This is a genomic window from Natrialba sp. SSL1, from assembly GCF_001861355.1.
Lineage (GTDB): Archaea > Halobacteriota > Halobacteria > Halobacteriales > Natrialbaceae > Natrialba.
In genome coordinates, this window is the sequence record NZ_MASN01000029.1 from 1 (window position 1) to 193,417 (window position 193,417).

Genomic DNA, 193,417 nt, shown 5'->3' on the forward strand with positions numbered 1-193,417 from the left:
CTTCGAACTCAAAAACACGAGTGGCCGAACTGTGCTTTCTCTTTCCAAAATCGGCGATATTCCAATGGTCTACCACCGCGACGTTCCCGACGATGCCACGATCAAAGAGGTCGTCGTCAAGCAGGAGCCGACCGGCGAATGGTTCGCCGTGCTCGGGATCGAAACCGAGGACGACGCGCCGCCGAAGCCCAAGAAACTCGAGGACTGTGTCGGGATCGACGTGGGAATCCTGAAGTACGCTCACGACACCGACGGCACCGCAGTCGAACGACCCGACCTGTCCGACGAACGCGACCGGCTGGAACGCGAGCAACGGAAACTCTCACGCAAAGAACACGGTTCCGCGAACTACCGCAAGCAACAGCGTACCGTCGCCAAACGCCACGCCGACCTGCAACGGAAGCGGCAGGACTTCTTACACAAGCTCTCGAACTACTACGCTCGAGAGTACGACCTCGTAGCCGTCGAAGATCTCGACGCCAAGGGGTTGATGGAACTCCCGTCGAACAGCCACAACCGTGCCGGGGCGGCGTGGGGGACTTTCCTCCGAATGCTCGAGTACAAGTGCGAACGCGAAGGCACCCACTTCGTAGCTGTCGATCCGACCGGGACGACCAAAGAATGTGCGGCCTGTGGTGTCGAGACCGACAAGCCGCTGTGGGTCCGCGAACACTCCTGCCCATCGTGTGGGTTCACGGCGGACAGAGACTGGAACGCGGCCTACAACATCTTGGTACGCGGCCTGAAGGAAGTAGGGGCGGGCTGTCCCGAATCAACGTCCTCAGAATCGAAAGATTCTGATGGGCTGCGAAAATCGGCAGACGATTTTCGAACGCCTGCGGAGACTGCGCTCCCTACGGGGACCGATTCGGTTCCTGCAAAGCGCGTCGTGGAAACAGGAAGCCCCATCTGCTTACGGGCGCGAAGCGCCCGTTCGCATGGTCCGTGAGACCTTTGGTCTCACGCTACCCTCAAGGAGCGAACGGCGCAAGCCGTGAGCGAGTAGGGTGGGGAGGAAGTCACAGAGTGGACGGAGAATACCTCGGGGCTTGAACCGAGGGGATCACCAGGACGATAGCTTCCGGACCAGCACTCACCTGAGAAGAGCAGCTACCCACCGGTGAACTGGTATTGTGATCAGTCGCTTCCCACGCCCATCGACTCCGGTTGCTCCGGACGAGCGTGCTGGCCGAACTGCCGAACCGACTCGAGTTCGTCGACAGCGCCTTCGGCGAGTGCCACGTCGACGATGAGATCTGAGAGGGGAACCGTGTCCGCGAGGAACTCGTCACGGCGGCGTTGGTGGGGATCGTCGACAGTCGTGTCGGCTCCGCCCGCGCCATCGCCGGTCGCGCCGTCACCGAGCAGCGCTTCGATCTCGTCACAGATCCCGTCCGGCGAGGCAACGTTTCGGATGAGGCCGCGCTTCTCGAGTTCGACGAAATTCCCCATATCGTCCTCGCCGACGAAGGAGTTCGAGCGGATCGCGGGCGTGCCGAGGAGGGCAGCCTCGGTAACCATCGTCTGCGTGTCGGCGACGAGCAGGTCGGCCGCCGAAAGCGCGTCGTGGAGCAGCGCCGGATGCAGATCGAACGAGCGGGCGGGCAGTCCCTCGAGGTTGGCGGTGTCGCCCTCATCCGAGACGAGCACCGTCGCCTCTTCGGCCAACTGCTCGATGATCTGTCGGCGCTCGGTTCCCGTAATTCCCCGCTTGCCGACGTCGTGCTGGGAGCCGAAGGCGTTGAGCCGAAGAAGAGCGAACGGCTCGTCCGCCCCGAGGTCGAGTGCATCTCGAACGTCGGGATTCGGCTCGTAGACGTTCGGATGGAGGTACGCACACTCCTTGAGCCCCTCGAAGACGTAGTGGTGCTCGCCCAGATCCTTGCGGAAGGTGTTCGGTGTCAGAACGGTCCGGGCGAACGGCGTCGAAATCGCGTGATCGAACGCCGCCGGCTCGGAGTCGATCAGCAACACCGTTGGAGTCCGCAGGACGGCACCCGTATGGGCCGCATAGCCGCCCATCCCGAAGATCAGATCCGGATCGAACCGCCGTGCCAGCCGAATCGCCCGCACGTAGTGAGCCGGCAGACGGCTTACGAGTGATCCCTTCGTCGTCCCGCAGGCACCGTACACCTCGTAGGGCAGGTCGTGCCACTCGAGTAGGTCGACGGTGCAGGTGTACTCGCGAGCGAGGATGCGAACGTCGTGGCCACGCGCTCGAAGGTCACGAACGGCGTGTTTGTATAGATGGACGTGCGCCGGCGTATTGGTGAAGAACAGGAATTTCATGAAAGCGATGTCTCCCGAGGGTCGGTGCCCCGCCAGCAGGGTTTGTTATCTCCCACATACCAGTTCGGACGAGCGTCATCGTGGACGACTGGTTCTGACTACCCGCTTGCCGTGTCGCCGGTACAGCGGGTAGCGAGCGTATAATAATGGGACGCAGTGGGGAGCCTCGAGTAGATGCAGTCGCAAGGATTTCCCGACACTGGCGGCGTGACCGAGACCGGCGGGCGAGTCGAGCTGGGTGCGACAGCTGCGGAGACCGTCGAGCAGTACGAACCCGTACTGGATGCGACGCTCGCGTACGCGCGCCGACACGACTATATCGGCCCGGATTACGGCGACGGCTTGAGTAGCCAGCTCCTTCAGGCGCTGCCGTTCGAGAACCGCGTGCTGAATCTCGTCGTTCAGGAGACGGTCAAGCGCACGCCCATCGACGTGCGGCCGCTGTTCCGCGTCGAGTGCAAGCGCAACTACAAGGGCGCGGCGCTGTTCGCGATGGCCAACCGGAACTATCAGCAGTTGGCCGCCCAGGACATCGCAGATCGCGGCGTCGCGGACCTGCCGTTCGACCCCGAAGGCGAGGCTGACCGGCTCGTCGATTGGCTCGTCGACGAACGGATCACGGACTACAGCGGTTTCTGCGGCGGCCACCGCCACCCGATCCAGCACCTCCACACCAAGGGCGTGCCGAGCGATCCCGACATCGTCTCGACCGCCTACGCCGTCAGGGCGTTCCTCCAGGCCGCCCGCACCGACGACGACGCCGAGGAGTACGCCGAACTCGCCCGCACCGCCGTCGATTTCCTCGTTGAGGACCTGAACTATCGGGAGGTCGAGACCGGCGCGAAGGTAGACTACCACATGAACCACCCCGATGACTCCTACACCGTCAACGCGGCCGCCATCGGCGCTCACATGCTCGTCGACCTCTACGACTACTTCGGCGACGAGGAGTACCGCGAACGCGCGACGAAGATCCTCGACCATATCGCCACGGCCCAGACCGACATCGGCGGCTGGCCCTACCGCCTCCCAGCCTCCGCCTCCCACCTCTCGATGGACAGCCACCACAACGGCTTCGTCATCGAAGCCTTCCAGCACTACCGCGACGTGCTCGGGAGCGACCGCTACGCCGACACCCTCGACACCGCACTCGAGTTCTACCGCGAGGACCTGTTCGACCTCGACGGCGCGCCGAACTTCGACGAGGAGAACGCCTACCCGCGCGATATCCACGCGAGCACGCAGGGAATACTCGTGTTCACGAAGGAAGGGGAACTCGAGTTGGCGGAGCGAATCCTGCGCTGGGTGCTCGCGAATCTGCAGGTTGAGGGTGAGGAAGGGCGATACTACTACCGGAAGTACCGCCATCACACGAAGCGGGTGACGCTGATGCGCTGGTGTCAGGGCTGGATGGCCTACGCGATGTCGGAGTTCCTGCTGGCGGTGGCCGATGCGGACACTAACGCGAGTACGGTGGTGAACTCGATGGAGTCGAGTGCGACCGAGACGGAGGCGGAGGCCCAGGCGCTGGCGCAGCCGACGACCGACGGCGGGCGACCACCGGATGGGACTCCGAGCGACTGTGGAGACGAGACTGACTCCCAGTCATGAGCCTCCGAACGCGGGACGGTGGCGACGACGACGGTGCCGATGTCGATGCCGGTGCCGATGGCGACCGAACGGAGACAACGACGGGAGCAGAATCACCAGCAGACGGAGACCCGCATCCGACGGAGGACTCGAACCACGCCCGCAGCGTCGCCAAAACCCAGCGGGTGCTCGCCATCACCGGCCTCGCGCACAAGAACGAGCGCCACTACGGCCCGCTCGCAGACGTGGCGGGGGAGACGACGCTCGTCTCGCTCGCCCCCGTCGAAGGCGTCGACGCGGCCCGAAATATCACCGTTCCCCAGGTCGGACCGCGGCTCCTGCGCGTCGTCTTGCTCTTCGTCGTCGCACTGTTCGAGGCCCGCCGGAACGAGTACGACGCGGTCGCCTCCATTTCGCTGTTTCCCTACGGCTGCTACGCACTCGGGCTGAAGGCCATCTTCGGGCTGCCGGCCCACCTCGGCATCATCGGTATCGACCTCGACCACCACGCGACCCAGCGGTACGGCCCGCTCGTCCGCTGGCTGTTCAGACGCTTCGACGTCGTATCGGTTCCCGGCTCCGACCACGCGGCCCGACTCGAACGCTGTGGCGTCCCCGCCGAGCGAATCGCCCGGCTGACGAATCCGATCGACGTCGATACCTACAGGCCCGAAGCGGCCGATACTGTCGACGACGATTCCGCTCCCGACGACCAGGACGCCACCGACTACGACTATGACTTCGCCTGGGTCGGCCGCTTCGGCCCCGAAAAAGATCCCCACCGATTCGTCGCGGCGATGGACGTACTCGAGTCCCGCCGACAGAATTCCGAGTACACCGCGGTCATGGTCGGCGACGGTGCACTTCACGACGAGGTCGCAGCGCACATTCGGGCGCGGGGACTCGAGGACACCATCGAACTCGCGGGCTGGGTCGACGACCCGATCGACTACTACCGCCGCTCGCGGGCGTTCGTGCTCACCTCCGAGCGCGACGCGCTGCCGCTCGTCTTGCTCGAAGCGATGGCGACCGGACTCGCGCCGGTCGTGCCTCGCGTCGGCTCGATTCCGGACGCCGTTGCGGACGGCGAGAACGGGATCATCGTCCCGGACCGACAGCCGGAGACGGTCGCCGCGGCGATGGAACGCCTCCTTGAGAAAGACGAACTGCGCCGTTCGCACGCGAGTGCGGCGACCGAGGTCCGAGAGTCGTTCTCGATGTCACGAGCCAGCACGGATTGGGCACGGATACTGGCTTCGATGGCCGGGACACAGCACCACTCGAGTTCGAGTCACTAGCCCATCGCCCAAACGATCGGGATCGGACCCGCTACGCCAGGGTAACGACGTGGTAACAAAACCGTCAGTCATCACACGCTGACCTACATGGACATCGAACGACTCGACCTCGCGGCGTGGGACGACGCCCTCCCCGCCCGCGGCTTCGACGTCTTTCACGACCCCGACGCGCTCGCCGTCCTCGACGCCCACGCGGACAGCGAGTTGCGGCTGTACGGCGCGTTCAAAGGCCAACAGGTCGTCGGCCTGCTCCCTGTTTTCGTCGACGACAAGCCAGTCGGGCGCACGATCTTCTCGCCGCCGCCGGGACTCGGCGTCCCGCGACTCGGCCCGATCATCAACCCCAACAGCCCCAAGCAGCGCAAGTGGGAGCGCATCAACGCCGCGCTCGCCGAGGGCGTCCTCGAGGACCTCGAAACCGACCGGCGCTCGACGCTGTTCCGCATGACCTGTCCACTCGAGTACGCCGACCCGCGACCCTACGTCTGGAACGACCTCGCGGCCGAGCCGTCGTTCACCTACGTGGTCGACCTCGAGGACTGTGCGGACGTCGAGGACGCGATGGCGGGCTTCAGCAAGAGCCTGCGAAACGAGATGCGCCGGTACGACGAGCTCGACCTCTCGATCGAAACGGAGGGGGTCGATTCGGCGCTGCGGGTCTACGACGACGTAGTGGCGCAGTACGAGGAGTACGACGACACCGCGCCGATGTCCCGTCCCTTCCTGCGTGATCTCCTCTCGAGTCTGGACGACGACCGCTGGCGGGTGTACGTGGCGCGAACGCCCGACGGCGAGTACAAGAGCGGCATCATCACGCTGTTCTCGAACGATCTGGCGTACTACTGGCAGGGCGGGGTCACCGCCTCCTACGACCACGTGAGCGTCAACAACTGCCTCCACCGGGTGATCCTGGAGGACATCGTCACGGAGCCGGCACTCGAGTCCATCACGGGCTACGATCTGGTCGGGGCGAACACGGAGCGTCTCTGTGAGTACAAGGGCAAGTTCAACGGCGAGCTTCGGCCGTACTACACCGTGGAGTCGGCCGGACTCGAGATGACGCTCGCGAAGTCGGCGTACGAGCGGGTTGCTGGGTCGCTGAAGTGAGGGAGAAAGAGTAAAATTCGGTGTTGAATTGTCGTCCTGTTGCTGCTCCGTCACACTCACTGAGTCCGTTACTGCGGCGCTGGCGGTCCCTGCTCCTGGCTACGACCAACGACCACGAGGGCTCCGAAGTAGACGACCAGTCCGACCCAGAGATACGTCCAGGGGTCGGTCGCGGCGACGACTTCGAAGACTCCGTTGACCGTGGCTACAAGTAGCATGCTTACGAAGGCGTAATAGCCGGCCCGGTAGTATCGGCCCTGTTTTCGCTCGATTTCGGCGTCGGAGCTGCTCCGGGCCTCTCTGATCGCCAGCCAGCCGACCCCGATCATCACGCCGGCGACGACGTACACGCCGCCGAGCAATAGCCAGGGGTCACCGCTGTAGACGTTGTAGGCGGTGAACACGAGCGCGAGCGCGAGGCCGGCACTGATCAGCAGGCACCCGTTCTGGCGCTGGTCGGCGACAGTCGCAGGCGGGGACAGCAGCGAGACCATAGCGGAAACGTCACGTGGTTTCCATATATGTCTGGTGGATAGTTGTTTCGGCAGTGGCTGAGAACGGCTGTGGTCCCGCGAGAGCCCGGTAAGAACTACTTACGCGACGGCAACCCCTGTTCGTGTGCGGGACCATATACGACGTACCACGCACCGCGTTCAGCCACTGTTCGGCGAACCGGGAGTGTATCGGTGTCGCTGACAGCACACAAGCGGCACATTCGTCGACGTACACTACTCTTAACTAACGTTCGGGATTCTGTGGGTTGGATCATGGCTCTCTTCGGCGCGGGACAGCGGACGCTTTCAGCGGTGATCGATCTCCCCGTGGCGGTGCAGACGCGCATCGGTATCGGCAGCCACAGTCACACTCACAGCCACAACCACAGCAACACCCACACGAGAACAGGCATGTTCTCCCTCCTTCCCACACGGTGGAACTCGAGTACCCGTCCTTCCACCACTCTCACTCCCACTTCCATTCCCACACCGACACCCACCATTTCCCGACGACAGACCGCAGTCGACGATGGGGGACGGCGAAGGCACGGACGCGGGCGCGGACGAGAACGAGACCGCGGACGTGGACAAAAACGCGGACGATCGAACGGAGCAGGTGACCAACATGAGCGGTGAGCCGTGGACCCACTCCGTCGTCGTCCCGGCGATCACCGCCCCAAGTAGCGTCGCCTGCCTTCGGACCCTCGGACGGCGCGACATCCGAACCATCGTCGTTGCGGAGGACGAAACCGCACCGGCTCTGCGCTCGAAGTACTGCGACGAGGCCGTCCCAGTTCCGGACCCCCACGAGGATCTGGTCGCCTACAAGGACGCGCTGCTCTCCGTCGCGACCCGCTCCGACGTGCAGACGATTATTCCCGTCCGGGACGTCGACGTCTACGTACTCGCGAAGTACAAATCCGAGTTCGCCGACCACGTCGCCACCCCCTGGCCCGACATGGACACCCTCGCCAGCGCACAGGACCGAATCCGTCTCTTCGACGCGGCCGAAGAGGCCGGCGTGGGTGTTCCAGAGACAGGGGTACTCGAGTCCGATCCTGATTTTGGTTCGGACGCCGACCGACCGTGGAGTCAAGAGTGGATCGTCAAGGCCCGATACGCCGTGCTCGCCGACGAGTACGTCGACGACTACAGCCCGGAGCAGTACGTCGACCCGCCGAAAACCGAGTATCTCCGCCCCGGTGCCGAGCCGGATATCGACGCGCTCACGCGGGAGATGGGTCATCAGCCGCTGCTTCAGGAGTACGTTCCCGTCACCGACGAGTACGGCTTCTTCGCGCTCTACGACCACGGCGAGCCGGTCGCCACGTTCCAGCACCGCCAGATTCGTGGCTACAGCTACGCCGGCGGCGCGAGTTCCTACCGGGAGTCCGTTCGCATCCCGGCACTCGAGGAGGCTGGCCGAGATCTACTGGGACACCTCGACTGGCACGGGCTGGCGATGGTCGAGTTCCTGCGGGACGAGGACGGCGAGTTCAAACTAATGGAGATCAATCCGCGGTTCTGGTCGTCGTTGCCGTTTTCGGTGCAGGCGGGCGCGGACTTTCCGTACTACTACTGGCAGCTCGCGACCGGAGAACGCGAGGCGATCGAGCACAGCTACCAGGCGGACATCGCCGGCCACCTGCTGCGCGGAGAACTGCTCTACCTGTACTCGATCCTGTTCGACGACGTGGAACTGGCGGAGAAACCCTCGTTCACGGAATCGCTCTCGGAAATTCTGTCGTCGATCGGTCGCGAGACGCGGTTCGATTACGCGAGCCTCGACGATCCGCGGCCGTTCGTTCGCGACCTGCGGAACGCGTATCAGTACTACAAAGAGAAGGAGTCAGTCAAGTAGCGTGTCTCGTCGTGGTCACGTCCCGGAAAGGGTCGACCCCAATAGCCGCGGTCGAAGTGACCGTGATCGACTGGCCAGTTGACCAACCGCTCAGTCCGACGGCGGTATCGCTACAGCGCGTCGTACTCGACGGAGACGTTCGCGTTGCCTGCGAGACGGAAGTTCTCGATGTCGCCGCTGAACTCGTAGGCGTCACAGGCGTTGGCGATCGTTCCGGAGACGGTCGAACCTGAGATGGAACCGCTCTGGGAGCCCAGGTACGGCGTGTGTCGGACGTCGCCGGTAACGTCGAACGAGAACGTGGTTTCGCTGCTGACACCACAGGCGTCGATGACGATGACGTTCGTGAGGTCGTCCGATGGTTCATCTGGTTCGTCCGGCTCGTCAGGCTCGTCACCGTCGTCACCCTCGTCCGAATCATCATCGTCCGGCTCACCGCCGGTCTGTTCGATGATCTCGTCCGGCTCGAGACGTTCGCCGTCGAGTTCGACCCACATCACGTCGGGCTGGCCGATCTCGATCGACGTGATCGTTCCATCGACACGGAACGCGTCACCGTGGCCGCCGCCGGTTACACCGCCAGCGTGCCAGCCGTCGTCGGTCTCCTCGACGAAGTCCTCGGAGGTGTAGGTGCCGCCTTCGATGCGGCCGCCAGACGGCGTTGGGTCGGGCGCTTCTGCGAACCCGACCGACCCGTCGGCGGTGAACTCGTAGCCAGCGTATCGGGCGTCGGGTTCGGTGACGAATGAGAGAAGGTGGCCGTCAGCCGGCTCCTCATCTCCCGATTCGTCCTCGTCATCCTCGTCGCTGCCGTCATCTGGCCGTCCTGACCCCGACGAGCCGGATGCGGCTTCCTCGGCGCTCAGTGGAACGCCCTCGACCTCGCTCGGCTCGGTCCGCTGTGGGGTTCCGGACGACGAGCCGTGGATTGCAGCACCGCGATTGTCGTCGGTTCCGTAGCGGGTGTTCGTGACCGTCACTTCGGCGTTCTGGCCCTTCTGCCAGTCGGGTGCACCACAGCGGACGTCTGCGTGTGGCGAGCCGGAGATGTCGCAGTCTTTGACCGCCGTGTGCTCGTAGTAGCCCCAGAAGCCCTTGTCACAGTCGACCACGACACAGTTCTCGACGATCGAGCCGTCGGTACCGACGCGGAAGCCGGCCGCGCGGGAGTTGCGCGCGTACGAGTCCTTGATGACGACGGGACCGCCGCCGCCTGCACCACTTGGGTGTCGCGAGGAGTCACCAGGGTTGCTGGCGTAGATCGAGTTGTCCGGGCAGTTCTGAATGTTGACGTTCCGAATTTCGAGGTCGCCGGCGTGGCCGTTGGCCACGTTGATGCCGGTGATCCCGGGATAGGTGTTGTCGTTCTCGCTACCCATGAAGTAGACGTTCTCGATCAGTCCACTCGCGTTCGGGCTGTTCACCTGGCAGATAATCGCGTCTTCTTTGGCAGTACTATCCCAGTTGCCGCGGAAACCGACGTTGCGAATCTCCCAGTTGTCGGCAATCGCACGAATGTGGAACTTCGCGTTCGATGCCGTGATGTCGATCAGGACGTTCGAGAAGGATTCACCGTCGCTCAGGTGAACCGTCTCGGTCTGGCCTGCGCCAACTTCGATCACGTCGTAGTCCTCGGCGGCCGCGCCGACCCCGGACATCGTGACAGCTGCTGCCGCCGAGCCGACGAGGCCGAGGTAGCCGCGCCGACCAAGTAGGCTGTCATTACCGGCTGAAACGCCGTCTGCTGGTTTTTGATCGCTAGATCCGTCGCCATCCAATACCGTATCGCGTGCCATACAGTCAGGAGTTTTGAAGTCAGGATCATAAACTTTCCGTTTATCCTAATTTAGTCGGAGGATACAGTCAAGTTATCGTGATATAATATATAGAATACAATGAATGTCCATTCATTAGATTTTATGGAAAACATATCGGTTATCAGCCTACCCGCTCTCGGGCTACGTGAGTCCCCCGAATTGCTCACTCCCTGCCTTCGAAATCGAACGCATTCACGAGATCAAGATAGTAGTGTTTTCAGATAAATACGAAACCCTGTACGTTACCCTCGCTAATCCCCAGCGGAAACAGATAGTGCCCAATTTCGACCGGTCTCTCGAACCTCGGTACTCGAGTACCCGCACGCGCACTCGGCGGGCAGCGAGAGGTCAATAAGATGGAGTCAGTCCCGTCTGACTAACGTGGCGCAGTGGTCTGGTCGATTCGTGGCTCCACACTGCCGTCCCGTCACGACAAACTGGACGAAAACCTGAACGGAGTGGGAAGGGACGCGAGGAGGACCGCGAGAACGAGGGGGCGGGCGAGGACGAAGACGAGGGCAAGCGCCCGGATGAAGCCGAGAGAAAAAGCGATGGAAGCAACTCACGAGAGCACGTTCTGCACGTCGAGCATCCCGCTCGTCACCGAAATAGTCGCCCAGACGAGGACGCCAACCGCGACGAGCGCGAGCAGCGACACCAGATTCGAGACTAATGGCAGCGCGACCGCGACGACGGCGGCCATACAGAGTGCAATTCCCGAAACCGCGACCACGGACTGTCCGAGGGACGGCAACGAGATCGGAAGTTCGGACCGGATGAGGTAGATGTTCACCGCGATCATGATGCCGTAACTGACGACCGTCGAGATCGCCGCGCCGGCAATGCCGATCGTTGGGATCAACAGCAGATTCAGTCCGAAGTTGAAGCCGCCGGTCACACCCTTCGAAATTGCCCGGTGTTTCGCACGGCCGAGGTAGTCGAGCGCGTCGTTGGTGATCTTGTCGATCGCCTGAAAGACGATGAAGAACGCGAAGATCTGGATGACGAGCACCGCCTCCAGGTACGCCGGTCCGAAGACGTACTGCACCAGCGGCTCGGCGACGACGATCAGCCCCGCCGCAGCGGGGATGTAGAACAGCACGCTGTGTTTGAACGTCGTCTCGTAGACGTCAGCGGCCTTCTCGAGTTCCCCGTTTGCCTTGTACTCGCCGTAGGAAGGCGAGACGGTGAATCCGAGCGAACTCGCGGGCGCGATGACGAAGTCGGAAATCTGCTTCGCGAGCACGTAATAGCCAACCGCTGCCGGCGTGAGGAAGACACCGATGAGCAGCGTGTCCACCTGCTTGTAGACCACGTTCGCGCCGTCCGAAACGGTCAGCGGCAGGCTGTACTCGAGTAACCGCCGTCGCAGGCCTGGCTCGCGTTCGTCGGCGGCGTCGAACTCGCCGAGCAACCGATACAGCAGGGTGAGCCCGTAGACGGCACCGAGTACGTAACCGAGGACGTAGCCGGTGAGCGCGCCGATGACGCCGAAGCCGGCGACGAGGAACACGAGGACCGCAACCAGGGTCGTGACGTTCGTGAGGATCGTTACGCGCGCACTCCAGGGGATGCGATTGAACCCCTGGAAGATCGTGTGGACGTAGGAGTTGATCGTCCAGCAACTGATGTAGACGACGCCAAGCGCCAGCAGCGGTGCCAGCTCGCTCTCGCCGAACAGCGTCGCCAGTTGTTGGTGAAACACCGCGATCAGGATCGAGACAGTCAGCATCACTGCGGTCAGGAATGTGAGCGAATCTCGGATGATGTAGGGAACTTGCCCGGGATTCGTTTCCCGAAACTCCGCGAGATACCGTGCCGTTGACCGAGGGATTCCGAGGCGGCTGAACAGCAGCGAGGCGCTGAAGACCGAGATAGCCAGAAAGAGCAGGCCGTACTCGTCGGGCGTCAGAAACAGGCTCGCGAGCGACACCATGAGCACGCCCTTCGCAATCGTCCGGACGATTTCGGCGACCAGCGTCGCCCTGAAGCCGCGAATAATCTGTTGTTTCATTCAGAACGAACCAAACTGCGCCGCCTTAGATTGTCGCCGGTGCCTCAGCGGTGGTGGTACTCGAGTCCCGGAGCGCCTCGATCAGTCGGATCGTCCACTTCGAGGACTCGAGCGAGACCGGCATCTCGGTGCCGGCCTCGATGGCGCGGGCGGTTCGGTCGAACTGGGCGTAGTGGGCGTTCATCTTGATTGCCGTCTCCCAGTCGTCGTTGAGCTGGCCGTCGGCGACGAGTTTGGCGTTCGAGAGCAGCCCGGAGAGGTAGCCGGCCGAGCGGGTGATCGCCTGCTTGCCCTTCTTGATCGAGGAGAGGTGGTACTCCTCGTCGACGGTCTGAATCGTCTGCAGGACCATATCGAGCTGGATCGACTTCTCGGTGCCGTGGACGTAGATCTCGTGACGCGGCTTCGAACTCGAGAGCATCTTCAGGCTGCAGAGCACGTCGTCTTCGGTGACGTACTGCAACTGGGCGGAGTCGTAGGCGAACTCGTCGTCGTAGTCGCCGACGAGCCGAGTGATACTCGAGATGGACTCCTCGCTCTTCGGGAAGCCGCTGACTCTGAGCGCAGAGTAGATCGGGTGGGGGAGTCCCTCCTCGAACTCGCCGCCAGGGAGGTCGAAGACCCAGGTGCCGCGGTTCGCCTCGTCCGGGGTCGACAGCCCCGTGTAGATCAGGTCGACGCCGCGGATCTCACCGAGTTCGCCGGCGTGGATCATCCGACGAGCGGTTCGCATCACTGGGTCGAAGTTGTGCTGGTGGACCGGCGAGACCGGGACGTCGTGCTCGTCGGCGTAGGCTTCGAGCTCCTCGAGTTCCGCGACGGTTTCGGTGACCGGCTTCTCGATCAGCAGCGGAACGCCGGCGTCGATCGCGCGCTTGGCCAGCGGGAGGTGGCTCTGGACCGAGGTGCAGATGTGGAGCCAGTCGAGCGACTCCTCGGCGAGGAGGTCGTCGATGTCGCCGTAGGGCGTGATGTCGTACCGGGAAGCCGCCTCGCGCGCCCGGTCGATGTCGAGGTCGCAGATGCCGACGAGTTCCGTCCGTGGGTTCTTGTCGATTCCCGAGAGATGAACCTCCGAGACTGTGCCGGCACCGACTACTGCCGTTTTGACTGTCATTCTCCTCCGAAAGACGAACACAGAGTGCTATTGTTATAGATCTGTTACCGATTTCGCGCTGAGATTCCGGTGATACCGCGCGCTACTGAACCCGATCACGCGTCGGCAACGGCTCCCTTCCGCGTGGCGAGACGATGGTAGCTGGTGGTTGTGCGGGGGTACGGACGGGCAGTCGTCACACGGTTCGGTCGACTGAAGCGGACAGTTCTCTGGCGATAGCAATAGCGCCAGAAAGTGGACGAGAACGAGGACAGTGGGATCGAGAACAGTCGAGTAGGAGCGAGGACAATGGAACCGAGAACAGTCGGGGTGAGAGCGAGAAGCAGGAAACAGTCGCACGCGCAGACGGTATCGACGACGCCGGTGAACGATAGCTACTGGAATCAGGCGTCGCTCATGCTGGCATCGATGTAGTAACGATCGAACTCGCCGTTCGTGTGAATACGGTTCACACCGGGTTCGTTCTCGAGTGCACTGAAGTCGCCGTCGCTGTGGCGGAGTTCCCCGTAGGCGTGCACCTCGCGGTCGTAGTCGTACTGACTCACCAGGAGATAGCGGTCGTCGTCGTACTCGTCGACGAGCCCGGAGCCAAACGCCGATTCGGGCACGTCGAAGTGGAGACGCATCCGTTCGTCGTTGCCGTGAATCGCGTCGTCGAACCGATTCGGTCCGTTTCGCAGGCCGACGATATCGACCTCGTCGGCTTGCGTGTCGAAGGCGGTCTCGTAGCCGCTCATCTGCTGGTCGCTGACGTGTGGCGATGGGTTGTACGTGTACGGCGAGGGGAAGACCGCCACGAGCGACAGCAACAGGAGGAGCGCGAAGCCGACGGCGAGCAGCGGCCGGCCCGAGGGGACGAACCGCGACTCCCGCCACCGTCCCGAAAAGCGGCCCGTCAGCCCGTCGATCGCGATCGCACCGAGCAGCGTCACGAAGACCATCATCAGCCCGAAGACGCGGAAGTACATCGTCGAGCCGGGTGCCAGGAAGTAAACGACGAACAGCGGCCCCAGTCCCACCAGTGCGACGGCAAAGTACAGCGTCTCCGGTCGAATTCGGGCGAGCCACTCGGAGTTTCGTGCGCCGATAGCAGCCAGGATAAGTCCCGCGGCGAGCAGCGTAAAGAGGAGATGGACGGTGAATAGCTTGACAAAAATCTCACCGAGGCCGCTTCCGAGCGCGCCGAGCGAGGCACCCTGCATCGCGACTGTATCACCGGCTCCGCCGCCATCTCTGAGAATAAAGTCGACAGCCGCGCTCAGGAAATGGTCGATCATCCCGCTGAAGAAGCCGTGATTCGATGTCCAGACGAGAAACAGCGCGACCAGGAACAGCGCCTGGCCGTACATCGGCGTCTGGTTCGCGATCCGCCCCTGCGAGGCGATCCGACGTGCCAGAAACTGCACCAGCGAGATGCCGAGGAAGACGACGATCAGGTGTGCGACCAGCTGCGGGTGGTAGACGACCGTCGCGATGGAAACGAGGGCGAAGGCGGTGCCGACGGCGGACACCGTCGCGAGCGAGCGGTCGGCGCGGAGGTACTTCGCGAAGAGGAAGAACAGCAGTGCCGAGAACAGAACCGCCTGGGACATCGCGTGGGCCGTCATATACATCGAAATCGTCGTGATCGGCAGGAGGAGGAACGACGAGAACGCGGCGATTACGACCGCGCGGCGATTCGAGACGATCGTTCCGGCACAGAGCGGAACGAAGATCCAGAAGACGATCATCGTGGCGAGGATAGCGAGGAGCAACGACTGCTCGAGTGGAATGCCGACTGCGGCGTTGATCATCGCGGTCACGGTGTGGATACCGGGATAGTACAGATCGAACGGAACGATGGTCCCGTCGGCCATCGCTCGTGCCCAGCCGAGGTGTGTGAGCGCGTCGTGATTACCGAAGAACCGATAGCCGCGGATCAGTGGTAGTCCGGCAAAGACGATCATCGTGAGCCCTCCGAGGACGACCGCGAGCGGCCGGCTGGTGAACAGCCGGGTGTTGGTCTGGCTATCTGGTTCCGTCCCTGCCCTCGTCCCACCGGTTACCGACGACGGTGGGATGAACGCGATAGCGAGCGCGATTGCCATGGCGACGAGCAGTCCGGCCCAGACGCGGCCGGGGGTCATCGTGTATAGCGAGAGCTCGTACCCGGTAGCGGGCGCACCGTGGGCGAGAAAGGCGCTGACAGCGACCGCGAGGAAGCCAACCGCGAGGGCGAGTTTTCGGAACGGTTCTTCGGTGACGGCTGACTGGGGAGACATTCGGAGCTGGCGCGACGTTATCCCGTAGCTATCCTTGTTATTCACCGGTTGCGACCAGTAAGTCAACGAGTACCGAGACCGGTGGACCGAACGGCAAGTCACAGCCGGCGTCGCCATAACGGGACAGCCAAATTTAAAGAGGAAACAAGACGAACTGTCAGCGACAATGGTCCCCAGTACCCCGTCTCACTCGTCCGACTCATCCGAGCCAGCACCAGAGTCCCAGCACGACAGTACAGCCGACGTGCGGCACGGAACCAGAGACGCACTGTACGATACGATCGGAACCGTGGCCCTCCTCGGGTTCTCGTTACTCTTCATCGGCGTCGGCACTCGAGGACTCGTCACCGCCGGCTCACCGGCAGGCGGCGCGCTCGGCATCGCGATCGGACTGTTCGGTTTCCTACTCGCCGGGATCGCGTTCGACGTCGTCCCGCTGCGTCGCGAGTGAGCCACTGCTCGTCGTCTGCGTTTTCTCTCACTCCTCCCGCGTTCTCTCCACCACTCACAGACGGATCGACGTGACGTTTTGCCGGCGGTCGCTTCCCTGGACGAGCAATCGCCGGTGCAGAATCGCACAGACCGGCTCGGACGACCACCGGTTGCGTCCTGTCGCTGTGATTCCCGCACCGAGATCCCGTACTCCAGTAGTCGCACTCCAGTCGCACTGTGAATGAGCCTACTCGAGGACTCGAGTGGCTCGAATCGATCAGTTCGCCCGAGTCGGGCACGACTACGTGCGAACCACGTCCGATTCGGATCGGGTCTCGAGTGGGATGGAGAAAGAGCTGTAGCAGGTACGGTTAGTCGTCATCCTCGCCGTCGTCATCCTCGCCGTCGTCATCGTCACCCTCGTCTTCATCATCTTCCTCATCTCCACCATCATCATCCTCGTCTTCATCTTCAGCCTCGCCATCGTCCGCCTCCGAGTCACCTCCATCTCCATCTGCGCCTGCATCACCAGCCACTTCACCACCATCGCCGACAGTCACCCACAGATACGTCGACCGATCCGCGTTCTCGAGCGACGGCGACTCCGGCACCGACTCGTCGTACAGCAACACCGCTACACGGACCGTGCCGCTCTCTGCCTCCGGCGTCATCGACACTGCATCCTGGGTCGACTCGCCGTCCGCGAGGGTGTACTCGAGTCGGTCGTGTTCGATCCGGTCTAAGACCTCGCCGTCGTCGACCCACTGCTCCTGGACGACCGCGGTGTAGGTTTGCTCGGACTGTTCCTGATTCTCGAGGTTGATCGCCAGCGAGACGGAGTCGTTCGGAGTGGTTGTCGTCTCGTAGTCAGTGGCAACCAGTTCGCCGTCGTCGTCCTCGGTGAGCAGTTGGAGTTCGGTGTACTGTTCGCCGTCCTGTGGCGAGACGAGTGCGTAGCCGACGCTCGAGAGGGCGATGAGCATGCTCGCGACGAGGATGAGGTTGACTGCGGTGTGCACCGCCGAGTTGGTGCCGAACAGCGCCGCGTGGACGGTGTCGTACGCGCGACCGAAACTGAACTCGTAGCGGTTCTGTTCGGGGATTCGAATGCGTCGAAAACCAGCGAGGAAGGCACAGACGAGCACGAAGCCGCTGATGAGGCCGACGACGGTTGTCTGGGAGAACGTGTACGGAGTGAGCGCGATACCGATCCCGAACAGCGGGAGGAGGGCGACACTCAGACCGAACGCGAGCGCAGCGCGCTCGACGCCGCTCACGGGAAGCGTCTGGCCGAACAGCGGCGTTGTGACCGTTTCCGATGGCGGGCTCTCCCGTGGGAACAGCACGGAGACGGCGGCGTAGCCGGGTGCAACGAACAACAGCGGGAAGCCGACGGCGGCGCGCAGGAAGGGTGACGAGACATCGACGATGACCAGGAGGAGTACCGAAACGACGGCGACGCCGGCGATGCCAACCAGATCAGCCGGGAGCCGAGCCACCGCCCTCGTTCCCCGCCCGACGGTCGCGAACGGCTGTGTGTCCAGATCCAGAATCTCTTTCATGTATGCGTCAGTTATCCACCACTCGACTGGTTCTGACATTGTTACTAGTCGCGTAACCGACTGTCCGGATTCGGTAGCCGTCGCGGTACGTGCGACCCTCGGGCGATTCTCGACAATTGCCAACGGTCCCGGACGAAGCCACGACGCTGGCCCATCTCGGTGAAATCGAAGCACAGTGAGGCGGGGGACTCGAGTACGGAAACAGGTCGCTTACAAAGTGCACAGCGGGTGGGATCCACGGTATGGACAGGAGTGCAACTCCAGACGCCGACGCAGACGCCCAACGCGGTGACGGTTCGCCCGTCCCCAGACCGTGTCTTCTCGCCTCCAAATTGCTCGGAGGTGGCTGTGGACGATGAGTATCGACGTTCGCGTCGCCACGGAAGACGACCGCGAGCGCTGGAACGACCACGTCCGGCGCTCACCACAGGGAACGCTGTGTCACGAACTCGAGGCGCTCGACGTACAGGCCGAGCACTCCGGGTCGACGCTACACCCGCTGATCGGCTTCAAAGGCCAGGAGCCGGTCGGTCTCTTTCCGGTGTTCGAACTCAAAAAACAGTTCGTGACGACCGTCTTCTCGCCGCCGCCACACATCCGCGTCCCCTACCTCGGCCCGGCGTTTCTGAACATGGGGAAGCTCAAACAGCGAAAGCGCGAGCGTCGCCGCCAGCGCTTCATGGACCGCTGTCTCGAGTGGATCCAATCCGAACTCTCGCCGCGATACGCACACATCCGAACCAGCACAGGTGTCGAGGACGCACGGCCGTTCAAGTGGAACGAGTTCGACGCGACGCCGGAGTACACCTACGCGGTCGACCTCACGCGCGAGCGCGATGACCTCCTCATGTCCTTCAGTAGCGACGCGCGGAGCAATATCACGAATACCGACGAGGACGAGTACGAGGTCACCGTCGGGGACTCTGAGGAGATTGCCCTCATCCACGAGCAAGTGAAAAACCGCTACGAATCACAGGATATCAGCTTCGGCGTCCCACTCGAGTTCGTCCAGGATCTCGCCGATCAAACGGCGACCGGTGCCGTTCGGCCCTACACCCTGCGCGTCGACGGGGAGTTCGTCGGCGGAATTCTGGCACTCGAGTACGGCGATAGAACGGGTCGCTGGATGGGCGGTGTCCGGACGGATGCGGATGTCGACGTGCCGACGAACGATCTACTGGACTGGGCGATTATGGAAGACGGGATGGAACGCGGCCTCGAAACGTACGATCTCGTGGGTGCGGATACGCGCCGGATCAACCGCTACAAGGCGAAGTTCAATCCGGAACTCGAGACGTACTACAGCCTGGAGTACGGCTCGTGGGGGATGAAGACGGTGGCGTCGTTGTACGACTCGGTGAAGTGACACAGCGAACCCGCAACAAACTGCGGTAGGTCCCAGTTACCCACCGTTTTGCACTGGCTGACTGTTGTGTACTCGTGAATAACGCTGATTCGATCGATGGTGGGCCAGCCGCCAAATCCGGGTAACCGCACACATAACGAAAGGTCGAGACCGGGCACTTCCACTCGATGAACGACGATTCGTCGCTGCAGACCCTGCTCGTCGGGATCGACGCGGCCTGCGACCGCATTCTGGAGCCACTGTTCGATGCTGGCGACCTCCCGACGCTCGAATCGATCTACGAGGACGGCGCGAACGGACCACTCGAGTCCCAGATCCCGCCGTGGACGGCCAGTGCCTGGCCGTCGCTCTACACCGGCAAAAATCCCGGCAAGCACGGTGTCTTCGGCTTTCTCTCCTTCGATGGCTACGACTGGGACGTGGTCAACGCCAGCGACGTTCGCGAACCCGCCCTGTGGGAACTTCTCTCCGAACAGGGACTCACGAGCGTCGTCGTCAACGTGCCGGTCACTCACCCGCCCCGCGAGTTCGACGGCGCGGTGATCCCCGGCTACACCGCCCCGGAGAATCCAGCCTGCCATCCCGAGGGGCTACTCGAGGACGTCCGCGAGTCGATCGGCGAGTATCGCGTCTACCCCGACGAGGACGCCGACGATCTGGGCGGCGCGTACGCCGACTGCGTCCGCATGCGCGGCGAGGCCTTCCAGTACCTGGCCGACCGGTTCGACCCCGAGTTCGGCTTCCTCGAGTTCCAGGCGACGGATTCGATCTTCCACAAGGAGCCCGAAAACGACGCAGCGATCCGCGAGATCTATCGGGAAGTCGACCGCCAGCTTGCCGATATTCTCGAGACCCACGACCCGGACACCGTGATCGTCGCGAGCGATCACGGCATGGGTCCCTACGAGGGCCACGAGTTCCGGGTGAACGAATTCCTCCGCCGCGAGGGCCACGTCGAGACCACGGACGGCGGCGAGGGGATGCCGACCTGGGCGACGGTCCGCGACGACTCGCTCAAGGCCGGCGAGGAGACGACCCAGCGCGAGCAGGGCCTCTCCGAGCGCGCGATGGCCGCCGCCGCGGGCGTCGGACTCACGAGCCAGCGCATCGAAGCCGTCCTCGAACGCCTCGGACTCGCCGACTTCGCGGCTGCCCACGCGCCAACTGGACTCGTTAGCGCGGGTGCGACGCAGGTCGACTTCCCGAACTCACGCGCGTACGTCCGCTCGCGCATCGAACTCGGCGTCCGGCTCAACGTCGAGGGCCGCGAGCCGAACGGTGTCGTTCCGGAGGCGGAGTACGAAACGGTCCGGACACAGGTCATCGACGCCCTGCGCTCCGCGCGAACGCCCGACGGCGACCCCGTCTTCGAGGCGGTCCGCCCGCGCGAGGACTACTTCCACGGCCCCGAGAGCGAGCGCGCGGTCGACATCGTCACGATCCCCGCCGACTTCGAGCACTTCATCTCCGCAACGCTGCGAGACGAGCAGTTCGGCCCGCCGAGCGAGCCCTGGAACCACAAACTCGAGGGCACGGTCGCCGTTGCGGGCGGGGGCGTCGACCGCGCGGCCGGTGTCGGTGACGCACACCTGTTCGACGTCGCGCCGACCGTACTGGCGAGCCTCGGCGTGCCCGCGGACGAGCGCATGGACGGTGAGGTACTCCCGTGTCTCGACTCGAGTGGAACAACAGACTATGCCCGTCGCGACGAGGGAGATACTGTCGCGACCGACGACGATGCCGTCGAGCAGCGGCTCGCAGATCTTGGGTATCTCGAGTAGCCCCGCCACACAGCCCTATTTCTTCCGCGGTGTGCTCACCGAAACACAGATTTGTCGCGCGCACGCAGTAGGAGACGAACAAATGAGACACTGCGACGGTTCCGGCCGTGGTCTGGGCTGCCGTTCTCGTCGCTTCGAACGCGAGGTGGGACGGCGTGACTGATTCCGACGCCGGCGTCAACACCGAGACCGACGCCAATACTGATACTGACACTGACGTCGATGCCAGTGCCGACGCCAACGCCAACACCAGAACAGACGTCACCATCACCGACGCCATCGACACCTACCTCCAACGCAAGGCCGTCGGCGACCCCGACGGCCCCGGCGCGGGCGCATACGCCGCCAACGCCGAATCCATTCTCCACCGCTTCGCCGACTGGCTCGACCGCGAGTTCGGGCTCACCTCGCTGTTCGCACTCGAGTCCACTCACGCGCGAGCGTACGCCGCCGACCTCCGCGAGCAAACCGAGCGCGGGGCCTACACCGCCTCGAGCGCCCACACCTACTACGCCGTCGTCCGGGCCTTTCTCTCGTGGTGCGTCCGTGGCGGCATCCTCGAGACGAATCCCGCTGCAACCGATCCCGCGGAAGCGGCGCTACCAAGCGCGAGCGCCGGCACGGACGAGGACGACGACACCAACACGGACACCGACGCCTGGACCCTCGAACAACGCCGCCGCCTCGAGACCTTCGTCCGCGAACGCGCCCTCTCAGCAGCCGATGCGACACCAACCGAACGGCGAAGCCGCCTCCGCGAGTACGCCATGGTCGCGCTGCTCGCGCACTCGAGTGTCCGCGGTGCGGAGCTGTTCCGAGTGCCGGAGGACGACAGGCGCTCGGGGGCAACCTGGGACGACGTGGACTTCTATACGGGCACGATTCGGGTGCTCGGCAAGTCCCAGCGCTTAGAGGACGTGTCGCTGCTCGCGCCGGCGAGAACGCCGCTGCGGCGGTACCGCGTGGTGCTCGACCCGCCGTCGAACGACTGGCCGCTGTTTCCGACGCGACACGCGCCGTCGATCGCCCGCCGCGTTCGCGAGGCGCTCGCTAATCGCGGATACGACGACGCGGGGATCGAGGCGCTGTTCGACGAGGCGACGGCGATCGAACTCGCCCGCGAGCACGCGATCGCGCCGCCGGCGATTACGACCGAAGGTGCGCGCTCAGTGCTGAAACGCCTCTGTGAGGACGCGGGACTCGAGGTCGGTGGCGAGTACCTGACACCCAGCGGCGTTCGTGCTGAAACAGGTGGCGACGGTGACGATACCAGCACCAGCCGTCAACGCGTGCGACGCGAAGCGACACGGTCGCGACCGACGCTGCGGACGCCGAACGGAGAGCGCTCGATCGCGGTTCCAGTTGACGAGCCACTCGAGATCACCGTACTTTCTCACAGCACGCGATCCAGTGGGCAGACGGACTCCGAATAGGAAGCAGTAGCAGTCCCAGTAGCAATACCAGTAGATTCGGCCGACGGCGGACGGTGCACCGAGATCTGTTTTAGGACTAGGAGACGCGTCGCGAGACGTGGTCGTTCGAGAACTGCGAGTGTTAGAAATTCGATAGAGAACCGTACAGAGGGAGCCGACTACACCAGTAGCCAGATAATGACTGTGAGGATGATCGTCAACAGTAGGACCGTCGTCCCGATTCCGGCGCGGAGGTGGATCGTCGACGGCCGACCGCCGTCAGCGTGCTGGCGTTCCGGTACGTCGACCATCGGGAGCCGGCGAGCGGTTTCGTCGACGGCGAGCACTGGGTTGTTGCCGGCCCAGTAGCAGCGCTTGACGCCGCTGACGACGGCGTTGTCGACGGCAGCGTAGAGGTCGGTAGTCGCGAGCATCGTGCCACGGCCGAGGTAGTAGCCGGTCGGGTTCACGATCAGCGCCGGATCGGAGTAATCCATCTTCGAGAGCGGCTTACGGATGAGTTTGAAGCCGATGACGGAGATGACGATCAGGATGAGGGCATCCTCAAGGTGGCCAGCGCTGTACGGGGTCAGCGACGTATCGAGTTCGGTCACTGTGATCCCATCGACCAGCGGCAACAGGTCGGCAAAGACCGGCCAACCGATCGCCGGCAGTCCGAGCAGGACACAGGCACCGCCGACGGAGAACATCGCGACCGTCTGGCCCGTCCTCGAGTCCTTGACCGTGTAGTCGGATGGGCCGTGCAAGAAGACGTAGTAGCCGAGCTTGATGAACGAGAGGAACGTGCCGATCGCACCGATGAACAGCAGCCAGTACAGCGCCTGGTACTCGCCGGCGCCGTAGTAGGCCGGATCGGCCGCGTCGAGCACCATCCCCTTGCTGATGAAGCCGCTGAAGCCGGGCACGGCGGTAATCGAGAGCGCACCGATGGCAAAGGCGATCGCAGTCAGTGGCATCTCACGCCAGAGGCCACCGAGCTTGTAGAGGTCGTTCTCGCCGGTTCGGTAGATAACGACCCCGACGGCCATGAACAGCAGGCTCTTGTAGAGCACGTTGTTGAACAGGTGCCCCATCGCGCCGGCGACCCCGATCGCGGAGCCGATTCCGATACCCGCGACCATGTAGCCAAGCTGTGCCTGGATGTGATAGGACAGCAGCGCGCGCATGTCGTGCTGGAGCAGCGCGAAGACGACGCCGTAGACGGCCATCGCCCCGCCCATGTACGCGAGCAGGAGGTTCCCCTCCGGAATCGCGCGGTAGAGCACGTAGGCGCTCGTCTTCGTCGTGAAGGCCGCGAGGAACACCGACGCGGCGAAGTGCGGGCGCGGGTAGGTGTCCGGCAGCCAGGTGTGGAAGCCGACGAAGGCGACGTTCACACCGATGCCGAGCACCGCGAGCAAGAGCGGGATGCCGTCGGCGAAGCCGACCGTCTCTCCCGCCTCGGTCACCATGGTGAACGAGCCGACGGCGGCGTACTGTGCGATCACCGCGAACAGCACCAGGCTCCCGCCGATACCGTGGGCCAGCGCGTAGCGGTAGCCCGCGCGGACCGCGTCGCCGCCGTACTGCCAGACCAGCAGCGTGCTCGTCAGCGCCATGATCTCCCACATGAACACCAGCACGAGCCAGTCGCCCGCAAAGGCCGCACCGAGCGCGCTCGCGACGTACGCCAGCGCGATGGCCGCCAGTTTGCGCGAGGCCTCACTCGAGTACGCGTAGATGACGGCGAAGGTGCCGAGGAAGCCAAGCGCGATCCCCATCATCCGGGTGAAGTCGTCGATGAGGAACGGGTGGATGTCCTGGAAGCCGAGGAAGGTGCGGGTGAGGTGGGCACCTTCGGGGGCGAGCAGCGAAATTGCGACGACCGAGGCGAGGCTCAGTGCGCCGACCGCGAAGCCGAGGAGCCGCGGCAGGACGAGCACGAGCAGCGCGGCCGCGAAGACGATCAGCGGTGGATACGCGTAGGCCAGGATGTCGTAGGTTGCGTCGATCATGTTAGGCTAGCACCTCCGCCAGAATCTCCTCGTGAGAGAGCGCACTGAGTTCGGACCACTCCATGCCGAAGACGGTCTCGACGATGTAGGTCACGAGGTCGAGGAAGACCGCGTAGTCGGGGATCACGCCGAGCGTGACGGCACCGACGGCGATGACCGTGATCGGCATGAGCATGAGCCACGTGCTCTCGGAGAACGGCGAGTGGCGTTCCCAGCCACCCGGCGGCGCACCGCCGTGGTGGTCGTGGTGATCGCCGTGGTCGTGGTGGCCTTCGGCGTGGTCCGCGTGTGCACCACGGTTGCCGGGGACAGCAGCGTCGCTTGGGTATTTGTCGACGGCGTACTCGTAGTCGTCGTCGGTGTCAGTGTCCGCGTCAGCGCCGTCCGAATCCGGCTCCGACTCGAGTGGCGTCCCAGCGCCAGCGGCCTCCGTTTCGCCAGCGTCGTCGTCGGCGGGGCGTGGCTGGCCGCTTGGGGGTTTGTCGTCGCCAGCGTTACCGTCTGCGTCTTCGCTCTCGTCAGCAGTTGCATCCTCGTCTTCATCGACCGGGTTCCCACCATCCGTTGCAACCTCCTCGCCGAAGTCGGACTCGCGCTTCCCGCCAGGCGGGAACTCGAGGAGCGGCTTGGCGTCGTGGCGGTCTTCGCTTTCGAAGAACGCGGTGTAGACGACGGGCCAGAGGTAGGCGATGTTGAGGATCCCCGAGAGGATCAGCGCGCTGGCGAAGAGCCAGTAGCCGCCGCCGACATCGGCGGAGCCGATCAGCATGTAGAACTTGCTGACGAAGCCGGCGATGAGCGGCATGCCGGCCATTCCCGCCGCGCCGATGGCGAAGGCGGACATGGTCAGCGGCATCCGTTTTCCGATGCCGGCCATCTCGCTGACGTAGTCAGTGTGGGTCTCGACGTGAACTGCCCCTGCACAGAAGAACAGGGTGAGCTTCCCGAACGCGTGAGCGGGGATGTGGAACAGCGCCCCGAGGATCGCGAACGGATGGAGCATCGAGAGCCCGAGCACGATGTACGACAGCTGTGCCGTCGTCGAGAACGCGAGCCGACGTTTGAGGTGGTCCTTGCGCAGCGCGATGATACTCGCGGCGGTGAGCGTGAACGCGGCCAGAATCGCCACCGGCACGTTCAGCCCGACCTCACCGATACCCGGCACGTTGAGCGGCAGGTCGTGAATGAGTCCGGGACCGAAGACTTCGAGGATGACTCGCGCCACCCCGAACGCACCGGACTTGACGACCGCCACGGCGTGGAGCAGCCCGGAGACGGGCGTCGGTGCGACCATCGCGTCGGCAAGCCAGGAGTGAAGCGGCATGACGGCGGCCTTGACACCGAAGCCGGCGATCAGCAGGAAGAACGCGGCCTGTGCGAACACTGGTTCGGCCTGTGCGGCCTCGGCGAGTGCGCCGATGCCGCCGGATTCGAACGCGGTCGTCGCGCCGTCGGCGGTCATACTGGTGAGCCAGTAGGTGAGGACCGTCCCGGCGAGCAGGAATACCCCACCGCCGAAGAACGTGTAGGTGAGGTACTTGCGACCGGCGATCCGGGCCTCGTCGTCCTCGTTGTGTGCGACCAGCGGGTAGGTGACGAGCGACAGCAGCTCGTAGAAGATGAAGATCGTCACCAGATTGCCGGCGAACGCGATACCCAGCGCGGCCGAGAGACTGGCCGCGAACGAGGCGAAGAACCGGGTCTGGGCGTGTTCGTCCAGTCCGCGCATGTAGCCCGCGGCGTAGAACGACGTGAAGATCCAGAGGAAGCTCGCGAGCAGTGCGAACAGCATGCCGAGCGGGTCGGCACGCAAGACGAAGTCGATGCCGGCGAGGAATTCGATGCCAAGCGATTCCTGCAGGCTCCAGTAGTAGGTCGTGCCGTCCAGCACGTCCGGGAGCATACTGAGGATGATCCCGAACTTCGCCAGCGCGGCGAGGACGGACCAGCCCTCGCGGACGTTCGGATAGCGATACGACGCGATGATCAGTACCATCGCGACCGCCGAAACGAGGACGGCAGCGAGCGGTAAGATGGATTCTTCAGTCATTCGTTGAACACCTCCGTCGCGAACGGATCGAGAAGGTCGTAGAGTTCACCACCCGCGAATCCGAGCAGGACCGCGATGATGGCGGCGACGATGACGAGCGCGAGCATGCCGAACGAGACGGCGTCGGGGTTGCCGCGGCCGATACGGCCAGCGTCAGTGAACGCACTAGCACCAACGTTGCCAGCAGACTCGTCACCGTGTTCGCTCCCGTGCGCGTCGTCACCGTGTTCGCTCCCGTGCGCGTCGTCACCGTTCCCACCCTCGTGACCACCGTCAGTCGCAACCGGACCCGACGGATGCGGTGATTCGACCGGCGTCGCCGGCGTGAAGTACATTTTCTCCAGCAGACGGGCCGAGTAGGCGAGCGTCAGCATGGTGCTGAGCAGGATGACGGCCGCGACGGGCCACATCTCTGCCTGCACCGAGCCGACGGCGATGTACCACTTGCCGATGAAGCCGGCCGAGGGCGGGATGCCGATCAACGCGATCAGCAAGAGCGCCGTCCCGCCGGCGACGAACGGCCGATTATCCGCGAGACCGGCGTACTCGTCGACGGTTCGCGCACCGTAGGTGACCGCGATCACGCCGGCAGCGGCGAACAGCCCGGCCTTCATCACTGCGTGGCCGATCAGGTGGATGATCGCCCCAATCAGGGCCGTCTCCGTAACGAGGCCGAACGCAGCCACGACGAGGCCGAACTGCGCGACCGAGGAGTAGGCGAACATCCGCTTGACGTCGGTCTGAATCACAGCGAGCGTGCTGCCTGCGAGCACACTCAGACAGCCGACCGTGACGACGATTTCCGTCAGGTACGGCGTCGACGTGAGGAACTCCGGCCCGAAGACCGTGTACATCAGTCGTCCGAGTGCGTACGCGTAGGCCGTCGAAACCAGCGCTGCGATAACCGGCGTCACGCCGTCGGGGGCGTGCTGGTAGGCGTCCGGCTGCCAGGTGTGCAGCGGCCACTGGGCGACCTTCAGGGCGAAGCCGACGAAGATGAACGCGAACGCAGCCTGCAGCAGGACGAGGTTCTGTCCGCCCTGTGCGAGCACCTCGGGCATGATCTCCGAGAGCACCTGCATGTTCAGCGTTCCCGTCGCCATGAAGATGAAGCCGACACCGATCAGGTACAGCGAGGCACCGACAGTGCCGAGGATCAGGTACTTCAGTGCCGAGACCGCCGACTCGGGACCGTCTCCGCTCGCGATCAGGGCGTAGGTTGCGAGCCCGACGATCTCGAGGAAGACGAACATGTTGAACACGTCGCCGGTCAGCGAGAGGCCGAGCAGGCCGCCGGTCAGCAGCAGGTAGCCTGCATAGAACGTGTTCCCACGTGGCCCGCCAACGCGCATGTACGCGAGGACGGCCGTCGCGGTGGCGATCACCAGTAAGGCGATCAGTGTCGAGAACTCGTCTGCGACGAGCTGAATCCCGAACTCTCGCGGCCAGCCGCCGAGTTCGTGGGTGACCATCCCGTCGCTGTAGACGGCACTCGCGAGGTACGCTGTCGCAGCGAGTAGTGCCGTCGTCGTAAGGGTGGTCACACCCCAGCCGGTCCGATCGAAACGCAGCCCGAGCGCGATCGGTACGGTGGCCATGAGGATCGGAACCGCGACCAGCAGCGGCAAGATAAGATCAACGTTACTCATCGGCACGCACCTCCCGGAGCGTGTCCTCGCGGAGCGTTCCGTACTCCGCGTAGATCCGGACGATCAGTGCGAGACCGACCGCGGTGAGCGCGATGCCGACGACAATTGCAGTCAGCACGATCACGTGCGGGAGCGGGCTGGCCATCGCGCCGGGATCGCCCTCGGTCGGAACGATCGGTGCCGATCCGCCCTCGACGTAGGCGACCGCGACGAAGAACAGGAAGATCGCCGTCTGGAAGAGGTTGACTCCGATCAGCTTCTTTACGAGGTTCTGGTTGGCGATCATCATGTACATCCCGACGCCCATCAGGACGAACATCAGGGCGTACGCGTAGCGCGAGGCGAGCAGTTCAATCATCGCGTCCCACCTCCGGACCCGAAGCCGAGCCCGAACTCGAACTCGAGTACGTCGAATCGGACTCGTTGCTGTGACGGTCGGGCGTAAAGCCCGCCGCCGTCGCGAAGAACAGCGTCATCACCGCGCCGGCGACGATCAGTGCGACACCGCCGACCTCGATGGCTTCCATACCCCAGTAGTGGGCGATCCCGAACGTGTCGGCGATCGCATCGTACTCGAGGAAGTTGCCGCCGAGGGCCATGGTGAACAGCCCGGTTGCGATGAAGATGGTGACGCCGCCGGTGATGAGGCCGGCGACGAAGGAGTTTTTGACCCACTTGCGGGTCGGGTCGATCCCGAACGCGAAGGCGAGCATCAGGACGGTGACGCCGATGATAGCGCCGCCCTGGAAGCTGCCGCCGGGGGTGTCGGCCCCGTGGAGACTCAGAAACATCCCGTAGGTGAGCGTAAACGGTGCGATAATTCGAACGGAGGTCAGGATGACCTGACTCTCCGAGTAGGTATCCGAGTTCGTGTAGGAATCTGGCTGCGACATTACGTGAACACCTCCCGTTTCAGCACGAGCAACACGGCGATTGCGGCGGCGAAGACGACGACGGCCTCACCGAAGGTGTCGAACCCACGGTAGGAGGCGAGCACGGCGGAGACGGCGTTCTGTGCCCCAGTGTCTCCGAACGTGTTCTCGATGTAGTAGAGCGACGGCGTCTCCGTCAGAACGCCCTGTTCGCCCCAGACGGGTGCGGACTCCGTGCCGACAGCGTACATGTCGGGCAAGAGCGTTCCGAGCACCAGGACGAACGCGCCGACGGCGATGACTGCCGGGACGTTGACCCGCTCGAAGAGTCGATCCGTCGAGGGTCGGGTCGTGCGCGCGATGGTCAGCAGTAGCAGAATAGTCGTTACGCCGGCACCGATTGCAGCCTCCGTCATGGCGACGTCGGGTGCGAGCAAGAACGTGTAGAGGATCGCCATCCCGAGGCTGTAGGCTCCGAAGACGACGATGGCGGAGAGGACGTCTCTGAACAGTGCCGTGGCGACAGCTGCCAGCACGATGAAGATTGCGAGCGTGTAGGCGACAGCGGTTCCGATCATTGAGAGTCACCCTCGTCTGGGGTCGATGGATCCGGTTCGACGTCGACCTCCGTCTCGTCGGTCAACGGGACGATGCCGGACTCGGCCGCAGAGCGAGCGATCGCGTGTGCGGCCGTCGGGTTCGTGATGAACACGAAGAACAGCAACAGGACGGCGTAGATCGTCATGCTGTCCCAGCCGAGCGCGAGCGCGACGGCTGCCAGTGCGAGCCCCGCACCGAGGGTGTCCGTCTGGGAGGCGGTGTGTGCTCGCGCGTAGATGTCGGGCAGGCGGATCACGCCCACCGCGGAGACGAACGTGAAGAACAGTCCGAACGCGAGCAGGATGATGATCGCCCAGAATCGAAGCTGTTCGATCACAGCACACCACCCCGCTCGACGGTAAACTTCGAGATGGCGATCGCCATCAGGAAGTTAAGCAACGCGTAGATCAGCGCGATGTCGAGGAACCACGGTTCGTCGAGTCCCGCTGCGAGCAACGCAAGGATGACAACTGTGTTCGTCCCGAGCACGTTCACCGCGAGCAACCGGTCCTGCGTCGTCGGGCCGGCGACTGCACGATAGAACATCATGATCGCCAGGACGACGAACAGCGCCGCCGTAACGAGGAAGATGTCGTTGAGCAGGTCTGCAGTCACAGGTCGTCACCTCGGATGATCTCCGTGTCGCCGCGTTCTTCCGGCGTCGGGATGCGAGCACCCGTTCGGCCGTGGAAGACGAAGCGAACGGCCCGCTCCAGCGAGCCCTCGAACAGGTCTTCCCGAGCGGACGGGATCAGCGTGTGGATAATCAGGCGCTGGTCGTCCGCTCGAACCGTCAGCGTCCCCGGCGTGAGCGTAATGCTGTTCGCGAGCGCGAGCAGCGGGAGTCCGCTGCGAACCCGCGCGTTGACCCGCGTCATCGTCGGCCTGATCGGCATCGACGGCCGTAGGATGACGAGCGATATCGCGAGGTTCGCCTTCACGATCTCGAAGAGGAGATACGGCACGTAGAGTCCGAACCGCAGCGTCCGGATCGGCGACCCGATCCGATCGAGCGGGAACGTAAACGTCACGTGTGCAAGCGAAACGGCGACGATTCCGGCGACCGCAGCACCGGTGACGAGATCGAACCAGTACGTTGGATCCCCGAGCACCAGATAGAACCCGTAGGAGATCCAGAACATCGCGAATATCTTGTCGAACCGCTCGGCTCCGTCACCGGCCAGTCGCTCGTGGCGCGCAGGTCGCTCGACCGGTGCTTCGTCGTAGGCCAGCCCGACGCTCTCGAGTTCCCGCTCGAGTGGCTGGAGCATCTGTGCCGTCGTCCCCGGCTGGTACTCCGGGTCGAGCACCAGGCGGTCGATGTCGTGCGCCGCAGCGTAGGAATCGAACGTCCGCGCGTAGTCGCGCGGCCCGAACAGATACTCGTCGTCGCCGAGGACGGACGTCGTCACGTCGATCGTGACGTTCGTCGAACTCGCATCCTCCCGAACCCAGCTCTCGGCCTTCGAGAGCAGTCGCTCGGCGTCTTCAGTCAACGACTGGCCCTCCGGCATCTCCGTGTCGTAGGGCAGTGCGACGACGAGGTGGAACTCGAGTGTCTCCGCCTCGCCGGGACACGATTGGACGGCGTACCCAACCGTCTGTCGGACGGTGACCGTGTCAGACAGCGGTACGAGCACTCGTTCAGCCGCCACGGCGCAACCCTCCACATGACCGTCGTTGGATACTCATGGCTCTTGTCGTTAGTCGACTCAAGCGGTAGCCGTAGGAAAACGATTTCGTTATCTGCCGGTTGGCCCGCCGCTTCGAACGGGTTTCGGTTGACTTCAGGTCAGCAGGAAATCACGTTCTGTGGCGAGTTCCCGGTCACAGACAGGACGACAGCGGTGAGTGAATACAGAATTGTCCAGCAACACTCAGAGTGAATCCGCCGACGCAAGCGTGAACGATACCGTCGTTGCGATACCTGGCTCGGATTCGAGCCAGATTTCGCCATCGTGGCGTTCGATGATCCGGTTGCACAGTGCAAGCCCGATTCCCGTCCCGGTGTGTTCCTCGTGACTGTGAAGGCGGTGAAACACCTCGAACACGCGGTCTTGCTGCGATGGCTCGACACCGATTCCCTCATCTCGTACCGAGATGCACCACTCCTCGCCGTCGCGTTCGGCACTGATGGTGATTGTCGGCGGGTCGTCACCGCTGTACTCGATTGCATTAGTGATGAGATTCTGGAAGACCTGCCGAAGCTGACTCCTGTCTCCTCGCACGCGCGGCAGTGATTCTACGGTCACGTCGGCCTGACTCTGCTCGATCCGAAGCGAGAGATCCTGTTGGACTGCCGCCACCACGTCCTCGAGTGCGACCGTCTCGAGTGGAGCGCCCCGTGTTTCGACGCGGGAGAACTCCAGAAGGCCGTCGATCATCGCCGTCATCCGTTCGGAGCCGTCGACAGCGTAGGCGATAAACTCACGACCGTCTGCATCCAGGTCGTCGCCGTAGCGAGTTTCGATGAGCTGGAGGTAACTCGATATCATCCGAAGCGGTTCCTGGAGGTCGTGGGAGGCGGCGTAGGCGAACTGCTCTAGATATTCGTTCGACTCCTCGAGTTGGGCCTGCGTTCGTTTCAGTTTCTGGTTCTGAATTCTGAGTTCGTACGCATGGGTTTTCGCTCGCGCACCATACGTTCCGATGCCGAAACCGGCGACGCTGCTGAAGCCCGTGAGAATCAGGATCGAACGGTCGGGATTCGTGAGCCCGACCGATGGCTGGGCGTGATAGAGTGCGAGAATACCGAGCATCACCCCGATTGCGGTGAGACACCAGCCAGTGATGGTTGGATAGAAGCGCGGATCGATTTCAGTCCGTGGCAGGCGATAGCTTCCGAGCAGCAGGACGAGTCCCGATCCGGCGATAAACGCGAACACGACGACCGTGTTTGCAAGCGGCGTCCCGGATGAGAGCTGGACAGCCACCCAGAGAGTAGCGAGTGAGGCGTACAGGCCGCCGATCGCGGCCAGAAACCGCCGCCCGCCCAAGAGCGTGACTGGCGGTCGACGGAGGTGCATGCCGCGGTTTCGACGAGGACCGCCAATAACCGTTTCGTGTTTGCTATCGACTAGCTCACTAATAAGTCTCCAGAGTGATATGTATGCAGTCAGTGGGTTACTGCCGAAGTATGCGACGACACAACGTTTTTCACTCGAAGCGGTAACACTCCACAGGATGTCGAATCTGCTGCATGACGCGGTCCAGCTCACCGAACGCCAGCAGCTCGTGCGCTCGAGTATCCGTGACATCTGTGCTGACTTCGATCACGAGTACTGGCGGACGCGCGCCGAAGCAGGCGAGTATCCACACGAGTTCGTCGACGAGTTAGTCGAGCAGGGCTGGATGGGAATTCTCGTGCCAGAGGCGTACGGCGGGGCCGGCATGGGAACCCGGGAGACGGTCGTGATGATGGAGGAAATCGCCGCGAACGGCGGCGGCTTCAGCGCGGCCCAGGCCGTCCACGGCGGCGTCTACAACTCCGTGCCGATCGTCGAGTACGGGAGCGAGGACCTGAAATCAGACCTGCTCCCGCGAGTCGCCGACGGCGAGGCCTCGATTCAGGCCTTCGGACTAACAGAGCCGAACGCCGGGTCGAACTCGACAGCAATCGAGACCCGTGCCGAGGCAAGCCAGGACGGTGAGGAATACGTCATCAACGGCCAGAAAATCTGGACCTCTCGGGTCGATGTCTCGGACTACCTCGTGCTCGTCGCGCGAACGACGCCACTCGAGAACGTCGAGAAACGAACCCGGGGCATCTCGATGTTTCTGGTGGATCTCGAGGACGCGTACGACCAGGACGCCCTGGAGATCGAGTCGATCCCGAAGTCGGCGAGCGAATTCGTTCACTCCTACGAACTCTGGTTCGATGACCTACGCGTGCCCGCAGAGAACCTCATTGGCGTCGAGGGCGAGGGCTTTTACCAGGTGCTCGACGGCCTCAACGAGGAACGGCTCGTGATCGCCGCCGAGTGTCTCGGGCTGGGACGGCTGGCACTCGAGCGCGCGGTGCAATACGCGACCGACCGCGAGGTATTCGGCAGTCCGATCGGTTCGAACCAGGCCATTCAGCATCCGCTCGCGGAGGCCTACGCGCGGCTACAGGCGGCAAAGCAGTTGACGTACAACGCGGCGGACCGGGCGGCCTCGGACGAAGCCGTTGATCTGGGGGCGTACGCGAACGCGGCGAAGTTTCTCGCGGCGGACGCGGCGTACCAGTCGGCCGACGCGGCGGTCCAGACCCACGGTGGGTTCGGCGTTGCGACGGAGTACGACGTCGAGCGCTACTTCCGGGAGGCCAGACTGACGCGGCTGGTACCGATCACCCAGCAACTCGCACTGAACTATCTGGGTGAGACAGTGCTGGGGCTGCCGCGCTCGTACTGATTCTCGACAGAGACCGGCCAACGACCACCAACAACCGAACCACACCACGCAAATGAGAGACGACACTGAAACCGCGACCGAACAGGAAGGACCGACCGACAAACAGCTCGTCTCCGGCTGGCACGGGCGCTACTACGAGGATTTCGATGTCGGCGATGTCTACAAACATCCCTTCGGACGCACCGTTACCGAGACGGACAACGTCTGGCTGACCAACGTGACGATGAACCTCAACCCGATGCACTTCAACGAGGCCTACGCCGCCGAAACCGAGTTCGGCGAGCGCCTCGTCGACGGCACGTTCGTCATCGCGCTCGCAGTCGGGATGAGCGTCATCGACGTCTCCGTTAACGCCACCGCAAACCTCGGCTACGACAACATTCGTCACCACAGCCCCGTCTTCCACGGCGACACCATCTTCGCTGAGAGCGAGGTCCTGAGCAAACGGGAACTCGAGTCCCGTGACCACGTCGGCATCGTCGAGACGGAACTCCGGGCGTACAATCAGCACGGTGACCTCGTGCTCTCACTCGAGCGGACGCCGATGGTGTTGAAGCGCTCGCACGCCGAGCCATCGGCCGCAGAGCCGCCGGGATGGCCGGCGGGGATCGGAACCCAGCCCGAGGATTGTTGAGTGTGGCTTCGCCGGACTGAGCCCCGGCAGTGAATCGAGTCAGTCGGTTCGAGGGGCCGTTCCGCTGGCAGGTCCGACTCGGTTCCAGAGGTGCCGACCGAGGAGAACCACACCGGTCGCGAGGAGAGCCGCGTAGATGTACTGAGACAACACTACCAGCAGAGAACACGACGAGCCACAGCCGTCTTGCATCGCTAACTCGCGAGTTGGTTCGAGCAAACTGGTTCCGAACTGCAGCGGAGACACGAGCGTGAACGCGAGAAACAGTCCGAGGAAGGCGACGAATTCGGGAACGTGGCGGTCGCGTATCGCTTGTCTCTGCGTTGCAGAATTGGATTCGTCGACTGGGCCACGGTTTGGTCGGTTCCGAAGGTTCCGAAGCACGTACCACGGTGTCGCGAAGACGACCGCGACGAGTATCCCGAGCAGGCTCGCCGGGATGAGCATCGAAGCGGCGGCGTAGCCGAGCCCCGCACCCGCCCCACCGGTCTCGAGCGTGCGTTGGGCTGCTCGAATCGCGTCTGTGGCGACGAGCAGCGGAAGAACAGCAATTCCAACGAGAGGGACGATGCGCTGGCGACGGGTCGAAGCGACCTCGTAGGTGAGCAGCCAAGCGAGATAGTAGCCGACCCAGAGAGACGGGACCGCAACGACCGTCTCGCGAACCGTCTCGAGCGGGGAGGCAAGCAGCATCGACCAGACGCGTTCGAGTCCGAACCCGTGCGTTGTCGTGGCGGCCGACGAGGCAAGTTCGAACCCGATCACGGCCACAACGGCGAGCATCGCCGTCGGGAGCGTAGCGGCGAACGGAAGCTCTTTCGACCGGGTCGTTCGGGTCCAGCCCAAGACGAGCGCGCCGAAGACGAGATATACGATGCCGACGCTGAGTGGGTCAAAAAGTCCGACAAACGGATGCGGATACTGAACGAGTTGCTGCGTAGAAAGGCTCCGGACGAACTCGTCAGAGAGGAGGGTCGTGAAGATGAATCCGACCGCGATTGACAGCACGACGAGCCCGACCCCCAATCCGAGCAGTTGGGTACCGGCCCGCCGATTCTCACACATAGTGTTCCCGAATACTGAGTGATGTCGTATGTATTTTATGTATCAAGATAGTTGAAAAATTGTCGGGAACAGGTCGGAGCGTCACCATCTCGAGTCGGAGCTGAACTCGATGTACCGGTTGGTCACTCCGGTGAGACCGGCTTCGGGAGGTTTACTTACGAGCCGTCCCGATTTGCCTGCAATGACGCTGTACTCGCGAGTTCGTCCCCTCGCGTTCAAACTGCCGGCCGAGACAGCCCACGGTCTCGGGAAGCGAACGCTGCGGGCGGCACAGTCGACGCGGCCGACACGGGCGGCGATGTCGATGGCGTACCAGTACGACCATCCCGCACTCGAGGTCGACCTGTTCGACACCACGTTCCCGAACCCCGTCGGCGTCGCCGCCGGCTTCGACAAGAACGCCGAGGTAACGCACGCGCTGGAAGCGCTCGGCTTCGGCTTCGTCGAGATTGGTACCGTCACACCCTACTCACAGGACGGCAACGACCGGCCGCGGCTATTCCGCCTGCGCGAGGACGAAGCGATGGTCAACCGGATGGGGTTCAACGGCCAGGGAATGGAGGCAGTCAAGGCCCGACTCGAGTCCGACGGCACGCCAGGCTTCCCGCTCGGCGTGAACATCGGTAAGATGAACGTCTCGACCGAGCGCGAGGCCATCGAGGACTACCGGCGCGTCTTCGAGCGCCTCTCGCCGTTCGCCGACTACGTCGTCGTCAACGTCTCCTGTCCGAACACGCCCGACGAGTTCGACGAGGCCTCGCCCGAGCACCTCCGGGAGATTTTCGAGACGATCGACGCCGAGAACGATCTGGGCGTCCCAATCCTCGTGAAAATCGGCCCCGACGAACCCGAGGAGTCGATCCTCGACCTCGTCGACATCGTCCAGGAGTTTGATGTCGACGGGATTATCGCGACGAATACGTCGACTGCGCGCGAGGGACTCGCCTCCGCAAAGCGCGAGGAGTGGGGCGGCCTCAGCGGCAAGCCAGTCGAGGATCGCTCGACCGCAGTCATCCGAACGATCGCCAGCCACACCGACGGCGACCTCCCGATTATCGGCGTCGGCGGCGTCGACTCCGCCGCGAGCGCCTACCGAAAGATTCGGGCCGGCGCATCGCTTGTCCAGCTCTACACCGGCTTCGTCTACCAGGGGCCCTCGACTGCCAAACGGATCAACCGCGGACTCGTGCGACTCCTCGAACGCGACGGCTTCACGTCGATCGAGGAGGCTGTCGGTGCGGAACTCGAGTGACCTGTAGACCTGCGATCTGTCATACAATCAAAATTTTATACTCCAACGGTATATTTGCAGCACTCGATAGCTATGAATTTGAGACAGTTGGTAAAACCGCTGGTGATGGATACGTGCGTGTTGGGTGTACTAACCGTCGCGCTCGTGTACGGCCTCACCCGCTCGGGACTCCTCATCGTCGGACTGGCTGGCCTTGGTATCATCTGTATAGCGGTCGGTGGCGGGACTGCTGGACAGGTCACTTCGGGTCAGTCTGGGTACGGTGAGTATGGTGAGGTAGGAACGCCGGTCGATGATACGGGAATCTGGCCGGGAGTATCCTCCGACACCCCATTACAGGTACGAGTCCTTTTCTACGGGGTTGGACTCGTTCTCTGGAGTCTTATCGTCCTTCGACTGTTCTCGTCGAACCTGCAGTGAGCCCACGCTGGAACGACTCCCCGTCCACCGTTCAACTCACGCGCTGTATCCAACGTGCGACTCCGGGCCGAGAGGAGATAGGAGGTAGGAGGTTGGAGGTAGGAGGTAGGAGATAGCCCAGCGGCGCTGCTGGTACCGCTCTCACCAGTACTTCCCGCTGAAGGTATCGAACTAATCATTCTCTGACAATATTGTCAGGAGTATGGATTCAGAAGCGTCTCTATCGCGGAACTAACCCCGCTTTCGACTCAGGGTTCGACGAGTTCAGCCTGTCGCGCCGCTTCTTCCGCTCGCTCGAACAAGTCGTCCGGTTCGTACTCGAGTAGCGGTTCGAGTCGGGCGTTGGTCTCGGCGCGGTCGGGGGCGACGCGGTTGCAACCGGCATTGATCGTCGACTGGGTGAACGTGTCGATTTTGCGGGCTTTGGCGACGATGTCGGCTTTGTCCCAGGTGAGCAGCGGGCGGTGGATCGGGAGTCGGGTCGCGCGGCTGGTGACGCCGAGGTTCTGGAGCGTCTGGCTCGATTTTTGGCCGACTGCTTCGCCAGTGACGATGCCGTGGGCGTCGACGCGGCGTGCGAGGTGCTCCGCCGTGCGATAAAAGAAGCGACGCAGCGAGAGCATCCGGCCCTGTTCCATCGTCTCGACGAGCAGGGCAACTGTTTCGCCGCCGGGAACCGTGTAGACCTGCGTGTCGAAGTTCGGTGCGTAGCGCGAGAGCGTTCGGACGGTTTCCATCGCGCGGGCTTCGTGGTCGATGCCGCCGTAGTCACCGAGGTCGACGTACACCGGCACGATCGGGCTGCCGCGTCGCATCATCTCGTAGGCCGCGACGGGAGAGTCGATCCCGCCGCTGATCAGCGCGATGACCGGCTCCTGGGAACCGAGCGGGAGCCCGCCAGGCCCCGGCACTTTCTCGAGGTAGATGAACGCGAAGTCCTCGCGGACCTCGACGCCGAATGTGAGATCCGGGTCGTCGAGGTCGACTTCGGGCTCGAACTCGTCTTCAACGGCCTCCCAGATCGCGGTGCCGCCCTCGCGGGCGAGGTCCTCGCTCGTGTAGGGGAGGCTCTTATCGGCGCGACGAGCGTCGACGGCGAAGCTGCCGCCGTCGTAGCACGCCTCGGCGGCCTCGGCGAGCGCAGCGCAGATTTCGCCCTTCGCGGTGTCGACGGTTCGGACGGCGCTTGCGGAGACGACACCGAAGGCGTCCGCGGCGGTCACCGTGGCGGCGTCGACGTGTTCTTCGTCGGTGTGAATCAGGGGTCGGTTCCACCGACGTTCGACCTCGCCGGGGATCGAGCGGTCCGCGAGGAGGGCCGTGAGATTCTCCGCGAGACAGTCCTCCATGTACCGCTTGACGGTGTTGCTCTTGGTGTTGACGTCCCCGTGACGAACGAGGACGGTGTCAGCTCCCGGCGGATGCATATGGACAGCGCTAGGGACGCGCGCCATAAGGGGATTACGAGCGACGGGCGCTCCGGGGAGCGGTAGTTGCACGGACAGACGGCCAGAGAAACTATGAGCGATGGGCGGGCTGTCCAGCGTGATGAGTGACTCTGCAGCGCCTAGCAGTGGTCCGGCAGCCGGCACGGAAACGGCGACACGAACGGTCCACACCCAGGGCGAATCGGCTCTGCTCGAACAGTATCTCGACTCTCAGGACCTCTCGTCGGCAGAGACAGACGGTGACAAGTCAGACCCGACAGCCGAAACCGAACGCGAACGGCTGCGACACGAACGCAACTTCTGGCGTTCGCTGTACACGCAACTGGTCGGCTGTTTCCCTGAGGGGGCGTTCGCCGTCGCCGCGGGCGGCGAGATCACAAACTGGAACCGAGCAATGGAAGAGCTGAACGGAACCGAAGCCGAGAGCGTCCTCGGAAAAAACGCCTACGACATCTTCGAAACAGAGGGTGAGAGCGAGACGCTCGCGGAGAAGGTCATCCGCCGGAACGAGCCGATTCAGGAGGACGACACGCGGACGGTGCCCCACTCCGACCGGTACCATCAGGTGTACGCCGTTCCCCTCCGCGATCCCGATGGGAACGCCATCGGCGCGTTCGAGGCGACGCCGGACGTGACCGATTTCGTCCACCAGCGCCAGGAGTTCGAGGTGCTCCAGGAAACCGTCTCCGAACGGGTTCAATCCGAAGTCGTCGAACTCGAGGAGACCACCGAATCGATCACGGACACGATCGAGCGAATCCACGACCTCGGCGTCGAGCAAACCCAGCGGATGGAGACGATCGCCTCCGAGGTGTCCGACCAGAGCGCGACGATCGAGGAGATCGCCTCGACGACGGAGACGGTCCACCAGACCAGCGAGACGGCAGCGGAGCTCGCAGAAGACGGCTCCGCATCGGCGAGTGACGCCATCGAGACGATGGAGACCGTCTCCGAATCCGCCGAGACTGTCTCGGCCGAGATTGGGACGCTCCACGAGAGCATCGACGAGATCGGCGAGATCGTCGACGTTATCGACAACATCGCCGACCAGACGAACATTCTCGCGCTCAACGCTCAGATCGAGGCCGCCCAGGCCGGCGAGGAGGGTGCCGGCTTCGCAATCGTTGCCAGCGAGGTCAAGTCGCTCGCGGAGGACACGCAGGAGCAGGCCGGCCGAATCGAGTCGACCATCGCGGAGATCCAGGACGAGATCGAGGCGACCGCCGACAGTTTCGAAACTACGACCGAGCGGATCAACGACGGTGTCGACCGTGTCGAGAACGCACTCACGAAACTCGACGAAATCGCTGAAACGATCGACGACGCCGCAACTGGTGTCAGCGAGGTCGCGGGAGCGATCGACGACCAGGCCGCGGGCAGCGAGGAGATCGCCGCAACAGTCGACCTCGCGGTCGAGGAGATGAACTCGCTGCGGGAGGAACTCGAGACGATCTCGGAGTCGACCCGGGAACAACGCGAGAGCGTGGCGACGGTTCGCTCGACGGTGGGACAGTTATCGGAGTCGGACGGCGAGTCGGGGTCGACGTAGAGAAGCGAACCGGATCCGCTGGACGGACTCGAGTAAAAAGAAACTAGAAACGAGAAACGCGAGAAGCGTCGTCGTGACTCGGTTCAGACGGCTTAGAACGTTGTCAGCTCGCCGTCGATGACTTTTCGCGTGATGTCTGTAACGTTCGCGAGTTGGTCGTCGACGATCGCTTCGATCTCGTCCTGAACGTCTGCGAGTTCGACGTCGTCGGCCGTGACGACGTGGATGTCGGCGACGTGTGGCTCGTCGATCGGGCGACCGATCTGGGAGAGCAGGCGTACGCGCATGTCGCGGATGCCGTCGACTTCGGCGACGACCTCCTCGGCGATCTGGGTCGAGAGCAGGTTGTAAATCTTTCCGATGTGGTTGACCGGGTTCTTGCCGCTCGTCGCTTCCATCGACATCGAGCGGTTCGGCGTGATGAGGCCGTTTGCACGATTCCCGCGGCCGACGGAGCCGTCGTCACCCTGCTCTGCGGAGGTGCCGGTGACGGTGAGGTAGATCGAGCCTTCCTCGTAGTCGTCGGCCGTGTTGACGTGGACGTTGACCTCGCGGTCCGTATGCTCGTTTGCAACCTCAGAAACGAACTCGCGAACGGACTCAACGGCGTCCGCGTACGCATCGAGGTCCGCGATGTGCTCGTCGATCATCGCCGCCGCGACGGTGACATCGATCGTGTCGCCCTCGCGCTTGCCCATGATCTTCACGTCTGGACCGAGGTACGGATTCTCGTCAGCGAACTCGCCGTTCAGTCGTGCTTCAGCCTCGGAGACGATCTGCTCCGTCTCCGTCAGCGGCGCGTGACCGACGCCGAAGCTCGTGTCGTTGGCCATCGGCACGCTCACTTCGTCCTCTCCGAAGACATCCTGCAGGTCACCGCTTCCCTCACCGAGTTTCACGTCGACGACGATATCCTCGCCGTACTCGAGTTGCGGGATGGTCTCCTCGAGGTACTCGCGCGCTGCGCGGAGCGCGATCGTTTCGGTGGGGATGGTCTGGCCCTCGTAGTGTTTGGTCGCGCGACCGACGATCAGCAGGTAAATGGGGTCGACGACCTCGCCGCCGCCAAAGGCGGGGGCGGCCTCGCCGGCGACGAGCTGTGTCTCGTCCGTGTTGAAGTGCAGTACTTCGCCGACACGATCGAGGTACTCGCGTGCGAGTGCGCCGGCGACGCTCTCTGCGACGCCGTCACAGATGGAGTCCGGATGTCCGATCCCCTTTCGTTCGACGATTTCGACCTCCTGATCTTCGACTGCCTGTCGGTCGATTGGCTCGACCCGAATGTTCCGCTCGCTCATTGCCGGCTCTAAACGGAGCGTGGTTCTATAACTTGCGGAAACAGATCAACGTCGGAAAATACCTGGCAGTTATCCACCGATCGACCGCGTTCGGCGGGCAATCGGGCGCTCACTGTCGGGCAGAAGGCGGTAAGAAGCCAGTGAGGGATCAATGAGGGATCAGTGAGAAGCGGACCACAAAGTCGCGACCGTCATCTTCGGAGACGGCTTCAGTAGCGCACCCAGTCTTCGAATCGTTCTGTCTGGCAGTCTCAGGAATCGAGCAAGAGCCCAAGATACGAGGTCCGGAGCTGGTCGTCGGGGTCGAGGCCGAGGGATTCGAGCACGGTGTACGCGCCGGCGCGGGCGGACTCGAGTTCGGTCTCGCTCTCGACCTCAGTTTCGACCTCGACGTACTCGCCGACATCGTCGACGGTGTCGAGAGTGATTGTGAAGTCTGTCGGGGGAGCGGAGGCTGATTCTGTGGCGTCCGTCTCGGCGAGTTCGACCGTGTAGCGCTCGCGCTTCTTGCGAACCGTCGCGGCCGGCTCGAAACCGAGGTTCGTCAGAATCGTATCGAACGTTTTGCCGTCGCCGATGGTGGTTTCGGCCTCCTCGCGGGTCTTCGACTCGTCGTCGACGAGCGGTCCTTTGTAGGTGACTCTCGTTTCGCTGCCTGTGTCTGCATCGGGGTGACGTTCGCGTCGAATCCGGAGCGCTTCGTCCGTCTCGGCGAACGTCCGGTGTGGAGCATCGTAGTACGTGTCTGTCTGGACGACCGTTCCCGCTGGCGTCGCATCGAGTGCTGTGCTGTCGTCTTCGTCTCCGATCCCGTCGTCGGCCTCATCATCGGTTCCGTCCTCGAGTCGCGACCGAACACGATCGAGTTCGGCAGGCACCTTCACTTCGACCTCGTACATGGCCGTTCGAACGGGCAGCGGCCGTAAGTATCGGTCGTTCTCGTCGGTCGCCACAGATACCAATCGCAGATACCAGTCACCGCGTGGACGCGTTCTCGGACCAAAGCGTCGTACTTAAATGTCGACGGCGGGACGTACAACGTATGACCGAGGAACAGGAGGCCGAGCTCGATGAGCAGGCCGATGACGTCGAAGCGGAAGCCGACGAAGACGCTGCAGAAGCCGAAGGGCTTCAGGACGGCGACTTCGTCGAACTCGAGTACACTGCATACACCGCCGACGGTGACCAGTTGGTCGACACGACCGACCCAGAGGTCGCCGAAGAGGAAGGTGTCGCAGACCAGAATCAGGAGTTCAAGCCACGCACGATCGTCCTCGGCGAGAGCCACATCTTCGAGGGCGTCGAAGAAGCCATCGTCGGCTCCGAAGCGGGCGACACCGGCAGCGTGACGATCGACGCCGAGGACGCCTTCGGGGAGTACGACCCCGACAACGTCCAGACGGTCAGCGCCGAGAAAATCGACGAGGACGACCGTTACCCCGGTGCGAACGTGCAGGTCGACGGCCAGCAGGGCTACATCAGCACGATCATCGGCGGCCGCGCGCGTGTGGACTTCAACCACCCGCTGGCCGGCGAGGACGTCGAGTACGAGTTCGAGGTTCTCGACGTCGTCGACGACCGCGAACAGCAGGCTGCCGGCCTCTTCGAGATGTACCTCGGCCTCGAGCCAGAACTCTGGATCGAGACCGACGAGGTCGAGGAGGAAGTCCCAGTCGAGCCCGACGAGGACGCAGATGAGGACGAAGACGCAGAGCCTGAGTTCGAGACTGAGGTCGTCGAGAAGGAGACGCTCTACCTCGAGGCCACGCCGCAGATGACCATGAACCAGCAGTGGATGATGGGCAAGCAGCAGATCGGTCAGGACATCATCGACCAGATCGGTGTCGACCGTGTCATCGTCCAGGAAGTCATCGACGGCATGGGCGGCATGGGCATGCCCGGCATGATGGGCGGTATGGGTGGCGGCATGGGCGGCGGCGACATCGAGGAGGCACTCGAGGACGCCGACGTCGACGCCGACGAGATCGTCGACGAACTCGAAGGCGCAGACGAGTAACCCCTGCGACTAGCGGTTTCAGTTTTTGCGTTTTCAGACGGAACAGTCTCAGTCCCGACTGTGAGTCGTGGATGTTGGTCTGCACAGACCGCAAGCGGCGCACAGCGCGGACTGAGAAGCCAAACGCGAGAGTGAGAGTTCAAAACGGAGGCTGAGAAGCGGGGAACGAGAAGCAGGAACTGAGACGTAAGACGCGGAAACAGCGAACTCAGGCGATATCCCGACTCGTGTCGATCGCCACTTCTTCGGTCAACTCGAGTTTGATCGCGTCGGTTGGCTGGCTGCCGCCGCGGAATTTGGGGACGGTGAGGTGGTTCTCGAGTTCGGCACCGGAGATAGCGGTCTGGAGGTCGAAGACTGCGTCCGCTGCGTGGAAGGTTCGAGACCGGTTCGTAGTTTCGTCGCCTTTCAGGCAGTGGAGGACGGCGATGCCGTTTTTCTCGAGCATCTGTGTCTTGAGATCGTTGAGAAACGAGGTGAACTCCTCGCGATCGGTGTGCTCGAGAACGTCCATGGTGTCGATAATGAGGTTCGCACCCTCGGGGAGTGCATTGATGAGTTTGCGCGTTTCCGTGATCGGGGCGTCGCTGCCAACGTGTCGAATTGTCGGGTTCCCGACGTCCGAGGGGGAGTTCTCGACGGCGTGGCGGACGGCATCGGTCGACCGTTCGGTCGAAAGATAGAGTGTGCCGCGTGCTGCAGTCAGTTCGTACAACAAGAGTTCCGATTGACTGGCCGGGGCTGCGGCGTACGCGACGAGACATCCCGGCGGAAGCCCACCGTCGAGTTTGCGATCCAGCACGTCGATCCCGGTTTCCAGCCGTTCTACCATACGGGTACCGTGTCTTTCTGTAGTTCGTGTATAATTCTTTGCCTTCGCAGCACTGTCACGGCGGTTGGTGGATCGACACCGCGACCCCGACGCGGAATGGAGGGATTCAAGGGGGATGCAAGAGCCAACACGAACGAATGCGCCACGATCACCTCATCACGAGCAAACAACTCTCGCGGGCGGATATCGAGACCGTCCTCGACCGAGCGGCCGAAATCGCCGACGATCCGGCCGCCGTCGCCGACCGTCACGCGAACGCCGTGCTCGGCCTGCTGTTTTTCGAACCGAGTACGCGGACGAAGATGAGCTTCGAAACCGCGATGAAACGCCTCGGCGGTTCCGTCGTCGACATGGGCTCTGTCGAATCCTCGAGCGTCAAAAAGGGGGAGACGCTCGCCGACACCGTCCGCGTCATCGAGGGCTACGCCGACGCGCTCGTCCTGCGCCACCCCAAACAGGGAGCCGCCGCGATGGCGAGTGAGTTCGTCGATGTCCCGCTGCTGAACGCCGGCGACGGCGCGGGCCACCACCCAACCCAGACGATGCTCGACCTCTACACGATTCGAGAGAACGCGGGCCTGGACGACCTCACCATCGGCATCATGGGCGATCTGAAGTACGGGCGCACCGTCCACTCGCTGGCCTACGCGCTCACCAACTTCGACACCCGCCAACACTTCATCAGCCCCGAAAGTCTGCAACTCCCCCGCGAAGTCGTCTACGACCTCCACCAGCAGGACGACACCCAGATCCGCGAACACGAGGCACTCGAGTCCGTCCTCTCGTCGCTCGACGTGCTCTACGTGACGCGGATTCAGCGCGAGCGCTTCCCGGACGAGAACGAGTACCAGAAGGTCGCCGGCGAGTACCAGATCGATCTGGAGACACTCGAGGAGGCGAGTGACGAGCTGACGATTATGCACCCGCTGCCGCGGGTCGACGAGATTGCGCCGGAGATCGACGAGACGGAGCACGCGGCGTACTTCGAGCAGGCACACAACGGGGTGCCGGTGCGGATGGCGCTGCTCGATCTGTTGCTGGCAGGAGGTGAGGCAGATGAGTGACGACCACGACCACCACGACGGCAACGCGGACCACGAACTGCGCGTCAGCAAGATTCAGGATGGGACCGTCATCGACCACGTGCGTGGTGGCCAAGCGCTGAACGTGCTCGCAATTTTGGGCATCGACGGCAGTGAAGGTGAGGAGGTTTCCGTCGGGATGAACGTTCCCTCGGACCGCCTCGCGCGCAAGGATATCGTCAAGGTCGAGGGCCGCGAACTGAGTCAGGACGAGGTCGACGTGCTCTCGTTGATCGCACCCGACGCCTCGATCAACATCGTCCGCGACTACGACGTCGTGGAGAAACACCGCGTCGAGCGCCCCGCTGTCGTCGAGGGGGTACTCTCCTGTCCGAACATGGACTGCATTACGACCGACGGCGAGCCGGTCACCTCGCGGTTCGAGGTGCTTCAGGACGGCGTGCGCTGTTCGTACTGTGGGACGATCGTGCGAGAGGGAATCGCCGAACTAATCGATACGCACTGAGTTCCGACAGCGGACCGCACACCGAGTCGTCCGAGCGTCGTCCGAACGTCGTTCGAAAGAGAGGGCGAACACGATCGGTGTGCCATATTTTCACGAGGGGAGAACTGTCCAGAATAGCTAAGTACGAGCCAACCGATTGTTACGGTGTACATGTCACGCACGATTAAAGTCGTACTCGCCCTGGTCGTCATCGCCGTCCTCTGGAAACTCCTCAGCACGAGCGGCAGCGACATCGACGACGAGATCGAGTACGATCCCGTCGAGTAATCGACGCGACAGCGCACAGGTTCACCAGTAGTATTCACACCGGTCGGTTTCACACACGGCTGCAGTCGGCCGCCGTGTCCCCCCTACTCCGATCTGGTTCGGTCCCCGATCCGAACGGCTTACAGGCACGGCGTCGTACGCTGCAGTATGTACGGCGTCGTCACTCGCAACGCTGAAGAAGTCCGGTGGCCGGAGTTCGACCGCGGATTCTACGAAGTCAAGGACGTGACCGGCCGGTCCGCCGAGCCGATCGAGGACGGGGTAAACATGGTCTCCTGTTTCGGCGACAACGCGGCTGCAGACGCCGACCCGTCGCTCGTCCCCGTCGACGACATGGGACGGCCAGCAACCCGCGACCGAAAATACTTCGACTGGGCCTACATCTGTCCGTCCCGACAGGACTATCGCGAGGGCCTCTTCGAGATCATCGACGACTGCGTCGCGGCCAACGAGGACGTCCGACTCGACGACGTTGGCTTCCCTCGCGAGGGATACTGTCGCTGCGGCGTCTGCGAACAGGCCTTCGAAGCCAGCGAGTTCGCCGACCGCCAGGCCTGGCGCGCCGACGTCATCACCGACTTCGTCGCCGAAGCCGCAGCGCGCATCCCCGGCCGTGTCTACCTGACGCTCTACCCCGACCCGTACCCCGGTCACCTCTACGAACGCGCCGGCCTAGATCTCGAAGCACTCGAGGAGCACGTCGACGAGTTCGTCATCCCGCTGTACGATATGGCCTACGAGACCACCTACTGGCTCGAGACGATCGCGAAGGGATTCCAGAGTGCACTCGAGACGCCCTTCAGTATCGAGCTGTACGCGATCGACATCGAGATCGAGAACCTGATTCACGCACTCGAGGTGGCAGAGCACTACGCCGAAGGAGTGTTCTTCGGGTACGAGGCGTCGAACGCGCGGGCGGCGTTGCGTCGACGGCGTGCCGACGAGCAAGACGGTGTGACACACGGCGAACCGAAATAGGTTGTTCTCGAGTGGCGATCAGATTTCTTGCGGTCGTGTAACTACCGTTGTGTGAGAGCAGAGTACTCGAGAGGTGTGAATTGGAGGGGGCAGCGACGGAAGTAGTGGGAGTAACGATGCCGATGGGGGTAACGACTCCAGTGGGAGTGACTGGAATCTATCGTGTATCGTCACCGAGGCGGTCGTCGTCATCGTCGTCGTCCAGCAGTCCGTCATCGCTATCGGAGTCGTCGTCCATGAGGTCACTGTCGTTGTCGTCGTCACCGATGAGTTCGTCGTCGTCGTCATCTATGAGGCCGTCATCGTCCGAACGGCCGCGGCGGTCATCGTCGTCCATGAGTCCGTCGTCGCGGTCTCGGTCCCGGTCACTGTCGCTGTCCATGAGGCCGTCATCGTCGTCACTCATGATTCCATCATCGTCGTCGTCCATCAGACCGTCATCGTCGTCACTCATGATTCCATCATCGTCGTCGTCCATCAGGCCATCATCATCACTACGGCGGTCATCATCGTCCATGATGCCGCTGTCGTCCCCGCGGCGACTGTCGTCGTCCATAATACCATCGTCGTCGTCACCCATCAACCCGTCATCGTCGTCATCGCCTACCAGGTCGTCGTCATCGTCGTCTCCTATAAGTCCGTCATCGTCGCGGTCATCATCCATGATCCCGCTGTCGTCTCCGCGACGGTCGTCGTCATCCATCAGTCCGCTATCGTCGCTTCGATCATCGCGGCCGGTCCCCGTTCCCGACATACCGCCCGCTCCGGTGCCAGTTCCAGTGCCGGTGCCAGTTCCAGTCCCTGCCCCCATCTCCGAATCAGTTCCCGACAGGTTGCTCTGCAGGTGAATTTCGTCGTCGGTCATCTCCGAAACAGCCGTCTCCTGCAGCGGATACGCATCATCAGTCCCACCCCAGCCGAGTTTGGCCTTGATCGTATCCGTAATTCCCGGATCCGGTTCGACGTGTGCCGTTCCATGCTCGACATCGGCGACGATACCGACCTCGTCACCCTCCGCGTTTACGACCGTCTTTCCGACATCATCGTCTGTAAATTCTGGAGACATTGCACCAACTGGTATGCCAAACACGACCAAGATGGTGGTGCTTGCGCTGGCTTGCGAGTTTGCCAGCAACGCGTGTCTCGCCCGCCCTGTGCAGTCCGACGCTTCTCTCAGTAGTCGTGACTCTCTGCTTCTTGCTCACACACTCACACACCCACACACACTCACTCACAGCCTCAGTCTAACTCACCCCCTTCTACTCACGCTTACTTCCCCCTCGCTCACGCTCTGTCACTATCGAGTACCGTACTCACCAACCACCCGCTGGCAACCCGACAGGCAGGGACGTAATCCTGGGTAATCGAGACTACTCGTTGAACGCAGGCTCTCGACCTTCGAGGAACGCAGCAACTCCCTCTTCGTGAGAGTCCGTAGCGCGGGCGTGGACCTGCAACAGATTCTCGTAATCCAGCGCCTCGTCCCACTGTCGGCCCATGTTCTCGTGCATCGCCTGCTTCATCATGCCGATCACGTCCGTCGGACGACGGCCGAGTCGCTCGACCGTTTCCGTCACCCGCTCGTCGAGGTCCGCAGCCGGCACCGACTCGTTGATCAGATCGAGCTCCGCCGCGCGTTCGGCATCGAAGAACTCGCCAGTGAACGCGAGTTTCTTTGCGGCACGGAGGCCGATCAATCGCGGGAGCATGAACGTCCCACCGGTGTCGGGAATGAGGCCAACGCGGACGAACGCACAGGAGAAGGTCGCATCCTCGGCAGCGTACGCAATGTCCGAGAGCGCGACGATTGCAAGGCCCGCACCCACCGCATCACCATTGACGTTCGCCACGATCGGCACGGGACACTCGAGCATCGCCTCGACAACACGGCCAAACGTCTCGGTGACCTCTTCGTAAGCCTGTCGCGGCGGATCGGGTTCTTCCGCCATCGCCTCGATATCGCCACCGGCGCTGAAGGCATCGCCCTCACCCGTGATGACGATCGCGTGATACTCCTCGGGATCGGCATCGCCAATCGTATCGGCGAGTTTCGACGCGGTCTCGCGGGTGATCGCGTTGAGCACACCAGGGCGGTCGAACGTGAGTCGCAGGACGCCGTCGTCGCTGTCAATCTCCATAGAAGAAAGACAGAGAGCTGACTCTTAATGGTGCTGTTCCGCGACAAATTGGCGAACCGAGCCGTATGGAGTGTTGATTGGCGACGGTTGCGGTGTCGGTGTCAATGCTGGTGCCACTGTCAGTGCTGATACCGATACTGATATCGATATCAATACCAGTACCCTCACCCGGCACTATCGACAGCAGTCGCTCACATATTCAGATTTAGATTCAGACTTATACTCACACTCGAGTAGACTCGAGTACCCGGTGGCCGTGACTATGACCCCTGTGTGGCACGCGATGTCTGCTGGAACGAGGTTGTGTCTTAGTCCGACGGCATCGGTGCTGTCGTCGTCTCGTCTTCGGCCACGTTGAGTTCGGAGGTGACCAACGCGCGATAGGCGCGTCGCAGGCGCTCGGACAGCGCCTGGTGTGAGATATCGAGCTCTTCGGACAGTTCCTGCATCGAGACCTCGCGCGGAATCTCGAAGTAGCCGTGATCGATCGCAGCGACCAGCGTCTCGTACTGGCGACTCGTCAGGCCGCATTGAGAGTGGCTTTCGGACTCGAGGTCGAATAGACGAACGATCGTCGGTGAGACGTCGTTTTCGACGAGGCGGTCGTACAGCGAACTGACGTGATCGCGTTCGAGGACGCGTACGCTCAGTAGCCAGGTGCCGTTCGACGCGGAGGCACTGAGAACGGTGCCACCCTCGTCCATGACGGTCTCGAAGACGTCGACCGTCTCGGATTCGAACTCGATGTCGTACAGCCAGCGGCCGTCGTCGCTGTTGATCAGCGAGTACGCATCGACCGCCGACGAGGCTGCGAGCGCATCGTCGATCATCTCGTGGGACGGTCCCGACAGCCAGAGGCTGTGCCCGTTCGAGGCGATGACACGCTCCATCTCGCACGTAAGCGTGGGGACGGCCTCGAAGAGTTCGCCCAGTCCGGTGCCCTCGGCCGAGAATTCGATGTCTGCGATCGATGTCATGGATACGGTTCATTCGTTGAACGGGAACCGCATTAACCGCGTTTCCAAAGAGATTAGCAACGACAATAGTGACGGTCACTCGGGCTGGTATATAAAAACGAGTTACAGTCAGTTGCCCCGAGATTAGCGTGAAAAACGGTGTACGTGGACGGGAGGAAACCGTTTCGAGCGGGCAACGGTTGTGCAACTCACAGACGGGCGGATAGTCAGGCTGTTCTATCTGTTGCAAGTACGTCGCAATGGTCGCCGTCGAATCGCAAGCGGACGTCGACGTGGCTGGTCACCACAGACACTCACGGTACTGTGATAGTTCGGGAGAGTGGCTTACGTCGCATATACGTAAACCCACGGCCCCACCGAACGAAGACTGTGACGGCGAAGGATACGCACGGACGGAAGTGGAGTCGACGACAGTATCTCACCGGAACGGTCGCTGGGGTAGCCGGGATCGGTGGAGTCCTCTCACTCAGCGGCGTCGGTTCGGCGACGGACGACGACCTCGCGACGCAGTACGAGACGGTCGTCGATATCGTCGACGCCGGCGCGGACCCAACTGGTAGCGAGTCGATTACGTCAGTTCTCCGGAACCACGTTGGCGACGACACGCTCATCGAGTTTCCCGAGGGGCGGTACTATATGGATGAACAGCTCCGGTTCACCGGGTTCGAGAACGTCGGATTCGTCGGCGACGGTGCGACGATCGTTCCGGCAAACTACCACGAGTTCGACGGCCCGCAGTATCGCCTGTTCCGACTCGGGACGAGCGAGAGGCCAGGTCGCAACCTCCGGTTCGAGGGCTTCGATATCGATCAGACCGCGGCGGAAACGGGGATCCGGGTCATCAACGCCGAAGTCGAGGACGGCTTGCTCGTTCGAAATGTGAGGGTACACGGGGTCCACGACAGCGGCACCTGGGGACCAGGCCTGTTCAACGTCACCGATCCGGATGGTGACGGTCTCATCGACTGTTTCCACGCGCCCGACGGTGCCGTTCACGTCGACGAGACGCCGAACGCGGGCAACATGTGGCGCGGCGCGACCGGGTTCGGAATCAATCAGCACCATCGTGGCACGCTCGTCTTCGAGAACTGTATTCTGGGCGGGTTCCCCGACAACGGCTTGTATGCCTCGAACGACACCGGTCGAATCGGCGTCGACGGCGGCCACTACCAGAACAGCGGCACCGCCTCGATCCGTCTCAGCGGAACGACCGGTGCAATCAGAAACGCGACGCTCACCGTCGACGACGACCCGCACGACTCGGCGGGCCAGCACGCAATCCGGCTCGACCGCGGCGAGGAATTCAGCATCGAAGGTGTCGAGATAGACGTTCCCGAACCGAACGGCGACGCGATCAGGGTGATGAACCCCGTCGACGAGACGACCATCTCGAACACCGAGATCAGTATCGGCGCGCAGCCGAACAACGGTATCCGACTCGATCCCGAGACGGGACCGGCGGTTATCGACGACGTCGCCGTCGATATCGACGGCAGCGCGAACGCCCTGCGACTGCTCGGCAGCGACGGCGGTGCGGTCGAGGTCTCCGACCTTCGGGTGACGGGTGATGCACCTGGCTCGACGCTGCGACACGCGATCTTCTGTGAACGGCACGCCTGTACGTTCACGGGCCTCGACGTCGAACAGCACGGCACGACCCGTCGTCGCGGGATCGAACTTCGTGGTTCCGACTATCGGCTCGCCGACAGCGAGTTCGAAACGACGGATACGCCGATCGTCCTCAACGGCGCGAGTGACGTGACCGTCGAGAACTGCTCCGCAGCCCCGACAGCGGATGCGTACTCGCTTCGAATCACAAGCGATTCCGGTGGCGTCCAGTTGTCGGCCAACGACTTCCCTGCGGGTGTTCGAGACGACCGGTGATCACTACGCAGGTGGAGTTCCGCATGGTCCCGTACGGGTTCGTGAGGCGTCGTCTGTAGCGAGGCCCCAACGATTCCGGTCAGGGTGGATGTCAGTGCTGTGTATTCAATTGGGAAGCACCCCCAAGAATTAGTATTCTGTGTGACGAATAACAAGAATAGTAGCTATCATCGCATCACTCTGTCTGCTCTCTACGGCTGTCCCATTAGTAACGCACTCGATGGATTTGGGAACAGCGGCAACGGAAACAACCCATGTCACAATACGATCCGGCGGAGACACCCGAATCGAAGCACGTCCACGAGGGACAATCACGGGGTGAAAAGCCGACTGACCGAGAGTGTCCGTGCTGTCGAGTCTGTGGATTGAGTGCTGAGAGAATCGAGCACTCCGAAGAGCCGTCAGTTCGGGACGTATCTGAAGTGGGAGAACACCCGGAACACGCGGCAGACGCGGAACATCACGAACCACCCGACCACGCGCACGAAGATCGTTCTTCCGGTCACGACCACGAGGCACACGTTGACCACGCCGGACACGAGACGCTGTTCAAGCGGCGCTTTTTCGTTTGTCTCGTCCTCTCACTCCCGGTGCTGTACTACAGCCCGATGCTTCAGGACTGGTTCGGCTACGCGGCCGTGACGTTCCCCGGCAGCGAGTTCGTCGGACCAGTTCTCGGTACGATCGTCTTCCTCTACGGTGGAGTTCCCTTCCTTCGGATGGGCGCAGTAGAGGCACGGAACCGCGAACCGGGAATGATGTTGCTGATCTCGCTGGCGATTACCGTCGCCTTCGTCTACAGCGTCGCCGCGGTCGCGTTCGGAATCGGCGAGCCGTTCTTCTGGGAACTCGTCACGCTGGTCGTTATCTTCTTACTCGGCCACTGGATCGAGATGCGCAGCGTCCGGCGTGCCTCGGGCGCGCTTGATGAGTTAGCCGAGCTGATGCCGGACACAGCCGAACGGATCACTGAGGATGGTGAGACCGAAGAAGTCCGCGTTGACGAACTCACGGCGGACGATCTTGTGCTCGTGCGACCCGGAGGCAACGTTCCCGCAGACGGTGTCGTCGAGGAGGGCGAGTCGAACGTGAACGAAGCGATGATCACCGGCGAGTCCCGACCGGTCAAGAAAGAACCCGAGGACAAGGTGATCGGCGGAACGACCAACCGCGATGGGAGTCTCCGCGTTCGTGTCACGGCGACGGGTGAGGAGACGACGCTCTCTGGCATCATGCGGCTGGTCGAGGAAGCCCAACAGAGCCGATCCCGGACACAGGTGCTCGCCGACCGAGCCGCAGGCTGGCTGTTCTACGCTGCAATCACAGTTGCAGCCATCACTGCCGTCGCGTGGACTGTCGCTACTGGGTTCGGGTTACCAGTCGTCGAGCGGGTCGTTACTGTGCTGGTGATCGCTTGCCCACACGCCCTGGGACTTGCCGTCCCGCTAGTCGTCGCGATCAACACGACGATGGCAGCCCAGAACGGCATGCTCATCCGCGATCGAATCGCCATGGAGGAAGCGCGTAACCTGGATACAATCGTCTTCGACAAGACAGGTACGCTCACGAAAGGTGAGCAAGGGGTCGTCGATGTCGCCACGACCGATGACTGGGACGAGGACGAGCTATTGGCAGTGATGGCTGCTGCTGAAGGCGACTCCGAACACATGATTGCAGAAGCAATTCGTGACGCAGCCGACGAACGGGAGCTTTCCGTCCCACGTGTGCGTGAATTCGAGGCGCTTGAAGGCCGAGGGGTCCGCGCGACCGTCGATGTCGAAGCTGCAGCGAACCCTGATGTGGGTACGGACCACGCGCGAGACGGCGAGACAGTCCACGTCGGCGGACCCAACCTGCTTCGCTATCTCGATGTCGAACGAGATACCGCCCTCAAAACGTTCGCAGACAACGCCGGCGAACGTGGGCAAGGTGTCGTCTACCTGCTTCGAAATGGCGACGCGGTAGGCGCGGTTGCACTCGCTGACGTCGTCCGAGAGGAGAGTTTCGAGGCGATCGACGCCCTCCACGAGATGGATGTCGAGGTTGCAATGCTTACTGGCGACACGGAAGACGTCGCCAGAGCCGTGTCCGAGGAACTCGACATCGACACGTACTTCGCCGAAGTGCTTCCGGAAGATAAGGACAAGAAAATCGTCGAACTCCAGAATCAGGGAAAATTGGTGGCGATGGTCGGCGACGGGGTGAACGACGCACCCGCACTAACGCGTTCTGACGTCGGAATCGCAATCGGCTCCGGAACTGACGTCGCCGTGGAGTCCGCCGACGTCGTCCTTGTCGAGAACGATCCCCGCGATGTCGCACATCTCGCCCAGTTGAGTCGGAAAAGCTATCGGAAAATGCAGGAGAACCTCGTCTGGGCAGCCGGCTACAACGTATTCGCGCTGCCGCTCGCGGCCGGTGTGCTGGCACCGATTGGTATCCTGCTTTCACCAGCGATCGGTGCTGTCCTGATGTCGGCGAGTACGGTCATCGTCGCGATCAATGCACAACTCCTGCGACGGGCCGACCTCTCAGTGTAAATCGAGACTGATCACGTACATGAACTGAGGGACACGTCGAGAGGGGAGTGATTACCACGCTGTAGGAGCCTGGGAGGTACTGAAATACTTGCCAGACGTAGTCATTCACATGGACACCGACGATTCACTGATTCGAACAGTCGTGATCGTTATCGCCGCGATTGTACTCCTCCCGGTACTCATGATGGCATTCACGATGCCAATGATGGGATTTTGGGGCGGAGGTGGGGGCTACATGTGGGATGGAGGGATGTGGGACGGTACAGGCGCAACGTGGATGTGGCTGCTCATGTCAGTAGTGCCGTTACTCGTGTTTCTCGGCCTTGGATACCTCCTGTACAGTGCGGTTCGCCAATCCGGCGGGGAGCAGAAAGACGCCGCAGTCGAAGAACTACGGATTGCCTACGCCCGTGGAGAGATTTCCGAGGAAGAATTCGAGAAACGTCGCAAACGGCTCCAAAGTGAAGAATAGAGCCGTCGCTTTGCTCCTCACGTACTTGCTCGTGGCAAAAGCGGGCCGGGCGCGATTTGAACACGCGACCGTCTGATTAAGAGTCAGACGCTCTGCCGGACTGAGCTACCGGCCCTTCACCTTCGACTTTTTGTCGACTGGTAAAATACGTTTCCCTTGAGTTGCGTTGTGACAGAGAGCGCCACGCTCGATCACGGTCGAGCCATCGAGATGGATATACACACTATCACGACGTCACAATCTTCGGGAAGGTTAAGTGCGGTCGGTCCGACCACACGTTCACATGAGCACGGGGGTTACGATTTCGTCGATCTCTGACTACGCTATTTTGGGTTGTGGCAGCGTCGGCTACGCCGTCGCCGAAGAGCTCGTCGAACAGGGGAAGGACGTACTGATCGTCGACCGCGACGAAAACCGCGTCGAGTCGCTCCGAGACCAGGACCTAGACGCTCGCAGCGCCGACATTCGCGAACCCGAGGTCGCAGACCTCGTCGACGACCGCGACGTCGTCCTCATCCTCGCCTCCGACGTCGAATCGAACAAACAGGCCGTCGAACACATCCGCGCCGACAACGACAACCAGTTCGTCGTCGCCCGTGCGAGCGACCCCGTCTCCGGCGACGAACTCTCCACCCTCGGCGCCGACATCGTCATCAACCCCTCCTCCGTCATCGCCGAATCCGCACTCCGCGCACTCGAGTCCGGTGAACTCGAGTACAACGCTGGCAAGTTGGCCCAGTTGGTCGAGGAGACGGGGACGCGACTGGCGATCATCACGCAGGATAGTCCGGATCCGGACTCGATCGCGAGCGCGGCGGCGTTACAGGCGATTGCGAACCACCTCGGCGTCGAGTCGGATATCATCTACCTGGGTGACGTGGGCCACCAAGAGAACCGGGCGTTCGTCAATCTGCTGGGGATCGACCTCGTGCAGTGGGACGAAGTCGAGGATCAGTCGGTCTACGACAGCGTTGCGCTGGTTGACCGCGAGACGTCGGCCGAGCTCGATCTCTCTGTCGATGCGGTGATCGACCACCGCGAGGCCGACCAGGAGTTCGAACCCGAGTTCGTCGACATTCGCCCGAATATGTCCTCGACGTCGACGATCATGACGAAGTACATCCAGGAGTTCGATATGAACGTCTCCGAGGAGGTTGCCACTGCCCTGCTCTACGGCATTCGCGCGGAGACGCTTGATTTCAAACGCGACACTACCCCCGCCGATCTCACTGCCGCAGCCTATCTCTACCCGTTTGCGAACCACGACACCCTAGAACAGGTCGAGTCGCCGTCGATGTCGCCCGAGACGCTCGACGTGCTCGCGGAGGCGATCGCCAACCGCGACGTACAGGGCAGCCATCTCGTCTCGAACGCGGGCTTCGTCCGCGACCGCGAGGCGCTCACGCAGGCGGCGAGTCACCTCCTGAATCTCGAGGGTGTGACGACGACCGCAGTGTTCGGCATCGCAGACGAGACGATCTTCCTCGCGGGCCGCTCGAAGGACATCCGCATCAACATCGGCAAGGTGTTGGACGACGCCTACGGCGAGATGGGGGAGACCGCGGGTCACTCGACGCAGGCCAGCGCGGAGATTCCGCTCGGCATCTTCACCGGCATCGAAATCTCCGAGGATACGCGGGATACGCTGCTCGATCTGACCGAAGAAGCGGTCAAGCGAACGCTGTTCGACGCGATGGGCGTCGACGGCACCGAAGGATCGAACGGCAGCTAATCAGGCGACCAGTTCGGTTTCTTCTTCGTCCGGATCGCGGACGCGCTCGACGACATCGTTAATCAGGATCACGTCACCGACCGCGCGCACCCAGCGGTAGGGGACGATAACGCCCTGGCCGGTTGCAGACTCTTCTGCGAACAGTTCGGTGTTCAGATTGCCGAGTGCAAGCCCGGTGACGGCCTGGCCGTCGACGTTCAGTTGTAGGTCCTGGACTTCGCCGACGAAGACGCCGCTGTTCGAGTAAACCTCGCGTCCGACGAGAGAGGTGATCTCCTGGGGAGTGTCGTCCATGTCAGGGCACATGCGCGGCGTGCTCTTAATTGTTGGTCAGACGCGACAGTCGCGAGACCCGACCGGACACTGCTGGCCGAAGACGCGTCGACGCGGTTACTCGGTTGTAGCGGTGCTCGCGAACGTACAACGACAATCGGTGTGGTTGCACGTGCACTTCGTTGCTCGCGTGTCTGTCCCGCGAAAGCGGAGTACTCCCGGTGACCGGCAAAACGAGGTGCACACAGTTCAGTGGCGCCAGTCACGAAAACACAGCACCGTTCTCACTCCGATGGCATCGAAAGCCGCTGTGCAGTCTCCGTAAGGGATGCGATCCGGTCGCGAGCCCACTCGGCCGCATCCGGACTATCGTTGACGAGCAGCCCACAGAGTTCATCGGAGGGACCACCACCATCACAGACGAGCAGTATCGTCAACGCCGCCGGCTCCGTTTCAGGTGGCTCCGCATCGAGTTCGACAGACACGAGGCCGTACGCTGGCGGCTGTGTCGTCTCGTGAAGAACAAGCTGGTCGGCTGCAAGCGCACTCGCCGTCCCGGCACCGAACGTACTGAGCAACACCTGAATCGCGTCCTGAGGGGCTATGACCTCGACCGTTTTTACCCCTGGTTCGCGCTTCTTTCCATCCGCACTCTCCACCACCCCTACCCCTCCACCAGCGAGCGCTTCACAGTAGGCACTCGCCAAACAGTGCGTCGGACCCGGAACCACAACCTGATGGACCGAACCCAGCCGGAGCAACGCACTGAGTATCGACTCGAGACGGCCCGGTTCTGCGTCCGCCCCCTCAGCGTCGCCCCCCGGCCGTTCAGCCGCGGCCGTCTCAGACGCGAGTGACTCGAACTCGAGTTCCGTCTCGATCGAAAGCGACTCGGCGACCTGTGCTGGCTCCGTCGCCGCGGTCACGGCTGTCGCTCCATCGAGGACGTGCCAGCTCAGGTCGGCCGATGGCGGCAGTTCGGCGAGCAACTCACTTCGGCGTGTCGCCTGTGTGAGGCGATCGGACAGCTGTTCGAACGACGAGAGTGCGAGGTCGCCGGCGACCGTCAGTCGGTACTGACACTGGCCGTCGACGGTGGCCCGCTCGATCAGCGCGGCACGCTGTAGTTCCGAGAGCCCCCTGTCGATTGTCGACCGGGACAACTCGAGTTCGGTCGTGAGAGCGGACGGGCGAGCGGGGGCCGTGGCGAGTCGACGGAGTAGTGACGCGCGCCGACGAACGATGGCGAGCAGTTCGGTCTCTCGCACCATGAGCGATAGGAACGGACGGCGGGAAATAATGGTACTGGTGGTGATGGAGCGAACGCCTGGCGATGACCACCCTCTCTAGGAGCCACTGCAAGTCACTGTACACCAGATCGTGCGATGGCGGCGCGGTTCTCGCTCGTTTCACTCGCTCCGAACCGCGGACGTGCGGTCAGTGTGTAGTTCGTGTGGCACAGGTAGAATACGATCTCGGGAACCTGACACGATTGCTGCCATCAGTTATAAATGTGCGATAGGTATATCCGTCTGAGCCACACAGCGGGAGCGGCATCGACAAATGAGTGTATAGGAGTTCGCTCTGAATAGACGGGTGCCGGGGTGCCTCTGACAAACCGGCAGTGTTCGGTGGGTAGGCTGCCCGACTACGCACCGACATTTCGTTTCGGGCAGGTGACGGTACGTTAGGTTGACGTTGACTCGTAGAGTTCCTCGAGTGCCGCGTGATCTGAGAGCAGTGCCTCCATCCGGTCGACGGTGGCCGCGTCTCGAGTCCGACCGCTTCGGACGACGTCTTCGGCGCGTTCGACCGTGGTGAGCGTATCCGTCTGGACCGAAATGATGGGAAGTCCCTTCTCGGCAGCCTGGCCGATGACTGCACCGGAGGGACGGTGACCGCCGGTCAAGATGAGGCAGCGAACGCCAGGGGCCTCGAGTGCCGCCGTCTGAATCTCCGCCCGGTCGCCGCCGGTGATGACGGCGGCGTCTTTCGTCCGGCGGAAGTAGCGCAGCGCGCTGTCGGCACCCATCGCGCCGACGGCGAAGCGTTCGACGTAGGCGTCGGTCCCGTCCTCGACGAGCAGCGCCCCGCCGAGTTCGTCCGCGAGGGTTTCGACAGTCACGCCGGCGAGCGACTGCTCGCTCGGAACGACCCCGAAGACACTGACGCCGCGACCCTCGAGAAACGGCACGACATCCGTCTCGAGTTGGTCATAGGCCGCATCGGCGACGTTGTTGAAGACGACGCCGACGAGTCGGTCACCGAAGGCGTCGACGGCGGCGAGTACGTCGTCGATGTCGCCGGGTGTTTCGTACGGTGCGACCAGCAGGACGCTGGCGTCGAGCAGCGCGGCCACGTCCGGATCGGTGAGGTCGACGATGCCGCCCACGTCGTATCGGCCACCGCCCTCGACGAACATCCGGTCGCAGTCGGCCGCAATCCCTTCGTAGGCCTCGACGATCCGATTGCGGAGCTCTGGGGCGTCCTCGCGGCCCCGAAGGGCCTGTTCGATGAACGTCGGCGAGTAGACGACGGGCTCTAGGTCGTGCATCTCCGCGTCGAGGTCGAGGAGTTCGCGGGCGAGCATGGGATCCTCGTCGAGTGTCTTGCCGACATTGCTCTGCAGGCGTGTCCCCTTGGGTTTCATGTAGCCGACCTGCTCGCCGCGGGCCTGTGCGAGGCGGGCGAGCGCCATGGTGATCGCGGTTTTACCGGTGCTCTCCTCGAGTGAGGCGACCAGCAGTGCGTCGGCGTCCGACTCGGGTGCGAGGTCGGTCGTCGGCTCCGTTTCGGTGGCCGTGTCGCCAGTGTGGCCGTTGGTGGTGTCGGTGTCAGTGTCGGTATCGGTATCGGTATCAGTAGTATCGGTCATTACAGTTCCTCCGTATCGACGGTCAGTCGCAGATCGATCGCCTGTACCCCATCAGGTCCCGCGACGAGCGGGTTCACGTCGAGTTCCAGAATCGCCGGGAAATCGGTGACCAGTTGCGAGAGTCGCTGGATCGTCTCGACGATTGCGTCCACGTCGGCCGGCTCCCGCCCGCGAGCGCCGCGCAACAGCGGCGCGGCCCGAATCTCGTCGACCATCTCGCGGGCCGCGCTCTCGCCGATTGGCGCGACGCGAACCGACGTATCCTCCAGAATCTCGACGAAGATACCGCCGAGACCGAACAGCAGGAGCGGGCCGAACTGCGGATCGCGGTTCATCCCGACGATGGTCTCGGTCGTTCCCTCCAGATCGAGCATCGCCTGTACCTGCACGCCGAGGATGGTCGCGTCGGGCTGGTAGTTGCGCGCTCGGGCGACCACGTCCTCGTAGGCGTCGTACACCTCGTCGTCGCTCACGCCGACTTTCACGCCGCCGATATCCGACTTGTGGGTGATATCGGGGCTCACGATCTTCATCACGACGTCGCCGTCGATCTCTGCAGCAACCTCGCGGGCGCGGGCCGGATCGTCGACGATTTCGCCCGGCGGCGTCGGGATGCCGTAGGCGTCGAGCAGTGCCATCGACTCGATGCCGAGTCGGTTGTCGTCCCGGCGCTCGACTCGCTCGAGAATCTCGCGTGCTCGCTCGCGGTCGACATCGAACCGCTCGGGTTCGTCACTCGTCCGCTGGCGAACGTCCCGATAGCGTGCGAGCGCGTCGAGTCCGCCGACGGCTCGGGCCGGATCGAAGTAGTTCGGAATACCGAACTCGCGGAGCACCGTCTCGGCCGCTCTGGCCCGATCGCCGCCCATCAGACAGGTGACGACCGGTTTCTCGAAGTCCTGACGCTTCTCGATGACGACCTCCGCAAGCTTGTCGTACTGGATCACCGCCGTCGGCGCGCTGACGACGACCGCCGATCCGACGTTCGGATCAGCGAGGGCGATCTCGAGTGCCCTGCCAAACCGATCGATGTCCGCGTCGCCGATGGCGTCGATCGGATTGTAGACGTTGGCCTCGTCGGGCATCGCCTCCTGCAGTTTGTCGATCGTTTCGTCGGTGAAGTCGGCCATCCGCAGCGACGAGTCGCCAACCGCATCGGTCGTGAGCACGCCCGGACCGCCCGCGTTCGTTACGACGGCGACGCCGTCCGACTCTGGCGCGGGCAGTCCGGACAGTGCCCGCGCGGCGTCGAACAACTCCTGGACGGAACTTGCACGGATGACGCCGGCCTGCTCCAGCCCGGCCTCGTAGGCGCGTTCGCTGCCTGCAATCGCGCCGGTGTGAGAGGAAGCAGCCTGCGCGCCGGCGTCGGTCCGACCCGACTTGACGAGCACGATCGGCGTCTCCTCGGTGACCTCTCTGGCCGTCCGGATGAACTCGTCGCCGGCGTCGATATCCTCGAGATAGCCGATGATCACGTCGGTCTCCAGATCGTCGCCCCACTCGCGGACGAAATCCGTCTCGTCCAGAATCGTCTTGTTGCCGAGCGAGACCACGTCCTGGAAGCCGATCCCCTGCTCGTTCGCCCAGTCGAGGACCGCCGTGATGAACGCCCCCGATTGGCTCATAAAGGAGATCGAGCCGTCGCGGGCGCTCTCCGGGCCGAACGTCGCGTTCATGCTCACCGGCGTCGACATCACGCCCAGGCTGTTCGGGCCGACGACGTTGAGGTCGTACTCCGCTGCAATCTCGCGCAACTCCGCCTCTCGTCGTGCCCCCTCGCCGCCGCTTTCGGCGAACCCGGCCGTGATAACGACCACGTGTTGCGTGCCCGCCTCGCCGATCTCGCGGATCGTCTCGAGGACGACCGGTGGCGGCACGACGACGACGGCCAGATCGAGCGGCGGTGCACTGGCGACGTCCGGATACGCCTCGAGGCCGAGAACGGCGTCGTGACTCGGGTTGATCGGCACGACCTCGCCGGTGAACTCCTGGTGGAGGTTCTCGAGGATCGCGCGGCCGACCGCGCCCTCGCGCTCGGTTGCACCGATCACGCCGACAGTCTCGGGGGCGAACAGCTCGGATAACCGTCCCATCGGTCGGATTATTGTTGGCAGGGGAAGTAAAACTGCACCCGACTTCCCGCGGGGTGGGAGCAGGGCTAGATGGAGCGTAGAGGGGATGGAACACCGGAGGCGGCTTCAATCAGTGTCTCCGGCCGAGTCAGTGCCTCCTCGGCGATACGCGTCTCAGTGCATCGAAATCGCCGCCCCCGCCCGGTCGGAAACGAGGATCGCGAGTAGGTAGATCCCGATAGCGGCGACGATGATCGACCCCCCAGTGGGAAGGCTCTGACTGAACGCGAAGGCGAAGCCGGCAACGATCGAGAGTTCGCCGAACAGGATCGAGAGGTACAGCGTCTCACGGAAGCTCTGTGCAACCTGCGAGGCTGCGGCGACGGGGATGACGAGCATCCCGGCGACGAGGATCACGCCAAGGACCTGTATCGCGCCGACGACGACCACGGCGGTCATTACGACCAGCAAGGTATTGTACCGCGTGACGTCGAGCTGGGCGACACGGGCCGCCTGTTCGTCGAACGTGATGAACAGCAGCTGTTTGTACGTGACTGCGACGACGGCGACGACAGCGACCGTGAGGATGGCCATCAGTCGAGCACCACCCGCGGTAACGACGCTCAGGCTTCCAAAGAGAAACTCCTCGATGTCGACTGGGATGGCGACGATGTCGCGACTCCAGCTAATCAGCAATGTGCCGACTGCGAAACTACCCGTGAGCATGATCGCGATCGGAACGTCACCGTACGTGCTCGTGTGTTCCGTGAGCCACTGGACGCCGAGTGCGCCGAGCACGCTCACGACGAGCGCGACGAGCAACAGCGATCCGTCCCAGCCGGTCAGTCCCGTAATCAGGATGCCGACTGCGATGCCGGCGAACGCGGTGTGGGCGAGCGTCTCGCCGATGAGTGCCATCTGCCGGTGGACAAGGTAGGTGCCGACCAGCGGCGCGACGATGCCGACCAGAATTCCCGTCGCAACCTGCCGCCAGACGAACGCATGCTGGAAAAGGTTCGAGCCGAGCACGTAGTCCAGCCACATGCCGGCGATCAGCACCTGCTCGAAGAGCAACTCTGCGGCCGGTCCGATTCCTGTTGTTGTATATACCGATTCGATCGACGGGTGCAGACCCGCGAGCGGGTAGTGTCGGAGCCAATCGATGAGCAAGAATCCGATCAGGAGCGCAGCAACTGCGCCGGTGAGCGCGATCCCTGTGAGTTCGATGCGCCGACGGAGCGAGCGTGTGGTGTGGCCCTGTCGGATCCCGTCCTCGTGTGACGGCGCGTCTGTTGTCGATGCTGCGTCAGTAGCTGGATCCGTGTTTGCGGTTGATTCCGGTTCCGCCACCGGTTCCGGATCCGACTCTGGCCCCGACTCCACATCCGACCCAGACGGCGTCTCTCTCCCGCTCATCAGTGGTGATGATGCACGACTGTTCCCGTCGCGCCGTAGGCTTCACTCAGCGCATCGCTCTCGACGAACGACTCCGTGTCGCCGTGATGGTACAGCTCCGTGTTGATACAGGCGATCCGATCCGCGCGGTCCGTGACGACGCCGATATCGTGCTCGATCAGGATGATCGCGATCCCGTCGTCGTTCAGCGACTCGAGTAGTTGGTAGAACGCATCCCGCGATTCGGCGTCGACGCCGACTGTCGGTTCGTCGAGCGCGAGCAGGTCCGCCTCCGAGGCGAGTGCACGTGCGATGTAGGCCCGCTGGCGCTGGCCGCCGGAGAGTTCGTTGACCCGCTGGTCTGCGAGGTCCGTGATGCCGACCGTCTCGAGTGCCTTCTCGGCGATAGCCTCGTCCTCGGCGGAGAGGCGAGCGTGACCGGCGTGGGCGAATCGGCCCATGCGGACGCACTCGCGGACGGTGACGGGCATCGTGCCGCCGCGACTGGTCGCCTGTTGAGAGACGTAGCCGATGCGGTTGCCCTGGTCAAAGTCGTCGACGGGCTGGCCGAACAGTTCAACTGAGCCCTCGTCGGGCGAGAGCAGACCGAGCATGAGGTGGAGGAGTGTGGTCTTCCCCGAGCCGTTCGGGCCGATGAGCCCGAGAAAGTCGCCCTGTTCGACGGTCAGACTAACGTCCGAGACGGCGGGCTGTTCGCCGTAGGCAAACGATACGCCATGGCAGTCGACAACCGAACTCACTGTAGTCTCACTTCCTGTTGGGTGGTGCGTGCGTTTAGTTCTTCCAGTTCGTGATCGAGAAGACCGCGGCCAGCGTCCGGTTCTGAGTAGGTGATAGGCGACGAGATGACGGCGGCGAGAGATCGATTCCCGTGCACTGTGATTACTCCGCCTCGAGTGCCTGCCGAAGCGCGGGCAGGTTCAGTTCTTCCATCTGTTCGATCCAGCCCCAGCCCTGCTCGTTCCACTCGGCGGTCGTTCCCTCGGTTGGACTGATCGCCTCGGCCTCAGTCGCCTGGCTGTTCTCGAGGAGGTGGTCGACCTCCCGGGGAACGTCACCCTCCGTGGCGTCGAACGGGTCGTAAAGGATCGTCTCGATACCTTGTTCGTCGATCAGGTCGATCGTGTTTGCCAGGTCGCCGGTCGTAATCTCTGCGTCAGGTGAGATCGTCGTCGGCGTGTGGATCTCGAACCCGTACCGCGTTTCGAGGTACTGGAACGAGTCGTGGCCGGCGAGAACGGCGATCTCTTTCGTCGCCTCGTCCGCAAGGGTCTCGAACTGCTCGTCAACTGCGTCGAGACGGTCGATGTACTCCGCGGCGTTCTCCTCGTACAGCGACGCACTGTCCGGGTCCAGCTCCGCGAGACCGTCCGCAATCGTCTCGACGATCTGCTGGGCGATCACCGGATCGACCCAGACGTGCGGGTCGTAGAACTCCGGCACGGAGTCGTCGTCGACCGACGGCTCGTCGACGACTTCGGCGGTCATGTTGTCCGCGCTCGTGTCCCAGATTACCTCGCCGTCGGCGACGAGTTCGAAGACGACGCGCGTGCGGCCGGTCTCGAGGCCGTGGAAGACGATGTGGTCTCCCTGCGACTCGATTTCAACAACGTCGTCCGCTGCGCCCTCGGTTACTCGGGCGTCAATTCGGAACGGGTCGTCCTCGCCGAGCGGGAGGACACGCCCCTCGTCGTCCGTGAAGACGCCGTCGACCGTAGCGTAGTCGTCGACCGGAATTTCCGGGAGGCCCCCGTGCCAGTGATTAGCATCGCCGTGCCAGTAGGCGACTTCGGCGTCCGTTCGTCGGTTGTAGATGTCGAACTCTGTGATCGTGATGTCGCCCGGGTCGTAGTCCGCGTCGGTATCCGGCTCTCGGTTGCCGTTCTCGCTTTGGGCCGGAATGAGACTGGACTCGAGTCCGTCCATCGCATCGATCAGCGTCACGTCGCTGCCGTCGGCTTCGATATCGGCAGCCACGTTTTGTGCCCACGAGAACTCGGCGGTGTCGAGATAGATGAAGACGTTCGAACTGACGATATCGCGACGCAGATCCGCGGGCGGTTCCCAGCCGTGGCCCATCTCGCCGGTTTGGATTGGATTCTCGATCTCGAGTGCATCGCCACTGACGTGCTGTGCCCAGTCCCAGAGCGCGAAGAATGCAGCGTACCCACCTTCGGAGTCGGTAGCACCGTCAGGTTCACTCAGGCAGCCGGCCCCAGCCGCGAGGGCGGCGGTCCCCGCCCCGGCCGTGAGTACCGAACGACGTGACAGCTTCATAGCTATGAGTACGGTCGGTCGAATAAAAGGGTTGTTATCCATGGCCCTGGATTTAATAATTCACCTGCATCAGAGCAGGGGTAGTTAGTAACGAGAGTGCAAACGAGGGACCGTCTCCGCAGCCGGTAGAGAAACAGGTGCCCAGTGGGAAGTCGACGACAGCCACGTGGCGCTGTCGTTGAACGGGGTGGCTACGCTCGAGATATCCCACGAGTGTATCGAGAGCGGGGGTCAGCAGGTCAGCTTAGTGGTCGTGGTCGTGATCGTCTTCGTGACCGTCGTCGTGGTCGGAATCATGCTCGTGGTCGTCGATATCTTCGACAACCTCCACCTCGAGCGCAGGTGACTCCCAGTCGGCGTGGTCGCCGTGCCAGATCTGGAAGACGAGATCGGTGAATCCCGTCTCCTCGCCGGAGATATCGAGGTGATCGCCGTGTGTCTCGATATCGACAATCTCCTGCGCGCCGTCAGCGAACCGTGCGTTGAGCGTATACTCCTCATCATCGCCGAGTGCGAGCTCGTCTCCGTGGCCGTCTTCGACGTAGGCCGAAACCGACACGAAACCGTCGACCGGAACGAGCAATGGGCCATCGTCCCAGTGGTCGTCGTGGACGTAGGCCGAGACGTCGTCAGTATCACGGTCTACGAGTTCGAACGTCTCGATGTCGATGTGACCGTGGTCATCGTCGTGATCGGAGTCGTCAGCACCGTTCTCGCTCTCGCCTCCGTCGTCACCGTTCCCATTCGCGTCATTTCCGTTTCCGCCTTCGTCCTCTTCGTCGTCGTCGCTCAGGCACCCGGCGAGACCGAGCACACCGAGTGAACCAGTGGTTGTGAGCAGCGAACGGCGCGTCGTATCGCGTGGATCGATCGTCATTGTTAGTGTCTACTCACCCAATACCACCCCTTAGTAATCAAGCCATTGATTTTGTTAATGATTCGGGCGAGTTCCTACTCCGCCACTGAGGCCGGCGAGGCGTCCGCATACCGTCGTAACCGGTCCGGATCGATCGGAAACACCGCCTCCGGCGTCCCCGCCGCCGCCCAGACCGTCTCGTACTCGAGTAGGGTCTCGTCGATCACGACGGGAACTGGCTGGTTGTGGCAGAACGGCGGGACGCCGCCGATGGACCAGCCGAGTGCTTCACGGATGCGGTCGGCGTCGGCCATGGAAACGTCGTCAGTAGCGGCGTCGAACGTGTCCGCGAGTGCGGCTTCGCTAACGCGGTTTGCGCCGCTGGTGACGGAGACGACCAGTGAGCCGTCGACGTCGAAGACGAGCGAACTGGCGATCTGGGCGACGTCACAGCCGACGGCCTCGGCGGCATCGGCTGCCGTTTTCGTCCCCTCGGGGAACTCCTCGACGGCGGGATCGAAGTCGAAGTCGGTGCGTGCCTGCTCCGTGAAAGACTGCGCGCGTGGATGCATCGCTCGTTGGAGCGATTCCCGGGAAGTCGCAAAAGTATTGCGCCGTGCTGACGTTCGACATGTCCGGAGAGAGCCAGCTGAGAGGGAAGGAGTTCAGTTCACGAGGCTGATCTCCATTCGGACACCATCGAGTCGATGGTACTCCGCGCGCTGGTCCGATTCGTCGGTGCGAACCACCTCGAACACGTCGAAGCGGATGACGAGTCGCCCCGGATCGATCGTCGCTCGCAGAACCGGCCCGCGGCTCGTGATGACGACGTACGGCGGCGCAGCGACCGGTTGTGCCTGTAGCTCGTACCCCGTCGCATCCACCGCCGACGCGAGAATCGTCGGGAGCGTTTCGAGGACGCCGGCCGACTCGAGTTCAGCGCGGAGAGACTCGACGAGCGTCTCGGGGTTCGTCGTTCGAGCGGTGTCCCACTCGTGAGTGATGCGCGTCGCACAGTCGTCGATGGCCGTAATCGTCTCGGGGTGGTCCGCGCGGAGGCGGCGTCTGGCGGCCCGGACTGGGTGAGACACGGTGTGTAGAGCGTCGATAAGGCACGCACTAAGCTCTCTCGATTTGGGTGTCCGGACCGGGGTCTGAGGAAGCCGCGTCCGACTCAGTCACCCCGCCGTTCGACGACGCCAACACTGATCGAATCGACGTTCGAAAGCACCGCGTCCGCACGTTGTTTCCACGGTGGGTCGTCGATCGTATCTACCGTGCGCTGTAGCTCCGAGTTCTCCGCCTCGAGATCTCGTGTGAGCGATTCCAGGTGATTGACTCGATCTTCCAGTCGGTATCGGCGTGAACGCTGTGCTTCGAGGTCGTTTCGAAGCTGTGCGCGCTCGCGCTCGAGGCGCTCGATGCGTTCGGTGAGACGGGCTCGCTCACGCTGGGCGTCGTCGACGAACGGGTCGCGATCCGTCGCGGCGATCGATGTCTCTGTAATCGAATCCTCGTCTTCGGGTACGAGACGGCCCGTCCCGACCGCGTTGATCACCGCGCCGACGAGCAGGATGAGGCCGCCGAAGTAGAGCCACGTCAGGAGGAGCAAGACGGCTCCGACGGGGCCGGCGGCTTCGGAGTCGCCCGCGAAGGAGACGTAGACCTGAAAGAGCGACTGGAGAGCGGTCCAACCGATCGCGGCGACGGCGACACCCGGCAACACCTCGCGGGCGGTCACGTCGACATCCGGGAAGTAGTAGTACATCGGCAGGAATGCGACCGAGAGAACAACGACGAGAATCAGCGGACTCGCTAGCCCGAGGAACGGAATATCCGGGAAGAACGTAAGCAGTAGGCTCGCCGCACTCGCGGCGATCAACGCGCCGCCGATCGCACCGAGGACGATACCGGCATCACGTAGTTGCTGAACGAACGAGCCCGTTCCACCCGTGTCGTAGATTTCAGAAAAGGCTGTGTCGAGTCCCCGGAAAATCTTGAGCGCACCCCAGACAAGGACGACGACGCCGATCAGCGTCGATCCCGCAGTTGCGGGCGATTCGGCGATCGCATCTTCGATCATCATCTGCCCGCTTTCGGGTAGAAAGCCCCCCGTCGACGCTGCGACCTGACTCGCGAACTGCTCGTCGCCGAGAATCGTGACGACGAAGAAAATGAGCACGAGCAGCGGCAGTAACGAAATGAACGCCTGATAGGCGATCCCTGCGGCCATGAACGGCACGTTCTTCTCTTGAATCCCGGCTACGACAGTTTTCCCGAACGAGACCGCATCCCCGAAGTCAGTTGCCATATCCGCGGTACAACAGCACGGCCAATAGGTGGTGTGCCTGGGTTCGCACGGCGCGAGCGGTTCGCGTCGAGAGTCTTGCGTTGGCCTCAATCGCTGTTCGAACGCTCTTCACGGAACCGTACGACCGCTTCGCGATCCGGCATTGCCGTCATCGCACCCCGCGCGGTCGTCGTTATCGCGGCGACAGAACAGGCACTTTCGAGCGCTGCAGCGATCGAGACGCCATCACGAAGTGCCGAAATCGCTCCCGCGGTGAACGCATCGCCCGCTCCAGTCGTGTCTACCGTGTCGGCCTCGACTCCAGCGTTTTCGACCACGAGCGGAGCCGAACCTGATTCCCGGTCTGTGTCGGTCTCCAGCCACGGCAACTCGTCGAGACACGCTCCATCTGCCTCCTGCCCGCTGCTTACAACCGCGACGGCACCCTCGCTTCCGCGCGTGACGAACACTATCTGGGGACCCGCAGCCTGCGCGAGCACGTCTTCACCGAGCGCTGCCGGCGTCTCCCCATCGAAGCCGAGCAACTCGAGTTCCCTCGCCGTCGCCTTGCACACATTCGTGGCTACGAGCGCCTGCCGGCAAACCCGCCTGAGCGTTTCCGTCGACTCCCAGAGTTCCAGCCGTGCGTTCGGATCGAACGACACGGTACAGCCGGCGTCGGCGGCCCGGTCGACCAAATCGAGCGTCGCCGTCCTGGCGGGCTCACTCGAGAGCGTGACGCCGCCGACGTGGACCCACTCGAGTGCCGCGAGCGTCTCGTCGTCGATCCGACCGGGTTCGAGGCGGGTGTCTGCGGTTCCGTCGCGGTAGAAGGTGAACTCGCGGTCGCCGGCGTCGTCGTGGGTGACGAACACGAGCGTCGTCTTCGCGTCCGGGTCGAACTCGAGGTAACGCTCGGGCAGACCGTGGTCGACGAGCGTCGCGGCGAGAAAGCGACCGAACGGATCGTCGCCGACGCGGGTCCAGAACAGCGGCGGCGAGTCGAGGTGTGCGAGGCCGACAGCGACGTTCGCGGGTGCGCCGCCGGGCCGCCGGTCGAACTGATCGACATCGTCGAGCGGGCCACTCTCTGCCGGCAGAAAGTCCACGAGCGTTTCGCCGGCGACGAGCACGGGCGGGACAGTTCCCATGTCCGTACTGAGTTCAACGCGCCCTATTGACATTCCGGTCCCCACCGGGATTCAGTCCGACCCTCGGTTGTCAATCGGATAGTATATTATGCAGTGACTGTAACCTATGGAAACATGCGTACCTCGTTCCCGCGACGCCGGTTGCTCGCGACGACCGGTGCGATCAGCGCCCTCGCCATCGGTGCCGGCTGTCTCGACGATTCGGATTCAGAAGAGCCAGCCGACTCCGAAACGGAGTCGGACGGCACCACGAACGGCACCGACGACTCGACCAGTAGCGTCTCGGCAGCTACCGATCTGCGCACACAGCTCCAGTGGCTCCCGGCCGCAGCCAGTGCAGACGGAGAGATAACCCTCCACTACGCTGATCTCGAGGCAATCCGCGCCCACGAATCCGAACTCAGCGACGACTTGCGCGAGTCGACGCAACTCGAGTTAGCCGACCTCGATATCGACGATATCGACCAGTTTGGCGATGCAACGGCGATCGATGCCAGCCTCTCGTTCGGTACCAGCAGCAACGCAGCGAACGTTGCGTTCGCTGGTTCCTTCGAGCCGGACGCAGCCGACGCAGACCCGACGGAGACCGTCGGCGAGTTCAATCTCTTCGAACGCGAGAACGGAACCATCGCCGTCTCGGCAGAGTGGCTCCTCGCCAGTGATCCCGACGGACTCGGCGTCGAGGCACTCCTCGAGGCCGGCCGCGAGGAGACGGAGCTGCTGGTCGAGACGGACGAGACGACTGCGACGCTGGCGGGGGAACTCGAGTCCACCTCCATCGCGATCGGTCGGGTGACTGGAGCCGACGCGGCTGACGGCGAACTGGCGGGGGTTGGTCACGGTGCGACGCTCGACAGTGAGACGTCGACAGTCACGTTCGTCGGGGTTGTTGGCGAGGGTGACGACCCCGACTCGTTCCGCGAGGAACTCGAGCGCTCGGGTGGCGGACTCGAGGACTTCACGATCGAAACGACGGAGTCGACTGCGGTGGGGGAAGGAACCGTTCCGACGGACGAGGTCCAACTACCCTCGCTCGGCGAGACGACTGCGCAAGAAGTACAGGCGGGCGTCTCGATCGACGTTGACCACGGGGAACAGGTGGCCGACGTATTCTTCACCTCGGGCGGAAACGCCGATTACGTCGAGGTCGAGGACGATCTGAACCAGTCCAAGAGACTCGATGCGGTCGGTGACCGTGTAACGCTGACCTACGACGAGGGGGACGAGACGACCATCCGAGTGATCGCCGTCGCCGGCGACAGGAAGACGGTCGTCATGACAGAGGAGATCTCGTCCGCATAGTCGTTTCTTCGTACATTTCCGCATCCACCTCGGTGACACGGAAGACAACGAAGTTGAGTGATTCAAACACATGCACCATTCGAAGCGTCTTGGTATCTGGGCCGCACTCGCAACTGCCGTGCTGGGGGCATCCCTCCCATGGATCAGGATCAACCCGCACGCTGAGATGCAACTGCTGACTTACATCTCGGGAATGGGCTCCGGCCTCGAGACGTACGGCTTCCTCGTCGTCCCGCTCGTCCTCGTCGCGTTCGCCGGGACGGTACTCGAGTTCCCCGCGATCAGCACTGGTGCGTTCCGTGCGAGTGTCGGGGGTGCACTGGTTGCGCTCTCCCTGTGGTTTGGCTGGTGGACTGGCTACGGCGTGAGCGGGCCACTCACCGTGGGAAGTGGCGTGTACGTGACGGTCGGCGGCGGCCTTGTGCTTCTCGTGCTGGAACGGCAGGCCGTGAGTCGGTTCGTGCCGGGGTCGGGATAGTTGGATCCAGACTGTGTCTGGGCCAGAAGCTGGGACTGGAACCGTGACTGGTAGTGCGACTGTGTGGATCGGTACTCGAGTACTGCGGACAACTGAGTGTCCAGCACAGAATAGCCGCGAACGGTGTAGCCGAAAACAGTGTCGTCGAGAGCAGTGAGCGTGTGGTGGAAGACGAGAGAGACCGACGGCAGTGCCGCAGACGGTACAGACGGCGCAGACCGGCGCAATCAGAGGATAATACTCTTCTTACGCAGCATCTCGTGAATCGAGGCGTCGAGCCCTTCGCGGCCGATACCCGAGTCCTTGTTGCCGCCGAAGGGAATATCGCCGAGACCGTGGGACGGCGCGCCGTTGATGCGAACCGCACCTGCGTCGACGAGGTTGGCAAGTCGCATCGCGCGGTCGTAGTCCGCGGTGAAGACGGCGGCATCGAGCGCCAGGTCGGAACCGTTGGCGAGGTCGACGGCCTCGTCTTCGTCCGCGAAGGAGGTGACGGCGGCGACGGGGCCGAACTGTTCTTCGTCGACGATACGGGCGTCGTGGGGGACGTTCGCCAGCAGCGTCGGCTCGAAGAACTGGTCGGCGAGTTCGTCCGGCACGCCCTCGGGTGCGCGGCGCTCCCCACCGCGGACGAGGTCTGCGCCCTTTGCGACGGCGTCGTCGACGAGTTCCTGCACCCACTCGGCCTGTGAGTCGCTGATGAGCGGGCCGAAGGCAGTGTCCTCGTCGAAGAGGTTGCCTGCGGTCCAGGAATCCATCGTCCGGTCGATCCGTTCGACCAGATCGTCGTGGACAGACTCGTGTGCGAGCACGCGTGAGACGGCTGAACAGCGCTGGCCGGCGTACTTCAGCGACCCCTTCACACAGTTTCCTGCGACGTCGTCGAGGTCCGCGTCATCGAAGACGATCGCGGGCGCGTTGCCGCCCAGTTCCATGTGGAGATTGACCATCCCGCTCTCGCGGGCGACGTGCTTGCCGGCCCCCGAGGAACCGGTCATCGCGATGGCGTTGATCCGATCGTCGCCGGACATGAGATCGCCGATCTCGCTGGCGTTTCCGGGGACGAAGTGGAACGCACCGTCCGGAATACCGTCAACGCTGGCGATGACATCGGCGAGGATCGCCGCCGAAATCGGCGTTTTGCTCGCCGGCTTGAGCAGAACGCTGTTCCCCGCGGCGAGCGCGGGAGCGACCTGTAAGGCCGTCGTTGCGAGCGGGTAGTTGTACGGCGTGATACACAGCACCGCACCGATCGGCTCGTGCTTGACGATCGCTTGCCAGCCCTCGTGGCCCGCGGTCGAACCCTCGCGGAACTCGCCCTTACTGACGATGTTGCGCGCCTCTTCTGCCGCGCGGTCGAATCGCTTGGCCGCCTGTTCGACCTCGCCGCGCGCCGAGGAAATCGGCTTGCCTGCCTCGCGGACGATCACTTCGGCGAGATCCTCCTCGCGCTCGCGAAGGCCAACCGCGATCTGTTCGCACCACTCGGCGCGCTCGACGACCGTCGTCTGGCGCAGTTCCGGCTTGATCTCGTGGGCCGACTCGAGTGCGGTCCGTACCTCTGCTGGGCCGGCAGCGGTGACCTGCGCGAAGGTCCCGCCGTCGGCGAGGTCCGAGACAGACAGGGTATCGTCGGTCTCGAGCCACTCGCCGTCGACGTAGATTCGCTCCCGTCGGTGTGCGGCTCTCGTTGCCATAGGGAAGCTTTGGACCGCCACACTGAAAATGTTTACTCAGTCTCGAAAAAACGGCACAATTTTTGACCATCGGATCGGGCGACACGTCTGTCACGTTAGGATAACTATTGGCACGATAGGCAAAACTATATTTTCTAATCCGTAAAGAATTGTTTTGTGTTGGGGAAACCTTTAAGTGGAATGCCGGTGTATCATCGAACGAGATGAGCACTCAGAAAACCGTCCGTCAGTCGGCAGATACCGTCGAGGAGAACGAACTCCGCCTCGAACAGGAGAAGGCCGAGCAGATCGTCGACGCGCTGAACACCGAACTCGCGAACTCGTACGTGCTGTACCACCAGCTCAAGAAGCACCACTGGGTCGTCGAAGGTGCCGAGTTCCTCCCGCTACACGAGTTCTTAGAGGAGGCCTACGAGCACGTCGAGGAAGGCGCAGATGTCATCGCCGAGCGCGCCCAGGCGCTTGGTGGCGTCCCAGTATCGGGGCCAACGAATCAGGAACAGCGCGCCACTGTCGAGTTCGAAGGCGAAGACGTCTACGACGTTCGGACGATGTTCCAGAACGACCTCGAGATGTACGGCGACATCATCGAGTCGATGCGTGACAGTATCGAACTCGCGGAGAACCTCGGTGACTACGCAACCGCCGAAATCCTCCGTGAGATTCTGGTCACGCTGGAGGAAGACGGCCACCACTTCGAACACTACCTCGAGGACGACACGCTGGTGCTCGAAGAGGCGACGAAGTAAGCAGGCGACTGCGTCGACGATGAAGGCGGACTATTTTTTGTGGCGCTGACTACGCAGTATGCGAGCAGCGACCGGAACCGGGACGACAGTAGTCACTACTCTTGGCACTCTCAGCAGACGTCCTGTCGCCGAACTCGAGTGCGATCCAAAATCAGGGTTCGAGATCGACGGTCAGATCGGTCGCGATCCAGCCGTCACTGTTGTCGCGCTCAGTAAAGACGGTCTTTCCAGGGCGCGTTTCGTGACAGGAGACGATTGCAGTTGGCTGCTCGGGTTCGAGTTCGGCGTCGGCATCAGCATCCGCGTTACGGGCGGGCACGTCCATCACGAGAAGTTAGGTGGGCCTAATTCTAAAAAGGTTTTGGTCGGCCTAAACAGTAGCGAGCTGGATACTCACTCGAACCAACGTGTCGAGGGCACACAACGCACTGCCAGGGATAGCATCAAAACGGTTGTCTGCCAAACGGTCGGGTATGGAGTTCGACGTTATCCAGGGCGACATTGCCGCACAGTCTGCAGACGCACTCGTCAACGCCGCCGGGACCAGCCTCGAGATGGGCTCCGGCGTCGCCGGCGCGCTCCGCCGACGTGCCGGTGACGAACTCAACGATGAGGCAGTGGCGAAGGGACCCATCGACCTTGGCGAGGTGGCTGTCACGGATGCCTACGACTTAGACGCCGAGTACGTCATCCACGCCGCCGCGATGCCCCACTACGGGGACGGCGAGGCCACCGAGAAGAGCATCCGCGACGCGACACGGAACACACTCGAGCGTGCGGACGAACTCGAGTGCGAGTCGCTCGTCCTGCCGGCGCTTGGCTGTGGTGTAGCGGGGTTCGAGCTCGATACTGGAGCGTCGATTATCGGCGAAGAGTTGGCGGCGTACGAACCAGAAACACTCAGCGACGTACGGTTCATCGCGTACAGCGACGAGGAGTACGATGCGATTCGGGCAGCGACAGGGAAGGCGGAGCAGTCGGAGATGAGCGAAGAGGGAGAAGCAGATCGTTAAAACCGCGAATAAGAAGCCGAGCAGCGTCAGGACAGCGACAACCCGCGAATCTCGACCGACTCGCCCTCCTCGACGCGACCGATGAGCTGGCCGTCAGTATCCGCGACGAGTGCCTCGGCACGCTCCTCGGAGAGCGCGACGACGAACCCGGTACCCATGTTGAACGTCCGGTGCATCTCCTCGTCGGTCACGTTGCCCTCCTCCTGTACGAACTCGAAAATCGGCTGTGCCGGAAGCGGGTCGTCGACCACGTACTTCCGGTCACCCATGCGCAGCAGATTCGTCCAGCCCCCACCGGTCACGTGGGCCGCGGCGTGGACACTGTGCTCGTGCATGGACTCGAGTAGGTCGGTGTAGATGCGGGTCGGCCGCAGGAGTTCCTCGCCGATGGTTCGGTCGGTGTCGTGTGGGAACGGGTCGTCGTAGTCGTGGTTCCGGGTGACGGCTTCGCGAGCGAGCGTGAGCCCGTTCGAGTGGATGCCGTTCGAGGCGAAGCCGACGAGTGCGTCCCCGACCTGCGCGTCGCCGTCGAACACGTCGTCCTTGTCGGCGAGGCCGACGCAGGTGCCTGCGAGGTCGAAGCCCTCGACGACGTCGGGCATGACGGCGGTTTCGCCGCCGAGCATGGTGAGGTCGGCCTGTTCGAGGCCGACGGCGAGGCCTTCGCCGATCTCGTTGGTAAGCGTCTCGTCGGGGTCGTCGATCGCGAGATAGTCGACGAAGCCAACGGGGGTGACGCCGGCGGCGACGAGGTCGTTGACGTTCATCGCGATACAGTCGATACCGATCGAGGAGGCGTCGTCGACGGCTTCGGCGACGAGGAGTTTCGTGCCGACGCCGTCGGTGGCGAGCGCGAGGTAGCGGTCGCCGATGTCGAGCAGGCCGGCGTACTCGGTCGTGAGGTCGCTGCCGAAGGCCTCGAGGAGCGCGGCGGTCGCGTCCTCGCTGGCCTCGATGTCGACACCTGTGTCGGCGTAGGTGAGTTTATCCGAATCGTCACTGTTCCCGTCGTCCGCAGGCGCTGTCATGTGGGAACGACCGCGCGGGGTGAGCAAAAGGTCACCGGTCCGTCGAGAGCGATGGCGAGAATCGACGTTGGTCGCCGATCAGAACAGCCCGACGAACAACACGACGTAGCCCGCAAACAGGACACTTGGCACGAAGACGAGCGCGAAGACGCCCTTGTGCCAGTCGTAGACCGACTTGCCGTCGAGCGGCCCGAAGGGGATCATGTTGAACGCGGCCAGGAAGAGGTTGATCCAGACGCCCATCTGACCGATGACGCCGAGAATCCCGGGGAACAGCATCAGCGGGAGAAACATGAGCGCGAGCAGGTGGTTGGTAATCGGTCCAGCCAGCGCGATCATCGCGTTCTCCCGTTTGGTGATGCGCCCGCGGTGGTAGACGGCTCCCGGTGCGGCGAAGATGAAGCCGATCAGGGCGCTCATAATCGCCAGAAAGAGCATCTGGTAGTCTGCACGGAACTCTGCGAGCTGGCCGTACTCGATCGCGACCACCTTGTGCGCCAATTCGTGCAACAGGAAGGCGACGCCGACGGTGACGAAACAGAGGCCGACCATCAGCGCAAAGTAGCCCACAGAGAGATCGAACCGGTGGATCGGCGCGAACAACAGTGCGAAGGCGACGCTCAGCGTCAGCCAGGCGATCGCGAGATCGAACAGCTCCTTGTCGCTAAAGGACAGCGAGGGCTCGGGATGGTGCGTTCGGACGCTCACGAGAGGGCCTCCAGGATCAGCTCGAGACTGTTTTCGGCACCCTGGAACAGCTCACCCATCAACGCGTCGACGCCGCCGAACTCGGGACCTGCAAGCCACGGCAGGACGATCAGCGGGAACAGTACGGTCGCGATCAGGCTCCCGATGTTCGTCAACGCGACGATCATGATGAGTCGGAACAGCGGCACGTTGAACATGTCATCGAGTGCGTCGCTGATCGGTCGCTCGGTGTCGCCGGCGATTTCGTTCAGCGTCTGGATGTCACGGACGTTGACCGGGCGGTGTTTGAGTTCGACGTAGCCGGCGAACCAGCCGGGTGCGAGCAGCGGGTTGATGCTCGTCAGCCAGGCGACCGCGCCGCCGACGCCGGCGCTGCTCCAGCGTGCGCCGGCGAGTCGCGCCAACGTGAACGCGAAGATCCCGTTAAAGAGGAACCAGGCGGCAAACAGCTGCAACAGGAAGGTGTTCTGGACGCCGGCCATAATCAACAGGAAGAAGAAGCCGAAGAAGCCGATCATGATCAGGTAGCCGAACACTTTCAGCGGCGAAAAGCGACGACTCGAGGCGGTCCCCGTCAGCGAGTCCATCGCGGGAAGCTCGGAGGGGTTCTCGAGATAGCGTTCGATGCCGGCTTTGTGTCCGGCACCGACGACGGCAACCACATCGTAGCCGTGTTTGCGCAGTTCGTGGAGGTTGTGTGCAATGTAGGCGTCACGTTCGTCGATCAGCGCGTTCGCACCGCGTGGACTGAAGCGACGGAACTCTTCCATCATCGCGGCGACGACGTCGCCGTCGGTCATCTCCTCGATATCGACCTCGTCGATGTCCTCGACATCGCCGCCGAGTGAATCGAGGATGAATCCGAGGAGCGCACCGATGGCGACGCCGACACCGAGTCCGGCGAGCATGCCAACCCCGCCGCGAATCGAGTAGATACCGGCGTTTTCGAACGTCGTCGCGGAGGCAGGTCCGACGAACGTCTCGGTTGCGACGAGTGCAAGTGCTCCGACGATCCCGACGCCGATTCCGGCGAGGACGCTGGCCGAAAAGCCGTTTAGCAGGTCGCCACCGTAGCGATCTGCGGCCTGAATGGATGGAATGAACAGCAGTCCGATGAACGCGCCGGCGGCGGCTCCGAGTCCGACCGCGCCGACGTACTGGAGCGTCGCGGTCTGGCTGACGCCGAGCAAGAAGAGGTCACCGAACCCGAGGAAGGGGGCGAGAAATGCAGCAAAGACGAACCCGAGGAAGAGCCCGGCGACGGCACCGAAGGTCAGGCCAATCGTTCGGGGGTCGGTAATTCCGAGGGCGAGCCCGCCGACCATCTTGAGCTTCTCCGAGAACGAGAGGCGACTCCAGAAGCGCTGAATCGTTATTTGAATGTCGCGGTCGACCAGCGAGACGCCGCTGCCGTTTCGTTCGGCGGCCTCGATTGCGGCGCGCATGTCGGCACCGGGTTCGATATCGAACTGGTCGCCGAGTCGCGACTGGACGTACGAGAGCATCCAGTAGGCGAGAAACTGAAAGACGGTGTTGCCGGAGAGGAGATCCTTCGCTTCGATGTCGTCGGGGGTTCCACCCTGCATCTGGCGATATCGTCCCTCATCGAGTTCGACGGCAACCACGTCGGGCTCTTCCCGATCGACGGTTTCGTGGACATCGTCGACGCTCGCCTGGGAGACGTGAGCCGTCCCGAGCACGTGAACGGAGCCGTCTGCATCCCCGGCAGAATCCGGGTCTGCAGCCGTCTCCGTGACGGGATCAGGGGGCTCCGGCACGTCGGCGTCGCCTGCATCACTCATTACCGGGTGTAACTCGGCCGCGACTTTTACCAGTATCGAACTGCGCGGTGGTAGCGAGTCACAGCGAGCCCCCGCCCACAGCCTCGGACTCGCGGGATCGGTACGCCAGCCAACAGCATGGCTGAAACCACCACACACAGGCTCCGACGACGGCAAGACTGATTGCACTCGTGCGGAAAGAACGGGCAATGACCGACCTCATGGAAACCCTCGTCGAGAACCGAGAGATGGTCCAGCCGAACCACGCCAACATGCTCGACTCCGCCCACGGTGGCAACGTGATGAAGTGGATGGACGAAGTCGGCGCGATGTCGGCGATGCGATTTTCCGGGGAGACCTGCGTGACGGCTCGCGTCAACCAGATGAATTTCGAACGACCGATCTCCGTCGGCGATACGGCCTATATTACGGCCTACGTCTACGATTCCGGCGAATCCAGCGTCCGCGTTCGACTCGTCACCGAGCGCGAGGACCTCCGAACGCGCGAACGCGAGAAGACGACCGAATCCTACTTCGTCTACGTCGCAATCGACGAGAACAACAAACCGACGAGCGTTCCCGAACTCACCGTCAGCACCGACGAGGGCAAACGACTCCGGAAAACGGCACTCGACGGCGAGCGCGACTGAGAGGCTCTCACCCCTCTTCGAACCGAATTGTCTCTTCCTGCGGATCGATCTCGACCCAGCCACCGATCGGAATCGGCGTCGTCGGCCACGTATGCCCGAAGTCGACGTTGGTAACGACCGGTGCATCCGGGTTGTACCGCGCGAACACGTCCTCGATCACCTGTCGCTGTTGGCTGCGATAGGCCTCGCGTTCGTCGACCGGCCAGTCCTCGAGATGCGTCCGTGCTGGCGGCCGTCCGACAAGCGCGCCGGCGAACCGCTCGAGTACCCCGCGCTCGCCGAGCGCCCGGAGGACGCCCGCGACCCAGTCGGCGTCCGGCAGTTCCTCGGACGTCTCGAGTGCGAGCACGGTGCCATCGAGGGCGGCGTCGTCCGGGAGGTACCGGTCGACGATGAACTGCTGGTCGAGAATTTCGAGACAGCCACCCCAGAGACGCCCCGAGACGGGGTCGTCGCCGCCGGCCCACTGCCACCCCGGATTGGGTTCGGTTCCGCGGGGCTCCTCGAGTTGCTCCGGCGTCGCCCAGTCGCCGGGTTCGTCCGTGAACGCTGCGGCAGGGCGGAGCTCACCGAGAGAGTCATCGAAGAACGCGCGTTCAGTGAACTCGATCGTGTGCTCGAACATGTGCCCGTCCATCGCGAGTTCGGTCATCACGCACGGGCCGTAGTAGGAGACGATGCCGAGGTTCCACAGGTAGAGCGCGAGATTCGTGTTGTCGCTGTAGCCGTAGAACCGGGTCGGATTAGCCCGGAGGACGTCCGGATCGAGGTGTTTCAGCATCCGGATCTGATCGTTGCCGCCGATGACGGCGATAACACCCGTTATTTCGGGATCTTCGAACGCGTCCATCACGTCCTGTGCCCGCTCTTCGGGATTCTCGAGCAGATACTCGGCGTCACGTGTCGCCGTCGGATACTCGACTGGTTCGAGGTCGAACACCTCACGCAGGCGCTCGAGTCCCAGGTCGTACACCTCGCCGAAGTCGGTGCGCCGGTTCGACGCCGGCGCGATAACTGCGATTCGATCACCGCGCTCGAGTGGTGGCGGCGTGAGGAACGTGTCTGGCCGTCCGTTCTGTTCCATCTCCGAGTCCATACCACGTGACTGACCAGTTGGTTGTAAAACTCTTTCCCAGGTGTGAGACAGTCAGTCAGCCAGTTATTCACCGTCCCGTTCCGGCCTCGCGCCATCCGGTTCTCACGACACAGCGAGATCAGCAGTCGAGAAGTGATTTCAAAACAGCGATCGCAGAACAGTAGCTAAAGCAGCGACCCAACATCACCGAGCGACTCGAGTACGTGGTCCGGCGTGAGGTCACCCGTCGCCTCCTCGACAGCGGCCCGATCCGTAACCCCCGTCAGCACTGCAGCGGTCGTCATCCCAGCCCGATTCCCGAGCGCGATGTCCGTATCGAGTCTGTCGCCGACGACGAGCGTTCGCCTGGGATCGCTCTCGAGTCGCTCGAGTGCAGTCTCCGCGGCGACCGCGGAGGGCTTGCCGAGAATCGCATCGGGTTCGCGGCCGGCGACGGCCTCCATCGCGGCCAGGATCGAGCCCGAACCGGGCATCGAACCGCCGTCGACGGGAATCGTCACGTCGGGATCAGTGCCGTAGAACGGCGTCCCGTTCTCGAGTGCCTGCAGAGACTCCCACAGCATTCCGAAGGAGAACGACTTGTCGAACGAACCGAGGACGACCTCGGCTTCGTCGGGGTCCGTGGTGACGGTTATCCCTGCCGTTGTGAGGATGGACTCGAGTGCATCCGAGCCGACGAGATACACCGTCTCGTCGGGATGGGTGTCGGCGAGGTAGGAGGCGGAGAGGGTTGCGGACGTGAGGATTCTGGTCGGGTCGACATCGATGCCGTGCGGTTCGAGGCGGTCGCCGTAGTGGTCGGTGCCGGTCGTGGGGTTGTTCGAGACGAGGAGTCGATCACAGCCGGCGCGCTCGAGGGCACGAACGCCCTGGTCTGCACCGGGGATAAGCGCCCCACCGCGGACGATCGTGCCGTCGACGTCGAGAATCGCGGCCTCGTAGTCGGTCATTGACCGGAGAGAGGGGCGAAGCGTGGTTCAGTGTTTGGATCGGTGAGTCGTATCGCGGCCGCAAGGCGGGAGTGACCGCCTGACACAGGTCGGCTACGAGCGCTCGAGCGAAAGTTCGGAGGTTTCGACATCCGCTTCGTCGGCGCGTTCGTTGGCGTCGATCAGCTGATCGAGTTGACGTTCGAACTCCGCTTCGGTGAGTTCGCCGGCGGCGTAGCGTCGCTGGAGCGTCGTCACCGGATCCGTCTCGCCCTCGGCTGCTGTAGTCGCTGTTGCTGTGTCTCGTTCGGCGGCTTCCCGTTCGCGTTTGCGCTCTTTTTCTTTCGAGCGCTCCATGAGATACCAGACGAGCACCACGCTGAGCACGAGCAGCGCCGTGATGGCGAGCGCGTACAGCGGTCCGGCGAACAGCAGCGCGGCGATGATGATGATGTCGGCCAGCACGAACTTGATCGCGAAGATCTCGGTGAGGCTGTAGTCCCGTCCCCCGTCGTCGCTGCCCATATTCGTGTGTCCGTGTCAGGCCGAATAACTGTACGGGTACGACTGCGCCGAGTCGGAACGCCACTGTGCCGATCCACAATTCCACTGCGACGGGACGGAACTCTACTGCGACACATCGAACAGCCACCGCGCGCGAAGTCACCGCAGTACGCAGCACGACCGATGGTATTTACCCACCAGCGGCCCGAGCATCTCCCATGACACTCGAGGTCGACACGCCAGCACCGCCGACGCTCGACTTCGTCGATCCGAACGAGTACGAGGATGCGACGATCAGCGCGAGCGGCACGGAAGAGATCGATTATCGACGGGAAGAGCTACAGGAGTTCCTCGAAACCGGCGCGTGGGAGGAAGCCTTCGAGGAGTGGCGCGCCGACACCGATCTCGAGGAGCGCGAGTTCAGTATCGCGCGCGACCTCGATCTCTTCGCCGACTTTGACTTTTTCTGGGACGATTTCGCAGACCGGGTCGGGTATCACGCTCCCGGAATCCCGGAGGACTGGCAGGCGCGGGAGTACCACCCCGAACTCGACACGTGGGGGACGGTTTCGGCCATCAACGCCGAACTAACGGAGTTCGGTCAGATCGTCTCGGTAATTCTGAAAGAGGAGTACATCGACTGGGAAGCGGAGTACGAGCCGCCGGAGGATCTGCCGGACTTCGACTGAAAGTATAGGAGTCGGCACAACCCGACTTAGCCTGCCCACTCACCTACCACATCGTCGCCGATATTCTCGCGCCAGAACTCGAACTCCGCCTCGCAGGTCGCGCTCTCGTGGATGTGGTCGACGAACCCAGCGCCAGGTGAGGCGAGTTCGTCGCCGCAGAACGGACACGCGATGGGATCGGTCCAATCGGTCGTAGTCACTGCCATGTGTGCCACCAAATATAATGAACTTTCATATAAAACCTGCCTGCTAGGGCACCAAACTGGTCGCAAGAATACTAGCCCCTTATACGGATTTTGCCCAGGTTGGGTCCGTCCGCTGCCGCGACCGGTGCATTCTCGTCGCCGGCCCGACCTACAGCGAATACGTACTGTATGTCGGTTATGAAGAGGGTCCGGCGGCTCACACACTTTGACGTGCTCCTGGTAACCGCCGGAATCTGGTTTCTGGCGAAGTTCCTACGGTACGTCTTCCCGCCGCTCTTCGGCTCGTTTCAGGAGACCTACGCCGTCTCGAACGCCGCCCTCGGCGCTGCGTTCACCGGTTTCATGCTGGTCTACGCCGCAATGCAGTTTCCCTCCGGCATGCTCGCTGACCGCCTCGGCTCGGTCACCGTCATCACGGCGGGCGTCACCGTCGCCGCCGCTGCCGCGTTCGCCCTCGTCGTCGACTCGTCGTTCGCGGTGCTCGTGGTCGCGATGCTCGTCATGGGCGCGGGCACCGGTGCGCACAAAACCGTCGCAGTCCGGCTGCTCGCCCACGCCTATCCCGCCCGGACGGGGCGCGCACTCGGCATCCTCGACACGTTCGGGACCTTCGGCGGCGTCATCGCCCCCTGGGCCGTCGTGCTCGCGGCAGGGGTTCCGTTCGCACTCGGCGCGAGTTGGCGCGTGATCTTCCTCGCCGCGGGTGTCGTCGGCCTCGCGCTCGCTGTCCTGTTCTGGGTACGCGTGCCACAACGAGTCCCAACTGAGACGGAGGGCGACGGAACCAGCGGCGTCGACCTCGACGAACTCCGCCGGTACGCCGCGCTCTTTCGTGACTGGCGATTTTCGGCGTTCGCGCTCCTGACGGTGCTATTCGCGTTCACCTACAACGGACTCGTCGCGTTCGCGCCGCTGTACCTCACCGACGAGGCTGGACTCACGGCGGCGACCGCAAGCGTCCTCTACAGCGGGCTCTTCCTCGCGAGTCTGGTCCAGCTGGTCACCGGCGACCTGAGCGACCGGATCGGCCGGCTCCCAATCATCACCGCGATGCTCGGTCTCGCAGCCCTCTCGCTCGTCGCGTTCGTCTCGCTGACTGACATCGCCGGCCCGGTCGTGCTCGGCGTCGCTCTCATCGCGGCCGGTATCGGCTCCCACGGCTTTCGTCCCGTCAGGGGCGCGTACCTGATGTCCGCGATTCCCGACGACCTGGCCGCCGGTGGGCTCGGCGTCGTCCGCACGCTCCTGATGGGGGCGGGAGCGATCGCACCCGCGATCATCGGCGCGATGTCCGAAACTGTCGGCTTTCGCCTCGCCTTCTGGCTACTCGCCGCCGCCGTATTCGGTGCGACGTTCCTCGCTTCCCTCCTCTGGGTCACCGACGAAGACGGAGCGTGACGGTGCCTACCACACCATGGAAAGAGTTAACATAGAACACTGCCTAGGCCAGCTATGGTGCTCGCCGAGCCACTCGAGTACGTGTGCGTCCAGTGTCGTCGCCGCGAGGCGGTCGACGACGCGCTCGTGAGTACCTGCCGGCAGTGCGGGGGCGAGATGCGAAACGTCGAGTTAGTGACCGACTGATCCCGCGTGGCGGCGGTACTCGTCGGGTTGTATGCGGACTGCGAGCGCACGCTGTCGTGGTTGTCCAGTCCGGCGAGTTGTGACCATGGCTGTAGACGTAGTCACGGATGCAGCATACAGTCGAAAACGAAGACGTGGAATAGCCAGCCACAGCTTTTTGCGCACAATCGTTGGAGAGCTTCGCATGTCGCTGTACTCGCTGGCCGACCTCGATGCAGTCGAGCCTCGGGACATCGAAGGCATCGCGCCGACACTGCTCCCGATCGGACCTGCACTCGAGTCCGAACAGTTGCGTCCGAGCGTCTGGCACTACGAGCGCGGCGAGGAGAACACGTACCACCGCCAGGAGCAACAGGAGGAGTTCTATCTTGTACTCGAGGGGACCGTTGACGTGACCGTCGAGCGTGACGAGGAACGTGATGTCGTCACGCTCACGAAACACGAGTGCATGGTCGTGCCACCGGAATCCTGGCGACAGATAGCGGCGGTCGAGGAGAGTCGTGTGCTCGTCGTCGGCGCACCGAACGTTGCGGACGACGCCGTGCTGAAGGATGCGTCGGAGCCGCGGAGTTGAGCGGCGCTGACAGTCCAGGCGTCGATCCGTCTGTGCGTTAGCGGGTGAGCGCCACCGCCGCACCGACCAGCACGAGGCCGAGCACCGCGATCACTGCGCCGATCGTTCCCGCGCCGGCTACTGAGAGGGCGACAGTCGCACCCGCGATGATGCCGGCACCGCCACCGCCGGCGAGCAGCGGACCGAGAAGCGTTTCCAGCGAGCGGCCCGTTCCTTCGTCTTGCTCGTCAGCCTCAGTCGTTTCGTCGGCTACGTTCAACTCCTCAGCCACGTCGGCCACCTCGTCTACCTCACGTTGCAGTTCCGACCGCAGCGACGCCAACTCGTCCGCCGTTACCAGCGGCTCCAGCTCCTCCTGGGTCACCTCGCCCTGCTCGTCCTCGAGTTCCCCGACCCGCTCCGCCAACTGTTCGTAGTCGGACTCGAGTACCGTCTGCTCAGCCGAAACGGAGGTCACGCGCTCGTCGATATCGTCGAGGCGCTGGTCGAGGTTTGCGACCGCTTCGGACTCCGCGAGGTCGTCGAGCCGCTCCGAAAGCGAGTCGACCGTTGCGGCCAGTGACGAGACGGTTTCGTTGTCTGGAACGCCTTCGGGATCCGGCACGTCTTCGAGGGCCTCCGAGAGGGACTCGAGTTCGGTGTCGAGCCGGTCTACCTCAGCCGAAACACTCGCTGTGTCGTCGGCCAGCGTCTCGATCGCTGCTGCCTGTTCGTCGATGGTTGTCGCGTGCTCGTCGACGGTCGCCGCCTGCTCGTCGATCGTCGCCTCCTGTGCAGAGAGACGCGTCTCGAGTTCGGCCGTGGTGTCGTCGACGGCAGAGACCGCTGATTCGACGCCCGCGAGCGCATCCTCGAGTTCGTCCACGTCAGCACTCGCCGTCTCAGCGGTTTCCTCGACATCCGCAGTGTGGCTCTCGACGGCGGCAACGTCGGCAGCGACGGCATCCAGTCGGTCGCCAGCGTCACCGATCTGGTCGTCGAGCGCGTCGATGCTGGCACGCAAGTCGTCACTCTCGTTCTCGAGTGTCGCCTCGGTTTCGTCGAGTCGGTCCTCGAAGGTCGTTTCCGCTTCATCGAGACGGGTCTCGACTGTCGTTTCCGTCTCGTCGAGCTGTTCTTCCAGTCCCGTTTCTGCCTCCTCGAGTCGTGTTTCGAGATCAGACTCTACAGAGCCGATCTGCGTTTCGAGCCCCGCTTCCGTTGACTGGAGCTGCGTTTCGAACTCCGATTCCGCTGACTCGATCCGCGAGTCGAGTTCCGACTCCGTCTCATCGAGACGGCTCTCGAGTGCATCGACGTCCTCGGCCTGCGTCGACACGGCTGCCTCCGTTTCGTCGAGTCGCGTTGTGAGTGTCTCCTCGGTTGCCTCGAGTGCATCTTCGATCGAGTCGACTGTTTCGGCTATCTCCGCAGCGTGTGTGTCGAGATCAGCTTTCACGTCCGCGACAGCTGACTCGGCAGATCCGACGCGCTCGCTGACCGACTCGAGTTCGTCGTCGATCGTCTCGTCGACGGCATCGACGCGGGACTCGAGTGCGTCCAGTTCGGCCGCGGTCGCGGACTCGTCTGCCAGATCAGCAACAGTGTCCTCGAGAGCAGTAAGTGTCTCGCGGTCGGCCTCGAGTTCGGCCACCGTCTCGTCGAGATCGGATGCGAGGTCCGCGAGCGTCGTCTGGAGATCCGATATCTCGGCGTCTACCTCGTCGAACCGCGCGGTCGTGTGCGTCGAGTGCTCCTCGAGTCGACCCGCGAGTCCGTCGAGTCGAGTGGCTTGCGTCTCGAGTTGGGGTTCGAGTTCGTCGACCCGTGCGTCGGTCTCCGCAACAGTGGTAATCGCGTCCGCGCGGTCCGAAACGGTCTGCGAGAGGTCGGCAAGCCTGGCTTCGGCCTGCTCGAGTTCCTGTGCTACGCTCGCGAGGTCGTCCGTCCGAGCGGTCTCCTCGCGGATTGTGTCGAGGGTGGACTCGAGTGCGTCGAGGTCGTCGGCGAGCGCTTGAATTTCCTCGTCGCGATTGGCGAGACGGTCGAACAGGTGGTCGATGGCGTCGTTCGCACGGTCGTCTGTGGCTGGCTGTGTCTGTGCGTCGAGGTCGGCGGCGATGGCTGCGGCACTGTCACCGCCATCGTTGCCACTCGGACTGCTGGCGTCGCCGTTCGCTGGCTCCGATGTCGTCGCCGAACCACCGTCGAGATCCCCATCCCCGTCGAACGAGAGCGTATCCGCCTCCTCGCTGCCCGTTCCTGACGCAGACTCGTCCCAGACGATCTCCTCGTAGGCATCGACATCATCTTCGGCAGCGGCGAGTGCGCCTCTCGCGGCGCTCGCCTCGGGCTCTGGCGCGCGTCGGACGCCCCGAATCGAGATCGGGAGCCCCGCCGAATCGAATCGGCCACCGAGGAGGAACTCGAGTCCCTCGACCGCGCCCGAGCCGGCGACTGCGATTGGGACGGCAACGCCGCGCTGAAGATCGGCGGCCGCGGCCTGCTCGCCGAGGGCGTCGGCCAGTTCGGCGACGAGGTCGTCGTACGCTGCGGCGAGGGCGCGCTCGATCGGTCCGGTTGCGGCGTCGGGGTCGAGTTCGAACTCTGTGAGCACGCTGCGAACCTGTGCGCGCTCGTGGCCGGTTTCGCCAGCCGCCTGAGCGACGATCCAGTCGGTGCCGCGGGCGATGGAGAACGCGAGGACCGGCACGCCGTAGTAGGCGAGCGCGACGCTCGTGGTCTGTGCACCGAGGCAGATGCCGACGCCGGTGTAGTTGTCGCCGGCGAACTGATCGTAGACGACGGCGAAGCCCTGGCTAACTGGTGTAGGTGACTGTGAGTCGCTGTCTTCACTCGTTGCGGTCTCCGTCAACTCGTCGAGCACCGAGGCAACCGTCTTGCGATGTGCCCCAGTCGGCGCGTCGGCGTCGACGACTGTCCCAGGCGTCGTGTAGGAGAGTGCCGTCGGCGAGACATCGTCAGGAAGAACGAGGTCGACGAGTGCCGAAAGCATCGCCTCGTCGTATTCTGCGGCGTCGAAGACGCCCTGCTGAAACGGGGTGTCGTGCTCGGAGATCGTCACGTCGCCACCGACTTCCGCTGCGATGGTCGTCGCTTCTGGACCGACGAGCAGCGTCTCGTCGTCAGTCTCGACGAGCGCGACCGCATCGGTGTCGGCCGCAGTGATCGCGTCCTCGAGTGCATCGTTCGTTGCACTCGCTTCGTCCCCAGTGTCTGTCTCCGTCTCCCCCGCTGTCGACACCGATACAACCCGCGTCGGCGTCGAACGGAGCGCGACCTCCCCCGAGCGGTCGCTTGCGAGCCGAATTGTGTCTGCCCCAATATCGAGACCGTATGCCATGCCGAGGAGAACCGAGAGCCACCCCTTGGTACTTCGCCCGTGAGTACCAGATGTGAAAATTAGCGGGCTGGAGGCTGTGCTGCTGTGCCGGTGTGTCGGCGTGTCGGTGAGCCGGTGAGCCGGTGACCGGTGTGACGGTGTACTGATCTGCTCTCAGGCTACTGTGCGAGTTCGTACGACTCGCCGATCGAAACCGCCGCTCCCGCCTCGAGCGTCTCGCCCCACGACGACTCGGGGACCTTCGTATTCACCATCAGGCGGAAGTAGTGGTCGAACCACGCCTCGCCTGCCCACTCAGGAAGCGTCCGCTCGCGCTGCTCGACGAACGTTTCCCGAAAGCCATCGGTCTCCTCGCCCGTATCCGGATCGCGCGTCGGCACGACACAGCGCTGGCACGGGTTGATCCCCGACAGTTCGACTCCACCAATGTCGAACGCGACGGCGTGGCCCGGCGTCTCGTAGAGGCGATCCTCCCAAAACGCGGGCGCGTCGCCGAGTACGAGATTCGGACGAAGCCGCCGACACATCTCCGCCGCGTCGATCTCGGGATACCAGTCGGCGACGGACTCGAGTGTCGCCTGTGAGATGACGGTTGGTCCGGAGGCGTCGGTGTCGTCCGGGAAGCCGCCAGCGTCGTTGCGCACGAGTTCGACTGGGTAGCCGACGTACTCGGAGAGCCACTCGGAGAGGTGCTCGCGGTCGAGTTCGAGGTGGAAGGTCTGGCCGTCGGTGGTCGAGTCGGTTTCAGACTGGTCGGATCGGAGTGAGCCAGACTCGTCGTGCTGGGCTGAGCCGGTATCGCTGAGCGTCACCGTTTCGCGTTCGAGATCGTAGGTTGCACGTAACTGGTGAATCGCGGGTTCGCGTTTACCGTTGACGTAGTCCCCGACCGTCTCTGGGGTACCGTTTGGCCGGCCGGTCGCGCTCGTGGTGATTGCGCCGGTCCCGTCGGAGCGATTACTCGATGGGTCATCCGCCCGTTCGACGATGGCGTACCGACGATCCCAGGAGAGGACTCCGTTCCGTTCGATCGTCGCCGTCTGTACCGCCGCTGCGTCGAGAGATTTGATCGGATGAACGAGGATGCGATCCAGCGAGACCATCGATGCTGCCGACGTGGTGCTGATGCTTATGTGTGCTCATTTCTCACACGACACGAGCGCGAACAACGGCGAGTCTTGCCCTGCGAGTTAGAATTATTTCTGATGTGAGTACCCATCATTACATATGTGATTTCAGATACGTTCGTTCCGGAGAAAGATACCGTTACGAATTGGGAGTAGAGACGTATGAGCTGCCAAACATGAGATTCGGGTTGGGGAAGTCATGACACACACAGAGCAAAATCCTCCACGTTTATACATCAGGATGATGGTGGGTTATGTATATGTCCGAAACCGGGACGGAGCCCCGTCCGCTGGTCCGACAGCTTCCCGACCCAGTGACAGCGTCGAACGTCCGGCACAACCCCTCACTCGAGGAACTTCGTGAACTTGCGGCCCACGAGGAGACCACGACCGAATTCGGTTCTCCTTCCTACGTCAGCGAGTACCGCTCGCGGAGTTCGGACCGGACGAAGAACAACATCGACGACGAGTTCGACGCGGACGACCACGCGCTCGTCGATGAGGCGATCGATCTCGCAGGCGAGCGCGAACTGCTCTGTGTCGACCGGCTGATGGGCCGTCACCCGGAAGCGACGTTCTGCTGCCGGCTGTTCGTCCCCGTCGAACACGCCCGCATCGCACTCGCCTGGGCGAACCTGTTCGAGCCGTCCGACGGCCGCGAGCCGGATCTCTACACGGTCCAGCTCCCCGACTACGACGAGACGGCGATCCGAATCCTGCCTGAGGAGGGCTTCACCGCCGCTCTCGGTAGCGACTACACCGGCGAGGCCAAGAAGTCCTTCCTCCGACTGTTCATGTTCCGCACCAAGCAGCAGGGCGGTCTCGGCCTCCACGCGGGTAGCAAGCGCGTCCGCGTCGAGGACGAGGACGGCGACCTGAACACCGTCGGCCAGGTGTTTATGGGCCTCTCCGCGACCGGTAAGTCCACCCTGACCTCCCACGGCTGCTGGCTCGAGGCGCCCGAAGACGCCTCCATGCGCCAGGACGACGTCTGTGCGCTCCTGCCGGACGGCTCCGTCGCCGGCAGCGAGGGGAAGGGACTGTACATCAAGACCATCGGCCTCGACGAGGAGGAACAGCCCGGCCTCTACCACGCCGCAACCGACGAGACCGCAATCCTCGAGAACGTCGACGTCGCCGAGGACGGCACCGTCGACTTCGACTCCGACCGCTACACCGCTAACTCGCGCGCGATCATCCGCCGGGACGAACTCGAGAGCGCCGACGACGAGATCGACCTGAACGAGATCGATCAGGTATTCTTCATCACGCGCAACCCGCTGATGCCGCCGGTCGCGAAGCTGCGCGACGAGCAGGCCGCTGCCGCGTTCATGCTCGGCGAGTCGATCGAGACCAGCGCGGGCGATCCCTCGCGCGCCGGCGAGTCGATCCGCGTCGTCGGGACGAACCCGTTCATCGTCGGCTCCGAGGGCGAAGAGGGCAACATCTTCTACGACCTGATGGGCGCACTCGACGTCGACTGTTACGTCATCAACACCGGCTACCTCGGCGAGAAGTCCAAGGATATCGGCGTCACCGAGTCCGTGACGATCCTCACCGAGGCCGCCCGCGGGACGATCGAGTGGACCGACGACGACCAGACTGGACTGACGATTCCCAAGTCGATTCCGGAACTCGACATCGAGGAGTACTACGTCCCTGACCACGTCGAAGACTACGACGAGGCCGTCTCGGAGCTTCGCGCGGAACGTCGGGAGTATCTGGAACAGTTCGGGGATCTCCGCGAGGAAATCGTCGACGCCGTTTACTGAGACGGTTCGTTGTCGTTCGGTCCCGGAAATTGCCGCCTCGTCGGGGCAATCGCCGGTAGAAGGCGACACCGGTCCGTATGCATCGACAACCGACGCTGTCACACGGTTTCGTCGCTGTTCTCTCGCTTTTCTCGTGCTCTTTCAGCACTTTTCTCGCGTTTGTTCACAGCCTTCCCGGCCACCTCGTGATGGTCGTGGATCGCCGAGTCTTGTCACTACCACACGGCCGCAGGGATCGCTTCCCCTACCGTCACGAAAAATGAAACATGTACGAATTAGCCGGTCACTATCGGACGAACGCCAGTGGCAGAGCTTGCCGGACACGAGTACTGTTATATGCGTCCAGTTCTCACCAGTGAGCAATGAGCGCACAGTTGCGAAAACCAACCGCGCGAGTATGCGAATCGTGCGGGCGTGCTGAGCACTGGGACAACGACCTCGAAGCCTGGCAGATTGCACGCACAGACGGCACAAAACAGGTCGGCAGTCCCCATTGTCTCCACGAGTGGGACATCAACGGGACCTTCAACCCAGTTGCGACGGACGAGTAACGTCGACCTCTCCGCGCGTGTTTCTCTCCTCGTGGGGCCTTCGTGAGACTCGCCTAAGACACTGCTTATCAACTGCAGATCCGTCTCCGTCACGCCATCCCCGAGACTCACTACCACCCTCGAGACCTACTATCTTTAAGCAACGAGAGAATCCCGGCGTTCACGCCGTCATCAGAAATCTGTGATTTCTGATTGCCCGTCAGACGTAGTCTGACGACCGGGCGAGGATGTCACTCTCTTTGTGGCTCGGTCAACTACCTCCATACACCGATGCCAACCGTCTACATTACCGCCCCACCAGACGCAGCCGATTCGCTCGCCAAAACCCTCGTCGAGGAGCGAGTCGCCGCCTGCGTCAACCGGCTCTCGACCACCTCAACATACCGCTGGGAGGGCGAAATCCACCACGACGACGAGGCCGTCCTGCTCGCAAAAACGACCGACGACGCCTACGACGACCTCGTCGACTGCGTCCAGCGGGAACATCCCTACGACGTCCCCTGCATCGAACGGTTCGACGAGGCCGACGTACTCGAGTCCTTCGCGGAGTGGCGTGCGGAGAGCGTCGAGTAGCGGCTGTCGAGTGCAGCGACGGTGAGCTAAACTGAACCGAACTGGGTGAACGCGACGTGGTGCGTCAGTGCGTCACAGACGCCACTACGCGAAAAAGCAACCCTTAAAACTCGCGCACGGGTTGTGACGGGTATGGCTGGAACCATCGAAGTGCTCGTTCCGGGTGGCCAGGCCAACCCTGGCCCACCGCTCGGTCCCGAGCTCGGACCGACCCCCGTCGACGTGCAGGCGGTCGTACAGCAGATCAACGATCAGACGGAAGCCTTCGACGGCACGGAAGTGCCCGTCACCGTCGACTACGACGACGACGGCTCGTTCGAGATCGACGTCGGTGTCCCACCGACGGCGGCACTCGTCAAGGACGAAGCTGGCTTCGAGACCGGCAGCGGCGAGCCCCAGGAGGACTTCGTCGCTGACCTCTCGGTCGAACAGGTCAAGACGATCGCAGAGCAGAAACACCCCGACCTGCTCGCCTACGATACGAAAAACGCCGCAAAGGAAGTCGTCGGCACCTGCGCCTCGATGGGCGTCACCATCGAAGGCGACGATGCCCGCGAGTTCAAGCAGAAGGTCGACGACGGCGAGTACGACGACACGCTCGCGTAAGCGAACCGTCGACTCGCGTCCGTTCCGTTTATCGGCGTTTTCCGCGGTTGTAATCGATGTCGTGATTGCAACTGCAACCGCGACCACAACCGCAAACGCCGACGTACGACCAACTGACCGTCACGAACGGTCCACCAGTTCTGTCGGATCATCCGATCCGTCATACTTTCACTCCTCACTGAGCACTGCCAGCGGTTGTGCCACCTACTCACTGTGACTGGCTGCTCACGGCCGATTCACGCCCGGCTCACAACGGACTCACAACCTCCTCACAACCGCCTTACGACGGGCAAGCACGTCCAGATTATGCGCAACGAACTCGAGTACCCCGGACTCGAGTGCCGTCCGTCGCTGGTCGAGCCACTGTTGCTGTTCGGCTGACGAAAACGGCAGCGTCGTGGTAGGAATGTCTGCGAGAGCGTCGTCGATCGTGTGGAGAACGTGTTCGAGGACGAGTTGTTCGGATGCTGGATAGTGGGTAGTGGGGCTGCCGGTCTCGTCACCACCAGTGCTATTCTCACACGCCGGGCGAACGACCCAGTCCGACCCGCCGGCAGCGACCGTCTCCCAGTCCCGTCGGCGCAATGTCGTCAGTAGGTCGCGACCCGCGCGGCTGCTGCCGCCGTCTCGAATCTCGTCCATGTGATGGTGATACCAGCGCTCTATGTCTCGATCGAGCGGGTCTGTGGGGACGAAGCCGGTCCCGCCGTCGAAGGTAATCGGCGCGTAGAGCACTCCGTCCGGTTCGAGCAGCGTCTCGATGGACTCGAGTGCAGCCGACAGGTCGACGAGATCTAGAAAGGCGGCTGCGACGACGGCGTCGGCCTGTGCTTCGATTTCGAAGGCGTCGGCGACGGTGAACGTGACGGTGAGAGTGGTGGTCGTAGTTGTGGCGGTGGCAGTAGCGGGCACGGAGTCAGTGTGCTCGAGCAGCCCTGGTGGCTCATCCCGTTCACGAGAATTGGCTCCAGTGGATTCGCGCGTTGCCACGAGCGTCGCGGACTCGGTGTCTCGGTCGTCACGCCAGCGGACGGTGTACCCCGCGTCCTCGAGTCCGGCGGAAACCAATTCGCGTGCGCGGGTGATACTCCCCTCGTCGCGGTCAACGAGTCGGTAGGTGACGCGTTCGGGAAGGCAGTCCCAGGCCGCGAGCCGAACGAGCATCGTTCCGACGCCGGCACCGAGTTCGACGACGCTGATCGGGCCGTCGCGGGCTGTGAGTGCAGTCTCGAACTGCTCCAGCACGCGCCGATTCAGCGCACGGTCGTCGACGGTGCGCTTTGCTTCCAGATAGGCTTGCATGGACGGACCGGTCACGGCTGCTCACCGCCCGCAGATGGGCTCGAATCGTGACCGGCTGAGTCCGCGTGACGACCCAAATCCGAGAGTTCGACCAGAAACGCTCGCAGCTTCTCGAACGTCGTCTCCCAGGACGGATGCGCCTCGGCCGTCTCGAGTGCAGCCGTCGCGAGCGATGCCAGCCGCTCGCGGTCGCGTGCGAGGTCGGTGACGATGGTTGCGATCCGTTCGGGATCGTCCGGCTCGACGACGAAGCCGTTGGTGCCGTCGGCGACGAACTCGCTCGCGCCACCAACACCGCTTGCGATCGGGACGACGCCGGCCTCCATGGCTTCCAGATACACCATCCCGAAGCTCTCGTAGTGGGATGGGACAGCGAGTACGTGCGAGCGCGCGAGGGCGGACTCGAGTACGTCGTCGGTGACAGGGCCGTAGAACGAGACGCGGTGGGCGAGCCCCGAGGTACTGCTTTGTTCGCGGATCTGCCGGGTGTAGTCGGGGTCGGCCGTGTCGTCGCCGACGATAGTCAGCGTCCAGTCGACGTCGCGGTCGACTCGTGTGAGTGCCTCGAGCAGCGTCTCTACGTTTTTGCGCGGAATGACGTTCCCGACGAAGACGAGCCGGAGCGGCCCCGTCTCCGCTCGCTGGGCGATCTCGTCGGGTGTCAGTGGCGGTGTCGGATGCCGACCGGCCGGTGGAGCGACGTGCGTCGGGAGGTCGTCAGTGGCGAGTGTGGACACCTGCTCGCGTGTGAACTCGCTGGTGCAGACCGCTGCGTCGACCGACTCGAGATAGTGTCGCTCGTGCTCGCGACCGGGGGGAGTTGTGGTGGCGGGAGGAGTGGGAGTGGGATTGGGGTTGGGGGAGGGAGTGGGACTCGAGTCGTCCGCAGTGTCCCGCTCCGCTATGGGCCCAACATGTTCGAGGAGGTGGACGAGCGCAACGATGGTCTCGGGTTTCTCGAGCGCGGCGTTGCGGTCGACCAGCGCCGGGGAGCAGAGTTTGTCCTGCAGGAGCACGTCAAACGGACGATCCAGAGTGGGATTCTCGCCGGAGAGCGAACAGACGGTCACGTCGTCACCGCGAGCGTCGAGAGCGGAGACGAGTTTGCGGTCGTACCGGTATCCGCCGGAGAGCTGGTCGAGGTCGCCGGGAACGACGAGTCCAACGTGCATTGTCGATACTCTTAGACCGTCCGTTCGTGTGCGACGCGCGCGACATCGTCTTCCTGGATCTCAATTCTGAGTTCGGAAACGGTCGCCGGAAGCGAGAGGGACTCGAGTAGCCGGTCACCGAAGACGCGGGCAAATCGCTCGGCGCTTGGGTTTGCGTCCTCGAACGCGGGGAGGTCGTTGAGCGTCCGGTCGCTGTAGAACGCAGCGGTGCGGTCCATCGCGGCGACGAGGTCGTCGATGTCGACGAGGTACTCGTGTGCGTCGAGTTCGGAGCCTCGCAGCGTTGCCTCGACGGTGAAGTGGTGTGAGTGAAGCTGGCCCTCCGGACCGGGATCCGGGACCGTCAGGAAGTGCTGGGCGACCACCGATCGAGAGACCGAGACGGCGTACATAGGATGGCCTATCACGAACGGTAATATATGTCCTTGCCCGAGTCGTATGCGGCTGCTCGATTAGTAACAGAGGGCACCGAACTCAGCCAGATAATTGCACGGGCGTGCCAGCCATCACTCGTAGGTAAACAGCACCTGTACGACGTCGTCGGCACGCTTCTCGAGTAACTCGTACGCTGTGGCCGCGTCCTCGAGCGGGAACTCGTGCGTAAACAGCCGTTCGAGGTCGAGTCGACGGAGCCAGGACCAGGTGAGGTCGTGACGGCGCTCGCGCGACCAGCGCCCGGAGAGGCGGGGGTCGATGGTACTCACCTGGGTGCTTCGGATGCCGATCCGGTCGCGGTGAAAGCGGCCGCCGAGATTCGCCGTGGTGGGGTTGGTCCCGTACCAGGAGCCGACGAGAAGACGGCCGTCGAACCCCGTCACGGCGAGTGCGTCGTCGAGCGCGTCGGGGTTGCCCGAGAGTTCGTAGGTGAGGTCCGCTCGCGAATCCCCGGCTTCGAAGCTCCCGGCGATGGCGTCCGCAAACGCCTCCTCGACCGCACACGCCGTCGGATCGAGCGTGTGGTCCGCGCCGATGGCACCGGCGTGCTGGCGGCGGTCGTCGTCAGGATCGAACGTCACCAGCGTCTCGATCGGTGTCCGGGCGAGCAGCGCCGTCGTCAGTAGGCCGACGACACCCTGTCCGAAGACGGCGACGTGCTCGCCGAGCAGCGGCTCGCCGTCGAGCAGGAAGGTGACGGCCGTCTCGAGATTGGCAAAGAGGGCGGCCTCGCGCGGCGTGACACCCTCCGGAACTGGAAGAAGAGTGTCCGGGTTCGCGAGGAAGTGGCTCTCGTGGGCGTTGTACGCGAAGACCTGTCGTCCGAGCCAGTCGTCGTCGACCTCGCTGCCGACCGCGTCCACCTCGCCGACTGCCGCGTAGCCGTACGAAAGCGGGAAAGAGAGGTCACCCTCGAGTGCATCGAGTTCGCTATCGGCGGGGAGGTCGGCGGGTGCCTCGCCGCGGTAGATCAGGCCTTCGGTGCCGGCGCTGACGGCCGAGACGCGCGTTCGGACGAGCACGTCTGTCGGACCAGGGTCTGGGATCGGCCGCGAACGAACCTCCACGGTTCGCGGACCGGTGAAGGAGAGGGTGCGGGCGGTCACACTGTGCGGGCGTTCGACGGGGGCCCACTTGGGCGTTTGTGCGGAAGGGGGTGCCTACCCGCCGAGGCGGACCAAACTCGAGTACGCCGCTATTCATCATCCTCCAGGTAGCCGGCGGCAACGAGCCAGTCGCGCCCGAAGTTCGCGAGGAAGGGGACTGCGACGACCGTCGCGAACGCGCGAGAGATGGCGGGGTCGACGACCGGGACGAGCGCGACGAAAATAGCGACCATTGCAAGCGCTCCCAGTACGCGCCGGACGTGACTCGGTGGCAACTCGGCAGTCGGGTGTCCGCGACGGTCGCGCCACCAGAGGCCGGCGACAAAGGCGTATCGCGCGCCCGCGACCGCGAGAAAGACGAGTGGGAGGACGCCGGCGAGCACACCCACGGTCGCGCCGATGAGGACGACGAGACCGTCCATCTCGAGATCCAGGCGCGCACCGAGGTCGGTGACGCTGTCGGTTCGTCTGGCGAGCCAGCCGTCGACGGCGTCGAGGAGGGCTGCGACAGCGAATAGAACTGCCGGTGCCCACCTGAGGCTGGCGTCAGTATTGGTGACCGTCGTCCCGGCGGTGGTCTCGAGTCCGCCCGCACCCGCCGCAAGTCCAGCGAATCCGCCGAGTCCCGCGACTGCTGCACCGCGTGCCACGGTCACCCACGTCGCGGATGTAAACGGCGGCGCTGACGGCCCTGTGTGTCCTAAAACAACATAATAGATTATCGTAGACGTGAGTGAAAAGACCAGAAACGACCCGGCGAGAAACGCTGCGGGAACGTCTCCCGACCACAGCGCGACGAGCGCGAGGGTAAGCAGCCCACTCAGCGCACCGAGTCCGAGCGTCGCACGACCCCACTGGCTGTGTGGACGGGGTGGACTCGAGTACCCTGGGCGATGATCGTCAGTCACGGCGAGCGAGGAGGACGAGAAGGAGTGCGATCAGCAGGATCTGTGCGACTTTGTCGACGGCTTCGGCTGCCGAGAGGTCGGCGAGTGCAGTGGGTTCGTTGACGACGTACCAGAGGACGATCTGTCCGGCGGTGAAGGGAATGCCCAGCAGGTAGACGAGTCGTCGCCGGTAGTTCCGGATGACGAGCGCGATACCGAGGAGAAAGCCGGCGGTCGCGCCGAGAAACGCGACGCCCATCCAGTGGGGAAGAAACGAAACGCCGAGCACGAGGTGGACGAACGCGCTGACGGCTGCGAGGGCGATTGCCAGCCAGTGGGTCAGCGAGAGGGAACCGACAGAGCGAGCCACGATATGAACCTCTCAACGAGTGGGTAAAAACAGCTTTCGCCGAACTGGAGTGTGGGATGTGGGGGGGAATATGGAGTGTGCGCGTGTGGGTTATGAAATGTGGAGTATGAGCGGTGAGGTGTGCGCGCGTAGGGAGTGAGATCTTGCAGGAGAGACGAAAGAAACCAGTGTACCTCTCAAATCTTGTTCGCAGGCGGAATCGTGCGCTCGTCCGGCGCCGTCGTGGTGCCAGCGTGCAACAGCACGCGGACGAACGCGCCGATACCGAGCGACCCAGCCAGAGCGACGACGAGCACGGTGAGTGGGAGCGAAAACCCAGCGAGGCTACAGAGGAGGCTCCCCGCAAGAATTCCAGAACCGAGTCCATCGCGACCGACTCGTGCTGCGAGCGTGCGTCCGACGGCGACGAATCCGAGTGCGACGAGCGGAAGGAGAACCGTTATACCGATCATAACGAGCGGGAGGCCGAAGAACGTCCCGACGCCGCGCCCGATTAGCACGTAGCCCGTGCTCGTCAGTCCACTGGCGACAAGGAGACCCGGGAGGCCAATACAGAGCGAGATGATCGGGCTCCGGCGTGCGGTCCGCACCGTGCGAGCGCTGTACCCCTGAAGCAGTCCGAGAACGACGAGGCCGAGCAGCAGCGTCGCCGCGAACTGTACGCCGACGCGGCCGAGCGGCTCGAGTGCGTGGTACGCTTCGAGCGCCCCGCTCGCGGCGAGGTTCTCGAGTACCTCGTACCCGGTGGCTCCGTTTCCAGTATATAATTCTGCTGGCCGCATAACGCAATAGACGCGAGGGTGGACACATAGTGTTTCTGATTAGTCACCGGATTCGAACGGAATCGGTAGGGCACCAGCGCCGTGTGACTGTGTCACCCGCCATCGCGCTTCGAGACGCGTCCTGCAGTTAGTTCGACGGGTTTAAGTTCGGCATGGCACTTCTCTTAACAGAGACAGGCGTAGCCTGTTTCACTGACCCGTAGGAGCACTCCTGCGTACTACGGAGGTGAACGATGGCAGATTCGGATATCGAAACCGCAGTGGCTCGCGCACTCGAGGACGCACCCGATCGGAACTTCACCGAGACGGTCGACCTTGCGATTAACTTGCGCGACCTTGACCTGAACGAACCGTCGAATCGTGTTGACGAGTCCGTCGTCCTCCCGTCCGGCACCGGACAGGAGACGCGCATCGTCGTCATTGCCGAAGGAGAGACTGGAGTCCGCGCCGAAGAGGCGGCGGACGAGGTCCTTTCGGTTGACGATGTCGCAGATCTGGACGATGACGACGCCAAAGATATGGCGGACGAGACGGACTTCTTCATCGCCGAAGAGGCGATGATGCAAGATATCGCCCGGCACCTGGGTACCATTCTCGGTCCCCGCGGGAAAATGCCGGACCCGCTCTCGCCCGACGACGACGTCGTCGAGACCGTCAACAGACTCAAGAATACCGTGCAGCTTCGCTCCGGCGACCGACGAACGTTCCACACGCTCGTCGGCTCCGAAGCAATGGATGCAGAAGACGTCGCCGACAACATCGACGTCATCCTGCGACGCCTGCACGCTGACCTCGAGAAGGGCCCCCAGAACATCGACGCCGTCTTCGTAAAGACGACGATGGGCCCATCCGTGGAGGTGGCCTAAGATGAGCGCACAGGCAGACCGCAAGACCGAGAACCTTCCACAGTGGAAGCAAGAGGAAGTCGACGAACTCGCGGAACTCATCGAGAGCTACGAGAGCGTCGGCATCGTCGGCATCGCCGGCATTCCCTCGAAGCAGCTGCAGGACATGCGGCGTGACCTGCACGGCACCGCCGAACTGCGTGTCAGCCGCAACACACTGCAGGTTCGTGCGCTCGAGTCCGCCGGCCTCGGCGATCTCGTCGACGAGATCGGTGGCCAGGTTGGACTGATCGGCACGAACGACAACCCGTTCGCACTCTACAAGGAGCTCGAGGCCTCGAAGACGCCCGCCCCGATCAACGAGGGCGAGGTTGCCCCGAACGACATCGTCATCCCCGAGGGTGACACCGGTGTCGATCCGGGGCCGTTCGTCGGCGAACTCCAGAGTATCGGCGCGAACGCACGCATCGAGGACGGTTCGATCCAGGTTATGGAGGACTCGACGGTCCTTTCGGCCGGCGAGGAAGTCTCTGCGGACCTGGCGAACGTGCTCAACGAACTCGGCATCGAGCCCAAGGAAGTCGGGCTCGACCTTCGCGCAGTCGTCGCCGAGGGCGTGCTCTTCGACCCAGAGGACCTCGACATCGACATCGAGGCCTACGAGAGCGACGTGCAGACGGCCGCCGCTCGCGCTCGGAACCTCTCGCTCAACGCACCGTTCCCGACCGCGACGACGGCACCGACGCTCATCGCCAAGGCCACGGGCGAGGCCAAGAGCCTCGGCCTGCAGGCCGCCATCGAGGACGAAGAACTCATGCCCGACCTCGTCTCCAAGGCCGACGCACAGCTGCGTGCGCTCGCAGCCCAGATCGACGACGAGGAGGCCCTGCCCGAGGAACTGCAGGGTGTCGAGGCGCCCGCTGCTGAAGCGGCCGCCGACGAGGGCGAAGACGAATCGGAAGCCGACCAGGACGCAGAGTCCGACGCTGACGACGACACCAACGACGATGACGAAGACGACGGTGACGGCGCAGAAGGACTCGGCGCAATGTTCGGCTAACTAACACTACTGGAGGATACAACAATGGAATACGTTTACGCTGCACTCATCCTGAACGAATCGGACGAAGAGATCAACGAAGACAACCTCACCGACGTGCTCGACGCCGCTGGCGTCGACGTCGAAGAGTCCCGTGTCAAGGCGCTCGTCGCCGCACTCGAGGACGTCGACATCGACGACGCCGTCTCCGAGGCCGCAGCCGTCCCAGCCGCCGGTGCCGCCGCAGGCGGCGCTGCCGCAGCTGACGAGGCTGCTGACGAGGGTGGCGACGAGGAAGAGACCAGCGACGTCCCGGACACGACGGACGAGGACGACGACGAGGACGACGAGGCAGACGGCGAAGGCCTCGGCGAACTCTTCGGCTAAATCCTGAGTCGCTTCGCAACTCGCGCACGCGAGTTCGACACCGACGACACAGCCAATTTTGCTTTCTTCGACGCTCACCACCGATAGGTACTTCTCTATTGCCCGTGCCAACGCATTCGTGACAACCGCCGTGTACTTCGACCTCGACGGAACGCTCTGTACGTACGACGAGTCGTTCGAGTCGCTGTTTCGGCAGACTGTCTCCCCCTACGACATACCGACTGCCACGGCATACGACGGCTACGTCGAACACCTGTTAGACGCACTCGATCGCTGCGAGCCCGACCCGTACCGCCGCGCGTTTGAGACCATCGTGACGAAACACGATTTCGGGGCCAACGTGACGCCGGCCACACTCGCCGCCGACCACTGCGAGCGCGAAATCGACGCGACAGTTACGATAGCCGGCGCGACGCAGGTACTCGAGTCCGTCGCCGCCACGAACCCGACTGGCATCATCACCAACGGCGACGGCGACCAGCAGCGCGCGAAACTCGAGTGCCACGGACTCGACGAGCGGGTCGACGAGGTGCTCGTCTCGAACGAACTGGGGGTTCGAAAGCCCGACCAGGAACTGTTCGCGACCGCGAAAGCACGCCTGCCGGCGGACGACTACGTCTACGTCGGCGACAGCTACGAGGAGGACATCGTCGGGGCCCGCGACGCCGGTTTCCAGACGGTGTACGTCACCGGTGCCGACGACTCCGATGTCGAAGAGCCCGCTGCTGCGGACGCCGTCGTCGAGGCGGTCGGCGAGTTACGTGACCCCGGTTCAGTTCCGGGCTCGCTTCCGAGAGTACTCGAGGATGTGTTCGGATCGTAATCGGATCGTAATCGGATCGTGGTGGGTACCCGTCGACGTGAGAGTCTTGCCGGACCTCGTCGCCAGAGCCGACGAGCGAAATCCTCCCTACGGGCGCGAGTTTAAATCCGAAGCCGCAGCCAGATGGAGGGATGGCCGTTGCCCCGGTCGAGTTCGTCACCGATCCAACGCTGACCCTCCAGTTGCTGGCCTGGACGCTAGCTGGTGCGTCGCTAGGGAGTCTGAGCGGGCTTGTACCCGGCCTCCACGCGAACAACTTCGCGCTCTTGCTCGCCGGCATCGCGGCGTCGGTCCCCGGCCCGCCGCTGTTCGTCGGCTGTGCGATGCTCGCCGCGGGCGTCGTCCATACCTTTCTCAACGCCGTGCCAGCGATGGCACTCGGCGTTCCCGATGCAGAAATGGCAGTCACTGCGCTACCGGGCCACCGGCTGGTGCTTGATGGCCGAGGCTACGAGGCGATCCGGCTCTCGGCGCTGGGCAGCATCCTCGCGGTACTCGTCGCTGTTCCACTCGCAATACCCGTGACCAGCGCCGTGACGGCAGTGTATCCGACGCTTCGATCGAATCTGCCACTCGTGCTGGCGATGGTCGTCGTCGCGCTCGTCGCCTCCGAGTACACGTGGCGCGCCCGATTCGGTGGGCTGCTCTCCTTCTCGCTCGCGGCCGCGCTCGGTGTGCTGACGCTCGACCTCTCGCCGGACGCGCCACTCGAGGCCGGCGGGATGCTCGCGCCGCTGTTCGCCGGCCTGTTCGGTGCACCCGTGTTGATCGACGCGATTTTCGGGTCAGGAATCCCGCCACAGCGCGATGGGACGATCGAACTCCCGCGCTGGCTCGTGGGTGCGACAGCACTCGCCGGCGCGCTTGCGGGCGCGGTCGTCGGCTACATTCCGGGGATTTCGGCCGCGATTGCAGCCGTTGCGGTGCTCGTACTGGTCCCGGGAAATGCCGGCGACCGCGGCTACATCGTCGCGACGAGCGGCGTCGATACGGCGAATACGATTTTCGCGCTGTTCGCGCTCGTCGCGATCGGCCAACCCAGAACCGGCGTGATGGTCGCCTTCGAAAACGTGAACGCGCCGCTCGAACTTCCGATCCTGCTCGGTGCCGTGCTCCTCGCGGGCGTCTGCGGATTCGTCCTCGTGATCGTCGTCGGCGAACGCTACCTCGAACTCGTCGGCCGCGTGGCGTACTGGAAGATTTCGACCGCCGTGCTGGGGCTGTTGCTCGTCCTCTCGTACCTGTTCACCGGCCCGCTCGGTATCGTCGTCTTCGTCGTCGCCACCGCAATCGGCATGGTGCCGGTCCGCCTGCGGGCACGACGAGTCCACCTGATGGGCGTGCTGATCGGCCCGCTGATCGTCGGGATCTGAACTGCATTGGGAACTCGAGTTACCGGTCGCTCGGCGAGTGTTCGCGTGCCGCCTGAACGACTTGCTCAACGTGATCCACCGAAACCGGGTTCGTCGTTTCACCATCCTCCTTGAGCGCCGTCCCGGCGATAGCGCCGTCAGCACCGGCAGCAACGCAGTCACCGACCGTGTCTGCGGTGACGCCGCTGCCGACGAACACCGGTGCCTGAAGGTCGTGAGCTGAAAGCTCAGCGGCAACGCGCTCGACGTCCTCGAGTGCAGTCTCGCTTCCCGTTCCGCTCCCGGAGACGATCACGCCGTCCGCCTTCCCGCGCTCGACCGTTTCGAGTGCGGCCTGCTCAATGGACGCCTCGCCGACTGGCGTGGCGTGCTTGACGTGCACGTCCGCGAGAATCCCCACGTCGGGTGCGATCCGCTCTCGGAGGCGGACCGTCTCGTGGGCCCGGCCCTCGAGTACCCCCTGATCCGTCGCGGCCGTGCCGACGTGGACGTTGGTACGGATGAAGTCGGCGTCGACGGCGGCTGCGATCGAGAGCGCCGCTTCGGCGTCGTTTCTGAGGACGTTGATCCCGAGCGGGACGTCGACGGCGTCTGCGACGGTGCTGGCGATGGCGGTCATATCGGCGACGACGTGGGGCGGAACGGTCTCGGGGTAGAACGGTGCGTCGCCGAAGTTCTCGAGCATGATCGCGTCGATGCCACCGGACTCGAGTCGAGTTGCATCCGTTCGCGCCCGCTCGTCGAGAGCGTCGCGGTCGCCCCCGAATCCGGGCGCACCGGGGAGCGCAGGGAGGTGAACCATGCCGATGAGCGGCCGTTCGTGGTCGAACCTGTCGAGGAGCGAGTCCTGCTGTGCTGTGGTCATACGTGGTGTGAGGGCGAGCGGCGGTAAGTGCGGTTCCATCGATCTGGCCCGCGTGCTGTCGCCATCTCACCCCACCGTGCGCCATGCCGACGTACTCGCAAATCGGCAAACACGTCGCCGTCCACGGGCGTTTTTGCCTCGCCGTCACTAGTCCGCCTGATGGCAGACACCGACCTGTTCTCGCCGCTCACGCTGCGGGACCTCGAGATTCCGAACCGGATCGCCGTCTCGCCGATGTGCCAGTACTCCTGTGACACCGACGGCCTGCCGACCGAGTGGCACCGCGTCCACCTCGGCAGTCGCGCCGTCGGCGGTGCCGGCATCGTCATGACCGAGGCTACCGCTGTCGAACCACGCGGGCGAATCACGCCCCACGACCTCGGCATCTGGACCAACGAACAAGCAAGTGCACTCGAGTCGATCACCGAATTCATCCGCGACCAGGGCTCGGTACCGGCGATCCAGTTGGCCCACGCTGGTCACAAGGCGAGCAAGCGAAAGCCCTGGGAGGGGAACGACCCGATTGCGCCCGAGGAGGGCGGCTGGGAGGTTCTCTCGCCGTCGCCCGAGGCGTATCCGCCGTTCGACGGCGAGCGCCCGGAGATGCGAAAGGCGACGGTGGATGACATTCAGGATGTTGTCGACGCCTACCGTGCCGCGGCCGAACGATCGCTTTCGGCCGGCTTCGAAATCGCGGAGATTCACGCGGCCCACGGCTACCTGCTTCACGAGTTCCTCTCGCCGGTGACGAACCAGCGCGAGGACGACTACGGCGGGAGCTTCGAGAACCGGACGCGGTTCGTCCGCGAGGTGACGGCAGCCGTTCGTGAAGTCTGGCCCGACGACAAACCAGTCTTCGTTCGCATTTCGGGTACTGACTGGCTGGACGACGAGCCCGAATCGTGGAATGTCGAACAGTCCGCACGGCTTGCAGCCGACCTCGCCGAAATCGGTGCCGACCTGATCGACGTCAGCTCCGGCGGGCTCCACCCCGACCAGAACGTTGTTGGTGGGCCGAACTTCCAGGTGCCGCTGGCCGAGCGTGTGGACGACGGTGCGGATATTGCTGTGGGTGCCGTCGGTGGTATCACCGAACCCGAACAGGCCGACGCACTCGTACGAAACGACCGCGCGGACCTCGTACTCGTCGGCCGTGAGTTCCTGTGCGACCCGTACTTCGGGCTGCGCGCTGCGGACGAACTCGCGGGTGAGGAGGCCCCCGCAGAGTGGCCGATTCAGTACCGGCGAGCGGTTCAATGAGTGACCGGTCCGGCGAGCAGAAATAGAGGGAAAAGCGAACTTATTCGTGCGAATATGTTCGCCACACTCCCACCTGTTGGGAACAACAACCGCTTTTCAACCCCTGCGAGTGCCAAGCGAGGAGTGACGACAACGATGACCGACCAAACCCACACTCGACGAACTGTCTTGCAGGCTGCAGGCGCGACATCCGTCGTCGCCCTCGCTGCCGGTTGTCTGAGCGACGATGAGGAGGAGAACGGTACCGGAAACGGCGGTGGAAACGGCGAGGAAGACGACGACATCGACCCATCGGAGTGGGAAGACGTCGACACGATCGAACTCGACGGCGCGACCGGCGGCTGGGAAGGCGTCGCGCCCGACATGATCGCCGGCGAGCAGAACCCGACGATCGTCCTCTTCGAGGGCCAAGAGTACGACTTCACCTGGTACAACCAGGACAGTGGTACCCACAACATCGAGATCTGGGACGAAGACGAAGAGATCGTCGACGACTACGCAACGGACCAGGTCAACGACGACGAGCAGACACTTTCCGGCGTCGTTGCCTCCGAGGAGATGGCCTACTACCGCTGTGAGCCACACGGTCAGATGCAGGGCGAGATTCAGATCGAAAACGAGTAACCCTAACCGGCAGCGTCGAGTCGACTCGCGGCAGCGGCCCCGTTTCGACCGGCAACGAACGAACTCCACTGATCAAATCACATTCGCCACCCCATAGCACCTCACCGGTCCGTCGAGCACACACCGTTACCAGAGGGCACCCCACCAGATCGCTCACACCGGGCCGTTACAGACGCTCTCCGAACCCGAACCGTCCGGATACGCCATCGAGGAGAACACCCCCTGCACCTGTCCCAACCCCGTTCTCACACGGCCCCCTCTCGACGGACCGCTTCGGCCCACCCATTTTGTCGCCCTGTCGAAGTACTCTCTCGCGACGACACCCTTCGCAGAACACTGAATTCGTCCACAGTAGCACGGATATCCCGCGATAACCGCATTCACGGACTCCATCTCAGTTCAGTTCCGACCTACGCCGCCGACCACTTGATCGAACAGCCACGAGAGGGCTGCCACTCGAGTGCCACCTCCTCTCCTGCAAGCACTGATTCGATGGCCTCCCGGATGTGGAACCGGCTTGGCTCCTCGTCGGGGTTGAGCGCGTCGTCGAGGCGGCCCTGATAGGCGAGGATGAACTCACTATCCTCACGTCGGAACAGGAACGGGTCCGGCGTACAGGCCGCGCCGTAGGCCTCAGCGACGTCCTGTGACTCATCCCGAAGATAGGCGTCGTACTGTATCGTCCCGTCGTCGACGAGGTCCTGCATTCGCTCGAACGAATCGTCCGGATACTCCTCGGCGTCGTTGGGGTTGATCCCGACGACAGCAACGTCGTCATACTCGGCGGCCAAGTCGTTCAGCAGGTCGAATTTCGCCTTCGCGTACGGGCAATGATTACAGGTGAAAACCAACAGCAGTGCCTCGTTGTCGGCGAACGACTCGAGTGTGTGGGTCTCGCCGTCGGTGCCCTCGAGTTCGAACGCCGGTGCCGCGTCACCTGCCGCAAGCTCGGTTTCGGATTCTTTGGCCATACGAACCGTTTTGTGGAGTGTCATCATATAGCTCTCGCTCCCGGAACCGGTTTTGAGGCACGGAGGGCGACGACAGAAAGGGAATCGAGGGACGATTCGAACGTCACGACAGTTCGACGAGCGAGTGTCACACGACGACCTACATATTTGTACCAGCCGACGCATCGATGTGGTATGAAGACACTCGAGGTCACCGACGAGCAGTACGAGTTCATCCAGCGCCTGCGCGAAGAAATTTCGAAAGACGTCGTCGGCCGCTACGGCTTCGTCCGCGAACAGGACGCCCTCCAGTTCCTGCTCGACAACATCGACGACGAGGTCGCGAACGCAATCGATCTCGAGGCCGAGTTCTCCGCGACCGACGATGTCGCGGCCTCCGTCGGCGCGGCGATCGAGGGCGAGGCAGATCCGCACGCACTCGAGGAGATCACCTACGACGAAGCCGGCGATGTGGACGGCGCGACGGACGAGGCGGCGAGCGATTCAGGCGCTGGGTCGAACCTGGATGAGTCAGCGGGCGACTCGTCCGACAAGGCGGACGATGAAGGCGCTAGCGATGAGGACAGTGACGGTGGTGACGAAGCCGGCGACAGCGACGATGACGACACCGACACCACTAGCGGCGAGGCCGACGACGACGACATGCTCGACGAGATGATGAGTCTCCTCGAAACCCACGACGACAAGTGGGAGGAATCCTCCTCGGCGGACTACCGATACACCGTTACTCTCCCCGACGGTTCGACCGAAGACGTCCAGACCAAAGACGACGTGCGCGCGCTGCTGTTCAAAAATTACCGCTAGCGCCCGTCTCTCCCACGCCACCATTTGTCACGAAAAACAACAAAGAACAACGTTTTTACACGCGGTCGCGCTTCGCAGAGATATGAGCGAACGCGAGGTGCTCGAGTTGCTTCGTGAGAACGCGCGCTATTCGACGGCCGACATCGCGCGAATGACCGACCTCGAGGAAGACGAGGTCGCCGCCGCGATCGACGATCTCGAGGCGGCGGGCGTAGTACAGGGCTACCAGGCCGTCGTCGACTGGGACGAACTCGAGGAGGAACGCGTGCGCGCCGAGGTCGAGTTGAACGTCCGACTCGATCGCGAAACCGGCTACGACGACATTGCAGAGCGCCTCGCCCGATTTCCAGAGGTCACAGCCTTTCGACTGGTCAGCGGCGACTACGACTTCGACATGGAAGTCGAGGGCGACTCGATTCGCGAAGTATCGCAGTTCATCAGCGAGAAGGTCGCACCGGTGCCGGAGATCACGCAGACGGTCACTCACTACGTGATGACCTCCTACAAGGAGAACGGTATCGAGTTCGGCGACGGCGAGGAAGACGACCGCCTCTCGTTTTCGCCCTAGGTGATCTGATCGATGCCACTCGACCTCTCAGACCGCGTGCAGACGGTCCCGCCGTCCGGTATCAGACGCTTCTTCGAAATCGCAGAGGAGCGCGACGACGTCATCTCGCTCGGCGTCGGCGAACCCGACTTCGCGACACCGTGGGCGGCCCGTGACGCCGCCATCGCCTCCCTCGAGGCCGGAAAGACCTCCTACACGGCGAATCGGGGCAAACGCGAACTCCGTGAGCGGATCGCCGACTACGTCGCAGACGGCTTCGCCCTGGAATACGATCCTGCGGACGAAATTATCGTCACCGCGGGTGCGAGCGAAGCCGTCGACCTGGCCTTTCGCACGCTCGTCGATCCCGGCGATACCGTCGCGATCGCCCAGCCGTCGTACATCTCCTACGAACCCGGTGTCATCTTCGCCGGCGGCGAGGTACTCTCCGTTCCGACCAGCAAGGCGGACGAGTTCACACTCACCGTCGAGGCACTCGAGTCGGCCGGCGCGGACGAGACCGATTTGCTCGTCCTCTGTTATCCTAACAACCCGACCGGCGCAGTGATGAGCGAGGCTGAACTCGAGCCGATCGCTGAGTTCGCTCGCGAACACGACCTGACGGTGCTCTCGGACGAGATTTACGCCGAACTGACGTACGATGGTGAGCACACCTCGATCGCGACACTCGAGGGGATGCGCGAGCGAACCATCGTCTTCAACGGCTTCTCGAAGGCCCACGCGATGACCGGGCTCCGACTCGGCTACGCGCTCGGCCCTGCGAAGGCGATCAACGCGATGAACAAGATCCACCAGTACACGATGCTCTCAGCGCCGACGACGGCCCAGCACGCGGCAATCGAGGCGCTCGACTCGTGTGACGAGGAGGTGCGCGAAATGGTGGCCCAGTACGACCGCCGTCGACAGTTCGTCCTCTCGCGATTCCGCGAAATCGGGCTGGATGTCTTCGAGGCCAAGGGCGCGTTCTACTGCTTCCCCGAGGTTCCCGACGGCTGGACCGCAGAGGAGTTCGCGGAGGGCGTGCTGCGCGAGGAAGGCGTCGCGGTCGTCCCCGGCGATGTCTTCGGTGCGGGCGGCGAGGGTCACCTCCGTGTATCCTACGCGACTGGACTGACCGATCTCCGCGAGGCACTCGACCGGATCGAGACGTTCGTCGAGGAGCACGTCTGAGTCGAGACCACAGTTCAGGAACGTTCTTTTCCTCACCCCGACTTTCGCCCCGTATGGTCGATTATCGCCCGCTTCGCGACGGCGAAGCCTTTCACGAGTTCCGGCAGTACGCGTTCGGGCCTTCTACCGGCATCGAACCGTACGATCCGGACGAACACGAGACGCCGCGGGATCGTCGCGGTGGCCGCCGTGCAATCTACGAACACGAGTCCGACGACGATGCCAATCCACGCAGTGTCTGCCGCCACTACTGGCTCGAAACACACGTCCGCGGGGACACCCATCCGACCGCCGGCCTCGCCTCCGTCGCGACACCACCCGAATTCCGCCGACAGGGCTACGTCCGCGACCTCCTCGCCCACTCGCTCGAGGAGTACCGCGAGCGAAACTACCACTTTTCCGTCCTGTGGCCCTTCTCCTACGGCTTCTACAACACCTACGGCTGGGACACGAGCAACCGGCTCGCCCGCCACGCGTTCGACCCCGACCTGCTCTCGTTCGCGAGCGCAGCCCTCGACGCGAGTGCTGCCACCTACTCGTATCAGCCACTCGAGTCCGATGCGTTCGCGCGACTCCAATCAGTCTACGAAACCCACACCGAGCGGTACGCGCTCGCGATCGATCGCGGCGAGTGGTGGTGGCGGCATCGGATTTTCGAGGGCCACGACGTAGACCCGTACGTCTACGCCGCAGAGCGCGACGGCGACACGGTTGGCTACCTCGTCTACGGCTTCGACAGCCACGGCGACAGTGAACTCGGCGAACGGACGATGGTCGTCTCCGAACTGGTCGGCGAGGATCACGAGGCGTTCCTGGCGCTGCTCGCGTTCTGTCATCGTCACGCCTCGCAGGTCGAGGAGGTGGTACTCGAGTTACCCCCCGAAGCGCCGTTCCGGGAGGCGGTTCACGCGCCGGACGAGGTCGAGACGACAGTCGAGAACGGGCCAATGGTTCGAGTGGTCGACGTTGCGGAGACGCTCTCGACGCTGTCCTACCCACAGGGTGTGGAGACGACGCGCTCGCTGTCGGTGACGGATCCGCTCGCCGACTGGAACAGTGGGACGTTCGAGCTCTCGGTTCGCGATGGAAGTGCTGCGTGTGAACGTGTTCAGGACGCAGGCGACGAGCGCGATTCTACTGCCGACGCCCGCCTCGGCATTGCCGCACTCTCCCAACTCGTCGTCGGCGCTCGCAGTTCCTCCGCACTTGCGCGAACGAATCGACTCGAGGCGGCAGACGAGGTCGTCTCGGAACTCAACCGGCTCTTTCCGGAGACCGGTGTCTACTTCGGCGACCACTTCTGAAGAAAGGCAGACGCTGAGTCCTTCCTCAGCGACACCGATGACTCACCGCCCACCCCCGCCGCTCACCGGTCGCCGGTCGCCCCGATCCGGTACCGGAGTTCGACCAGTCCGGTTTCGCGCGGCGTCGTCTCGAGTAACTCGAGTGCGTGGCGTGTCCCAGTTCCGTCGTCCCCGAACAGCGAGATGCCGCTGCCGAGCAGGATGGGAGCCAGCGTCAGTCGGAGTTCGTCGATGCAGTTCGCGCGCAGTAGCGACTGTGCGGTGGTTGCGCCGCCGACGAGCCAGATGTGGTCATGCTGCCGTTTCAGTCGGTCGACGAGTGCGGCTGGCTCGTCGTCAACCAGTTCTACGGCGTCGGTCGCCAGGGGTAACTCGCGGCTCGTGAGGACGTACGTTGGCCGGTCTTCGTAGGGCCACGCGCCGAAGCCGAGCAGCTGCTCGTACGTCGTCGATCCCATCACGAGGCAGTCGATGGTCGCGAAGAACACGTCGTAGCCGTCGTCTTTGGGCCCGTTATCGTCACTGGGTTCGCCGTCTGCGGACCCATCGGCTCCCGTGTCCGCGATCTCCTCAAGCCACGAGACGCCGCCGTCGTTGGTCGCGATGAAGCCGTCCACGCTGGCGGCGATGTAGAGGATGCAGTCAGCCATGTACTATGTCCTGCGATGAATTGCTAGGCACCCGTGATGAGACGCCCGCTCAGACCACGTTCCGCTCCGTGCGCTCGGCGATCGTTCCGCTGGCGTCGTCCTCATCGAAGCGGGTACTCGAGAGCGCCTCGATATCGAGCAGCGAGGGCTCGCCCTCGAGCGCCAGTTCGGCGACGAGTTGACCGAGTGCGGGCGCGTGCTGGAAGCCGTGGCCGGAGAAGCCAGCGGCCGTGATGAAACCTGGGATCGTCTCCTCGACGATCGCGTTATCGTCGGGCGTGACGGCGTACAGACCGGCCCAGCCGCGCTTGATCGCGGACTCGGGGCCGAAGTAGCTGGTCCAGTCGGCGGCGGCCTCGAGCGCGTCGATCGCCCACTCGAAGTCCATCGAACGGGTGTAGCCGTCGGGGTCGCGGGCGGGGTCCGTCTCGGCGAAGTGGCCGCCGACGAGTGCATCGCCGTTGCGCTCGGGGCGGAAGTACGAGCCACGATCGAGATCGATGGTGAGCGGGTCCGTCTCCGGCACCGGCGTCTCCGGCTCGGCGATGGCGATCTGGCGACGCTTCGGCGTAATCGGCAAGACGACGTTCGCCATCGCGGCGGCCTCGCGCGCCCACGGGCCGGCGGCGTTGACGACGGCGTCGGCATCGAGCCGTTCGTCGGGCGTTTCGACGCCCGTCACGCGCGGTTCGCCACTCGAATCGTCTCGGAGCACGTCGACGACGGGCGTCTTCGTTCGTACGTCGGCCCCTGCCTCTGCAGCGGCCTGCGAGTACGCCTGCAGCGCGAGATGGGGGTCGGCGAAGCCGTCGGTCGGCGAGTACGTTGCGGCGACGAATGTGTCTGCGTCGATACCCGGACAGTGCTCACGTGCCGCTTCGGGACTCAGAATCTCGCTCGGCACGCCGCAGTCGTTCTGCATCGCAACGGTGTCCTCGAAGGCGGCTGCGGTCTCCTCGCTGCGCGCGAGAAAGAGGTAGCCGTTCTTCCGGTAGTCAATATCTGTCCCGAAGCGCTCGTCGAACTCGTCCCAGACACGCATGCTCTCGCGTGAGAGCTCGACGTTGATCGGCGTCGAGAACTGCGCGCGGATGCCGCCGGCCGCGCGCTCCGTGCTTCCAGAACCGATCGACCCCTTCTCGCAGACAGTCACGTCAGCGCCGCGCTCCGCCAGTTCGTAGGCGCTCGCGAGGCCGACGATCCCTCCACCGATGACGACGACGTTCATGTGGTGTCCAAACACACCACGACGAATAAGGATTCGCTCGCTCGGCTGGCACTACAGCGAGTCCGATCGGAACCGTTCTGGACCCACCCGCTCTCGATGCTCGTGATCCAACTCGCCCGCAACTGCGTCGGCAACGAGGTCGGCCACCGCCGGCGCGAGCGTAATCCCGAGTCCCGTCAGCCCGCAGGCGACGACGAACCCCGACACCTTCGTTTCGCCGACGATCGGCCGCCCGTCCGGCGTCACCGTGCGGTAGCCGACCCACTCCTCGGTGATTGTCGCGTCGTCGTATCCGGAGACGAGACTGGCGACACCGGGTGCCTCGCTCCGGAACGAATCGGGGAGGTCGCGCTCGTCTAACTCGAGTACACTTCCCGCAGTGTACCCGGTGTTGAACTCGCCGACGACGGCGCGGGTCGGTGCTTTCGAGCCGTCTGCAGCGCCGGGTCTGACGTAGCGTTTGGATTCGAGGATGGTGAACGGTGTCGCCTTGGGGTTGGAGTTTGTGTTGGGCTGGGTGGAATCGACGTGCAGGGACGCAGCGGCGGGGCACTCGAGTTCGGCCATCGGGCCGACGGTGTGAGCGAGTGGGAGGGAGACGCCGACCGTGTTGTTCAGCTGTGGTGCCCAGGGACCGGCGGCGTTGATGACGGTATCAGCGTCGATCCGGCCGGTGTCGGTCTCGACAGCACGAACAGCTCCGTTTCGTGTTCGAATGGCAGTGACCTCGACACCGGTTCGAACGTCGACACCGGCGTCTCGGGCACAGTCTGCGAACCAGGAAGACACGGCGGCCGGATTGCACCGCAGGTCCGCGGTGGTGTGCAGTCCACCGACGAACCTGCTTGGGTCTCTGCCGTCGTCGAAATCCGTCGCGCCGTCGAACTCCGTGGGGTCGATACCGTACTCGGCGAGTTCGTCGGGCGCTCGAAACGCAGCATCGACACCGTGTTCGGCGAGCGTCACCGCGGAGCGCTCGAGGCGTTCGGCGTAGGCCGGCGTTTCGGCGAGGTAGAGCGTTCCGATCTGTTCAGCCTCGAGGGCACTCTCTTCGAAGAGTCGCTGGTAGGCCTCCCAGGCGCGGTTCCGGAGCCTCACGTCGAACGACGTCGCCTCGACCGCGGCGCGCATGAGCATTCCCGCGGAGGCAGCCGTCGTCTCAGTCCCGATCTCGCCGCGCTCGATGAGCGTGACATCGTGGCCTGTCTGGCCGAGTCGCGCGGCGGTCGCGGTGCCGATAATGCCGCCGCCGACGATGACGATTTTCATGCGTGAATGTACCACGGCATTTGTGAAACGCGCTTCTATTCCGGCGGACCCGGCGAACGCGTGGAGCGACGGGATGAGCCCGTCCGTCCGACATACACTGAAGTAGTCACCGAACAATGCACCAGTATATCATGGTTCGCGTTCTCTCTGCTGACGACGTGGCGTCGGTCCTCGAAATCGACGACCTTCTGCCGGTCGTCGCCGAGGCGTTCGAAAAGCAATACGCCGGCGCGGTCGAACGACCCGACCGCCCGCACTACCCGATCGGCACCGGCTTCGACGCCGACGCGCCTGAAGAGCCCACCGGCACGGGACTCTGCATGCCCGCCTACATCCACGGCGCGAACTACGCCGCGACGAAACTCGTCGCGGTCTGCGAGGACAATGCCGAGCGCGACCTACCGACGGTCACCGCACAACTCTCGCTGACCGACGCCGAAACCGGCCAACCCGTGGGCTACCTCTCCGCTAACCGGATCACCAGCGCCCGCACCGGCTGCATCGGCGGCCTCGCCGCGCGCGAACTCGCCGCCGACGGCCCCATCAACCTCGGCGTCATCGGTGCCGGCACGCAGGCCCGCTGGCAAACCCGCGCTATCGCCGCCGCGACGGGCGGCGCACTCGAGTCCATCCGCGTCTACTCGCCGAGCGAGTCGCGGGTCGCCTGCGCGAACGACCTCGAGGAGGAGTTAGGCGTTCCCGCAGAGCCAGTCTCGAGTCCTCGCGAGGCGGTGTCGGACGCCTCGGTGGCCGTGACGGGGACGACGAGCACGGAGCCGGTGTTTCCGGGCGAGGAACTCGGGCCGGGGACGCTCGTGATTGCCGTGGGAGCGTACACCCCGGAGATGCGGGAGTTGGACGACGAAACGGTCGAAGGCGCAGATCGGATCATCGGCGACGTACCAGACGAGGCGGCGGAGACAGGCGATTTGCGTGACCATTCGGATCGGGAGATTGTGCCGTTTGGGGCCGTCCTTGCAGGAGAGACTGGCCGACAACACGACGACGAGCGTATCGTCATGAAGAGCGTCGGCTCGGCGGTACTCGATGCTGCGAGTGCGGAGACGGTGTTCGACCGAGCGGTTTCGGATGGGGTTGGAACGACCGTTCCACTCACTGGTGATGCTGAATGAGAGAAAAAGAGCGACGAGAGGGTGAGAGAGGAGAGGGTGAAAGGGTGACGAGCTGGGAAGAGTGGACGGCAGTGATGAGAGAGACGAGAAGGACGAGAGGGATAAGAAGGACAAGAAGAGAGACTGGAAAGAAATGCCTGAGCCAACACGTCTCGGCCTCGGCCGCGACACTGAAATATGGGCTTCGATAAGTACCCCTAGAGTAGTTGGGAATGGGTCGCACGAGTGTCGATTCTCCGGGAAGGGAATCACGGTGGTGGAACTGGACAGCCGGCTCGGGCCGGCTGAACGGATCGGGTGAGCGGTCGTGACGCTTCGCTCCGTTCCGGTCGTCGACCGGATCACGGACGCCTTTTTCGCGCTCGATACGGACTTTCGGTTTACGTACCTCAACGACCGTGCGGAGACGCTGCTCGAGCGATCTCGAGACGACCTCATCGGACGCGTCATGTGGGACGAGTTTCCACAAACCGTCGAGACACAGTTCCCGGACGGCTTTCACCGGGCAATGGAGAAGCAAGTCTCGGTCTCGTTCGACATCTATCACGCCCGACTCGAGACCTGGTTCGAGGCGACGGCCTACCCCTCCGAAACCGGCCTCTCGGTGTACATGCGCGACGTCACCGAGCGCAAGCAACAGGAGCGCGTGCTCGCACAGCACGCCGCCGTCGTCGAGGCGATCTCCGACGCCGTCATCACGCTCAATCGAAACCGCGAGATCGTCTCGGTCAACGAAGCCATGGAGTCGTTCCTCGGCGTCGATCGCGAGGAACTAACCGGCGAACACGTCGAAATCGTTACCGAACTGGCCGCTATTGACGACGAAGACACCGTCGAGATCGGCCGCGCGATCACCGACGTCGACATCGGCACCGCCGACACGCGCCACGTCGAGGTCCCGTTCACCGACGCCCACGGAACGGACCGGATGGGCGAGTTCCGCTTCGTCCCCATCGAGGACAACAACGCAACCGTCGCCGGCATCGTTCGTGACGTCACCGACCAGTACGAGTACGAACGCGTCGCCGCCTCGCTCCACGAGGTCACGCGCTGGCTACTCGAGTCCGACGATCCCGAGGAGGTCTGCTCGATCGCGGTCCACGCCGGCAGCGACCTGCTCGATCTACCGATCAGTGGGATCTGGCTGCTCGACGAGGAACAGGGGTATCTCGATCCCGTTGCGGGAACCGCGGGTGCATACGAGGAGTTCGGCGGGTTACCGCGGTTCAACCCGCCACAGGGGCTCGTCTGGGATGTCTTCGAAACGGGTGAGGTCGAACGGTTCGACGACCTCAGCGAGGTCGACGGGCTGTACAACGACGAGACGCCGCTGCAGTCAGAAGTCATCGCGCCGATCGGTACCCACGGCGTCCTGATGACCGGTTCGCTACAGCCAAACCGATTCGACGAAACCGATGTCGAGTTGCTCTCGACACTGGTGGAGAACACCCGCGCAGCGCTCGACCGCGCCGACCGGGAGCAACTTCTGCGCGAGCGCACGACTGATCTCGAACGCCAAACAGAGCGCCTCGAGGGAATCGCGGAAGTTCTTTCGACCGATCTGAAGCGCCAGCTCGACGCCGTCTCCGAGGCACTCGAGGACGAACGCTCGGGGACAGGTTTCGGAAGCGGAACCCAACACAACACAGGTACCGATAGCACCGACGACGCCTGGCAGTTCCCGCTCGCCGAGGACTCCGTCGAAACGATGCTCGACCGCACAGAGCGGCTCGTCGACGATGTCAGAGAGTTCGCCCGGAACGCGACTGCTGTCGGCACGCGAAACCGTATCCTCCTCGAACAGGCAGTCCACTCGGCAGCAACCGCGTCGCGGCTTGACGCGGATGCGGTGGCACTCGAGGAACCGGCCGTCCTCCGGGCGGACGCCGAGCGTTTTGCCCGACTGCTGGAGACGGCGTTCGACGATATTGCTGATCGATTCGACGAGAGTGAAGCGACGACTGGTGGCAAGGAAGCGAACGCTGATACTACAGGTGATGACCCCACCGTCCGTATCGAACTCCTGGGTGTTTCAAACGACGAACAGCAGACACCCGCCCAGCCACAGGCAGTGATCGGGAACGGATCCGACGACCGCCCGCGTGGGTTCGTTCTTGTCGACACGGCCGCATCGGAGCCGGTCGAGCCGTCGGATCGTGTGTTCGACGCCGATGCAGACGGTGACGATTCCGAGACGGTCGACGGACTTGGGCTCGCACTCGTCCGCGCGATTGCTGACGCACACGACTGGACGCTGTCGATCGAGTCAGCGGAGAACGGAACCCGTATCGAAGTTCGAGACGTGACGACGCTCGAGCCGCTGTAGACGGACACACGGAGAGAACGCGTTATTCGGATTCGTCAGCGTCTGTCGTGGTTGTCTTGTCTGCTTCGTCCGCCTCGCCAGCCGTCGTTGCCTTGTTCGCCTCGATTGCATCCGCGACCACCGTCGAAATCTCCACCCGTGACCCCGCCAGTTGTGCTTCGAGTCGCTCGTACGCCTCGCTGTCAGCGAGCTGTTCCGGCGTCTTCTCGGTGTCGAGCAACGCCTTCTTCTCTGCAAGTGTGAACAACTCCTGGAATTCCTCGTCGTACGTCGCACGCACCTCGAGTCGCTCGACTGCCTGTAGCAACTCGTCCTTTGACACTGGCTTGACAAGATAATCGTCGAACCCCATGCTGACGATGTCGAAATCCGGCTCGACCGCGGTCACCATCGCGACACGACACTCTACCTCGCGCTCTCCGATCGTCTCGAGTACGGTGTCGCCCGAGAGTTCGGGCATCCGCCGATCGAGCAGGACGACGTCGACCGAGTCGTCGATCAGTTCGAGCGCCTCGGAGCCGTTCGAGGCCGTGTGGGTGTCGTACTCGTCGCCGAGCCAGACGGTGTAGAGATTCGCAAGATCGGGTTCATCCTCAACGATCAGGACGGTCGGGGTGTCGGTAGCCATGAAGCGAGATCCTCCAGTGTGTCGTTGGGGAACGACAGGGTTGTCATGGCAGTTGAACTGAGAATATATCAACATACCGGGACCAGATTCGGAACAGGACGGTCCTCGGCGTTGGCGATCCAGTCCGAGAACAATGATCCACCGCGTGACGCGACGACTTACTCGAGTTCGTCCTCGATCGTCGAGCGCAGATCGCGAATTTCGGTTGCGTCGACCGTGATCGTCTCGTCGCCGACGGTCAGCGAGAGGGTGCCGTCGGCAGTCGCCGAGCCAAGCGAGACAACCGGCGCAACGTCGTCGAACGCATCGCGGACGGCCGCAGGCGATTCGGTCTGAATCACTGCGCGGCCGGGCTGTTCGTGGAACAGTGCGCCCGCGAGGTCGCTCACGTCCGGAATCGAGATGTCGAGACCCGCATCGTCGGTGACCATCTCTGCGAGTGCACCCACGAGCCCGCCGTGGCTCACGTCGTGCACCGCGAGCGTCGCCTCGTCGTCTGCGACAGACGCGAGCGTGCTGACCAGCTCGGCTGCCTGCTCGTCCGATGGAAGTACGGGGAACTGATCGCTGCCGTCGAACTGTGCGAGGTACTCCGAACCGCCCAGTGCGAACGCGTCGGACTCGAGTGCGAGGTCGCCGACGAGGAGGAGTTCACTGTCACCCTCCGCTGTAGGCTGGACCTCGAGCGGCGGCGCGTCGTAGCCCGTCTTCGTGCCGACCATCGCAAGCGTCGGCGTCGGTGGGATCGGGCCGGCGACGGAGTCGTTGTACAGCGAGACGTTGCCGCCAACGACGGGCGTCGAGAGCGTCTCACACATGTCGGCGAGCCCGTCGACGATGCCCGTGAAGCCACCGTAGACCTCCGGCTTCTCCGGGTTGCCGCCGTTGAGGCAGTCGACTGCCGCGAGGGGGGTCGCGCCCTTGGCCGCGATATTCGTCGCGTTCTCGAGTGCAATCGCGCGCGCGCCGTCGTACGGTGCGGTGGTCGTCCAGTTCGGGGCCGCGCCGGCGGAGATAGCGAGTCCGGTGTTGGCCTCTCGAACGGCGACAATAGCTGCGTCGTCGCCCGGCCCGACGCTCGTCCGCACGCCGACTTCGTGGTCGTACTGGCGGTAGACCCAGCGCTTCGAGGCCGTGTTCGGGCTGGAGACGACCGCATCGAAGGCCGCAGAAAGGTCGGCGTCCGGCAGGTCGGTCTCGGGTTCCGTGGGGTCGTTCGCCGGCAGATCGTTCATCGGCGCACCCTCACCCAGGAAGTACGCGTCAACGTCGACGACCGTCTCTCCCTCGAAGGTACAGGTGTAGTTCTCCGCCGTGACCTCGCCGATAACCGAACAGCCCAGATCGAAGCGGTCTGCGATTTCCGCGACGCGGTCGACGTTCTCGGGCTCGACCTCGTAGCACATCCGCTCCTGGGACTCGGCGAGCAGGATCTCGAGTGCCGACATATTTGGCTCGCGCTGGTGGACACGTTCCAGTTCGATCGCTGCGCCGAGGCCGCCCTTGGCGACGAGTTCGCTCGAGGCACCGCCCAGGCCGGCAGCGCCGAGGTCGCGTGCGGACTCGATCAGGCCTTCGTCGACGAGTTGCTCGTTGGCCTCGATGAGCAGTTTCTCGGCGTAGGGGTCGCCGACCTGAACGGCGGGTCGGTCTTCAGTTTCGGCGTCCTCGGCCAGGTCCTCACTGGCGAAGCTCGCGCCGCCGAGACCGTCGCGGCCGGTCGCGTTGCCGACGAGGACGAGTTTGTTACCGGGCTCCTGGGCTTCGGCGGTGACGAGTCGCTCCTCGTTCGTCAGGCCGACGCAGGCGACGTTCACCAGCGGGTTGCCCTCGTAGTCGGGATGGAAGTCGACGCTGCCCGCGACCGTCGGGACGCCGATACAGTTGCCGTAGTGACTGATCCCTTCCACGACGCCCTCGAACAGGTACTTCGAGTGTTCGCGGTCGAACTCGCCGAAGTACAGCGAGTCCGCGAGCGCGATAGGGTAGGCACCCATCGAGAGGGTGTCCCGGACGATGCCGCCGACGCCGGTCGCAGCGCCATCGAACGGGTCGACGTAGGAGGGATGGTTGTGGCTCTCGATGCCCATCGTGATGTACGTCTGTGAGTCGTCTCCGTTCGTGTCCGCGTCCATGTCCGTCCCCTCGTCTTCGCTCTCGGGCAACGCGACGACTGCCGCGTCGTCGCCCGGACCGATGACGACCTGGTCACCTTCGCTCTCGAACGCCGACAGCAACGGTCTCGAGGAGCGGTACGCGCAGTGTTCGCTCCAGAGGTTCTCGAACAGCGCCGCCTCCGCCGGGGTCGGCTCTCGACCCAGTTCCTCGACGACGAGTTCGTGATCCGAATCGGCAAGGCTCATTCACCTAGGTGATGAAAGTGCGGTGGTAAATGGGTTTCCATATCCACGTTCGTGTATATCGGAAGCGGCTACGGTCGTGACCGTGACAGCGCGCGGACCGAGGCGCTTTTGATCAATCGCCGTGAACACAGAGGCGTGCTGTCGGTCGAACTCCACGCCCACTCGGCGCTGTCGTACGACGGCCGTGATCCGGTCGAACTCATCTTAGAGCAGGCCGACGCCGTCGGGCTCGACGCGATCGCCGTGACGGACCACGACGAGATCGACGCGAGTCTCGCGGCCGCCGAGCGCGCGCCCGACTACGGACTGGTCGGCATCCCCGCCATGGAAATCTCGAGCAAAGCCGGCCACATCCTCGGCTTCGGACTCGAGGAGGCCGTCCCGCCGGGTCTCTCCTACGAAACGACACTCGAGGAGATCCGCTCACAGGGCGGTCTCGCCGTGATCCCCCATCCCTTCCAGGAGTCTCGACACGGCGTCATGGCTCGCATCTCACGCGAGCAACTCGCGATGGGTGACGCTATCGAGGTCTACAACTCCCGGCTGCTGACCGGCCGCGCCAACCGCCAGGCCGAACGGTACGCCGAATCTCGAAATCTCCCGATGACCGCGGGCAGCGACGCCCACATCAGCGAGATGGTCGGCCAGGCCGTCACCCGCGTCGACGCCGACGACCGCTCCGCCGACGCCATCCTGCAGGCGATTCGAGAGGGTCGAACCACCGTCGAAGGCAAACGAACGCCGTGGCACATTAGCTTTCGCCAGGCCGCTGGCGGCGTCTCACGACGGGTCCGAAACGGCGTTCTGGGGCTATTTCAATGATGCAGGACGAGTCTGGGTCGTCGGCCGCCTCCGCCTCAACACCCCCACTCCGCGGAACCGACCCCGACACAGTCCGAGCCACACTCGAGTCCGGCGAGCCACTGCCCGGCACGACCGGCTTCGCTGGCGTCGTCGACATCGACGGCCGAGACCACCTCGTTCGCGACGTTCTGGGCCGCGTGCCGCTGTTCGTCGAGCGCGATCAGCCCCCGACTGACGCGTGGGCGTACACTCCCGAGGAACTCGCCGACCCCATTGCGTTTCCCGCCGGAGCCGTCGCCACCCCTGACGACAGTGCATCGCAACAGCGGTGGACCATCCCGGACCCCGACCCGATCGAGGATTTCGATGCAGCGCGAGCCGTACTCGAATCCGCCATCGAGACGGCAACCACCGAGGCCGCTGCAACGGACGCGGCTATCGCGGTCGCCTTTTCGGGCGGCGTCGACTCCGCGCTCGTCGCCGAACTGCTCGACGCGCCGCTGTACGTCGTCGGCTTCCCGGATAGCCACGACGTCGAGGCAGCCCGCAGCGCCGCAGCGGCGATGGGCCGCGAACTAACCGTGGTCGAACTCGAGCCGGCCGATCTCGAGCGCGCCGTTCCCGAAATCGCGCGCGCGACCGGGCGCACGAACGCGATGGATATTCAGATCGCGCTGCCGTTGTACCTGGTCGGCGAACGCGTCGCCGCCGACGGGTTCGACGCGCTCGCGGTTGGGCAGGGTGCGGACGAACTGTTCGGCGGCTACGAGAAGGTAGTCAGGCTCGACCACCGCGTCGAGGCCGAGACGACCCGTGGAGCCGTCCGCGAGCAGATTCGAAGCCTCTCCGAGCAGCTCCCACGGGACGTGCGTGCTATCGAGGCTGCCGGCCTCGAGCCGGTTGCACCGCTGTTACACGACGAGGTCGTCGACGCGGCGCTCCGCTTGCCAGACGAGCTGCTCGCCGATGAGGAGACGCGAAAGCGCGGCTTCCGGCAGGTGGCGGCCGAGTATCTGCCGGAGGCGATCGCGGTGCGGGACAAAAAAGCAGTGCAGTACGGCAGTCTCGTCGCACGCGAACTCGACCGGCTGGCCCGCCAGGCGGGCTACAAGCGCCGAATGGACGACCACGTGACGAAGTACGTGGACTCGCTGCTCGAGGACGAGTAGCCGGGCAGCCGCTACCCACTTAGGACGGTAACGGACACAGACTCGCCGTAAAGACCACCGTCTCGTCGGTCTCGTTTTTCGCTCCGTGAGCGACGCCGCGTTCGTGGAGCACAGTTCCAGGTGCCTCGATCTGTTCGTGCTCGTCGTCCTGAATCACCGTCACCGTCCCCTCGAGAACGTGAAAGACGTTCGTGCTGTCGCCGTGTTCGTGCGCCTCGAGTTCAGCGCCGGGGCCGAGCGCGAACGCCTTCACCAGCACGTCGTCGGTGACGACGAGTTCGGTGGACTCGAGTTCCCCCTCGTCTGGATCGAGTGCTGCCAGTGCGTCGTCGTAGCGATCGAGTGATGTCGGAGCCATAGCTCTCTGGGAGCTGATTCGTACGCTGAACAAATAAAACGAAACGACAGCCAACAACCTGTTGGCAGCGCAGTAGGGTACTCTGTCAGTCTTCGAGTTCCGTCGGCAGCTTATCGGCTGGGTCGTCCGACGTGTTCGCGTCGACAGTTCGGCGGTTCGTCTCGCCGATCCGGTCTGCGATGTTGGCGACGACCTCCTCGACGGCCTCCTGTACCGGGCTGTCGTCGTCCTTGACGAGTGCACCTTCACTTCCCTCTGCGCCGAAGTCAGGGTGGATTGGGATCTGGCCAATCATCGGCACGTCGTACTTGTCGACGATGGATTCTGCGCCATCGGTGCCGAATAGGCCGTGCTGGTCGCCACAGCTCGGACAGACGAACGAACTCATGTTCTCGACGACGCCCAGCACCGGCGTGTCGTGCTTGTTGAACATCTGAATTCCCTTCCGGGTGTCCTCCAGGGCCATCTCCTGTGGCGTCGTGACGACGACGGATCCCGTGACCGGCATCGACTGCAGCAGATTCAGCGTCGCGTCACCGGTGCCCGGCGGCAGGTCGACGATGAGGTAGTCCAGCCGACCCCACTCGACGCCCTCTAAGAACTTCAGCATGAACTTGTTGACCATCGGACCGCGGAGAATCGCCGGGTCGTCCTCCTCTTCCATCATGAAGCCCATACTGATAACGCGGACACCGTCGGATCGCGGTGGAACGATGTCTTCGCTCGGCGTCACGCCGGGTTCGCTCTCGACCGGCAGAATCTTCGGGATGTTCGGCCCGTGAATGTCGGCGTCGAGCAGTCCGACCATCGCGCCGCGTTTCTCGAGTCCGGCCGCGAGGTTCGCAGCGACGGTCGTCTTCCCGACACCGCCCTTTCCGGAGGCGACGGCGATGACGTTGCGAACGCGGGGGAGGACCTCGTCGTCGAAGCCGTGTTCCGCACCGGCGTGCGCACGCAGGTCGGCCTCGAGACCGGCTTCGTCACAGACCTCTCGAATGCGGTTGCCAAGCTCCATTTCGGAGGGCGCGTACGGCGTGTTGAACGCGAGTGAGATGCGAGCGGTTTCGTCCTCGATGGTGACGTCGTTGACGAGTCCGAGCGAGATGATATCCTCGCCGATGTCCGGGTCCTCGATCCCCTCGAGCTTGATCTTGAGTTCGTGTTCTGTAATGCTCATACTGAGTCTGTGTGTTACCTAGCGTACGGTTGCGAAGCGGGATACGTGTGATGGTTCGGATGTGAAACGAGGTGCAGCACGTGACGATCCGCCCGGCTGTCACTGGTACAATGCGGTCGTGGAACGCCGTGAAGCAGAAGCGGAAGCGGAAGCGGATGGAACCGCAGTGACCCACAGAGCCAGCGATCCCGCTGTCAGCTGTGGTGTCGTCAAGAAATGGTGTGTCGTCATTGTCAATGCCGATTGCGGTTCGTGTGAACCGCATCGGTACCGGAGCCGGCATCGGCATCAGTACCAGTACCGGCACCGGGGCCGGTACCGGAACCGGCACTCGAGTGGTCCTTACGGACCGGGTGCCGCGAGTGGTTCCGGCAGGCCGCCGTAGAAGACGACGCCGATGATGACGGTCAGGATGAACATCCCGATCCACATCTGGGCCGTAATCCCGACGAGGTAGGAGACGCCGAGCAGGCCGGTCTTGCTATCGCGGGGCTGTCCGAGGAACCACGCTGCAACCATCACGTAGACGGGGACGAGAATGACCCCGAAGATAAGGTAGGTCCCGATGTTCGGGAAGCCCGTCACACCCTCGGTCCCATCGTAGCCGTGATAGAGGATGAACGAGAGCGCGGTGGTGAGCGCTGGAATCATGCTTCAACCTCCGGCTGCTCTGCACTTTCCTCTACCGGTTCGTGGTCGTGTTCGTGGCCGTGACCGTGGTCGCCACGAAGGTGTTCGACCGCGTGGAGCTCGACCACGGGGACGAGCTTCGACAGCACGAGGAAGAACAGCGTCACCATGCCGATCGTTCCGGCGATCGACAGCAGTTCGATTACGCTTGGGAAGTATTCTCCCGGCGAGCCGTCGTAGATGTTGAACGACGGATACCAGAAGCCAGAGAGGACGAAGTACGTCTTCTCGACCAGCGTCGCGGTCAGCACGAGCAGGCCAGCAGCGATCGCGCGGCCCTTACTGAACAACGACGGGCGGATCGTCTGTGCGAAGATGTACACAAGCACACCGAGCACCATTAGCATCGGACCGACGTACATTGGGTGCGAGAGCTTTGACGCAGTTGCGTACGAGTGGGTCGTCGTCGAGTGGAAGCTGCCCGTGGCGAGCTGCTGGAGCTGCAACCAGAGGAACAGCAGGCAGAAGAATCCAAGCCACAGGAGCAGGCCACGGAAGATGTCGTCAGTGATGATGTGGTCCCAGTCGTACGCGCGACGGAATGCGTAGGACAGGAGGATCACGCCACTGATTGCCGACGTGAGTGCGATGGTCAGGAACTGTGGTCCCTGAATGCCACCGAACCAGCTTGGGTAGTTCGGCAGGACGGCGAACAGCCACGGAATGACACCGCCGTGAAGCAGCAGTGGTGCCATGATGATGATCGCGAGTGCGACCCACCAGACCATCCGGTCGATGACCTTGTCTTCGGCCTTGGTGTAGCCGAGGGTCAGCACGTCGTAGACCGGTGCGAGAAGGTCTGGCAGCTGTTTTCCGCCCACGTTGGGCGAGAACGACGGCAGGTCATCACGCAGTCGTGCGATGTCGTATCGGAGCGTGAGTCCGAGATACGTCGCCGTCAGCACGAAGTAGGCCGTAATGACAGTAACGTCCCACACCAGTGGCGAGTTGTTGACCGTGATGTGGTAGTGACCGATGACGCTCGTGACCATGCGGTCCGGGCGGCCCATGTGCACCAGAATGTAGAATCCTGCCGCGGAGAGGCCGGCGAGCGTCAGCATCTCTGCGAGGCGGGCGACCGGCATGTATCGATCCATGCCGAGCAGTCGGACCGCAGCGGAGAGGATAATCCCGCCGTGTGCGATCCCGACCCACCAGATGAACGCGCCGATGTACAGTCCCCAGGTGACACCGCCACCGCTACCCCAGTCGGAGAGGCCGGTAACGGCCATCCCCTGCTGCAGCTGGTACATCCAGCCGACGAGGAAGGCACCGAGTGCCAGCGCCGCGATGGCGAACAGGAGGACGTACTTCTTCGTGAACGTATGCATCGGCCGCAGGATGTCGTCCTCAGACGGCGTCTTGGTGCTCATAAGGACACCCCAGCGTCACCGACCGTCATCTCGTCAAGGACGTCCTTGCGGTTGTCTGCGAGCGGCACGGAGCTACCGTCGGCGAGGTCGGCTTCCACGTCTTCGTAGGCAACCGGACCCTCGACCTGCTCTGCCTGCGGGCCTGGCTCGTTGCCCAGGTAGATGATGTTCGGGTTGGTACCCATGTCCTCGAGCAGTTGGAAGTTCGAGTCCGGTTCTCCGGCCTCGTTCACGAGAACGGTCTGTGCCGCGCTCTCGTCTGGACCGTCGAACTCCTCGTCCTCGTCCGGTTCGTCGGCGAGATCGAGTCCGACGAGGACCTCCTCGCTGTCGAGATCGAGACCGTGTGCTTCGAGTGCATCGAAGGCGTCGACGATGTTCTGCTCGTATTCGGTGTGGCTGGCGTCGCCCTCACCGAAGTCCTCGGAGACGATTTCGATCGCCTTCATGATTCGGAGCGTCTCCTCGTCGAGGTCTTCGGACGCTTCCAGAACGGACTCCAGGTCGTCGTCTGCGCCGTCGAGGTCGTCCTCGAGTGCGTCCGCCGACGGGACGCTCATGTCGATGTCGGAGAGTGCGCGACCACGGGCCGGGTTGTCGGCGTAGGTCTGCGGGTCACTGTTGTCGTCGAACATGTTGCCGAACTGGATCGCGTCCGGCGGACAGGCGTCCTCACAGGCGGTCGTTCCGACAGCGTCCTCGCCCATGCCGCCGTCCTGGCGGGTTGGGCACATCGTACACTTGCTCATGACGCCACGTGGGGCACGACTGTCGACCCAGCGACCGCGCTCGTCGCTCATGTGGTCGTGTGGGACATCGCTGTCGTGATCGTGGTCGCCCATTTCTTCCTGTGCCTGTGCCTCGATGTCTTCCGTGGTGATGTCAGGTTCGTCCCACTGGAAGTAGTTGACACCGTACGGACAGGCAACCTGGCAGTATCGGCAGCCGATACAGACGTCGTAGTCGGTCAGGACGAGGCCGTCGTTGTCACGCGTGTGACGCGCGGTCGTCGGACAGACCTTCTCACACGGTGCGTCGGTACAGTGCTGGCACGGTCGAACGAGTCGGTTGCGACTCGTGTCGACACCGTTGTCCTCGTAGTCGAGGACGTACATCCAGTTGACACCGCGGTCCAGGTTGTTCTCCTCTGCACAGGCCTCGACACAGGAGAGACAGCCGTCACAGCGCTCGAGATCGATCGCCATACCCCACTGAACGTCCTGCTCAGTGTCGTCGCCCTCCTGGGCGGCGGCGACGTTCGGCTCGCTCTCGCTGCCTCCTTCCGAGGCACCGAAGGCACCGAGACCGACGAAGGCTGCACCGGCACCCATCTTCTTCATCATGCCGCGGCGACTCTCTTCGCCGTCGCTGTCGACACTCTTCAGCATCTCGGCGAAGCCGCCAGCGTTCTTTTGGGCCTCTTCGTAGGCCTCCTCGGTTGGGCGGTCGTCGACGCCGAACTCCTCCATCACGTCGTCGTGATACTTCTCGTGGAAGTCGGCTTCGGAGAGTTCGCCCTTCGTGACGCGCATGGCGTCTTCGGCCATCTGCATCCCGAGGTCGCTGTCGTACTCGGTATCGTCGAGCATCGTCTCGAGCTCATTTTCCCACTCTTGACCGAGTGGATGGAACGATTCGTCTTCCGTACTCATCGCGTTAGAACACCTCTTGACATGCGGTTCCAGTCACAACGTGAGTACGCAACGGCACCCACTTGAATACGTTCATTTGCGGTTCCTCTAAAGCGCACTCACCGCTACTAATCGAAGAAAGACACAGTCGATTTCCACACCGTGGGAATGGGTGCGAACAGGTTCGGGTGTATAAATGAGATCTCAGCTCTGAACGAGTTGGTCCTCGAGCGGAGACTCGGGATCGGTATCGGGTACGCGGTCGAGGAATTGCTTGATGATCGCCTCCTCCGCACGGTGAAGCGTTTCACTGCACGTTGATTTCGCAATTCCCAGATGGTCGGCGAGTTCAGTTAACGAACTTCGGCGCGGCGTATCGTAGTATCCCTGCTCGACGGCAGCAGTGAGCACCTCAAACTGGCGATCCGAGAGGAGTTGGCTGTCGTGAAGCTGCTCGGTGACAGTCTCGATGCGATATTGCAGTCCGAGCCGTTCGAACTGCGCCGCGAGTTCACCCAGTCGTTCGCGCGACCCGGTCACCTCGACCGTCGCGCGTCCGTCCTGAATCGTCACCGGCAACTCGATCGGCATCCCGGAATTCCGCGAGGAGAACAGCAACAACGGTTTCGTCGTCTCGAAGTGCACCGTCGCTTCCCCGTCGCTTCGCTGTGTGAGCGTCACCTCCGTTAGCTGAGGGTGGTCGTTCATCGTCTCGAGTACCTGCTCGACGTTCGACCCGGTAATCTGGACGAGGGCAAAGCCGGTGTTTGCACCAGGAACCGCGGCGAGCACCCGGAACGTCGCGTCCGGGTTCGCCGTCGACACCTGCTGAATCCAGACGTGGTCGGGCAGCGTGATAGTGAGGGTTGCCTGCGCCATGGCAATCGTTCACTCAAGTGTTGGGACTGGACAACCAATAGGCTCCGTCACATTCCTACCGCGTGGGAATGACTGATCTGACCAGTCAAGACGGCGAAGTTCACCGAGGGAGTCCAGACCCAAGACGGTCATAGCTATCGTGTAGATTCACTCCCGAGAACCGCAACCACTGCCTCACGACGAACAGTGCGCTACCAACTCCTCGGCAACCAGCGCTGGCCGCTCGTGTTGAACCCAGTGGCTCGCTCCCGAGACCTGCACGAACCGGCTTCGGACACACTGTGCGACACTTCTGTGAGCGAGATCCATCGTCAACGCAGCATCCTCGTCACCCCAGATGAGAAGCGTCGGCGTCTCGAGTTGGTCGTCGGCCGCGGGCATCGAGGTTCCGAGTCTGACCGGCGGGTACCGACCACTCGCCCGATACCAGTTGAGCATGCCGGTGAGCGCATCCGGCTGTCGCCAGGCGTGACGGTACAGCGCCAGCTCCGCCGACGAAAACGTCCCAGTCGGCGCAGTCTCCGTCAACGCCCGCTCGAGTCGATCGTACCCCTTCGCCCCGAGCAGCCGTTCTGGAAGCCGGGGGAGCTGGAATAGGTACGCATACCAGCTCCGGCCCTGTTGTTCGAGCGACGAGCGCAACACACGCTGAAACACTGTTGGATGCGGCGCGTTGATGACCGCCAGTCGGTCGACCACGTCGGGATAGCGGGTGGCGAGATCCCACGCGACGATGCCGCCCCAGTCGTGGCCGACGACGTGTGCGCGCTCGCGGCCTTCCGCGTCAATCAGGTCGACGATATCCCGTGTCAGGTATCGCAGCCGGTATGCACCGACACCCGCGGGCTTCTCGCTGCGGTTGTAGCCCCGCTGGTCCGGCACCACGACACGGTAGCCTGCCTCAAGTAGCGGTTCGATCTGGTGTCGCCAGCCGTACCAGAACTCGGGGAAGCCGTGAAGCAAGACGACCAGTGGGCCCGACTCGTCGCCACCGGCAACCATGTGGAGACGAACTGTTGAGAGATCCAGGGTACTCGAGTCCACGCCGATCTCGGGACAGGCTGCTGCGTCGGGGGCGGTTGCGTCGTCAGCGAGTGGCAGGGAGGGCACTAGAGGTGTCTGTCTCGGCCCAGCCCTGTAAGTCAAACTGGGAGCGAACATATTCGCCCATATTCTTTCGCCTCAGGAATCATCGCTGGAGGTGACAGGCTAGGTCGTGTGTGTATAACTGAGGAGGAAGGCCAATGCCCCAGACCACGATACTCACCAACCGACGACAGTTCGTTCAGGGAATCGGCGCAGCCGGGGCGATCGCCGTTGCTGGCTGTCTCGACGACAGCGTGTGGCGGCCCGACGCCTCCGATGCAGGACCGGCTGCTGCCGACCGAGAGGACGAGGACGAAAACGGGCACGAAGACGAGGAACTCCCACCAACAGAACCGCCCGACGTAGAACACATCGCAGCCGACCCGGCGGTCATTCCGCCACCAGTCGACTGGGACGAACCCCGGACGCACGAGTTGACACTCGAGTCGATCGAGGCAACGGTCGAGATCGAACCGGGCGTGACGATCGACCTAATGACCTACGAGGGCCAGATTCCGGGGCCGATGATCCGCGTCCGCGAGGGTGATACGGTCGAACTCACCTTCGAGGTGCCCGACGAGCACAACGTCGATGTCCACAACATCGACCTCCACGCGGTGTACGGACCGGGCGGCGGTGCCGAGGCGACGACGATTGCACCCGGTGACGAACCGGCCACGCTCACGTTCGCCGCGACGTACCCCGGCATCCACATCTACCACTGTGCGGTGCCGGCGATGGACCAGCACATCAGCCTGGGGATGTTCGGAGCGATTCTCGTCGAACCCGCGGATGGCCTCCCCGAGGTCGACCGCGAGTTCTACGTCGGCCAGCACGAACTCTACACCAACGGCGAGACCGGCGAAGAAGGCCACCACCAGTTCGACTTCGACGCCTCGGCGGACGAAGACCCGACCTACGTCCTGCTGAACGGAGAGGTCGGCGCGGTCAGTGACGACGGCCCACACGGCGCACCCGAGGCCGAGGTCGGCGAAACCGTTCGTATCTACTTCGCGAACGGTGGCCCCAACTTCACCAGTGCACTCCATCCGATCGGCAACGTCTGGTCGCGTTTCTACCGGGACGGCGACCTGCTCACGGAGCCCGCACAGAACGTCGAGACGACGCCGGTCGCACCCGGGACCAGCGTTGCAGGAGAGATGGAGATGGTCGTTCCCGGCCCGATCAAACTCGTCGACCACGCGCTCTCGCGGGTTGTCCACAAGGGCGCGCTCGGCGTCATCGAGGTCAGCGGTGACCCCGATCCGGAGATTTACGACGAGTCCTGATCAGCCCGGCTACCACACAGTCTTTTCTGGCGGCCAGCACCCTCAGCACAACCGCCTGCAACTACAACTACGTCCACACCCGCAAACACTCACTCGAACAGAAGTGCAAGTCAATCTCTTCCCCGTCGGTCCCTGCGTCGTGCGTCGTCAACGTGTACGCAACGTCTGGTTCTCGACAGTTGTCGCACTCGAGTACAGCAGCCATAGTCGGGTCGACCGGACAAACGGGCTTGAGTATGCACTCGTTAGCGATGCAGTCCCGCGAGCAGAACAGTCTGGCGCAGCGACGAACGACGGTAAATCTCTCGTTGAACGCGCTGTGATCGCAACGCGGACTACGCCGGTGCACCGCCCTCGGCTTCGAGCAGTTCGTGATACCGGTTGCGGATCGTCACTTCGGAGATGCTCGCGACCTCGCTGACGTCGTTCTGGGTCACCTTCTCGTTCGTGAGCAGCGCGCCGGCGTACACCGCTGCGGCCGCGAGTCCGACCGGGGACTTGCCGCTGTGGATGCCCGACTCTTTGGCCGTCTCGAGGAGCTGTCGAGCGCGACGCTCGGTCTCGTCGGAGAGGTCGAGATCGCTGGCAAAGCGCGGGACGTAGCTCACCGGGTCCGCGGGCTGAACTTCGAGGCCGAGTTCCCGAATCACGTACCGGTAGGTGCGCGCGATTTCGTCCTTCTCGACGCGGCTGACGCCCGCGATTTCGTCGAGGCTGCGCGGTGTGCCGGCCTGCCGGGCCGACGCGTACAGCGAGGCGGTCGAAACGCCCTCGATGGAGCGGCCCGGAAGCAGGTCCTCCTCGAGTGCCCGCCGATAGATGACGCTCGCGGTCTCGCGGACGTTGTCAGGGAGGCCGAGCGCGCTCGCCATGCGGTCGATTTCGCCGAGCGCCTGCTTCAGGTTGCGCTCCTTCGAGTCGCGGGTGCGAAAGCGCTCGTTCCAGGTGCGAAGCCGCTGCATCTTCTGGCGCTGGCGGCTCGAGAGCGACCGGCCGTAGGCGTCTTTGTCCTGCCAGCCGATGTTCGTCGAGAGCCCCTGGTCGTGCATCATGTTCGTCGTCGGGGCACCGACGCGGCTTTTTTCGTCCTTTTCGGCGGCGTCGAACGCGCGCCACTCGGGGCCGCGGTCGATCTCGCCTTCCTGGACGACGAGGCCGCAGTCAGCACAGACGGTTTCGGCGTGTTCCGCGTCGGACATGAGACGGCCGTCACACTCTGGGCACTGTTCTTGTTCTCGGTCTTGCTCCTGTTCCTGGTCTTGTGCTCGCTCCCGTTCCGCACCGCGTTCGCGCTGTCGCTGTCGTTCGTCTGTCTGCTCGTCCTGCTCGTCCGTCCGCTCGCTGGACTCCGCCCGCTCAGTCGTGCGTCGCTCGTCACTGTGCGTTCGAATACTGGAGTCAGTCATTGGTAGTGAAGCCAATCGAATCGTCGCTGAAAACGCCCTGTCAGTCACAGTATAACGCCCTGCCGCGACTTAAACACTGTGATCGTACGGATATTTGAACGCGTGCCTGCGAGCGTAATCACTGCTTCAGCCCGCCGTTTCAGACGGATCGCTGGCGTGTTTTGCCAGCCATCTCCCCGTCCGGCGATCAGCGCTACCGAACGACACCCGACCGTCTCAGTTGGGCCGCCCGATACTCAACACCGCCAGCACGCACCCGCAGCTGTCGCCGTATCGAAACGCTTACTCCCGACAGGGCGATTCGAACACGTATGAGCGACGACGCCGTCAACCCCGAGGCAGTCCGCCACGTTGCGGAGCTGGCCCGCGTCGACCTCGACGACGAGGAGGTCGAGGCGTTCACCGGCCAGTTCGCGGACATACTCGAGTACTTCGAAACCTTAGACGAGGTCCCGGAGGTCGAGCGCGAGGCTGCCCTGACGAACGTGATGCGCCCGGACGAGGAGCGCGACTCGCTGGACCGCGAGAAGGCGCTTCGGAACGCGCCGGAAACAGAGGACGGCTACTTCAAGGGGCCAAACGTCTCCTGAGCTGACTGTACATGGCTGATAATATCTTCATTTCGGACGAGCGAATCGAGGGCGACGGAAGCGCAGACGGCCCGCTCACGGGCCGCACCGTCGCCGTCAAGGACAACATCTCGACGAAGGGCGTCGCAACGACCTGCGGGTCGGCGATGCTCGAAGAGTACGTGCCGCCGTACGACGCGACGGTCATCTCGCGGCTCAAGGAAGCCGGTGCGACCATCGTCGGCAAGGCCAACATGGACGAGTTCGGCATGGGGTCGACCACCGAAACCTCGGCGTTCGGCCCGACGGATAACCCCGCTGCACCGGGTCACGTCCCGGGTGGCTCTTCGGGTGGCTCCGCCGCTGCCGTCGCCGCCGGCGAGGCCGACCTCGCGCTCGGCTCGGACACGGGTGGCTCGATCCGTTGTCCGGCCGCCTTCTGTGGCGTCGTCGGGATCAAGCCGACGTACGGTCTCGTCTCGCGCTACGGACTGGTCGCCTACGGCAACAGTCTCGAACAGATCGGTCCGTTCGGCGAGACCGTCGAGGACGCGGCCGCGCTGCTCGACGTCATCGCGGGACCGGATGAACGGGACGCAACGACGCGTGACGCTGCTCCCGAGGGTGAGAGCTACGCCGACGCCGCAACCGGCGACGTCGACGGCCTCACCATCGGTGTCCCCACCGAACTCCTCGAGGGTGCCGACGAGGATGTCGTCGACACCTTCTGGGACGCCATCGCAGACCTCGAAGACCAGGGCGCAGAGTACCACGAGGTCTCCCTGCCGTCCGTCGAACACGCTGTCGAGGCCTACTACGTGATCGCGATGTCCGAAGCCTCCTCGAACCTCGCCCGGTTCGACGGCGTCCGCTACGGGCCCGAGACCGAGGGCGAAGGCGATGCCGGGAGCAACTGGAACGAGACGTTCTCCCAGGTCCGCAAGGACGGCTTCGGCGACGAGGTCAAGCGCCGCATCCTCCTCGGCACTTACGCGCTCTCTGCGGGCTACCACGACAAGTACTACAAGAAGGCTCAGGACGCTCGCGCCTGGGTCAAGCAGGACTTCGACGAGGCGCTCTCGGAGGCCGACGTGCTCGCCTCGCCGACGATGCCGGTCACCCCGTTCGAGCAGGGCGAGAGTCTCGACGACCCGCTCCAGATGTACCTCGCCGACGCCAACACCGTCCCCGTGAACCTCGCAGATCTGCCCGCAATCTCGGTCCCGGCCGGCGAGAGCGACACCGACGGCCTCCCCGTCGGCCTCCAGCTGGTCGGCCCTGCCTTCGGTGAAGAGCGGTTGATTCGTGCGGCAAGTGCACTCGAGTGACATCCTCCCCGCCCTGAACAGTAGACGTCGAACCTAATTTGCGCCGACTCGTGGAGTATTTGAGAGCGTCGATTGCTGGGGCGATGTCGCTGGGACTGGTCACAGATCTCGTCTCTCCCTCGAAACCGGTCGTTGAACCGATCATTGGACTGTATACTTAAGCTCACAGCTGCTGACGGACGTGCTATGATCGGGGTTGGATCGACGCAGATCGTCGTCGCGTGTTTTGCGGGGACGATGATCGTCGTAAGTGCGATCGGGCTGCTAGAGCAGGCATTCTCACTGGAGACGGTTGCCGAACGCTACGGTCCGGCGATCGTCGTCGCGGGCTGGGTGCTGCTCGGAACGCTCGGAGTGGCGATGGCCGGGCAGTTGCTGGCCGGCGAGGTCGTCTCCGTCAGCGTGGCGTTTACCGGCTTCGCGGCGACGCTCGCCTGGGTGTTCGTCGAACAGAGCGTGACGCAGTCGCCCGAGAATCCGACGACGCCGCTCGGGCGCTGGCTACTGAGACGGCTCTCTCCGAGTTCAAACGAGTGAGAAACCGGGCGGCTGCTTGCTGTTTTCGTCCGCAGTTCAGTTGGTGCTGCCCGCTCGTTACTCCTCGTAGGCGAGGTTCATAATCCACTGCGAGAAGGCGTCGCTGTTCGGGTCGACCTCCTCCTCACCGATGAACGGCGAGAGCATGTCACCGGCCATCAACAGTGTAAAGTCCAGATCGCGTGCGGTCGGCGTGATGTAGTAGGTGTTGTGTCCGTTGTACACCGTATCCTCGCGGTTGACGAGGTCGTACTCGACGAGCGACTCGACGATTCGACTGCCCTTGCGTGAGGAGACGTCGAGTTCCTTCCAGAAGTCGCTCTGGTGGATACCGCCGGTCTCTCGAACGAGTTCGAGACCGGCCCGTTCGTCCTCCGTGAGCTCCGATTCGGCCGCAGAGACGCTCACGGCGACCACCCCTTCGTGCTCGTACTCGTCGCGACAGCCAGGTGTGCGTCCATGTGCGTATGAGAGGCAGGGAGCCGCTTAAATGTGCCTTTCGACGCCAGTGTCATTCGTTTCGACGAGTCCATTCTTCGAACGTGAACTCGGCCCCCGTCACGGATTCGGTTGGCCCGTTCGAGTCTGACCCGGACCCGAACACAAACTCGGATGCAGGCCCGGAGTCAGAGTCTGAGTCTGATTCAGGCACGGACCCGGGCACAGACTCGGACTTGGACTCGGACTGCGGTGCAAGCGTAACCGGTTGATACGCCGTCTCGCAGGGCGGACCGGGCGCGAACCAGTAGGTCGCACCGACGAGTCCGTTCGCCTCGTCCGAATCCGGGGCGAGCGCGAGCAGTGAGGACGACCGCGTGCCGTAGCCGTCGCCGTGGATACAGACGCCGAACTCGTGGTCGCCGAGGACAGTGCCGGCACGTGCGAGCCAATCGGGAGCGGATTCGTCCGCCTCGGCTGCGAGTTCGGTGCGAACCGCTCGTGCGTTCTCGGCCTGTGCGCTCGCAACCTCGGTCCGGAACGACGGCAGATCCACATCGTCGTCGACCGCGACGTTGACCACGACGTGGACGCCAGGATCGAACTCCGTCACCGAAAGCTCGCCGTCCCACTGGTAGCAGGCTGCGTCGTCTGCGTCCGCGACCACGAGCGAGAAGCCGTCGTACTCGGCAGCAGCCGTCGCGTCCTCGACGACCGCGGCAGCCTCGGTGACCGAGGGGGACTCGAGTACGTCCGCGACGAGCAGTCCCCGCGAACGGTCACCGGCGAGGTCGGCGTCGGTCCACTTGTTCGTGATGCCGACGAAAAGGCCGTGTTCGTTGAAGCCGATCCAGGTGCCGCCGGCCGCCGCATCTCGCGGGGCGACGACGAGCGGATCCTCACTGTAGATGGCGGGTGGCTGCGAATCGCGGTAGACGGCTTCGTCCCTATTCGCTGCGACAGCGACGGGCACGTCCTCGAAGACCTGCCAGGCGAGCATCAGTGTGCACACGGCTCATGATAGGAGTTTAATCGTCTTAAGTGGCAGTCCACCGCTGGCGCGCAGCGGTCACGGACGGACAACAAATACAGCCGCGCACTCCCGCTACTCGACTGACTTCGCCCGATTCTGAAAGTCGCCGCCGCACTCCGCACACGCTCCCGGATTCGTCTCAGCTTCGACGATTCGACCGCACTGGAGACACTCGTATTCCGATGTCAATTCCGAGGTATCGTCTTCGACATCTTGCCCGTGTGGCATACAGTAGCATTTGAATTCAGTGCATAAATATCGTCTGTGAGATGTTCCAACTGACATGTTTCGGCGACGGTCCACGCTACCGCTGCGCGTCCATCAAAATCACTGGGATCGCGTCATGTCGATGCCGACCTCGAGCAACCGCTCGCGAGCCACCGCTCGGTCGACCGTTCCCGAGTGCGTCCGCGGGAGTGCATCGACCACGCCGATCGTCTTCGGACACTTGAATCCCGCCAGATTGTCGTCGCAGTGAGCGCGAACGGACTCGAGTAGGTCCGAATCCGAGTCTGCATCCGTGTCGATGCCCGAATCCGAGTCCAATTTAGACCCGCTCGCCTCGACGGGCACGACCAGCGCGCTCACGCGCTCGCCCCAGTCTGGGTCCTCGAGGCCGACGACGGCGGCTGCCTCGACGGCCGGGTGAGCGCACAAGACGTCGATCACCTCACCGGGGTCGACGTTCTCGCCGCCGGTGACGATGCGGTCGCTCCGTCGGTTGAGTATCCACAGTCGGCCTCCCTCGTCCCGGTAGCCCACGTCGCCGGTCCGAAGGCCGCGGTCGCAGAACGCGTCCGCCGTGCGCGCCTCGTCGAGGTAGCCGGGCGTCACAGTTGGCCCGGAGACGACGATTTCGCCTGCCTCGCCGGCTGGTACTGGCTCGCCGTCGTCACCCACAATCGACACGTCGGTGACGACGAGCGGCTGGCCGACCGTCCCCTCGTATCGCGCTGCCTCCGCCGGCGTCGCGGTCGTAATCTGGGAGGACGTCTCCGTCATGCCGTAGGTCGGGTAGGCCGGCACACCAGCGTCACGACAGCGCGCCAGAAACTCCGTCGACGCGGGCGCGCCACCGAGGAGAACGAACCGGAGCGCGTCGTCGGGTTCCCAGCCGGCGTCGAGCAGGCGCTTGCACATCGTGGGGACCAGCGAGACGCCCGAAATATCGTACTCGTCCAGCACGCGGGCTGTCTCGCGCTCGTCGAAGGTCCGCTGGATTACCGTCGTCGTCCCGTACAACGTCGATCGAATGACCGGCGCGATGCCGCCCATGTGATACATCGGGAGGCAACAGAGCCACCGATCCGAGGGCGCGATGCCCAGTCGGAACGCAGAGGCCGTCGCGCTCGCGACCAGATTGCCGACCGTCACCTGGACGATCTTCGGCTCGCCGGAGGTCCCCGACGTGAACATGAGCAGTTGGACGTGGTCGGACTCGAGTGCGACTGGGTCGACGCCCCGTTCAGCGCCCGGTTCGGCGGCGGTTTCTGTGCCGGTTTCGTGGCTGGCGTCCAGACCAACAGTTGACGAGAGTGAGGAGAGCGACACGACGCGCTCACCCTCACTCGTCGGCTCGTCGACCGAGTAAACCGGAACGGCGCCATTGCCGGTTGCACAATTCACCGCGACCGCTTCGGTATCGCGCTCACAGAGCAACACGTCGAGGTCGAGTCGGTCCACCTTCAGGGTCAACTCACTCGTCGTCTCACGAACGTTCAACGGCGCAACCGTCACTCCGAGCCGCATTGCGGCGAAAAATAGCGTTGCGAAGGCGGGTCGGGTGTCCATCAGAACCCCAATGCGGTCGCCGCGATCGATGGCGGAGTCGGACTCGAGTACCCCCGCGAGTCGATCCGCCCGCCGGTCGAACTCGGCGTAGGTCCATTTGGTGTCGGTCTCGATGTCGATCAGTGCGGTCTGCTGGGGCGTTGCGGCCGCGCGATGGGAAAGGAGGTCTCGTGTCGGCCATTCGTGCGTGCCGATCATTCGTGCCACACCCCCTCGATGCCGAGCCCCTTCGCCTGCGGGACGACGGCAGCACCGTTCTCGAGCAGAACGGGGTCGCGTCCCAGATCATCGGCGAGCAGGTCCCCCGTCGCGAGACCGCACGCGGGGAGGTTCGGGATGGCCGCGGCGAGGTGGACGGCGCCGGTCCGGGCGACAACGCCGTCGATCGTCGTCGTCACGAGCGGTCTGACTCCGAGTTCCGTCACCCAGGCGGCGATCTTGCGCGCGATGTCGATTCCGCCGAGTGCCATCGGCTTCAGGACGAGCACGTCGGCGGCCTGTGCCTCACAAATCGCGTCGACACCGTGCTCGAGTAGACCCTCGTCGATCGCGATGGAGAGCTCGCCCGCCGCGCGCTCGCGAAGATCGGCGTGGCCCTCGAGTGCCCCCGCCGGCAGCGGCTGCTCCACGATGGATACGCCGAACTCGCCGTCGACGAATGCGTCGATCGCCTGTGCGGCCTCATCGAACGTCCACGCCTCGTTCGCGTCGACGCGCAACTCGACCTCGGGGCCGACGACCTCGCGGGTTCGCCGAATCCGTTCGATGTCCGCCGAGACGGGACGGCGACCGACTTTGAGTTTACAGCAGTCGAAGCCGCGCTGGACGGCGCTTGCGGTCCGGTGTGCCGTCTCCCTGGGATCGCCGTCACCGATCGTCGCGTTCACCGGCACGCGGCCGACCATCGGCCCCTGCCCGATGTACCGATACAGCGGCGTCGCCTCGCCCGTCGCTCGGCAGTCCGTGATCGCCAGCGAAACGCCGTGTCTGGCCGCCGCAGTGCCCGCGGCTTCTTCGAGTGCATCCTCCAGATTCCCGCCATCGCGAAGTGCCCGACTGGCGCGCTCGAGTGCATCCTTACAGTCAGCAACCGGCTCCGTCCAGCCCGAAAGCGGCGTCGCCTCGCCGTAGCCAACCGTTGCGTCGCCGCCCGTTCGATCGACGAGTCGGAGCAGAAAGCCCTCGCGCGCATCGATCGAGCCTGACGCCGTCTCGAGTGGCTCTCTGAGTGGGAGCGAAAACCGTCGGTACTCGAGTTCGAACCGTGGGGCGTCGCCACCGGACACTTAGATCACCAGCCCTGCGGCGAACAGCGCCGCGTACAGTGCGAGCAGTTTGCCGGTCGCCTCGAGCGCCGGATTGAGCGCCTCGCCGTCGGTTCTGGTCCAGATCGTCTGTGCGGTGATGACGGCATAGGGAATCGTGGCGAGCGGGAGCAGGACGCTCACTGGGAACCCCTCGCCGAGCCAGAGCCAGACGGGGACGAGGTACGCGAGCGCGAGCATAGCGGTGTACTCGATGCGACTCCCGCGATACCCGATGCGGACCGCGAGCGTTCGTTTGCCGGTCTCGGCGTCGGTCTCGAGGTCGCGGACGTTGTTGACGATGATGATCGCTGTCGAGAGCGCGGCGACGGGGAGACTAACGAGGAACGCGTCCCAGGTAATCGTGCCGGCGGGAATCGTCGTGATGAACGACTCGACCGCCGCGGCGGCCTGCACGTAGTAGGTGCCGACGACGGCGACGATACCGAAGAAGACGAACACGAAGAGATCACCGAGCCCGTGGTAGCCGAGCGGGTAGGGGCCGCCGGTGTAGGCCCAGCCGCAGAAGACGCTCACGAGGCCGATAACGAGAATCGGGAGGCCGCCGATGTAGACGAGATAGGTTCCAGAGAGAATCGCCAGGGCGAACGTCACGGCGGTCGCGAGTTTGACCTGTTCAGGAGGGATGATTCCCGCCTGCGTGACGCGGGTGAACCCCTCCCGGTCGTCGGTGTCTGCGCCCTTGATCGCGTCGTAGTAGTCGTTCGCGAAGTTCGTCCCGATCTGGATCAACGCAGCGCCGACGAACGCCATCAGCGCCGGCCCGGGTGCGAAAACGCCGTCGTGGACCGCGAGACCCACGGCGACGATGATCGGGGCTGCGGCCGCGGGCAAGGTCTGGGGGCGGGCGGCCAACAGCCACGCCTTCGTCCGCGACATATCGACCTCAGCCGTACTCATGCGTCGAGTGTCCGACTCGAAAGAGTGTCAACGTTGGCATTGCAGCCGACCTCGTGGGAGTGGCGCATACCGTGATTGTCGGCCGCGACACTGCTCAACACGTCAACTCCGTCAGTCGCGGCGTCTCGCAACCGCCGCGAACGCAAGTGCGGCCAGTACACTGCCGAGTGCCGTGACAGCAGTGAATCCGGGAACGCCGTCTGCCAGACTCTCATCCGAGTCCGAGTCCGAGTCCGCGTCCGACGCAGCTGCCGAGCCGTCGATCTGCACGTGTGCGTCACGGTCGAACGTCCCCTGCGGATAATCGCTGATCAGAATCGCTTCCGAATCGGCGATCTCGATCGTCTCGTTGCCACTCGGCGCGTCCGACGCAACCTCGAACGTAATCGTCGCCATCGGCTCCGTTGTCTTCGCACCGTCACCCGACGGCTCGCGCTCCTGCTCGAGCGTCAGCGTCCCCGCATCCTCATCGATTGCCTCAGAGCCGTGTATCTCAACGTCCGAATCGCCGTCGGCCAGCATCCGCTCGTGCTCGATATCGGCGACCGTGAAGATTGCAGCGTCGTACTCGAGTGTCACCGCCAGTTCGTCGACGCCGTCACCCACGAGGTCGCCGTGGGTACTCGCGACGAGTTCGAGTTCGAGGGAGTCGCCGGCGGCGGCTTCGGTGTCCTCCGGATCGAACCAGAAGCTGGCGATGTTGTCGCCGGCACCGACGGGTGCGGGGACGAACGCGACGGCGACGAGCGCGAGACAGCACGCGCCGACGAGTGTGGCGACTCGAAGTCTGCGCCGTTTGTCATTGTCGTTGTCGTCGTCGCCGTCGCCGTCAGTCACTGCACTCGAGTGTGGCACCGTCATTGCTCTGGAACGGTGAACTCGATTGGGGGCATCTCGAGGAAGGCCGTGTCATACCCCTGGTGGCGCGCGACCTGCGGTGGTGAGTCGATCGTGACCGTCACTGAATCACCGGGTTCGATCTGTGTGTCGTCGATCACCAGTCCGTAGTGGATGCCGTACTCGCTATCGAGGGTTTCCGCGAGCGCCGCGTCGGGGCCAACGATGGTGTCGTCGTCGCGCTCGACGGTGACGCTGAGCGCGGCGTCGGCGAGTGGGACGCGGTTGTACGGCGTTCGCGGGGAGACAAGGAGGTACTGCCCAGCAGTAACGTCTCCCTCTCCGTCGTCAGCGAGCCGTTCCGCGTCCGCGGATCCGTCCTCGAACAGCGCTGCGAGGATCGCCGCGTCGTCGCTCCGCGGGAGCGAGTCGTGGTCGGTCGGAACGCCATCGGCACCAGACTCGTCGTCGGCGGTAGCGAGGATCGCGCCGTCGTACTCATCGATCCGGGGGAGAGCGGAGTAGGGGACGTGTGCGTGGTCGTCGTGGCCGTTGTGGCCGTTCTCACTGTCGTGATCGTGTTCATCCCCGTGGTCGTGTTCGTGGTCCCCGTCGTCGTGGCTGTCGTGATCGCCATGTTCGTGGTCGTCGTGTTCATCTTCGTGGGCATGGTCGTCGTGACCATCGTGGCCTCCATGCTCACCGTGATCACCGTGATCCATCGGCTCCAGCGCGCCACGGTCTCCCCACTCCGCTTCGTCGAGGTACTGGACGCCGCCGATAACCTCGTGGCGGAACTCGTCGTCGTACTCGAACTCGAAGGTCGCGCTCACGCGCTCGTCAAGTCGGTCCACAAGGTCGCCAGTCTTTCGGACTGAGACTGGTGGAATCGTGACTTCGACGGTGTACGTACCGTCTTCGGGAAGGGTGACGTTATCGCCGAAGTGAAAGCCCATCTCCTGGGAGATCATCGACCACGGCGAGACCGGCGACCCAACCTGCTCGTCGCCGTCGTAGACGCGAATCTGGACGCCGTCGTCGACTGGCAACACAGTCCCCGTCTGCTGATCCCAGAGCGTGAACATCATGTGGACGCCACGGCCGCTATCTGGGCTCTCGCGTTCGACGGCGTCCTCGCCGCTGCCAGCGATGGTCCAGAAATCGTGTGGGTACGAGAGCATCGGCCCGAGCATCATGTCGCCGGCTTCGATCGGATCGAGCATCCGCATGGCCTCGCGGTGGGTCGGGAGGTAGACCGCGTTCGGCGGGTCCTCTACCTCGATCGTCGGCCGGCCGTCGCCGTAGTCCTCGCCGGAACCGTTCTCGTCGCCGTTTTCGGCGTCCGGATCGTCTCCGTCCTCCTCATCGTCGTCACCGCTGAGACAGCCGGCGAGTGCGAGCACTCCCGTCGCTGCGCCCGTCTGGGCGACGAACGTTCGGCGGTCGATCTCGGTTTCGTCTGTGGTCCGCGTGAAGTCCTGCATGGTGTATCTGTCGTGTCTGTTGGTTCGTGTCTCGTGTCTCGCTTCTCGTCTTTCAGAGCGATTGTGCTGATCAGGCGTCCGGATTCGCCGCCGGCAACGCGCGCAACCCCCGCGGCGGGAGCAGGTAATTCCCCCGCCGGTTGACGAAGATGTAGTGGAGGATCCCGTTATTCGCCGAGGGCACGTCGAGATCCGCACCCGTCATCGCCTCACGAACTCGGACGAAGTCCTCGATGTCGTGCTGGAGTGAGACGAAGTGCAGTCCCGGCCGGTCGCCGTCAATCGTGTTGAAATCGCGGCGCAAGAGCGGCGGGTCACCGTCCTCGCGCCCGCGTGCTGCCTTCTGGGCGTGGCCGACGACTCCTTCCTGTCTGGCGTCGGCAGCCGTCGCCTCGATCCGCTCGTCGCTTAGTCCGCTGTCAGCCCCAAGTTCCTCGCCGACGTCACCGACGAGTTCCTCCGCGGCGTGTTCCGGGCTGAACATTTTCGAGACGCGCTGGTAGTGGTTTTCCTGTTCGAACCAGACCTCGAGCTGGATGTCCATCGAGGAGACGTGCTGTGTCGTCCCGTCGGCGAACGGCCCGGAGTCGATGGTCACCCGGTCCTCGCTCGCCTGCGTGCGGTCGAATCCCGAGCGAAAGCCCATAAAAAACGGCGCATCTTTGGGGACCGCGTCGGGAACCCCAGAAACGTCCGTGTGCTCTGTAGGGAGTCCCGCACCTACGAACCCTGTCCGACGGTTCTCGTCGACGCGTTCGAAGACTTCTATAAGGTTGGACTCGAGTACAACGCCGTTGCGTTCCGGCTCCTCCTGGTCGCCGAACAGTCCCTCCTCGACTTCGAGGACGACCTCGGGGTGGTTGCTCGCGAGGTGGAGCAAGGCGTCGAATTCGTCGAATGCGGGGTCCTCGCGGGACGTGAGCGCCGCTGGTTCGGGAAGGTCGACCCCTTCGGGGAGGTCCTCGTCGAACCGCTCGAAGTACGACGGCGTGTAGCCGAGCGTGAACAGCAGTCCGTCAGTGCTCCACTCGTAGGCACGCTCGAGCGTTCGGAGGGTAGACTCGGTAGTCTCGCGGGCGTCAGCAGTCGGTTCTCCGTCGGCGGTCGCACGTTCAGTCAGCGCCAGCGGGAGCAAGACGTGGTGTGCTGGCGGCTCGACGTTCCCTTTGTCGTCGCGTGTCGCGAACTCGTTCCAGGCGTACTGGCGAGCGGGCAACGAGTCAGGGTCGTCGGTTCCCGAGGGAACGGTGTTTTCCGCGCCGTTTTCGCCACTACTCATGTCGAGACACGCACTGAGTGCAGTCGCGCCGCCAACGGCGACGAGCGCGCGGGCGTACTCCCGGCGGGACAGCGTGGACCGATCGGGGAGCGTCACTAGTATCACCACGGGACCGGATAGCCCAAAGCGTTACTCTTCGTGACGAGTCTACCGTTATCGTCGACAGAACGTGTTCGGCACTCAGCGAGACCAGGTGCAGAAACGCGACGGACTGCCATCGTTTTGAGGGAAGGGGCGGGTACCCACGGTTCGTAGCTCGCGGCAAGAATTGTGGCTGGCGGGAAGTCGCCAGTGCCGACTTACTCAGTCAGTAGTGCCACGGATAGTCGTCGAACTCAGGATCGCGACCCTCGACAAATGCGTCGCGACCCTCCTTCGCCTCGTCAGTCATGTAGCCAAGCCGGGTCGCCTCGCCGGCGAACACCTGTTGGCCGACCATGCCGTCGTCGGTCATGTTGAACGCGTACTTCAGCATCCGCATCGCCGTTGGACTCTTGGAATTGATGCGTTCGCCCCACTCCAGCGCGGTCTCCTCGAGTTCGTCGTGGGGGACGGCTTCGTTGACCATGCCCATCTCGGCGGCCTCCTCGGCGCTGTAGGTCTTTCCGAGGAAGAACACCTCGCGCGCTTTCTTTTGGCCGATCTGTTTGGCGAGGTAGGCCGAGCCGAAGCCGGCGTCGTAGCTTGCGACATCGGGGTCGGTCTGGAGGAACTTCGCGTGCTCCTCGCTGGCGAGCGTCATGTCACAGACGACGTGCAGCGAGTGACCGCCGCCGACGGCCCAGCCGGGGACGACGCAGACGACAACCTTCGGAATGTGTCGGATGAGGCGCTGGACTTCGAGAATGTGGAGTCGCCCCTGCTCGGATGCGCGGGCTGTCTCGCTCTCCTCGTCCTCGCCGGTGTACTGGTAGCCATCGTCGCCGCGGACCGTCTGATCGCCGCCGGAACAGAACGCCCAGCCACCGTCTTTCGAAGAGGGGCCGTTGCCGGTGAGCAGGATACAGCCTACGTCGGTCTGGCGCTTTGCGTGATCCAGCGCGTCGTACAGTTCGTCGACCGTCCCCGGGCGGAAGGCGTTGCGAACGTCGGGGCGGTCGAACGCGATGCGGACCGTCCCGGAGTCGACCGCGCGGTGATAGGTGAGATCGCGAAAGTCGAACTCGTCGACCGGCTCCCACCGGTCTGCGTCGAAGCATTCCGAAACCATTGGCCGACTGTCGGGGGCGAATCCTGATATAGGTTCTCGTCGCCAGTAGCTCGATTCTGTATAGCACTAGTCGATTTATTAGGACGAAATCGGACAGCGCTGGACAGCCACCGACCACCAGACAGTTCATATCAGTAATACTTACCAACCAGTATACTGTGCCTCCGATAGGCTACTGGAACCGATGGGTGAGACCTACTACGACGTGCTCGGCGTCGAGCCAACCGCCACGCAGGACGAACTCGAGTCCGCCTACCGCGAGTGTGTCCTCGAGACCCATCCGGATCACAACGATGCCCCCGACGCGACCGAGCAGTTCCAGCGCGTCTCGACCGCCCGCGAGGTACTGACGGACGAGGCCGAACGAGCGAGGTACGACCGCCTCGGGCACGAGGCCTACGTCCAGGCGGAGAGTGGCGAGCCAACGGCGCAGGCGGGATACTCGAGTACCAATGCCACTGCAACCACAGAGCAACAAACGCGACGGGAGACGAATCGCAACGGTCGAGCGAGGCAGCGGCGGAATCGCGACTGGTCGTTCGAGGAGATTCGACAGGAGGCTGAGCGGGAACGGGCGCGGTCGCAGTCTGGGTCGCGGTCCAGTTCCCGCTCTGGTTCTGGTTCCGGTTCCCGCTCTCGTTCTCGCTCTCAGACCCAGCGGACGAAACACACTCGGCACACCAGACAGACACAGCAACACGACCACACCCAGACCAGCACAAACACGACGAACACTGAACCCGGGTCAACCGCGTCCGCAGATCAGACAGACAGCACAACCGACACCACGACCAGCGACGACTTCCAGTACGCCGTCCACGACTGGAACGACGAGGTGGAACTCGAGTGGCAGGGACGAGCACTCGACCACCAGACTATCGTCGGGCTCGCCTGTATCTGGCTGCTCTACCCGGTGTTCATCTATGCGAGCCTGACACCGGTGTTTCCCACGAGCGCCAATGCGGTCGTCGCCGTCTGCACCCTCGGACTCGTCGCCTATCTGCTGACACTGCCCCGAATCGCTGCCGGCATCTTCGGCTCCTGGAGTCTGCTCGTTTCAGTTGCGCTTCTCACGATCGAGGCGATTCCGATCGCCGTGCTGTCGGTCTACGGCTTTCTCACGCTCGCAGGCGTCTGGGTGCCGTTTGGCTATGCACTCGCGGTCTGGTGGGTGCTACGGCCCTGATCCTGCACGCCAGGCAATACAAAACCGCGCGTTAGTCGTCATCTGCGCCGACTGCAGTCCGAACCGTCTCGTCCAGTTCCTCGCGTCGCCGGTGGCTCGCCGCCGAGTCGAACGCGACCGAAAGCACCTGCGTTCCCTCACTCGCGAGCGATTGTCGGTATGCGTCCTCAAATTCTGTCGGGCCGACGTGTTGAAGGTCGAAGTCGTACAGTTCTGCGAGCGCATCGAACTCGAGTCCGTGGGGCGTCTTGAACTGCGACGTAAACGGCGGGTCGAACGCCTCGACGGGGAGTTTGTGGAAGATTCCGCCGCCGTCGTTGTCCAGCAGGACGATGGTCGCGTCGACGCCGCAACGCTCCAGCGCCAGCAGGCCGTTCGAATCGTGGTAGAACGCGAGGTCGCCGGTGACGAGCACGAGCGGCTCCTCGGTCGCGCTGCCGGCTCCGAGCGCCGAACTCGTGATGCCGTCGATACCGCTCGCACCGCGGTTCGCGAGCACCGTGAGATCGGCCTCGCGTGGGCGACCGAAGCGGTCGCCGTCCCGGATCGGCATGCTGTTCGAGACGAAAATCGTCGCCGGGTCCGGGACCGCCTCGAAGACGGCGGCGAGAATCGCGCCCTCGAACGGGGTGGACTCGAGTACCTCGTCCGTGCGCGCGTCGTCGCAGTGAGTCCAGTGGGTGTGTTCGGCCTCGGCGAAGCGGGTTCGCCAGCCGCTGTCTGAATCGGTGTTCGCGAGTTCGTCGGCCAGCGTCTCGAAGACCGCACCGGGTTCGGCAGCGACCAGATCCGTCGCGGTGAACGTCGCCTCGCGCCACGCGCCGACGGGATCGAGCAGGAACTGCCGCGCGGCGGCGTCCCGGAGGAAGTGACGCAGCCGTTTCGAGGTTGGTGAAGCACCGAATCTGAGGACGGCGTCGGGCGCCGGCAGCGCGTCGATGTAGCCGTCGTAGCCGCCGTAGATGGTCTGTGTGTCCGAAGTGGAGCGGTCAGCGGCGATGTGCGGACCAAACCGGAGATTCGAGAGCGGATCTGCGAGCACTGGCGCACCGACCGCATCCGCGACGGCGATGACGTCGGTGGGATCCAGCTGGGATGGCGACAGCGTCGCCGGATCCGCAGGCCCCGCGACGATGAGCGGGCGCGCGGCCGACTCGAGTACCGCCCGAAGCGAGTCGACATCGTCGGCATCGACCGCCCCCCGCTCCGGTTCGCGCGTCCCGACGAACGCGCCGTCGCGCCCGCGTCCAGCGAGCGTCTCGGAGAACTCGTCGGGAACGGATTCGAGTCCGTCCGTTTCGATCGGCTCGAGTGGCTTCCGGAACGGGCAGTTGAGGTGGACGGGGCCGGGCTCGGAGACGGTGGTCTCCAGCAGCGCGCGTGCGGCGCTCGTTCGGAGGCTGCGAACGGTTCGTTCGCTCGCCTCGGGAACGGGAAGTTCGGCGTGCCAGCGGACGGCGTCGCCGTAGAGGTCGAGCTGGTCGACGGTCTGGTTGGCCCCGCTATCGCGCAGCTCTGGCGGGCGGTCGGCCGTGAGCACGAGCATCGGGACGCGGGCCTGGGCGGCCTCGATGACGGCGGGATGGAAGTTCGCCGCCGCCGTGCCCGAGGTGCAGACGAGCGCCGTTGGCTCGCCGGTTCGGCGCGCGCGTCCGAGTGCGAAGAAGGCTGCCGAGCGTTCGTCTAAGTGCGAGAAGACTTCGATTTCCGGATGCTTGGCGAACGCGATGGTCAGCGGCGTCGACCGGCTGCCGGGTGCGAGACAGACCGCCTCGAGCCCGCCCGCTGCGAGTTCGTCCGCGAGGACGCGACCCCAGAGCGTCGCGCGATTTGGGGCGGTCGTCATCGTGGGCGGGGCTGCTCGCCGTCGGTTTCGGGGACGGACGGCTCTGTATCGGATTGCTCCAAGCTGGCCTCCTCGGGGCGCAGCTCGTCCAGAATCGGCCGGAACTTGAGCTGTACTTCCTCCCACTCGTCGTGCGGATCGCTGTCAGCGACGAGGCCACTTCCGGCGAACAGCGTCACACGGTCGTCCGTCGCGACGCCGGACCTGAGCGCGACGGCGAACTCACCGTCGCCGTTGCCGTCGAACCAGCCGATCGGCGCGGCGTACCAGCCGCGGTCGAACGGCTCGGTTTCGTGGATCGTCTCCCAGGCCTCGTCAGGGGGCATCCCGCCAACTGCGGGCGTCGGGTGCAGCGCTTCGACGAGTTCGAGCACGTGCGTCACCTCGTCGTCGAGCGTCGCCTCGATCGGCGTCCGGACGTGCTGGATGGTCGCCAGCCGGCGAATCTGCTGGTCGTCGATCGTCAGACTGCTGGTCACCGGTGTCAACTGGTCGCGGATCGCCTCCGCGACGAGGACGTGTTCGTGCTGGACCTTCTCGCTATCCCGGAGCTGGTCGGCGAACTCCTCGTCCGCTTCGGGCGTCTCACCGCGGGGAGCAGAGCCCGCAAGCGCCTCGGTTTCGACACGCTCGCCGCGTTTCGAGACCAGTCGTTCCGGCGGCGCGCCGAAGAACGTTCCGCCGGCGTCGTCGGAGCGAGCATGGCTGTGGTCGATCAAGAACCGATAACAGTTCGGATACCGCCGTCGCAGCCGTTCGAGCGTCGCCGGCACGTCGATCTCGTCGTCGAGCCCGACCGACAGCGACTGGGCGAGCACGACCTTCCGAAGTGCCGTCGTCTCGATGCGCTCGACCGCGTCCTCGACCTGCTCGGTCCACGCCGCGCGCGAGGTCGTCCGTTCGGTCCCCGTGACGCCCGGCGGCGAGCCGCTCGGTCGCATCGAAGGGAAGCCGGAATCCGCCAACCGGTCGTGCCACGTATCCAGCCGCTCGGTCGCGGTGTCGACATCCGAGTCGACCGCCGTGAGCCACGTCGTCTCGTCACTCCGGACGACGAGCACCCGTGGGACGACGAACGAGGCGGCGGTGAAGCCGCGCCACGGCGCAGTGGTGGGTGTGGTGGCTGTGGCGGTGTCCGTCTCTATCTCTGGATTGGCACCACTCTCGAAGGAATCGTGAAACGACAGCCCGCCAAACGCTCGTGGTCGGGCGACTGCTGGTCCATCGTACTCGAGTGCCTCGAACGTTCGGGCGGCCTGCTCGCGAACGTCGTCGAATCGGTTTGGACCGGTTGCGGTGAACTGGGCGGCGACGCCGCGGCCGACGATCTCGAGGCCGTCAGGAGTGGCCCATTGAATTCGAGCTGCGTGGTGAGTGTGGGTGTGGGCGTTCGTGTCGGTATCGGTGCCGGTGTTGCTGGCAGTGTCGCTGCCAGTGTTGGTGACGGTACCGATCTCGATATCCGCGTCCAGCAGTGCCCCAAAAGAGATGTCCGCAGCCGCGTCGGTGAGTTCGCGACTCCGACTGCAAAGGGACGATGGGGATGAGGATGAGGATGAGGATGAGGATGTGCGATTGTGATCGTGATCACGATCACGATCGTGAGACGGTCCAGTTCCCGCCAGTTCCCCCTCGCCCGACGTACGATTCATCGAGCACAGTTCAGGACCGACGCGCCTTCAGCCTAACTATATCGCTCCTCTTGCCACGGGTTCGCCGTCTCGGAGTACCCCCGTCGTTCCCAGTAACCGAGTTCGGGTTCGGTGAGGAACTCGACGCCGTCGACCCACTTCGCGCCCTTGTACGCGTACTTGTGTGGAGTGACGACCCGGAGCGGGCCGCCGTGGTCGGCTGGGAGGTCTTGACCGTCGTACGCCCACGCGAAGAGAACCTCCTCGCGCATGCAGTCCTCGAGTGGCAGGTCGGTCGTGTAGTTGTCGAGCGCGGAGAACAGGACGTGGACGGCGTCGTCTTCGACACCGGCCAGATCCGCGAGAGCGGGGAACGGCACCCCGGTGAATTCGCAGTCGAACTTGCTCCAGCCGGTGACGCAGTGGAAGTCCTGGCGCTGGGTTTCACTCGGCAGGTCGCGGAACTCGTCCCACGACAGCGAGAGTTCGGTCTCGACAGCACCGGTGACGGTGAACTCCCAGGTATCGGGGTCCCAGTCGGGCGTGCCGCTCTTCGACAGCACGGGGAAGGCGGTCGTTTCGCGCTGGCCGGCAGGGAGTCGGTCGTCGCCAAACTCGTGGTAGAGGTCGGTTACGTCCCGGACGGACGTGCCGGCGTCGCCGTCTGTCGTCTCGGTCGACTCCGTGGTCATGGCTGATTCTTCGTGGCGAGCTACGTAGGTGTGACGCCACGCGGACAGGGACCGACAGGAAAGATCGAATCAATTCGCGCTGGTGGAACGCAAACGGGGGATGATACTGTGAGTGGCGTGTACATGACAGCAGGTCGCACGAGCAGCCAGGCGAAAACAGAGATTTCCAAGCAGGGAACGCGGTCGAAACGGTCTGAAACGACGCGCGTCGCAGGCAAGTCGGAGCCTTCCGTTCGAAACCCTCGCCAGCACTTAGTACAGTCTCGTTGAGATACCATCCGTATGGCGAGCAAACAGCAGATGACAGAACGGGACATCTCCAAAGAGTCAGCAGAGGTAGTCGGCGAACAGGCCATGGGTCCCGCGTTCCTCGCGGCAGCGGCGTCCGTCGGCCTTTCGTGGTACTACTTCTTCCTACGCGGGGACCGCGAGCGAGGGCTGTTTGTCGGTCTCTGGCCACCGACGATCCTCGCGTTCGCGAGCTACTTCAACCAGCGGAAGATGCGCCAGCAACTCGACAGCATCACGCAGCCGGGCACCACGATCAAGAACGCCCTCGATTCGATGATGGGCAACCGGTGAACCGGTAGCTCCCGCTTCGACGGTCCTAACCACCCGTCGACTTTCTGACTTCCATACTCAAGCGCTGTTCGACCACCCGCTGACACGTTTCTTTTGCCACTCGACAGTCGTTCCAGTCGAACCGGCGCGTGTCCGCACCGTCAAAACAATCGAAAATCATTGTTGTTTCGGTTGCTGCAGAGTCCCCGTCAAACCTAAATACCCCCTCACCGAAAGCCGAATCAGATGCCGAAAGTAGAGATCACAATCCCCGAACACCTCGAGATGCAGATCGCCCAGATGGTCGAGCGCGGCGAATTCGTCAACCGTGAGGAGGCAATCGAGGACCTCCTCTCGACGGGCATCAAAGCCTACAAGACCAGCGGGCCAATGGACGAAGAGGAAACAGCCGGTGGAACCGGCCTCGAAGACGACGGAATGATGGGACACGACGACGAGTACGTCTTCTAACTGCAGTTCGATCGTCGACAGCGTATCAGACGGCTAGTAGTTCGAGCGGTTCGGTCCGCGGCTTGCCGCCAACAGTCACCCGTCCCCTGTCTCGTCTTTCGTGTTCCGTGCGCTGTTCACGGATCCACCAACTCACCGAGAGCTATCTCTGGGTCGGCTCAGACGCGTCCCTACAATCCCATCGCGACCAGCGGGATCCCGAACGAGATCGCGACGCCGACGACCATGACGAGAAACCCGATCCCAACCGAGCGCGAGGAGTACTCGCTCATCGGCGCAGTCGTCCGATCGGCGGCGAGGTCGTGGCCGACGTCTGCAGCCGAGTCGTGGTCCGCGGCGGGCTCCGTGTCGTCCGTATCGTCTGCCATACCTGCGCGTTTCCGCCTCAGTTCCTTAAAGACAGCTATCGGATTCGGCAGCTCCGTACTCTGAAGCAAACCGACCGGCTCCAGCAAATCCGAACGCGATCGCGTTGCCCGATCCAGTCTCCTTTACTACGCTGGGTGCAAAGGCTCGGACAAGACCAGCAATGGCACTGACAAAGCGCATTATCCCGTGCATCGACGTCGACCTCGATGACGACGGGAATCCGGCGGTCTACACCGGCGTTCACTTCGAGGACCTCCAGTACACCGGCGACCCCGTCGAGATGGCCAAGGCGTACAACGAGTCGGGAGCCGACGAGTTCGTCTTCCTCGACATCACCGCCTCCGCAGAGGGGCGCGAAACGATGCTCGACGTGGTCAAACAGGTCGCAGACGAGGTGTTCATCCCGCTCACCGTCGGCGGCGGCATCCGAACCACCGAGGACATCAAAGAGACCCTCCGCGCCGGCGCGGACAAGGTCTCGATCACGACCGGTGCACTCGAGCGCCCCGAACTCATCAACGAGGGAGCGCGCGCGTTCGGCAGCCAGTGCATCGTGATCAGCGTCGACGCCAAGCGCCGCTTCGACGAGGGCGGCGAGCACTACGTCGAGGTCGACGGCGAGTCCTGCTGGTTCGAGTGCACGAAGAAGGGCGGTCGCGAGGGCACCGGGATCGACGTGATCGAGTGGGCCAAAGAAGCTGAATCCCGCGGCGCTGGCGAACTGTTCGTCAACTCGATCGACAAGGACGGCACGAAGGACGGCTACGATCTGCCGCTGACGGAGGCAGTCTGTGAGGCCGTCGACACGCCGGTGATCGCCTCATCCGGCTGTGGCGGCCCGGAAGATATGTACGACGTATTCACGGAAGCTGGCGCGGACGCCGGTCTCGCAGCATCCATCTTCCACTTCGACGAGCACTCGATCGAGGAGACGAAAGCGTACCTCGACGACCACGACGTGCCGGTTCGGTACTGACCGCCAGCGCCAGTACCAACGCCAACGCTAACACTAACGCCGACGCTAACACTAACGCCAACGCCACTCGCGTTCAATACGCTTATACCACCGCAGTCCTGCCCTCTTACCAGTGAAGTGGCGGTGTACCTGGTGTGGGAAACCACACGCCGAAAACGACCCTCCCTGTGATAGCTGCGGCCACAACACGTTTGAAGAGGCCGTCGTCCGCCAAGATGGGGACGGGCAGAGTGGACAGACCGGCCAGACCATCCAGACCGTCGACACCGGTACCACCTACGTCTGGGTCTGCTCGAACTGCGGCCGCCAGCACGTCAAGAACAATCCGCCCTGTGCTCGCTGTGGCGAACACGACCTGGAGAAAACCGAACAGAACTACGAGGAACTCGAAACCGAACTCCAGACGCCGAGCTGGTTCGAAGTCGCCAAACCGTACCTACCGGTGTTTGGCGTCATCGGTATCGTTCTCCTCCTGTTCGGAACCGGAATCATCTCGCCGTCGGTCATCCCAGGAATCGGGTCGCCGACGCCACCCGACGCGCCCGGAGACAGCACCGAAGCCGCCGGAATCGACCTCGACGCCGTCGAGTCGCAGGTCGTCGACCAACTCGCGGCCGAGCGTGCGGATGGGAGTCCGTCCACCGACGACGCGCTCATGGCGTACGCGACCTACCACAACCGCGTCTTCATCGAGGACGAGTACGGCGACGGAAGCCATAGCCCTGAACGTCCGAGCGAGTTCGGCGTCAGTTGCCAGTCCGACCTCGTCAGTACGCCGCTGTCGCCGTTCGAGGAGGACATCAACGGCTACGCCGACGCAGGTGAGGACGAACTCGCGGCGGACGTGACCGAGGTGCTGGTCGAACTCGATTCAATGACGGAGGAGTACGGCGTGGCATCCGACGGCTTCGACCTCCACGTCGCGCCCGACGGGACGGTTTATGTCTTCTATGCGGCGTGTTAGGGTTGATCTGTACGTCCTACTGCGTCAGAAAGAGCGAGAGAGCAACGGCATAAAAGCGAGGCGAGGTCCGAGCGATTACGCGGCCGCTTCGAACGACTCGCGGAACGCGACTGCCTTCTCGCGGACGTCGACCGCCGCTTCCTCGAGTGCATCGAGTGGGTCGACACCGCTTTCGGTCTTGACCGTCAGGATCGGTTCGGTCTGTCCACCCGACTGCTCGGGGTTCACGTCGTACGTTGCTGCGCTGACATCGTCGTGTTCGAGCAGTGTGCCCTTGAGGACGTTCATGAAGGTGTGATCCTCGCCGGCGATTTCGATCGAGAGTTCGGTCTCGCTGCTCTCGGTGACCCGCAGTTCCATGCCACGTCATCCGTTCGTCGGGCGCTTGTACCTTTCGAAGCCGATTTCGATTCTGGCCGTAACGCGCCTTCGAGGGAAGCCGTGTCTCTCCGGGTCTCGTATCGCTGAGGGTGTCTAACCGACGAAAGAATGACCGAACGTGTCGAGTGACTGGGTGGCTGGTTGCTCGTAACCGCGTTTCCGGCGAGTCGTTTCAGGCCCGCGTCCGAGCGCGTTCGGGTGCGTCGGCGCTACTGTTCGCGTAAGCGCTGTAGGCCGACAGGCCGGCGGCGACGAGGCCGGCGATCATCGTACTCGTCGCGAGATCGGCACTTCCCATCTCGATCGCGAACGGCGAGACGAGCGCCCAGAGCCCGAGCAGGACGGCGAGTGAGGCGACGCTGACGTTCGCGAGGCGATCCTTCGTGAGCCGGTAGAAGTTGTAGCCGGCGAGCAGGAAGATCGCTGTTCCGACGAGCGTGTTGTTCCAGACCGCCGCTTCCGTGGCTTCGAAGACGAACGGCGAGGCGACGAGCCACAGGCCGACGAGTGCGGCGAGCGCGCTTACCCACTGCATCACGTCCGTATTGATTACATCCCGGTCGGTTCGGGACGCGCTACGGTCAGTACCGCTGGCATCAGTGTCTGATCGGTCGTCTGATGGTGTTGTGCTCATGACTCACACCGGTTATCCGGCCGCCGAGTAAAACGGCAGTGCCTGCGCCTGTCGGGACGATCAGGTGAGTGAAATGGACGGAAGTAGGACCAGTTCCACTGTTCGCGTCGACAGAAATCCCTATACGCCCGCGGGCGAACCGTCGCACATGCGCCCGGTTACGGCCCTCTTTGCGGTCATTATCGTCGCGGCAATCGTCCTCTCCGCGCTCGTCGTGAGCCGCTTGCACCGACCGGGCACTCGTTGGCGTGACGTTGCACAGCAACGGCTCCTCTTTGGCGTCCCATGGGGATCGCTCGTCGTCATCGCCATCGTCATCGCCGTCTACCTCTTCGTCCAGGACGGAGTCACGAACCTCACAGACCCCGTGACGATCCCGTACCGAGCCTGGTCGTACTTCACCCCGCTCGGCCTCGTGACCGCCTCGTTCTCCCACGCCAGTCTGAGCCACCTCACCGGCAACCTCGCCGGTGCGGCGGTCGTCGCACCGATCGCGGAGTACGCGTGGGGACACTATCCCGCGCGCGACCGGGCAGACGAACCCCGCTCGCACGATAGCGAGGGCGACAGCGACGGCGAGCGAGGCGGCGTCCGTTCCCGACTCGAGTCGCTCCGAACCACGCCCTGGGTTCGGGCGTTCGTCCTCTTCCCGCTCGCGGTCGTCGTGCTCGGGCTCGTCACGAGCCTGTTCGGACTCGGGCCAGTCATCGGCTTCTCGAGTATCATCTTCGCGTTCGCCGGGTTCGCCATCGTCCACTACCCGATCGCGACGCTGATCGCGACGGTCGCCGTCCAGAGCGCGCTGCTGACGGTCTCGCGAGCACTGCAGGATGCGGTGAGCGTCTACGTTGCGACGCCAAGTCCGGCGACAGCGCCTTCCTGGGCGGGCATCGCTATCCAGGGGCACGCGCTCGGGTTCTTCATCGGACTCGTACTCGGACTGCTCGTCCTCGAGCGCCGAAACGAACGCCCGAATCCGTTTCACCTCTGGCTCGCCGTCCTTCTCTACGCCTTCTCGAAGGGGCTCTGGCAGATCTACTGGTTCGGCGAGGGGAACACCTACCTGCTCTTCCGGGGTCCCGGCGTCGCCATCGTCGTCGTGCTCGCACTCCTCATTACGCTCGCGAGCGCCGCCCCGGACCGACCGCTGCCGAGACGACCGGTGCGGTGGCTCCTCCGGCGGCTGACCGGCGCTAGTAGCCGCGATCTCCGGCCGCCCGCCAACGCGAGTTCCGAAAGCAACGGCGGCCCAGACGCAACTCACCGTTCGCGAATCGAGCGGGTACTCGAGTTGGCCGGGTTCGAACGAGAGGACGAGTCTGGGCCCCTGTCATCGAATGGCTCGACTGACCGTGGTGACCGAATTCGAGAGCTGTCGATCGGTGTGGCTCACGATGACGGGGGTAGGCCACAGTCGCAGACGCAGAGGCAGGCACAGACCCAGACCCAGACGCAAACTCGGACGTCTGCGGAAGATACAGAATCGAGGGCGACCCAGCGCGGTGCTGCGTTTCTGGCCGTCGCGCTCGTGCTCGCAGTACTTGCCGGGATGGCGATCCCCGTCAACCTGGCAGTCGTCGAGTCCGCAAGCGACGGATCGGCACCCGGCGCGATCGAGATCGACGACTACGTGATCGAGTACGACGAGAACGCGTCGAACGAACTCGTCTCGGGGATCGGCCTCGACGTGGCGATCGACGACTCCGGGCTGGCAGGCAGCGGCGTCATCGTCTCGAACGAACGCCACAGCATCTGGCTCGAGGCGGTAACGAAAGAGCAACTCGAGGCGACTGGCTCCGAGACGGTGACTGTAGGTGGGCCCGGCTGGCGAGAGACGGTCCACGTCGAGCGAACCGGCTGGGAGCCGGTCGGCGGCGAAAGCGTCTATCAGGTCTGGCTGTGGCCCGAGGGTGACGAGGAGAACCGCCAGCTAGCACACGAGTCAGCGGAGTCGATGGCGGAGGCGATTATCAACGGCCGGACGGTGACGCTGGGGACCGACGCCGGCGAGTTCGTTCTCGAAGTCGAGGAAATAGAGACGGAAATGACGAGTACGACGGCCGTGCCGGGCGAGAACGAGGCGGTCGAAGCCGGCGGTGTGGTCTTCGAGCGAACCGAGGATGCACTCGTGGCCTCGTCGGACGGAACCGAGGTTGTGATCGCGACGATGGAGGAGCACGAGTACTGATTGGCTTGGGGCTGTGCGTTTCGATTCTCAGACTCAGACTCATACAACGAACACAACCCGCGCCCGTGTTTCGGACTCACTGAGACTCTGTTTCGTTGAACACTCGGATCCACGGAACACTCGCCCGTACGTTGACGTTTCACGCTGTTGCGAGCGCCTACACTGTTCGTTTGCGGGCGGTAACTGGCACAACGAGGGCAAATACGGCAGTAGGGGGAGGTATCGTTCGGGACTGGGATGACAGCGAAACCGACGAATCGGCCACACCGTTAACCGCCACGTGGCAACTGGAAGCCGGACAGAAACAATGGCCCGGTGACCCGTCTTCTCGACCGAGTTGAGCGCTGCACAGATGATCCACCGCGTACTGGGAACCCTGGCGTCGTCGGCGGCACAGCCTGCGGACGACCACCGGACACCGCCCGCTGTCCGACTCGCGGACGTGACACACGAGTACGGGACGGGCGGGAGCCGATTTCGATCGGGCGACCGCCGAACCGTCACCGCGCTCCGGGACGTCTCGGTCGCCATCCAGCCCGGCGAAATCGTCGGCCTCGAGGGACCGAGCGGCAGCGGCAAGTCGACGATCCTCCACCTCGTTGCCGGGCTGCTCGTACCGACCAGCGGCAGCGTCGAACTCCACGGCACGGAGCTCTCTGCGCTTTCGAACCGGAAACGAACGCGCGCACGTCGCCAGCACGTCGGAATCGTCTTCCAGCATTTCCACCTCCTTCCCTCGCTCTCCGCGCGAGCGAACGTCGCACTGCCGCTCGTCCAGACCGGCGTCTCGAAACGCAAGCGCCGACGACGCGCCACGGAACTGTTAGAGCGCGTCGGTCTCGGCGACCGAACGACACACCTCCCCAGCGAACTCAGCGGCGGCGAGTGCCAGCGCGTCGCCATCGCTCGCGCGCTCGCGACCGACCCCGACGTCGTCATCGCTGACGAACCCACCGGCGAACTCGACACCGCGACCGGCGAGACCGTACTCGAGTTACTGACCGAGATTGGGCGCGAGCGGGCGGTCATCCTCGCCTCGCACGACGAGGCGACGCTCGCGGTTGCAGATCGGGTACTCACGTTGCGGGACGGACGGGTGGTTTCGGATGGTGGGTAGTCGTGGGCCGTCGGATGAGCGGTGTAAAAACGACGAGGTCGAGGACGACCCAGTAACCGAAGCGTTCGACGCTCGCGAGACGAGCCGAACGCGCTGGATCGGCCTGGTCAGGCTCTCGGTTGCCCGGCTGTGGCGGCGGGCGACGAAGACGACCTCGGGCCGGATCGTCGCGACGCTCGCCGCCGTCGCGATGACCGTTGCGTTGCTCGTGCTCGTAACCGGTATCGCGCTCGCGCTCGCCGACGGCGGCACGACGAGCGAGAACGATGCCACCGCCCAGATCGTGCCCGAGTCGGCAGACCTCCTTGCCTCCGTCAACGGTGTCGAAGGGGCCCGACTGGGGGAATCCAACGAGCGCGCGGCCACCATCCGCGAGGAACCCGGCGTCGACCACGCGAGCCCGGTTCTCATCGAACCGGTACGACTCGAACACGACGGCGGCGAGGACAATCCCCAGACCGTCCTCCTCGTCGGCGTCGTCCCAGACGACGAACCTCGGACCGTCGCCGGCCTCTCGACGGGGGCACTCGAGTCCGGTGACCCACACTACGCGGATGGTTCCTACACCGGGCCACAACACGGCGAGATCGTCCTCTCGAGTGCCGCAGCCGACCGCCTCGACGCAACCCAGGACGACGACCTCGCCGTCTCGAGTTCGCAGTTCGAGGCGATGGGCGTCGAGAGTCCGGCGATAACGGTCACGGCCGTCGAGGAGTCCGCCGGTGAGGGTGGCGACGAGGACACCCCCGTCGCGCTCGTCCACCTGAGCGAGCTCCAGACGTTCGCCGGCGCGAACGAGGGCGAACTCGCGGATCAGGTGCTCGTCTGGGGCGACGACGACGCCGCGACGGCCGCCGCGAACGGGGCCTACCCCGACGAAACCGTCGACGCACCAGACACCACCCACCCGTCGCTCCTGTTCGACGACGGACTGGCGTTCGTCACCAGCGCGCTCGCGCTGCTCGTCGGCGTCACCATCTGCGCCGCCTTCGTCGCGACGACCGCCGGCATGACCGTCAACGAAGATCGGCGTATGCTCGCCGTACTCGAGTCCGTCGGCTTTCCGACCCACAGCCGCCTCGCGGTCGTCGCGATTTCGACGCAGGTGTTGACGCTGTGCGGGGCGGTGCTTGGCGGCGTGCTCGGGATCCTAGCGATTCACGGCGTTAACAGTGCTGCGGCCGCGGGCGGCGCGCCGGGTGCCGTCGCGCAGGCGCACCCGCTGTTCGTCCCCTACGCCGTCATCATCGCGTTCATCGCTGGGCTGATCGCGATTCCGTACCCGCTCGTCGTTGCGGCCCGCACATCTGTGCTCGCGGAGGTGAGCCGCTAATGGGACTGCTCTCGCCGTTCGTCCGGACGCGGGCCGTCATCGGTATCGCGCTTGCACAGCTGCGGCGGTCGCCCGGGAGAACCGTCCTCGCCGTGCTCGCGGTTACTCTCTCGGTGCTCGCGATCACCCTGCTCGCGAGTCTCGGCGTCGGCGTCGTCGAGGTCGGGGAAACCGGACTGGACAACGCCGACCGGGACATCTGGGTCTCCAGCGATCCAGTCGATCCGTCCGCGAACGGGGCCGAGAACCCGATCCCCGACGCACACGGCACGTCCGCCGCGCTCACTGAACGCGACGATATCAGTTCGGCCGCGCCGCTCGCGATGCACCAGGTGTACGTCGGGACAGAGCCGGACCAACTCGAGCGCACCACGACGGTCGGCGTCCAGGAGACACACGACGGCTTCGACTTCGAGGCCGGTTCAGGGTTCGATCGAGCCGAACTGCCGGACGAAGGTGAACGACCGACTGAGCCACAGACTGCCGAAATCGTTCTCGATCCGCAGGTTGCGGAGGACGCCGGCGCAGACGTCGGCGACACGGTCTACGTCGGGACGAGTCGCCAGACCGCGCCGGAGTACGAGTTCACCGTGGTCGGCATCGCCTCTTACTACTCGCAGTTCCTCGGGACGCCCGCGGCGACCGTGCCGCTGCCGGACCTGCAGATCGTTGCCGGGACGACGGGAACGGACCGCGCGACGTTCATCACCGCCGACGTAGAGGACGGGGCCGACCAGGAAGCCGTCCGCGACGACCTGGCGACCGAGTACCCCGAGTACGACGTGCGGACCAGCGACGAACAGATCGAAGCGATGGTCGCCGAACAGCCGCTCGTCCTCGCAAGCGGGATGACGCTGGTCGGTCTGGCCGTCGTCGGCGGCTCGGTGCTCACTATCAACCTGTTCGCGCTCATGGTCACCCAGCAGCGCCGCGAGCTCGCCGCACTCCGGGCTATCGGCCTCTCTCGCGGACTGCTCTCGGGGATGATTGCCGTACAGGGGCTCGTCATCGGCCTGCTCGGCGGTATCGTCGGCGTCGCCGCGACGCCGCTGCTCGCGGACGGACTGAACCGCGTCGCGCTCTCGCTGGTCGGCTTCGAAAATCTGCTTCGAACGCCCGTCGAGGTCTACGTCGCCGGCTTCGCGCTCGCGCTCATCGTCGGTACCGTCGTCGCCGGCATCACCGGATGGCGCGTCGGGCGCACGCTGAAACTCGAGCATCTCGAGCAGTGAGTGTCGTCCAATCAGCGCGGTAGAGACCGCTTACTCCCACTCGATCCGAAAGACCTCCGCCGCGAGTTCCTCGCTCTCCGAGGTATGGAACTCGAAGCGGCGCTCGATCGGGAACGCCGCCCGAAACGCGTGGGTTACCGTCCCGCCCTCGTCGGCCGCGTAGGACTCGACGAACTCCTGGCTCCCCTCGTTGTGAATCGTGTAGGAGACCGCCGCGACCGAGCGCGCCGCCTCGAGAAACTCCCGATCTGCGTGGCGATTACCGCGCTGTGCGCCGAACGGCGGGTTCGAGAGCACGGTTGCAGGTTGTGTAGAACGAGAGAACGAGAGCGGAAGCGATCGGCGCGAGGCATCGGCCCGAATCCAGTCCGTCTGTGAATCCACCCCGACGCGCGCCGCGTTCTCCCAGGCGAGCGCAAGTGCGTCGGGGTCGAGATCGACACCGAGAACTTGCTCGGCACCGGCAAGTGCCGCGGCAGTTGCCAGCATCCCGGTTCCGGTACCGAGATCCACCACCGGCCGCTCGAGATCGTCCTGTAATCCGGCCAGATGCGCAATGTGGGCCGCGATCTCCGGCGGCGTGAGATACTGCTCTAACGATGGCGACGGCGCTTCAAAATCAGCGATCGACTCGAGTTCGCGCGCGAGCGTCCGCCGGGAACGACCTGCCATGCGGACAGCTCAGTCGTCGAGCGTGAAGGAACCCTCGGACCCGTTCTCGTGGTCGAGGTCGAAGACGAGGCCCTCGCGCTCGGCGCGTTCGGCGCAGGCGGCGAGAGCGGGACGGACCTTCTCCGGGTTCGCAACGTCGTCGATGGCGACCGTGACGGTTCCTGCACCGAGGAACGACGCGGCGCGGACGTAGTCGCGGACGCGATTGATTTCGTCCTGGGTCGCGAGCGAGCAGTCCTCGTCGAAGCAGGCCTCAACCGTTAGCTCGACGGGCGAGACGCCTTCCGCAGCGAACTCGCGCTTGAGATCACGGAGGTGGCCGGGCGCGGTGGACTCGAGTGCACTGGCCTCGACGGAGACGGGGGTAACGTCGGCTGGTCGACAACAGTCGATCGTCGGTGAGTGGTCGGCGGACGAGGTGGTGCTCATACAACCACATACATGAGTCGCATACAAAAACCTTTGTAAATGCTCAGTAGTAATATGCGGGTGGCAGTAGGTCGCGATTTCGGCGCTGCAGCCGGATCGGCACTTCGTGACGGGAATCAGGAAAGTTCGAATAGAGTTAAGGAGTGGCCGTGAGAGTAATCAGTATGGAGTGTCCACGGTGTCAGGGCTCGCTCGAAGAACTCTCGCTGGGGGAGGTGTCGACCGTCTCCTGTCCACACTGTTCGTACGCGGATATTCCGGTCGAGCACGAGCGCCCACCCGAGGAGCGTGAATCCTGGCGCGACGCGTTCAACCGATTTTACGACGGGTGAGCGGTTCTGGCAGTTCTGACGGTCCTGCACTCGAGTGACATCACAAGCACCGAGAGCTGGGGTGCCGTCGAATGCGAACTGTACCCAGCGCTGTGACCTATCCCAGCCGCTCAAACTGGCAGTGCAGCGCCGATCGACAGGACGCGCGAAAAATCAGGTCGACGTTCGAAACGACGCCCCGGCTTACTCGTTTGCGGCTGCGGCTTCTGCTTCGTCGTCGTCGTGGTCGATGTCTTCGTCCGAGCGGGCTGCGACGAGGCCACCACGGGCCACGCTGTACAGCGGCTCGTTCGCGTGCGTCACGTCGCTGATCGAGAACGGGATGCTCGCGTCCTCGAGGTGGTCACGGAACAGCGCCTCGAAGCCGCTCGGGCTCGAGGTACCGCCGGTGACGACGACGGGGACGTCGAGACCTTCCTCGACGTCTTCCTCGTCGACTTCGGAGACGATGTTGTCGATGACGTAGTCGAGCAGGTTCTCGTAGTAGATCGAAAGCGCGCCCTCGACGCCGCCGACGTCCGTCGTGAAGTCCAATTCGAAGTCGTCCTCCTTGATGGAAGTGACCTTGTCGACGGGCGTGCCCGTCGCGCGGGCGGCCTGCTCGTCGACCCAGTCGCCACCGCGGGCGACGGAGAACTTCATGACGGGGACCGCGTAGTAGGACAGACAGACGTTCGTCATGCCGGCACCGAAGGAGATGCCCAGTCCGGTGAAGTTGTTGTCCGCGAGTTCGCTGTAGATGACGGACATCCCCTCGTTGATCGGTTCGGAGTCGTATCCCATGTCGTCTAAGAACGACTCGATCGTCTTCTGGTGGTACAGCGTCGAGAGATCCGAGTCGATCGGATCGGCCGGCGAGGAGAAGTACAGCTTCTCGTCAGGGTAGGCCGGCTCGCCGACGACCTGTTCGATGATGAGCTTCATCATCGGGATCGCGCTCTGCTCGTCGTTCGAGAGGATCCCGTGTTTCATCGGGCGGCGGGTCTCCTTGTTGAAGATGTTTGCAAAGTTCAGGGCGTCGTCGCCGACGACGTACACCTTGTCGTCCTTGCGGATGTGCAGGACTTCGCTCCGCGAGAGCATCTGCTCGGCCATATCCGAGTACTCGATCTCTACGAAGGAGTTACGCTGTTGCACGAATACCGTGTCGTTCCCATCCTGTTGTGCAGACAGAATGTTCATGGTTCCGACGTCTAGGCCTTTCGCCATGGTTGGGCAAGGCGGCCGATAGATTATAAATCTATGTACCTAAAACCTACAGACCGAGATTCACAAAGAATTTAGTGTTAGAACGCTCGACACGCCTATTCTCGTCGAACGACGGACCGAATCCGTTCAAGTAGTGCGGTGAACGGGGACAGCAGCCGATCGCTGGACCGGCTTCCACCCGCGGCTTCGGTCGCGCTCTCGGTTTCCGCCTGCCGCTGCTCGCGCAGTTCCTTCAGCTTCGCCGTCTGATCGTCGACCGTCGATTCCGAGGTCGTCGTCTTCGTCTCGCCACCTTTCAGTCCTTTGAGGCCTTCGACCTGTGCGTCGACGCCGGTCGAGCGCGTTTTCTTCGTTCCCGCATCGGTGTCGACGGAGACGCTATCGAACTGATCCTCGGAGAAACTCAGGCGCTTATGTTCGGTCTTCTCGACGCCACCCCAGGAGAGTTCGACGCCGTCCATCGCCTCGTCGATGTCGCGTTCGATGTCCGCGTCCGTGTACTCGGGGCCAGTCTCTTCGTCTTCCTCATCTTTACCCACCTCGACCGTCTCGACCTGGCGCGCCAACTCGAGATAGTGCGCGACGAGTGCGGCCCCCGTCGAAGCGGTGATCCCGGCGAGTCCAACCGCGTAGGTCGCCGTTACCTCGACGGTGTAGTCGGTTTCACCCATGAAGTTCCAACTGTCGGGGTAGGCGTACAGGAACCCGACCGTTGCGACGACGGTAATCGCCGCGCCGGTAACTGAGACGCCGATAACGCGGCGATCTGCGGGTAAGAGGACGACGACGCCGAGGATCATCGCCGGAAGCGAGAGCATCCCGAGCGCGTACGCCGGTTGGACCCACATAAAGTACGCCGCGTCTGCTCTGCTGAACGTGCTGCTCCAGAGAAAGAGCACTAGTGCGACCACCGCCAGGCCGATCCCACCCAGGAACAGACCGAACCCGAGATAGACGTCAGTCCGGTTCTCGGGTTCGCCGATATACCGGCGGTAGAGGTCGAAGAGATAGCCGTCTGTAGACCGTTCCGCTGCCATTACCACCCCGTTTAGACTCCAGTACTATGACTGTTGGGTCGGGTTCGAAGAAAGGACAGTTCGGATGGAGACACAGTTTGGGCGGGGACAGGGACAGGTCATAGTGCGGACGGGCAACTCGAGTACGCTTCGCTCGCGCCACCCCGAACTGACCGACGAGTGCCGGCACCGGCGAGCACCCGTGTCCGAGACACGGTGACACGGAGAAGCGCCGCCGTTATACGTTCGTGGCCGTTAGGACGGCCAATGAGTCAGGAGTCGGAGTCAGAGTCGAACTACACCGAAGGGGACCTTCGGAACACCGGAATGCAGCTCAAGCACGACCGCGAGTGGGACTACGAACTCGATCGGATCATCGACGCCATTGAGGAACGCGACGCCGAGAAGGTCGGCCTGCAGTTCCCCGAGGGCCTCAAACGCCGCGGCCCCTCCGTCGCCGACGACCTGCGCGAACTCGCCGACGACGACGTGACGTTCATGCTCTCGGGCCAGCCCTGCTACGGTGCCTGTGACTTGGACACCTACCTGATGAAACGTACCGACGTGTTCGTCCACTTCGGCCACTCGCCGATGAAGAACACGGACAAGGTCATCTACGTCCCGCTGTTCTCGAACGTCGAAGTGCTCCCGATTATGGAGGAGGCACTCGAGACGCTCGAGGATCCCGAGGAGACCGAGGGCGTTGGCCTCGTGACGACGGCCCAGCACATGAACCGCTACGAGGAGATGTCTGCGTTCCTCGAGGAACACGGCTACGAGGTTCACAGCCGCCGTGGCGACGACCGACTCACTCACGAGGGACAGGTTCTGGGCTGCAACTACGCGAGCGCGGACGTGCCCGCAGACCAGGTGCTCTACGTCGGCGGCGGGAAGTTCCACCCGCTTGGCCTGGCCATGGAACACCCCGACAAGCACGTCGTTATCGGTGACCCGGTCAACAACGTCGTCACCGTCGCGGACACGGAGAAGTTCATGAAGCAGCGCTACGCCTCGGTTCACAAGGCGATGGACGCCCAGAAGTGGGGCGTCATCTTCTGTACCAAGATCGGTCAGGGTCGCTGGGATCAGGCCCAACAGATACTCGAGGATAACGACGACGCCTACCTCATCACGATGGACGAAGTTACCCCCGACCGGCTCCGGAACTTCGACATGGACGCGTTCGTCAATACGGGCTGTCCGCGGATCACGACCGACGACGGCCCGCAGTTCCATAAGCCGATGCTTACGCCCGGTGAGTACGAGATTGCCGTTGGGAACAAGCCACTCGACCAACTCTCGTTCGACACGTTCCACGGGACCTGGTAGTCACTGCGGTTCTGGCGCTCCGCTTCGGCTCCGCTTCTTCTCGATCTGACTGCCAGAGCTGCTGACGTGCCGACTGTTCAACGGTCCAACGGTCCAACGTGCTGACTCCCCCAGCAGCGCAGTCGCCACCGACGACACAGTAACACTTACCCAACCAGTCCGCCCATCAGCAACTATGATCCAGAGCGACTGGGGAGACTGGCTCGTGCGTGACGTCGAAGACGCCTCGCCGGACGGCGTCTCTATCTGGTATCTCGGCTGTAACGGCTTCATCCTCAAGGGGAGTGACGAGACGACGATCTACATCGATCCGTACGTCGGACTCGGCGATCCGCCGCGGACGGTCCGGATGATCCCCGTCCCGTTCGATCCCGAGGATGTCAACGAAGCCGACGCAGTTCTCGCGACGCACGAACACACCGATCACGTCCACGGTCGGAGTCAGGCACCGATTCTCGAGAATACGGACGCGACGTTCTACGCACCCGACGACAGCCTCGCGGTCGCGCGCGAAGAGGAATCCTGGACCGATGAGTGGGACGTGAGCGACGACCAGTTCACCGAGATCAGCGAGGGCGACACCGTCGAGGTCGGCGAGTTCACTATCAATGTCGAAGTGGCGAACGACCCCGACGCGAGCCACCCCGTGAGCTACGTCATCGAACACGACGCCGGCACGTTCTTCCACGGCGGCGACACCAAGCCCAGCGACGAGTTCGACCGCATCGGCACGGCGTACGACATCGATCTGGGCGTGCTCGCGTTCGGTACCGTCGGTCAGATTCCCGACAAGGAAACCCGCGAACCGAAGCGGACGCGCTGGTACAACGACGAAAATCAGATCGTCGAGGCCGCTGCCGCGCTCGAACTCGACCGGCTCGCGCCGAGCCACTGGGACATGTGGAAGGGGCTCACCTCGGATCCGAAAGTGCTCCACCACCACGCACAGAGCTTCGAGTACCCACAACGGCTCGATATCATCGAAATCGGCGACCGGATCGAACTCGAGTCGTAGCGACTGATCGCAGTACCCGCTGCGCTTACTGTTGGAATCTGACATCGTCAGTTCGGATATGACGAGCCGCCGCTGCAGAAACGACTGGATCGCCATGACTGTCCGTATCATTTATAGTAATGGTCTAGTAACGTTGGTCCCATGAGTAACACCGCCGACACGGACGACGTGGTCGAGGTCAGTGCTGACGGGCTCACCGTCCGAAAAACGTTCGCGGCGGACGAGTTCCCCGTACCTGCGCTTCGCTTCGAGATCGACTCGGAGCACGACGAGCAGGTCGCGTTTCGACTCTCCGAAGACATTCCCGAATCGTTCCCGATGGACAAGGTCGGATTCCATCCCGAGTACTACAGCGACGACTGGACCGCGTTCCAGGACAATCGCGTCGAGTTCACCCACACGATCGAGCCGGGCGAACGGCTCGTAACGGTGTACGGGATCCGAATCGACGACGAATCTGTCGTTCCCGACTTCCTCGGTGACCCCGAAATCGTCGAAGTCAGCTCCGAAGCCGACGCGAGCAGCGGCGGCGACGAAATCGACGACGCCGTCATCGACAGCATCGTCTCGGACGAGCGCACGCAGGCGGTCAAGGACATGATCGCCGGCGACTCCGGCTCAGTGCCGGGACTCGAGAGCGAACAGACCGAAGACGCGCCGGTTGCTGATGCGGCGAGCGCAGACGCCGACACCGAGACCGAGAACGATACCGAGGACAGTCCGGACGAGAACGAAGACGAGGGAGACATCGAACTCGAACTCGAGGACGAAACCGATGCTCTCGATCTCACGCCCGACGGAGACGAGCCCGACATCGACGACTCCGGCGACCTGGATCTGGACCTCGACGACGTCGATCCGCTCTCGGCTGCAGACGTAAATGCAGACGCGGATGGAGACGCAGAGCCAGTGAACGACGAAACCGACGGAGACGCCCCCGACATCGACCTCGGATTCGACGATGACGAAATTTCGGACCTCGACGAGGACGAGACCATCTCGAGTGCCCTCGGTTCGGAAACGGCGGCCGATGCAGCGGACGAAGACGAAACACTCGAACTCGAGCCAGACGACGATGGTGACGAGCCCGGACTGGAACTCGAGCCGGAGGAGGACGACCTGGAACTGGATGCGGAAGCCGACGGCGAGTTAGCGGCCGCTGACGCTGAAATAGACGCGGATGTGCCGGAAGCGACGGACGAGCCTGTCGAAGAAGTGGACGACAGTGACGAGAGTGCAGAGAGTGGCGATATCGAAGAAGTCGACGAAGGCGAGGAAGACGACGAAACCGACAATGTCGACACTGACGCAGCCACCGAACTCGAGTCCGACAACGAAACCGTCGACTTCGGTGGACAGGAGGAGACGGACGACGTCGCCACCGATGCTGCTGAAACCGACGATGCACCCACTTCCGAAGACGACAGCGCCGAATTCGGCGAGGAAGACGACGGAGCGGATTCCGACGACTCTGTCGGTGGCGGTGTCGATGTCGATGTCGACGACGGCGACGACACCGACAACGCCGTAACCGCCGACGACACCGACACGGCACCCGCTACCGAACCGGCAGACAGCACGAGCCTCGCCAGCCAACTCGCAACCGAACTCCGAACCGACGACCTCGCCGACGACGACCGCGCGGCCATCCGCGAGGCGCTCGAACTCGAGTCCGACGACGCGAGCGACGATGAGGAGACGGACACGACCGACGCGCCGCCCGCCAGCGCCCAGCAGGCAAAGCTCACCCACCTCCAGACTCGCGTCGAAGAGGTCGCCGCCTACACCGACGCACTCGAGTCCTTCCTCGGAGAGAACGGCACCGACGAACAGATCATCGAAGAGTTCCGCGGCGAACTCGCCGCCTTCGAAGACGAACTCACCTCGATGACCGACCAACTCGAGGCCACCGACTCGCAGGTCGATGCACTCGAGACCGAAGTCGAGACGCTCACCGAGTGGACGACCGACCTCGAAGACGGCCTCGCGTCGACCACCGACGAGGTCGAAACGCTCGACACCAGAACCAAGCGTATCGATGGCGATGTCGACGACGTGATTGCTGACCTGGAAACGGTTGACGCGGACGTCGAGCAACTCGAGGCGGATCTCACGTCGGAACTCGAGGAAGTCGACGGTGCCGTCGACAGCGTCGATAGCCGTGTCGACGACCTCGAGTCGACGGTTGACAGTCTGGCAGCGGACCTGCAGACTTCGGTCGACGATCTCGGCGACGATATCGACGCCGTCGAGGACGACATCGAAGCCGTCGAAACCGATGTGGAAACCGTCGCAGACGATGTTGATTCGGTCGAAGACGACGTCGACCGCGTCGAGCGCGGCCTCAACAATGTCCGTGATGACGTTACCGAGATTCAGGAGTGGCGCGACCAGCTCGGCTCGATGTTCTCCGATACCTGAACCGAAGTGGGCAAACACGAACACCAGCGCCAACACCAACACTAACTACCGACCGGCTATCGTTTCACCGAACCACAACGACACACGCGGCTATTTTTCGGCGAAACGCAACTCGTTTATCTCTCGCCGGGTGAGAACCCGTCGATGGGCGAGACGATTCCGATCGCAGTTCCTCGCAAAGGACGACCACTCGAGTCGGTACTGGATCGACTCGCGAGTCGGCTCGGCGTCCCGGATCTCGCAGACGAGATCACGTCGACGCTTCGCCACGAAAAGGCCCTGACGAAGGGCTCGCTGGATCCAGACGAGGAAAACGTCTACCATCGTCTCGCAGCGTACAGTACAGTCGACGACCCAACCGCGCCCGAGTACACGCTCGTCCGAGATACGCGCGCCGGCAAGCCGCGGCGGATCGTCTTCGATAGCGTGACGATTCCGCTCAACGGCGCAGACGGGAGTGGGCTTGACGGGACCGGGACCAGCGACGAGGCGTCGATCCAGCTCGTCGGCCGCGAAGAGCCCTTCCGCGCACTGCGCACCCACGAGTTCGCACTCGGGTTCGACAGCGCCGACCTCGTCCTGGAGGAGGTCGTCGACCTCCGTCCGGACCCGCTTGGGCGGATCGCCGATATCAACGCCCGAATCGATCCCGCGGAGTCCGACGTTCGCGTCGTCACCGGCCTCGGCGACACGGTCTACCACACGCTAATGGGGAGTCCCGAAACCGTCCCCGCTGCGACCGCCCTCGACCGCGACTACCTCGCCGACTACGAAGGACCACTCTGTATCGAACCACGGTACGAACGTCTGGTCCGGGCCGTTCTCGGAACCAGCGTGCTCGAAGACATCGAGTTCCACTACCCCAACGAGGGCCGCGAAGAAGAAGCCGCCATCGCCGACACCGGCCTCGGCGTCTACCTCACCGTCACCGGCTCGACCGCCCGCGAGCACGGCCTCCTGCTTGGCGAACAACTGTTCCCGAGCGAAACGGTGCTACTCGAGAGCACCCCCGAAATATCGGAGGAGGTCGCGGCCGTTCGGTCGCTGTTGAACGGCGGCGATCTGGAGACGGAACTGGCCGTCGAGCAGTAGCCGACCCTTTTCTCATGCGAACACAGCACTCGCTGAATAGCTGCATCATCCGCACACAGTTTGGAGGGCCAGTATTCGAGGGAACATACAATTCGGTCGCGTTGCCGCACGCCGGCTCTTTCGATATAGCGATATAGAATATATCTGTCCAGGATAAGGCGGTAGAATTGAGTACAGATATAGTAACAATAGGCCTCGGTGAGGGGAATTCACACCGTATTCGGCCCAGACGTTACAGCGTAAATATGGTCCAGATACGTCTCTCGCACCCGATCCCCCCAGTTGTGGGTGTACGTATCGATCACGTCGCCCGCGACATCGCCTCGCAGATACTGTACAGTCCCTCGATCACCCGTCCGATCCCGGAGATGGGTGGTGAAGAAGTGTCGAAAGTAGTGTGGTGTAACGTTCTCGGTCGTCCCCCCGCCAGTCCGGTACCAGCCGTGCTCACGGGCGTGTTTCTCGACGATATAGCGAACGTCTGAGGGCGTAAGGCGTTCGCCCCACGAGTCTCTGGTGTCGAGAAACAGCGGCTCTGCAGGTGAAACTGCATCCGGTCGGATCGCGAGCCAGGACTCGAGTTCCCCTCGCAACTCGTCGTCGACGGGAATCACCGTCTCACGCTTTCGCTTGTTCGACGCCGTCCGTTCCTCGCCGTTCGTGACCGCGCCGCGAGAGGGCTCGTCCGAGACGTACACCGACGAAGGTCGGCGATCGAGTTCGACGCGCGGCGTCCACTCGAGTGCAACCGCCTCGAAGTCGGCGTTGAGATCTTGCAGGTCGAGGTTACAGAGTTCACCGACACGCATCCCGGTCTTCAGCAGTGTGACGACGACCGCACGCTCTAGTGGGTGGGAGATCGAGGCGACGAACGACCGCATTTCGCCGATAGAGAGCTCTCGTCTGGTCGGATTCGTGTCGATGGATTCGGACAGTTCCTCCATGACGAGCGCCATCGGGTTCTCCTCGAACGCGCCGACGCGGTTCATGTAGTCGTAGAATCGGTTGAGGTAGGAGGCGTAGGTAGCGATCGTGCTCGGTTCGAACTCGCCGCGCAGGGAGTGGATCCAGGCCATGCAGGCCCGTCGATCCGCGTCGGAAACCACCTCTACGGAGTCAAACTCCTCACCGAGGAAGGTCTCGAACTGTCGAAGAACTCGCTCGTAGGCCTCGAGCGTCCGTTCGCTCTTGCCGTGATAGCGCTGGTCGTCGAGGAAGTAGGCGATCGGATCGTCGACATCCTCGACCTGCCCGGTCGCGTCAGTTGCCATCGCCACCACCGGTCGTCGTGTACCCACCGTGGCGACCGCTGTATCGGATCTGGTTGTCGGACTGGAGCTCCTCGAGTGTGTCATCGAGTCGCGATTCGATGTCTTCGCTGACCGCGTCCAGAAGCTCGTCCCACGAATACGTGTCAGAAGAGAGTAAGTTTAGAACCTGTGTTTCGAGGGCGTTACCCCCAGGGTCTGACCCCTGAGAAGTGGGTTCCTCTGAGGCGGGTTCGAACCCCTTCCGACCGGCTTGTACCATCGTCCGAACGAACTCGCTCTGGCTCATGTCGAGTTCGTCGGCGTGGGACTGCCATTCTGCTTTCTGATACGCCGGCACGTATGCTTTAACAGATTTCCGAGAGGTGTCCGCAGAGTCGCTCATACAGCATCCCTCAATCGCCGTGATATTCAAGGTTCCCATTAGTAGAGCTAAGTGAGTTTATCTCCACCTCTGTCACCCATAATGTGACGATTATGGGGACACTTATTAAGATTAGTATCTCAAAATCACCACAAATTGAGATACAGCCCTTCCCAATGTGTTCCTACCAGTTCAGATACGTAGCTGAGAAAAACGTGGAACACAGCAGGCCACCGGTTCCTGAAGAACACACGTATTCTGATAGGATAGCAGAAAACTCACTCGAGTTCGGGAGCCAAATGCAGCGAGATTCGGCACGGATTTGTGACGGTACTCGAGTCCGATCTGGCACCCATTTCTGGTGCGTTCAGATGCGGAGAGATCGTGATGGGAAGACTGCGATCGCGCTGACTGAGTGGACCGCGGATAGTGGAGGTTGGGATCGAAGGGTGGGTATCGAAGGTGGACTCGAGTACGGCCCCAAGTAAGCAGTCGGGTGATCGTCACGGCTGGCATTGGGGTGAAGAATGGAACAGACGGCGCATTGTCTGAGCGCGCACCAACAATCGATCAAACAGGACAGAAGGGACTGAACGCCAGACCCGTCCGTCGAACGGGTGGGCGGGTTGGTCGAGAATTGCACAGCAACGGTGCGAAACACCAGTGAGCAGCTCCCAGCGGCGACTAGAGGAGCCACTAAGAGTCAAGACACACCTGGCAAGACAGCCACGTGACCAGTGTGTGAACCGCTTCAGTTGTTCCTATAGCGGGTCCAGTACCGTGAGAGACACAGACAAATCAGCACCCGTGTAGCCCAGGACGGCGAAGAACTGTGCGGAGACAGCGAACACCGTGAGTTCGCCGATCGCTGGCACAGCAAAACGCTGTCGACAGATGACGGGGGAGCGGGGCGGCCACAACAGACGGACCGCCATCGGAGATCGTGAGGGAGAGGCCGCCACACTCGCGCCAGTAGAAGCTCTTCGGACCGGTCCCAGGCGATGAGTTGTGTAGAAGTTCCACATCTTCCGGTAGTCAGCAGGACCGTATCAGAACGCTCTGAGAGCGGCGCAGAGCAGATTTCGATGGTGTGTGTTCTGTGGGCCAGATAGTCCGTTCAACCGCGCTAACACCATCTCTCGAGTAGAATTGGGGACGGTGTACGGTTGCCGGCGGTGATGTCGCAAGCAGCCGTTCGTGGATTCGGTACCTGGGGTCTCGCGAGACTGTTTGGTCGTGGTGTACTCGAGTACACTGCCAGGACAGCGGATCAGTTGCTGAAGCGAGCGTGAAGCAGAATCGGTGTGTCTGTGTTATCGAGGGGACTGTGGAAGTGATTCGTCGACGGTACAGCGTGCAAAGAGGCTGAGTGGCGGCATTCAAGGGGCTCTCCTCTCAGCCCCGGAGCGATAGTGCCAACCGACACTCGTTTGCATACCGATCGCAGAGTCTGCAGCTCTCACTTACCGTTCTCGTTCCGAACCGCGCTTTCCACTGCAATCGGGTGCGTACTGACCGCCAGCGGCTACGATGGAGCTACTGCGATAGAGTTGATCACCAATCCGAACGACATGGTTGCAGGACTGGCTGCGACGAGGGAGGCTAGGAATAGCGGCGATACAGAGGCTGGAGTGATGAGTGTTATTTGATAACCTTGGACACGGAGTGGTGGTATACATCAACCAAATAAATTCTATAATGCTATATCCAATACCAGGCGAGTCGGCTGCGGCAATGGGACTCGAAAAACACGCTCTCAGGCGTGATAGATCCCGAAAGCAGTTGAATACAGCTAGTAATCAGATGACAACCAAAACGAAAATTGCCTGCAAACCCAGTCAGTGCGTCGCCGCTCGAACGTCGTCGACGTGATAGAGGTCCTGCTGAAGCCCTTCGCCGTCACATTCCTCGCTCGGACATTCGTAGTGCCATCCGTCCTGTGTTGCGGCCGCTTCACGGAAGCGGTCGCCACAGACCTGGCAGAACAGCTGTCCCTTCTGACAGGTGTCTCGGTGAAGTTCGAGCGCGAGTTCGGTCTGGAACGACTGGTTGCAGTCGCGACAGGTGTGCATATTATGTCTGACGCGAGCATCCCCCAAAACTGCTTGGGTATTTTTATTCCGCTCATATCAGACGTGATACGGCACCATGGCGTCGATTTGCTCGCAAGCGTCGCGGAAGAAAAACAGACTCGAACCGAAGAGTTCCTGCTTCCGATGGAACTGTTCGCTGTCAAGATGTGTGCAGACAGCAACCGAAAGCAACCGTCTGGAAAAGCAGTCAGCGGAGTGGTACACAGAAATCCGGACCAGAGTAGTCTAGTCGTCCTGGCCGAGAATGCCGCGCTGAGTCATCGCAGCGGGGTCGAGCACTTCGTCGGCTTCTTCCTCTGAGAGGTAGCCCTTCTCGAGTACGACCTCGCGAACGGTCTTGTCCTCTTTGAGCGCGGTCTTTGCGACCTCGCTGGCCTTGTCGTAGCCGATGTGGACGTTGAGCGACGTTGCCATCGCCATCGACTGTTCGACCTGGTTTTCACAGAATTCCTCGTTGGCCTCGAGTGGGTCGACGAATCGGGTGGCGAAGACCTGACTCGCGTTCGAGATGAGTTCGGCGGACTCGAGGAAGTTGTGCGCGAGGACGGGCTTGTAGAGGTTGAGGTCGATCTGGCCCTCGGCTGCGCCGGCGGAGACGGCGGCGTCGTTGCCGACGACCTGCTTGTGGACCTGGTTGACGGCTTCGGCAACGACCGGGTTGATCTTGCCGGGCATAATCGAGGAGCCGGGCTGGTTCTCGGGCTGCTCGAGTTCACCGAGACCGTTGCGTGGCCCGGAGGCGAGCAGGCGCAGGTCGTTCGCGATCTTGTTCAGCGAGCCGGCGACGACGCGGAGTGCGCCGTGAGCTTCCGACATTGCGTCGTGGGCGGACTGTGCTTCGAAGTGGTTGTCCGCCTCGCGGAACTGGACGCCGGTCTCCTTTGTGATGTACTCAGCGGCGCGGCCGGGGAACTCCTCGTGCGTATTGAGACCCGTTCCGGTTGCAGTGCCGCCGAGTGCGAGTTCTGCGAGGTGCTCGCGGGCCTTGTCGACGCGGGAGAGTCCCTTCTCGACCTGCGTGCGGTAGCCGCCGAACTCCTGGCCGAGCGTGACCGGCGTTGCATCCTGCAGGTGGGTTCGACCCGTTTTGACGACATCGTCGAACTCCTCTTCTTTCTTCTCGAGGGATTCGCGGAGCGTGTCGAGTGCGGGAATGATGTCCTTCTCGACGGCTTCGAGGCTCGCGACGTGCATTGCGGTCGGGATGACGTCGTTACTCGATTGGCCGTAGTTGACGTGGTCGTTCGGGTGGACGACGCGGTCGCCGATCTCCGCACCCATACTCTCGGCGGCGCGGTTAGCGATGACCTCGTTAGCGTTCATGTTCGAGGACGTGCCGGAACCGGTCTGGAAGACGTCGACCGGGAACTGGTCGTCGTGCTCGCCGGCGATAACCTCGTCTGCGGCCTCGATGATGGCCTCTGCAACGTCGTCTTCGACCAGTCCGAGGTCGCGATTTGCCTGCGCGGCGGCCTTTTTGACGACGCCGAGTCCGCGGACGAATCGGCGGCTGAAGGAGATTCCCGAGATTGGGAAGTTCTGGATCGCGCGCTGGGTCTGTGCGCCCCAGTAGGCGTCGGCCGGAACCTCCATCTCGCCGAGGCTGTCCTCCTCGATTCGGATCTCGCCGTCGTTGCTGTCGTCGGTACCGTCAGGTGATCCCATACGCTGAGCCTTGCGTCCGGTCAGGTAAAATCCACCGAAACGCCGAGGTCGTCGGACTCCGCCCGCTCACGGAGTGCCGTCTGGAGTCGCTCACGGCACTCGCCGTGGACGTCTCGTGCGTCCCCGAGTTCCTCGTCGTAAATCGTCGGCGTGCCGCGAACCATCGTCCGCGAACTCGCCGTGTCGATCACGAGCGAGGCGAGGCCGAGTCGACGCTGGAAGATCGACCGGCGCGTCGACACCGTCTGAATCCGGTAGTAGGGGATCACGGTTGTCTGGCGCTTCCAGAACCCGCGCCGAACCACGAGGTGGTCCTCACCGACGTAGTAGCCGAGGTTGACGTAGCGCAGGTGTGCCGCCGGCGGAACTGCGGCGAAGACGACGGCCGCGAGATACCAGCGCTCGAGTACGGTCACCTGCGTGATCCCGAACGCGATGGCGACGATGACGCCAGCGATGATGGAGTATCGCGCGAGATAGCGCCGGCGTGCGAGCTCGGGGAGCTGTTCGAATTTCGGCGTCTCGACGCCGGTCAGGTTCTCGGTGAACGTATAGACGCGCGCTTTCTCGGCCAGTGGGACGGCAGACTGGCTGCCGCCGTTGCTTTCGGGACCGTAGCCGGCGGTCTCGACCCAGAGGCCAGCGTAGCCGATCAGGCGCTGGAGCGGGTTGTCCGTGACCGTTACGGACTGGACCTTCTCGGCCGGGATCGAGCCGCTGTAGCGCTGGAGCAGCCCGCGCTCGTAGACGAAGTCCTCGTCGACGCGTCCGAGCCGGAAGTCGTAGTACGTCGCGAACGTGTAGGCCACGCTCAGGACGTAGGTGATGACGATACCGTTGAGCAGCGAGACGATCGTCAGGATGCCGTAATTGGTCGGTGTTCCGGTTCCGAGGTCCTCCGGCCCGCCGACCGGTTGTGCGACCGTCAGCAGGTAGTCGAAGACCAGATCGGTTCCCAGGAAGAAGACGAAAAGCACACCCGCAATCGCTGCGGCGCGGATCGACGTGAACGAATAGAGCAGCAACTCGCGGGCCTGCAGGTCGAACAGCGGCTGTTTCTGGGGTTGGCCGAATTCGTCGAACTCGTCGCGGTCGTCGCGGTCAGCATGCTCGTCAAATCCGTCACCGTCGTCGAATTCATCGAACGTATCGTACTCATCGTCATCGACTGCATCGACTGGTTGCGGCCCGAGCCGGTCGTGATCGGTCTCTACTCCAGCTTCGGCCGCTGGCTCTGCATCCGGTTCATCAGCTGGATCCGGACCCGACTCGAGTGGGTGATCCCAGCGGTCGTCCTGTTCGCGTTGGTCGGGTTCGTCGGGTTGGCCTTGGTCGCGTTGATCGCGCTGGTCGCGTTGACCACGGCGCTCACGCGAGTCTGGCTGTCGAGAGGCGTCGGGTGGGGCTGAAGTGGTGTCTGCGTCGGCATCGCTCGCAGTGTCATCGACCTCGTTCTCGGTCTCGGTCTCTGTGTCAGTGTCAGTGTCGACCCCACCCGTCGTACCCTTTTTCTCCGCTCTACGGCGCTCGCGCGCAGCAGCCGTTCGCCGACGGATCTCGCGCTGGAGGCGGGTTGCTTCGGCTTCACTGACGAAGTTCAGGGTTGCTTCGCTAGCTCCGCCGCCGGCAGTCTCGATCGAGACGATTGCGAGATCGAGCACCCGTTGCAGGACTCCCTGTCTGATGTCGACGTTCTGGATGCGGCCGTAGGGAATCTCGCGAGAGCGGCGGGCGAACACACCCGACGAGACATCGACGGTGTCGTCGGTGACCTCGTAGCCAAAGCGGTAGTAGTAGGCGATCCCGTAGGCGACGCCGGCGAGAAAACCGAACGGGGCGGCGAACGGCACCCAGGCACCGCTAATCGGGTCGAAGGCCCCTGCCAGTACGAGCAGGAGGACGACCGGAATCCAGAGCCAGAGAAAGCCGTACTGGAGGGCGTACGTGACCGCGCTGAGCGGATGGAGTCTGTTCATAGTCGGTGCCATAGCGATCAGACCGCGTCGTCGGCCTCGCTCTCGACGGCGAGGTCGCGGAGGGTATCCTGTAGCTCACGCGCTCGATCCGGCGTTAGCCCCGGAATCCGAACGTCGGCATTGCGCGACCCGGCCGTGTAGACGACGACACTCGAGAGGCCGAGCGCGCGCTCGATCGGACCGAACTGGGTGTCGACGTGCTGGACGCGCACGAACGGAACGGCGGTTTCGACGAACGTGATGACGCCCCGTTCCAGATAGAGTGCGTCGGGCTGGAGTTCGAACTGCCACACCTGATACAGCCGAACGGCGTAGGCGAGCCCGAGGGCGATTCCGACAATGACGACGCCAACCTGGGCGACGGTCGGAATCTCGAGGAGCCACGGGTCGATGGCGGCGAGGACGATCCCGAGGATGATTGCCAGAATCGCGGCCTGGGCGATCCAGAGCAGTCTGATCCGGGGGTGTAGTGATTCCATAGCAGTATCCTATCAGGCGAGCAGGAGAATCCTACGGTTCTGTTCCGATCGGTGAGTGTTCACTTGAGGGAAGTCTACTCGGCCTCGTCCTACTCTCCACCGTGCTCTTCGTACTCCTCCGGCGTGTACGTCGAGAGCTCGAGTGCGTGGATATCCGTCGTCATGTGGTCGTCGAGGGCGTCGTAGACCTGCTGGTGTTGCTGGACCAGCGACTGGCCCTCGAAGGCCGGCGAGATGACCGTCGCCGCGAGGTGGTCCTCGTCGTGTTTGTCCCGGGCAGGTCGCACCGTCGCGTCGGCGTCCTCGAGTTCCGATTCGATCAGGTCCGCGACGTCGTCAGGGTTCATAGGTGACAGATTGGGCGCTCGCGGCAAAAGCGCCCCGGTCGGCAGTGAGTCTGGAGTCGACTCACGGACACCAGTGTTGACTCGCGGCCACCAGTCGGCGACTTTATGCTGCCCGCGTTCCAGTGCCGTGACGAACATGTCACTGGCAGCCGAGGCGCGCCGCGCGGTCGAGGCCCATCCGTTCCTCGTGACGGCGCTTCGTGCGGGCGTCGTAAACTACACTGCCGCCGCTCGGTTCCTCTCGGGCGACGAGCGCGATGCAGCGACTGGCGAGAGCAGCGATGGAATCGGCGAGATCGACGGCGACATCGACGCCATCGCCACCGCGCTCCGACGCTACGCCGAGGAACTCCCCGCCCCAACCCACGACGCTCGCGACGTCAGCGTCCGCATGGAGAGCAGCATCGGCACCGTCGACAATCCCGACGCTGCGCTCGTCACCGTTGGCGGCACCGCCTTCGGCTCCAACGGTGGCGACCTGACCGCAATCTACGCCACCGGCGCGGTCGATGCCGCCGCGTTGGCGACCACACTCGAGTCCCTCGCCGTCGCGGATATCGAACCGGTTGCGGCCGCCGTCGGGAACGAGACGCTGATTGTAATTGTCGAGCGCCGGGAGGGGGCGAACGCGGTGCGAACGGTGGAGGGGGCGCTGGAGCGGGTTCCCAGTGATTCAGATCAGTGACAGCGTGTGTGATCGGTGATTTGTGACGTGCTGAGTACTGTGCTCATTCCGTGCACTCAAGCAGTGCCATTAGAGGGTTCAAGGGAATAAAACCGCTATAGCAACCACAATGGGCGTCACGAAGCAGCAAAAACCCGCTATTGCGTGGCTATTGATAAGCGCTTAACTACGGGCCACGGGTATACCTTTGCAATGACCCTGCACGTGACGAACACGTTGACGGGCGAAAAGGAGCCGTTCGAGCCACAGGACCCCGAGAACGTCTTGCTCTACTACTGTGGCCTGACGGTCTCCGACCCGCCCCACCTGGGCCACGCGCGGTCGTGGGTCCACGTCGACGTCATGCACCGCTGGCTCGAGTACCGCGGCTACGACGTGCGCCACGTCGAGAACTTCACCGACATCAACGAGAAAATCGTCGCCCGCGTCGGCGAGGATGACCTCGGAGAGGGCGAAGCCGATGTCGCGGAGACGTACATCGAGCGCACGCTCGCGGACATGCGCTCATTGAATCTCCTGCGGGCGGAGGTCTATCCGCGCGTCTCCGAGCACATCCCCGAAATCATCGACCTCGTCGAGACGCTCGTTGAGAAGGGCTACGCCTACGAATCTAACGGCTCGGTCTACTTCGACGTAACCAGTTTCGAGGAATACGGCAAGCTCTCGAACCAGGAACTCGACGAAATCGAATCCCAGGGCGACCCCGACGAGCGCTCGGAGAAGCGCAACCCCGCGGACTTCGCGCTCTGGAAGGCCGACGGGGTCGAACCCGGCGATATCGAGGAACATCGACACGAGGGCGCTGCACCCGCCGAACACGCCTGCGAGACCGCGCTGACGTGGGACTCGCCGTGGGGTGAGGGCCGTCCCGGATGGCACATCGAGTGCTCGGCGATGAGCACGACCCATCTGGACGACACGCTCGACATCCACGTCGGCGGGCGCGACCTCGTCTTCCCACACCACGAGAACGAAGTCGCCCAGTCCGAAGCCGCGACCGGCCAGCAGTTCGCGAACTACTGGCTCCACTGCGAACTGTTCCAGATGGCCGACGAGAAGATGTCCTCGAGTCTCGGGAACTTCGTCACCGTCGACGACGCCGTCGATCAGTGGGGAACGAACGTCATGCGAACGTTCCTGACGGCCGGTTCGTACAACAGCCAGCAGCTCTACTCGGACGAGACCATCGCCGAGGCCGAGGAGCGCTGGGAGCAACTCGAGCGCGCCCACGAGGCGGCCGTCGAAGCCGTCGACTCGCCAGCGGCACGGACGAAAGTCGAGGACGACGACCTTCGGACAGCCATCGACGAGGCCCGCGAGACGTTCACGACGGCGATGAACGACGACTTCAACACGCGCGAGGCGCAGTCCGCGCTGCTGTCGGTCGCCTCGGCGATCAACGCCCACCGCGAGGACCGGGACGAGTACGACTACCGCGGCCTCCGCCGCGCCATCGACACACTCGAGGAACTCGGCGCGATCCTCGGCCTCTCCTTTACCGGCGACACCACGGGCAGCGCCGCTCTCGCGGGCGATGTCGTCGATCTCGTCCTCGACGTCCGCGAGCAAGAGCGCGCGGACGGCAACTACGAGCGCGCCGACGATCTGCGCGACGAACTCGAGTCGCTCGGCGTCGAGGTACAGGATACGGACGACGGGCCGACGTACCGATTGCCCTCGAACGAGTAGGTCAGCCTTGTCGGCTGCGGCGATGTGAGTGACAGGGAATCCACAGGTCGGCCACGGGATGGCAAGGACCGCTCTTTTGCGGGTGCTCGTCGTTTCGCACGTATGGACAGACGCGAGTTCGTCGCCGCAGGAGCGGTCTGCGGACTCGGACTCATGGCCGGCTGTCTCGACGACGCGCTCGCAGACATCACCTCGTTCTCCGCGACACCCGCGGTCGTCTCAGACGATGCACTCGAGGAGACCGGCTACGCGTACCAGGGGACCGAGGAGGTCGTCGAGACGCGAACGGTTGCCCGCCAGACCGTCGAGGCGACGAACTTCGCGAGCGAGTACACGCGGACGATGGGGATGCTGTCGGCCGTGTTGGGCGATGGACCGGCGGAGGCGGACGCGGGGCTGTTTGGCGTCGCGACGACGCCGCAGATAGGGCTGCTCGGCGAGGAGTTCAACCCGGTTGCCGAGATGTCGACCGCTGAGATTGCGCGACGAGTAGCGAATCAGTTCGACGATGCGACGCTCGACGACGAGACGGTCGTCGACGAACGGACCGTCGACTCGCTCGGCGAGACGGTTGTACTCGAGACGTTCGAGGGCGAGGCGTCGATGTACGGCGCGGACGGCATCCCGGTCCGTGCCGATGTTTCGACGTTCGCCCACGACGGCGATCTTCTCGTGGTCGCCGGTGCGTATCCGGACGCGACAGAAGTCGAGCAGTTTCAGGACGGACCGGAGAGAGAACGGATCGACACGCTGGTGGGGGGACTCGAGCACGGCTCGGACGTGACTGTGGAGATGGTTGACTGACTGTGGTTGGCTGAGGGTGGGTGAGAACAGAGTGTGAAGGAAGTGCAACGACAGTTACAGCCAGGCTACAGACCGAGCGCCGTCGCGATCGAGAGCCCGCTCGCGAGTGCACCGAGAAGGTAGCCACCGATTGCGCCGCCGTTGAGCAACGGGAGGCCGGCGTGTGCGCGTCCGCGGATGACCATTGCCATGAGCACAACGAGGCCGGCAATCGTGCCGACGATCGCGCCGAGTGCGGGAAGGTTGAGCGCGAGTCCGGGGACATCGATCGTGCCCGCGTCGAGGAAGTAGGCCGCGCTGACGACGAGGATGGTCGGAATTACGGCGTCGCCGAGGCCGATGAACAGGGCGTCACGCTGTGGTTCTGGTTCGGGTTCGTCGGCTGTATCTGTGCTTTTGGTCGACTCGGTCGGCTCGGTTGCGTCGGACTCGGAGGATTCGGAGGATTCGGAGGACCCGGAGGGCTCGACATCGGCGTCGGCGCCGGAGCTGTCAGGGTCGTCGGACGCAACAGGCTGCGAAGCCTCGTCAGGCGAGGACAGATAGGAGTACGAGAGCGTCAGTGGGATCACGAGCACGACGGGAATCTTGAGATCCATGACGCCCTCCGCGAGGTCAAGCATATGCTCGGTGCCGTAGACGCTGATGGCGTCGTAGATGGCGAGCACCGCGAGCAAGAGCAGGGCGGGGAGGAGCCCGAAGCTAATCCCGAAGAGCGCGGCCGCGCCAGCGCCCATCAGGACGCCGGCGGTGTCGATGACGTACCACTCCGGATGGAACAGGAGTGCAGCGCCGACGCCGAAGGCGGCGAGCACCGCGAGGACGTTGACGCCTGCATCGCCGGCCGTCACGACTGGCGGGACGAGTTCGGCGAAGACGAACCAGGCGACCATCACGCTCACACCGATGATCAGCGCGCGGATGAGTCCCTGCAGGTTGTACTTGAACGCGGCGAGCATGAGGGCAGTCGCGACGAGGATGATGGCGACGTAGACGACGCTGTTAGTGGGGTCTTCCGGGTTCTCGACGGCCTGGTGGCCGGACTCGTAGAACGGCTCGGTGAGCGCCAGCGCGCCGAGCTGGACGCCGAGAAACAGCAAGACCGTCACTCCGACGGCGGCGAAGACCCGAATCCGGTCGTTCATGGCGCGGGGTTTGGCGCGCGCTCGTATGGGTGTTTTCTTCTTGGGTTTCGATTCTCGATTCTCGGTTCCCGGTTCCCGGTTCCCAATTTCCAGATTTCCCGGAGCGACTCTGACTCCGACGCTCGTCACCGCGCGTACAGCGTCGACCCCACGAGCCCCGGCAGGTGAACACCGGCATCCGGCGTGACCGCCAGATACGGCTGGTCGACCGGGCCGAAGACGTCGACGACGCGTCCCACTTCGTCTAGCGAGTCGTCCAGTACGATCGTCCCGATTTCGTTGCTGTGTGCGTCGGCTGCATCCTCGTCGGTGGCATCCGCTCGCAACACCGCGAGTCCCTGTGCCGTTCGGACGACTGTTCCGATTCGCTTCATTGGTAGTTCATTGGGAATTCAGTGGCAGTGTCGGTGGTCGTGAGCAGCAAAGTGCCCCCATCACTCGCGCATCGCGACGACGTACGCCGCGACGGCTTGCACGAGATCGTTCTTCGTCGAGTCCTCCGCGCCGCGCACGACGACTCGACCGCGCTGGGCCCATGGCTCACGCGAGTAGGTCTTGTCCCGCTCGATCGTCGCGTCGTAGCCGATCTGCTGGACGGCCTTCGCGATTTCGTCGACCGATGGCTCATCGACTGCCAACTCCTCCGACACACGCCGTCCGTCGGCCCGCGAGAGCGAGGCATCGAGATAGGCGGGCCAGATAACGTTCTCGACCATGCCCGTTCCTGTGCGGGGAAGTGAGTAAACCTTTTTCAACTTCGTTCGTCGCCAGTCCCGAACTCGAGTAGGGCCAGCGGCGAAAAGGGTAGTCGACAGAACCGAAGAGACCGCCGCCGAGACTGCGACGAAGAAGAGTGGACGGGTAGAAAATGTGAGCGGAGAGATTAGCGCAGTCGTGCGCCGAGACCGAGCATCGCGAGCACAGCGGCGAGGGCTGCAGCAACGCCGAAGCCAGGGATCGAGTCGTCGTCGGTATCTCCGTCGTCAGTCGTCCCGTCGGCGTCGCCCGCACCATCGTCATCGCTCGCCGTCGATCCCTCGAGTTCGGCGCTCGCCCCCTCGTAGGCCTCGGGGTGGATCTCCTCGACGATCGACGTGACCGCCAGCACGACCTGCGGTGCCGGCTGGTTCATCCGGTTCGCATCGACGGCGATCGCGTTATCCTCCTCGACAGCCGTGATCTCGGCCGCTGCATCGGGAATCGGCGGTTCTTCCCTATCGTCCGGGTAGACGACCCACTCCGGGTCCGCGTCGACGACCGTTTCGGCGTTGATCGGCTCGTACCCCGTAATGCCCGCCTCCGCGGCGACGTTCTCGAGTCCGGCCGTGGACAGAATCTCGTCGATGAACGTCTCCGTACCAGCGGTCATGCCGTCCTCACCCATCGTGTAGTAGGCGAGTGGACGGTCGGCGTCCTCGAGTGTGGTCTCGACGATCTCGAGTTGGTCGTCCATCCAGTCGATAGTGTCGTCGGCGCCATCGCATTCGTCGACGAGCGCGCCGGTCGTCTCGACGTTCTCGCGAACGTCGTCGATCGACTCGGCCTCTGAGAAGTGGTAGACGGTGAAGTCTGCCTCGTCGCGTAGCGTCTCGATATCCTCGGCCTGCGTCGTGTTCGCCGCCAGGATGAGGTCGGGATTGGTTGCAATGATCTGTTCGTGGTCGACGGTCCAGCCGTCGCCGACGTCCGCGCGGTCACCGCGGTCGAGCCCGCTCGTCGCGTCGCTATAGGGCATGCCGTCGAGGCGGTCCTCCGCGCCGATTTCGTACATCGTCTGGGCGTCGCTCGCCTGCAACGCGACGACCGAATCAGGTGCCTCCTCGAGTGTGATCGTCTCGCCCGTCGCGTCGGTCAACTCGAGTGGGTATTCACAGGAGACGTCCTCCTGTGTGAGCGTCGGCTGAGCGTCTGGAAGCGATTGCGATTGCGGTTGTGCCTGGTCTGTGCCGGCCGACTGGGCGGCGTCGGCGGAACTGCCGACTGCCACGCCGCCGGCAGCCGCAAGCGGCGCCGTCGCCGACGCGGCGACGACAGCCACGAGTATCACGAGTAGCACGAGCGTACGTTTGTGTCGCATCGACCGTGAGTGGGACCCACTCCAACAAATATTTGGCTAAAGCAACCGTGCTTGCACGGTATGTACCAACCGGGCCGCACTGCCTCGTGGTCGGCGGGACTTCTCGTCCTGCTCGTCGCCGTCGTCCTCGTCAGTGCCGCGCTCGGCCCGGTCCGAATCGATCCGGTGACGGTCGCGATGGCTGCACTGAACGCCGTCGTCGTTCCGATCGGGGTTTCGGTGACGTCCTCGAGTGTCACCGTTCTCGGAATCGCGATTCCCGTGTTGGTTCCGGCGTTCGAGTACACCACCGTCTTCGCCTTCGACGTCGACGGTTCGCACCAGTTGATCGTCGAAACGATCCGAATGCCCCGAATCGCGCTCGCCGCGACGGTCGGTTTCTCGCTTGCTGCCGCAGGAACTGTCATGCAGGGGTTCTTCCGGAATCCCCTTGCTGATCCGTCGATCATCGGCGTCTCATCGGGCGCTGCGGCGGGTGCGGTCGCCGCCATCGCCTTTCCCATGCTCGTCCCGTTCGGAAGCATTCACCTCTCGGCGTTCGTCGGCGCGCTCGTCACGGCGTTTCTCGTCTACGCCATCGCAACGGAAGGCGGGCGCACGCCGGTCGCAACCCTGCTACTCGCCGGCGTCGCGATTCAAGCCTTCTTGGGTGCGCTGATCTCATACATGTTGGTCCACAGCGGCGACGACCTCAGACAGGCCGTCGTCTGGATGATGGGCCACCTGAATAACACGACCTGGAGCGACGTGGGCTTCGCCCTGCCGGTCGCGCTGCTCGGCGTCGGTGTTCTCGGCGCGTACGTGCGCGAACTGAACGTCCTCCTACTGGGCGAGGAGGACGCCCACCACCTCGGCGTCGACGTAGAACGGACCAAGATCCTCCTGCTCGCACTCGCGAGCATCGTCACGGCGGCGGGCGTCGCGGTCGCCGGCGTTATCGGCTTCGTCGGCCTCGTCGTCCCGCACATCATGCGCCTGATCGTCGGCCCGGATCACCGAATTTTGCTCCTGACGAGCGCGCTGGCCGGTGCGTCCTTCCTCGTCGCGACGGACACCATCGCCCGCGCTGGACCGGCCGAAGTCCCGGTCGGCATCGTCACCGCCTTCGTCGGCGTTCCCTTCTTCCTGTTCTTGCTCGTCCGGCGGGAGGTGCATTCGCTATGAGCAACCACACAGACCGTGACCAGACTGACGCTGACCAGAGTAGCCGAGACCAGGTGGGTTGGGGAGACACCGAGCCAGCCGGGGCACACGAGGAGACCGCACATCACGAGGAAGCCACACGCCACCTCGAGCCGGCACCGATCACCGTCACCGACCTCTCGCTGTCCTTCGGCGACCTGCGCGTACTCGAAGACGCCTCGCTCTCGATCGAGCCCGGCGAGTTCGTCGGCTTTGTCGGCCCGAACGGCGCCGGGAAGACCACCCTGCTGCGCGCCATCAGCGGCGCGATCACACCGGATTCGGGAACCGTAACGATCGACGACACCGACGTTCACGCCGTCTCCTCGCGCGCGTCGAGTCGTCTCGTCGCCGTCGTCCCGCAGGACACCTCGCTGTCGTTCTCGTTCCCCGTCCGCGACGTCGTCGAGATGGGCCGCCACCCCCACCGCTCGCGGTTTGCCGCCCCGACACACGAGGACCGCGACGCGGTCGAGCGGGCACTCGAGCGGACCCGAACGACGGAGCTCGCAGAACGTCCGATTGACGAGGTCAGCGGTGGTCAACGGCAGCGGGTTGTTCTCGCACGCGCAATCGCTCAGGAGACGCCTGCACTGTTGCTCGACGAGCCCACGGCCAGTCTGGACGTGAACCACCAGATCGAGACGCTCGAACTCGTGCGCGAGCTGGTCGATTCAGGGCGGACGGCGGTCGCGGCGATCCACGATCTGGATCTGGCGGCGCGCTACTGCGACCGGCTCGTGTTGCTCGCCGACGGCGCAGTCCACGATGTCGGCACACCAGACGAAGTGCTCACGGCCGACGCGCTCGCCGAGGCGTTCGACGCGAACGCGACGGTGACCACGAACCCGGTGACCGGGACAGAGACGGTGACGGCGCTCCCGGACGCCGCAGCAGTGTCGGATACTGGGGGCGGGCAGTCAGGAGACAGCGCCGCCCGCATCCACGTTCTCGGCACTGGCACGACGGCCGCGAGCGCGGTCGCGCGGCTCGCCACTGCCGGCTACGAGGTGTCGGTCGGTCCGGTCACACCCGGCGACGCGGCCGCGGAGACGGCAGCCCGCCTTTCCGAGGAGTCCCCTCCCGAAAGTGATGACAGCAACCGAGCCGTCGAAACCGTTACAGTCGAACCTTTCGCCCCACTCTCGGCCGACGACCGCGCCGAACTCGAGTCGCACATCAGACAGGCAGATTCGACCGTCTTCGCCGACCTGACACTCACTGCTGGGAACCAGCTCGTGCTCGACCCACTCGAGTCCGTCGAGCAACCGATCCTCGTCGAAACGACGCCACTAGCAGAACGCAACGGTGCGGGTGCAGCGGCGCGGGAGCGCTACGAGGCGTGTCGCGAGCGCGGCGTCGAAGTCGGGCTTGCCGACCTGCTTGATGGTGTTGAGGGGGTACTGTCGGGTTCTGGGGTGGGGACAGTGGAGGTGAACTCGAGTAGCCCTGCGGTTGAGGTGGATGGTGCGGATGGTGCGGACAGGGCGGACAGGGCGGACGGGGTGGACAGGTTGAACGGAGCGGACAAGGCCGACGAGGCGGACGGTGCGGACGAGGCGAACGAAGCGGACGACCGGGATGATGCAGTACCAGAGTCTCCGATGTCGCGGGACGCGTCCGACGACTGAGCGGTTACTGGGGGTCTAGATGGTCGCTTCGCTTGTCGTGACGCGGGTGAGGTAGGAGGAACTGGTGATAGTGGTAGACTGAGATCCGGGGATCAGACAGCAGCGCAACTGGACGGTTTTTTACCCCTCCGCCACCGATTACCGCGCAATGAGTACACGCGAGACCGCATCCGGCTCCGGGGCCGAGTCCGACCTCGACTACGACGACCTCGGGCTCGTTGCCGGGCTGGAGATTCACCAGCAACTCGATACGGCGACGAAACTGTTCTGCCAGTGTCCGACTGAGATTCGCGAACCCGAGGAGGCCGACCGAACCTTCACGCGTTACCTCCACCCCACGCGGAGCGAACTCGGCGAAATCGACGAGGCCGCCCTGGAGGAGAGCCGCGTCGACCGCGAGTTCGAGTACCTCGCCTACGACTCGACCTGTCTCGTCGAGGAAGACGACGAACCGCCCCACGAACTCGACGCGGAGGCACTCGAGACGGTCCTCGAAATCGCCCAGTTGATGGACATGTCGCCGGTCGACCAGGCCCACGTTATGCGCAAGATCGTCGTCGACGGCTCGAACACCTCGGGCTTCCAGCGCTCGACGCTGATCGCGACCGACGGCGAGATCGAGACCAGCGGAGGTGCGGTCGGTATCGAGGACCTCATGCTCGAAGAGGAGAGCGCCCAGCGCGTCGAGGAAACCGACGACGGCGTCCGCTACAGCCTCGATCGCCTCGGCATTCCGCTGGTCGAGATCGGCACGAAGCCCGATATTTCGACGCCGGAGCAGGCCCTCGAAGCCGCCGAGCGGATCGGCATGCTCCTGCGTTCGACGGGGAAGGTCAAGCGCGGGCTCGGGACGATTCGCCAGGACGTCAACGTCTCCATCGCGGACGGCGCGCGCGTCGAGATCAAGGGTGTCCAGAGCCTGGACGATATCGACGACATCGTCCGCACCGAGGCCGCCCGGCAGCGCGAACTCGTCGAGATCCGGAAGGAGCTCGCCGAGCGTGATGCATCCGTGGGTGACGTACAGGACGTGACGGACGTCTTCGAGGACACCGAGAGTGGCGTTATTGGTGGCGCGCTCACCTCCGGGGGCTCCGTGATGGGCGTCCTACTCTCCGGCTTTGACGGCATCGTCGGCCGCGAGATTGCGCCTGATCGACGACTCGGAACCGAACTCTCCGATCACGCGAAGCGCCACGGCGCGGGCGGCATCTTCCACACCGACGAACTCCCCGCCTACGGCGTGACCGAGGACGAAGTCGCGGCGCTGCGCGAGGCGGTCGGTGCCGGGCCGGACGACGCCGTCGCCATCGTCGCCGCCGACACCGACGTCGCCGAAGCCGCGATCGAAGCCGCCGCCGAGCGCGCCGAAACCGCGCTAGAGGGCGTCCCCGAAGAGACCCGCGGCGCGAACGACGACGGCACGACCCGCTACCTGCGCCCGCTCCCCGGTGCGGCGCGGATGTACCCCGAAACCGACGTGCCACCCGTTGAACCCGACCCGAGCGAGGTCCCAGAACCCGAACTGCTCACCGAGAAGGTCGAGCGCTACCAGGACGAGTTCGATCTCGGCGAGGGTCTCGCAGAACAGGTCGCCTACGGCAAACACATGCCGCTGTTCGAGGACGTGGTGGCGGACGGCATCGATCCGACGCTCGCCGCGACGACACTCGAGTCCACCCTGACTGAACTCCGGCGCGACGACGTTCCAATCGAGGCGCTGACCGAGACGCATATCGCGTCAGTACTCGAGTTGGTCGAGGCTGGTGAGTTGCCGAACGAAGGCGTCCCGGATCTGCTCACGGTGCTGGCCGAAGAGCCGGATCAGACTGCCGAGGAGGCGGCCGAAGATGCGGGACTCGGCGGTGCCGACGAGGAAGAGGTCCGCGAGGCTGTCGTCGGCGTCGTCGAGCGAAACGAGGAGCAGGTCGCGGAGGAAGGGATGCAGGCGTTCTCCGGACTCATGGGCGAGTGTATGGGTGCGCTTCGCGGGAAGGCGGACGGCGACCTGGTGAGTCAGTTGCTGCGCGAAGAGATTCAGAAGCGGGCCTGAAGACCAGAAGCTCAGAAGCGAGTTTGAAGCCCACAAAGGAGTGAGAACGAGGGGTTTCTGATCACCGTTCAGTCGCGTTCCGCCGGCCGCTCCGTCGCCCGCCGAAGGAGCCCGAGGAACGTGTTCGCCTCGCGTTCGGTGAGGTCAGCGCGGCCGTAGACGCGCCGGAGCATTCGCATCGTTTTCTCGCGCTTTTCCGGTGGGTGGTTGAGTTCTTCTAAGAGGTCGGCCCACTGGTCGTAGAGTCGATTGACAGTTGCTTCGTCCGCGCGGACGCGCTCGAGATCTGGAAGCTGTGTTTCGTCCTCGTCGAGCGCGAGTGAGCGCAGTTCGTAGAGGGTGATCGTCGCGGCCTGGCCCAGGTTGAGGACGGGATACTCCTCGCTCGCGGGAATCGCACAGATCTCGTCGATACGGGCGAGTTCCTCGTTCGTCAGGCCGACGCGTTCGCGCCCGAAGATGAGTGCAGTCGGGGCCTCAACGGTCGGCAATCGTTCAGCGAGATCGGCAGGCGTAGAGAAGGGAAAGCGCATGTGGCTGCGGTCGTCCTCGTTGGTGACGGCGGTACAGCCGATCGTGTGATAGCCTGAGACGAGTTCGTCGAAGGAAAGTTCGGTCGCGTTCGGAAGAATATCGTCACGTGCGTGGCCGGCGAAGCCGTAGGCCTCGCCGTCGGGATCGAGTTCCGGCGGGTCGACGAGAAGGAGATCGCTGAAACCGAAGTTCTTCATCGCTCTGGCGATCGTACCGACGTTGCCGGGGAACTGTGCGTCGACGACGGCGACTGCCGGTGCTGTTCGATAGGACGGGGGGTCATCAACTGCTGAGTTCTGTTGTGGATGGTCGTTCGCGTCAGTCATGGAACTCGAGGGTCACATACTGAGTATCGAACGGGAAGGCAAAAGTGACCTGTTCGCTGTGTGTGTGAGTTGGCTGGCGGTGTGTGGAGTGAGTTGGCTGTAGTAATCTATCTCGTATCAGGACTCTATCTAGTACTACTTCTAGTATTACTAGTCACTCACTCCTCTCTAGTTCTAGAATACACATGTTGAATACAACGAACGAGATGTGTATTGGAGCGGTAGACCACTCGAGACGGATGTTTGACTGCGGAAAGAACGTGTCGCCGTCTTGTTGAGGGGGGACACACCACCCTCGCGTTTGTAACGGTGTTTGGCTAGGGGGGTTCTGTTTTCCAACACACCTGTGTCGCGAGTGAAAAATCCGCCGGGATTACGGTCATATTCGCCGAAATATGGCGATCAGTCATCCCCACCCCCACCCTCTCGGCGTTACATACGCGACGGGGGTGTGTGCCCCAAATGGGTCGTCGTTCGTCCGATGCGTCAGACATCGGTGCTAGTTTTGTCACTACCTAGCCGCGGATTCTACACCGTTCTTGGTTCACACGCTGCTTCCGAAAACGGATTCAAAACCGGTATCTTCGTCCTTCGATTGGACCGTAGTCTTGCGAATTTACATACGCGACGGGGGTGTCAGTGGCGGCACCAATATTACCTCCCGTGACGCAGTCATCACAGCAGTTAGAAGCGCGAGGCCGGCGTTTCTGAAACTCAGGCCCATATCGTTGGTTTGTGCCAGAGACAGTCGCGAACGCACCTTATTTACATCCGCGATCGATCTCCATACCTTTATTTCAGTCCAGTTGGAAGACACCCGGTACTGCAATGTCCGCCAACGACGATCGCGACCCACTCTTTCGGTACGACGATCCGGTCTTCGCCGACGAGCGATTGCTCGAAATTACGCATCTGCCCGGCCCAGACCGCATCGTCGGCCGGGACGAACAGATGCAACGGGTAGCGGACGCCCTGAATCCGGCCATCTTCGGGAGCGAACCCAACCACTTGTTCATCTTCGGCAAGACCGGAACCGGCAAGTCGCTCATCTCGCGCTCGGTAACCAAGCGCGTGATCAGCGAAGCACGCCGGGACGACGTGACGGTAAAGTACGCCTTCATCGACTGCGGCGAACAGAACACCGAAGCCTCGATCATCAAGACGATCGCCCAGCTCGTCAACGACTCGAGTGAGAGCGGGATCACGATTCCCGACCGCGGCCTCGGTACCGGTGACTACTACAAGCGTCTCTGGCAGGCCGTCGACCGCTGTACCGACGTGACGATCGTGATTCTGGACGAGATCGACATGCTCGAGGACGACGAAGTGCTCCGAAAGCTCTCACGTGCGGGTGAGAACCGTCGCATTTCGGATTCGAGCATCGGGATTATCGGCATCTCGAACAAGATCGATTTCCCAGACCACCTCTCTGAGCGTGTCAAGTCGAGTCTTTCACGGGATGAACTCGTCTTCTCGCCGTACGACGCAAACCAGCTCGTTGAAATCCTCGAAAAGCGCCGCGACGCGTTCCACGACGGCGTGCTCTCCGGTGACGTCATTCCTCTCACAGCCGCACTCGCGGCGCAGGAGCACGGCGACGCGCGGAAGGCAATCGACATCCTCCGGAACGCGGGCCGAATCGCGAAGAAGCAGAACGCGACACGCGTGACGGCGGACCACGTCCGCGACGCCAAGGAGAAGACCGAGGCCGACCGGTTCAACGAACTCATCGAGGGCTCGCCTCAGCAGGCGAAGGCGATTCTGTACTCGCTGACGCTGCTCACCGAGAACAGTTCGGAGAAGGAGTTCCCGACGAAGATCATCTACAACCAGTACAAGGAGGTCGCGAATCGACTCGATTTCGACGTGCTCTCCGAGCGCCGAGTGCAGGAGATCCTCCAGGAGCAGAACTTCCTCAACGTCATCCAGTCCGAACGCGAGGGGCGGGGACGCGGGCGCGGGGCACACGCGAAACACCGCCTCCTCGAGAACCCCTCGATAGTCAAGAAGGTCCTGCTACGTGATTCACGACTCGCGCCGCTCGAGGAGGGTGCCAGTGACACAGGTGACACGGCGTCGACCGGGAGTCGGTCAAGACAGAACGATACGACTGGCAGTCGCAGCGAGCGCGGGAACTCGAGTTCGGGTTCGAATCCAGACAGGTCCGACGGCAATAACTCCTCGTCCGGCCGCGAGAACGGCTCTGATCGCGCTGGTTCCGGGTCGGCAGACGAAGACGACGCGAACGACGAAACCGACCAGTCCGACAGCGACGATGCTTCAGCCGGTAAAGACGAGAACGGAGACGCCTCGGTTGGCGACGAGAAGGCGGGTGACGAACAGTCGAGTGTCGGTCACTGGTCCTGACGCCGGTTTTAGGCGCGAGTGGGGGTCTGGTGGTTCTCTTCCGCTCTGATGGTGTATTCAAAACGAAACCAAGGCGGATTCCCCGCCCCACCGTGGGCGGGGTTGAAGCCGACACTCGCCGCCACATACCACATTATATTAAGTACCTCTATC

176 protein-coding genes, 1 tRNA gene and 1 pseudogene are annotated in these 193,417 nt (G+C 63.4%); 75 read left to right on the plus strand and 103 right to left on the minus strand.

Annotated elements, in window-relative coordinates; genetic code table 11:
* Window positions 1-949: RNA-guided endonuclease InsQ/TnpB family protein (locus BBD46_RS07200; protein WP_071401055.1), on the plus strand; the 949-nt coding region annotated here is incomplete at its 5' end.
* 188 nt (window positions 950-1,137) lie between these two features.
* On the opposite strand, the gene BBD46_RS07205 is transcribed toward BBD46_RS07200, so the two are convergent.
* Complete coding sequence (locus BBD46_RS07205) at window positions 1,138-2,289, minus strand: DUF354 domain-containing protein (protein WP_071401056.1); 1,152 nt, start codon at window positions 2,287-2,289, stop codon at window positions 1,138-1,140.
* Between the two features lie 174 nt (window positions 2,290-2,463).
* On the opposite strand from BBD46_RS07205, the gene BBD46_RS07210 reads away from it, so the two are divergent.
* The 3 genes from BBD46_RS07210 to BBD46_RS07220 all read left to right on the plus strand — a co-directional run bounded on the left by BBD46_RS07210 (window position 2,464) and on the right by BBD46_RS07220 (window position 6,284).
* Window positions 2,464-3,900, plus strand: a complete 1,437-nt coding sequence (locus BBD46_RS07210) for an antibiotic ABC transporter permease (protein ID WP_071401057.1) — start codon at window positions 2,464-2,466, stop codon at window positions 3,898-3,900.
* Window positions 3,897-5,177 (plus strand): glycosyltransferase, encoded by a 1,281-nt coding sequence (locus BBD46_RS07215; RefSeq protein WP_071401058.1) that lies wholly within the window; start codon window positions 3,897-3,899, stop codon window positions 5,175-5,177. Before BBD46_RS07210 ends, BBD46_RS07215 begins: the two co-directional genes overlap by 4 nt.
* An 87-nt stretch (window positions 5,178-5,264) precedes the next feature.
* Entirely contained in the window at window positions 5,265-6,284 is a 1,020-nt protein-coding gene (locus BBD46_RS07220) for a GNAT family N-acetyltransferase (RefSeq protein ID WP_071401059.1), read from the plus strand.
* A gap of 68 nt (window positions 6,285-6,352) precedes the next feature.
* Here the strand turns inward: BBD46_RS07220 and BBD46_RS07225 are convergent, their stop codons facing one another.
* Window positions 6,353-6,778, minus strand: a complete 426-nt coding sequence (locus BBD46_RS07225) for a hypothetical protein (protein WP_071401060.1) — start codon at window positions 6,776-6,778, stop codon at window positions 6,353-6,355.
* 625 nt (window positions 6,779-7,403) lie between these two features.
* On the opposite strand from BBD46_RS07225, the gene BBD46_RS07230 reads away from it, so the two are divergent.
* Window positions 7,404-8,639: an ATP-grasp domain-containing protein gene (locus BBD46_RS07230; RefSeq protein ID WP_071401214.1), complete on the plus strand. Its 1,236-nt coding sequence runs from the start codon at window positions 7,404-7,406 to the stop codon at window positions 8,637-8,639.
* A 110-nt stretch (window positions 8,640-8,749) separates the two neighbouring features.
* Here the strand turns inward: BBD46_RS07230 and BBD46_RS07235 are convergent, their stop codons facing one another.
* The 4 genes from BBD46_RS07235 to BBD46_RS07250 form a co-directional block, all read right to left on the minus strand.
* Entirely contained in the window at window positions 8,750-10,435 is a 1,686-nt protein-coding gene (locus BBD46_RS07235) for a hypothetical protein (protein WP_071401061.1), read from the minus strand.
* Between the two features lie 583 nt (window positions 10,436-11,018).
* On the minus strand, window positions 11,019-12,470 hold the full coding sequence (locus BBD46_RS07240) for a flippase (RefSeq protein WP_071401062.1): 1,452 nt from the start codon (window positions 12,468-12,470) through the stop codon (window positions 11,019-11,021).
* Between the two features lie 25 nt (window positions 12,471-12,495).
* The gene (locus tag BBD46_RS07245) at window positions 12,496-13,587 is read right to left on the minus strand and encodes a Gfo/Idh/MocA family protein (protein ID WP_071401063.1); all 1,092 of its coding nucleotides are present in this window, start codon (window positions 13,585-13,587) and stop codon (window positions 12,496-12,498) included.
* 383 nt (window positions 13,588-13,970) lie between these two features.
* Complete coding sequence (locus BBD46_RS07250; RefSeq protein ID WP_071401064.1) at window positions 13,971-15,848, minus strand: DUF6541 family protein; 1,878 nt, start codon at window positions 15,846-15,848, stop codon at window positions 13,971-13,973.
* A 166-nt stretch (window positions 15,849-16,014) separates the two neighbouring features.
* Here BBD46_RS07250 and BBD46_RS07255 point away from each other — a divergent pair, with 166 nt between their 5' ends.
* Window positions 16,015-16,299 carry a hypothetical protein gene (locus BBD46_RS07255; protein WP_071401065.1) on the plus strand — a complete coding sequence of 95 codons (285 nt, stop codon included), beginning with the start codon at window positions 16,015-16,017 and terminating at the stop codon, window positions 16,297-16,299.
* Between the two features lie 352 nt (window positions 16,300-16,651).
* Here BBD46_RS07255 and BBD46_RS07260 read toward each other — a convergent pair whose 3' ends face one another.
* Window positions 16,652-17,881 (minus strand): DUF1616 domain-containing protein, encoded by a 1,230-nt coding sequence (locus BBD46_RS07260; RefSeq protein ID WP_071401066.1) that lies wholly within the window; start codon window positions 17,879-17,881, stop codon window positions 16,652-16,654.
* Window positions 17,882-18,197: 316 nt separating this feature from the next.
* Between BBD46_RS07260 and BBD46_RS07265 the strand changes: the two genes are divergently transcribed.
* From BBD46_RS07265 to BBD46_RS07275, 3 genes are all read left to right on the plus strand, one after another.
* Window positions 18,198-19,208, plus strand: coding sequence for a lipid II:glycine glycyltransferase FemX (locus tag BBD46_RS07265; protein WP_071401067.1), 1,011 nt, complete (start codon window positions 18,198-18,200; stop codon window positions 19,206-19,208).
* A gap of 167 nt (window positions 19,209-19,375) precedes the next feature.
* Window positions 19,376-20,989 carry an alkaline phosphatase family protein gene (locus BBD46_RS07270; RefSeq protein WP_071401068.1) on the plus strand — a complete coding sequence of 538 codons (1,614 nt, stop codon included), beginning with the start codon at window positions 19,376-19,378 and terminating at the stop codon, window positions 20,987-20,989.
* A 155-nt stretch (window positions 20,990-21,144) separates the two neighbouring features.
* Window positions 21,145-22,422: a tyrosine-type recombinase/integrase gene (locus BBD46_RS07275; protein WP_394326822.1), complete on the plus strand. Its 1,278-nt coding sequence runs from the start codon at window positions 21,145-21,147 to the stop codon at window positions 22,420-22,422.
* 158 nt (window positions 22,423-22,580) lie between these two features.
* Here BBD46_RS07275 and BBD46_RS07280 read toward each other — a convergent pair whose 3' ends face one another.
* The 10 genes from BBD46_RS07280 to BBD46_RS07325 form a co-directional block, all read right to left on the minus strand.
* Window positions 22,581-24,416, minus strand: coding sequence for a Na(+)/H(+) antiporter subunit D (locus BBD46_RS07280; protein ID WP_071401069.1), 1,836 nt, complete (start codon window positions 24,414-24,416; stop codon window positions 22,581-22,583).
* Window position 24,417: 1 nt separating this feature from the next.
* The gene (locus BBD46_RS07285) at window positions 24,418-26,466 is read right to left on the minus strand and encodes a proton-conducting transporter membrane subunit (protein WP_071401070.1); all 2,049 of its coding nucleotides are present in this window, start codon (window positions 26,464-26,466) and stop codon (window positions 24,418-24,420) included.
* Window positions 26,463-28,115: a monovalent cation/H+ antiporter subunit D family protein gene (locus tag BBD46_RS07290; protein WP_071401071.1), complete on the minus strand. Its 1,653-nt coding sequence runs from the start codon at window positions 28,113-28,115 to the stop codon at window positions 26,463-26,465. The genes BBD46_RS07285 and BBD46_RS07290 overlap by 4 nt, the downstream gene beginning before the upstream one ends.
* Window positions 28,108-28,473 carry a cation:proton antiporter subunit C gene (locus tag BBD46_RS07295; protein ID WP_071401072.1) on the minus strand — a complete coding sequence of 122 codons (366 nt, stop codon included), beginning with the start codon at window positions 28,471-28,473 and terminating at the stop codon, window positions 28,108-28,110. The genes BBD46_RS07290 and BBD46_RS07295 overlap by 8 nt, the downstream gene beginning before the upstream one ends.
* Window positions 28,466-29,008 carry an MnhB domain-containing protein gene (locus BBD46_RS07300; protein WP_071401073.1) on the minus strand — a complete coding sequence of 181 codons (543 nt, stop codon included), beginning with the start codon at window positions 29,006-29,008 and terminating at the stop codon, window positions 28,466-28,468. The genes BBD46_RS07295 and BBD46_RS07300 overlap by 8 nt, the downstream gene beginning before the upstream one ends.
* A complete protein-coding gene (locus tag BBD46_RS07305; protein ID WP_071401074.1) occupies window positions 29,008-29,565 on the minus strand; it encodes a DUF4040 domain-containing protein in 558 nt (185 codons plus the stop codon). Before BBD46_RS07305 ends, BBD46_RS07300 begins: the two co-directional genes overlap by 1 nt.
* Window positions 29,562-29,924 (minus strand): monovalent cation/H(+) antiporter subunit G, encoded by a 363-nt coding sequence (gene mnhG / locus BBD46_RS07310; RefSeq protein WP_071401075.1) that lies wholly within the window; start codon window positions 29,922-29,924, stop codon window positions 29,562-29,564. Before mnhG ends, BBD46_RS07305 begins: the two co-directional genes overlap by 4 nt.
* Window positions 29,921-30,136 carry a cation:proton antiporter gene (locus BBD46_RS07315; RefSeq protein WP_394326824.1) on the minus strand — a complete coding sequence of 72 codons (216 nt, stop codon included), beginning with the start codon at window positions 30,134-30,136 and terminating at the stop codon, window positions 29,921-29,923. Before BBD46_RS07315 ends, mnhG begins: the two co-directional genes overlap by 4 nt.
* A 62-nt stretch (window positions 30,137-30,198) precedes the next feature.
* Complete coding sequence (locus BBD46_RS07320; protein WP_071401077.1) at window positions 30,199-31,242, minus strand: monovalent cation/H+ antiporter subunit E; 1,044 nt, start codon at window positions 31,240-31,242, stop codon at window positions 30,199-30,201.
* Between the two features lie 222 nt (window positions 31,243-31,464).
* The gene (locus tag BBD46_RS07325; protein WP_071401078.1) at window positions 31,465-32,613 is read right to left on the minus strand and encodes an ATP-binding protein; all 1,149 of its coding nucleotides are present in this window, start codon (window positions 32,611-32,613) and stop codon (window positions 31,465-31,467) included.
* Between the two features lie 157 nt (window positions 32,614-32,770).
* Between BBD46_RS07325 and BBD46_RS07330 the strand changes: the two genes are divergently transcribed.
* Both BBD46_RS07330 and BBD46_RS07335 read left to right on the plus strand, forming a co-directional pair.
* Window positions 32,771-33,982, plus strand: a complete 1,212-nt coding sequence (locus BBD46_RS07330) for an acyl-CoA dehydrogenase family protein (protein ID WP_071401079.1) — start codon at window positions 32,771-32,773, stop codon at window positions 33,980-33,982.
* A 52-nt stretch (window positions 33,983-34,034) separates the two neighbouring features.
* On the plus strand, window positions 34,035-34,616 hold the full coding sequence (locus BBD46_RS07335; RefSeq protein ID WP_071401080.1) for a MaoC family dehydratase: 582 nt from the start codon (window positions 34,035-34,037) through the stop codon (window positions 34,614-34,616).
* 39 nt (window positions 34,617-34,655) lie between these two features.
* On the opposite strand, the gene BBD46_RS07340 is transcribed toward BBD46_RS07335, so the two are convergent.
* Window positions 34,656-35,681, minus strand: a complete 1,026-nt coding sequence (locus BBD46_RS07340) for a hypothetical protein (protein ID WP_071401081.1) — start codon at window positions 35,679-35,681, stop codon at window positions 34,656-34,658.
* A 181-nt stretch (window positions 35,682-35,862) separates the two neighbouring features.
* On the opposite strand from BBD46_RS07340, the gene BBD46_RS07345 reads away from it, so the two are divergent.
* Window positions 35,863-36,933 carry a quinone-dependent dihydroorotate dehydrogenase gene (locus BBD46_RS07345; RefSeq protein ID WP_071401082.1) on the plus strand — a complete coding sequence of 357 codons (1,071 nt, stop codon included), beginning with the start codon at window positions 35,863-35,865 and terminating at the stop codon, window positions 36,931-36,933.
* A 668-nt stretch (window positions 36,934-37,601) separates the two neighbouring features.
* On the opposite strand, the gene BBD46_RS07355 is transcribed toward BBD46_RS07345, so the two are convergent.
* The gene (locus BBD46_RS07355) at window positions 37,602-38,780 is read right to left on the minus strand and encodes a tRNA sulfurtransferase (RefSeq protein ID WP_071401084.1); all 1,179 of its coding nucleotides are present in this window, start codon (window positions 38,778-38,780) and stop codon (window positions 37,602-37,604) included.
* Between the two features lie 121 nt (window positions 38,781-38,901).
* On the opposite strand from BBD46_RS07355, the gene BBD46_RS07360 reads away from it, so the two are divergent.
* On the plus strand, window positions 38,902-40,350 hold the full coding sequence (locus tag BBD46_RS07360) for a methyl-accepting chemotaxis protein (RefSeq protein ID WP_071401216.1): 1,449 nt from the start codon (window positions 38,902-38,904) through the stop codon (window positions 40,348-40,350).
* Between the two features lie 92 nt (window positions 40,351-40,442).
* Here BBD46_RS07360 and BBD46_RS07365 read toward each other — a convergent pair whose 3' ends face one another.
* Window positions 40,443-41,648, minus strand: coding sequence for a methionine adenosyltransferase (locus tag BBD46_RS07365; protein ID WP_071401085.1), 1,206 nt, complete (start codon window positions 41,646-41,648; stop codon window positions 40,443-40,445).
* A gap of 251 nt (window positions 41,649-41,899) precedes the next feature.
* Window positions 41,900-42,547: a class IV adenylate cyclase gene (gene cyaB, locus BBD46_RS07370; protein WP_071401217.1), complete on the minus strand. Its 648-nt coding sequence runs from the start codon at window positions 42,545-42,547 to the stop codon at window positions 41,900-41,902.
* Between the two features lie 143 nt (window positions 42,548-42,690).
* Here cyaB and BBD46_RS07375 point away from each other — a divergent pair, with 143 nt between their 5' ends.
* Window positions 42,691-43,665: an FKBP-type peptidyl-prolyl cis-trans isomerase gene (locus tag BBD46_RS07375; RefSeq protein ID WP_071401086.1), complete on the plus strand. Its 975-nt coding sequence runs from the start codon at window positions 42,691-42,693 to the stop codon at window positions 43,663-43,665.
* A gap of 208 nt (window positions 43,666-43,873) precedes the next feature.
* Here BBD46_RS07375 and BBD46_RS07380 read toward each other — a convergent pair whose 3' ends face one another.
* Window positions 43,874-44,497, minus strand: coding sequence for an RAD55 family ATPase (locus BBD46_RS07380; RefSeq protein WP_071401087.1), 624 nt, complete (start codon window positions 44,495-44,497; stop codon window positions 43,874-43,876).
* A 137-nt stretch (window positions 44,498-44,634) separates the two neighbouring features.
* On the opposite strand from BBD46_RS07380, the gene pyrB reads away from it, so the two are divergent.
* From pyrB to BBD46_RS07395, 3 genes are all read left to right on the plus strand, one after another.
* The gene (gene pyrB, locus BBD46_RS07385; protein WP_071401088.1) at window positions 44,635-45,561 is read left to right on the plus strand and encodes an aspartate carbamoyltransferase; all 927 of its coding nucleotides are present in this window, start codon (window positions 44,635-44,637) and stop codon (window positions 45,559-45,561) included.
* On the plus strand, window positions 45,554-46,045 hold the full coding sequence (pyrI, locus tag BBD46_RS07390) for an aspartate carbamoyltransferase regulatory subunit (RefSeq protein ID WP_071401089.1): 492 nt from the start codon (window positions 45,554-45,556) through the stop codon (window positions 46,043-46,045). Before pyrB ends, pyrI begins: the two co-directional genes overlap by 8 nt.
* A gap of 414 nt (window positions 46,046-46,459) precedes the next feature.
* Window positions 46,460-47,290, plus strand: a complete 831-nt coding sequence (locus BBD46_RS07395; RefSeq protein ID WP_071401090.1) for a hypothetical protein — start codon at window positions 46,460-46,462, stop codon at window positions 47,288-47,290.
* A 157-nt stretch (window positions 47,291-47,447) separates the two neighbouring features.
* On the opposite strand, the gene BBD46_RS07400 is transcribed toward BBD46_RS07395, so the two are convergent.
* The 3 genes from BBD46_RS07400 to BBD46_RS07410 all read right to left on the minus strand — a co-directional run bounded on the left by BBD46_RS07400 (window position 47,448) and on the right by BBD46_RS07410 (window position 50,405).
* Window positions 47,448-48,356, minus strand: a complete 909-nt coding sequence (locus BBD46_RS07400; protein ID WP_071401091.1) for a hypothetical protein — start codon at window positions 48,354-48,356, stop codon at window positions 47,448-47,450.
* A gap of 304 nt (window positions 48,357-48,660) precedes the next feature.
* Window positions 48,661-49,428 (minus strand): enoyl-CoA hydratase/isomerase family protein, encoded by a 768-nt coding sequence (locus tag BBD46_RS07405; protein WP_071401092.1) that lies wholly within the window; start codon window positions 49,426-49,428, stop codon window positions 48,661-48,663.
* Window positions 49,429-49,736: 308 nt separating this feature from the next.
* Entirely contained in the window at window positions 49,737-50,405 is a 669-nt protein-coding gene (locus BBD46_RS07410; protein ID WP_071401093.1) for a helix-turn-helix domain-containing protein, read from the minus strand.
* A 369-nt stretch (window positions 50,406-50,774) separates the two neighbouring features.
* On the opposite strand from BBD46_RS07410, the gene BBD46_RS07415 reads away from it, so the two are divergent.
* The 3 genes from BBD46_RS07415 (at window position 50,775) to BBD46_RS07425 (ending at window position 55,301) form a co-directional block, all read left to right on the plus strand.
* The gene (locus BBD46_RS07415; RefSeq protein WP_071401094.1) at window positions 50,775-52,289 is read left to right on the plus strand and encodes a hypothetical protein; all 1,515 of its coding nucleotides are present in this window, start codon (window positions 50,775-50,777) and stop codon (window positions 52,287-52,289) included.
* A 254-nt stretch (window positions 52,290-52,543) separates the two neighbouring features.
* On the plus strand, window positions 52,544-54,829 hold the full coding sequence (locus tag BBD46_RS07420) for a heavy metal translocating P-type ATPase (RefSeq protein WP_071401095.1): 2,286 nt from the start codon (window positions 52,544-52,546) through the stop codon (window positions 54,827-54,829).
* A 109-nt stretch (window positions 54,830-54,938) separates the two neighbouring features.
* Window positions 54,939-55,301, plus strand: coding sequence for an SHOCT domain-containing protein (locus tag BBD46_RS07425; protein ID WP_071401096.1), 363 nt, complete (start codon window positions 54,939-54,941; stop codon window positions 55,299-55,301).
* 41 nt (window positions 55,302-55,342) lie between these two features.
* Here BBD46_RS07425 and BBD46_RS07430 read toward each other — a convergent pair.
* Window positions 55,343-55,416: transfer RNA gene (locus tag BBD46_RS07430), tRNA-Lys, on the minus strand.
* A 168-nt stretch (window positions 55,417-55,584) separates the two neighbouring features.
* On the opposite strand from BBD46_RS07430, the gene BBD46_RS07435 reads away from it, so the two are divergent.
* Window positions 55,585-57,033 carry a DHH family phosphoesterase gene (locus tag BBD46_RS07435; RefSeq protein WP_071401097.1) on the plus strand — a complete coding sequence of 483 codons (1,449 nt, stop codon included), beginning with the start codon at window positions 55,585-55,587 and terminating at the stop codon, window positions 57,031-57,033.
* On the opposite strand, the gene BBD46_RS07440 is transcribed toward BBD46_RS07435, so the two are convergent.
* The 12 genes from BBD46_RS07440 to BBD46_RS07495 form a co-directional block, all read right to left on the minus strand.
* Complete coding sequence (locus BBD46_RS07440; RefSeq protein ID WP_006654855.1) at window positions 57,034-57,327, minus strand: PRC-barrel domain-containing protein; 294 nt, start codon at window positions 57,325-57,327, stop codon at window positions 57,034-57,036.
* A gap of 263 nt (window positions 57,328-57,590) precedes the next feature.
* Window positions 57,591-58,577 (minus strand): hypothetical protein, encoded by a 987-nt coding sequence (locus BBD46_RS07445; RefSeq protein ID WP_071401098.1) that lies wholly within the window; start codon window positions 58,575-58,577, stop codon window positions 57,591-57,593.
* Window positions 58,578-58,993: 416 nt separating this feature from the next.
* Complete coding sequence (locus tag BBD46_RS07450) at window positions 58,994-60,181, minus strand: phosphotransacetylase family protein (protein ID WP_071401099.1); 1,188 nt, start codon at window positions 60,179-60,181, stop codon at window positions 58,994-58,996.
* Entirely contained in the window at window positions 60,181-62,277 is a 2,097-nt protein-coding gene (locus BBD46_RS07455) for an acetate--CoA ligase family protein (protein WP_071401100.1), read from the minus strand. Before BBD46_RS07455 ends, BBD46_RS07450 begins: the two co-directional genes overlap by 1 nt.
* 153 nt (window positions 62,278-62,430) lie before the next feature.
* Window positions 62,431-63,672, minus strand: coding sequence for a metal ABC transporter permease (locus tag BBD46_RS07460; protein ID WP_071401101.1), 1,242 nt, complete (start codon window positions 63,670-63,672; stop codon window positions 62,431-62,433).
* Window positions 63,672-64,412: a metal ABC transporter ATP-binding protein gene (locus BBD46_RS07465; RefSeq protein ID WP_071401102.1), complete on the minus strand. Its 741-nt coding sequence runs from the start codon at window positions 64,410-64,412 to the stop codon at window positions 63,672-63,674. Before BBD46_RS07465 ends, BBD46_RS07460 begins: the two co-directional genes overlap by 1 nt.
* Window positions 64,413-64,554: 142 nt before the next feature.
* Window positions 64,555-65,949 (minus strand): metal ABC transporter solute-binding protein, Zn/Mn family, encoded by a 1,395-nt coding sequence (locus BBD46_RS07470; protein WP_071401103.1) that lies wholly within the window; start codon window positions 65,947-65,949, stop codon window positions 64,555-64,557.
* Window positions 65,950-66,193: 244 nt separating this feature from the next.
* Window positions 66,194-66,826 carry a hypothetical protein gene (locus BBD46_RS07475; protein WP_071401104.1) on the minus strand — a complete coding sequence of 211 codons (633 nt, stop codon included), beginning with the start codon at window positions 66,824-66,826 and terminating at the stop codon, window positions 66,194-66,196.
* Between the two features lie 74 nt (window positions 66,827-66,900).
* Entirely contained in the window at window positions 66,901-67,377 is a 477-nt protein-coding gene (locus BBD46_RS07480) for a YbaK/EbsC family protein (RefSeq protein ID WP_071401105.1), read from the minus strand.
* 93 nt (window positions 67,378-67,470) lie between these two features.
* Entirely contained in the window at window positions 67,471-67,896 is a 426-nt protein-coding gene (locus tag BBD46_RS07485) for a hypothetical protein (protein ID WP_071401106.1), read from the minus strand.
* An 83-nt stretch (window positions 67,897-67,979) separates the two neighbouring features.
* The gene (locus BBD46_RS07490; RefSeq protein WP_071401107.1) at window positions 67,980-69,116 is read right to left on the minus strand and encodes a YhjD/YihY/BrkB family envelope integrity protein; all 1,137 of its coding nucleotides are present in this window, start codon (window positions 69,114-69,116) and stop codon (window positions 67,980-67,982) included.
* An 86-nt stretch (window positions 69,117-69,202) separates the two neighbouring features.
* Window positions 69,203-70,246, minus strand: a complete 1,044-nt coding sequence (locus tag BBD46_RS07495; protein WP_071401108.1) for a carbohydrate kinase family protein — start codon at window positions 70,244-70,246, stop codon at window positions 69,203-69,205.
* Between the two features lie 114 nt (window positions 70,247-70,360).
* Between BBD46_RS07495 and BBD46_RS07500 the strand changes: the two genes are divergently transcribed.
* Together BBD46_RS07500 and BBD46_RS07505 are read left to right on the plus strand one after the other, a co-directional pair.
* The gene (locus BBD46_RS07500) at window positions 70,361-71,548 is read left to right on the plus strand and encodes a hypothetical protein (RefSeq protein ID WP_071401109.1); all 1,188 of its coding nucleotides are present in this window, start codon (window positions 70,361-70,363) and stop codon (window positions 71,546-71,548) included.
* Window positions 71,549-71,618: 70 nt separating this feature from the next.
* Window positions 71,619-72,026 carry a hypothetical protein gene (locus BBD46_RS07505; RefSeq protein WP_071401110.1) on the plus strand — a complete coding sequence of 136 codons (408 nt, stop codon included), beginning with the start codon at window positions 71,619-71,621 and terminating at the stop codon, window positions 72,024-72,026.
* A 227-nt stretch (window positions 72,027-72,253) separates the two neighbouring features.
* On the opposite strand, the gene BBD46_RS07510 is transcribed toward BBD46_RS07505, so the two are convergent.
* Window positions 72,254-73,723: an aldehyde dehydrogenase family protein gene (locus BBD46_RS07510; protein ID WP_071401111.1), complete on the minus strand. Its 1,470-nt coding sequence runs from the start codon at window positions 73,721-73,723 to the stop codon at window positions 72,254-72,256.
* 203 nt (window positions 73,724-73,926) lie between these two features.
* Between BBD46_RS07510 and dpsA the strand changes: the two genes are divergently transcribed.
* Window positions 73,927-74,472: a DNA starvation/stationary phase protection protein DpsA gene (gene dpsA / locus BBD46_RS07515; protein ID WP_006654870.1), complete on the plus strand. Its 546-nt coding sequence runs from the start codon at window positions 73,927-73,929 to the stop codon at window positions 74,470-74,472.
* Window positions 74,473-74,623: 151 nt separating this feature from the next.
* Here dpsA and BBD46_RS22595 read toward each other — a convergent pair whose 3' ends face one another.
* Window positions 74,624-74,797 (minus strand): hypothetical protein, encoded by a 174-nt coding sequence (locus tag BBD46_RS22595; RefSeq protein ID WP_171908172.1) that lies wholly within the window; start codon window positions 74,795-74,797, stop codon window positions 74,624-74,626.
* A 148-nt stretch (window positions 74,798-74,945) separates the two neighbouring features.
* On the opposite strand from BBD46_RS22595, the gene BBD46_RS07520 reads away from it, so the two are divergent.
* Complete coding sequence (locus BBD46_RS07520; RefSeq protein WP_071401112.1) at window positions 74,946-75,485, plus strand: macro domain-containing protein; 540 nt, start codon at window positions 74,946-74,948, stop codon at window positions 75,483-75,485.
* A gap of 26 nt (window positions 75,486-75,511) precedes the next feature.
* Here the strand turns inward: BBD46_RS07520 and purM are convergent, their stop codons facing one another.
* The 3 genes from purM to BBD46_RS07535 form a co-directional block, all read right to left on the minus strand.
* Window positions 75,512-76,513 carry a phosphoribosylformylglycinamidine cyclo-ligase gene (gene purM / locus BBD46_RS07525; RefSeq protein ID WP_071401113.1) on the minus strand — a complete coding sequence of 334 codons (1,002 nt, stop codon included), beginning with the start codon at window positions 76,511-76,513 and terminating at the stop codon, window positions 75,512-75,514.
* Window positions 76,514-76,591: 78 nt separating this feature from the next.
* The gene (locus tag BBD46_RS07530; RefSeq protein WP_071401114.1) at window positions 76,592-77,221 is read right to left on the minus strand and encodes a metalloprotease; all 630 of its coding nucleotides are present in this window, start codon (window positions 77,219-77,221) and stop codon (window positions 76,592-76,594) included.
* Window positions 77,218-79,023, minus strand: a complete 1,806-nt coding sequence (locus BBD46_RS07535) for a TraB/GumN family protein (RefSeq protein WP_071401115.1) — start codon at window positions 79,021-79,023, stop codon at window positions 77,218-77,220. Before BBD46_RS07535 ends, BBD46_RS07530 begins: the two co-directional genes overlap by 4 nt.
* 188 nt (window positions 79,024-79,211) lie before the next feature.
* Between BBD46_RS07535 and BBD46_RS07540 the strand changes: the two genes are divergently transcribed.
* Window positions 79,212-79,652 (plus strand): acyl-CoA thioesterase, encoded by a 441-nt coding sequence (locus BBD46_RS07540; protein WP_071401116.1) that lies wholly within the window; start codon window positions 79,212-79,214, stop codon window positions 79,650-79,652.
* A 7-nt stretch (window positions 79,653-79,659) separates the two neighbouring features.
* On the opposite strand, the gene BBD46_RS07545 is transcribed toward BBD46_RS07540, so the two are convergent.
* The 3 genes from BBD46_RS07545 to BBD46_RS07555 all read right to left on the minus strand — a co-directional run bounded on the left by BBD46_RS07545 (window position 79,660) and on the right by BBD46_RS07555 (window position 82,202).
* Window positions 79,660-80,748: a S66 family peptidase gene (locus BBD46_RS07545; RefSeq protein ID WP_071401117.1), complete on the minus strand. Its 1,089-nt coding sequence runs from the start codon at window positions 80,746-80,748 to the stop codon at window positions 79,660-79,662.
* A 164-nt stretch (window positions 80,749-80,912) separates the two neighbouring features.
* Window positions 80,913-81,698, minus strand: a complete 786-nt coding sequence (locus tag BBD46_RS07550) for an HAD-IIA family hydrolase (RefSeq protein WP_071401118.1) — start codon at window positions 81,696-81,698, stop codon at window positions 80,913-80,915.
* Between the two features lie 93 nt (window positions 81,699-81,791).
* Entirely contained in the window at window positions 81,792-82,202 is a 411-nt protein-coding gene (locus BBD46_RS07555) for an SHOCT domain-containing protein (protein ID WP_071401119.1), read from the minus strand.
* Window positions 82,203-82,399: 197 nt separating this feature from the next.
* On the opposite strand from BBD46_RS07555, the gene BBD46_RS07560 reads away from it, so the two are divergent.
* Window positions 82,400-82,870 carry a hypothetical protein gene (locus BBD46_RS07560; RefSeq protein WP_071401120.1) on the plus strand — a complete coding sequence of 157 codons (471 nt, stop codon included), beginning with the start codon at window positions 82,400-82,402 and terminating at the stop codon, window positions 82,868-82,870.
* A 26-nt stretch (window positions 82,871-82,896) separates the two neighbouring features.
* Here the strand turns inward: BBD46_RS07560 and BBD46_RS07565 are convergent, their stop codons facing one another.
* Window positions 82,897-83,076 (minus strand): DUF7501 family protein, encoded by a 180-nt coding sequence (locus tag BBD46_RS07565; protein ID WP_071401121.1) that lies wholly within the window; start codon window positions 83,074-83,076, stop codon window positions 82,897-82,899.
* A gap of 168 nt (window positions 83,077-83,244) precedes the next feature.
* Here BBD46_RS07565 and BBD46_RS07570 point away from each other — a divergent pair, with 168 nt between their 5' ends.
* The 3 genes from BBD46_RS07570 to BBD46_RS07575 all read left to right on the plus strand — a co-directional run bounded on the left by BBD46_RS07570 (window position 83,245) and on the right by BBD46_RS07575 (window position 85,234).
* Window positions 83,245-84,474, plus strand: coding sequence for an MFS transporter (locus tag BBD46_RS07570; RefSeq protein ID WP_071401122.1), 1,230 nt, complete (start codon window positions 83,245-83,247; stop codon window positions 84,472-84,474).
* 54 nt (window positions 84,475-84,528) lie between these two features.
* Complete coding sequence (locus tag BBD46_RS22155; protein WP_139173541.1) at window positions 84,529-84,660, plus strand: rubrerythrin-like domain-containing protein; 132 nt, start codon at window positions 84,529-84,531, stop codon at window positions 84,658-84,660.
* 184 nt (window positions 84,661-84,844) lie between these two features.
* On the plus strand, window positions 84,845-85,234 hold the full coding sequence (locus BBD46_RS07575) for a cupin domain-containing protein (protein WP_071401123.1): 390 nt from the start codon (window positions 84,845-84,847) through the stop codon (window positions 85,232-85,234).
* Window positions 85,235-85,271: 37 nt separating this feature from the next.
* On the opposite strand, the gene BBD46_RS07580 is transcribed toward BBD46_RS07575, so the two are convergent.
* Window positions 85,272-88,577 carry a chromosome segregation ATPase gene (locus tag BBD46_RS07580; protein WP_071401124.1) on the minus strand — a complete coding sequence of 1,102 codons (3,306 nt, stop codon included), beginning with the start codon at window positions 88,575-88,577 and terminating at the stop codon, window positions 85,272-85,274.
* Window positions 88,578-88,735: 158 nt separating this feature from the next.
* On the minus strand, window positions 88,736-89,680 hold the full coding sequence (locus BBD46_RS07585; protein ID WP_071401125.1) for an MOSC domain-containing protein: 945 nt from the start codon (window positions 89,678-89,680) through the stop codon (window positions 88,736-88,738).
* Between the two features lie 284 nt (window positions 89,681-89,964).
* Here BBD46_RS07585 and BBD46_RS07590 point away from each other — a divergent pair, with 284 nt between their 5' ends.
* The 4 genes from BBD46_RS07590 to BBD46_RS07605 all read left to right on the plus strand — a co-directional run bounded on the left by BBD46_RS07590 (window position 89,965) and on the right by BBD46_RS07605 (window position 93,206).
* Complete coding sequence (locus BBD46_RS07590) at window positions 89,965-91,476, plus strand: phosphoenolpyruvate carboxykinase (ATP) (RefSeq protein WP_071401126.1); 1,512 nt, start codon at window positions 89,965-89,967, stop codon at window positions 91,474-91,476.
* A gap of 362 nt (window positions 91,477-91,838) precedes the next feature.
* Window positions 91,839-92,027 carry an HEWD family protein gene (locus BBD46_RS07595; protein WP_071401127.1) on the plus strand — a complete coding sequence of 63 codons (189 nt, stop codon included), beginning with the start codon at window positions 91,839-91,841 and terminating at the stop codon, window positions 92,025-92,027.
* A 270-nt stretch (window positions 92,028-92,297) separates the two neighbouring features.
* Window positions 92,298-92,600 carry a divalent-cation tolerance protein CutA gene (cutA, locus tag BBD46_RS07600; RefSeq protein ID WP_071401128.1) on the plus strand — a complete coding sequence of 101 codons (303 nt, stop codon included), beginning with the start codon at window positions 92,298-92,300 and terminating at the stop codon, window positions 92,598-92,600.
* A 132-nt stretch (window positions 92,601-92,732) separates the two neighbouring features.
* Complete coding sequence (locus tag BBD46_RS07605; RefSeq protein ID WP_006167570.1) at window positions 92,733-93,206, plus strand: 50S ribosomal protein L11; 474 nt, start codon at window positions 92,733-92,735, stop codon at window positions 93,204-93,206.
* 258 nt (window positions 93,207-93,464) lie between these two features.
* Here the strand turns inward: BBD46_RS07605 and BBD46_RS07610 are convergent, their stop codons facing one another.
* From BBD46_RS07610 to BBD46_RS07640, 7 genes are all read right to left on the minus strand, one after another.
* Entirely contained in the window at window positions 93,465-94,508 is a 1,044-nt protein-coding gene (locus BBD46_RS07610) for a hypothetical protein (RefSeq protein WP_071401129.1), read from the minus strand.
* Between the two features lie 11 nt (window positions 94,509-94,519).
* The gene (locus tag BBD46_RS07615; RefSeq protein WP_071401130.1) at window positions 94,520-95,680 is read right to left on the minus strand and encodes a glycosyltransferase family 4 protein; all 1,161 of its coding nucleotides are present in this window, start codon (window positions 95,678-95,680) and stop codon (window positions 94,520-94,522) included.
* A gap of 11 nt (window positions 95,681-95,691) precedes the next feature.
* Window positions 95,692-96,072 (minus strand): 6-pyruvoyl trahydropterin synthase family protein, encoded by a 381-nt coding sequence (locus tag BBD46_RS07620; protein ID WP_071401131.1) that lies wholly within the window; start codon window positions 96,070-96,072, stop codon window positions 95,692-95,694.
* Window positions 96,073-96,186: 114 nt separating this feature from the next.
* Complete coding sequence (locus BBD46_RS07625; protein ID WP_071401132.1) at window positions 96,187-97,221, minus strand: zinc-binding dehydrogenase; 1,035 nt, start codon at window positions 97,219-97,221, stop codon at window positions 96,187-96,189.
* 89 nt (window positions 97,222-97,310) lie between these two features.
* On the minus strand, window positions 97,311-97,871 hold the full coding sequence (locus tag BBD46_RS07630; RefSeq protein WP_343124132.1) for a CDP-alcohol phosphatidyltransferase family protein: 561 nt from the start codon (window positions 97,869-97,871) through the stop codon (window positions 97,311-97,313).
* Window positions 97,872-98,121: 250 nt separating this feature from the next.
* Window positions 98,122-98,478 (minus strand): DUF7475 family protein, encoded by a 357-nt coding sequence (locus BBD46_RS07635; protein ID WP_071401134.1) that lies wholly within the window; start codon window positions 98,476-98,478, stop codon window positions 98,122-98,124.
* Window positions 98,479-98,654: 176 nt separating this feature from the next.
* A complete protein-coding gene (locus tag BBD46_RS07640; protein ID WP_071401135.1) occupies window positions 98,655-99,260 on the minus strand; it encodes a hypothetical protein in 606 nt (201 codons plus the stop codon).
* A 233-nt stretch (window positions 99,261-99,493) separates the two neighbouring features.
* Here BBD46_RS07640 and BBD46_RS07645 point away from each other — a divergent pair, with 233 nt between their 5' ends.
* From BBD46_RS07645 to BBD46_RS07665, 5 genes are all read left to right on the plus strand, one after another.
* Entirely contained in the window at window positions 99,494-100,126 is a 633-nt protein-coding gene (locus BBD46_RS07645; protein WP_006167578.1) for a 50S ribosomal protein L1, read from the plus strand.
* 1 nt (window position 100,127) lies between these two features.
* Complete coding sequence (locus BBD46_RS07650; RefSeq protein ID WP_071401136.1) at window positions 100,128-101,165, plus strand: 50S ribosomal protein L10; 1,038 nt, start codon at window positions 100,128-100,130, stop codon at window positions 101,163-101,165.
* Between the two features lie 24 nt (window positions 101,166-101,189).
* Window positions 101,190-101,531, plus strand: a complete 342-nt coding sequence (gene rpl12p, locus BBD46_RS07655; RefSeq protein ID WP_071401137.1) for a 50S ribosomal protein P1 — start codon at window positions 101,190-101,192, stop codon at window positions 101,529-101,531.
* Window positions 101,532-101,649: 118 nt separating this feature from the next.
* Window positions 101,650-102,354: an HAD family hydrolase gene (locus BBD46_RS07660; protein WP_071401138.1), complete on the plus strand. Its 705-nt coding sequence runs from the start codon at window positions 101,650-101,652 to the stop codon at window positions 102,352-102,354.
* A gap of 131 nt (window positions 102,355-102,485) precedes the next feature.
* The gene (locus tag BBD46_RS07665) at window positions 102,486-103,727 is read left to right on the plus strand and encodes a tripartite tricarboxylate transporter permease (protein WP_071401139.1); all 1,242 of its coding nucleotides are present in this window, start codon (window positions 102,486-102,488) and stop codon (window positions 103,725-103,727) included.
* Between the two features lie 19 nt (window positions 103,728-103,746).
* Here BBD46_RS07665 and BBD46_RS07670 read toward each other — a convergent pair whose 3' ends face one another.
* Complete coding sequence (locus BBD46_RS07670) at window positions 103,747-104,592, minus strand: BtpA/SgcQ family protein (protein ID WP_071401140.1); 846 nt, start codon at window positions 104,590-104,592, stop codon at window positions 103,747-103,749.
* 159 nt (window positions 104,593-104,751) lie between these two features.
* Between BBD46_RS07670 and BBD46_RS07675 the strand changes: the two genes are divergently transcribed.
* Window positions 104,752-105,852 (plus strand): NADH:flavin oxidoreductase/NADH oxidase, encoded by a 1,101-nt coding sequence (locus BBD46_RS07675; RefSeq protein WP_071401141.1) that lies wholly within the window; start codon window positions 104,752-104,754, stop codon window positions 105,850-105,852.
* Window positions 105,853-105,987: 135 nt separating this feature from the next.
* A complete protein-coding gene (locus tag BBD46_RS07680; protein ID WP_071401218.1) occupies window positions 105,988-106,476 on the plus strand; it encodes a twin-arginine translocation signal domain-containing protein in 489 nt (162 codons plus the stop codon).
* A gap of 410 nt (window positions 106,477-106,886) precedes the next feature.
* Here BBD46_RS07680 and BBD46_RS07685 read toward each other — a convergent pair whose 3' ends face one another.
* Complete coding sequence (locus BBD46_RS07685) at window positions 106,887-107,447, minus strand: thioredoxin family protein (protein WP_071401142.1); 561 nt, start codon at window positions 107,445-107,447, stop codon at window positions 106,887-106,889.
* A 174-nt stretch (window positions 107,448-107,621) separates the two neighbouring features.
* Between BBD46_RS07685 and BBD46_RS07690 the strand changes: the two genes are divergently transcribed.
* From BBD46_RS07690 to BBD46_RS07705, 4 genes are all read left to right on the plus strand, one after another.
* Window positions 107,622-108,251 (plus strand): hypothetical protein, encoded by a 630-nt coding sequence (locus tag BBD46_RS07690; protein ID WP_071401143.1) that lies wholly within the window; start codon window positions 107,622-107,624, stop codon window positions 108,249-108,251.
* Between the two features lie 82 nt (window positions 108,252-108,333).
* On the plus strand, window positions 108,334-108,819 hold the full coding sequence (locus BBD46_RS07695) for an Lrp/AsnC family transcriptional regulator (RefSeq protein ID WP_071401144.1): 486 nt from the start codon (window positions 108,334-108,336) through the stop codon (window positions 108,817-108,819).
* Between the two features lie 12 nt (window positions 108,820-108,831).
* Complete coding sequence (locus tag BBD46_RS07700) at window positions 108,832-109,989, plus strand: pyridoxal phosphate-dependent aminotransferase (RefSeq protein WP_071401145.1); 1,158 nt, start codon at window positions 108,832-108,834, stop codon at window positions 109,987-109,989.
* Window positions 109,990-110,042: 53 nt separating this feature from the next.
* Window positions 110,043-111,293, plus strand: a complete 1,251-nt coding sequence (locus BBD46_RS07705; protein ID WP_071401146.1) for a GNAT family N-acetyltransferase — start codon at window positions 110,043-110,045, stop codon at window positions 111,291-111,293.
* Between the two features lie 62 nt (window positions 111,294-111,355).
* On the opposite strand, the gene BBD46_RS07710 is transcribed toward BBD46_RS07705, so the two are convergent.
* The 3 genes from BBD46_RS07710 to BBD46_RS07720 are packed head-to-tail and all read right to left on the minus strand — an operon-like array spanning window position 111,356 to window position 114,440.
* Window positions 111,356-111,943: a dihydrofolate reductase family protein gene (locus tag BBD46_RS07710; protein ID WP_071401147.1), complete on the minus strand. Its 588-nt coding sequence runs from the start codon at window positions 111,941-111,943 to the stop codon at window positions 111,356-111,358.
* A 49-nt stretch (window positions 111,944-111,992) separates the two neighbouring features.
* Window positions 111,993-113,171 carry an NAD(P)/FAD-dependent oxidoreductase gene (locus tag BBD46_RS07715; RefSeq protein ID WP_071401148.1) on the minus strand — a complete coding sequence of 393 codons (1,179 nt, stop codon included), beginning with the start codon at window positions 113,169-113,171 and terminating at the stop codon, window positions 111,993-111,995.
* Between the two features lie 51 nt (window positions 113,172-113,222).
* Window positions 113,223-114,440 (minus strand): NAD(P)/FAD-dependent oxidoreductase, encoded by a 1,218-nt coding sequence (locus tag BBD46_RS07720; protein ID WP_071401149.1) that lies wholly within the window; start codon window positions 114,438-114,440, stop codon window positions 113,223-113,225.
* A gap of 131 nt (window positions 114,441-114,571) precedes the next feature.
* Between BBD46_RS07720 and BBD46_RS07725 the strand changes: the two genes are divergently transcribed.
* From BBD46_RS07725 to BBD46_RS07735, 3 genes are all read left to right on the plus strand, one after another.
* A complete protein-coding gene (locus tag BBD46_RS07725; protein WP_071401219.1) occupies window positions 114,572-115,573 on the plus strand; it encodes an ornithine cyclodeaminase family protein in 1,002 nt (333 codons plus the stop codon).
* A 61-nt stretch (window positions 115,574-115,634) separates the two neighbouring features.
* Window positions 115,635-115,874, plus strand: a complete 240-nt coding sequence (locus BBD46_RS07730; protein ID WP_071401150.1) for a hypothetical protein — start codon at window positions 115,635-115,637, stop codon at window positions 115,872-115,874.
* Window positions 115,875-115,880: 6 nt separating this feature from the next.
* The gene (locus tag BBD46_RS07735) at window positions 115,881-117,899 is read left to right on the plus strand and encodes a PAS domain-containing protein (protein WP_071401151.1); all 2,019 of its coding nucleotides are present in this window, start codon (window positions 115,881-115,883) and stop codon (window positions 117,897-117,899) included.
* A 22-nt stretch (window positions 117,900-117,921) separates the two neighbouring features.
* Here the strand turns inward: BBD46_RS07735 and BBD46_RS07740 are convergent, their stop codons facing one another.
* The gene (locus BBD46_RS07740) at window positions 117,922-118,527 is read right to left on the minus strand and encodes a response regulator (RefSeq protein ID WP_071401152.1); all 606 of its coding nucleotides are present in this window, start codon (window positions 118,525-118,527) and stop codon (window positions 117,922-117,924) included.
* A 158-nt stretch (window positions 118,528-118,685) separates the two neighbouring features.
* Entirely contained in the window at window positions 118,686-120,890 is a 2,205-nt protein-coding gene (purL, locus tag BBD46_RS07745) for a phosphoribosylformylglycinamidine synthase subunit PurL (RefSeq protein WP_071401153.1), read from the minus strand.
* Between the two features lie 135 nt (window positions 120,891-121,025).
* Here purL and BBD46_RS07750 point away from each other — a divergent pair, with 135 nt between their 5' ends.
* Window positions 121,026-121,712 carry a PHP domain-containing protein gene (locus BBD46_RS07750; RefSeq protein ID WP_071401154.1) on the plus strand — a complete coding sequence of 229 codons (687 nt, stop codon included), beginning with the start codon at window positions 121,026-121,028 and terminating at the stop codon, window positions 121,710-121,712.
* Window positions 121,709-122,863, plus strand: coding sequence for an asparagine synthase C-terminal domain-containing protein (locus tag BBD46_RS07755; protein ID WP_071401155.1), 1,155 nt, complete (start codon window positions 121,709-121,711; stop codon window positions 122,861-122,863). Before BBD46_RS07750 ends, BBD46_RS07755 begins: the two co-directional genes overlap by 4 nt.
* 19 nt (window positions 122,864-122,882) lie before the next feature.
* Here BBD46_RS07755 and BBD46_RS07760 read toward each other — a convergent pair whose 3' ends face one another.
* The 7 genes from BBD46_RS07760 to BBD46_RS07790 all read right to left on the minus strand — a co-directional run bounded on the left by BBD46_RS07760 (window position 122,883) and on the right by BBD46_RS07790 (window position 130,081).
* Window positions 122,883-123,221, minus strand: coding sequence for a cupin domain-containing protein (locus BBD46_RS07760; protein ID WP_071401156.1), 339 nt, complete (start codon window positions 123,219-123,221; stop codon window positions 122,883-122,885).
* Between the two features lie 85 nt (window positions 123,222-123,306).
* Window positions 123,307-124,398, minus strand: coding sequence for a P-loop NTPase (locus BBD46_RS07765; RefSeq protein ID WP_071401157.1), 1,092 nt, complete (start codon window positions 124,396-124,398; stop codon window positions 123,307-123,309).
* A gap of 342 nt (window positions 124,399-124,740) precedes the next feature.
* Window positions 124,741-125,049: a hypothetical protein gene (locus tag BBD46_RS07770; RefSeq protein ID WP_006654926.1), complete on the minus strand. Its 309-nt coding sequence runs from the start codon at window positions 125,047-125,049 to the stop codon at window positions 124,741-124,743.
* Window positions 125,046-126,461, minus strand: coding sequence for an NrfD/PsrC family molybdoenzyme membrane anchor subunit (nrfD, locus tag BBD46_RS07775; protein ID WP_071401158.1), 1,416 nt, complete (start codon window positions 126,459-126,461; stop codon window positions 125,046-125,048). Before nrfD ends, BBD46_RS07770 begins: the two co-directional genes overlap by 4 nt.
* Complete coding sequence (locus BBD46_RS07780; protein WP_071401159.1) at window positions 126,458-128,113, minus strand: 4Fe-4S ferredoxin N-terminal domain-containing protein; 1,656 nt, start codon at window positions 128,111-128,113, stop codon at window positions 126,458-126,460. The genes nrfD and BBD46_RS07780 overlap by 4 nt, the downstream gene beginning before the upstream one ends.
* A gap of 183 nt (window positions 128,114-128,296) precedes the next feature.
* A complete protein-coding gene (locus BBD46_RS07785; protein ID WP_071401160.1) occupies window positions 128,297-128,971 on the minus strand; it encodes a helix-turn-helix domain-containing protein in 675 nt (224 codons plus the stop codon).
* Window positions 128,972-129,145: 174 nt separating this feature from the next.
* Window positions 129,146-130,081, minus strand: coding sequence for an alpha/beta fold hydrolase (locus BBD46_RS07790; protein WP_394326823.1), 936 nt, complete (start codon window positions 130,079-130,081; stop codon window positions 129,146-129,148).
* Between the two features lie 134 nt (window positions 130,082-130,215).
* On the opposite strand from BBD46_RS07790, the gene nirK reads away from it, so the two are divergent.
* On the plus strand, window positions 130,216-131,346 hold the full coding sequence (gene nirK / locus BBD46_RS07795; protein WP_071401161.1) for a copper-containing nitrite reductase: 1,131 nt from the start codon (window positions 130,216-130,218) through the stop codon (window positions 131,344-131,346).
* A gap of 335 nt (window positions 131,347-131,681) precedes the next feature.
* Here the strand turns inward: nirK and BBD46_RS07800 are convergent, their stop codons facing one another.
* Window positions 131,682-132,752, minus strand: a complete 1,071-nt coding sequence (locus BBD46_RS07800) for a transcription initiation factor IIB (RefSeq protein WP_071401162.1) — start codon at window positions 132,750-132,752, stop codon at window positions 131,682-131,684.
* Window positions 132,753-133,063: 311 nt separating this feature from the next.
* Here BBD46_RS07800 and gatC point away from each other — a divergent pair, with 311 nt between their 5' ends.
* The 3 genes from gatC (at window position 133,064) to BBD46_RS07815 (ending at window position 135,186) form a co-directional block, all read left to right on the plus strand.
* Window positions 133,064-133,342: an Asp-tRNA(Asn)/Glu-tRNA(Gln) amidotransferase subunit GatC gene (gene gatC / locus BBD46_RS07805; RefSeq protein ID WP_071401163.1), complete on the plus strand. Its 279-nt coding sequence runs from the start codon at window positions 133,064-133,066 to the stop codon at window positions 133,340-133,342.
* An 11-nt stretch (window positions 133,343-133,353) separates the two neighbouring features.
* Window positions 133,354-134,649, plus strand: coding sequence for an Asp-tRNA(Asn)/Glu-tRNA(Gln) amidotransferase subunit GatA (gene gatA, locus BBD46_RS07810; RefSeq protein WP_071401164.1), 1,296 nt, complete (start codon window positions 133,354-133,356; stop codon window positions 134,647-134,649).
* 186 nt (window positions 134,650-134,835) lie between these two features.
* Window positions 134,836-135,186 carry a hypothetical protein gene (locus BBD46_RS07815; RefSeq protein WP_071401165.1) on the plus strand — a complete coding sequence of 117 codons (351 nt, stop codon included), beginning with the start codon at window positions 134,836-134,838 and terminating at the stop codon, window positions 135,184-135,186.
* A 57-nt stretch (window positions 135,187-135,243) separates the two neighbouring features.
* On the opposite strand, the gene BBD46_RS07820 is transcribed toward BBD46_RS07815, so the two are convergent.
* The 10 genes from BBD46_RS07820 to BBD46_RS07860 form a co-directional block, all read right to left on the minus strand.
* Window positions 135,244-135,594, minus strand: a complete 351-nt coding sequence (locus BBD46_RS07820) for a helix-turn-helix transcriptional regulator (protein ID WP_004267708.1) — start codon at window positions 135,592-135,594, stop codon at window positions 135,244-135,246.
* Between the two features lie 103 nt (window positions 135,595-135,697).
* Complete coding sequence (locus BBD46_RS07825; protein ID WP_071401166.1) at window positions 135,698-136,636, minus strand: NRDE family protein; 939 nt, start codon at window positions 136,634-136,636, stop codon at window positions 135,698-135,700.
* A gap of 93 nt (window positions 136,637-136,729) precedes the next feature.
* Window positions 136,730-136,885 carry a rubrerythrin-like domain-containing protein gene (locus BBD46_RS22160; protein WP_139173543.1) on the minus strand — a complete coding sequence of 52 codons (156 nt, stop codon included), beginning with the start codon at window positions 136,883-136,885 and terminating at the stop codon, window positions 136,730-136,732.
* Between the two features lie 99 nt (window positions 136,886-136,984).
* Window positions 136,985-138,646: a class I adenylate-forming enzyme family protein gene (locus tag BBD46_RS07830; RefSeq protein ID WP_071401167.1), complete on the minus strand. Its 1,662-nt coding sequence runs from the start codon at window positions 138,644-138,646 to the stop codon at window positions 136,985-136,987.
* On the minus strand, window positions 138,643-139,734 hold the full coding sequence (locus BBD46_RS07835) for a mandelate racemase/muconate lactonizing enzyme family protein (RefSeq protein WP_071401168.1): 1,092 nt from the start codon (window positions 139,732-139,734) through the stop codon (window positions 138,643-138,645). Before BBD46_RS07835 ends, BBD46_RS07830 begins: the two co-directional genes overlap by 4 nt.
* On the minus strand, window positions 139,735-140,673 hold the full coding sequence (locus BBD46_RS07840; RefSeq protein ID WP_071401169.1) for a 1,4-dihydroxy-2-naphthoate polyprenyltransferase: 939 nt from the start codon (window positions 140,671-140,673) through the stop codon (window positions 139,735-139,737).
* A 111-nt stretch (window positions 140,674-140,784) separates the two neighbouring features.
* Window positions 140,785-141,534, minus strand: a complete 750-nt coding sequence (locus BBD46_RS07845) for a cohesin domain-containing protein (RefSeq protein ID WP_071401170.1) — start codon at window positions 141,532-141,534, stop codon at window positions 140,785-140,787.
* Window positions 141,531-142,994 carry a DUF7350 domain-containing protein gene (locus BBD46_RS07850; RefSeq protein WP_071401171.1) on the minus strand — a complete coding sequence of 488 codons (1,464 nt, stop codon included), beginning with the start codon at window positions 142,992-142,994 and terminating at the stop codon, window positions 141,531-141,533. Before BBD46_RS07850 ends, BBD46_RS07845 begins: the two co-directional genes overlap by 4 nt.
* Before the next feature lie 70 nt (window positions 142,995-143,064).
* A complete protein-coding gene (locus BBD46_RS07855; RefSeq protein ID WP_071401172.1) occupies window positions 143,065-144,369 on the minus strand; it encodes a DUF7405 family protein in 1,305 nt (434 codons plus the stop codon).
* 211 nt (window positions 144,370-144,580) lie between these two features.
* Window positions 144,581-145,483 carry a 1,4-dihydroxy-2-naphthoyl-CoA synthase gene (locus tag BBD46_RS07860; protein WP_071401173.1) on the minus strand — a complete coding sequence of 301 codons (903 nt, stop codon included), beginning with the start codon at window positions 145,481-145,483 and terminating at the stop codon, window positions 144,581-144,583.
* A gap of 184 nt (window positions 145,484-145,667) precedes the next feature.
* Between BBD46_RS07860 and BBD46_RS07865 the strand changes: the two genes are divergently transcribed.
* A complete protein-coding gene (locus tag BBD46_RS07865) occupies window positions 145,668-146,669 on the plus strand; it encodes a DnaJ domain-containing protein (RefSeq protein ID WP_071401174.1) in 1,002 nt (333 codons plus the stop codon).
* Window positions 146,670-146,700: 31 nt separating this feature from the next.
* Here the strand turns inward: BBD46_RS07865 and menD are convergent, their stop codons facing one another.
* The 3 genes from menD to BBD46_RS07880 are packed head-to-tail and all read right to left on the minus strand — an operon-like array spanning window position 146,701 to window position 150,838.
* The gene (gene menD, locus BBD46_RS07870) at window positions 146,701-148,515 is read right to left on the minus strand and encodes a 2-succinyl-5-enolpyruvyl-6-hydroxy-3-cyclohexene-1-carboxylic-acid synthase (protein ID WP_071401175.1); all 1,815 of its coding nucleotides are present in this window, start codon (window positions 148,513-148,515) and stop codon (window positions 146,701-146,703) included.
* Window positions 148,512-150,167, minus strand: a complete 1,656-nt coding sequence (locus BBD46_RS07875; protein WP_071401176.1) for an isochorismate synthase — start codon at window positions 150,165-150,167, stop codon at window positions 148,512-148,514. The genes menD and BBD46_RS07875 overlap by 4 nt, the downstream gene beginning before the upstream one ends.
* A 32-nt stretch (window positions 150,168-150,199) precedes the next feature.
* Window positions 150,200-150,838, minus strand: a complete 639-nt coding sequence (locus BBD46_RS07880) for a sulfite oxidase-like oxidoreductase (protein WP_071401177.1) — start codon at window positions 150,836-150,838, stop codon at window positions 150,200-150,202.
* A gap of 282 nt (window positions 150,839-151,120) precedes the next feature.
* Between BBD46_RS07880 and BBD46_RS07885 the strand changes: the two genes are divergently transcribed.
* Both BBD46_RS07885 and BBD46_RS07890 read left to right on the plus strand, forming a co-directional pair.
* Complete coding sequence (locus BBD46_RS07885; RefSeq protein ID WP_071401178.1) at window positions 151,121-151,420, plus strand: hypothetical protein; 300 nt, start codon at window positions 151,121-151,123, stop codon at window positions 151,418-151,420.
* A gap of 225 nt (window positions 151,421-151,645) precedes the next feature.
* Window positions 151,646-151,870, plus strand: a complete 225-nt coding sequence (locus tag BBD46_RS07890) for a ribbon-helix-helix domain-containing protein (protein WP_006654950.1) — start codon at window positions 151,646-151,648, stop codon at window positions 151,868-151,870.
* 170 nt (window positions 151,871-152,040) lie between these two features.
* On the opposite strand, the gene BBD46_RS07895 is transcribed toward BBD46_RS07890, so the two are convergent.
* Window positions 152,041-152,238: a DUF7550 family protein gene (locus BBD46_RS07895; protein WP_071401179.1), complete on the minus strand. Its 198-nt coding sequence runs from the start codon at window positions 152,236-152,238 to the stop codon at window positions 152,041-152,043.
* A 161-nt stretch (window positions 152,239-152,399) separates the two neighbouring features.
* Between BBD46_RS07895 and hisF the strand changes: the two genes are divergently transcribed.
* Together hisF and BBD46_RS07905 are read left to right on the plus strand one after the other, a co-directional pair.
* Window positions 152,400-153,215 carry an imidazole glycerol phosphate synthase subunit HisF gene (gene hisF / locus BBD46_RS07900; RefSeq protein WP_071401180.1) on the plus strand — a complete coding sequence of 272 codons (816 nt, stop codon included), beginning with the start codon at window positions 152,400-152,402 and terminating at the stop codon, window positions 153,213-153,215.
* Window positions 153,216-153,327: 112 nt separating this feature from the next.
* On the plus strand, window positions 153,328-154,179 hold the full coding sequence (locus tag BBD46_RS07905; RefSeq protein WP_071401181.1) for a hypothetical protein: 852 nt from the start codon (window positions 153,328-153,330) through the stop codon (window positions 154,177-154,179).
* Window positions 154,180-154,254: 75 nt separating this feature from the next.
* Here the strand turns inward: BBD46_RS07905 and BBD46_RS07910 are convergent, their stop codons facing one another.
* On the minus strand, window positions 154,255-154,539 hold the full coding sequence (locus tag BBD46_RS07910; RefSeq protein WP_071401182.1) for a DNA-directed RNA polymerase subunit L: 285 nt from the start codon (window positions 154,537-154,539) through the stop codon (window positions 154,255-154,257).
* A gap of 193 nt (window positions 154,540-154,732) precedes the next feature.
* A complete protein-coding gene (locus tag BBD46_RS07915; protein WP_071401183.1) occupies window positions 154,733-155,194 on the minus strand; it encodes an SPW repeat protein in 462 nt (153 codons plus the stop codon).
* Window positions 155,195-155,342: 148 nt separating this feature from the next.
* On the opposite strand from BBD46_RS07915, the gene BBD46_RS07920 reads away from it, so the two are divergent.
* From BBD46_RS07920 to BBD46_RS07935, 4 genes are all read left to right on the plus strand, one after another.
* Window positions 155,343-157,382: a rhomboid family intramembrane serine protease gene (locus BBD46_RS07920; protein ID WP_071401184.1), complete on the plus strand. Its 2,040-nt coding sequence runs from the start codon at window positions 155,343-155,345 to the stop codon at window positions 157,380-157,382.
* 352 nt (window positions 157,383-157,734) lie between these two features.
* Window positions 157,735-158,499, plus strand: a complete 765-nt coding sequence (locus tag BBD46_RS07925; protein ID WP_071401185.1) for an ABC transporter ATP-binding protein — start codon at window positions 157,735-157,737, stop codon at window positions 158,497-158,499.
* Window positions 158,489-159,832 carry an ABC transporter permease gene (locus tag BBD46_RS07930; protein WP_071401186.1) on the plus strand — a complete coding sequence of 448 codons (1,344 nt, stop codon included), beginning with the start codon at window positions 158,489-158,491 and terminating at the stop codon, window positions 159,830-159,832. The genes BBD46_RS07925 and BBD46_RS07930 overlap by 11 nt, the downstream gene beginning before the upstream one ends.
* Entirely contained in the window at window positions 159,832-161,064 is a 1,233-nt protein-coding gene (locus tag BBD46_RS07935; protein ID WP_071401187.1) for an ABC transporter permease, read from the plus strand. The genes BBD46_RS07930 and BBD46_RS07935 overlap by 1 nt, the downstream gene beginning before the upstream one ends.
* Before the next feature lie 30 nt (window positions 161,065-161,094).
* Here the strand turns inward: BBD46_RS07935 and BBD46_RS07940 are convergent, their stop codons facing one another.
* Entirely contained in the window at window positions 161,095-161,736 is a 642-nt protein-coding gene (locus tag BBD46_RS07940; protein ID WP_071401188.1) for an METTL5 family protein, read from the minus strand.
* 9 nt (window positions 161,737-161,745) lie between these two features.
* The gene (locus BBD46_RS07945; protein ID WP_071401189.1) at window positions 161,746-162,165 is read right to left on the minus strand and encodes a hypothetical protein; all 420 of its coding nucleotides are present in this window, start codon (window positions 162,163-162,165) and stop codon (window positions 161,746-161,748) included.
* A 164-nt stretch (window positions 162,166-162,329) separates the two neighbouring features.
* Between BBD46_RS07945 and BBD46_RS22165 the strand changes: the two genes are divergently transcribed.
* A complete protein-coding gene (locus BBD46_RS22165; protein ID WP_139173545.1) occupies window positions 162,330-162,497 on the plus strand; it encodes a zf-TFIIB domain-containing protein in 168 nt (55 codons plus the stop codon).
* 183 nt (window positions 162,498-162,680) lie between these two features.
* Here the strand turns inward: BBD46_RS22165 and BBD46_RS07950 are convergent, their stop codons facing one another.
* The gene (locus BBD46_RS07950; protein WP_071401190.1) at window positions 162,681-163,706 is read right to left on the minus strand and encodes a hypothetical protein; all 1,026 of its coding nucleotides are present in this window, start codon (window positions 163,704-163,706) and stop codon (window positions 162,681-162,683) included.
* Window positions 163,707-163,801: 95 nt separating this feature from the next.
* Window positions 163,802-164,743, minus strand: a complete 942-nt coding sequence (locus BBD46_RS07955) for a DUF7139 domain-containing protein (RefSeq protein WP_071401191.1) — start codon at window positions 164,741-164,743, stop codon at window positions 163,802-163,804.
* 246 nt (window positions 164,744-164,989) lie between these two features.
* On the opposite strand from BBD46_RS07955, the gene dph2 reads away from it, so the two are divergent.
* From dph2 to BBD46_RS07975, 4 genes are all read left to right on the plus strand, one after another.
* A complete protein-coding gene (gene dph2, locus BBD46_RS07960; RefSeq protein ID WP_071401192.1) occupies window positions 164,990-166,051 on the plus strand; it encodes a diphthamide biosynthesis enzyme Dph2 in 1,062 nt (353 codons plus the stop codon).
* Between the two features lie 175 nt (window positions 166,052-166,226).
* Window positions 166,227-167,066 (plus strand): MBL fold metallo-hydrolase, encoded by an 840-nt coding sequence (locus BBD46_RS07965; RefSeq protein WP_071401193.1) that lies wholly within the window; start codon window positions 166,227-166,229, stop codon window positions 167,064-167,066.
* 141 nt (window positions 167,067-167,207) lie between these two features.
* Window positions 167,208-169,487, plus strand: a complete 2,280-nt coding sequence (locus tag BBD46_RS07970) for an AAA family ATPase (RefSeq protein ID WP_071401194.1) — start codon at window positions 167,208-167,210, stop codon at window positions 169,485-169,487.
* A gap of 144 nt (window positions 169,488-169,631) precedes the next feature.
* Entirely contained in the window at window positions 169,632-170,579 is a 948-nt protein-coding gene (locus BBD46_RS07975) for a hypothetical protein (protein WP_071401195.1), read from the plus strand.
* 209 nt (window positions 170,580-170,788) lie between these two features.
* Here BBD46_RS07975 and BBD46_RS07980 read toward each other — a convergent pair whose 3' ends face one another.
* From BBD46_RS07980 to BBD46_RS08010, 7 genes are all read right to left on the minus strand, one after another.
* Window positions 170,789-171,850, minus strand: a complete 1,062-nt coding sequence (locus BBD46_RS07980; RefSeq protein WP_071401196.1) for a tyrosine-type recombinase/integrase — start codon at window positions 171,848-171,850, stop codon at window positions 170,789-170,791.
* The gene (locus BBD46_RS07985; RefSeq protein WP_071401197.1) at window positions 171,840-172,232 is read right to left on the minus strand and encodes a DUF5805 domain-containing protein; all 393 of its coding nucleotides are present in this window, start codon (window positions 172,230-172,232) and stop codon (window positions 171,840-171,842) included. The genes BBD46_RS07980 and BBD46_RS07985 overlap by 11 nt, the downstream gene beginning before the upstream one ends.
* 1,817 nt (window positions 172,233-174,049) lie before the next feature.
* Window positions 174,050-174,283, minus strand: coding sequence for a transcriptional regulator (locus tag BBD46_RS07990; protein WP_071401198.1), 234 nt, complete (start codon window positions 174,281-174,283; stop codon window positions 174,050-174,052).
* Window positions 174,284-174,529: 246 nt separating this feature from the next.
* Window positions 174,530-175,969, minus strand: a complete 1,440-nt coding sequence (locus BBD46_RS07995) for a class II fumarate hydratase (protein ID WP_071401199.1) — start codon at window positions 175,967-175,969, stop codon at window positions 174,530-174,532.
* Window positions 175,970-175,989: 20 nt separating this feature from the next.
* Window positions 175,990-177,957: a PH domain-containing protein gene (locus tag BBD46_RS08000; RefSeq protein WP_071401200.1), complete on the minus strand. Its 1,968-nt coding sequence runs from the start codon at window positions 177,955-177,957 to the stop codon at window positions 175,990-175,992.
* A gap of 5 nt (window positions 177,958-177,962) precedes the next feature.
* Window positions 177,963-178,424, minus strand: coding sequence for a PH domain-containing protein (locus BBD46_RS08005; protein WP_006168312.1), 462 nt, complete (start codon window positions 178,422-178,424; stop codon window positions 177,963-177,965).
* 89 nt (window positions 178,425-178,513) lie between these two features.
* On the minus strand, window positions 178,514-178,771 hold the full coding sequence (locus BBD46_RS08010) for a BolA family protein (RefSeq protein WP_071401201.1): 258 nt from the start codon (window positions 178,769-178,771) through the stop codon (window positions 178,514-178,516).
* A 136-nt stretch (window positions 178,772-178,907) separates the two neighbouring features.
* Here BBD46_RS08010 and BBD46_RS08015 point away from each other — a divergent pair, with 136 nt between their 5' ends.
* The 3 genes from BBD46_RS08015 to BBD46_RS08025 all read left to right on the plus strand — a co-directional run bounded on the left by BBD46_RS08015 (window position 178,908) and on the right by BBD46_RS08025 (window position 181,949).
* Window positions 178,908-179,456 carry a DUF7523 family protein gene (locus tag BBD46_RS08015; RefSeq protein ID WP_071401202.1) on the plus strand — a complete coding sequence of 183 codons (549 nt, stop codon included), beginning with the start codon at window positions 178,908-178,910 and terminating at the stop codon, window positions 179,454-179,456.
* A gap of 192 nt (window positions 179,457-179,648) precedes the next feature.
* Window positions 179,649-181,145: a cysteine--tRNA ligase gene (cysS, locus tag BBD46_RS08020; RefSeq protein WP_071401203.1), complete on the plus strand. Its 1,497-nt coding sequence runs from the start codon at window positions 179,649-179,651 to the stop codon at window positions 181,143-181,145.
* A 102-nt stretch (window positions 181,146-181,247) separates the two neighbouring features.
* Complete coding sequence (locus tag BBD46_RS08025; RefSeq protein ID WP_071401204.1) at window positions 181,248-181,949, plus strand: DUF6517 family protein; 702 nt, start codon at window positions 181,248-181,250, stop codon at window positions 181,947-181,949.
* 65 nt (window positions 181,950-182,014) lie between these two features.
* Here BBD46_RS08025 and BBD46_RS08030 read toward each other — a convergent pair whose 3' ends face one another.
* The 4 genes from BBD46_RS08030 to BBD46_RS08045 all read right to left on the minus strand — a co-directional run bounded on the left by BBD46_RS08030 (window position 182,015) and on the right by BBD46_RS08045 (window position 185,171).
* Window positions 182,015-183,094 (minus strand): presenilin family intramembrane aspartyl protease PSH, encoded by a 1,080-nt coding sequence (locus BBD46_RS08030; RefSeq protein ID WP_071401205.1) that lies wholly within the window; start codon window positions 183,092-183,094, stop codon window positions 182,015-182,017.
* A gap of 125 nt (window positions 183,095-183,219) precedes the next feature.
* Window positions 183,220-183,468: an H/ACA ribonucleoprotein complex subunit GAR1 gene (locus BBD46_RS08035; protein WP_071401206.1), complete on the minus strand. Its 249-nt coding sequence runs from the start codon at window positions 183,466-183,468 to the stop codon at window positions 183,220-183,222.
* A 60-nt stretch (window positions 183,469-183,528) separates the two neighbouring features.
* On the minus strand, window positions 183,529-183,810 hold the full coding sequence (gene srp19, locus BBD46_RS08040; RefSeq protein WP_071401207.1) for a signal recognition particle subunit SRP19: 282 nt from the start codon (window positions 183,808-183,810) through the stop codon (window positions 183,529-183,531).
* Window positions 183,811-183,977: 167 nt separating this feature from the next.
* Window positions 183,978-185,171: a PGF-CTERM-anchored ABC transporter substrate-binding protein gene (locus tag BBD46_RS08045; RefSeq protein ID WP_071401208.1), complete on the minus strand. Its 1,194-nt coding sequence runs from the start codon at window positions 185,169-185,171 to the stop codon at window positions 183,978-183,980.
* Window positions 185,172-185,231: 60 nt separating this feature from the next.
* On the opposite strand from BBD46_RS08045, the gene btuC reads away from it, so the two are divergent.
* The 3 genes from btuC to gatE all read left to right on the plus strand — a co-directional run bounded on the left by btuC (window position 185,232) and on the right by gatE (window position 190,037).
* Complete coding sequence (btuC, locus tag BBD46_RS08050) at window positions 185,232-186,335, plus strand: vitamin B12 ABC transporter permease BtuC (RefSeq protein ID WP_071401209.1); 1,104 nt, start codon at window positions 185,232-185,234, stop codon at window positions 186,333-186,335.
* A complete protein-coding gene (locus BBD46_RS08055; RefSeq protein WP_071401210.1) occupies window positions 186,332-187,984 on the plus strand; it encodes an ATP-binding cassette domain-containing protein in 1,653 nt (550 codons plus the stop codon). Before btuC ends, BBD46_RS08055 begins: the two co-directional genes overlap by 4 nt.
* Window positions 187,985-188,132: 148 nt before the next feature.
* Window positions 188,133-190,037 (plus strand): Glu-tRNA(Gln) amidotransferase subunit GatE, encoded by a 1,905-nt coding sequence (gatE, locus tag BBD46_RS08060; protein ID WP_071401211.1) that lies wholly within the window; start codon window positions 188,133-188,135, stop codon window positions 190,035-190,037.
* 68 nt (window positions 190,038-190,105) lie between these two features.
* On the opposite strand, the gene BBD46_RS08065 is transcribed toward gatE, so the two are convergent.
* Entirely contained in the window at window positions 190,106-190,897 is a 792-nt protein-coding gene (locus tag BBD46_RS08065) for an RNA methyltransferase (RefSeq protein WP_071401212.1), read from the minus strand.
* An 828-nt stretch (window positions 190,898-191,725) separates the two neighbouring features.
* Between BBD46_RS08065 and BBD46_RS08070 the strand changes: the two are divergent.
* Window positions 191,726-192,958, plus strand: a pseudogene (locus tag BBD46_RS08070) (Cdc6/Cdc18 family protein); the annotation flags it as partial.
* Between the last annotated feature and the right edge of the window lie 459 nt (window positions 192,959-193,417).

Coding starts and splice junctions, on each gene's coding strand:
- BBD46_RS07850 (WP_071401171.1), bottom strand. CDS start 142,994: ATGCAGGACTTCACGCGGACCACAGACGAAACCGAGATCGACCGCCGA.
- BBD46_RS08015 (WP_071401202.1), top strand. CDS start 178,908: ATGTCACTGGCAGCCGAGGCGCGCCGCGCGGTCGAGGCCCATCCGTTC.
- BBD46_RS07245 (WP_071401063.1), bottom strand. CDS start 13,587: ATGACAGTCAAAACGGCAGTAGTCGGTGCCGGCACAGTCTCGGAGGTT.
- BBD46_RS07435 (WP_071401097.1), top strand. CDS start 55,585: ATGAGCACGGGGGTTACGATTTCGTCGATCTCTGACTACGCTATTTTG.
- BBD46_RS07575 (WP_071401123.1), top strand. CDS start 84,845: ATGTCGCTGTACTCGCTGGCCGACCTCGATGCAGTCGAGCCTCGGGAC.
- BBD46_RS07765 (WP_071401157.1), bottom strand. CDS start 124,398: ATGAGCATTACAGAACACGAACTCAAGATCAAGCTCGAGGGGATCGAG.
- BBD46_RS07925 (WP_071401185.1), top strand. CDS start 157,735: ATGATCCACCGCGTACTGGGAACCCTGGCGTCGTCGGCGGCACAGCCT.
- BBD46_RS07680 (WP_071401218.1), top strand. CDS start 105,988: ATGACCGACCAAACCCACACTCGACGAACTGTCTTGCAGGCTGCAGGC.
- BBD46_RS07615 (WP_071401130.1), bottom strand. CDS start 95,680: ATGCACGTTGGACTCGTCGTTCCCGGCGACCTCGACCAGCTCTCCGGC.
- BBD46_RS07440 (WP_006654855.1), bottom strand. CDS start 57,327: ATGGACGACACTCCCCAGGAGATCACCTCTCTCGTCGGACGCGAGGTT.
- BBD46_RS07950 (WP_071401190.1), bottom strand. CDS start 163,706: ATGGCGAAAGGCCTAGACGTCGGAACCATGAACATTCTGTCTGCACAA.
- BBD46_RS07885 (WP_071401178.1), top strand. CDS start 151,121: ATGGCGAGCAAACAGCAGATGACAGAACGGGACATCTCCAAAGAGTCA.
- BBD46_RS07980 (WP_071401196.1), bottom strand. CDS start 171,850: ATGGCAACTGACGCGACCGGGCAGGTCGAGGATGTCGACGATCCGATC.
- BBD46_RS07685 (WP_071401142.1), bottom strand. CDS start 107,447: ATGGCCAAAGAATCCGAAACCGAGCTTGCGGCAGGTGACGCGGCACCG.
- BBD46_RS07755 (WP_071401155.1), top strand. CDS start 121,709: ATGATGCAGGACGAGTCTGGGTCGTCGGCCGCCTCCGCCTCAACACCC.
- BBD46_RS07995 (WP_071401199.1), bottom strand. CDS start 175,969: ATGGGATCACCTGACGGTACCGACGACAGCAACGACGGCGAGATCCGA.
- BBD46_RS08035 (WP_071401206.1), bottom strand. CDS start 183,468: ATGAAGCGAATCGGAACAGTCGTCCGAACGGCACAGGGACTCGCGGTG.
- BBD46_RS07540 (WP_071401116.1), top strand. CDS start 79,212: ATGACCGACCTCATGGAAACCCTCGTCGAGAACCGAGAGATGGTCCAG.
- BBD46_RS07265 (WP_071401067.1), top strand. CDS start 18,198: ATGAGTATCGACGTTCGCGTCGCCACGGAAGACGACCGCGAGCGCTGG.
- BBD46_RS07670 (WP_071401140.1), bottom strand. CDS start 104,592: ATGACCACAGCACAGCAGGACTCGCTCCTCGACAGGTTCGACCACGAA.
- BBD46_RS07910 (WP_071401182.1), bottom strand. CDS start 154,539: ATGGAACTGCGGGTCACCGAGAGCAGCGAGACCGAACTCTCGATCGAA.
- BBD46_RS07845 (WP_071401170.1), bottom strand. CDS start 141,534: ATGACGGTGCCACACTCGAGTGCAGTGACTGACGGCGACGGCGACGAC.
- BBD46_RS07945 (WP_071401189.1), bottom strand. CDS start 162,165: ATGAGCACCACCTCGTCCGCCGACCACTCACCGACGATCGACTGTTGT.
- BBD46_RS07865 (WP_071401174.1), top strand. CDS start 145,668: ATGGGTGAGACCTACTACGACGTGCTCGGCGTCGAGCCAACCGCCACG.
- BBD46_RS22155 (WP_139173541.1), top strand. CDS start 84,529: ATGGTGCTCGCCGAGCCACTCGAGTACGTGTGCGTCCAGTGTCGTCGC.
- BBD46_RS08005 (WP_006168312.1), bottom strand. CDS start 178,424: ATGGAATCACTACACCCCCGGATCAGACTGCTCTGGATCGCCCAGGCC.
- BBD46_RS07930 (WP_071401186.1), top strand. CDS start 158,489: ATGGTGGGTAGTCGTGGGCCGTCGGATGAGCGGTGTAAAAACGACGAG.
- BBD46_RS07535 (WP_071401115.1), bottom strand. CDS start 79,023: ATGAGTGATGCAGGCGACGCCGACGTGCCGGAGCCCCCTGATCCCGTC.
- BBD46_RS07270 (WP_071401068.1), top strand. CDS start 19,376: ATGAACGACGATTCGTCGCTGCAGACCCTGCTCGTCGGGATCGACGCG.
- BBD46_RS07495 (WP_071401108.1), bottom strand. CDS start 70,246: ATGGGAACTGTCCCGCCCGTGCTCGTCGCCGGCGAAACGCTCGTGGAC.
- BBD46_RS07915 (WP_071401183.1), bottom strand. CDS start 155,194: ATGAGCACAACACCATCAGACGACCGATCAGACACTGATGCCAGCGGT.
- BBD46_RS07335 (WP_071401080.1), top strand. CDS start 34,035: ATGAGAGACGACACTGAAACCGCGACCGAACAGGAAGGACCGACCGAC.
- BBD46_RS07610 (WP_071401129.1), bottom strand. CDS start 94,508: ATGCAAGCCTATCTGGAAGCAAAGCGCACCGTCGACGACCGTGCGCTG.
- BBD46_RS07490 (WP_071401107.1), bottom strand. CDS start 69,116: ATGGCAACTGACTTCGGGGATGCGGTCTCGTTCGGGAAAACTGTCGTA.
- BBD46_RS07695 (WP_071401144.1), top strand. CDS start 108,334: ATGAGCGAACGCGAGGTGCTCGAGTTGCTTCGTGAGAACGCGCGCTAT.
- BBD46_RS07645 (WP_006167578.1), top strand. CDS start 99,494: ATGGCAGATTCGGATATCGAAACCGCAGTGGCTCGCGCACTCGAGGAC.
- BBD46_RS07330 (WP_071401079.1), top strand. CDS start 32,771: ATGTCGAATCTGCTGCATGACGCGGTCCAGCTCACCGAACGCCAGCAG.
- BBD46_RS07450 (WP_071401099.1), bottom strand. CDS start 60,181: ATGACCGATACTACTGATACCGATACCGATACCGACACTGACACCGAC.
- BBD46_RS07985 (WP_071401197.1), bottom strand. CDS start 172,232: ATGAGCGACTCTGCGGACACCTCTCGGAAATCTGTTAAAGCATACGTG.
- BBD46_RS07920 (WP_071401184.1), top strand. CDS start 155,343: ATGCGCCCGGTTACGGCCCTCTTTGCGGTCATTATCGTCGCGGCAATC.
- BBD46_RS22595 (WP_171908172.1), bottom strand. CDS start 74,797: ATGGACGTGCCCGCCCGTAACGCGGATGCTGATGCCGACGCCGAACTC.
- menD (WP_071401175.1), bottom strand. CDS start 148,515: ATGACGACCGCCCCAAATCGCGCGACGCTCTGGGGTCGCGTCCTCGCG.
- BBD46_RS07455 (WP_071401100.1), bottom strand. CDS start 62,277: ATGGGACGGTTATCCGAGCTGTTCGCCCCCGAGACTGTCGGCGTGATC.
- BBD46_RS07640 (WP_071401135.1), bottom strand. CDS start 99,260: ATGCGGCCAGCAGAATTATATACTGGAAACGGAGCCACCGGGTACGAG.
- BBD46_RS07720 (WP_071401149.1), bottom strand. CDS start 114,440: ATGAAAATCGTCATCGTCGGCGGCGGCATTATCGGCACCGCGACCGCC.
- BBD46_RS07315 (WP_394326824.1), bottom strand. CDS start 30,136: ATGATGTTCTATCGTGCAGTCGCCGGCCCGACGACGCAGGACCGGTTG.
- BBD46_RS07975 (WP_071401195.1), top strand. CDS start 169,632: ATGGGCGAGACGATTCCGATCGCAGTTCCTCGCAAAGGACGACCACTC.
- BBD46_RS07700 (WP_071401145.1), top strand. CDS start 108,832: ATGCCACTCGACCTCTCAGACCGCGTGCAGACGGTCCCGCCGTCCGGT.
- pyrB (WP_071401088.1), top strand. CDS start 44,635: ATGCGCCACGATCACCTCATCACGAGCAAACAACTCTCGCGGGCGGAT.
- BBD46_RS08030 (WP_071401205.1), bottom strand. CDS start 183,094: ATGAACGACCGGATTCGGGTCTTCGCCGCCGTCGGAGTGACGGTCTTG.
- BBD46_RS07580 (WP_071401124.1), bottom strand. CDS start 88,577: ATGGCATACGGTCTCGATATTGGGGCAGACACAATTCGGCTCGCAAGC.
- BBD46_RS07510 (WP_071401111.1), bottom strand. CDS start 73,723: ATGGCAACGAGAGCCGCACACCGACGGGAGCGAATCTACGTCGACGGC.
- BBD46_RS07280 (WP_071401069.1), bottom strand. CDS start 24,416: ATGATCGACGCAACCTACGACATCCTGGCCTACGCGTATCCACCGCTG.
- BBD46_RS07840 (WP_071401169.1), bottom strand. CDS start 140,673: ATGAGTACGGCTGAGGTCGATATGTCGCGGACGAAGGCGTGGCTGTTG.
- BBD46_RS07725 (WP_071401219.1), top strand. CDS start 114,572: ATGGTTCGCGTTCTCTCTGCTGACGACGTGGCGTCGGTCCTCGAAATC.
- BBD46_RS08000 (WP_071401200.1), bottom strand. CDS start 177,957: ATGGCACCGACTATGAACAGACTCCATCCGCTCAGCGCGGTCACGTAC.
- BBD46_RS22165 (WP_139173545.1), top strand. CDS start 162,330: ATGGAGTGTCCACGGTGTCAGGGCTCGCTCGAAGAACTCTCGCTGGGG.
- BBD46_RS07935 (WP_071401187.1), top strand. CDS start 159,832: ATGGGACTGCTCTCGCCGTTCGTCCGGACGCGGGCCGTCATCGGTATC.
- pyrI (WP_071401089.1), top strand. CDS start 45,554: ATGAGTGACGACCACGACCACCACGACGGCAACGCGGACCACGAACTG.
- BBD46_RS07255 (WP_071401065.1), top strand. CDS start 16,015: ATGGTCCCCAGTACCCCGTCTCACTCGTCCGACTCATCCGAGCCAGCA.
- BBD46_RS07375 (WP_071401086.1), top strand. CDS start 42,691: ATGACCGAGGAACAGGAGGCCGAGCTCGATGAGCAGGCCGATGACGTC.
- BBD46_RS07665 (WP_071401139.1), top strand. CDS start 102,486: ATGGCCGTTGCCCCGGTCGAGTTCGTCACCGATCCAACGCTGACCCTC.
- nirK (WP_071401161.1), top strand. CDS start 130,216: ATGCCCCAGACCACGATACTCACCAACCGACGACAGTTCGTTCAGGGA.
- BBD46_RS08010 (WP_071401201.1), bottom strand. CDS start 178,771: ATGAACCCTGACGACGTCGCGGACCTGATCGAATCGGAACTCGAGGAC.
- BBD46_RS07710 (WP_071401147.1), bottom strand. CDS start 111,943: ATGGCTGACTGCATCCTCTACATCGCCGCCAGCGTGGACGGCTTCATC.
- BBD46_RS07300 (WP_071401073.1), bottom strand. CDS start 29,008: ATGTCGCAGCCAGATTCCTACACGAACTCGGATACCTACTCGGAGAGT.
- dpsA (WP_006654870.1), top strand. CDS start 73,927: ATGAGCACTCAGAAAACCGTCCGTCAGTCGGCAGATACCGTCGAGGAG.
- BBD46_RS07395 (WP_071401090.1), top strand. CDS start 46,460: ATGTACGGCGTCGTCACTCGCAACGCTGAAGAAGTCCGGTGGCCGGAG.
- BBD46_RS07505 (WP_071401110.1), top strand. CDS start 71,619: ATGCACCATTCGAAGCGTCTTGGTATCTGGGCCGCACTCGCAACTGCC.
- BBD46_RS07940 (WP_071401188.1), bottom strand. CDS start 161,736: ATGGCAGGTCGTTCCCGGCGGACGCTCGCGCGCGAACTCGAGTCGATC.
- BBD46_RS07210 (WP_071401057.1), top strand. CDS start 2,464: ATGCAGTCGCAAGGATTTCCCGACACTGGCGGCGTGACCGAGACCGGC.
- hisF (WP_071401180.1), top strand. CDS start 152,400: ATGGCACTGACAAAGCGCATTATCCCGTGCATCGACGTCGACCTCGAT.
- BBD46_RS07355 (WP_071401084.1), bottom strand. CDS start 38,780: ATGCATCCGCCGGGAGCTGACACCGTCCTCGTTCGTCACGGGGACGTC.
- cysS (WP_071401203.1), top strand. CDS start 179,649: ATGACCCTGCACGTGACGAACACGTTGACGGGCGAAAAGGAGCCGTTC.
- BBD46_RS07365 (WP_071401085.1), bottom strand. CDS start 41,648: ATGAGCGAGCGGAACATTCGGGTCGAGCCAATCGACCGACAGGCAGTC.
- BBD46_RS07360 (WP_071401216.1), top strand. CDS start 38,902: ATGAGTGACTCTGCAGCGCCTAGCAGTGGTCCGGCAGCCGGCACGGAA.
- BBD46_RS08045 (WP_071401208.1), bottom strand. CDS start 185,171: ATGCGACACAAACGTACGCTCGTGCTACTCGTGATACTCGTGGCTGTC.
- purM (WP_071401113.1), bottom strand. CDS start 76,513: ATGACAGCGCCTGCGGACGACGGGAACAGTGACGATTCGGATAAACTC.
- BBD46_RS07480 (WP_071401105.1), bottom strand. CDS start 67,377: ATGCATCCACGCGCGCAGTCTTTCACGGAGCAGGCACGCACCGACTTC.
- BBD46_RS07470 (WP_071401103.1), bottom strand. CDS start 65,949: ATGAAGCTGTCACGTCGTTCGGTACTCACGGCCGGGGCGGGGACCGCC.
- BBD46_RS07345 (WP_071401082.1), top strand. CDS start 35,863: ATGACGCTGTACTCGCGAGTTCGTCCCCTCGCGTTCAAACTGCCGGCC.
- BBD46_RS07875 (WP_071401176.1), bottom strand. CDS start 150,167: ATGAATCGTACGTCGGGCGAGGGGGAACTGGCGGGAACTGGACCGTCT.
- BBD46_RS07225 (WP_071401060.1), bottom strand. CDS start 6,778: ATGGTCTCGCTGCTGTCCCCGCCTGCGACTGTCGCCGACCAGCGCCAG.
- btuC (WP_071401209.1), top strand. CDS start 185,232: ATGTACCAACCGGGCCGCACTGCCTCGTGGTCGGCGGGACTTCTCGTC.
- BBD46_RS07690 (WP_071401143.1), top strand. CDS start 107,622: ATGAAGACACTCGAGGTCACCGACGAGCAGTACGAGTTCATCCAGCGC.
- BBD46_RS07740 (WP_071401152.1), bottom strand. CDS start 118,527: ATGGCTACCGACACCCCGACCGTCCTGATCGTTGAGGATGAACCCGAT.
- BBD46_RS07250 (WP_071401064.1), bottom strand. CDS start 15,848: ATGTCTCCCCAGTCAGCCGTCACCGAAGAACCGTTCCGAAAACTCGCC.
- BBD46_RS07815 (WP_071401165.1), top strand. CDS start 134,836: ATGATCGGGGTTGGATCGACGCAGATCGTCGTCGCGTGTTTTGCGGGG.
- BBD46_RS07785 (WP_071401160.1), bottom strand. CDS start 128,971: ATGGCGCAGGCAACCCTCACTATCACGCTGCCCGACCACGTCTGGATT.
- BBD46_RS07585 (WP_071401125.1), bottom strand. CDS start 89,680: ATGGTCTCGCTGGATCGCATCCTCGTTCATCCGATCAAATCTCTCGAC.
- BBD46_RS07215 (WP_071401058.1), top strand. CDS start 3,897: ATGAGCCTCCGAACGCGGGACGGTGGCGACGACGACGGTGCCGATGTC.
- BBD46_RS07760 (WP_071401156.1), bottom strand. CDS start 123,221: ATGGCTCCGACATCACTCGATCGCTACGACGACGCACTGGCAGCACTC.
- BBD46_RS07965 (WP_071401193.1), top strand. CDS start 166,227: ATGATCCAGAGCGACTGGGGAGACTGGCTCGTGCGTGACGTCGAAGAC.
- BBD46_RS07545 (WP_071401117.1), bottom strand. CDS start 80,748: ATGGACTCGGAGATGGAACAGAACGGACGGCCAGACACGTTCCTCACG.
- BBD46_RS07890 (WP_006654950.1), top strand. CDS start 151,646: ATGCCGAAAGTAGAGATCACAATCCCCGAACACCTCGAGATGCAGATC.
- BBD46_RS07235 (WP_071401061.1), bottom strand. CDS start 10,435: ATGGCACGCGATACGGTATTGGATGGCGACGGATCTAGCGATCAAAAA.
- BBD46_RS07405 (WP_071401092.1), bottom strand. CDS start 49,428: ATGGAGATTGACAGCGACGACGGCGTCCTGCGACTCACGTTCGACCGC.
- BBD46_RS07285 (WP_071401070.1), bottom strand. CDS start 26,466: ATGACTGAAGAATCCATCTTACCGCTCGCTGCCGTCCTCGTTTCGGCG.
- BBD46_RS07770 (WP_006654926.1), bottom strand. CDS start 125,049: ATGATTCCAGCGCTCACCACCGCGCTCTCGTTCATCCTCTATCACGGC.
- BBD46_RS08055 (WP_071401210.1), top strand. CDS start 186,332: ATGAGCAACCACACAGACCGTGACCAGACTGACGCTGACCAGAGTAGC.
- BBD46_RS07565 (WP_071401121.1), bottom strand. CDS start 83,076: ATGGCAGTGACTACGACCGATTGGACCGATCCCATCGCGTGTCCGTTC.
- srp19 (WP_071401207.1), bottom strand. CDS start 183,810: ATGGTCGAGAACGTTATCTGGCCCGCCTATCTCGATGCCTCGCTCTCG.
- BBD46_RS07400 (WP_071401091.1), bottom strand. CDS start 48,356: ATGTCTCCAGAATTTACAGACGATGATGTCGGAAAGACGGTCGTAAAC.
- BBD46_RS07290 (WP_071401071.1), bottom strand. CDS start 28,115: ATGAGTAACGTTGATCTTATCTTGCCGCTGCTGGTCGCGGTTCCGATC.
- BBD46_RS07220 (WP_071401059.1), top strand. CDS start 5,265: ATGGACATCGAACGACTCGACCTCGCGGCGTGGGACGACGCCCTCCCC.
- BBD46_RS07230 (WP_071401214.1), top strand. CDS start 7,404: ATGAGCGGTGAGCCGTGGACCCACTCCGTCGTCGTCCCGGCGATCACC.
- BBD46_RS07955 (WP_071401191.1), bottom strand. CDS start 164,743: ATGGCAGCGGAACGGTCTACAGACGGCTATCTCTTCGACCTCTACCGC.
- BBD46_RS07205 (WP_071401056.1), bottom strand. CDS start 2,289: ATGAAATTCCTGTTCTTCACCAATACGCCGGCGCACGTCCATCTATAC.
- BBD46_RS07340 (WP_071401081.1), bottom strand. CDS start 35,681: ATGTGTGAGAATCGGCGGGCCGGTACCCAACTGCTCGGATTGGGGGTC.
- BBD46_RS07560 (WP_071401120.1), top strand. CDS start 82,400: ATGACACTCGAGGTCGACACGCCAGCACCGCCGACGCTCGACTTCGTC.
- rpl12p (WP_071401137.1), top strand. CDS start 101,190: ATGGAATACGTTTACGCTGCACTCATCCTGAACGAATCGGACGAAGAG.
- BBD46_RS07550 (WP_071401118.1), bottom strand. CDS start 81,698: ATGACCGACTACGAGGCCGCGATTCTCGACGTCGACGGCACGATCGTC.
- BBD46_RS07780 (WP_071401159.1), bottom strand. CDS start 128,113: ATGAGTACGGAAGACGAATCGTTCCATCCACTCGGTCAAGAGTGGGAA.
- BBD46_RS07895 (WP_071401179.1), bottom strand. CDS start 152,238: ATGGCAGACGATACGGACGACACGGAGCCCGCCGCGGACCACGACTCG.
- gatE (WP_071401211.1), top strand. CDS start 188,133: ATGAGTACACGCGAGACCGCATCCGGCTCCGGGGCCGAGTCCGACCTC.
- BBD46_RS22160 (WP_139173543.1), bottom strand. CDS start 136,885: ATGCCACACGGGCAAGATGTCGAAGACGATACCTCGGAATTGACATCG.
- BBD46_RS07240 (WP_071401062.1), bottom strand. CDS start 12,470: ATGAAACAACAGATTATTCGCGGCTTCAGGGCGACGCTGGTCGCCGAA.
- BBD46_RS07705 (WP_071401146.1), top strand. CDS start 110,043: ATGGTCGATTATCGCCCGCTTCGCGACGGCGAAGCCTTTCACGAGTTC.
- gatC (WP_071401163.1), top strand. CDS start 133,064: ATGAGCGACGACGCCGTCAACCCCGAGGCAGTCCGCCACGTTGCGGAG.
- BBD46_RS07460 (WP_071401101.1), bottom strand. CDS start 63,672: ATGAGCGGGAGAGAGACGCCGTCTGGGTCGGATGTGGAGTCGGGGCCA.
- BBD46_RS07570 (WP_071401122.1), top strand. CDS start 83,245: ATGTCGGTTATGAAGAGGGTCCGGCGGCTCACACACTTTGACGTGCTC.
- BBD46_RS07520 (WP_071401112.1), top strand. CDS start 74,946: ATGGAGTTCGACGTTATCCAGGGCGACATTGCCGCACAGTCTGCAGAC.
- BBD46_RS07305 (WP_071401074.1), bottom strand. CDS start 29,565: ATGATCGGAACCGCTGTCGCCTACACGCTCGCAATCTTCATCGTGCTG.
- BBD46_RS07880 (WP_071401177.1), bottom strand. CDS start 150,838: ATGACCACGGAGTCGACCGAGACGACAGACGGCGACGCCGGCACGTCC.
- BBD46_RS07650 (WP_071401136.1), top strand. CDS start 100,128: ATGAGCGCACAGGCAGACCGCAAGACCGAGAACCTTCCACAGTGGAAG.
- gatA (WP_071401164.1), top strand. CDS start 133,354: ATGGCTGATAATATCTTCATTTCGGACGAGCGAATCGAGGGCGACGGA.
- BBD46_RS07445 (WP_071401098.1), bottom strand. CDS start 58,577: ATGGTGCGAGAGACCGAACTGCTCGCCATCGTTCGTCGGCGCGCGTCA.
- cutA (WP_071401128.1), top strand. CDS start 92,298: ATGCCAACCGTCTACATTACCGCCCCACCAGACGCAGCCGATTCGCTC.
- BBD46_RS07830 (WP_071401167.1), bottom strand. CDS start 138,646: ATGATCGGCACGCACGAATGGCCGACACGAGACCTCCTTTCCCATCGC.
- BBD46_RS07675 (WP_071401141.1), top strand. CDS start 104,752: ATGGCAGACACCGACCTGTTCTCGCCGCTCACGCTGCGGGACCTCGAG.
- BBD46_RS07990 (WP_071401198.1), bottom strand. CDS start 174,283: ATGCACACCTGTCGCGACTGCAACCAGTCGTTCCAGACCGAACTCGCG.
- BBD46_RS07500 (WP_071401109.1), top strand. CDS start 70,361: ATGCGTACCTCGTTCCCGCGACGCCGGTTGCTCGCGACGACCGGTGCG.
- BBD46_RS08025 (WP_071401204.1), top strand. CDS start 181,248: ATGGACAGACGCGAGTTCGTCGCCGCAGGAGCGGTCTGCGGACTCGGA.
- nrfD (WP_071401158.1), bottom strand. CDS start 126,461: ATGAGCACCAAGACGCCGTCTGAGGACGACATCCTGCGGCCGATGCAT.
- dph2 (WP_071401192.1), top strand. CDS start 164,990: ATGAGTCAGGAGTCGGAGTCAGAGTCGAACTACACCGAAGGGGACCTT.
- BBD46_RS07295 (WP_071401072.1), bottom strand. CDS start 28,473: ATGATTGAACTGCTCGCCTCGCGCTACGCGTACGCCCTGATGTTCGTC.
- BBD46_RS07800 (WP_071401162.1), bottom strand. CDS start 132,752: ATGACTGACTCCAGTATTCGAACGCACAGTGACGAGCGACGCACGACT.
- BBD46_RS07590 (WP_071401126.1), top strand. CDS start 89,965: ATGTCCGAAACCGGGACGGAGCCCCGTCCGCTGGTCCGACAGCTTCCC.
- BBD46_RS07410 (WP_071401093.1), bottom strand. CDS start 50,405: ATGACATCGATCGCAGACATCGAATTCTCGGCCGAGGGCACCGGACTG.
- BBD46_RS07325 (WP_071401078.1), bottom strand. CDS start 32,613: ATGCACCTCCGTCGACCGCCAGTCACGCTCTTGGGCGGGCGGCGGTTT.
- BBD46_RS07595 (WP_071401127.1), top strand. CDS start 91,839: ATGAGCGCACAGTTGCGAAAACCAACCGCGCGAGTATGCGAATCGTGC.
- BBD46_RS07420 (WP_071401095.1), top strand. CDS start 52,544: ATGTCACAATACGATCCGGCGGAGACACCCGAATCGAAGCACGTCCAC.
- BBD46_RS08065 (WP_071401212.1), bottom strand. CDS start 190,897: ATGACTGACGCGAACGACCATCCACAACAGAACTCAGCAGTTGATGAC.
- BBD46_RS07605 (WP_006167570.1), top strand. CDS start 92,733: ATGGCTGGAACCATCGAAGTGCTCGTTCCGGGTGGCCAGGCCAACCCT.
- BBD46_RS07620 (WP_071401131.1), bottom strand. CDS start 96,072: ATGTACGCCGTCTCGGTCTCTCGATCGGTGGTCGCCCAGCACTTCCTG.
- BBD46_RS07860 (WP_071401173.1), bottom strand. CDS start 145,483: ATGGTTTCGGAATGCTTCGACGCAGACCGGTGGGAGCCGGTCGACGAG.
- purL (WP_071401153.1), bottom strand. CDS start 120,890: ATGAGCCTTGCCGATTCGGATCACGAACTCGTCGTCGAGGAACTGGGT.
- BBD46_RS07475 (WP_071401104.1), bottom strand. CDS start 66,826: ATGACGATCGATCCACGCGATACGACGCGCCGTTCGCTGCTCACAACC.
- BBD46_RS07260 (WP_071401066.1), bottom strand. CDS start 17,881: ATGTCAGAACCAGTCGAGTGGTGGATAACTGACGCATACATGAAAGAG.
- BBD46_RS07970 (WP_071401194.1), top strand. CDS start 167,208: ATGAGTAACACCGCCGACACGGACGACGTGGTCGAGGTCAGTGCTGAC.
- BBD46_RS07425 (WP_071401096.1), top strand. CDS start 54,939: ATGGACACCGACGATTCACTGATTCGAACAGTCGTGATCGTTATCGCC.
- BBD46_RS07555 (WP_071401119.1), bottom strand. CDS start 82,202: ATGGGCAGCGACGACGGGGGACGGGACTACAGCCTCACCGAGATCTTC.
- BBD46_RS07715 (WP_071401148.1), bottom strand. CDS start 113,171: ATGAACGTCGTCGTCATCGGTGGAGGGATCGTCGGCCTCGCGAGCGCC.
- BBD46_RS07380 (WP_071401087.1), bottom strand. CDS start 44,497: ATGGTAGAACGGCTGGAAACCGGGATCGACGTGCTGGATCGCAAACTC.
- cyaB (WP_071401217.1), bottom strand. CDS start 42,547: ATGTACGAGGTCGAAGTGAAGGTGCCTGCCGAACTCGATCGTGTTCGG.